The 230,686-nt window shown below is 40.5% G+C and carries 216 protein-coding genes, 2 tRNA genes, 3 rRNA genes, 4 pseudogenes and 1 riboswitch (2 of these 226 cut by a window edge); of the genes and pseudogenes, 93 read left to right on the top strand and 132 right to left on the bottom strand.

The genetic code is table 11. From position 1 onward, the window contains the following. From benE to CDG62_RS11180, 8 genes are all read right to left on the bottom strand, one after another. A protein-coding gene (gene benE / locus CDG62_RS11215) for a benzoate/H(+) symporter BenE (RefSeq protein ID WP_087527487.1) crosses the window boundary here: on the bottom strand, positions 1-244 show its 5' end (the start). Its footprint begins 983 nt before the window's first position; only the first 244 of its 1,227 coding nucleotides appear in the window; its start codon is at positions 242-244; its stop codon lies beyond the left edge, outside the window. Positions 245-297: 53 nt separating this feature from the next. Beyond that, entirely contained in the window at positions 298-1,083 is a 786-nt protein-coding gene (gene benD, locus CDG62_RS11210) for a benzoate diol dehydrogenase BenD (RefSeq protein WP_087527486.1), read from the bottom strand. A 15-nt stretch (positions 1,084-1,098) separates the two neighbouring features. Beyond that, positions 1,099-2,115, bottom strand: a complete 1,017-nt coding sequence (gene benC / locus CDG62_RS11205) for a benzoate 1,2-dioxygenase electron transfer component BenC (protein WP_087527500.1) — start codon at positions 2,113-2,115, stop codon at positions 1,099-1,101. An 88-nt stretch (positions 2,116-2,203) separates the two neighbouring features. Then, complete coding sequence (benB, locus tag CDG62_RS11200; RefSeq protein WP_087527485.1) at positions 2,204-2,713, bottom strand: benzoate 1,2-dioxygenase small subunit; 510 nt, start codon at positions 2,711-2,713, stop codon at positions 2,204-2,206. Continuing rightward, entirely contained in the window at positions 2,710-4,107 is a 1,398-nt protein-coding gene (gene benA, locus CDG62_RS11195; RefSeq protein WP_087527484.1) for a benzoate 1,2-dioxygenase large subunit, read from the bottom strand. Before benA ends, benB begins: the two co-directional genes overlap by 4 nt. 78 nt (positions 4,108-4,185) lie before the next feature. Continuing rightward, on the bottom strand, positions 4,186-5,106 hold the full coding sequence (gene catA, locus CDG62_RS11190; protein ID WP_087527483.1) for a catechol 1,2-dioxygenase: 921 nt from the start codon (positions 5,104-5,106) through the stop codon (positions 4,186-4,188). 143 nt (positions 5,107-5,249) lie between these two features. Beyond that, on the bottom strand, positions 5,250-5,540 hold the full coding sequence (gene catC, locus CDG62_RS11185; RefSeq protein ID WP_005399484.1) for a muconolactone Delta-isomerase: 291 nt from the start codon (positions 5,538-5,540) through the stop codon (positions 5,250-5,252). Positions 5,541-5,569: 29 nt separating this feature from the next. Continuing rightward, complete coding sequence (locus tag CDG62_RS11180; protein WP_087527482.1) at positions 5,570-6,679, bottom strand: muconate/chloromuconate family cycloisomerase; 1,110 nt, start codon at positions 6,677-6,679, stop codon at positions 5,570-5,572. Between the two features lie 115 nt (positions 6,680-6,794). Between CDG62_RS11180 and CDG62_RS11175 the strand changes: the two genes are divergently transcribed. The 4 genes from CDG62_RS11175 (at position 6,795) to CDG62_RS11160 (ending at position 12,039) form a co-directional block, all read left to right on the top strand. After that, on the top strand, positions 6,795-7,709 hold the full coding sequence (locus CDG62_RS11175; RefSeq protein ID WP_005399482.1) for a LysR family transcriptional regulator: 915 nt from the start codon (positions 6,795-6,797) through the stop codon (positions 7,707-7,709). A gap of 280 nt (positions 7,710-7,989) precedes the next feature. Further along, positions 7,990-9,357, top strand: a complete 1,368-nt coding sequence (locus CDG62_RS11170) for an MFS transporter (protein WP_087527481.1) — start codon at positions 7,990-7,992, stop codon at positions 9,355-9,357. Positions 9,358-9,597: 240 nt separating this feature from the next. After that, positions 9,598-10,875 (top strand): DcaP family trimeric outer membrane transporter, encoded by a 1,278-nt coding sequence (locus tag CDG62_RS11165; RefSeq protein ID WP_087527480.1) that lies wholly within the window; start codon positions 9,598-9,600, stop codon positions 10,873-10,875. Positions 10,876-11,151: 276 nt separating this feature from the next. Then, complete coding sequence (locus CDG62_RS11160; protein WP_087527479.1) at positions 11,152-12,039, top strand: DMT family transporter; 888 nt, start codon at positions 11,152-11,154, stop codon at positions 12,037-12,039. Positions 12,040-12,248: 209 nt separating this feature from the next. Here CDG62_RS11160 and CDG62_RS19345 read toward each other — a convergent pair whose 3' ends face one another. Further along, positions 12,249-12,410, bottom strand: coding sequence for a hypothetical protein (locus CDG62_RS19345; RefSeq protein WP_162904032.1), 162 nt, complete (start codon positions 12,408-12,410; stop codon positions 12,249-12,251). Positions 12,411-12,797: 387 nt separating this feature from the next. Here CDG62_RS19345 and CDG62_RS11155 point away from each other — a divergent pair, with 387 nt between their 5' ends. From CDG62_RS11155 to CDG62_RS11125, 7 genes are all read left to right on the top strand, one after another. Next, entirely contained in the window at positions 12,798-13,634 is an 837-nt protein-coding gene (locus CDG62_RS11155; RefSeq protein WP_087527478.1) for an SDR family NAD(P)-dependent oxidoreductase, read from the top strand. A 129-nt stretch (positions 13,635-13,763) separates the two neighbouring features. Further along, the gene (locus CDG62_RS11150) at positions 13,764-14,672 is read left to right on the top strand and encodes a cation diffusion facilitator family transporter (RefSeq protein WP_087527477.1); all 909 of its coding nucleotides are present in this window, start codon (positions 13,764-13,766) and stop codon (positions 14,670-14,672) included. Between the two features lie 65 nt (positions 14,673-14,737). Next, complete coding sequence (locus tag CDG62_RS11145) at positions 14,738-15,157, top strand: cation efflux protein, CzcI-like (protein ID WP_087527476.1); 420 nt, start codon at positions 14,738-14,740, stop codon at positions 15,155-15,157. A gap of 47 nt (positions 15,158-15,204) precedes the next feature. After that, on the top strand, positions 15,205-16,527 hold the full coding sequence (locus tag CDG62_RS11140; RefSeq protein ID WP_087527475.1) for a TolC family protein: 1,323 nt from the start codon (positions 15,205-15,207) through the stop codon (positions 16,525-16,527). A 1-nt stretch (position 16,528) separates the two neighbouring features. Continuing rightward, complete coding sequence (locus tag CDG62_RS11135) at positions 16,529-17,764, top strand: efflux RND transporter periplasmic adaptor subunit (protein ID WP_087527474.1); 1,236 nt, start codon at positions 16,529-16,531, stop codon at positions 17,762-17,764. After that, complete coding sequence (locus tag CDG62_RS11130; RefSeq protein ID WP_087527473.1) at positions 17,754-20,900, top strand: efflux RND transporter permease subunit; 3,147 nt, start codon at positions 17,754-17,756, stop codon at positions 20,898-20,900. The genes CDG62_RS11135 and CDG62_RS11130 overlap by 11 nt, the downstream gene beginning before the upstream one ends. A 204-nt stretch (positions 20,901-21,104) precedes the next feature. Continuing rightward, positions 21,105-21,224, top strand: coding sequence for a hypothetical protein (locus CDG62_RS11125; RefSeq protein WP_087527472.1), 120 nt, complete (start codon positions 21,105-21,107; stop codon positions 21,222-21,224). Positions 21,225-21,438: 214 nt separating this feature from the next. On the opposite strand, the gene CDG62_RS11120 is transcribed toward CDG62_RS11125, so the two are convergent. Beyond that, complete coding sequence (locus tag CDG62_RS11120; RefSeq protein WP_416232142.1) at positions 21,439-22,692, bottom strand: saccharopine dehydrogenase family protein; 1,254 nt, start codon at positions 22,690-22,692, stop codon at positions 21,439-21,441. A gap of 625 nt (positions 22,693-23,317) precedes the next feature. On the opposite strand from CDG62_RS11120, the gene CDG62_RS11115 reads away from it, so the two are divergent. Both CDG62_RS11115 and CDG62_RS11110 read left to right on the top strand, forming a co-directional pair. Further along, positions 23,318-24,559, top strand: a complete 1,242-nt coding sequence (locus CDG62_RS11115; protein ID WP_087527499.1) for an NADH:flavin oxidoreductase/NADH oxidase family protein — start codon at positions 23,318-23,320, stop codon at positions 24,557-24,559. A gap of 205 nt (positions 24,560-24,764) precedes the next feature. Further along, positions 24,765-25,184, top strand: a complete 420-nt coding sequence (locus CDG62_RS11110) for a MerR family transcriptional regulator (protein WP_087527470.1) — start codon at positions 24,765-24,767, stop codon at positions 25,182-25,184. Here CDG62_RS11110 and CDG62_RS11105 read toward each other — a convergent pair. After that, positions 25,143-25,850: a LysR substrate-binding domain-containing protein gene (locus CDG62_RS11105; RefSeq protein ID WP_162904031.1), complete on the bottom strand. Its 708-nt coding sequence runs from the start codon at positions 25,848-25,850 to the stop codon at positions 25,143-25,145. The genes CDG62_RS11110 and CDG62_RS11105 overlap by 42 nt on opposite strands. Before the next feature lie 28 nt (positions 25,851-25,878). Here CDG62_RS11105 and CDG62_RS11100 point away from each other — a divergent pair. Continuing rightward, positions 25,879-25,995: pseudogene (locus CDG62_RS11100) on the top strand (SDR family oxidoreductase); the annotation flags it as partial. Positions 25,996-26,080: 85 nt separating this feature from the next. Here CDG62_RS11100 and CDG62_RS11095 read toward each other — a convergent pair. Beyond that, positions 26,081-28,174 (bottom strand): TonB-dependent receptor, encoded by a 2,094-nt coding sequence (locus CDG62_RS11095; RefSeq protein ID WP_087527467.1) that lies wholly within the window; start codon positions 28,172-28,174, stop codon positions 26,081-26,083. Positions 28,175-28,545: 371 nt separating this feature from the next. Between CDG62_RS11095 and CDG62_RS11090 the strand changes: the two genes are divergently transcribed. The 3 genes from CDG62_RS11090 to CDG62_RS11080 all read left to right on the top strand — a co-directional run bounded on the left by CDG62_RS11090 (position 28,546) and on the right by CDG62_RS11080 (position 33,053). Beyond that, positions 28,546-30,675 carry a TonB-dependent siderophore receptor gene (locus tag CDG62_RS11090; protein WP_087527466.1) on the top strand — a complete coding sequence of 710 codons (2,130 nt, stop codon included), beginning with the start codon at positions 28,546-28,548 and terminating at the stop codon, positions 30,673-30,675. A gap of 281 nt (positions 30,676-30,956) precedes the next feature. Beyond that, a complete protein-coding gene (locus CDG62_RS11085; protein ID WP_087527465.1) occupies positions 30,957-31,664 on the top strand; it encodes an SDR family oxidoreductase in 708 nt (235 codons plus the stop codon). A 330-nt stretch (positions 31,665-31,994) separates the two neighbouring features. Continuing rightward, positions 31,995-33,053, top strand: coding sequence for an asparaginase (locus tag CDG62_RS11080; protein ID WP_087527464.1), 1,059 nt, complete (start codon positions 31,995-31,997; stop codon positions 33,051-33,053). A gap of 117 nt (positions 33,054-33,170) precedes the next feature. On the opposite strand, the gene CDG62_RS11075 is transcribed toward CDG62_RS11080, so the two are convergent. Continuing rightward, positions 33,171-33,869, bottom strand: a complete 699-nt coding sequence (locus CDG62_RS11075) for a DUF1826 domain-containing protein (protein WP_087527463.1) — start codon at positions 33,867-33,869, stop codon at positions 33,171-33,173. 240 nt (positions 33,870-34,109) lie between these two features. Here CDG62_RS11075 and CDG62_RS11070 point away from each other — a divergent pair, with 240 nt between their 5' ends. Beyond that, positions 34,110-34,979, top strand: a complete 870-nt coding sequence (locus CDG62_RS11070) for a hypothetical protein (protein ID WP_162904030.1) — start codon at positions 34,110-34,112, stop codon at positions 34,977-34,979. Between the two features lie 165 nt (positions 34,980-35,144). Here CDG62_RS11070 and CDG62_RS11065 read toward each other — a convergent pair whose 3' ends face one another. Beyond that, positions 35,145-38,621, bottom strand: a complete 3,477-nt coding sequence (locus CDG62_RS11065) for an indolepyruvate ferredoxin oxidoreductase family protein (protein WP_087527461.1) — start codon at positions 38,619-38,621, stop codon at positions 35,145-35,147. Positions 38,622-38,823: 202 nt separating this feature from the next. On the opposite strand from CDG62_RS11065, the gene CDG62_RS11060 reads away from it, so the two are divergent. Both CDG62_RS11060 and CDG62_RS11055 read left to right on the top strand, forming a co-directional pair. Next, complete coding sequence (locus CDG62_RS11060) at positions 38,824-39,762, top strand: LysR family transcriptional regulator (RefSeq protein WP_087527498.1); 939 nt, start codon at positions 38,824-38,826, stop codon at positions 39,760-39,762. 403 nt (positions 39,763-40,165) lie between these two features. Further along, positions 40,166-40,627: a GNAT family N-acetyltransferase gene (locus tag CDG62_RS11055; RefSeq protein ID WP_087527460.1), complete on the top strand. Its 462-nt coding sequence runs from the start codon at positions 40,166-40,168 to the stop codon at positions 40,625-40,627. A 316-nt stretch (positions 40,628-40,943) separates the two neighbouring features. Here CDG62_RS11055 and CDG62_RS11045 read toward each other — a convergent pair. Next, a protein-coding gene (locus CDG62_RS11045) for an IS3 family transposase (RefSeq protein WP_087527459.1) occupies positions 40,944-42,103 on the bottom strand; the annotation gives its coding sequence in 2 pieces (ribosomal slippage) (positions 40,944-41,857 and positions 41,857-42,103; 1,161 coding nt in all). Positions 42,104-42,830: 727 nt separating this feature from the next. Between CDG62_RS11045 and CDG62_RS11040 the strand changes: the two genes are divergently transcribed. Beyond that, the gene (locus CDG62_RS11040; protein WP_087527458.1) at positions 42,831-45,239 is read left to right on the top strand and encodes an arylsulfatase; all 2,409 of its coding nucleotides are present in this window, start codon (positions 42,831-42,833) and stop codon (positions 45,237-45,239) included. 213 nt (positions 45,240-45,452) lie between these two features. Here CDG62_RS11040 and CDG62_RS11035 read toward each other — a convergent pair. Both CDG62_RS11035 and CDG62_RS11030 read right to left on the bottom strand, forming a co-directional pair. Continuing rightward, a pseudogene (locus CDG62_RS11035) lies at positions 45,453-45,974 on the bottom strand (transposase). Between the two features lie 99 nt (positions 45,975-46,073). Continuing rightward, a complete protein-coding gene (locus CDG62_RS11030) occupies positions 46,074-46,895 on the bottom strand; it encodes an alpha/beta fold hydrolase (protein ID WP_087527457.1) in 822 nt (273 codons plus the stop codon). Positions 46,896-47,436: 541 nt separating this feature from the next. Between CDG62_RS11030 and CDG62_RS11025 the strand changes: the two genes are divergently transcribed. From CDG62_RS11025 to CDG62_RS11010, 4 genes are all read left to right on the top strand, one after another. Beyond that, on the top strand, positions 47,437-48,231 hold the full coding sequence (locus CDG62_RS11025; protein ID WP_228254444.1) for an SDR family oxidoreductase: 795 nt from the start codon (positions 47,437-47,439) through the stop codon (positions 48,229-48,231). A gap of 48 nt (positions 48,232-48,279) precedes the next feature. Beyond that, positions 48,280-50,085, top strand: a complete 1,806-nt coding sequence (locus tag CDG62_RS11020; RefSeq protein ID WP_087527456.1) for a flavin-containing monooxygenase — start codon at positions 48,280-48,282, stop codon at positions 50,083-50,085. 185 nt (positions 50,086-50,270) lie between these two features. Beyond that, positions 50,271-51,209, top strand: a complete 939-nt coding sequence (locus CDG62_RS11015) for an SMP-30/gluconolactonase/LRE family protein (protein WP_087527455.1) — start codon at positions 50,271-50,273, stop codon at positions 51,207-51,209. A 174-nt stretch (positions 51,210-51,383) separates the two neighbouring features. After that, a complete protein-coding gene (locus CDG62_RS11010) occupies positions 51,384-54,077 on the top strand; it encodes a LuxR C-terminal-related transcriptional regulator (protein WP_087527454.1) in 2,694 nt (897 codons plus the stop codon). 642 nt (positions 54,078-54,719) lie between these two features. Here CDG62_RS11010 and CDG62_RS11005 read toward each other — a convergent pair. Continuing rightward, a pseudogene (locus tag CDG62_RS11005) lies at positions 54,720-55,145 on the bottom strand (OmpA family protein); the annotation flags it as partial. On the opposite strand from CDG62_RS11005, the pseudogene CDG62_RS11000 reads away from it, so the two are divergent. Continuing rightward, a pseudogene (locus CDG62_RS11000) lies at positions 55,139-55,351 on the top strand (M15 family metallopeptidase); the annotation flags it as partial. The pseudogenes CDG62_RS11005 and CDG62_RS11000 overlap by 7 nt on opposite strands. On the opposite strand, the gene CDG62_RS10995 reads toward CDG62_RS11000, so the two are convergent. The 8 genes from CDG62_RS10995 to CDG62_RS10960 form a co-directional block, all read right to left on the bottom strand. Further along, complete coding sequence (locus CDG62_RS10995; protein WP_087527453.1) at positions 55,352-56,125, bottom strand: alpha/beta fold hydrolase; 774 nt, start codon at positions 56,123-56,125, stop codon at positions 55,352-55,354. It lies immediately after the preceding pseudogene. Positions 56,126-56,338: 213 nt separating this feature from the next. Next, complete coding sequence (locus CDG62_RS10990) at positions 56,339-57,208, bottom strand: MBL fold metallo-hydrolase (protein ID WP_087527452.1); 870 nt, start codon at positions 57,206-57,208, stop codon at positions 56,339-56,341. Between the two features lie 5 nt (positions 57,209-57,213). Next, the gene (locus tag CDG62_RS10985) at positions 57,214-57,627 is read right to left on the bottom strand and encodes a DUF6691 family protein (RefSeq protein WP_087527451.1); all 414 of its coding nucleotides are present in this window, start codon (positions 57,625-57,627) and stop codon (positions 57,214-57,216) included. Between the two features lies 1 nt (position 57,628). Continuing rightward, on the bottom strand, positions 57,629-58,045 hold the full coding sequence (locus tag CDG62_RS10980) for a YeeE/YedE family protein (protein ID WP_087527450.1): 417 nt from the start codon (positions 58,043-58,045) through the stop codon (positions 57,629-57,631). Positions 58,046-58,518: 473 nt separating this feature from the next. Continuing rightward, positions 58,519-59,244: a zeta toxin gene (locus CDG62_RS10975; RefSeq protein WP_087527449.1), complete on the bottom strand. Its 726-nt coding sequence runs from the start codon at positions 59,242-59,244 to the stop codon at positions 58,519-58,521. Positions 59,245-59,277: 33 nt separating this feature from the next. After that, positions 59,278-59,529 carry a hypothetical protein gene (locus CDG62_RS10970; RefSeq protein ID WP_087527448.1) on the bottom strand — a complete coding sequence of 84 codons (252 nt, stop codon included), beginning with the start codon at positions 59,527-59,529 and terminating at the stop codon, positions 59,278-59,280. Between the two features lie 151 nt (positions 59,530-59,680). Beyond that, complete coding sequence (locus CDG62_RS10965) at positions 59,681-60,070, bottom strand: hypothetical protein (RefSeq protein ID WP_087527447.1); 390 nt, start codon at positions 60,068-60,070, stop codon at positions 59,681-59,683. Between the two features lie 3 nt (positions 60,071-60,073). Beyond that, a complete protein-coding gene (locus CDG62_RS10960) occupies positions 60,074-60,442 on the bottom strand; it encodes a hypothetical protein (protein ID WP_004979554.1) in 369 nt (122 codons plus the stop codon). Between the two features lie 185 nt (positions 60,443-60,627). Here CDG62_RS10960 and CDG62_RS10955 point away from each other — a divergent pair, with 185 nt between their 5' ends. The 5 genes from CDG62_RS10955 to CDG62_RS10935 all read left to right on the top strand — a co-directional run bounded on the left by CDG62_RS10955 (position 60,628) and on the right by CDG62_RS10935 (position 64,779). Further along, entirely contained in the window at positions 60,628-61,572 is a 945-nt protein-coding gene (locus tag CDG62_RS10955) for an ABC transporter permease (RefSeq protein ID WP_087527446.1), read from the top strand. Further along, positions 61,572-62,468 carry an ABC transporter ATP-binding protein gene (locus tag CDG62_RS10950; RefSeq protein WP_087527445.1) on the top strand — a complete coding sequence of 299 codons (897 nt, stop codon included), beginning with the start codon at positions 61,572-61,574 and terminating at the stop codon, positions 62,466-62,468. Before CDG62_RS10955 ends, CDG62_RS10950 begins: the two co-directional genes overlap by 1 nt. Before the next feature lie 72 nt (positions 62,469-62,540). Further along, the gene (locus CDG62_RS10945; protein ID WP_087527444.1) at positions 62,541-63,551 is read left to right on the top strand and encodes an isopenicillin N synthase family dioxygenase; all 1,011 of its coding nucleotides are present in this window, start codon (positions 62,541-62,543) and stop codon (positions 63,549-63,551) included. Further along, positions 63,548-64,432: a hypothetical protein gene (locus CDG62_RS10940; protein ID WP_087527443.1), complete on the top strand. Its 885-nt coding sequence runs from the start codon at positions 63,548-63,550 to the stop codon at positions 64,430-64,432. The genes CDG62_RS10945 and CDG62_RS10940 overlap by 4 nt, the downstream gene beginning before the upstream one ends. 17 nt (positions 64,433-64,449) lie before the next feature. Beyond that, positions 64,450-64,779, top strand: coding sequence for a DMT family transporter (locus CDG62_RS10935; protein ID WP_087527442.1), 330 nt, complete (start codon positions 64,450-64,452; stop codon positions 64,777-64,779). A gap of 113 nt (positions 64,780-64,892) precedes the next feature. Here CDG62_RS10935 and CDG62_RS10930 read toward each other — a convergent pair whose 3' ends face one another. The 4 genes from CDG62_RS10930 to CDG62_RS10920 form a co-directional block, all read right to left on the bottom strand. Beyond that, a complete protein-coding gene (locus CDG62_RS10930) occupies positions 64,893-65,915 on the bottom strand; it encodes an ABC transporter substrate-binding protein (RefSeq protein WP_087527441.1) in 1,023 nt (340 codons plus the stop codon). A gap of 75 nt (positions 65,916-65,990) precedes the next feature. Beyond that, entirely contained in the window at positions 65,991-66,446 is a 456-nt protein-coding gene (locus CDG62_RS10925) for a CopG family ribbon-helix-helix protein (RefSeq protein WP_087527440.1), read from the bottom strand. Positions 66,447-66,450: 4 nt separating this feature from the next. After that, positions 66,451-66,573 carry a hypothetical protein gene (locus tag CDG62_RS19745; RefSeq protein WP_265936535.1) on the bottom strand — a complete coding sequence of 41 codons (123 nt, stop codon included), beginning with the start codon at positions 66,571-66,573 and terminating at the stop codon, positions 66,451-66,453. A 320-nt stretch (positions 66,574-66,893) separates the two neighbouring features. Beyond that, on the bottom strand, positions 66,894-67,385 hold the full coding sequence (locus CDG62_RS10920; RefSeq protein ID WP_087527439.1) for a hypothetical protein: 492 nt from the start codon (positions 67,383-67,385) through the stop codon (positions 66,894-66,896). A gap of 399 nt (positions 67,386-67,784) precedes the next feature. Between CDG62_RS10920 and CDG62_RS10915 the strand changes: the two genes are divergently transcribed. The 4 genes from CDG62_RS10915 (at position 67,785) to CDG62_RS10900 (ending at position 73,166) form a co-directional block, all read left to right on the top strand. Continuing rightward, positions 67,785-68,864 carry a zinc-binding metallopeptidase family protein gene (locus tag CDG62_RS10915; protein ID WP_087527438.1) on the top strand — a complete coding sequence of 360 codons (1,080 nt, stop codon included), beginning with the start codon at positions 67,785-67,787 and terminating at the stop codon, positions 68,862-68,864. 132 nt (positions 68,865-68,996) lie between these two features. Then, complete coding sequence (locus CDG62_RS10910) at positions 68,997-70,937, top strand: esterase/lipase family protein (protein WP_087527437.1); 1,941 nt, start codon at positions 68,997-68,999, stop codon at positions 70,935-70,937. Positions 70,938-71,109: 172 nt separating this feature from the next. Next, a complete protein-coding gene (locus tag CDG62_RS10905; protein WP_087527436.1) occupies positions 71,110-71,871 on the top strand; it encodes a 3-oxoacyl-ACP reductase in 762 nt (253 codons plus the stop codon). Between the two features lie 140 nt (positions 71,872-72,011). Further along, entirely contained in the window at positions 72,012-73,166 is a 1,155-nt protein-coding gene (locus CDG62_RS10900) for an MFS transporter (protein ID WP_087527435.1), read from the top strand. A gap of 55 nt (positions 73,167-73,221) precedes the next feature. Here CDG62_RS10900 and CDG62_RS10895 read toward each other — a convergent pair whose 3' ends face one another. The 10 genes from CDG62_RS10895 to CDG62_RS10855 all read right to left on the bottom strand — a co-directional run bounded on the left by CDG62_RS10895 (position 73,222) and on the right by CDG62_RS10855 (position 82,815). Next, the gene (locus CDG62_RS10895) at positions 73,222-74,712 is read right to left on the bottom strand and encodes an amidase (RefSeq protein ID WP_087527434.1); all 1,491 of its coding nucleotides are present in this window, start codon (positions 74,710-74,712) and stop codon (positions 73,222-73,224) included. A 54-nt stretch (positions 74,713-74,766) separates the two neighbouring features. Next, on the bottom strand, positions 74,767-76,197 hold the full coding sequence (locus tag CDG62_RS10890) for a sensor domain-containing diguanylate cyclase (protein WP_087527433.1): 1,431 nt from the start codon (positions 76,195-76,197) through the stop codon (positions 74,767-74,769). Positions 76,198-76,451: 254 nt separating this feature from the next. Then, on the bottom strand, positions 76,452-76,679 hold the full coding sequence (locus CDG62_RS10885) for a hypothetical protein (protein WP_087527432.1): 228 nt from the start codon (positions 76,677-76,679) through the stop codon (positions 76,452-76,454). Positions 76,680-76,860: 181 nt separating this feature from the next. After that, positions 76,861-78,105 carry a D-amino acid dehydrogenase gene (locus CDG62_RS10880; RefSeq protein WP_087527431.1) on the bottom strand — a complete coding sequence of 415 codons (1,245 nt, stop codon included), beginning with the start codon at positions 78,103-78,105 and terminating at the stop codon, positions 76,861-76,863. A 132-nt stretch (positions 78,106-78,237) separates the two neighbouring features. After that, positions 78,238-78,324, bottom strand: a riboswitch (glycine riboswitch). A 250-nt stretch (positions 78,325-78,574) separates the two neighbouring features. Then, positions 78,575-79,375 (bottom strand): hypothetical protein, encoded by an 801-nt coding sequence (locus CDG62_RS10875; RefSeq protein ID WP_228254443.1) that lies wholly within the window; start codon positions 79,373-79,375, stop codon positions 78,575-78,577. 215 nt (positions 79,376-79,590) lie between these two features. Continuing rightward, positions 79,591-79,923, bottom strand: coding sequence for a GNAT family N-acetyltransferase (locus CDG62_RS10870; protein WP_228254442.1), 333 nt, complete (start codon positions 79,921-79,923; stop codon positions 79,591-79,593). Further along, a complete protein-coding gene (locus tag CDG62_RS19630) occupies positions 79,901-80,101 on the bottom strand; it encodes a hypothetical protein (RefSeq protein WP_228254441.1) in 201 nt (66 codons plus the stop codon). The genes CDG62_RS10870 and CDG62_RS19630 overlap by 23 nt, the downstream gene beginning before the upstream one ends. A gap of 68 nt (positions 80,102-80,169) precedes the next feature. Further along, the gene (gene aroC, locus CDG62_RS10865) at positions 80,170-81,261 is read right to left on the bottom strand and encodes a chorismate synthase (protein ID WP_087527430.1); all 1,092 of its coding nucleotides are present in this window, start codon (positions 81,259-81,261) and stop codon (positions 80,170-80,172) included. Positions 81,262-81,276: 15 nt separating this feature from the next. After that, a complete protein-coding gene (gene prmB, locus CDG62_RS10860) occupies positions 81,277-82,287 on the bottom strand; it encodes a 50S ribosomal protein L3 N(5)-glutamine methyltransferase (protein ID WP_087527495.1) in 1,011 nt (336 codons plus the stop codon). Positions 82,288-82,392: 105 nt separating this feature from the next. Beyond that, positions 82,393-82,815, bottom strand: a complete 423-nt coding sequence (locus tag CDG62_RS10855; protein ID WP_004693016.1) for a lysozyme inhibitor LprI family protein — start codon at positions 82,813-82,815, stop codon at positions 82,393-82,395. A gap of 193 nt (positions 82,816-83,008) precedes the next feature. On the opposite strand from CDG62_RS10855, the gene CDG62_RS10850 reads away from it, so the two are divergent. The 5 genes from CDG62_RS10850 to CDG62_RS10830 all read left to right on the top strand — a co-directional run bounded on the left by CDG62_RS10850 (position 83,009) and on the right by CDG62_RS10830 (position 88,834). Continuing rightward, a complete protein-coding gene (locus tag CDG62_RS10850) occupies positions 83,009-83,314 on the top strand; it encodes a hypothetical protein (protein ID WP_087527429.1) in 306 nt (101 codons plus the stop codon). Between the two features lie 157 nt (positions 83,315-83,471). After that, complete coding sequence (locus CDG62_RS10845) at positions 83,472-84,845, top strand: ABC1 kinase family protein (protein WP_087527428.1); 1,374 nt, start codon at positions 83,472-83,474, stop codon at positions 84,843-84,845. 222 nt (positions 84,846-85,067) lie between these two features. Next, the gene (locus CDG62_RS10840; protein ID WP_087527427.1) at positions 85,068-86,363 is read left to right on the top strand and encodes an acyl-CoA dehydrogenase family protein; all 1,296 of its coding nucleotides are present in this window, start codon (positions 85,068-85,070) and stop codon (positions 86,361-86,363) included. 17 nt (positions 86,364-86,380) lie between these two features. Beyond that, positions 86,381-87,580 (top strand): acyl-CoA dehydrogenase family protein, encoded by a 1,200-nt coding sequence (locus CDG62_RS10835; RefSeq protein WP_087527426.1) that lies wholly within the window; start codon positions 86,381-86,383, stop codon positions 87,578-87,580. 693 nt (positions 87,581-88,273) lie between these two features. After that, a complete protein-coding gene (locus tag CDG62_RS10830; protein WP_087527425.1) occupies positions 88,274-88,834 on the top strand; it encodes a lytic transglycosylase domain-containing protein in 561 nt (186 codons plus the stop codon). 155 nt (positions 88,835-88,989) lie between these two features. Here CDG62_RS10830 and rrf read toward each other — a convergent pair. The 9 genes from rrf to ftsY all read right to left on the bottom strand — a co-directional run bounded on the left by rrf (position 88,990) and on the right by ftsY (position 98,407). Next, a 5S ribosomal RNA gene (gene rrf, locus CDG62_RS10825) occupies positions 88,990-89,104 on the bottom strand. 200 nt (positions 89,105-89,304) lie between these two features. Continuing rightward, positions 89,305-92,198 (bottom strand): 23S ribosomal RNA (locus tag CDG62_RS10820). Between the two features lie 349 nt (positions 92,199-92,547). Then, positions 92,548-92,623 (bottom strand) — tRNA-Ala (locus CDG62_RS10815). Positions 92,624-92,691: 68 nt separating this feature from the next. After that, positions 92,692-92,768: transfer RNA gene (locus CDG62_RS10810), tRNA-Ile, on the bottom strand. A 61-nt stretch (positions 92,769-92,829) separates the two neighbouring features. Further along, positions 92,830-94,367, bottom strand: a 16S ribosomal RNA gene (locus tag CDG62_RS10805). The 16S, 23S and 5S rRNA genes sit together here with 2 tRNA genes alongside, the layout of an rRNA operon. A gap of 427 nt (positions 94,368-94,794) precedes the next feature. Beyond that, positions 94,795-95,457, bottom strand: a complete 663-nt coding sequence (locus tag CDG62_RS10800) for a DUF2057 family protein (protein ID WP_087528358.1) — start codon at positions 95,455-95,457, stop codon at positions 94,795-94,797. A 197-nt stretch (positions 95,458-95,654) separates the two neighbouring features. Next, complete coding sequence (locus CDG62_RS10795) at positions 95,655-96,248, bottom strand: nitroreductase family protein (RefSeq protein WP_087528357.1); 594 nt, start codon at positions 96,246-96,248, stop codon at positions 95,655-95,657. Positions 96,249-96,420: 172 nt separating this feature from the next. Further along, positions 96,421-97,107 carry a nitroreductase family protein gene (locus CDG62_RS10790; RefSeq protein WP_087528356.1) on the bottom strand — a complete coding sequence of 229 codons (687 nt, stop codon included), beginning with the start codon at positions 97,105-97,107 and terminating at the stop codon, positions 96,421-96,423. Positions 97,108-97,300: 193 nt separating this feature from the next. Next, positions 97,301-98,407 (bottom strand): signal recognition particle-docking protein FtsY, encoded by a 1,107-nt coding sequence (ftsY, locus tag CDG62_RS10785; RefSeq protein ID WP_087528355.1) that lies wholly within the window; start codon positions 98,405-98,407, stop codon positions 97,301-97,303. A 190-nt stretch (positions 98,408-98,597) separates the two neighbouring features. Here ftsY and CDG62_RS10780 point away from each other — a divergent pair, with 190 nt between their 5' ends. Both CDG62_RS10780 and CDG62_RS10775 read left to right on the top strand, forming a co-directional pair. Beyond that, positions 98,598-99,977 (top strand): M16 family metallopeptidase, encoded by a 1,380-nt coding sequence (locus CDG62_RS10780; protein ID WP_087528359.1) that lies wholly within the window; start codon positions 98,598-98,600, stop codon positions 99,975-99,977. Next, on the top strand, positions 99,977-101,569 hold the full coding sequence (locus CDG62_RS10775; RefSeq protein WP_087528354.1) for a M16 family metallopeptidase: 1,593 nt from the start codon (positions 99,977-99,979) through the stop codon (positions 101,567-101,569). The genes CDG62_RS10780 and CDG62_RS10775 overlap by 1 nt, the downstream gene beginning before the upstream one ends. Here CDG62_RS10775 and CDG62_RS10770 read toward each other — a convergent pair. Together CDG62_RS10770 and CDG62_RS10765 are read right to left on the bottom strand one after the other, a co-directional pair. Continuing rightward, complete coding sequence (locus tag CDG62_RS10770; protein WP_087528353.1) at positions 101,493-101,816, bottom strand: hypothetical protein; 324 nt, start codon at positions 101,814-101,816, stop codon at positions 101,493-101,495. The genes CDG62_RS10775 and CDG62_RS10770 overlap by 77 nt on opposite strands. 129 nt (positions 101,817-101,945) lie before the next feature. Continuing rightward, entirely contained in the window at positions 101,946-102,305 is a 360-nt protein-coding gene (locus CDG62_RS10765) for a hypothetical protein (RefSeq protein ID WP_004697078.1), read from the bottom strand. 217 nt (positions 102,306-102,522) lie between these two features. Between CDG62_RS10765 and CDG62_RS10760 the strand changes: the two genes are divergently transcribed. From CDG62_RS10760 to CDG62_RS10750, 3 genes are all read left to right on the top strand, one after another. Next, complete coding sequence (locus CDG62_RS10760; protein WP_087528352.1) at positions 102,523-102,756, top strand: hypothetical protein; 234 nt, start codon at positions 102,523-102,525, stop codon at positions 102,754-102,756. A gap of 140 nt (positions 102,757-102,896) precedes the next feature. After that, positions 102,897-103,277, top strand: coding sequence for a DUF2750 domain-containing protein (locus CDG62_RS10755; RefSeq protein ID WP_004984635.1), 381 nt, complete (start codon positions 102,897-102,899; stop codon positions 103,275-103,277). 131 nt (positions 103,278-103,408) lie between these two features. After that, the gene (locus tag CDG62_RS10750) at positions 103,409-103,840 is read left to right on the top strand and encodes a CBS domain-containing protein (protein WP_087528351.1); all 432 of its coding nucleotides are present in this window, start codon (positions 103,409-103,411) and stop codon (positions 103,838-103,840) included. 140 nt (positions 103,841-103,980) lie between these two features. Here CDG62_RS10750 and trpB read toward each other — a convergent pair whose 3' ends face one another. The 9 genes from trpB to CDG62_RS10705 form a co-directional block, all read right to left on the bottom strand. Next, complete coding sequence (gene trpB, locus CDG62_RS10745; protein WP_087528350.1) at positions 103,981-105,189, bottom strand: tryptophan synthase subunit beta; 1,209 nt, start codon at positions 105,187-105,189, stop codon at positions 103,981-103,983. Between the two features lie 42 nt (positions 105,190-105,231). Further along, on the bottom strand, positions 105,232-106,419 hold the full coding sequence (locus CDG62_RS10740; RefSeq protein WP_087528349.1) for a vWA domain-containing protein: 1,188 nt from the start codon (positions 106,417-106,419) through the stop codon (positions 105,232-105,234). 13 nt (positions 106,420-106,432) lie between these two features. Beyond that, a complete protein-coding gene (locus CDG62_RS10735; RefSeq protein ID WP_087528348.1) occupies positions 106,433-107,284 on the bottom strand; it encodes an AAA family ATPase in 852 nt (283 codons plus the stop codon). A 22-nt stretch (positions 107,285-107,306) separates the two neighbouring features. After that, positions 107,307-107,690, bottom strand: a complete 384-nt coding sequence (locus tag CDG62_RS10730; RefSeq protein ID WP_004697064.1) for a hypothetical protein — start codon at positions 107,688-107,690, stop codon at positions 107,307-107,309. 22 nt (positions 107,691-107,712) lie between these two features. After that, positions 107,713-108,021: a YcgL domain-containing protein gene (locus CDG62_RS10725; RefSeq protein WP_004984643.1), complete on the bottom strand. Its 309-nt coding sequence runs from the start codon at positions 108,019-108,021 to the stop codon at positions 107,713-107,715. Positions 108,022-108,150: 129 nt separating this feature from the next. After that, positions 108,151-109,293: a ribonuclease D gene (locus CDG62_RS10720; protein WP_087528347.1), complete on the bottom strand. Its 1,143-nt coding sequence runs from the start codon at positions 109,291-109,293 to the stop codon at positions 108,151-108,153. Between the two features lie 205 nt (positions 109,294-109,498). Next, positions 109,499-110,095: a recombination mediator RecR gene (gene recR, locus CDG62_RS10715; protein ID WP_087528346.1), complete on the bottom strand. Its 597-nt coding sequence runs from the start codon at positions 110,093-110,095 to the stop codon at positions 109,499-109,501. Positions 110,096-110,111: 16 nt separating this feature from the next. Beyond that, positions 110,112-110,441, bottom strand: coding sequence for a YbaB/EbfC family nucleoid-associated protein (locus CDG62_RS10710; RefSeq protein WP_004697049.1), 330 nt, complete (start codon positions 110,439-110,441; stop codon positions 110,112-110,114). 28 nt (positions 110,442-110,469) lie between these two features. Next, positions 110,470-111,657, bottom strand: a complete 1,188-nt coding sequence (locus CDG62_RS10705) for an O-succinylhomoserine sulfhydrylase (protein WP_087528345.1) — start codon at positions 111,655-111,657, stop codon at positions 110,470-110,472. Positions 111,658-111,799: 142 nt separating this feature from the next. Between CDG62_RS10705 and CDG62_RS10700 the strand changes: the two genes are divergently transcribed. Both CDG62_RS10700 and CDG62_RS10695 read left to right on the top strand, forming a co-directional pair. Then, positions 111,800-112,891 (top strand): alpha/beta fold hydrolase, encoded by a 1,092-nt coding sequence (locus tag CDG62_RS10700; protein ID WP_087528344.1) that lies wholly within the window; start codon positions 111,800-111,802, stop codon positions 112,889-112,891. Positions 112,892-112,906: 15 nt separating this feature from the next. Further along, positions 112,907-113,779 (top strand): NAD(P)-dependent oxidoreductase, encoded by an 873-nt coding sequence (locus tag CDG62_RS10695; protein WP_087528343.1) that lies wholly within the window; start codon positions 112,907-112,909, stop codon positions 113,777-113,779. 73 nt (positions 113,780-113,852) lie between these two features. On the opposite strand, the gene CDG62_RS10690 is transcribed toward CDG62_RS10695, so the two are convergent. Then, positions 113,853-114,563 (bottom strand): transglutaminase-like domain-containing protein, encoded by a 711-nt coding sequence (locus CDG62_RS10690; protein WP_087528342.1) that lies wholly within the window; start codon positions 114,561-114,563, stop codon positions 113,853-113,855. A 581-nt stretch (positions 114,564-115,144) separates the two neighbouring features. After that, positions 115,145-115,864, bottom strand: a complete 720-nt coding sequence (locus tag CDG62_RS10680; protein WP_087528341.1) for an SDR family NAD(P)-dependent oxidoreductase — start codon at positions 115,862-115,864, stop codon at positions 115,145-115,147. A gap of 616 nt (positions 115,865-116,480) precedes the next feature. Between CDG62_RS10680 and CDG62_RS10675 the strand changes: the two genes are divergently transcribed. The 3 genes from CDG62_RS10675 (at position 116,481) to CDG62_RS10665 (ending at position 118,565) form a co-directional block, all read left to right on the top strand. Then, positions 116,481-116,750 (top strand): YARHG domain-containing protein, encoded by a 270-nt coding sequence (locus CDG62_RS10675; RefSeq protein WP_004697032.1) that lies wholly within the window; start codon positions 116,481-116,483, stop codon positions 116,748-116,750. 30 nt (positions 116,751-116,780) lie between these two features. Beyond that, complete coding sequence (locus tag CDG62_RS10670) at positions 116,781-117,194, top strand: HIT family protein (protein ID WP_087528340.1); 414 nt, start codon at positions 116,781-116,783, stop codon at positions 117,192-117,194. A 273-nt stretch (positions 117,195-117,467) separates the two neighbouring features. Further along, entirely contained in the window at positions 117,468-118,565 is a 1,098-nt protein-coding gene (locus CDG62_RS10665; protein WP_087528339.1) for a porin, read from the top strand. A gap of 104 nt (positions 118,566-118,669) precedes the next feature. On the opposite strand, the gene CDG62_RS10660 is transcribed toward CDG62_RS10665, so the two are convergent. Next, positions 118,670-119,290, bottom strand: a complete 621-nt coding sequence (locus CDG62_RS10660; RefSeq protein WP_087528338.1) for a YidB family protein — start codon at positions 119,288-119,290, stop codon at positions 118,670-118,672. Positions 119,291-119,398: 108 nt separating this feature from the next. Further along, positions 119,399-119,866: a DUF6231 family protein gene (locus CDG62_RS10655; protein ID WP_004697025.1), complete on the bottom strand. Its 468-nt coding sequence runs from the start codon at positions 119,864-119,866 to the stop codon at positions 119,399-119,401. Positions 119,867-119,900: 34 nt separating this feature from the next. Here CDG62_RS10655 and CDG62_RS10650 point away from each other — a divergent pair, with 34 nt between their 5' ends. Continuing rightward, complete coding sequence (locus CDG62_RS10650) at positions 119,901-120,770, top strand: DUF2797 domain-containing protein (protein WP_087528337.1); 870 nt, start codon at positions 119,901-119,903, stop codon at positions 120,768-120,770. Between the two features lie 82 nt (positions 120,771-120,852). On the opposite strand, the gene CDG62_RS10645 is transcribed toward CDG62_RS10650, so the two are convergent. The 3 genes from CDG62_RS10645 to CDG62_RS10635 form a co-directional block, all read right to left on the bottom strand. Beyond that, positions 120,853-122,718: a SurA N-terminal domain-containing protein gene (locus CDG62_RS10645; protein WP_087528336.1), complete on the bottom strand. Its 1,866-nt coding sequence runs from the start codon at positions 122,716-122,718 to the stop codon at positions 120,853-120,855. 131 nt (positions 122,719-122,849) lie between these two features. Then, entirely contained in the window at positions 122,850-123,122 is a 273-nt protein-coding gene (locus CDG62_RS10640) for an HU family DNA-binding protein (protein WP_004697018.1), read from the bottom strand. A 168-nt stretch (positions 123,123-123,290) separates the two neighbouring features. Then, positions 123,291-123,758: a phasin family protein gene (locus tag CDG62_RS10635; RefSeq protein WP_087528335.1), complete on the bottom strand. Its 468-nt coding sequence runs from the start codon at positions 123,756-123,758 to the stop codon at positions 123,291-123,293. 193 nt (positions 123,759-123,951) lie between these two features. Between CDG62_RS10635 and CDG62_RS10630 the strand changes: the two genes are divergently transcribed. The 8 genes from CDG62_RS10630 (at position 123,952) to fdx (ending at position 130,139) form a co-directional block, all read left to right on the top strand. Next, on the top strand, positions 123,952-124,599 hold the full coding sequence (locus CDG62_RS10630; protein WP_087528334.1) for a hypothetical protein: 648 nt from the start codon (positions 123,952-123,954) through the stop codon (positions 124,597-124,599). A gap of 113 nt (positions 124,600-124,712) precedes the next feature. Beyond that, positions 124,713-125,186 (top strand): Rrf2 family transcriptional regulator, encoded by a 474-nt coding sequence (locus tag CDG62_RS10625; RefSeq protein WP_004697011.1) that lies wholly within the window; start codon positions 124,713-124,715, stop codon positions 125,184-125,186. A 1-nt stretch (position 125,187) separates the two neighbouring features. Next, positions 125,188-126,405, top strand: a complete 1,218-nt coding sequence (locus CDG62_RS10620; RefSeq protein WP_087528333.1) for an IscS subfamily cysteine desulfurase — start codon at positions 125,188-125,190, stop codon at positions 126,403-126,405. Between the two features lie 102 nt (positions 126,406-126,507). Beyond that, positions 126,508-126,894: a Fe-S cluster assembly scaffold IscU gene (iscU, locus tag CDG62_RS10615; RefSeq protein ID WP_004697007.1), complete on the top strand. Its 387-nt coding sequence runs from the start codon at positions 126,508-126,510 to the stop codon at positions 126,892-126,894. A gap of 36 nt (positions 126,895-126,930) precedes the next feature. After that, a complete protein-coding gene (iscA, locus tag CDG62_RS10610) occupies positions 126,931-127,251 on the top strand; it encodes an iron-sulfur cluster assembly protein IscA (RefSeq protein WP_004697006.1) in 321 nt (106 codons plus the stop codon). Between the two features lie 119 nt (positions 127,252-127,370). After that, complete coding sequence (gene hscB, locus CDG62_RS10605; RefSeq protein WP_087528332.1) at positions 127,371-127,886, top strand: Fe-S protein assembly co-chaperone HscB; 516 nt, start codon at positions 127,371-127,373, stop codon at positions 127,884-127,886. Between the two features lie 38 nt (positions 127,887-127,924). Next, the gene (gene hscA, locus CDG62_RS10600; RefSeq protein WP_087528331.1) at positions 127,925-129,784 is read left to right on the top strand and encodes a Fe-S protein assembly chaperone HscA; all 1,860 of its coding nucleotides are present in this window, start codon (positions 127,925-127,927) and stop codon (positions 129,782-129,784) included. A 16-nt stretch (positions 129,785-129,800) separates the two neighbouring features. Further along, entirely contained in the window at positions 129,801-130,139 is a 339-nt protein-coding gene (fdx, locus tag CDG62_RS10595) for an ISC system 2Fe-2S type ferredoxin (protein ID WP_004697000.1), read from the top strand. Positions 130,140-130,206: 67 nt separating this feature from the next. Here the strand turns inward: fdx and CDG62_RS10590 are convergent, their stop codons facing one another. The 4 genes from CDG62_RS10590 to CDG62_RS10575 all read right to left on the bottom strand — a co-directional run bounded on the left by CDG62_RS10590 (position 130,207) and on the right by CDG62_RS10575 (position 136,353). Continuing rightward, positions 130,207-131,670 (bottom strand): adenylate/guanylate cyclase domain-containing protein, encoded by a 1,464-nt coding sequence (locus CDG62_RS10590; protein ID WP_087528330.1) that lies wholly within the window; start codon positions 131,668-131,670, stop codon positions 130,207-130,209. 58 nt (positions 131,671-131,728) lie between these two features. Beyond that, positions 131,729-132,163 (bottom strand): HIT domain-containing protein, encoded by a 435-nt coding sequence (locus tag CDG62_RS10585; protein WP_004696995.1) that lies wholly within the window; start codon positions 132,161-132,163, stop codon positions 131,729-131,731. A 231-nt stretch (positions 132,164-132,394) separates the two neighbouring features. Then, on the bottom strand, positions 132,395-135,853 hold the full coding sequence (gene mfd / locus CDG62_RS10580) for a transcription-repair coupling factor (RefSeq protein WP_087528329.1): 3,459 nt from the start codon (positions 135,851-135,853) through the stop codon (positions 132,395-132,397). A 140-nt stretch (positions 135,854-135,993) separates the two neighbouring features. Further along, the gene (locus CDG62_RS10575; RefSeq protein ID WP_162904029.1) at positions 135,994-136,353 is read right to left on the bottom strand and encodes a hypothetical protein; all 360 of its coding nucleotides are present in this window, start codon (positions 136,351-136,353) and stop codon (positions 135,994-135,996) included. Between the two features lie 1,197 nt (positions 136,354-137,550). On the opposite strand from CDG62_RS10575, the gene putP reads away from it, so the two are divergent. After that, on the top strand, positions 137,551-139,074 hold the full coding sequence (gene putP / locus CDG62_RS10570) for a sodium/proline symporter PutP (protein WP_087528327.1): 1,524 nt from the start codon (positions 137,551-137,553) through the stop codon (positions 139,072-139,074). A gap of 65 nt (positions 139,075-139,139) precedes the next feature. Here putP and CDG62_RS10565 read toward each other — a convergent pair whose 3' ends face one another. Further along, positions 139,140-139,634: an Lrp/AsnC ligand binding domain-containing protein gene (locus tag CDG62_RS10565; RefSeq protein ID WP_087528326.1), complete on the bottom strand. Its 495-nt coding sequence runs from the start codon at positions 139,632-139,634 to the stop codon at positions 139,140-139,142. A 117-nt stretch (positions 139,635-139,751) separates the two neighbouring features. Between CDG62_RS10565 and putA the strand changes: the two genes are divergently transcribed. The 6 genes from putA to CDG62_RS10530 all read left to right on the top strand — a co-directional run bounded on the left by putA (position 139,752) and on the right by CDG62_RS10530 (position 147,834). Next, complete coding sequence (putA, locus tag CDG62_RS10560; RefSeq protein ID WP_087528325.1) at positions 139,752-143,507, top strand: trifunctional transcriptional regulator/proline dehydrogenase/L-glutamate gamma-semialdehyde dehydrogenase; 3,756 nt, start codon at positions 139,752-139,754, stop codon at positions 143,505-143,507. 269 nt (positions 143,508-143,776) lie between these two features. Beyond that, positions 143,777-144,859, top strand: coding sequence for a tRNA (uridine(54)-C5)-methyltransferase TrmA (gene trmA / locus CDG62_RS10555; RefSeq protein ID WP_087528324.1), 1,083 nt, complete (start codon positions 143,777-143,779; stop codon positions 144,857-144,859). A gap of 242 nt (positions 144,860-145,101) precedes the next feature. Further along, positions 145,102-145,326 (top strand): hypothetical protein, encoded by a 225-nt coding sequence (locus tag CDG62_RS10545; RefSeq protein WP_004984703.1) that lies wholly within the window; start codon positions 145,102-145,104, stop codon positions 145,324-145,326. A 207-nt stretch (positions 145,327-145,533) separates the two neighbouring features. Further along, complete coding sequence (locus tag CDG62_RS10540) at positions 145,534-145,782, top strand: hypothetical protein (RefSeq protein WP_087528322.1); 249 nt, start codon at positions 145,534-145,536, stop codon at positions 145,780-145,782. A gap of 54 nt (positions 145,783-145,836) precedes the next feature. After that, complete coding sequence (locus CDG62_RS10535) at positions 145,837-147,042, top strand: IS256 family transposase (protein WP_004973108.1); 1,206 nt, start codon at positions 145,837-145,839, stop codon at positions 147,040-147,042. A gap of 252 nt (positions 147,043-147,294) precedes the next feature. Then, positions 147,295-147,834, top strand: coding sequence for a lecithin retinol acyltransferase family protein (locus CDG62_RS10530; RefSeq protein WP_087527182.1), 540 nt, complete (start codon positions 147,295-147,297; stop codon positions 147,832-147,834). Here the strand turns inward: CDG62_RS10530 and CDG62_RS10525 are convergent. From CDG62_RS10525 to CDG62_RS10515, 3 genes are all read right to left on the bottom strand, one after another. Continuing rightward, positions 147,828-148,289, bottom strand: a complete 462-nt coding sequence (locus tag CDG62_RS10525) for an SRPBCC domain-containing protein (RefSeq protein WP_087527181.1) — start codon at positions 148,287-148,289, stop codon at positions 147,828-147,830. The two genes, CDG62_RS10530 and CDG62_RS10525, sit on opposite strands and share 7 nt — an antisense overlap. Before the next feature lie 119 nt (positions 148,290-148,408). Beyond that, positions 148,409-149,320: a bestrophin family protein gene (locus CDG62_RS10520; protein ID WP_087527180.1), complete on the bottom strand. Its 912-nt coding sequence runs from the start codon at positions 149,318-149,320 to the stop codon at positions 148,409-148,411. An 88-nt stretch (positions 149,321-149,408) separates the two neighbouring features. Further along, positions 149,409-151,127 carry a glutamine--tRNA ligase/YqeY domain fusion protein gene (locus CDG62_RS10515; protein WP_087527179.1) on the bottom strand — a complete coding sequence of 573 codons (1,719 nt, stop codon included), beginning with the start codon at positions 151,125-151,127 and terminating at the stop codon, positions 149,409-149,411. Between the two features lie 234 nt (positions 151,128-151,361). On the opposite strand from CDG62_RS10515, the gene CDG62_RS10510 reads away from it, so the two are divergent. Together CDG62_RS10510 and CDG62_RS10505 are read left to right on the top strand one after the other, a co-directional pair. Next, positions 151,362-151,871: a peptidylprolyl isomerase gene (locus tag CDG62_RS10510; protein WP_004696971.1), complete on the top strand. Its 510-nt coding sequence runs from the start codon at positions 151,362-151,364 to the stop codon at positions 151,869-151,871. 88 nt (positions 151,872-151,959) lie between these two features. After that, on the top strand, positions 151,960-152,679 hold the full coding sequence (locus tag CDG62_RS10505) for a UDP-2,3-diacylglucosamine diphosphatase (protein WP_087527185.1): 720 nt from the start codon (positions 151,960-151,962) through the stop codon (positions 152,677-152,679). Between the two features lie 60 nt (positions 152,680-152,739). Here the strand turns inward: CDG62_RS10505 and CDG62_RS10500 are convergent, their stop codons facing one another. Both CDG62_RS10500 and CDG62_RS10495 read right to left on the bottom strand, forming a co-directional pair. Beyond that, positions 152,740-152,967, bottom strand: a complete 228-nt coding sequence (locus CDG62_RS10500) for a transposase (protein WP_087527178.1) — start codon at positions 152,965-152,967, stop codon at positions 152,740-152,742. Positions 152,968-153,219: 252 nt separating this feature from the next. Next, on the bottom strand, positions 153,220-153,453 hold the full coding sequence (locus CDG62_RS10495; RefSeq protein WP_087527177.1) for a hypothetical protein: 234 nt from the start codon (positions 153,451-153,453) through the stop codon (positions 153,220-153,222). 301 nt (positions 153,454-153,754) lie between these two features. On the opposite strand from CDG62_RS10495, the gene nfsB reads away from it, so the two are divergent. After that, complete coding sequence (gene nfsB / locus CDG62_RS10490; protein ID WP_087527176.1) at positions 153,755-154,408, top strand: oxygen-insensitive NAD(P)H nitroreductase; 654 nt, start codon at positions 153,755-153,757, stop codon at positions 154,406-154,408. 100 nt (positions 154,409-154,508) lie between these two features. After that, complete coding sequence (locus CDG62_RS19620) at positions 154,509-154,742, top strand: hypothetical protein (protein WP_087527175.1); 234 nt, start codon at positions 154,509-154,511, stop codon at positions 154,740-154,742. Here the strand turns inward: CDG62_RS19620 and CDG62_RS10480 are convergent. The 4 genes from CDG62_RS10480 to CDG62_RS10465 form a co-directional block, all read right to left on the bottom strand. After that, a complete protein-coding gene (locus CDG62_RS10480) occupies positions 154,702-155,559 on the bottom strand; it encodes a DMT family transporter (RefSeq protein ID WP_087527174.1) in 858 nt (285 codons plus the stop codon). The genes CDG62_RS19620 and CDG62_RS10480 overlap by 41 nt on opposite strands. A gap of 93 nt (positions 155,560-155,652) precedes the next feature. Next, entirely contained in the window at positions 155,653-156,690 is a 1,038-nt protein-coding gene (fba, locus tag CDG62_RS10475) for a class II fructose-bisphosphate aldolase (RefSeq protein WP_087527173.1), read from the bottom strand. 121 nt (positions 156,691-156,811) lie between these two features. Then, a complete protein-coding gene (locus CDG62_RS10470; RefSeq protein ID WP_087527172.1) occupies positions 156,812-157,087 on the bottom strand; it encodes a hypothetical protein in 276 nt (91 codons plus the stop codon). 149 nt (positions 157,088-157,236) lie between these two features. Then, on the bottom strand, positions 157,237-158,427 hold the full coding sequence (locus tag CDG62_RS10465; RefSeq protein WP_087527171.1) for a phosphoglycerate kinase: 1,191 nt from the start codon (positions 158,425-158,427) through the stop codon (positions 157,237-157,239). Positions 158,428-158,566: 139 nt separating this feature from the next. Here CDG62_RS10465 and CDG62_RS10460 point away from each other — a divergent pair, with 139 nt between their 5' ends. The 3 genes from CDG62_RS10460 (at position 158,567) to CDG62_RS10450 (ending at position 161,410) form a co-directional block, all read left to right on the top strand. Beyond that, positions 158,567-158,953, top strand: a complete 387-nt coding sequence (locus CDG62_RS10460; protein ID WP_086210082.1) for a DUF2237 family protein — start codon at positions 158,567-158,569, stop codon at positions 158,951-158,953. Next, positions 158,950-159,543: a Maf family protein gene (locus CDG62_RS10455; protein ID WP_087527170.1), complete on the top strand. Its 594-nt coding sequence runs from the start codon at positions 158,950-158,952 to the stop codon at positions 159,541-159,543. The genes CDG62_RS10460 and CDG62_RS10455 overlap by 4 nt, the downstream gene beginning before the upstream one ends. A gap of 700 nt (positions 159,544-160,243) precedes the next feature. Further along, positions 160,244-161,410 (top strand): cupin domain-containing protein, encoded by a 1,167-nt coding sequence (locus tag CDG62_RS10450; RefSeq protein WP_087527169.1) that lies wholly within the window; start codon positions 160,244-160,246, stop codon positions 161,408-161,410. A 26-nt stretch (positions 161,411-161,436) separates the two neighbouring features. Here the strand turns inward: CDG62_RS10450 and CDG62_RS10445 are convergent, their stop codons facing one another. Together CDG62_RS10445 and CDG62_RS10440 are read right to left on the bottom strand one after the other, a co-directional pair. Next, entirely contained in the window at positions 161,437-163,335 is a 1,899-nt protein-coding gene (locus CDG62_RS10445) for a 7TM diverse intracellular signaling domain-containing protein (protein ID WP_087527168.1), read from the bottom strand. Further along, entirely contained in the window at positions 163,332-164,018 is a 687-nt protein-coding gene (locus tag CDG62_RS10440; RefSeq protein ID WP_087527167.1) for a LuxR C-terminal-related transcriptional regulator, read from the bottom strand. Before CDG62_RS10440 ends, CDG62_RS10445 begins: the two co-directional genes overlap by 4 nt. A gap of 298 nt (positions 164,019-164,316) precedes the next feature. On the opposite strand from CDG62_RS10440, the gene CDG62_RS10435 reads away from it, so the two are divergent. Further along, positions 164,317-165,987, top strand: coding sequence for an FMN-binding glutamate synthase family protein (locus tag CDG62_RS10435; RefSeq protein ID WP_087527166.1), 1,671 nt, complete (start codon positions 164,317-164,319; stop codon positions 165,985-165,987). A 58-nt stretch (positions 165,988-166,045) separates the two neighbouring features. Here CDG62_RS10435 and CDG62_RS10430 read toward each other — a convergent pair whose 3' ends face one another. The 4 genes from CDG62_RS10430 to CDG62_RS10415 are packed head-to-tail and all read right to left on the bottom strand — an operon-like array spanning position 166,046 to position 169,754. Beyond that, entirely contained in the window at positions 166,046-167,077 is a 1,032-nt protein-coding gene (locus CDG62_RS10430) for an alpha/beta hydrolase (protein WP_087527165.1), read from the bottom strand. After that, positions 167,077-168,189: a YdcF family protein gene (locus CDG62_RS10425; RefSeq protein WP_087527164.1), complete on the bottom strand. Its 1,113-nt coding sequence runs from the start codon at positions 168,187-168,189 to the stop codon at positions 167,077-167,079. Before CDG62_RS10425 ends, CDG62_RS10430 begins: the two co-directional genes overlap by 1 nt. Positions 168,190-168,202: 13 nt before the next feature. Further along, the gene (gene murB, locus CDG62_RS10420) at positions 168,203-169,231 is read right to left on the bottom strand and encodes a UDP-N-acetylmuramate dehydrogenase (protein ID WP_087527163.1); all 1,029 of its coding nucleotides are present in this window, start codon (positions 169,229-169,231) and stop codon (positions 168,203-168,205) included. A 13-nt stretch (positions 169,232-169,244) separates the two neighbouring features. Next, positions 169,245-169,754 carry a low molecular weight protein-tyrosine-phosphatase gene (locus CDG62_RS10415; protein ID WP_087527162.1) on the bottom strand — a complete coding sequence of 170 codons (510 nt, stop codon included), beginning with the start codon at positions 169,752-169,754 and terminating at the stop codon, positions 169,245-169,247. 113 nt (positions 169,755-169,867) lie between these two features. Between CDG62_RS10415 and CDG62_RS10410 the strand changes: the two genes are divergently transcribed. Both CDG62_RS10410 and CDG62_RS10405 read left to right on the top strand, forming a co-directional pair. After that, a complete protein-coding gene (locus tag CDG62_RS10410) occupies positions 169,868-171,028 on the top strand; it encodes an iron-containing alcohol dehydrogenase (protein WP_087527161.1) in 1,161 nt (386 codons plus the stop codon). A 51-nt stretch (positions 171,029-171,079) separates the two neighbouring features. Further along, positions 171,080-171,523 carry an acyl-CoA thioesterase gene (locus tag CDG62_RS10405; RefSeq protein WP_087527160.1) on the top strand — a complete coding sequence of 148 codons (444 nt, stop codon included), beginning with the start codon at positions 171,080-171,082 and terminating at the stop codon, positions 171,521-171,523. Here the strand turns inward: CDG62_RS10405 and dnaX are convergent. From dnaX to CDG62_RS10380, 5 genes are all read right to left on the bottom strand, one after another. After that, positions 171,516-173,609 carry a DNA polymerase III subunit gamma/tau gene (gene dnaX, locus CDG62_RS10400; protein ID WP_087527159.1) on the bottom strand — a complete coding sequence of 698 codons (2,094 nt, stop codon included), beginning with the start codon at positions 173,607-173,609 and terminating at the stop codon, positions 171,516-171,518. The genes CDG62_RS10405 and dnaX overlap by 8 nt on opposite strands. 260 nt (positions 173,610-173,869) lie before the next feature. Then, positions 173,870-174,325 (bottom strand): copper resistance protein NlpE N-terminal domain-containing protein, encoded by a 456-nt coding sequence (locus CDG62_RS10395; protein ID WP_087527158.1) that lies wholly within the window; start codon positions 174,323-174,325, stop codon positions 173,870-173,872. A gap of 71 nt (positions 174,326-174,396) precedes the next feature. Continuing rightward, complete coding sequence (locus CDG62_RS10390) at positions 174,397-175,647, bottom strand: serine hydrolase domain-containing protein (RefSeq protein ID WP_087527157.1); 1,251 nt, start codon at positions 175,645-175,647, stop codon at positions 174,397-174,399. Positions 175,648-175,715: 68 nt separating this feature from the next. After that, entirely contained in the window at positions 175,716-176,570 is an 855-nt protein-coding gene (locus CDG62_RS10385) for a MaoC family dehydratase (RefSeq protein ID WP_087527156.1), read from the bottom strand. Between the two features lie 148 nt (positions 176,571-176,718). Next, on the bottom strand, positions 176,719-178,110 hold the full coding sequence (locus CDG62_RS10380; RefSeq protein WP_087527155.1) for a 3-oxoacyl-ACP reductase: 1,392 nt from the start codon (positions 178,108-178,110) through the stop codon (positions 176,719-176,721). Between the two features lie 240 nt (positions 178,111-178,350). Between CDG62_RS10380 and CDG62_RS10375 the strand changes: the two genes are divergently transcribed. Both CDG62_RS10375 and CDG62_RS10370 read left to right on the top strand, forming a co-directional pair. Then, positions 178,351-179,868 (top strand): acetyl-CoA C-acetyltransferase, encoded by a 1,518-nt coding sequence (locus CDG62_RS10375; protein WP_087527154.1) that lies wholly within the window; start codon positions 178,351-178,353, stop codon positions 179,866-179,868. Positions 179,869-179,973: 105 nt separating this feature from the next. Beyond that, on the top strand, positions 179,974-180,525 hold the full coding sequence (locus CDG62_RS10370) for a hypothetical protein (protein WP_087527153.1): 552 nt from the start codon (positions 179,974-179,976) through the stop codon (positions 180,523-180,525). Between the two features lie 46 nt (positions 180,526-180,571). On the opposite strand, the gene aceI is transcribed toward CDG62_RS10370, so the two are convergent. Further along, on the bottom strand, positions 180,572-181,006 hold the full coding sequence (gene aceI / locus CDG62_RS10365) for a chlorhexidine efflux PACE transporter AceI (RefSeq protein WP_087527152.1): 435 nt from the start codon (positions 181,004-181,006) through the stop codon (positions 180,572-180,574). Between the two features lie 99 nt (positions 181,007-181,105). On the opposite strand from aceI, the gene CDG62_RS10360 reads away from it, so the two are divergent. The 4 genes from CDG62_RS10360 (at position 181,106) to CDG62_RS10345 (ending at position 185,094) form a co-directional block, all read left to right on the top strand. After that, entirely contained in the window at positions 181,106-181,990 is an 885-nt protein-coding gene (locus tag CDG62_RS10360; protein ID WP_087527151.1) for a LysR family transcriptional regulator, read from the top strand. 95 nt (positions 181,991-182,085) lie between these two features. Beyond that, on the top strand, positions 182,086-183,072 hold the full coding sequence (tal, locus tag CDG62_RS10355) for a transaldolase (protein ID WP_087527150.1): 987 nt from the start codon (positions 182,086-182,088) through the stop codon (positions 183,070-183,072). Between the two features lie 70 nt (positions 183,073-183,142). Next, the gene (gene leuE / locus CDG62_RS10350) at positions 183,143-183,793 is read left to right on the top strand and encodes a leucine efflux protein LeuE (protein ID WP_087527149.1); all 651 of its coding nucleotides are present in this window, start codon (positions 183,143-183,145) and stop codon (positions 183,791-183,793) included. A 125-nt stretch (positions 183,794-183,918) separates the two neighbouring features. Beyond that, complete coding sequence (locus CDG62_RS10345) at positions 183,919-185,094, top strand: benzoate/H(+) symporter BenE family transporter (protein ID WP_087527148.1); 1,176 nt, start codon at positions 183,919-183,921, stop codon at positions 185,092-185,094. 63 nt (positions 185,095-185,157) lie between these two features. Here CDG62_RS10345 and CDG62_RS10340 read toward each other — a convergent pair whose 3' ends face one another. From CDG62_RS10340 to CDG62_RS10330, 3 genes are all read right to left on the bottom strand, one after another. Then, positions 185,158-185,715, bottom strand: a complete 558-nt coding sequence (locus CDG62_RS10340) for a TetR/AcrR family transcriptional regulator (protein WP_087527147.1) — start codon at positions 185,713-185,715, stop codon at positions 185,158-185,160. Between the two features lie 5 nt (positions 185,716-185,720). Further along, positions 185,721-186,065, bottom strand: coding sequence for a DMT family transporter (locus CDG62_RS10335; RefSeq protein WP_087527146.1), 345 nt, complete (start codon positions 186,063-186,065; stop codon positions 185,721-185,723). Between the two features lie 79 nt (positions 186,066-186,144). After that, positions 186,145-187,164 carry an alpha/beta hydrolase gene (locus CDG62_RS10330; RefSeq protein ID WP_087527145.1) on the bottom strand — a complete coding sequence of 340 codons (1,020 nt, stop codon included), beginning with the start codon at positions 187,162-187,164 and terminating at the stop codon, positions 186,145-186,147. A gap of 303 nt (positions 187,165-187,467) precedes the next feature. On the opposite strand from CDG62_RS10330, the gene CDG62_RS10325 reads away from it, so the two are divergent. Together CDG62_RS10325 and CDG62_RS10320 are read left to right on the top strand one after the other, a co-directional pair. Next, positions 187,468-187,911, top strand: a complete 444-nt coding sequence (locus CDG62_RS10325) for a universal stress protein (RefSeq protein WP_004696902.1) — start codon at positions 187,468-187,470, stop codon at positions 187,909-187,911. 85 nt (positions 187,912-187,996) lie between these two features. Further along, entirely contained in the window at positions 187,997-188,440 is a 444-nt protein-coding gene (locus CDG62_RS10320) for a universal stress protein (RefSeq protein WP_004696899.1), read from the top strand. A 67-nt stretch (positions 188,441-188,507) separates the two neighbouring features. On the opposite strand, the gene CDG62_RS10315 is transcribed toward CDG62_RS10320, so the two are convergent. Further along, positions 188,508-188,723 carry a hypothetical protein gene (locus CDG62_RS10315; protein ID WP_004696898.1) on the bottom strand — a complete coding sequence of 72 codons (216 nt, stop codon included), beginning with the start codon at positions 188,721-188,723 and terminating at the stop codon, positions 188,508-188,510. A gap of 250 nt (positions 188,724-188,973) precedes the next feature. After that, positions 188,974-191,583 carry an aminopeptidase N gene (pepN, locus tag CDG62_RS10310; protein WP_087527144.1) on the bottom strand — a complete coding sequence of 870 codons (2,610 nt, stop codon included), beginning with the start codon at positions 191,581-191,583 and terminating at the stop codon, positions 188,974-188,976. A gap of 423 nt (positions 191,584-192,006) precedes the next feature. Here pepN and CDG62_RS10305 point away from each other — a divergent pair, with 423 nt between their 5' ends. The 3 genes from CDG62_RS10305 to thiM all read left to right on the top strand — a co-directional run bounded on the left by CDG62_RS10305 (position 192,007) and on the right by thiM (position 194,497). After that, positions 192,007-192,264 carry a hypothetical protein gene (locus CDG62_RS10305; RefSeq protein WP_087527143.1) on the top strand — a complete coding sequence of 86 codons (258 nt, stop codon included), beginning with the start codon at positions 192,007-192,009 and terminating at the stop codon, positions 192,262-192,264. A 185-nt stretch (positions 192,265-192,449) separates the two neighbouring features. Further along, positions 192,450-193,610 carry a hypothetical protein gene (locus CDG62_RS10300; protein ID WP_087527142.1) on the top strand — a complete coding sequence of 387 codons (1,161 nt, stop codon included), beginning with the start codon at positions 192,450-192,452 and terminating at the stop codon, positions 193,608-193,610. An 11-nt stretch (positions 193,611-193,621) separates the two neighbouring features. Beyond that, a complete protein-coding gene (gene thiM, locus CDG62_RS10295; RefSeq protein ID WP_087527141.1) occupies positions 193,622-194,497 on the top strand; it encodes a hydroxyethylthiazole kinase in 876 nt (291 codons plus the stop codon). Positions 194,498-194,521: 24 nt separating this feature from the next. Here the strand turns inward: thiM and CDG62_RS10290 are convergent, their stop codons facing one another. Together CDG62_RS10290 and CDG62_RS10285 are read right to left on the bottom strand one after the other, a co-directional pair. Continuing rightward, positions 194,522-195,253 (bottom strand): hypothetical protein, encoded by a 732-nt coding sequence (locus tag CDG62_RS10290; RefSeq protein ID WP_087527140.1) that lies wholly within the window; start codon positions 195,251-195,253, stop codon positions 194,522-194,524. Between the two features lie 244 nt (positions 195,254-195,497). After that, positions 195,498-197,024, bottom strand: coding sequence for a TerC family protein (locus tag CDG62_RS10285; protein WP_087527139.1), 1,527 nt, complete (start codon positions 197,022-197,024; stop codon positions 195,498-195,500). A gap of 539 nt (positions 197,025-197,563) precedes the next feature. On the opposite strand from CDG62_RS10285, the gene CDG62_RS10280 reads away from it, so the two are divergent. Continuing rightward, positions 197,564-197,881, top strand: coding sequence for a hypothetical protein (locus CDG62_RS10280; protein ID WP_087527138.1), 318 nt, complete (start codon positions 197,564-197,566; stop codon positions 197,879-197,881). A gap of 153 nt (positions 197,882-198,034) precedes the next feature. Then, positions 198,035-198,499, top strand: a complete 465-nt coding sequence (locus CDG62_RS10275; RefSeq protein ID WP_087527137.1) for a MarR family winged helix-turn-helix transcriptional regulator — start codon at positions 198,035-198,037, stop codon at positions 198,497-198,499. A gap of 5 nt (positions 198,500-198,504) precedes the next feature. Here the strand turns inward: CDG62_RS10275 and CDG62_RS10270 are convergent, their stop codons facing one another. The 4 genes from CDG62_RS10270 to CDG62_RS10255 all read right to left on the bottom strand — a co-directional run bounded on the left by CDG62_RS10270 (position 198,505) and on the right by CDG62_RS10255 (position 204,199). Next, on the bottom strand, positions 198,505-199,167 hold the full coding sequence (locus tag CDG62_RS10270; RefSeq protein ID WP_087527136.1) for an SOS response-associated peptidase family protein: 663 nt from the start codon (positions 199,165-199,167) through the stop codon (positions 198,505-198,507). A gap of 262 nt (positions 199,168-199,429) precedes the next feature. After that, on the bottom strand, positions 199,430-201,592 hold the full coding sequence (locus CDG62_RS10265; RefSeq protein ID WP_087527135.1) for a malate synthase G: 2,163 nt from the start codon (positions 201,590-201,592) through the stop codon (positions 199,430-199,432). A gap of 362 nt (positions 201,593-201,954) precedes the next feature. Further along, a complete protein-coding gene (zapE, locus tag CDG62_RS10260) occupies positions 201,955-203,106 on the bottom strand; it encodes a cell division protein ZapE (RefSeq protein WP_087527134.1) in 1,152 nt (383 codons plus the stop codon). An 85-nt stretch (positions 203,107-203,191) separates the two neighbouring features. Continuing rightward, on the bottom strand, positions 203,192-204,199 hold the full coding sequence (locus CDG62_RS10255; RefSeq protein ID WP_087527133.1) for an AraC family transcriptional regulator: 1,008 nt from the start codon (positions 204,197-204,199) through the stop codon (positions 203,192-203,194). A 149-nt stretch (positions 204,200-204,348) separates the two neighbouring features. Between CDG62_RS10255 and CDG62_RS10250 the strand changes: the two genes are divergently transcribed. From CDG62_RS10250 to CDG62_RS10240, 3 genes are all read left to right on the top strand, one after another. Continuing rightward, entirely contained in the window at positions 204,349-205,854 is a 1,506-nt protein-coding gene (locus CDG62_RS10250) for a flavin-containing monooxygenase (protein ID WP_087527132.1), read from the top strand. A 45-nt stretch (positions 205,855-205,899) separates the two neighbouring features. Continuing rightward, on the top strand, positions 205,900-206,808 hold the full coding sequence (locus CDG62_RS10245; RefSeq protein ID WP_087527131.1) for a lysine exporter LysO family protein: 909 nt from the start codon (positions 205,900-205,902) through the stop codon (positions 206,806-206,808). Positions 206,809-206,973: 165 nt separating this feature from the next. Beyond that, complete coding sequence (locus CDG62_RS10240) at positions 206,974-207,180, top strand: hypothetical protein (protein WP_087527130.1); 207 nt, start codon at positions 206,974-206,976, stop codon at positions 207,178-207,180. Here the strand turns inward: CDG62_RS10240 and pyrF are convergent. From pyrF to CDG62_RS10100, 28 genes are all read right to left on the bottom strand, one after another. Continuing rightward, positions 207,177-207,857 (bottom strand): orotidine-5'-phosphate decarboxylase, encoded by a 681-nt coding sequence (gene pyrF / locus CDG62_RS10235; RefSeq protein WP_087527129.1) that lies wholly within the window; start codon positions 207,855-207,857, stop codon positions 207,177-207,179. The two genes, CDG62_RS10240 and pyrF, sit on opposite strands and share 4 nt — an antisense overlap. A 238-nt stretch (positions 207,858-208,095) precedes the next feature. Next, positions 208,096-208,461, bottom strand: a complete 366-nt coding sequence (locus CDG62_RS10230) for a lipopolysaccharide assembly protein LapA domain-containing protein (protein ID WP_004696867.1) — start codon at positions 208,459-208,461, stop codon at positions 208,096-208,098. 17 nt (positions 208,462-208,478) lie between these two features. Further along, positions 208,479-208,784 carry an integration host factor subunit beta gene (locus tag CDG62_RS10225; RefSeq protein WP_004696865.1) on the bottom strand — a complete coding sequence of 102 codons (306 nt, stop codon included), beginning with the start codon at positions 208,782-208,784 and terminating at the stop codon, positions 208,479-208,481. A 161-nt stretch (positions 208,785-208,945) separates the two neighbouring features. Continuing rightward, positions 208,946-210,622, bottom strand: a complete 1,677-nt coding sequence (gene rpsA / locus CDG62_RS10220; RefSeq protein ID WP_004696863.1) for a 30S ribosomal protein S1 — start codon at positions 210,620-210,622, stop codon at positions 208,946-208,948. A 113-nt stretch (positions 210,623-210,735) separates the two neighbouring features. Continuing rightward, positions 210,736-211,419, bottom strand: coding sequence for a (d)CMP kinase (gene cmk / locus CDG62_RS10215; RefSeq protein ID WP_087527128.1), 684 nt, complete (start codon positions 211,417-211,419; stop codon positions 210,736-210,738). A 17-nt stretch (positions 211,420-211,436) separates the two neighbouring features. Continuing rightward, positions 211,437-211,868 (bottom strand): SRPBCC family protein, encoded by a 432-nt coding sequence (locus CDG62_RS10210; RefSeq protein WP_087527127.1) that lies wholly within the window; start codon positions 211,866-211,868, stop codon positions 211,437-211,439. A 75-nt stretch (positions 211,869-211,943) separates the two neighbouring features. After that, positions 211,944-212,444, bottom strand: a complete 501-nt coding sequence (gene tadA / locus CDG62_RS10205; protein WP_087527126.1) for a tRNA adenosine(34) deaminase TadA — start codon at positions 212,442-212,444, stop codon at positions 211,944-211,946. 5 nt (positions 212,445-212,449) lie between these two features. Further along, complete coding sequence (locus CDG62_RS10200; RefSeq protein ID WP_087527125.1) at positions 212,450-213,571, bottom strand: enoyl-CoA hydratase/isomerase family protein; 1,122 nt, start codon at positions 213,569-213,571, stop codon at positions 212,450-212,452. Beyond that, complete coding sequence (ung, locus tag CDG62_RS10195; RefSeq protein WP_087527124.1) at positions 213,568-214,281, bottom strand: uracil-DNA glycosylase; 714 nt, start codon at positions 214,279-214,281, stop codon at positions 213,568-213,570. The genes CDG62_RS10200 and ung overlap by 4 nt, the downstream gene beginning before the upstream one ends. A gap of 41 nt (positions 214,282-214,322) precedes the next feature. Continuing rightward, positions 214,323-214,919, bottom strand: a complete 597-nt coding sequence (locus tag CDG62_RS10190; protein WP_087527123.1) for a 6-pyruvoyl trahydropterin synthase family protein — start codon at positions 214,917-214,919, stop codon at positions 214,323-214,325. Between the two features lie 122 nt (positions 214,920-215,041). Beyond that, positions 215,042-215,992, bottom strand: coding sequence for a type II secretion system minor pseudopilin GspK (gene gspK / locus CDG62_RS10185; protein ID WP_087527122.1), 951 nt, complete (start codon positions 215,990-215,992; stop codon positions 215,042-215,044). Positions 215,993-216,070: 78 nt separating this feature from the next. Next, the gene (gspJ, locus tag CDG62_RS10180; RefSeq protein WP_087527121.1) at positions 216,071-216,691 is read right to left on the bottom strand and encodes a type II secretion system minor pseudopilin GspJ; all 621 of its coding nucleotides are present in this window, start codon (positions 216,689-216,691) and stop codon (positions 216,071-216,073) included. Continuing rightward, a complete protein-coding gene (gene gspI, locus CDG62_RS10175; RefSeq protein WP_087527184.1) occupies positions 216,688-217,089 on the bottom strand; it encodes a type II secretion system minor pseudopilin GspI in 402 nt (133 codons plus the stop codon). The genes gspJ and gspI overlap by 4 nt, the downstream gene beginning before the upstream one ends. Positions 217,090-217,123: 34 nt before the next feature. Further along, entirely contained in the window at positions 217,124-217,693 is a 570-nt protein-coding gene (locus CDG62_RS10170; RefSeq protein WP_087527120.1) for a type II secretion system protein, read from the bottom strand. Between the two features lie 12 nt (positions 217,694-217,705). Beyond that, positions 217,706-218,320 carry a TetR/AcrR family transcriptional regulator gene (locus CDG62_RS10165; RefSeq protein ID WP_087527119.1) on the bottom strand — a complete coding sequence of 205 codons (615 nt, stop codon included), beginning with the start codon at positions 218,318-218,320 and terminating at the stop codon, positions 217,706-217,708. Between the two features lie 45 nt (positions 218,321-218,365). Continuing rightward, positions 218,366-219,139 carry a TatD family hydrolase gene (locus CDG62_RS10160; protein WP_087527118.1) on the bottom strand — a complete coding sequence of 258 codons (774 nt, stop codon included), beginning with the start codon at positions 219,137-219,139 and terminating at the stop codon, positions 218,366-218,368. 26 nt (positions 219,140-219,165) lie between these two features. Beyond that, the gene (locus CDG62_RS10155) at positions 219,166-219,507 is read right to left on the bottom strand and encodes a PilZ domain-containing protein (RefSeq protein ID WP_058869739.1); all 342 of its coding nucleotides are present in this window, start codon (positions 219,505-219,507) and stop codon (positions 219,166-219,168) included. A 14-nt stretch (positions 219,508-219,521) separates the two neighbouring features. Continuing rightward, a complete protein-coding gene (locus CDG62_RS10150; protein ID WP_087527117.1) occupies positions 219,522-220,505 on the bottom strand; it encodes a DNA polymerase III subunit delta' C-terminal domain-containing protein in 984 nt (327 codons plus the stop codon). A gap of 19 nt (positions 220,506-220,524) precedes the next feature. Continuing rightward, positions 220,525-221,286, bottom strand: a complete 762-nt coding sequence (gene kdsB / locus CDG62_RS10145; protein ID WP_087527116.1) for a 3-deoxy-manno-octulosonate cytidylyltransferase — start codon at positions 221,284-221,286, stop codon at positions 220,525-220,527. A gap of 8 nt (positions 221,287-221,294) precedes the next feature. After that, positions 221,295-222,299: a tetraacyldisaccharide 4'-kinase gene (lpxK, locus tag CDG62_RS10140; protein WP_087527115.1), complete on the bottom strand. Its 1,005-nt coding sequence runs from the start codon at positions 222,297-222,299 to the stop codon at positions 221,295-221,297. A 3-nt stretch (positions 222,300-222,302) separates the two neighbouring features. Further along, positions 222,303-224,030, bottom strand: coding sequence for a lipid A export permease/ATP-binding protein MsbA (gene msbA, locus CDG62_RS10135; protein WP_087527114.1), 1,728 nt, complete (start codon positions 224,028-224,030; stop codon positions 222,303-222,305). After that, positions 224,030-224,452 (bottom strand): ExbD/TolR family protein, encoded by a 423-nt coding sequence (locus tag CDG62_RS10130; protein ID WP_087013468.1) that lies wholly within the window; start codon positions 224,450-224,452, stop codon positions 224,030-224,032. Before CDG62_RS10130 ends, msbA begins: the two co-directional genes overlap by 1 nt. An 8-nt stretch (positions 224,453-224,460) precedes the next feature. Continuing rightward, the gene (locus CDG62_RS10125; protein WP_087527113.1) at positions 224,461-225,114 is read right to left on the bottom strand and encodes a MotA/TolQ/ExbB proton channel family protein; all 654 of its coding nucleotides are present in this window, start codon (positions 225,112-225,114) and stop codon (positions 224,461-224,463) included. A 36-nt stretch (positions 225,115-225,150) separates the two neighbouring features. Continuing rightward, entirely contained in the window at positions 225,151-226,038 is an 888-nt protein-coding gene (locus CDG62_RS10120; RefSeq protein WP_087527112.1) for a ParB/RepB/Spo0J family partition protein, read from the bottom strand. Further along, complete coding sequence (locus CDG62_RS10115; protein ID WP_087527111.1) at positions 226,035-226,817, bottom strand: ParA family protein; 783 nt, start codon at positions 226,815-226,817, stop codon at positions 226,035-226,037. The genes CDG62_RS10120 and CDG62_RS10115 overlap by 4 nt, the downstream gene beginning before the upstream one ends. A gap of 25 nt (positions 226,818-226,842) precedes the next feature. Beyond that, positions 226,843-227,475, bottom strand: coding sequence for a 16S rRNA (guanine(527)-N(7))-methyltransferase RsmG (rsmG, locus tag CDG62_RS10110; RefSeq protein ID WP_004984861.1), 633 nt, complete (start codon positions 227,473-227,475; stop codon positions 226,843-226,845). Between the two features lie 84 nt (positions 227,476-227,559). Further along, positions 227,560-228,249 carry an N-acetylmuramate alpha-1-phosphate uridylyltransferase MurU gene (gene murU / locus CDG62_RS10105; protein WP_087527110.1) on the bottom strand — a complete coding sequence of 230 codons (690 nt, stop codon included), beginning with the start codon at positions 228,247-228,249 and terminating at the stop codon, positions 227,560-227,562. Next, positions 228,246-229,262, bottom strand: a complete 1,017-nt coding sequence (locus tag CDG62_RS10100; protein WP_087527109.1) for an aminoglycoside phosphotransferase family protein — start codon at positions 229,260-229,262, stop codon at positions 228,246-228,248. The genes murU and CDG62_RS10100 overlap by 4 nt, the downstream gene beginning before the upstream one ends. A gap of 121 nt (positions 229,263-229,383) precedes the next feature. Here CDG62_RS10100 and CDG62_RS10095 point away from each other — a divergent pair, with 121 nt between their 5' ends. Beyond that, positions 229,384-230,686, top strand: partial view of an LPS-assembly protein LptD gene (locus CDG62_RS10095; RefSeq protein WP_087527108.1) — the 5' portion only. Its footprint extends 1,157 nt past the window's final position; the window shows 1,303 of its 2,460 coding nt (coding positions 1-1,303); the start codon lies at positions 229,384-229,386; its stop codon lies beyond the right edge, outside the window.

Here is a 230,686-nt window from a genome sequence, read left to right as displayed (position 1 = left end):
GCGCAGACCATGCGGTAATTACGGGGACTTTAAACTTAATGGAAAGGAAGATCCCTGCCACGGCTGCACCAATAGAAATACCCCAAATCCATGAAATCATCATGGTCGGGGAAACCTGAGCTTGTTGCGCAGCCTGAAAGAAGATAATGAGTGGCCCTGAATAGGAAATCAGCACGGCCAAAAATCCTGCGACAGTGGCTGAAATAGACCAATCTTCTTTCAAAGTTTTAAACAGGGTAGCCATTCATTTGCCTCCATGCAGACATGATCCTGTATATAAAGTTTTGTGACGATCAATTAGCCTTGATCGCCACCGCCTACAGGAACAACTGTACCTGTCATATATGACGAATCATCTGAAGCAAGGAATACAATTGCATTTACTTGTTCCTGAATCGTGCCATAACGGTTCATAAAACTACGATCAATGGTTTGATCGACCACTTGCTGCATCCACGCTTTTTCATTTTCAGACAGTGGATTTGCATTGCGTGGTACTTTGCGTGGCGGCGCTTCGGTTCCACCTGTAGCGACTGCATTCACTCGGATCCCATCTTTAGCATGTTCAAAAGCCAGCGATGCAGTAAGGGCGTTGACCCCACCTTTGGAAGCCGAATAAGGCACACGGTTAATGCCACGAGTCGCAATAGAAGACACATTTACAATTGTACCTTTCTGATTTTTAATCATTTCAGGTAACACTGCTCGACAACACCACAGCGTTGGAAATAATGAGCGATTCACTTCTTTGATGATTTCTTCTTCAGAAAATTCGTCAAAGGGCTTCATCCAAATCGCACCACCGACATTATTGATGAGTACATCAACGCGGCCATAGATTTCAAGTGCTTTATCTACAACACTTTGTGCGCCTGCAAAGGTTTCAAGATTGGCTTTGACTGTTATTGCATCACCTTGTTTCGCTTCAATTTCTGCTAATGTTTCATCGACATAGTCAGATAAGTCAGCTAAAACAACTTGCGCACCTTCGTCAGCCACTTGGAGGGCAACACCGCGACCAATGCCTTGAGCTGCACCAGTCACAATCACGACTTTGTTTAAAAATCTTTGACGATCAGACATGATAAGTAGCCCCAATCAGTTTGCAGAGAATTTTTCAAACAGGAAGTTTGCAGGCTTTACGCCTTCGCTATCTAACCAACCACGAACAGCATCGACCATAGGGACAGGACCACAGAGGTAGACATCAACATCACCGCCATTGAGCCATTCATTGTCAATGTGCCCAGTAACGTAACCTTTACGCTCATGTGCAGAGTCTGGACTTGCAACCACAGTACGATATTCAAACCATGGCAGTTTGGCTTGAAGAGCATTGAGCTGTTCTAAAGCCACTAAGTCGAAATCATTGGTAACACCAAACACTAAACGAACAGGGTGTTCAGCGCCTTTTTCTTCTAAAGTTTGTAACATAGACATAAAGGGTGCAATACCAGTACCGCCTGCAAGCATAACCACAGGACGAACCACATTACGCAGGTAAAAACTACCAAATGGACCAGTAAACGTCATTTTGTCGCCCACTTTGGCAGCACCACTTAAAAAGCTACTCATTTTGCCATTCGGCACATTACGAACCACGAAACCAGTTAAACGGTTGCCCGGTTTCGAGCTAAATGAATATGAACGCGTTTCCGCTGTCTCTGGAATGCCGACGTTGACATATTGACCGGCAAGGAAGTGAATGTCAGGTTGGCCTTCATCGAGCTGAATATCAAAAGTAATGGTCGATTCTGATAAATTTTCGACAGCGACTAAAGTGCCTTGATACTGGTGAATTTCGGTTTTGCAAACTTCAGATGATGCTTGAATTTGGAATACGGCATCTGAGGTCGGACGGCATTGGCAAGCCAAAATATAGCCTTGTTCCGCTTCTTCTGGTGTTAACGCATCTTCAATATACGTCTCTTCAGGCATGTCATAACGACCAGATTCGCAAAAAGCGCGGCAAGTCCCACATGCACCATCACGGCAGTCTAGCGGAATGTTAATTTTTTGGCGGTAAGCGGCATCTGATAAAGACTCACCTTGAGTCACGGTAATAAAACGCGTTACGCCATCTTCAAATTGAAGTGCAACATTGTGGTTTGACATGGCTGAATATCCTTTAAAAACTTTGAAACTTGGAACTTTCAGCCAAAACTCCATTTGGCTGAAAGCATACTCAGGATGTGTGGCTAACTTAGAGGTGATAAATATCAATTACTTGATTGATATAATCGTTTTTCAGTACCACGTATTTACTTAAAATTTGTGGTTTTTCACCTGAAAAGTCGATTTCATAACGCGACATACCAAAGTAGCTATAACTGGTTTTGTAGCGAAAACTCAGCGTATTCCAGTTAAAACGGACGGTAACTTTGTCGCCATCACGCTCAATTACTTCGATATTGTTCACATTGTGACAAGTACGCGTGTCTGGCATGGTCGCAGAGGAGCGTTCAGTTTTAATACGGAACACACGGTCTTCTAAACCTTGACGGTCTGGGTAGTAAATCAGTGAAATTTCAGACTGCGGGTCTGTAGTCAGGGTATCGTCGTCATCCCATGCAGGCATCCAAAATGATGCAGAAGGGGCATAACATGCAAGCCAATCGTCCCATTGTTCATCATCTAAAAAACGTGCTTCTTGATACAGAAACTGACTAACTTGTTCGATGCTAACGGTATTGAGTGTTGTAGGAGCATTCATACAACTTCTCCTTGTTCATTTGCAGTTTCAACAGCCAGTGCTTTTTCATTCGCAATGGCAATTTTCATCATGTCTAACCAGTGTTGGTGCTGTGCAAGATAGAGGCCTTCATCTTCAGTTTTGACACCTGAAAGTTTTGGCTTTAGACCAATTTCATTGGCAGCATCATCTGGGCCCTGAATCCAGTGTTTTGAACCGCGGCACATATCATTCCATTCCAGTTCAATGCCTGCGTAGCCTGCTTGGCATGCACGGAATTCTTCCAAATCATCTGGTGTAGCCATGCCTGAGGCATTGAAGAAGTCTTCATATTGGCGAATACGGCGTGTACGCGCTTCCGTGTCTTCACCCACAGGTGCGATACAATAAATGGTGACTTCGGTTTTATTGACTGAAATCGGGCGGAGTACACGAATTTGTGAACCGAACTGATCCATCAAATAGACGTTTGGATAAAGACATAAGTTACGTGAACGCTCAATCATCCACTTCGACATTGCTTCGCCAAATTTTTCAGAGTATTCGTCGGCTTTCGGGAAGTTTGGACGGTCTTCTGGGTTCGCCCATTGTGTCCAAAGCAGCATGTGACCATTGTCAAAACCGTATGAGCCACCGCCTTGTTTACCCCAAGCGCCTGCGCTCATGGCACGGATGTTGTCACCCGCTTGTTTTTCTTTACGCTGTTGAGTGGTCGCTGCATAGTTCCAGTGCACCGCAGAAACGTGATAACCATCTGCGCCATTTTCCGCAGTCAGTTTCCAGTTGCCTTCATAAGTGTAGGTAGACGCACCACGTAAAACTTCGAGACCTTGCTCAGACTGATCCACAATCATGTCAATGATCTTACTGGTTTCGCCTAAGTATTCTTCTAAAGAGGGTACGTCTGGATTTAAGCTACCGAACAAGAAACCTTTGTAGTTGCCGAAACGTGCGACTTTTTTCAGATCGTGTGAACCTTCGTGGTTAAAACAGTCTGAATAACCGGCGTCTGCTGGGTCTTTAACTTTTAAAAGTTTGCCAGAGTTGTTAAATGTCCAACCGTGGAAAGGGCAAGTATAGGTTGCTTTATTGCCACGTTTATTACGACAAAGCTGTGCACCACGGTGTGAACAGGCATTGATCATGGCATTGAGTTCACCATTACGGTTACGTGCAATCAGAATAGGCTGACGGCCAATATACGTCGTGTAATAGTCGTTGTTATTTGGAATTTGGCTTTCGTGTGCCAAGTAAACCCAGTTACCCTCGAAGATATACTTCATTTCTAGGTCAAAAAGGGCTTGATCAGTAAAAACTGAACGATGAAGTTTGAATTCGCCTGTTTCAAAGTTGTCGACAAGTAATTCGTCGATACGATCGAGATGGCTAGTATTAATAACTGGGATACGTGGCATGTCCGTTCTCCGACTTTCCAAAAGTGAGGAAGTCCCCGAAATGCAACTTTGCAGTGGCTATTTCGGTTCCAAGGGTAATTAAGCGCTAGCGCGACGACGCTCAACTTCAGTTGATGGTGCAGCCGCTTGGTCTTTCACCAGTTCAACATTGAATTGAATGTGTTTGAATGGACCTGTTAAACCACGGCGCGCAATTTCAGCCTCATCGGTAATATCGACAGCGGTAGCCACTAAGCCTTCACGGGTTGCAAATGCAAAGTCATCCCACAGGTATTGGTCACCCTCAATGTTGAATTGGGTGGTTAACTTGCGGTAGCCTGGCGCAGATACAAAGTAATGTACGTGCGAAGGGCGGTTACCGTGACGGCCTAACTTGTTCAATACAAATTGAGTTGTCCCTTCTGGTGGGCAACCGTAACCGACAGGCATCGTGGTGAGCGCAATGTATTTACCATCTTGATCGCTAATGATTGAACGACGTAGATTGAAGTCTGATTGGGACTTATCGAAGAAAGAGTAATTACCTAAGCTATTGGCATGCCAAACTTCAACTTTTGCACCTTCAATAATCTGACCATTCGTGTCGGTCACAGTCCCTTCAATAATCAAGGTCGGAATTTTGCCTTCTTCAGAACCATCATCCATACGTGCAAAACCAACTGATTCAGGTGCGCCAGCTACATATAAAGGACCTTCGATGGTACGTGGTGTTCCGCCTGTAATGCCTGCTTTGGCATCGGCTTCGTCTGCACGTAAGTCGAGGTAGTGCTCAAGGCCAAGCCCCGCTGCAAGTAACCCGAGTTCGTTGGCTTGGCCTGCATCCGTAAAGTATTCTAGGCCTTTCCAAACTTCAGTTTGACTCAAATCTAAGTCTTCAATTGCTTGGAATAAGTCACCCAATAGGCGAACTACAATTTGTTGAGTACGTGCGTCTACAGGGCCTGTTGCTGTATCCACATTCATTGTTTTGACTAGTGCATCAATCTGTTGACGATTCATACTATTGCTCCTTAAGTATGTTTGCTGTGTGGTGGCTGGCTTTATGAATAGGTTGAAAAGCTAGCTGGCACGCTCCTTGTTAATTTCTTTCACTAGATCATTCATCAGTTTCTAGTGATTAAACTGCATTAAATCTTTTTAAATTAGCGATCATCTTCGCGAATAGAAGAGGGATGTCGGTTTAAAGGCATCACTTCAATGTTCATATACGGGTACAAGGGTAAACCTTGCAAAATGTTGTGTAGCTCTTCATTGCTGTCTACATCAAAAATGCTGATGTTTGAGTACTGACCTGTAATGCGCCAAATATGTCGCCATTTGCCCTGAGCTTGTAGCTCTTGCGAATATGCTTTTTCGACTGCTTTAATTTCACTGGCAGTTTCAGCAGGCATATCCAGTGGAATGTTTACATCCATACGTACGTGAAAAAGCATGTATAACTCCTAAACGGTTAAGACGTCGCTTAAGCGCGGCGCAGCTGATCAATCTTGTTTTCATCTAACTCAATACCGAGTCCTTTGCCTTGGGGTAGATGTAAGGCGAAGTCAGTGTATTGAAGTGGGGTTTTTAAAATGTCTTGGGTTAACAGCAGTGGGCCGAATAGTTCGGTGCCATAAGCTAAATTTTCAAAGGTCGAAAACAAATGTGCCGAAGCAATCGTGCCGACCGCACCTTCAAGCATGGTGCCGCCGTATAGGTCGATTCCTGCTAAGTTGGCAATTTTCGCCACTTCATGACCTTCGATTAGTCCACCGGACTGCGCCACTTTGACTGCAAAAACAGAGGCTGCATTGGTTTTGGCTAAACGGTAGGCTGAGCTCGGCCCCATGAGCGATTCATCTGCCATGATGGCAAGATCAAAACGTCGTGTTAAACGCTGCATTGCATCAATGTTGTCGATTGCACAGGGTTGTTCAATCAGGTCAACACCACCATTTTGTAGCAGTTGAATGCCTTTAATCGCATCTAACTCAGACCATGCACGGTTCACATCAACACGAATGGAAATGTCTGAACCCAGTGCTTGTTTAATCGCAAGAACATGTTCAACATCTTCTTCCACACGGCGTGAACCGATTTTAAGCTTGAAAACATTGTGGCGTTTCGCCTCAATCATTTTCCGGCCTTCAGCAATATCTTTTTCAGTATCACCAGATGCCAATACCCAAAGTACAGGTAAGCTGTCACGTAAACGACCACCCAACACTTCAGATAGGGGTAAATCTAAACGTTGCGCTTGGATGTCGAGTAGAGCCGTTTGAATTGCACATTTGGCAAAACGGTTACCATTAATGTTTTTTTTCAAAGCACGCATAGTTTGTGCGATATTTGGAGCATTAAGAGACTTCAATAAAGGGGAAAAATAAGTTTCAATATTGGTCTTAATACTTTCAGGGCTTTCTTCACCGTAGCCCAGTCCACCAATCGTTGTTGCTTCACCCCAGCCGACAAAGCCATCTTCAGTGCTAATTTTCACCAATACAAGCGTTTGCGTTTGCATAGTCGCTACCGCCATTTTGTGTGGGCGAATAGTGGGGATTTCGACGAGTAAGGTTTCTATAGATTTATACATCTTAACTCTGCGCAGCCTTGCGTTGTGTACCTGATGTGATATACCTTAAAAGAATAAATATGAACTGTCGAAGATCAAATTAGCATTTTAATATATCTTAAAGGTATTAAGGGTCATGGAATTGAGACACCTCCGCTACTATGTAGCTGTTGTAGAAGAGCAGAGCTTTACCAAAGCTGCTGAAAAATTATTCATAGCACAGCCCCCGCTTAGCCGCCAGATACAGAATCTGGAAGCTGAATTAGGCGTGCAATTATTTGAACGTGGCAGCCGCCCACTCAAGACCACAGAAGCAGGACAATTCTTCTATCAACATGCGGTTAAACTTTTGTCTAATGCTGAAGAAGTCAAAGCTATGACACAGCGTGTAGGCTTGGTTGAAAAAACGGTAACGATGGGCTTTGTGGGTTCGTTGTTATATGGGTTATTGCCTAAAATTGTGTATTTATTTCGCCAACAGCAGCCGCATTTAAAAATTGAATTGATTGAAATGAGTACCAAAGACCAAATTCAAGCATTAAAAGAAGGGCGGATTGATGTTGGTTTTGGACGCTTACGTATTTCAGATCCTGCTGTGCGTCGGGTTTTACTGCGTGAAGAACCGTTAATGTTAGCAGCACATTCTAGTCATCCTTTGACGGCGCAAAAACAAGGTGTATACCTGTCGGACTTGGTCGATCAGAACTTATTTCTTTATCCGAGTCACCCCAAGCCAAACTTTTCTACTCAAGTCCAAGGACTGTTTTCAGAATATGGACTGGAACCTAAACACTTAAAAGAAGTTCGTGAAATACAGTTGGCACTGGGGTTGGTTGCCGCTGGAGAAGGAATTTGTGTGGTTCCAGAAAGTGCACGAACCATTCAACTGCCGCATTTGAACTATATTCCAATTTTAGATGATGCAGCGACTAGCCCCATATTTTTGGCTATTCGTTCCATGGATGAAAGCGAGGACATTCGTTCATTATTCGATTGTATTTATCAGGTCTATGACCTTGAAGCGATCAAATATGACCGTGCATTTATCTAAACTTGGGGATTTAAATTCCACGATACTTTTAAAGTCTACATTTTAAAATGAGCCATTATAGCCATCCTTGTGGATGGCTTTTTTTATAATCATTTTCGCTTGGTTTTGCTTATTTTCTGTCTCTTACTGTCATCATGGGTTATATAAGCTATTTATTTAAAACAATAAAAGCCTTAACCGACCTTAAAGGTATAAATATAGAGTTATTCGGTTTTGGACAAGAAAGCTACTTTTGCTGCAATGTGCACAGCAACAAACATTCGCAAGCAGGAGGCTTAAAGTGAATACAAATCCAGTTAACATCAACACGGTGGTCGATGAAGCCAAATTTACACCCTTTCATTGGAGTGTACTCATTTGGTGTCTACTGATTATTATTTTTGACGGTTATGATTTAGTCATCTATGGCGTGGCATTGCCACTTCTGATGCAAGAGTGGGGACTCAGTGCAGTACAAGCAGGTTTACTTGCGAGTACAGCATTGTTTGGCATGATGTTCGGTGCAATGAGCTTTGGTACGTTGTCTGACAAATTGGGCCGCAAAAAGACCATTATGATTTGTGTGGCTATTTTTAGTGGCTTCACCTTTCTAGGCGCATTTGCAAGCAATCCTATTGAGTTTGGTATTTTACGTTTTCTTGCGGGACTTGGCATTGGCGGAGTAATGCCAAACGTGGTCGCACTCATGACGGAATATGCTCCGAAGCGTATTCGTAGCACACTCGTGGCGGTTATGTTCAGTGGTTATGCCATTGGTGGCATGACGTCAGCCTTACTGGGTGCATGGTTAGTGACGGACTATGGTTGGAAAATCATGTTCTATATCGCCATCATTCCATTTCTGGCTTTACCGATTCTTTGGAAGTTTTTACCTGAGTCTTTAATGTTCCTGACTAAAAAAGGCGAAACTGAAAAAGTCCGTGAAATTGTGCAAAAAATTGCACCTGAGCAAGCGATTCAGCCTGAAACGACATTTAAACTTAATGAACCTGTTGCTGGTGATGATGCTCCATTAAAAGCATTGTTCCAACAAGGTCGTACCTTTAGCACCATGATGTTTTGGGTGGCATTCTTTATGTGCCTGCTCATGGTCTATGCACTTGGAAGCTGGTTACCAAAACTGATGATTCAAGCAGGTTATTCGCTTGGTGCAAGTATGATTTTCTTATTTGCTTTAAATATTGGTGGTATGGTTGGCGCGATTGGCGGTGGTGCGCTCGCAGACCGTTTCCACTTAAAACCAGTTTTAACAACCATGTTCACTGTGGGTGCTATTGCACTGATTCTACTTGGTTTCAACAGTCCACAAATGGTGCTGTACGGTTTAATTGCAATTGCAGGCGCTGCAACCATTGGTTCACAAATCCTACTGTATACCTTTGTTGCACAGTTCTATCCAGCTGCGGTGCGCTCTACAGGTATGGGTTGGGCTTCAGGCATTGGACGCATTGGTGCAATAGTTGGGCCTGTACTGACAGGTACATTGTTAACTTTTGAGTTGCCACATCAAATGAATTTTCTCGTGATTGCGATACCTGGTGTGATTGCGGCTTTGGCCGTGTTTATGGTCAACTTGAAAGTATCCGTAGATGGCGAAAAAACCAAATCAAAACAATCGTTTGATGTAGTTAAACCCACAGCAAATTAAAGAATACTGAACCCATGAGTCTAGTGCATTAGTAGTAGGCTCATTTCAAAAACTTTATGAACTGTTAAAATCAATTTGCTTTTTATAAGTTGTTTTTTAACGCGATTTTTAATGCGATAAAAAGTTTCATTTTAAAGTATTAAAAGAAATGCATTGCGTTAGAAAACAGCGATGAAAAAGAGAGCTAAATATTAAAGCGTAAAAGTCAGGACAGACTTAAATACACAGGACCCGTGTTAAATGAAACAATTTAAGAAGAACGTTTTAGTTGTCACTTTATCCATGTTAAGTAGTGCAGCATTACACGCACAAACCAATACGACGGCAGAGATTGAGCAACTTAGAAATGAAATTAATGCGTTAAAACAAATGCTTCAACAGAATACCCAGCAACAACAGCAGCAAGCTGTTCAATTGAGCGCTGTTGAACGTCAAGTGTTGACGACGCCAAAAACGGTTGAAAAAACGGGTTTGGGTTTAACCAAAGGTGGGGCAGAGTTCAACTTATACGGTAATGTTCGAATGGATGCATCGTATCAAGCTGAAGGTGGTGCTCGTGATATGCCCTATAACCAAATCAATAGCGTGCCTTTAGAAGGTAATGCTGAAAATAGCGATCGTTTAAGATCAACCCTTTCAGCAACGAGATTAGGCTTGGACTTTAAAGCGCCAGTCGCCGATCAGAACTTAAATGCCAAAATTGAGGTCGACTTTTTAGGTGGCGCAAACCTTGATAATTTACGTATTCGTCATGCGTATTTAAACTATGGTAACTGGTTAATTGGTCAAACTTGGTCAAACTTTGCAACTCCAGACTACATCCCTGAAACGATTGATGCTTTGGCATATGTGGGGGCTTCAATTAAACGTACTCCTCAAGTGCGTTATACCCATAAATTCACGCCAAATACCAACTTAGTCGCGGCAGTGGAAGACCCGAAAGATGCCAGCATAAGCCAACGTATGCCTGCATTTACAGGACGACTAAATCATAAATTCAATGATGCACTTTCAGTTAGTGGACGTGCAATGGCGCATGAGAAACGTATTCAAAATCAGGAAGAATGGGCGTATGGCGTAGGTGTTGGTGCTAAATTTGACATCACCCCAGTAACCTCTGTGAAAGCTGACTACTACCATGTCAAAGGTGATAGTAGCTTTGTATCCTTTACGAACCCTGGCGTAGTTGCAACAGGCACAAGTATTGAACAAAGTGAGTTTGACTCAATTACTGTGGGTCTAACACAAAAGTTTAATGACAAATTACGCGGCACATTGGCTTATGGTTATATGACTTTTGATAAAAATCAGGACTACCTTGATGCTGTAGCGGATGATACCAAAATCAATAAAAACTTATGGCAAGCATGGGGGAATTTATTCTATAGCCCAGTTCAGCCTGTTAGCCTTGGTGTCGAGTATGTCTACGGTGAGCGTGAAGCGTTTGCACCTGCTGCAAATGGTAGTAAGAAAGGTGAAGACAACCGTGTGAATTTGGTTGCGATTTATAACTTCTAATGTTTGAGACGATAGCCCGTTTTCGCTTTGATTTGTATAGATCGAAGTGAAATTTCACACAGAAACCGAAGGATAACCCCTTCGGTTTTTATGTTTTGCTGTCCAATTTGCTCCATACTCACTTTTAAGGAGACTTTGCCCATGTAGTGGAATAGTAGAAGTTTCATCAGAACTTAAGTTATTTGTCACATAAGAATAAGTCATGAAAATAAAGCACATGTATTGCCATCAACGGGTTACATTATGTGAGGTAAGTAACTGTATATAGAGTACTTGATGACAATAACATGGATTCTTTTTACGCTTATGGCTGCTTTTATGCAGGCTTGGCGCAACGCTTTTCAAAAGCAACTTAGTGCCACTGTAGATGTTTATGGAGTGACTCTAGCGCGGTTCATCTTTGCTTTACCTTTAGCACTGATTTACATCAGTTGTCTTTACCATGTTCAACCTGTGACAGATTCAGTCCATTTCAATCTCCGTTTTGCTATTTATGTGCTTATTGCTGCGTTAAGCCAAATTGCAGCAACAGCACTAATGGTGCAACTTTTTAAGCAAAAAAATTATGCAATTGGAGTGGGGCTTGCTAAAAGTGAGGCAGTACTTGCCGCAATTATCGCCGTGGTCTTTTTATCCGATCATTTAAGTCTTTTGGGCTGGTTTGGGGTCGCTGTAGGAGGCTTTGCGGTATTTTTAATGTCTAAGGGGCGTGACTTTTCTGATTTTTCCGTACCAACTTTATGTATAGGTATCGGTAGTGGTTTATGTTTTGCCATTACTTCGCTCTTGGTACGTGAGGCAAGTTTAGAACTAGATAATTTACCGTTTATTCACCGTGCGGCTTGGGTGCTTTTAATGGTGATTGGGACTCAGTGCTTTTTACTTTTAATGTATTTGGGTATATTTCGCCGTGTAACATTATGGGCCATGTGGCAGCGTATTGGACTTACATTTCGTGTCAGTTTATGTAGTTTTTTGGCGTCACTGGGTTGGTTTAGTGCCATGAGCATGCAGTCCGTGCCCATTGTAAAAACCTTGGGGCAGGTTGAGATTATTTTTAGTATGTTGATTTCAGCTTACTTCTTTAAAGAAAAGTTAGCACGTGCTGAACATCTCGGTATTGTATTGGTGGTGATTGCTGCATTTTTAGTGATTTGGGCTTGAAGTCTGATTTTTATACAGCATCTGTCATTCATTTGTAATGACATCAACCATTCAAAATATAATTTAACTGCCGTTTTAAGAGTATTCAGCTCAAAAAAATAGAGATTAAACCCATGTCTAGGTTTAATCTCTAAAGTGTGTTTTCTCGTGGAGTTTAATTTTGAGGTCCGAAGTTAGGTATTGATATTAGTGCAGAAAATTTCAGATTCTTACTGAAGAAGGTAATTTCGATCTGCACCGACAAAGAAAACTACACCTATACAAAAAAGCCCACAGTAAATTGCAAACCAGATAATCATATTTTTAAATGCTTTATCTGAAATTGAACTATCTGCATATTTTGCTGGTTTTTTTGAGTCTAGATCTTTCATGGTTACTGCACTCAACTGAGGTGATGAGCACATTATGTAAAGTAAAGGACTGATGAAACAGATACAAAAACAAGATTAAAAAAACATAACAGACGATGCAGAATTTCTCAGGGCTGTTATAGTCTAAAGCCTGTGGGACAGTATGCAGATCTCAGTATCTTGCTTTAGTTTTTAGAGTCCTAGTACTTGAAAATACAAAGAAAATAAAAATGATCTTATATTTAAAATACCACTCATGAATTTTATACATACTGAATCATTAGAAATGATCATTTCATTCATGACTGTAATTTTTGTACCTTAACTACAATAGACCTTGTCTACGCAAACAAAGTACTTGCCCCTTCAGCATGGCGTTTAGATTTAAAACGATATTTAGAGAGCATTATGAAAAATTTTGAAAATAAAGTGGCTGCGATCACAGGCGCAGGTTCAGGAATTGGGCAGCAGTTGGCGATTCAACTGGCTAAACAAGGCACACATTTGGCACTCAGTGATCTCAATGAGCAAGGTTTGGCAGAAACATTAAACCAGGTCAAAGATTATCCTGTTTCAGTCACGCTCACAAAACTTGATGTTTCAGACCGTAAGGCAGTAGAGGATTGGGCCAAACAATGTGAACAAGACTTTGGCCAGATCAATTTAGTTTTTAATAATGCAGGTGTTGCCTTAGCCAGTACTGTTGAAGGCTTGAGCTATGAAGATGCCGAGTGGATCTTTAAAATCAATTTTTGGGGTGTGGTGTATGGAACCAAAGCTTTTTTACCCTACTTAAAGAAAAGTGGTGCTGGGCATATTGTGAATATTTCAAGCTTATTTGGACTCACTGCACAGCCTACCCAGAGTGCCTATAATGCGACAAAATTTGCTGTTCGTGGTTTTACCGAAGCACTACGTCAAGAACTAGACCTAGAAAACTGTGGTGTCAGTGCGACTTGTGTTCACCCAGGTGGTATACGAACCAATATCGCCAATAGTGCTCGAATGAGTGACAGTATTCGTGCGCTAGGTATGAACCCAGAGCGTGCCAGCCGTTCCTTCAATAAAATGCTTAAAACTCCGCCAGATGTTGCTGCACAGGCCATTTTAAAGGCTGTAAAAAAAGACGATCGCCGTGTCTTAATTGGGACAGATGCCAAAATTATGGATCTGGTACAACGCATTACACCGACAGGTTATACACAAGCGATGAACTTTTTGACTGGGAAAAAGCGTCAAAAATAAAGACTGGCAAACTTGAAGGATGATTTTATTGTTTTAACCGAGTATGCTAAATCGAGTATTTTTTAAATCAAAAAAGCGTCGATTTCAATGCTAAAGCATTGCATCCATTAAAATGATAAGGAGTCCTACATGAGCGGTTCTCATAACCATGATCATAGCCATGTTGAAGTGACTGCAAAAAATGCTAAGAAATTAACGCTTGCACTTGCCTTGACCACGACATTTTTAATTGTTGAGGTTATTGCTGGATTTATCACACAAAGTTTAGCCTTACTGTCCGATGCGGCGCACATGTTTACTGATGCTGCTGCTTTGGCGATTGCCTTAGCCGCCATCAAAATTGGACAAAAACCTGCCGATGATAAACGCACCTTTGGCTATCAACGGTTTGAAATCTTGGCAGCTTTGTTTAATGCCATGATGTTGTTTGTGGTGGCCATTTACATTTTATATGAAGCTTATCAGCGTTTTAGTCAGCCACCCGAAATCCAAAGTATGGGCATGCTGGTCGTTGCTGTTTTGGGTTTAATCATTAACCTAATTTCAATGAAAATTTTGGTGTCGAGCAGTCAAGACAGCTTAAATGTGAAAGGGGCTTATCTTGAGGTGCTGAGTGACGCCTTGGGCTCTGTGGGTGTGATCATAGGCGCATTGGTGATTTATTTCACGGGTTGGATGTGGGTAGATACCGTTATTGCGGTGTTGATCGGCTTTTGGGTCTTACCTCGAACTTGGGTGCTACTGAAACAAAGTATCAATATTTTGCTCGAAGGTGTTCCAAGTGAAATTGATATCGAATCTCTACGTAATGACTTGCTGGCTTTAGACGGTGTAAAAGGGATTCACCAACTTAAAGTTTGGGCCATTACCTCTAAAAATGTGCATTTAACCGCGCATTTGATTGCACCTGATGTAGATCAGAGAGCTTTATACCACCAAGCTGTAGAGTTATTAGGGCATGAGCACGGCATTACCCAAGTGACTTTGCAAATCGAAGATGATGAATGCCATCCACACCAACATGAACATAGTCATTAAAAAAGGCTTGACCTTAGACTTAGTCTAGGCTTTACAATAGCATCACTTTTTTTCAGTACGACATTATGCGTTCTACCACGTGGATTAGCGTCTTAGTTGCTTTATTCATGTTCCAAAGTCTTTGGAACGTGGCGGCAGCTTTTTGCGTCCATGAAGAACAAAAAACTCAAGTCGTGACGCAACAAAATTTTCATTTTGGGCATCATCAATCCACTTTGTGTGTATCGGATGCGAAAGCACATCAACAAAGTAGTATTGATGACCATACTCAAACGGCAAATGATCAGTTTGAATTGGGTGAAGACCATCAAGATCATTTGCCTTCAATGGCACATTTGATTATTCCGAAAGAGAAAAACTATCAACTGCCGCTCGCGCTTGAGATAAAAGAACCGCCACAATTTTTTTGGCATAATGCCTATCAAGCCCCTGATTTACTGGGGCAACATCCGCCTCCTGAACTTTCCCCGCTAATGGTGGGGTAGCCTAAAATATTTCCCACCACTTCTTCTAAAAATTAGTGGGAAAAAGCATGTCGAATCAATTGAAGGCGTTTATACGCCAAGCCCTTGCTGTAGGCATAACAACAGCTGCGATGCAATGGAGTTTTGCCGAACCAGTCAAGACTTTGGATGAGGCTTTGGCAAAAGTAGAGCGTTATCAGAACCAAAGTGAAATTGGGCAACAGCGTCAAAGCATTTCAGAGCTGAACATCAAAAACAGTGGTTTATGGCAAAACCCTAGCTTAAATATCAATCAAGATGGTTTTGGTTCAAATACCGATCGTGAACTCAGTATTGCCATTAGCCAACCTTTAGATGTTTTTGGACAGCGTAAGCTCAATCAAAAACTCGCAGAAACAGCACACCAACAAGGCCAATTACAGCAACAACTGTGGACAGCACAAAGTCAATTGGTGGTGAAGTTTGCATGGTCGCAGTTGGCTTTGGCACAAGTTGAAAAATCGCTATATGCCGCACAGCTGAAAGTGAGTCAAAACAATTTAGACAGTGCCAAAAAGCGCTATCAGGCGGGCAGTATTGCTTTGGTTGACTATGAACGTGCGCAAATTGAAAGTTTAGATATGCAACGTTTATATCAACAAGCAATACTGGCAGAACAAGTGGCACAGCGTCAACTCTCAAACCTTTGGGGCGAAACCAAAGCTGATATTCAACTCAATGCGACCTCGATGCCATGGCCAGATCAAAGCGAAGTCACGGTACAGCGCTATATTGCGGAAGGTTGGTTGGAAAAGCTGTATGCCCTGAATATTCAACAGTCCAATTTAAACATTGAAAGTTTAAAAGTGCTGGCCCGTCCCAATCCGACCTTAAATGTCGGCATGAAACGGAGTCAAGCACCGAATGAAAATAGCGATACCACATTAGGTGTTGGTGTGGATATTCCGCTGAATATCTTTAACCGTCAGCAATACAGCATTCCGATGGCACAGCGTCAGCAAAGCTTGTTGAATCAGCAGCAACAGCGTGAGTTAAAACAGCAAATTTTAGATATCGCCAATGCCATGCATGAGCTCAAAGGACTAAAACAGCAGTTCGGTGCAATCAGTCAACAAACAACTTTGGCAGAACAAGTACAAGTACGTACATTACAAGGTTTCAAAGCCGGAAAGCTGTCTATTACCGACATTCAACAAGCCAACTCGCAACTACAAAGCATACGTCTTGGGCAGTTACAGTTATTGCGTCAAGCATGGCAGACCGCATTGACCGCAGAAGCGCTTAGCCTCGGCACTAGCTATGAACAGATCAGTAGTTCAGATGCTTATAGCCAAATTAGTAAAAACTCAATCGCACAAATACAAGACCTCATCCTTGGCGGAGCACAATAATATGCAACTTAAAAATCAATTTGGAAAAATATCACAGCCATTGATGATTGGGCTTTTGCTCCTCATTACACTCCTCATCGCTTTAGGGATTTGGTTTAGCTCGAAAGATAAAACCACCGATGAACATGAGCATGGGGAACATGAAGAATCTGAACATGCGGATGAGCCCGAGGGCGAAAAAGGACATGCCGAGGAAGGTGAAATTCAACTGACAGCGCAGCAACTGACAGAGCAAGGCATTCAGATCGCTTCGGCTCAACAAGGCGTGGTGTCTCAAGTCACGGTTCTGCCTGGAAAGCTTGTGGTGAATACCGATCAGCAAGCCCATATTTCGCCAAACTTTGGTGGACATGTGGAGCAGGTGAACGTGGAGCTTGGTCAAAACGTACAAAAAGGACAAACTTTAGCAGTACTGTCCGTACCTGAACTGATTGATCAACAAGCCAATTTACGGATGGCTCAAGCCAGTTTGGACTTGGCACGTCAAGATTATCAACGTGAACAGCAGTTATGGTCACAGGGTATTTCAGCTAAACAAGACTACCAACGGGCAGAAAATGCTTACCGACAGGCGCAGATTACTGTGCAATCCGTGCAAAGTCGTTTAAATGCACTGGGGGCAACAGGTGGTGTAAATGGTCGTTTTGCCATTAAAGCGCCCATCTCAGGGGTGATTAGCCAAAAAGATATCGTGGTGGGTGAAAACGTACAATTGGCCGATCAGCTTTTTGTGATTGAACAATTTAAAGAGTTGTGGCTTGAGTTTAATCTGCCTGCACAGTTATCGAGTCAATTACAAACCAATCAAAGTGTAACGTTCAAACCGAATGCCTCTGAGCAAAAATATGAAGCTGTCATCCAAAGCTTAACCTCTCAGGCCGATGCTCAAACGGGCCGCTTAGTGGTACGCGCTAAATTAAAAAGCCAAGCGGCTGAATTACGTCCAAATGTTTTGGTGAATATCTTTTTAGACAATACCAGTTCCAAAACAGCGCTTCGTGTCCATAAAAGTGCTATTCAAAACATTGAGGGTCAAACGTCCGTATTTGTAGTCGACGCTGAACAAAAAGGGCAAGTGCATTTGAAATCACAGCCTGTTGCACTTGGACAAGCGTCAAATGATGGTCAATGGATTGAAGTCGTTTCAGGCATAAAAGCAGGGCAACGCTATGTCAGCCAAGGCAGCTTTGTTCTTAAATCTGAACTCGAAAAAGGCGAGGCTGATCATGCACACTAATCATGATTTACCCAAGCCTGAAGGCTTGTTTGAACGAATTATTCAGTTCTCTATTCAAAATGCCATTTGGGTCATGCTCTTTGTCTGCACGTGGATTGCGGTTGGGGTATACAGCTATCAAAAGCTACCAATTGATGCAGTGCCTGATATTACCAATACGCAAGTACAAATTAATACCCAAGCCAATGGTTTTACCGCACTGGAGGTTGAACAGCGGATTACCTATCCAATTGAAACGGCTATGGCGGGTATTCCAGATTTACAACTGACTCGTTCGATTTCACGCTATGGTTTGTCCCAAGTCACCATCGTATTTAAGGATGGTACAGACATCTATTGGGCACGCCAGCAGATTAATCAGCGGGTACAAGAAGCCAAAGCGGATTTACCCAGTGATGTTTCTCCAACCATGTCGCCAGTTTCAACAGGTTTAGGTGAAATTTATCAATGGGTCATTAAAGCAGAACCGAATGCCAAAAAAGCCGATGGTACAGCTTATAGTGCGATGGACTTGCGGGAGATCCAAGATTGGATCGTTCGTCCGCAATTGCAACGTGTTGCAGGGGTTGCAGAGGTCAACAGTATTGGCGGGTTTAACAAAACCTACGTGGTTGCTCCTGACTTAAACCGTATGCAGCAGTTGAATATTTCCTTGAGCCAACTGCAAACCGCTTTACAGGAAAACAATGAAAACCGTGGGGCAGGCTTTATTGAGGAAAATGGTCAGCAGCTCACAGTTCGTGTGCCTGGCACACTCAACAGTCTTGCAGACATTGAAAATACAACAGTTGCCAGCCCAAATGGGAACCCGATCCGTGTTGCGGATATTGCGCAGGTTTCAATTGATCATGACCTCCGAACAGGAGGCGCAACCTATAATGGCGAAGAAACTGTACTCGGCATCGCTATGATGATGATGGGTGAAAACAGTCGAACGGTGTCTAAAGCTGTCGATGCCAAAATTCAAGAGGTGCAAAGCAGTTTACCGCAAGGCGTTAAAATCGAAACAGTTTATGACCGCACGACTTTAGTAGAAAAAGCCATTAAAACGGTGCAAAAGAACTTGGTTGAAGGCGCAATCTTGGTGATTGTGATCCTCTTTTTATTCTTGGGTAATATTCGTGCTGCGTTAATTACAGCCTGTGTGATTCCACTGTCTATGCTGTTTACTTTAACGGGTATGGCACAACAGAACATCAGTGCCAACCTGATGAGTTTAGGGGCATTGGATTTCGGGATTATTGTCGACGGTGCAGTGGTAATTGTTGAAAACTGTATTCGCCGTTTAGCCCATGCACAACAACTGCTCAAACGACCGTTAACTCAGTCGGAACGCTTTAAAGAAGTATTTTTAGCAGCGCGCCAAGCTCGCCGTCCACTTATTTTTGGTCAGCTGATTATTTTAGTGGTGTATTTACCGATTTTTGCACTGACTGGCGTAGAAGCCAAAATGTTCCACCCAATGGCTTTGACGGTTGTACTTGCACTCGTTGCAGCCATTATTTTGTCGATCAGCTTCGTACCTGCGGCTGTTGCACTTTTTGTTAAAGGTGACATTAAAGAAACTGAAAGCCGTTGGATGTTGTCGTTAAAAGAGCGATATCAGCGAGTATTGGACTGTGCCTATCAGTACAAAGCGGTGGTTTTAACCTTTGCACTGTGCTTATTGGTATTAACAGGTTTACTTGCAACGCGTATCGGTAGTGAATTTGCGCCGCAACTGAGTGAAGGTGACTTTGCTGTACAGCAACTGCGTTCCCCTAGTACAGGTTTAGAAGAATCACTTCGTATTCAGGAAAACACGGAAAAGCTACTTCTGAAAAAATTCCCTGAAATACACGCTATTTTTGCGCGTACAGGTACGGCAGAAGTGGCGACCGATGTGATGCCGCCTAATATTTCAGATGGTTATGTCATGTTGAAACCCCGTGATGCGTGGCCAAACCCGAAAGAAACATTGGATGAACTGCGTAGCCGTATGCAGGCGTATTTAGCGACATTGCCCGGTAACAACAGTGAGTTTTCTCAGCCAATTGAACTGCGTTTTAATGAGTTAATATCGGGTGTACGTAGTGATGTCGGTGTCAAAATCTTTGGTGATGACATGCAAGTATTAAATGCGGAAGCTGAAAAAATCAGTAAATTGATTCAACAAGTTTCAGGCAGTACCGCAGTCAAAGTTGAACAAACATCGGGTTTACCTTTGCTTAATGTTGAAATTGATAAAAGCTTGGCAGCGCAATATGGCCTAAGTGTTAAAACCATACAAGACTATGTGTCAGCAGGCATTGGTGGGCAAAATGTCGGTGAAATTTTACAGGGCGACCGCCGTTTTGACTTTGTGATTCGACTCAGTGAACAAGACCGTAGTGTCAGTGGGATTGCGCAACTGCCAATACAACTTCCAAATGGCGGCAGTATTTTACTCACCGATATTGCCACGGTAAAAATGATGGATGGTATTAACCAAGTCAGCCGTGAAAATGGCAAACGTCGTGTGATAGTCACTGCGAATGTGGAAGGGCGTGATTTGGGCTCTTTTGTCACAGAGGTACAAACTCAACTGAAGCAGTATCCACTACCAAGTGGCTATTGGATTGAATATGGTGGTCAGTTTGAAAATCTGGCTTCGGCACAGGCTCGAATGCAGATTGTGATTCCACTAGCATTATTGACGATCTTTATTTTGCTGATGGCTGTTTTCCATAACATTAAAGAAAGCCTACTGGTGTTCACGGGTGTTCCATTTGCTTTAACAGGTGGTGTGCTTTTCTTATGGTTAAGAGACATTCCCTTGTCGATGTCGGCGGGTATTGGTTTCATTGCCTTGTCTGGCGTTGCCGTCTTAAATGGTTTGGTCATGCTGACCTTCATTAAAGAGTTAAGAGGGCAATACCACTTACATGAAGCTGTTTGGCAGGGGGCGATTTTGCGCTTAAGACCTGTTTTAATGACTGCTTGTGTGGCGTCCTTAGGTTTTGTTCCCATGGCACTTGCCACGGGCACAGGGGCAGAGGTTCAACGTCCACTGGCGACCGTGGTAATTGGTGGAATTATTTCTTCGACGTTATTGACCTTGGTACTATTGCCAGTGTTGTATCGTTGGATGAATGCTAAAAAAGAAACGGAAATTTAATTCTTTAATCAACTGAAGCATGGGGAGGCACATATACCCCTCATGCTTTTTTATACTACTTGATATCAGCCTAATCGCATTTGGGAGTTAAAAATGGCAAATCTGTTATAGTCTGTTATATTTTTTTCATAAAGAACTGTATCTGTCCATTTATAGCCTAAACCTTAGAATAACAAATATAGATAAAGCGTTGAGGTATTGGAAATGAACTTTTTACTAAAAAAAAATAAAGCGTGGTTTGTATTCTTTATCATTACTTTATATTCATTTCTTGGATTTTTTCTCGGATTCATTATTTGGGAATATGTTCTAAAGCAAAGCTAAACATCACGATGCAAAGGCGCAACAAAAAATACTTTGTATGATGTTCAAACAGATATTTTTAAGATTCAATAAAAAAGAATGAGGCCTGTGTTGCTTCATTCTTTTTTATTTGTAGTCTGCATTTCAATCATCATCAGTACTAAATACATAACCCTGTGTATTTAAAATACATGATGCGCCTTACATCTTTTTCTATCAATGAGTCGATAAAGACTTAAATCACTTCAAAGCCAATACCTGCATGCTGTTTTAAGCGTTCAATATAGCGCTCATCAAACATCGTTGCAGGGGTCCAAAAACCGCCATTTCGTCCCGTTTTCTCGCCATTGTTATGATGATCCAAAACCAAACTTAACGCTGCTTGCCCCAACATTTTTCCTGTTGACCCATAACCTGGATCACGGTCGCCTGTGACTTTGATTCGAAGACTTTGTCCTGCATCTGACTTGCCAATAAATCGTAAATCAAAACGGCCAGAGCGTTGTTGCTCGGGTGTCGGGCCTTCGCCTGGTTTTGGGAGCATATAGCGCTCCATCAATTTACTGACAGGCTTTGTGACCGCTGCAAGCATGAATGCACCTAATCCTGCGACCAAGCTATAAGCTTTGACACGACCATTCCAACCTTGGCCTGTCAGCATGGCTTCGTTATAGCTAAAGTTTGCCCCATAGGCATTGTTTGCAAGTGCATTTGAACGGTGCACAACCCGTTCATTAACAGCAGACATAACAAAGGGGGCAATCCATGCATCAAAATCGCTGTCAAACTCAGCCGATTTTACATAGTGTTGACGTGCACTGAGCGTATGATTTTGTGGCACAAGGAGGTATGGGTTCACTAAAGCTTTGCGTAGTGCAGGATCAGCTGCGGCTTCTTGTATGACATTGATTAAACTGGCCACCGTTCCGCCAGAAGCGCCGCCTTTTAAAACTTTCACTCGCATTTTGACGTTGGTCGCTGGGGCGTGCCACAGTTGCTGTGCGTACTGTTGTAAAAAATACACGCCCATATCAGAAGGGACTGAATCAAAACCGCAACAATGTACAATCCGTGCACTAGAGTCTTCGGCTTGGCTTTGATAGTTGTCGATCATTTTTTTAATCCATTGTGTTTCGCCCGTAAGGTCACAATAGTCTGTACCTGTTTCAACACAGGCCTTGATCATCGGTTCACCGTAAAGTGCATAAGGACCTACGGTTGAAACAACCACACGGGTTTGTTCACACAGCTTGTGAATTGCGTCACTGTCATTGACATCTGCAATCATAATGTCCAAATTTTGTGCTTTTTCACCAAGCTTATTTTTTAACGCATTCAGTTTACTTGATGACCGGCCAGCGATTGCCCACTGAATTTGTTCACCTGACTCACCTTGCATTGAGAGGTAGTCGCTTAGGTAAGTTGTTAAAATTTGTCCAACAAAGCTGGTTGCACCAAATACCACCAAATCATATTTTTTGTTTTTTATTGCCGTCATGGAGAAACTCCTCATGGAATCATGCTTAAGGTCGGTAGTACACCTGTGTTTGCTATAAATACTATAAGCTTTAAGTGAACTTGAATGTCAAGTCGGGAAAGGTGTAAATATTTACAGACATAAAATTGCTATTTATTCGCAACCTTTTACATGAATCACAGCATTAGAAAAGATTTTCACATGCTGACATTTCAATATAACCTTTCTTTTTTCTGACAGTATGCTATGTCATTAACAATAGATATGCTGGATCTTAAGTACTGCTTTAAGCAGAGGCCAATGATGTCAGTAAGACACGGAGGGATTACATTCTTAGACATTCGTTACCCATCAAAATGTAATAAATAACATGGCTGTGCACATAAAAATGAGCGATTAAACGTATATTTAGATATTTTTAGGAAATGCTGACCGTGATCCTGAAACTATTGACTTTGAATTCTAGATCATTATGCAAAGCTAATCTAAAAATTTAGCACTTAGAGCAAAATCTACTTTAACTATGGATGACCTAAAGATTGCTCATTTTTATTTTGATCGCGTATAAAAAAAATCGCTTGACATTAAAGTTAACTTTAATCTTAAAGTAGTTATCAGATCAAAAGAGGTGATCATGATGAACATATTTGATGCATTAACCCTACCCAATGGGACAACGATTCCAAACCGCCTTGCTAAAGCTGCAATGGAAGAGAACATGGCAACTTTAGAGCAAGCACCATCACAAGATTTATTTAATCTTTATCATACTTGGGCAGAGGGTGGTGTCGGTTTGATCATTACAGGAAATGTCATGATTGATAGTCGGGCAATGACAGGACCTGGCGGGGTGGTGCTTGAAGATACCGAACATCTTGATTTGTTTAAAAAATGGGCAAATATTGGACGTGCTAAAGGTGCTCAATTTTGGTTGCAAATTAATCATCCTGGACGTCAGATGCAGTCGAATATGGGGCAAGACACTTGGGCTCCTTCTGCTGTAGCTTTAGATCTAGGCAAAATGTCGGATAAGTTTGCAACACCAGTTGAAATGACAAAAGTGATGATTGAAGAAGTCATTCAGCGTTTTGCACGTACAGCACAATTGGCTGAGCAGGCAGGTTTTACGGGTGTAGAAATTCATGCTGCACATGGCTATTTGGTCAGTCAATTTCTATCACCACTCAGTAACCAGCGCCAAGATCAGTGGGGTGGTTCACTGGAAAACCGTGCTCGAATTTTACTCGAAATTGTGAAAGCGGTACGTGCAGTTGTGTCTGATCAATTTGCAGTTGCGGTAAAACTTAACTCGGCCGACTTTCAGCGTGGTGGCTTTAGTGCAGACGATGCCAAGCAAGTGGTTGAAATGTTGAATGAGCTTGCTGTAGATTTGGTTGAACTTTCAGGTGGTAGTTACGAGGCCCCTGCAATGCAAGGCCAAGCCCGTGATGGAAGAACGCTTGCACGTGAAGCTTACTTTTTAGAATTTGCTACAGAAATCCGTAAAATCGCTCGAATGCCGATTATGGTCACAGGGGGAATTCGTCGTCAGCCAGTGGCTGAGCAAGTCGTACAAAGTGGTGTAGAAATGGTGGGGATTGGGACTGCGCTTGCGTTAGAGCCAAATTTACCTAATGCATGGAAAGCAGGTCAGAATCTTGCGCCTGAACTCAAACCAATAGAGTGGGAAAACAAAGCACTCGCTTCGGTTGCCAACATGTCAACTGTAAAGTTTCAGTTACGTAAATTGAGTCAAGGTAAGAAACCAAATCCTAAAGTATCACCATTTTGGGCATTGATTTTACAGCAACTTGCAATGAGCAAACGTACTAAGCAATATCGTCATCGTATGCAGCGCCGTGCAAAAGCTTCGGTATAAATCTAAGAGAGATAACGTCACATTGCATAAAATAGCAGCTTATGTTCTGAGTAGAAGAGAGTTTAAAAGTCATCATCGTGAGAAATATCAGTCCGTGAATAAACTCACTGGTATTTTTCAATACTCTCTACCGCATGCTTAAATATGATTGATTTTTGCATATCACAGGCTTTAAGTTCACTTGAATATAAAGAGGGTATTTCGTATGAATATTAGTGAGTTGTCGAAACTGAGTGGGTTGAGTACACCTACAATTCGTTATTATGAGCAAATCCAGTTACTGCCTAAACCTAAGCGTTTATCGAATGGTTACCGTCAATATTCAGAAGAAGATTTAAAACAATTGTATTTGATCAGGCAGGCACAACAAGTTGGCTTTTCCTTAGAAGAGATCAAATCGTTGATCCCTGCAAATATTGCTAACTGGAATCATGGCAAATTGATTCAGACCTTGAAGGACAAAGTACAAGAAATTGTGAAAATGCAAAAAATGTTGGCTGAAAATAAAAAGAACTTACTGATCCTGATTGATTCGATACAAAATAAGCCCCAAGACTTAAGCTGCGAAGAAAATGCACACCGACTACTCAATACATACTATGCCGAATCTGAAAGTGAAGCTTAGTTGAACACTTAAATAATGAAAAATCGAAAGCACAGATAAGGAGAGTGGTTTTTTAAGCGGTATTTTTTCCAGTAAAAAATCAATGAGCGTCCTTACACGTTTAGACTTTTGACTATTTTGTAAATAGTAGAGATAAACAGGAGGGAATGTTCTCCAGTATGGCTTGAGCACAGGAATAAAGTTTTCTTGATCAGGCTGTTGTTTTAAATTTATTAAAAAAATTCGACCTATACCGATTCCTTGCCGAATTGCATCCATATTGACTTCTATATCATTAGCAACGAAAGAGACAGGCATTTCAACACTAATTTCTTTTCCATCTTCTTGTAAAAGCAATGGAGAAAGCGTATTTGCTGTTGTAAAACGATAGCCGATTAACTGATGTTGTTTTAAATCTACAGGTTTTTGCGGAACTCCATGCTGTTCAAGATAATGTTTTGATGCGAATAATCCTTGAGTTTGTTTGGGTAAAATTTGACGTGCTACCACATGTTCTTCAATTTTATTACCAAAGCGAATACCCAGATCATAGCCCTCTTTTGAAACGTTGACCGTTCCATCGTTAATCGCAATTTCAAGTTGAATACGTGGGTATCGTTGATAGAACTCACCTAAATAGGGCTGTAAAACACTTAGATAGGCATAACGAGCTGCTGTGATTCGCACAATACCAGCAGGTTCACTCTTTAAGTCTTTGGGGCATTTTGGTCAACCTGATGATGTTGCTTCGGTCGTTGCATTTTTAGCATCAGATGAAGCCAGTTTTGTGACTGGCGCTGAGTATGCTGTAGATGGTGGTTTTACAGCTTAGTGAATCAATTTATTTGGCCCTAAATCTATAAAAATGACTGAGAAACCAGACATGATCTAGCATAGCTCATGTCTGGTTTTGGCTCTTAAAACTTCCATTGCACCGAGAGCGATGCATTTAAAGGATCGCCTGGTTGAATCCACATATCGCTATAGCTTGCGACATAGTAAGTTTCATCTAAAAGATTATGCACATTGAGCTGATAACGTAGCTGATCTGATGGGGCATAGTAAGCGTTTAAGTTGAGTAACGTATATTCAGGTAAGTTGAAGCCATTATCTGTGCTGTGTCCACTACGTTTACCCACATAGACTGCCGTTGCGCCAACTCCAACTTTGTCTGCATTGGCAAGGTCCCATTCGTAGTTACTACTCACAGAACCACTATGTCTTGGCACATTACTCAACCTCGAACCTTGAGCGAGGCTCTGGTCTTTTTCCACTTGGGCGTCTGTGTAGCTATAATTGGCACGTATAGAGAATTGATCATTGAGCTGTGTCTCTAGATCGAGTTCTAGCCCCTTACTTGAGACTTCTCCAGCGGTAATTTGATAGTTACTATCTGCTGGATCGGTGGTCAGTACATTTTCTTTATCCATTTTAAAAAGAGCTAAGCTCAGCAAACTCTGTGGGGTAATCCGATATTTCCCACCAATCTCATAGCTTTTGCCTTTTTCAGGGTAAAAAACATCGCCATTTCGGTCCATACCACTGTTGAGCGCAAAGGATTCTCCATAGTTGGCATACCATGACCAACGATCATTCAGTCGATAGTTTAAACCCAAGCGTGGACTGGTTTGTTGTAAATCTTTTTTACTGGATATGCCTGCAAGTTTATTTTGAAAGTCTTGGGTGATGTGATCAAAGCGTACACCAAACAGCACACTCCATTGATCATTCAGAAAAATTTGATCTTGTAGATTCAGTGCAAAATAGCGTTGCTGTTCTTCGGTGTTAATGAAAAGTGGAAGCTCGGGTAAGTATTGTCCATAAACAGGATCATAGATATCAATGCGATTTGGCACGCTACTGCTGTGATTTCGACGCAGTTGTAATTGACGATATTTCATTTGCCCAAGTTCAGTGCTCAAAAGTACTTCATGGCGTGCCCAGCCTTGTTGGATTTTCCCAAGCAGCTCCGTTTGAAAGAGAACGTCATCACTTTTATTGTCACGATAGCGACGCTGACGTTCTAATGTCCGTCCATCACTCTGAATACGACGAGGTTCACTGGAAAAGCCTTTGAGTTGAGTATCTTTTACGCTGAGTGCATTATTCATTTTCCAGTCATCATTAAATTGATGCGCAAGTCGAAGCTGATAAAAATGATCCTTTTGAATATGATCGCCATCATCAGGTTCGCCTGTAAATGTTTTTGGGTCCATCACAAATTGTTTTTGATAACTGCTCACACCACGATCAAAAGTTCCATCTTGTCGGGTAAATTCGCTGTCAAAGTCCAATTTGGTCGAATCTGAAATTTTCCATGTGAGCTGAGGGGAGAAAAACCAACGCTCACTGTGTACATGATCACGAAAACTTTGATTATCTTCATGTGCTACCGCAATACGATAAGCCACAGCATCACTGATTGGAGCAGTATGCTCAAAACTAGCACGGTATTTTTCTAAACTGTTAACACGTAAATTAACTTCTGAAGAGCTTTCCCACTGCGGTTTTTTGGTGTTGATATTGAGTAAACCGCCAGCTTCCCCACGGCCATAGAGTGCAGCCATAGGGCCTTTTAAAAAGTCGAGTGATTCAATATTCACCATATCTCGGGGAGCACTGAGCCCACGGTTGACACTCAGACCATTTCTTATAATTTGTGCCCCAATATTGGGGTCTGTACTAAAACCTCTAAATGAAAAATTGTCCCAAAAGCCACCACCATAATTGGTTTGACTATAGACCCCGCTCACTTGTGTTAATGCATCATCAATACGTTGCACATCTTGTTGCTGAATTAATGCTTTGGATAACACACTTCGACTAAATGGCACGTCTAAAATGTCATGTGAAAACTTAGTCATTGCGGTGCTTAGTTGAAGGTTTTCACCCTCAGTTTCGGCTTGTAATTGGATAGTCTGGAGTACTTCTGTTGAAGTTTCGGCCCAAGTGAAAGAACTCAGCAGGCTTAAATATATGCTTGAGGAAAAAAGAGAGAATTTATTCATCATAAAGGAGGGTAGTTTAGATATGTATTGTTATGTTATAACATTTTAGTGAATTTGTAGTTATAAAATCACTCTAAATTCAAAAAATGGTTTAAAAAATTGAAATAAATCAACCTAAGCTTTTAGGTTCCAATCCACAATACATTGTTTCAAGTCAGCTAAAGTCCCAATACCATATGCTGTATCAAATACGACTGAAAAGATGAAACGCATATCAAAGTTATTACTAAATCTTCACACTCAAAGCTATCGCCAGATAATTTTAAAAAAGCTGAGATATGTTGAATAATGTGCTTGTTCATTCTAAAAAAATTGTGAATACTCATGCCGCAAAATTCAGGCTGTAAATTTATCTTTTAGGGTTAGCAACGACAGTGAAAACGTATCCATTTTCTCGTTTACAAAAAGCATTATTGGCGGTTGGTTCATTTTCATGTCTAGGGATGAACTCGGTATGGGTACATGCGGCAGAAGACAGTGATGTGGCGCAACTCGCAACCATCACAGCGACTGCTCAAGCTGAACCAACGGCGTATTATCAACCCAAAGTTAATTTGTCTGGGTTTGGCCAGCAAAACCTTGCAGCCATTCCTGCATCTATTCACACCGTTACTGCTGAACTGATAGCAGATCAACATGCAAAAACACTCAGCGATGTAGTAAAAAACGATGCATCTGTTGGTGATGGCTATGCACCCATTGGTTACTATGCAAACTTCGTAATGCGGGGATTTAGCTTAAATGCGGGATCAAGTTATTTACTGAACGGTAATTCGCTTCGTGGTGAGCAAAATGTAGCGCTTGAAAATAAAGAGCAAGTCGAGATACTCAAAGGCATGAGTGCGATTCAAAGTGGGATGTCGACCCCAGGTGGAGTCGTGAACTATGTAAGTAAACGCCCCAAAGATGTCCAGTCTTTAACCCTTGAAGCAGATAGTCATGGCGGTAGTCGTGTGGCAACAGACTTTGGTGGATGGCTTGGAGACAATCAACAGTTTGGTTATCGTGTGAATGCAGCGTATGAAGACATTCATCCCTATGTTGAACATGCTGACGGTACACGTTTGTTTGGTTCCTTGGCTTTAGACTGGAAAATTTCAGATCGTTCAAAACTCGAATTTGATATTGAATCACAGCGTCAAAAACAGCGTTCGGTACCGGGCTATCAGCTATTGGGTGGTGAAACTGTACCGACAGGAGTGGAATGGGATCGTTTGCTGGGCTACCAAAGCTGGAGTAAACCGATCACCAATGAAAGTCTAAATACGAGTCTGAAATATAGCTATCAAATCAATGATAACTGGAGTAGCAATCTGTCGGCTTCACAAAGCCGTGTGGTCGTAGATGATTACTCAGCTTTTGCCTATACCTTTGACCAACAGGGTAACTATGACATTTATGATTTCCGCAGCCCAGATGACAGTTATCTCACCAATCAATTTAAAACAGGTTTGAACGGAAAATTCAGCACGGGAGCATGGCAACACAACCTGAGTTTAGAGTTGTCACATGCTTACAAACGCCATACTCAGTATGATGCAATCAATGAATGGATAGGTTCAGGAAATATTGATGATGATCCTATTACCTATATACCTACGGATAAAGCTTTAGGTAATCATTACAAATCATTAGATAGTCAACAGACAGCCCTCAACCTGTTGGATCAAATTGAATTGAATGATACTTGGTCAGTTTTGTTGGGTGGTAAGCTTTTGCATTTAAATGAAAGTGCATATGCTGCGGACGGTAACAGTATTCGTGACACTGACTTCAATCGCTTCTTGCCACAGTTCGCTTTGATGTATCAGCCTTGGCAGAATACTCATCTGTATGCTTCTTATGCCAAAGGGATCAGCGACGGCAGCCAAGCACCATGGTATGCTAATAATGCTTATGCCACCTTAGCACCAAGACGTTCAACTCAATATGAGTTAGGTCTTAAACAGCAGTGGCAAGATCTACTGTTTACTGCCGCTTTGTTTGACCTAACACAAGACCATCAATATACCAACTTAGACAATTACTATGTCACCGATGGTGAACAGCATAACCTCGGTTTGGAGTTGGGCTTGCAAGGTCGTATTGCTGAAAATCTAGATATGACATCGACTTTAGCAATGACCCGTTCACGTTTGGAAAATATACAGGTAGATGCTTATAAAGGGCATCAAACTCAAAATGTACCGACGGTTCGTTTTGCCAGTCATGTGTCTTACCAAATGCCTCAAGTCGAGGGCTTACGTTTACTTGCAGGTATGCAATACAGCAGCAGTAAATACGCCAATAAAACGGGAACAGTTAAAGTTTCAGGCTATAGTGTATTTGACGCAGGGGCTGCTTATAACTTCCGTGCTTATGGTTATGACAATATGCTGCGTCTGAATGTGGATAACCTGTTCAATAAAAAATACTGGCGCGATGCAGGCAGTTTCTTCGGGGATGATTACTTATTTCTGGGTACACCGCGTACAGCTCAATTTTCATGGACTATGAACTTCTAAATAGAAATTGCGAGGTTTGAGGTTTTCTAAATTCTCCAATGTTGGGTTGGAGGAAAACCTATTACTGGTGCGATTCATATTAGATTAGATGTAGGCTTATTTATTGGAACAATCATTCATATTGAATAAGTCAACAAAAAATTGGTTTGCATAAATAACTTTTGCAGCACTATGATTAAAACGTATTCCTAAGCTTGTAAATCAATATTCTAAAGCACTAATTGAAAGCTTGAACTCAAGCTCTTTTTACATCTTGAATTATCGTGATAGAGGAACACTTTATGTTTGATAAGAATAAACGTGCAATTGTGGTTGGTGCTTCAAGGGGAATTGGCCTAGGTTTAGTTCGTGAGTTGCTCAATCGGCACTGGAATGTTATAGCGACTATTCGAGACATAAACCAAGTCTCCACGGGCTTAACTCAACTGCTTTCTGAGTATCCAGATCGACTTGAATTAACCGAATTAGATTTAAGTCATATGCAAGCTGCTGACAGTTTACTCATTAATTATCATGAAAAATCAATTGATCTACTGTTGGTTTCTGCAGGTATTCTTGGGCCAGAACATCAACGAGTTGAACAGTGTACACCCAATGAGATTGCTAATCTGTTTTGGGTAAATAGTATTGCACCCGTGACGATTGCGAGAAAACTCCTTCCTTTAATGAAAGAAAAGAGTGTCATTGCATTTATGAGTTCTCGCATGGGAAGCGTTGCTTTAAACGATGAGGGAAGTATGGAGCTATATCGCGCAAGTAAGGCCGCTCTCAACAGTATCACACGTGGCTTTGCGATTAATGAGGCAATCCCAGTCCAAATAGGCGTGCTGAACTTACACCCAGGGTGGGTTCAAACTGAAATGGGCGGAAGCCATGCTCCCATCAGCGTAAAAGAAAGTACAACAGGTATTGTACGTGTGGTTGAGGATTTTATTGGCAAGAATGAACAAAAGTTTGTCGACTTTCAAGGTCATGAGATCGCGTGGTAATAGCCTCAGCTTAAATAATGCGACGCAGTTTCTCATTCTTTGAGGGACTGCATATTGCTTTCATTTTAAATAAAAAACAACATACTAAAAAGTGCGATAAACATTTAAGAAATAGCCGTACCATATTTTGACTCTTTTCTTGCAACTGTTCTGTATTGAGTAAATAGGAGTCATCTCAAAACTACAAGAGATACATCATGATTGAACGTATTTCAGAAATGTGATGGCCAAAAAATACAATTTCTACACCTATACAATCCTATCTTTTTCCAGTAATTTTACTATGGTATGAAAAATGCTAAGAATAAAATGACTCAAAAAGGATGACCTATGAAAAAAACGATTTCAGCTTTAACACTCAGTTTAAGTCTATTACTCCCATGTGCAGCATTTGCCAAAAATAATGTCGTTGTTGTCGCTACTGGTGGAACGATTGCAGGTGCTGGCGCAAGCTCTACCAACAGTGCAACTTATACTGCGGCAAAAGTTCCTGTGGATGCATTATTAAATGCGGTTCCCCAAATTCAAAACCTTGCCAATGTGACTGGTGTGCAAGCAATGCAAGTTGCATCAGAAAGTATTACGGATAAAGAATTATTATCCCTTGCACGTCAAGTCAATGACTTACTTAAAAAGTCTGATGTAAATGGTGTCGTGATTACACATGGAACAGACACACTAGAAGAAACAGCTTTCTTTTTGAATTTAGTGATTCATTCAGACAAGCCGATTGTATTGGTCGGGTCAATGCGTCCAAGTACTGCACTTTCTGCTGATGGCCCGTTGAACCTTTATAGTGCGGTTGCACTTGCTGCCGATGATAGTGCAAAAGCTAAAGGAACTTTTGTGCTCATGAATGACGACATTTTCGCAGCACGAGATGTTTCAAAAACAATTAATATCCATACCAATGCATTTGCGAGCCAATGGGGTGCACTTGGAACATTAGTTGAAGGAAAACCATACTGGTTTAGAAATTCGGCGAAACGTCATAATAAGAGCTCAGAATTTAACATTGAAAATATTAAAGGCGATAGCCTACCGTTGGTACAAATTGTTTATGGTTCAGGCAATATGTTGCCAGATGCATACACGGCTTATGCTAAAGCAGGGGCAAAAGCTATTATTCATGCAGGTACGGGGAATGGCTCTGTAGCTAATTATATTGTCCCAACCTTAACAGACTTGCAGAAACAAGGTGTGCAGATTATTCGTTCATCTCGCGTCCCTCAAGGTTTTGTGCTTAGAAATGCAGAACAACCAGATGACAAATATGGTTGGGTCGTCGCACATGACCTTAACCCGCAAAAAGCTAAATTACTTGCTGCACTTGCTTTAACAAAAACCAAAGATGCAAAGGAAATTCAACGCATTTTTTGGGATTACTAAGCTCCGAAACTGTGATTTCTTGTCGTAAAGTTTTCACCTCAGCACCTTAAAACTTTAGGGTGCTTTTTTACCGTCTATAAATAGATCAAATTCATCGATGCTATATCGAATAAATATTTAACAAATCAAGAGCAACCTATATTCACCATCCTTTTCGAGAGGCGCTCTATGCACACAGGGTAAAACCTGCTGTGTTGGATGATCTACTGCCAAACGCCAAAGATGGCCTGAGCCTAAATTCACAGGTTTTGCATTGGGTTTAGGCTGATAATGCAGATCAAAGAAATATTCTTCTAAGAAAGTTTCAAATTCAGCTTCTGGGCCATCATGTAGTTCTTTGAGTTTTTCTCTAATTTTTGGAATCAAAATTTTTTGTTCAACCTGATCGTTGGGCACGATATCGCTTGCAGCGCCGTGATAAGTACATAAGAAAGTATCTGTTTCTATCGGTGAACGATCAATATGAAACGAATAGACATCTGTTGAAATGAAGTCTAGTTCTTCATCTCGTTCATAACACTTTAGTAAATTAAGCGTAGGAGAAGCACCGAATTCAGTTAATCGCTGAATATCTTTTAGGATAATTTCCCTTGCTAAACTTCCTTGTTCTGAAAGATGTAGCCCTAAAAGATCTTCAACGGAAACTTCTGTAATATTTTCTTTTAACTCAAGTTTGGCCACAATTTCTTTAAAATCGCCAACCAAATCTCGATACCAGCAAAGTGCATTCATTTCTCCTTGAAAATTCGAATTTACAAGTTCAGAGAAAGAAGAAACCACGCTAATTTGAGGGGTATCAGAAAATGGATTTTTCATCTTAAAATTTAATAAATCATAAACTATGACCTAATAATAACCTAGCTTTATTAGAATATTGCATACCAACACTATTAAGTAGTTTAAAGAAATCAAATTTCAGGTGTAATGAATGATGTGAAGCAGACATTTTTATTGTTTAATGAGATAAAGACAGTTAAACCTAAGAAATTTGTATAAAAAGATTGGTGGTATCTGTACCGAAAGTTACAGGTAATGTAAAAAATTGGGGAAAATAAGTTGAGAATAAATCATAAAATTTTGATTGTAATGCTACTAAATGGAATATTTCTTCAGGCTTGCGATCTATCTACAGATAAAACTCCAAAAGTAGAGGTTGAAGAAAAGTCTTCTGATTTTACTCCTCCAATGGGACCTTATGGATTACCTTACCGCGTAGGAAATTTTGGAGGTAAACCCGTAAACTTGGGTGAAGGTGTGAGTGCAGATTATGAATTGTGCCCTGTATGGGAGTGGAGTAAAGCTGAACCTGAGTGTAAACCAAGACCAAAACGTAATTATGACTCAGTTATAAACTTTATAGCGTTCGAGATACGTTATACCGATGAGACGTTGCTTGTTACATATGTAAAAGCACCACAAGCTAAGACCTTATCTAAGGAATATAAAATACAAAAATCATTGCCAGACACACCATGGGTAAAAGTATTTGCATATGCTGGCAATAGATATGTGAAGGATGGAGATATGAAGGGCCTGCTTGATAGAACGGTAAATAATAAACCATTCACCAGTTCTTCAGGACGATTAAGTTACAGAGAAGTATATAAAAAAACAGATCAGTTAAATTATGGTTTGGAAAAATATATTCCAGATCCAAAGTGGATATCTAAATATGGATATGAGGAAACTGATGATTTATACGTATCTGTGGAAAAAAATAAGAATGAAGACATATCAATGATCAATTGCTCGAATCATCCTTTGCTACAAAAATGTACACTCAAATTTATTTTAGAACCCGAGTTGAAAGTGCATGTTGATGCAAGTTTTAGTAAAAAACATTTAAAGGATTGGAAAGAAATTCAACAAAGCGTTAAAGCAATGATTTTAAGTTTTACAGTAAAAGAAGCAGTAACTTCCCCATAATTAACAAAGGTTTTTATGACTAACCGTCAAGAAATTACATTAAATAAAAGAGTTAGGCTTTTAGGTTTAAAAAGTAAGTAGCTGAACCTGATCTATAACCTGAGTATCAATAAAACCTCATTTTGATCCTGCATCAGCTACTTACTTAATCAATTTTCCTTAAATTTAATGATCTTTACGAAGTTTTAATTCAAGCTCATCCCAACGTTGTATCGCTGCGTCCATCGCTTGCATTTTGACATGACCAAAACCTCGTACATCTGCTGGTAATTGAGCGATTTGCTCAGCTACAGATAAGTCGTAGCTTTTAGGTGCAGAGCTGATGTCTTTCACAAAAGTGATATAACGATCACGCCAAGCCAGTTCTCTTTTACGCTCTTGTTGGAAAGCAAATGGGTCAAGGAAAGTTCCTCTAAGCCATTGTAGACGAGCCAGAATCATCATCGGGAAACGTAACCAATATCCGAAAGCACGTTTGCGCACAGTTTCATGAGTACCCAAAGCTGGCGGTGCAAGGTGATAAGTTAAACGTAAACCTTGGCCAAACTGTGTTTCAATCGTTTGTTTAAAGCTTTTTCCTGTGAGTAAACGCGCAACTTCGTATTCATCTTTATAGGCCATGACTCTATAAAGTTGGGTCGCAATGGTTCCAGTTAATTCTTCAGGTAATACTTTGGCAGCTTGTTCCACCAGTGTGCGGTACTGAGTTGCATAATCTTGATTCCAATACTCGACAAGACGAGCAGAACGATCTTCAATTAATTCAGCTAGGGTTCTTGGTTTACTTGTCGCTGGTATAGTTGCAATAATCCGTTTGGCTAAGTCAGGATCACTCATTAAATGACAACCAATGCGGAATGCTTCTAGGTTTTGTTCAGCCGCAGTACCATTCAGATCAATTGCTTTTTCAATACTCTCACGCTTCAAGGGAATTTGCCCTGATTGCCAAGCCATACCAAGTAAGATTTGATTGGCGAAGATCGCATCACCGAGCACTTGTGTGGCTATACGTGTTACAGGTAAAGAGAAAAATTTATCTTGTGAAGTTCGACCACGAAGTCGATGAATTAAATCTGTAATCGGTGCGAACCAATCACGAGACTCAAGGAAATTGGAAGTAGGGGAACTATCTTCATTAACAATAACCACAGCACCTGATTTTAAACGAGATAGTGCTACCTTACTCCCTGCAACAATGGCATCAGCACCAATTAATAGATCACCTTGTCCCGCAGGAATCTTGGTTGATGAAATTTGATCATCTGCTGTTGCAAGTTGTACGTAGGAATAAACTGTACCGCCTTTTTGGGCAAGTCCAGCCATATCCATAATCCGTGCAGCTTTACCTTCCAAATGTGCAGCCATACCCAGTAAAGCACCTGAAGTCACCACACCTGTTCCACCTACACCACCGACCATAATACGCATTGGATCTTGTGCAAGTTCGGCAATGATTGGCTTTTCAGGCCAGCCAGCTTGAATGCCGTCAAATATTTCTGGGCGTTTCATATCGCGGGTATGTACGGTCACAAAACTTGGGCAGAAACCTTCGGCACAAGAGAAGTCTTTATTACAACTACTTTGATTGATTTGACGTTTAGTGCCTAGCGCTGTTTCAACAGGTTCAATCGATAGACAATTCGATTGTTTAGAACAGTCACCACAGCCTTCGCAAATTTCACTGTTAATAAAAACTCGCTGAGCAATATCAGGATAAGCATTGCGTTTACGACGACGGCGTTTTTCGCTGGCACAGGTTTGAACATAAATGAGCGCCGTAACGCCAGAAATATCACGTAATTTGCGTTGAACGCTATCTAACTCATTTCTGTGGTAAATCTCGACATGAGGTGCAATACCTTCTTCCGCATGAATTAACTCAGGTTCATCCGTAACAATCACTTGTTTGGTAATGCCTTCAGCATCAAGCTGTCGGGTTAACTGCGCAACACTGAGATGACCATCGACATGCTGTCCACCAGTCATAGCGACAGCATCGTTATAGAGAATTTTGTAGGTGATATTGAGTTTTGCAGCAATCGCTTGGCGTATTGCAAGATATCCTGAATGGAAATAGGTTCCATCGCCGATATTGGCAAAAATATGTTTTTCATTGGTGAAATGAGAGGTACCCGCCCAACTCACGCCTTCACCGCCCATATGCGAGAATGTTTCTGTCCCGTGATTCTGTAGAACTGCAATATAGTGACAACCAATCCCACCTAGGGCACGACTGCCTTCTGGTAATTTTGTGGATGCGTTATGCGGGCAACCGCTGCAAAAGAAAGGCTTACGTTCAGCAATATCCAATACACGTGCTGATTCTTGCTCTGCTTTTTGTAATAGCTCCACGCGATTTTGGATTTGCATTTTTAAGGTTTCTGGAAGATCTAATTTTAAAAATCGCGCTGCCAACATTTTGGCAATCGGTTCTGGTTGATATTCAAAGTAACCAATCAAAGGGGCTTCCTCAATCGAGGTACTCCATTCACCTTTTCCATCACAGGCTTTACCGATCACACGCGGGCGTTTACCATCTGGCAGTGCATAAAGCTCATCTTTTATTTGTGCTTCTATAATCGGGCGTTTTTCTTCTACGACAATCAGTTCTTCTAATCCCTCAGCAAATTTTCGAAGTCCTTGTGGCTCTAAGGGCCAAATTAGAGCAACTTGGTATACACGTAGTCCAAGCTGTTGGGCGATTTCACCTTCAATTCCAAGTATCCGTAAGGCTTCAATCGTATCTAAGTATCCTTTACCACTGGCAGCAATACCAATGCGGGCATCAGCACAATCCCAAGTGATCTGATTCAGTTCATTTTCACGTGCATAAGCGAGAACAGCAGGTAAGCGATATTTATACAAACGTTCTTCTTGCTGAATACCATGATCAGGCCAACGAATATTGACGCCATCTTCAGGCATTTGAATATTTTGGGGTAAAGCAGGTGTGACGCGATCTGAATCTACATGAACAGATGCAGAGGTTTCGACAATTTCACTAACCAATTTAATTGAAGTCCAGACGCCTGCAAAGCGTGACATTGCGACCGCATGAACACCTAAATCAAGAATTTGCTGGATTGAGGTCGGGTAAAAAATTGGAATGCCACAACCAATCATCACGTGTTCTGACTGATGTGGAATACTCGAAGATTTACAAGAGTGGTCATCACCAAAGAAGGCAACCACACCGCCTCGTTCGGATGTTCCTGCAAGATTGGCATGACGTAAAACATCTCCAGAACGATCTACACCAGGACCTTTACCATACCACCAAGAAGTCACACCATCATATTTGCCTTGACCTGAAAGATTGGCTTGTTGAGTACCCCAAATTGCAGTAGCAGCGAGATCTTCATTTACGCCAGGTTGAAAAACAACATGATGGTCTTTAAGTATGCCTTCAACTTGCCAAAGGAAATTATCATAATTTCCAACAGGGGAACCACGATAGCCAGAAATAAATCCAGCAGTATGATAACCGTTTAAAGTATCCCGCCGTGTTTGCGCTAGTGGTAAACGCACCATTGCCTGAATACCAGTCATGTAAGCAGTACCGAAATCACTGAGATATTTATCGTCAAGTGATACATCCTTGGTTGGAATTTTATTTGGAGTAAATTTTGTCGCTATATTCATTTATATCTCCTTGGAATTTTGTAGTCTTGCTACTTTCTTTTCTCAACATCCCGTTGAATATTTGGAGTAAATGACATACTCGGAAAAAAATTGATCAGTGCATTGAAGACAATAAAAACTGTTCAATGTATGTACATTAATGTCATTGTGGGTGATCCAGACTGGTGCAACAATGCGTAATTTAGAAAAACATATTTACGTTATGCGCAAAAATCTTGAGGGTGGATTACTCCATGCAATGCATGCTTTCCTAAAAGTCATTGATAGTGGAAGCTTTACTGCTGCGGCAGAGCAGATGGAACTGACAACAGCGCAAGTATCCCGACTCATAAGCGAGTTAGAAGGGCGTTTAGGTACAAAATTACTACAACGATCGACCAGACAGCATGCATTGACCGATATTGGTGCAACATATGCAGAGCAATGTCGTCAAGTACTCGCAATGGTGGAAGAGGCTGAAGCTCAAGCCATGGGAATGGCAAGCAAACCGCAGGGCAAATTGCGTGTTTTGAGTATGGCAAGTTTTGGGCATCATTATGTGTCGCCAATGATGGCTGAGTTCTGTCAAACCTATCCAGAGCTTACGGTTGAATATCGTACTTCGCAGAATGTACCAGACCTTTTAGCTAAAGGAATTGATGTCAGTTTATATCTCACGGAATCTTTGACTGACTCCAGATTTGTTGCTCGTCGCATTGGAACAATATTTTCATTACTTTGTGCATCACCTGCCTATTTAGAAAAATATGGTGAACCGAAATTATTGGATGATCTACAAAAGCATGCCTGTTTAAGATTGGTGAACCCATCGATTACACCACAATGGCATCTCGTAAGTGACAGTAGTTGTTCCTATCAAATTGATATTACAGGACAATTGATTGCCGACACACCAGAGCTATTACTGGACATGGTGCAACAAGATATGGGCATAGCATTACTTCCAACTTTTGCTGTGATTGAGGCTATACGTACTGGGCGATTGCGCCGTGTTTTAGCAGATTGGAGATCACCTGATATTGGTGTTTATACCTTACTGCCATCGCGTCATTTTATTGATGCAAAAACAAGAGCATGGTTAAAGTGGGTTGAACAGGACATTTCACCTAAAATTCAGAGTGATACAGACTATTTTTTATAATTCCAATTAGCAATCAAGATCATCAGTGCAAAATCAATAACTGCTTGGGCATCTATTCTTATTCCATCTGGGTATTTTTTCTGTTTAAGGATTAAATGAGTCTACATAAAGTCGTGTAACTTTGATTGTTTTATTGACCGTGGCACATAACAATCACTAAAAAGCCGTTTCGGTGCGCTGATCCTTAGAACGACCTTAACTAAGATTTTGATGTTTACCAGAAAAACTCAAGAACTACGTATAACGTGCATTATGTTAATTTTAGAATTTGTTGATAATATTTCAAAATCATCAATAATCCTTGTTAGTGTAGATCGCCCCAACCGACTCATCTCTGAGTTGATATATAGTTACTTATTTATCGGTTATACTATTATTAATATTATTAACTTTATGATTTTAAATGCAGATTAGATTTTCAAAATTTCAACATGAGCATATAAATGAGTGTGCAGATTTATATTGTAAGACCTATAACGCAGAGCCGTGGAATGAAAACTGGCAGTCTACTCAACCAATCGTTGAATTTTTATCTGCTCATTTAGCTAATAATTATTTTATCGGTTTTGTGGCACATTCCAATAATCAAATGCTTGCAGCAAGTATTGGTTTTAAAAAACCATGGAATCAAGGGGTTGAATATTATATTGATGAATACTTTATTCATCCCCAATACCAAAGACAAGGAATTGGACAGCTATTGATGCGTCATATTGAAACGCAATGTCAGGCAGAAGGCTTAAATGCAGTTATTCTGAATACAGAAAGAGGGTACCCATCAGAACTATTTTATAAGAAAAATGGTTTTGAAGAACATGAGGGGTTAATTATCCTATCTAAAGTATTTGAAACTTCATCTGCATAACTATTCCGAAATTTTTGGATAATTGACGTTCGCTGCTTTGAAATATGACTTTAGCCATGTTTCAAAATCAGGCATTTTCAATATTTTTTAAGATCAGTTCTGTGTTACAAGCAATAGAGATCAAGAATGATGAATAAGAAAGTTCTTTTTGAGAAATTTACGACTAATGATTTCAATTCCTATTTCAAACTTGTAAGTAATTACGAGGTCATGAAAATGATTACTGAAAAAGTTTTAACCCATGAAGAGGCTTTAAGGGATTTTAATAAAATTATAGAAACCAACTCTATTCATCCTATCTTAGGAACATATGATCCTAGACAGTATCGTGGACAGCATATCCCTCTAAATTCTTAAAATATTTATGTTCAAAGGCTTCAGGACTTAACCAGCCGTTTGCAGAATGTCGTCTGATTCGATTGTAGTAAACTTCAATATATTCAAACAAGACAGCATTGGCTTCTTTTCGAGTGGCAAATACACTGTCATGTATCACATGACCTTTCAATGTATGAAAGAAGCTTTCAGTCACCGCATTATCCCAACAATTCCCCCTACGTGACATGCTTTGAATACAGTTATTCGCCAATAATAGTGCTCTAAAATCACGACTACAGTACTGTGAGCCTTGGTCCGAATGCACCATGACACCTGTTGGATATCCCTGACGTGCCATTGCATAATTAAATGCATCACATACCAATTGACGATCTATCCGATGGCTGGTTTGCCAACCTATAATACGACGACTAAATAAATTTAGCATCACACATAAATACAGCCAACCTTCTTTGGTTCGGATATAGGTGATGTCTGTTGTCCAAACTTTATTTGGCAGAGTGACTGTAAACTGGCGATCTAATAAATTCGGTGCCGTCGGCAAACGATGATTTGAATCAGTCGTATGCTTATATTTACGTGCAATCTTGCTACGTAAACTGAGCTTTTTCAGCATCCTTCCAACTGTACGTTCACTCATGCAGTAACCTAAATCATGCATGTCGTGCACCAATGAAGGTGCTCCTAAGCGAGCATGGTGTTGCCAATATACAGCTTTTAAATCAGTGTACTTCTGATTGACGTAAATCTGTCTCTTTCGCCAAGCATAGTAGCCCGAAGTGCTGACACCTAGGCATTTACAGGCAGAAGAAACCGTAATTTCAGTCACAGTTAGGCCTTGGATTACCGTGTACTTTTCTTGGCATGATCTGTCAGGAAGTACACATGCGCCTTTTTTAAAATATCATTAGCTTCCCTGAGTTGTTTGACTTCTTTTTCTAAATCGAGAATACGCTGTTGTTCTGGCGAGAGCTGTCTTTTGCTGGAACCAGTGGGGTTGGTCTCACGAATCCATTTATCTAATGTTGAATAACCCACACCTAATTTCTGGGCGATAGCAGCCACAGATTCGTGCGAGTTTGAAAGTGCATAATCAATTGCTTGTTGTTTGAATTCTGGACTAAAGCGTTTAGCCATTTTTACATCTCCAAAGTTAACCTTACGTTATCTTTAGAGGGAATCATTGTCCATTATTTTGGCTAGGATCAAAAACAATCTAGCCATATATGTATGCTAATGTTCACTCAGTTTATGAAAAAGCTAAATTGGGGTTTCCGAAACTGCCGATAATAGTTATCAACCAGAAAAAAATCTTTAGAGCAGTTCTAATAATATTCCTTATTAAATTTTTGAAGCCGCTATCAAAATCGAAGATAACAATTCACTTTGCAAATTTGTGACAACACTAAATTACGTAAGTCACAGCCTGAGATAGGCTGTTTAACTTGGGTTTATCTAAAGTCTATTTCATATTTTTTAAAATACATCTGCATAAAAAAGATAAAACACAACTTTAGTAAGGTTTTCCAATCACAGCTGTTTGATAGAGTTCGATCTTTAGTAAAAGTGTCGTACTGACTTGGTATTTACTAAATTTTGATCACATCTTTACGTAGTTCGCAGGATTGAACTGTGAAAAATTGACTGTAATGCATTTAAAAATGGGACTTTAAAACTTGTTTACACAAGTCAGGCTTTCTCCAAGGAATAAATACTAGGACAAAAATGTTGAATTACTTAATTAATAACAATAGCGCTTTTTCTGAAGTCACTCCCGTTTTTAAAAGTCCAAAAACCAAAATAAGATACTGAATTTAATATTTTTTTTAAAACTTACTTAAGCAAACACTTCAAAGGAATATATATGAAGAGAAATAAGCATAAGCCATCGATACCAAAGCCACTGAGCCGTGTATTAACTTTAGTCGCAGCAATCGCATGTACGCATACTGCTTTTGCAACTACTGAAAATACAATCAATGCTAAAAAAAACATTGATAATTCACGTTTAACCCTGCCTCAACAGACACCTGAATTTAAAGGCGTTATCAAAGAAACCTTCGAAGGCTCTCAACAGGACTTTCCGCAACCTGCTAAAGCACCACAAGGTGCTCCTAACGTGGTGGTTATCTTACTCGATGACTTAGGTTTTGGTCAGGCAGGTACTTTTGGTGGTTCAGTACCTACGCCTGAAATGGATCATCTGGCTGACGATGGTATTATTTATAATCGTTTTCATACTACAGGCATTAGTTCCCCTACACGTGCAGCTTTATTGACTGGACGAAACGGTCACCAAGTTGGCATGGGAACCATTACAGAGCTTTCCACGGGTTATCCTGGCTACAATACTTTATGGCCGAAAGAAACAGCCAGTATCGCAGAAATATTAAAAGATAATGGTTATTCCACTGCTGCTTTTGGTAAATGGCATAACACTCCTGACTGGGAAACTTCCCCAATTGGGCCATTTGAACATTGGCCAACAGGACTTGGTTTTGAATATTTTTATGGTTTTTTTGGTGGCGATACAAGCCAGTGGGAACCACAGTTAGTCCGTGGAACTATTCCTGTCGAACCACCTAAAACACCTGAGCAAGGTTATAATTTAAATGTCGATTTAGTCGATGATGCGATAGGTTGGATCAATCGTCAGCGCTCAGTTTCACCAGATAAACCATTTTTTGTATATATGGCACCTGGTGCTGTACATGCACCATTACATGTTAATCAAGAATGGATTGATAAATTTAAAGGAAAATTTAATCAAGGTTGGGACAAAGTTCGTGAAGAAACGATAGCCCGTCAGAAGAAAATGGGGATTATACCGAAAAATACTGACCTAACCCCACGACCAACGAGTATTCAGGCTTGGGAATCACTTAGTCCAGATGAAAAACGATTATTTGCCAAGCATCAAGAAGTTTTTGCAGGCTTTGTTGCTCAAACTGACCATGAAATGGGACGTTTGATTCAAGCCATTCATAATCTTCCTGATGCCGAAAACACTCTGATTATTTATGTTGCTGGTGATAATGGTGCTAGCCCTGAAGGAAGCGTCACTGGAACTTCGAATGTGATGATGACTATCAATGGGCTTCCTGATAGTGTTGAAAATCAGTTAGCGCATATTGACGAACTCGGTGGTCCAAAACATGAAAACCATTATCCTGTGGGCTGGGCCTGGGCTGGCACTTCACCTTTTCAATGGATGAAACGTGTTCCATCTCATTTTGGAGGAACTCGTAATGGCATGATCGTGTCTTGGCCTGCAAAAATTAAGAGTAAGCATGAAATTCGCAGTCAGTTCCATCATGTAGTTGACATTGTGCCGACCATCTTAGAAGCTGCCAATATTCCTCAACCGACGGAGGTCGATGGCGTGAAACAAACTCCAATGGCTGGTATCAGCATGGAATACAGTTTTAATGATGCAAAAGCCGAAGGACAACGCCATACACAGTTTTTTGAAGTTGAGGGACATCGTGCCATTTATCATGATGGTTGGGTTGCAGCATCATTTCATGGCGTACCGTGGGAATTAAACGGTTCTACGGGGTTTAAAGATAACAAATGGCAATTATATAACATTGAAAAGGACTTTTCTCAGGCACATGATTTAGCGGAAAAAGAACCAAAACGTTTGGAAGAGCTGAAAAAGCTATTCGATCAAGAAGCCAGAAAAAATAATGTATATCCACTAGATGATCGTTTTGTTGAACGCGCCTTCAATCCTCAACGCCCATCTTTTATCCGGGGACGTAAACAGTTTACCTATTCAGCAGGCACTACACGTCTACCTGAAGGTAGTGCGCCACCAATGTATCAACGCTCGCACAGCATTACTGCGACGGTTGATATTCCTAAGCAGGGTGCAAATGGTGTCATCGTTGCTGAGGGTGGTGCAAGTGCTGGTTTCTCCTTGTACTTGGAAAATGGTATTCCTGTATATGAATACAACTTTTTTTCTCAATCGCACTACCGAATTGCAGGTAAAAAAGTATTGCCACCTGGTAAGCACACCATTGTCGTAAATTACCAACAAGCACCGCGCTCAGGCAGAAGCAATATAGGTGGTGATGTCACAATCAATGTCGATGGTGACCAAGTCGCTCAGGGTCGCGTAGAGAAAGTGGTGCCTTTTCGATTCTCAACAACGGAAACATTTGATATTGGGATGGATTTAGGCTCAACAGTGTCCAGTTCTTATTATGACAAAGCACCGTATGCATTTACAGGCACAATTGATAAAGTCGTAGTTGATTTGAAGTAATAGACCTTAACCTAAAAAATCCCCCAGATGAATGTCTAGGGGGGATTTTTTTAAACTGTATTGTCGTAAATAGATATAGATGTGAATAAGAAGTGCAATACTATTTTAAATAAGTGCTTGGTTTAATACTGAGCTAGGCAACCTGTACCAGTTTTATTGCATAAAGATTTTAAAGATAGAGCTTTCCTAAGTTTTTCAAATTTAAGTGATAACCTAAGTGTGGGTTCGGCCTAATTCTTTAAATTTATTTAACACGACTATACGTACATGGATTTCATTGACCTGACTGTCAAAACTCCTTGCACTGAGTTTATCGCTTAATCACTTGATGTAATTCATCCAAGTTCTGACCAAACTACAATTTATTATTCTCTAAAGTTCCTAATTTCTTATCTTTCCATGGCCTTGCATTTTTTCTTGGAGGAAGTCATGTTTCATGCTTTTTTGATAGCTGATCGCAATATCAATCTGTTTTGTCATCTGCAAAGGATGGAATAAGCTGTAGCACAAAGCCTGTGAGCATATGCAAAGAAAGTCGTAGATAGATTCGATCATCAAACAGCACTGAATTGCTGTATAAGAATAGGGTTAATTTCTTGCATGCTTAGCTTGTAGCTGAGTCTACCATTGAGTCTGAGGATCGAACCAAATTGAAATATTTCCTCGCTTGATTAGAGCTTGGTTAAACGAGGACCAATTCGTTGTACGATAAATTTTGGATGCAGGCTTCTTCATTTGGAAATTATATACTGAAGAAGCCTTTAAGAATAACTTTGTGCAACAAAGCCTTTCTTTATTGAAAATGGAGAGTATTTTGTAAAGTTAGATGAGACTTTAACTAGCTATCGATGTATCAGTAACACTACTTTGCAATTCAGACAAACTTGCAAGAAAGCCACGAATCGCCGCATTGACTTCAGTTGCATGTGTCATATTAGCAGCATGTCCAGCTCCTTTAATAATCTCTAGACGTGCATTAGGTAGAGCATCGTAAGTGGCTTGTACACGATCTAATGAAACGGCTACATCGCAGTCACCATATACAATTAACGCTGGCATATTCAGTTGATTTAGTTGGTCAATGATCTGATCTCGTGCACCCAGTGTATGGAATATCTGCAAGAGATTGCTCGGGTTAATCTTCTTCCACTTCTTGATCCAAGGAGCACCATCAAAGCCTGGCCCCCCAATAATGTGGCAAAGAGTAGCGGCAGTTTCTGCTGACAAGCCATTGCTTGCCCAGTTCTCGATTAAAGCTTGATAGCCCGGCATCAGTTCTGGGTCTTCTACACCAGCTTGTGAATCTAGAAGCACAAATGCACGTACCATATCAGGATGCTTAAGCGCTGCACGCAGTGATAGAAAACCACCTTGTGACATGCCCAAAAATACAGCCTGTTCGACCCCTAAATACTCTAACAGTGCGACAGCATCATTAGCCGAATCATAATAGCTAAAAGGTGCTGTAGCATCTCCTGTAAGTCCATGCCCACGCTCATCCCAACAGATACAGCGGTAATCACTAGAAAACTCTGAGACTTGGGCTTCGAACATGCTGTGATCCATGAGTAAGCCGTGTGAAAAAATTAGGACGGGTTTATTACCACCTGTATCGGTGTAATGCAGAGTCTGTCCATTGACGTGCACGATAGGCATGTTGTTCTCCCTTATAGGATAAATACTGAATTTTAGTTTGCAAGGGCACTAACCAGATACATCCAACCACATATATGGGGTTGGGTTTGCGATAAGTCCTTGCTACTTGGCGTCCCAGAACATCAAGTCACCAAACGTTGAACTATTTTTAACAGTTAAGTATCTAAAAGGGCACCTAACATAAGTTAGGTTAGATTATTCAGATAGGTTGCAAACTCTGTACCTTGGTCAATTTAAACTTAATTTTAGAGATATTATATTTCGCCTATTTGCGGCCTTACCTTGCTAAAAGAGTGATAAGTCATGGAAAATATATTTGAAAAAAATGGATAACAGATGACTGCTTAAATCATCTTTATTCCCTTTAATAAAATGGATCTTGTAGTGTTTTGTCCCGTCATCAAAACCTAACTTTTAATAGGCGACGTATTTGGTCGTTTATTCGATTATGTCTAAAGACCTGACCGAACCGATACAATTTCGATAATCGGTTCTTGCAAACCAAAGCTCAGGAACAATAGGAATAATGGAGAGATTTAACATGGACGAAAGAATGATCAAGTCTGAACGTGCATTCGGAAAAGTTGTATTGGTTACTGGTGGTGGTAGCGGAATTGGCAGACAAACAGCTCTACTCTTTTCAAGAGAAGGTGCAAAGGTCGTTGTGGCTGATATCAGTGTTGCTGGTGGTGAAGAAACGGTAAACATGATTCGCGGTGAAGGTGGCGAAGCTACTTTCATTAAAACAGATGTGACCAAAGCGGCTGATGTAGAAGCTATGGTGAATAAAACTGTAGAAACCTATGGTCGTCTTGATTGTGCTTATAACAATGCAGGCATTATTGAAGCGCCAGGTGTTTTTGGTAGCGCAGTTCATGACTATCCTGAAGATGCTTGGGATCGCATCCTAAACATTAATCTTAAGAGTGTTTGGCTCTGTCTTAAATATGAATGTGCACAAATGCTTAAACAGGGTAGTGGATCTATTGTAAATACCTCTTCTATGTGGGGGTTGGTTGGTACTGCTGGAGCATGTGGCTATGTTGCAAGTAAACATGCCGTTGTTGGTCTAACGCGTGCTGCGGCACTGGAATACGCAAAGTTGGGAATTCGTATCAACTCAGTAAACCCTGGTACGATCCATACACCTTTGGCAGGTACATTGGCTGCCGCAGTTCCACAAGAAGCCGTAGATGCGTTGACTTCAGCCCACCCAGTAGGTCGTTTAGGTCAGCCGGAAGAAGTTGCTGAGGCTGTGGTATGGTTGTGCTCAGATGCTGCATCCTTTGTGAATGGTCATACTCTATCTGTTGATGGCGGTTTTGTCGCGCAGTAATTGCGCGGTCATTTCTTTAAATACAAGAATTACAAGGCTGAATTAAACATGACGAATCAACCATTATACGACGCAGCAGCGTTAAAGAAGAAATATCAGGAAGAAAAGAACAAACGACTAGAACGTGGCAACCGTAGCACACTAAATCCAGTTGGTCAGTTCCACGAATTTGATCAAGATCCATTTGCGGGTCCAGCACCTGTCCGTGATGCTATCTGCGAAGATGTTGATATGCTCGTAACAGGTGGTGGTATGGGCGGTTTGCTTGCATCTGTCTTTGCTAAAAAATATGGAATTACCAATATTCGTATTATTGAAGAAGCGGGTGATTTTGGCGGTGCGTGGTACTGGAACCGTTATCCTGGTGTACGTTGTGATGTTGAATCATATATTTACCTGCCATTTCTTGAAGATGTCGGTACGGTGCCACCTGAACGTTATTCGAGTGGTCCAGAAATTTTTAAACATTGCCAAGCAATTGGTCGTCACTTTGGGTTGTATGAAAATAGTGTATTCCAGACCAAAATCAGCTCTGCTGAATGGGATGAAGCATCTGCACGCTGGATTGTGAAAACTAATCGTGGTGATGAATTCCGAGCGCGTTTTATGGCTGGTACCAGCGGTTTTCTGCACACTCCGAAATACCCAAATATTCCTGGCTTGAATACATTTAAAGGTAAGATGTTCCATCCAAGCCGTTGGGATTATGACTATACTGGTGGTACGCCAGAGGGTGATTTAGTGGGTCTAGCTGGCAAGCGCGTTGCGTTGATTGGTAATGGTGCTACAGGCATTCAGATTCTACCGCACCTTGCTAAAACTGCAGAGAAAGCTTATCTCGTACAGCGTACACCGGGGGCTGTTGATGCTCGTAACAACCAACCAACAGATGTGGAGTGGTTCAAGAATCAGGCGCCAGGTTGGCAGCTACATCGTCAAGGTAATTTCACGGATATCATCGCTGGAACACCAGTTCAAGATGAAATCAACGACTGCTGGACCCGTGCTGCCAAGAAATTGTTCGAGATTACCAGTCAAGCTGAATTGGAAAATTTCGCTGCTGTATACCAACAGCATGATTTTGAACTGATGGAGCGGTTGCGTAGTCGTATTGATGAGGTGGTACAGGATGAGAAAACGGCTGCCCAGCTTAAACCTTGGTACAACCTGTTCTGTAAGCGCCCACTTTACTCAGATGACTATTTAGAAGCTTTTAACATGCCTTCTGTGTCGTTATTAGATACTGATGGTCGTGGTGTAGACGCGATTGATGAAACGGGCATCATTGTGAATGGCCAGCATTATGAAGTTGACTGCATTATCATGGCCTCTGGCTTCCAATATGGTGCTTACGGTCCAGATACTGCAACGTATCCAATTATTGGTAAGAATGGTCGTCGTATGGCGGATGAATGGGCGCAAGGGTTCAAGTCGGTGCATGGTTTGTGGATGGAAGGTTTCCCGAACTTCCAATTCGTAGGTAACTTATTCCAAGCTGCTGCTTCGTTCAACTATATGCATATCGCGCAGGAACAAGCAGAGCATGCCGCCGATTTGTTCTCTACCGCACTACGTAATGGCGAGGATGTGGTTGAAGTAACTGAAACTGCCGTTAAAAATTGGTCTGCAAAGATGGCATCTAAAGCATCTAGTCAAGAATTTTTTGACGAATGCACCCCGGGTTATTTCAATAATGAAGGGGATACTTCACAAATCCCATTCTACCAACGTGCTTATGGTGGTGGGGTAAGAGAGTATTTTTCTCTTATTCGCGATTGGCGTGCGAGCGCTAAAGAGGATGAGTTGGTGTTTCGCAAACTCGATAATATTGGGTCTAAGCAATCCGTCGCTTAAATTCAAAAGTATGGAGGCAGGGCTGATCAGTCCTGCCTCTTTATGTTGCAGTCCTCAATCTTATTCCTCGTCAATTTACTCATTGGAAATATTGTCAGATAGACCAACAAGTTGGATCGAAGTTGTTTAATTCTGTTTGGACTACATTCAAGGAATATAAAAATAACCGTTGCAAGGAGCATCAAATGAGTCAATCTTGGTCGAATTTTCGTCTACGCAAAGAAGATTTTAGCAGTGTTGGGCAAGGTCTCACTCGTCCAGAATGTGTAATGTGCTACGAAGATGGTATTTGGGTATCAGACAGCCGAACAGGTGGTGTTGCACGTGTTGAGCTTGATGGACCTAATCCACTTGGTGCAGGTTTGCGTGTTTCAAATGGGTTTTCCCGTCGAAAAGATGGCACCTTTGTTATTGTGGGGCTTGAAGATCATGCAATTTCTGAAATATCCCCTGATGGTGTGACCCGTAAGCTAATCGACGATGTAGATGGGCAGTCACTTGGTGTGGTGAATTATCCTTATCTTGATGCTCAAGGGCGGATTTGGGTATCTGTCATGACAAATCGAGAGCGTTGGTGTGATGCATTTAATGCGGGGCCTGAAGGTTCTATTCTGTTAATTAAAAATGGTAGGGCGAAAGTTGTTGCAGATGGGTTGCATATGACAAATGAGGTTAAGGTGAGTCCTGATGGGCAATACCTTTACGCTTCAGAAAGCCTTGGGAGTCGTATCGTACGCTTTCCTATAAATGATGATAGTTCACTAGGACCTCGTGAATTGGTCGGTCCTGAGTGCCTGGGTTACGGTGCTTTTCCAGATGGTTTTACCTTCGATTCTCAAGGTAACGTTTGGGTCACACTGGTCGCACGTAATGCGATTATCGTGATTGACCGTGAAGGCAATGTACATACATTGTTTGAAGAAGTGAATGAAGAGGCTTTGAAAAATATGGTGGAAGCCATTGCTGCAGGTACTGCGACGCGAGAAATGATGGCAGCTTGTTGTGGTTCTACGCTTAAGTTGCCTTCCAGTTTGGCATTTGGTGGTGAAGATGGGCGTACCGTATATATTGGTTCAGTGGCAGGTACATCTTTAATGAGTTTCCGTAGTCCTGTTGCTGGTTGAATGGATTCTGACACAATCGGTTTGTAAGCTAGCTTGTACTGATTAGAATGATCGAATCCGTAGCTATTGATCTAAAAGATATGAACGCATGGTTCTCAGTTCAGGCGAAAGTAGGGGGTGTACAGCAATGCGTTTGAGATAGAATGAAGTATAAAGGAATATTCGAGAATAATTATGACAAAAGCAACTCTGATTACGGGGGTGCTAGAATCCAAACTCTACGCAGGCGTTGGTGCTGCTAAGGTCGTTGAGCGTCCGCAGTTATTACCACCAGAAGGATTGCTTGGTGGTGCGGTCAGGGTGGTCTGTATTAGTGCTCCCGCAGGGTATGGAAAATCGACTCTCATGAGTGGTTGGCATCGTCAGTTGCTGCAACGGAGTATTCAATGTGCATGGCTTTCAGTCGATACAGATGATGATAACCCAATACGTCTGATGCGGCATGTGATTGCTGCATTTCAGGGAGTTGATTCTGCAGTAGGGGAAGTAGCACTCGAAGAATTAGCAGCAGATTGTGCCGATGATGCGCGGGCAGCACTTGAATCATTGGCCCACGATTTGAGTCAGCGTAGTGATCGCATAGTTTTATTTATCGATGACCTACAAAGTATTAGCTCTGAGCATTCATTGAGTATTATCAATTGGCTACTCAACCATTCGCCACCAAATTATCAATATGTGATCGGTGCACGCGCAATTACTCACTTACGCCTTAGTACACTACGAGTGAATGGCCGACTGCTAGAGTTGACGACACAGGATTTGCGATTTTCCCGAGATGAGGCTGCTCGTTTTATTCAGGATCGTATTCCCTATTCACTTCAACCTGCCATGGTTGAGCAGTTAGTACAGAAGGTTGAAGGTTGGCCCGCGGCTCTCGAACTTGCGACCCTTGCATTACGTTCAGGTGATGACAGTGAACGGGTCATCGAACAATTCTCTGGGAGTGATCTGAATGTCGTCGACTATCTAAGTGAAGTGGTGCTTGATCGACTAGATGCACATTCACGTCGATTTCTACTGCATATTTCTTTGTTTGATCGGATCAGCGTATCACTCGCCATGGAAGTGACCGGTGAACGAAATGCACATGAACGGTTGAGTGACATTTATCGTGCAAACCTCTTTCTTATCCCTTTAGATCAAAATGCCAAATGGTATCGTTTCCATCCCATTGCAGCAGATTTTCTTCGTCAGCGTTTTAGACGTGATTTTGGTAACCCATCACCTGTGGTATGCAGTGGAGCACATTGGCTGTATCAGCAGGGTCAACTGGAAACTGCAATTAATGCGGTATTGGAAGTGCAAGATTGGGATATGGCAGCCAGATGGATTGCTGATTCGGTTGAAGCACTGGTATACCGCTCTGGTTATCACCACACCATTCTACGCTGGATGGAGCAACTGCCTGAGGAATGGGTCGATCGCTATCCAACAATCCGATTTCATTATGCGATTGCACTATCACTTTCTCCCTACCAACAAGAGAGCGATGCACAGTTACATTATCTCGAGCAACTTTGCGAACGGTTAAGTGAGAACACAGCACACGATAACCAGTTGATAGATCAGATTACAAGAGATGTGGCTTTACAAAAGGCAATGTCTGCGGCACTGAGAGATGATGGAAAGATGGCAGGAGAAGCGGCTGGAGTTTGGTTGGAACGCTGGCCCGATGCACCATTGACTAGAAGTGGTGCGGCAGCACTAGTCCGTGCATACAGTTTTATGATGGCAAGTGAAATTAAGCATGGACATCAATGGAATGATACTGCCAAAGGGTGGATGCATAAGGTCGATAATTGGTATGGACTTGCTTGGACGCAGTACACTGAGGCTTTACTGCATATAAATTCTGGTGATTATTTAGCAGCAAGACATGCGTCAGAGGAAGGACAGGAATTACTGCGCAGACATCTGGATGGTCATCCACGGCATATGGCTATGCTGCATTCTGTACTGGCTGCTGTTGCTTATGAGTTTGATGAATTGGAGCAAGCTCGCGGGCATCTGGAAATTTGCATGTCACGAGTGGGTGAGTCAGGGCCTTGTGACTCCTTATTGTTAAGCTTTCTTACTGCGGCCAGGGTTGAGCGATTGTTAAATGGGGAAGCTGCAGGGCTAGATATCTTACATAAAGGGCAAAGCTTAAGCGAGCGTCGGGGGTTACAACGTGCCACGCTCTCACTTGTAGCTGAAGAATGTCAATGGCACTGTCGAGCTGGACATTTTGAAGAAGCACTTCGTGTTGCTCGGCATTTTAAGGTTAATCTACAGAATACTCCTGTTGAGGAACTGACCCTATTGGCAAAATTGAGTTATATGTTACATACCCAACCAGATGAAGTATTACATGCCCTACAAACACCTCTGGCAAATAGTCTGGAACAGGGGCTGTATCATCGTTGGGTACAATACATGCTGTTAAAAGCAATGGCTCAGCAAAAAATTGGCAAACAATCAGCTGCATTAGGGTCATTGCTTGATGCTTTGAAGGTGGCATCCCAACGAAACTACTTTAGAGTAATCATAGATGGGGAGGGGAAACTCACGGATCTATTAGAACTTATTGATCTATCGATGTTAGGTGATCAAGAGTCTGTAGGTCTAATCAAACGCTTGCTCGATGCAATGGGAGGTCAAGCTACTCCTCAGCAGGATTCTCAGCCATTGACAGAGCCATTATCGAAGCGGGAACTGGATATTCTCAAACGTTTGGAGTCAGGTTTAAGCAATAAAGAGTTATCTGGGACAATTTTTATTTCTGAAGGCACGCTCAAATGGCATCTACACAATATTTACAGCAAGCTTGGAGCAAAAAACCGTACAGGTGCGTTAACTAAGGCACGTAGTCTAAGGCTGATCTGAGATGAAAATGGTTACTTCTGGTTAGCGGGTTGCAAAAAGAATTAATTGTTCTTGCGGGTTGTAACAATTGCTCACGTAGCATTTCAGCCAAGTTGCCTAACGTATTCGCATGAACGAAATTGTGTAATAAACTTGGGTTTTAAGTTAATACTTTAATTTTTTAGCAATTATGTGATTTAGCTGAGAAATAATTATATTTAATTGTTGTTTGCGCAAAATCACATTTCTAGTCTCAACAAAAATAAGCAGATTTAAAAAAGTCAGCTATGACAGATCAAAGGGCGTTTTAACCAAGGCTGATTATGTGTACATGCGTGATCTACTGGAGAACGTGCTTGAACAACTGCAAAATTCAGAATTAGACAACGATAGAGAAATAGATCAGCTCAAACAGTTTTTTATAAAACTCGATCATCACATTGATAGGTTTCGCGCGTAGATTTCGGCATAACGTATATTATGTTCATTAGCGTACTCGGCATTGTGAATATAATTTTACTTAGATTCACAATGTCGAGCTGTAGCACCAACTGAGGTTGCGTAGGCTACAGTCTTGGATATGATATTTAACATAATATACATTATACGAAATCAAGGTTATTTATAAAGTCATATCATTAATTGTAGCTTTTTATAAATAACTTAGATTACGTCAAATTCAATTCGACGGTTTTTTTTACGACCATCTGCAGTTGCGTTATCAGCAACAGGTTTGTTCGAGCCCAGTCCTTCAACACTTAAACGTTCTGCGGAAATACTTTTATTGATCAAATAGTTTTTTACAGTAACAGCTCGTTCTTTACTTAAAACAAGATTCTTTGCAGCGTCACCTGAGCTGTCTGTGTGTCCAATAATTTTAACTTTCTTCCCTCCAACCTTATTTAGTGCCACCGCCATTTCATCTAAGATCTGAGTCCCACTCGCAGCCAAAACTGCACTGCCAGATTCAAATTCTATGATTCTGTTTTTAAGCGCCGCATCTATAATTTGCTGTTCGGCCTGATTGACAGAAAGCTGCGCATTTAAACGATATGGTGGCGTTACTAGACTTTGGAATAAGTTTGTTGTTAGCTGAACGAGACCCTTGGGCGATGCGTGGCTATAAACTCTATGGCGAAGTTGCAGAATCTGTCGGTTTAACTTGGGGCGGGCGTTGGAAGTCGATCCAAGACTATGGTCATACTGAATATCGAATGCCAAATTTAAAGAAAACTGCTGAAATGGCTGAAAAGCTGACCTCTGAAGGACAACTCTCAGCTGCAAATTTTAATTAATCAGGTTGAAGAAGCGCTCAAATATTGAGTGATGATTTGCAAAACTTGTACAGTTTTCTCGGCATGTAACCAATGTCCTGCATCTGCAACTGTTTGAATTTGGGCTTGAGAAAACTGTGATTGAATAGTCGCTATATATTCTGGCTTTTCTACATAAGGTGAGTTTCCACCACGTATAAATAGTGTAGGCTTATGCCATGTTTCTATCTTCTCCCATGACAGAATTTGGGCATAGTTCTGATACAGTGCATCCACATTAAACAACCACTTTCCTTTACTAAAAGATTTCAGAAGAAACTGAATAACCATTTCTTCTTTGAGATATTCACGCATGATTTCTATAGCTTGTTGACGTGTTTCAATATTTGCTTTTTGTACGGCAAAGAGCGCTTTAAAAATCTGCTCATGATGATTTTCTTTATAAGCAATAGGCGTAATATCGAATACCACCAATTGATCTAGTCGATCTCTTGCGAGTTCTGTCACTTTCATCACCAGCTTTCCCCCCATAGAATGCCCGATTAAAGAAAAGTGTTCGATGTTGAGTTCATCTAAAGTTTCAATTAGATCGGCTGCCATGACCTCATAATTCATCACATTTGAGTGTGCAGATAGTCCATGATTACGTACATCTACCTGTAATACATGGTGGCTTGAATAAAACTCCCGTGCCAACATCCCTAAATTGCTTAAACTCCCAAATAAACCGTGAACAAAGACTAGTGTTTTTGCCACTGGTTGCTTATTTTGATGAAATTGATAATTGAGAATCATATAAAACTTACTGTATTTGATTTCTATAGATATTGAATTTTTAATGTGAATAAATCAAATGACTTTTTGCGTTTCATTAAAAATTGCTTAGGCTATTTTGAATTAGATATTTGCTTAGGCTAAATTTAAAAAAATCGTGTACATGTATTGTGACTAATATCAGCTTAAATTTTGGAAATAATTCAAAGTTTTGGGGTTTGCTATATTTCAGCTCTAAAAAAAATTTAACGGAAGCTTTAAATAGGAAATACCATTTTCTTCAGGTTGCGGAAATTTTCCTGCAAACATATTGATTTGAATGGCGGGTAAGATCAATTTTGGCATACTTAAAGTTGCATCACGGTGGTTTCGCATTTCGATAAAATCGGCTTTTTGTGTCTCGCTATCAATATGAATATTTTCATGCTTTTGCGAATAAACCGATGTTTCATATTGGTATTGATCACGACTTTCAGGTAAATAGTCATGGCATAAGAACATTCGCATTTCATCTGGTAATGTGTACAATCTCTTCACCGAGTCAAATAAAGCCGCTGCACTCCCCTTTGGGAAATCACAACGTGCTGTTCCATAGTCAGGCATAAACAAAGTATCCCCCACGAAAACAGTATCACCAATGACATAACTGAGACATGCGGGCGTATGCCCTGGTGTAGGAATATTATAAGCTTCTATGTTGCCTATCAAAAATGTCTCATGATCTGCAAAAAGATAATCAAATGACTGCATAGCGTTTAAACTTTTAATATCTAAGTGATAAATCTCACCAAAAATTTGTTGGACGATTTCAATTTTATGACTAATCGCAATTTTTCCACCTAGTTTTTGCTTTAAGTACTGTGCAGCACTTAAATGATCTGCATGGACATGTGTTTCCAATATCCAATCAACGCTTAGGCTATTTTCTTGAATATAAGTAATGATTAAATCGGCCTGCTCTGTTTTGGTCGTTGCGGATGCTGCATCATAATCCAGCACACTATCAATCACGGCGCAGCGCTGAGTTTCTGGATCACTCACCACATAACTAAAAGTGTTAGTTGCAGTGTCAAAAAAGGCTTTGACTTGAGCAGTTTGCATCATGATATTTACTCCATCACTTTACGGTGTAGCAACACGCCGATGAACATCGCAATTACAAAATAGATCGCTTGATAATACCCCAGCCCAATCAAAGTGAAACTCGGTGCAGGACAAATTCCTGCAATTCCCCAACCTATACCAAATAGCAGACTGCCGAGGATCAATTTTCGGTCGATTTTGGTATTTTTAGGAAGTTGTATGACTTCACCATAAAAGGTTTGTGGATGTGACTGACGTACAGCGTTCTGAAAAGGAATAAATGCAACTGCAATTGCACCCATCATCACAAAAGCTAGGCTGGCATCCCACTGCCCGAAAATATCTAAAAAGCCAATCACCTTCGCAGGATTCGACATTCCTGAAAGCATGAGACCAATTGAAAATAATCCACCCCAAATGAACGCCCAAACATTTTTCATTTTAGATTGCTCCAAGCATATGACGGACGACATATACGGTGATAAAACCTGCGGACATAAAACTCATCGTAGCGATGATTGAACGTTTGGATAAACGACTGATACCACAAATACCATGCCCGCTGGTACAACCCGAGCCTAAACGAGTGCCAAAACCTACCAATACGCCTGCAATAATTAACATGAAAGGTGTCGCTTCCATATGAATATCAGGTTGAACAAAAGCTGCGTATATAAACGGAATTATAAACAGGCCCAATAAAAACCATAGTGCAGGCGTATTTATGATCCCTTTTAAGTTTAAAACTTGAGAGACAAGACCACTGATTCCTGCAATTCGTCCATTGGTATATAAATATCCAACGGCGGAGATGCCGAGTAATATTCCACCGATAAAAGACCACGCAAAATCATGCATTGGTAAGTCACCTAAAACAATATATGTTTTTATAATATATTTAATTGCAAAATAATCAAGCCCCTTTGTATCTATCGATGTTATGTACGTCTATGAAAACGGATTAGGGGCCATTTCATCTAGCTTTAGAAATTTGAATGGGCACTACCTGTTCGCTCTCGACGCTTTTAGTCTTTTAGGTAACACCTTAAAGTATTTCTTTTACATAGTTATTCTTCACAATAACGTAAAAAGCTTAAATATATCCTCGAAGTATTTTGTATTCAGCCATTTTTTAGATTAGAAATACTTAACTTATATCGTTTTATTTCATGATAATTTTCATTTAAAGAAACTGAATAGAGTTAGGGGTACATCTCTACATCATGGTCATTATCCTAGGCTTATAAAACACATTCACGGCGTTTGAATATGTTTTTATACAGGCAGACACATGAAAAAAGATAAAATAATCTACTCCTTTTCTGAGCAGTTTATTGAAATTCTGATAATACCCGTTCTGCAAACCATCTTGGGAGCTTAGACACGGCGGCATTCATCTTTAAGGTTTCAGCGACTTCAATTTCAGCAAGAAAAGACGCTTGTATACCGTCAGAAGAGTTATCAAACAAGTAAGCACGATCGCAACACTCTATGGCTTGCATGAGCAGATCCATACTTCTGTAATAACGCTCGATAATTTTCTGCTCTGGAACAGGATGGCCGCCCACACTGACACGATACTTAACCCGAGCAATATTGATTTGTGGGTCTACTGTTGAGACATAATATAGATAGGTTTTATAACCCTGACGTTTCGCTTCTCGGAGAAACTCAACTTTGGAGATATGCGACATCACCGTCTCAAAAGTAAAACTGACTTTTAAGCGCAGAAACTCAAGCCGGATATAATCAATAATGCGTGCACAGAGATAAGAATCAATTTCTTCAGTTTTAAACTCGATCTTCCATTCATCCAGCGTAATAGGATCATGTGCAAGCAAAGGCACAAACTGCCCTGCTTGAGGACGTTTCTTACTTTTTAAAAAAGTGACTAACTCTGAAGTTTTTAAGGAAGGATGATAGGGCAATAAATCAAGGCGTTGGGTTTGTCTTAAGTTTTGTTCCAGTTCATCTGCATTTAAATATGCCCCAATATGTTGGGGCAAAAGGTAATCTTTAACAGTGCTTTTACCAGAACCATTCGGCCCTGCAAACATTCTTATTCTAGGTTGTCGAGGTGGCATATCAATCTATACGGTCGCGTGTTTCTTTTTACGTGTCAAAGTCGGTAAAATGCCTACATCGACATAAGCATTACTTAAGTCCTGTAAAACAGTTTCATTACCATGAATATCGCGTTCAACCAACTGTTCAGCTTTTGCATAAACCACAGACGAACGCGTAGTTGCTTTTTGAAAAGCATCATGAAAAGCATGAATGGCAAGCTTAGGAATCATATCATCCTCATATTTGCCTACTTTAATGTCGGTATAAGCTGCCATACACCAACTCCTACTCAAATGATGGTTGATTTTTATTTATCTTAACACAATCGAGGACTTTGTCTATTTATACAGCATCCTGAAACAATAAGTTAGATCTTAATATCTACACTCATTTCATGCTGTATTATTCGGTTACTTTACTGTTTACTCATTTCGTATCTTCAACATTTAAAGCTTTCGCCGTTGGGCAGAAGGCACTTTCATTCATACCAGCATCAGTCAAGCTTTTTTCTTGCTGATCAAGATAACGGTTGGCCACCATCAGCATCACTGAAGCGGTACTTAATTCAATATTGGCCTTGGAAAGCGCAGCAATTTGATGATATGCATCCATACGCTGACAAAATGCAGTTTTCATTTCTGTTGCTGTCGCTGGATTATCCTTTGCATCTAAAACGGTTTTGGTTGAATTCACCGTTGCGGTATATTCTGCCATCTTCTGATCATACTGCGCCTGAGTTAACTTCGTTGTTTCTGCATAACTCAGGGTTGATAAAAATAACGAAAGGCAAAGCAACGTCCATGTCTGTTTTTTCATGTCTTAAGACTCATCGCCTTCTTTCCATACGTCTTCATAGTCATCGCCATCAATCATAAAGCGATAACCTTCACTTAAAGCCAAATATGGAAGTACATCGGGTAAGATATCTTGTAGCTCACGTACAGTCATGGTTGTGAAAAAGTCTTGTCCTTCACCCAATTCACCACCGTAAATAAACCAAGCGACATTCTCTTCAGTTTCTGGTTTTTTACGTAAACCTACAATGGGTTCTTGATTTAAAGTCTGCACAGCAACAGCAACGACATCATCACCTTTTACTTCAACATAAGCCGAATCAAATTCTTCACACAGTAGTTTTTGTTCTGCAATCAGTTCATTCAGTGCAGATTGTTGTGACTTTTGTGCCATGTGATGCTGCCCCTTTTGAGCGTCAATCTATCGATAGCGCATTTTAAAACATATTTAAGCCAAAGGCTTTTTTTATTTAAACAATTAGCACTTATGCGAACACTCAATACCACTACAAGTTTGGCATTCATTTTGCTTAACAGTATTACGTTTTATAAAAAAAGTAATATCGGGGCTAAGCAACTATGGGTTATGTCGCGCGAGAACTCAGTCCTCAAAGCAAAGTATTGCTGGGCTTTGGATCATTTTTAATACCAATCCTCATTTGGTGTGCTGTGAGTTATTTACCATTTATTTGGCATCCTCAGGTACAAATCACAAACTCTGGCAGTGTCTCTTTTTTACAAGTCGGTAGCCGTGTAGACAAAAGTGTGTTCTATGCAGAAGCACAAAATGCAGTTGATCATGACTTGGCTGTTCCTCAAGGTAAACTGGTTAACCCAATCTACTTACCAGCCCCACATGAGGTGGTGAAAGCTTTAGTGACATCTTTTACGACGGCTCCAGCACAGGCTGATGCGCCATGGTTACATCAAAGCCTGTGGCACAGTATCAAAATTGTATTTAGTGCTTTCTTTATAGCATCACTCGTTGGTATTCCATTGGGGATTTTATGTGGTTTTTCCAACAAAATTTCCCAGCTCACTGAACCTTTTGTTGAGTTCTTTCGCTACCTACCTGCGCCTGCCTTTGGTGCACTGGCTGTTGCCATATTAGGCATTAATGATGCGCCAAAGATTGCCATCATCGTGATTGGAACGCTGTTTCAGCAAATTCTGATTATTGCTAATACCACACGTATGGTTGACCGAGGACTGATTGAAGCGGGTTATACCCTAGGGACGAATAAAGTAAAAAGTCTGTTTCATGTGGTCATTCCAGCGGCATTACCCGATATTTACCGAGATTTACGCGTTTTACTAGGCTGGGCTTGGACCTACTTGATTGTCTCTGAACTGATTGGCACCACCACAGGGATCACTTGGTTTATTACCCAGCAAGCTCGCTACCAGAACTTTGACAATGTCTATGCTGCGATTTTGATTATTGGCGTGATTGGCTTGGTCTGTGATGTGATTTTAATGAAATTCGGACAACTTCTCTTTAAATGGAAAGCGGGAGCAAAATAATGAAAACCACAGATATAAGAACGCCGGAGTTCAATGCTCGTCAGTATTTTGATCAAATTTATCAACGTCCTGTCATTTTAGAAGCTAAACAACTTAGTCAAGTTTTTCAGCATGGAAAAAAATCACGCACGATTTTAAATCAGCTCGATTTGAAAATTCATAAGCGGGAATTTATTTGTGTGATTGGGCCATCTGGTTGTGGAAAATCGACCTTTAGTCGTGTTGTTGCGGGTCTAGACCCATATAGCTCTGGTGAATTGCTAGTAGATGGACAGTCCATTTCAGGGCCTAGTCCAGAGCGAGGCATGGTATTTCAAGGCTATACCTTATTTCCTTGGAAATCGGTTAAAGAAAATGTGATGTTTGGTCCACTCATGAAGGGTGCAAGTCATGCCTCTGCCGAAGCGGCTGCACGAGAATGGATCAATATTATTGGTTTAGAGAAATATGAAAACCAATATCCACATCAACTCTCTGGCGGGATGAAGCAACGTGTTGCAATTGCCCGTGCTTTAGTCAATGAACCGAAAATTTTACTGATGGATGAACCTTTCGGTGCGCTTGACCCGCATACCCGTCAGAAAATGCAAAAACATCTAATGGATTTATGGCAAAATATTGATATAACTATCATTTTTGTAACCCATGATATGGATGAGGCTATTTTACTGGCTGATCGTATCGTCGCGCTTAAAGCCAATCCTGGAGAAATTAAAGAAATTATTGAAGTGGATTTACCCCGTCCACGAAACATTGAACTAATGTCTAGCCCTGCCTTTAAGCAACTTCGAGAGCGAGTCGATTTCTTAGTACATTCACAAGAAGAAGAAGTTGACCCAGCACTGGAGGATTTACCCAAAATTCCACGTATGACCCAAGTCAGTACGCACAAATAACTCATTGATCTAGCCTGAGGGACGGCCCTTAGGTTTTATGCACTGTTGGACGGCCAACGCGAGGATTTTACCATGCAAGATAAATATGCCCTTCCACTGGTGGATATAAGCCTTTTAAATAGCCCACATCTAGATGACCGTATGCAAGTTGCTCAAGCGCTTGATCGGGCCTGCAAAGAAGTTGGTTTTCTCTACCTCAAAGGTGATCAATTTCAACCTGCATTATTTGCACAGTTATGTGACATCGCGAAGCTCTATTTTGCCCAAGATGAAGCACTGAAAATGCAAAATTATATTGGCAAATCGGTGAATCATAGTGGCTATGTGCCTATAGGTGAAGAACAGTTTTCGAGTAACAGCTATGATTTAAAAGAATCTTATGATGTGAATTATGACTATCAAGGGTCTGCATTAAATTATCCCTTACTTGGCCCGACGCAATGGCCAACTGATCCAACATTTAAACGACATGTCTCACAGTACTATCAGCACTTAAAAGCAATTGGTCATCAACTGTTTCGCTGTTTTGCGCTGGCTTTAGAGCAAAAAGAAGACTTTTTTGATGTGCATATTCAACATGCACCTAGTCAGCTACGCCTCATTCACTATCCATATAATTCTCAAGCGATAGATGCAGAAGGCATCGGGGCACATACCGACTATGAGTGCTTTACTTTATTACTGCCAACAGCACCCGGTTTGCAAGTCCTGACGAAGCAAGGCGAATGGATTGATATTCCTCTGCTTGAAAATACATTAGTGATGAACATTGGCGACATGATGGAAATATTGTCGAATGGTAAATATTTGGCCACTAAGCATCGTGTCAAAAAAGTCCAACAAGAACGCTACTCCTTCCCTTTATTTTTTTCGTGTGACTATGACTATGTCATCCAACCGATTAGTACAAATGAGCCCCCTAAATATGCGCCACTGGCAGGCGGAGAACATTTGTTTAATCAAACGGCTCAAACCTTTCATTATTTAAAACAACGTGTAGCAAATGGTGAGTTGGTCTTAAAGAATGCTGTTCCGCTTTATTCTTTTGGTCTGACTGAATCACACATGGAGTACACACCATGAATTTATTCGAAACATTAAATCAACTAAAACCCATCATAGCGACCTCAGGCAGTGTGCCAACCTATTTAATGGGTGCATTTCGGCGTAAGAGTATTAGCTTCTACAATGGACTGACTGATGAAAATACGATTGTGTATTGGTTTCAGTCCAAGAGCTTCACCATTGACCTACGTCTCAAATCAGCGACAGATACACCTATCGTAGAGCGTCAAGCATGGGTCGGTCATACGTATTGGAATACACAAACAGCCTCACTGTCATGGGAGCTAAGTAGTAATTATCAGAACCATACCCAATGGCCTGAGCCAGCAACCCTGCATAACATTGGCAATTGTATTTTGGAGTTCTCTCCGAGTAATGCCTATGTGGAAGACTGGCGTCAACAAGCCTGTACGGGTTTATTTTTAGGACTACGCTTAGTCAACGCCGTACATGTTTCGACGCAGCAAGACATTTTACTCGATGGCGGTCTCATCATCTGCGGCAAGCATATGGCATATGCACAGTCACGTTTACCCCATATTCAACAGAATGTAGATGCATTAGGGGTTCTTTCTTATGTGGAGCAAAGTTCTTCTGACTTAAATCAAATTGAAAGCTATGAAGTATCAATTTCAACTCAGGATCAGCTCATTCAATATTCAAGTTGCACCCAAATGACTCAACAACAACTCATTCTAGATGGTTTTGAAGTCGTTGATGCCGAAACACTCATACAGCATAAATTGATCGCTGGCGAAGCATATCAGTTGAAGTTTGTCGTGGATGTGTATGAACCTGAGTACACTTTCCAAAATGTAACATCTACAACGGCGGACAGTCAGCATTGGCTGGAACAAGAACAACATCACCTCATGCATCATGCAACTGTAGTTGCGTAAGGGAGCTTTAATAAGTTATGGCTTTTCTCTATTTATTGATCGCCGTGATTGCAGAAGTCCTCGCGACTTCTGCATTAAAAGCGACCAATGGTTTCTCTGCACCTTTACCTGTAGTTTTAACTATTATAGGTTATGCAATTGCACTCTTTTTCTTAGGTCTAACGTTTAAATCCATCCCTATGGGGCTAGCTTACGCACTGTGGTCAGGTGCGGGCATTATTCTTATTTCAACAGTCGGTTGGATTTACTTTAAACAGCAGCTCGACTTTGCGGCGGTTGTTGGCTTAAGTTTTATGATTATCGGCATCGTGATTATTCATGTGTTTTCTAAAAGTACGCATTTATAAATACATGCCTTAAAATCTACTCTTTATTTAACATTAGATCTTTCTTTGCTTTTTAAACACACTCATACAAAAAAAAGCCCAAGTTAACTTGGGCTTTTAATTTCTATGAAGTCTTACTTTAACTCTTCAACTAAAGCTGGGTAAATTGCGCCATCAACATCCATTTCTGTTTTATAAATGCCATTTTCTACGTTGAATTTGTTTACGTGATAGCTTGAGCCATAAATCGAGTCAAAACCTGAACCTTTCTCAAAGACAGTTTTATTGGCTGCCAAATCGAGTAAATGCGTCCCGCCAATAAATTGTTCATACTGCTTCGGATCGACGCCAACACGGTTAGACATAATTTTCACGGCGTCGTCATGTGTTGCAGGGTCATTAATATATTTGACCGTTTTATCCCACACTTGGATCATCTTTTTCCAATCATCTTTATTGGCAGAAAGATGGCTCATATTCACGGTCAACGTGTCATAAATTAAACCTGGCTTATCTTTAGAACTATAAATAATTTTAGACCCTGCAACAGACTTCAATGCTTGATTGGCTACAGGTTGCCAGACCGCAATTGCAGCAATATCTGAACTGGCAAAAACTTGTGGAAGCTCATTGGTCATGGAGTTGACCAACTTAATATCACTGGTTTTAATTTTTGCATCTGTTAGTGCTGTACTTAGCAATAGATGGTCAACCAAGCCTTTTTCAGTTGCAATACTTTTGCCTTTTAAATCGGCAATGCTATTAATTCCATCTTTTGCGATAATTACGTCATTACCTGCAGAGTAGTCCGTCGCCATAATCATGACGCCTTGAGTGCCCCCAGAAGCTGTGACTAAATTATCCCCATTGGTCACCAGCACCGCATCTAACTGATTGGCTGCAAAAGCAGAAAGCGATGATGAATAATCAAACCATTTAAATTCAACATTCAGTCCCGCTTCTTTGAGCCAACCTTTTTCAATTGCCACCTGCCATGCAACAAAACCCGGCCAATCACTATAGCCAATCGTTATGGTTTTGGTGGCTGTGCTCTCAGATGCACTGTTTTTTGTTTCAGGAATTTTGGCGGTATTATCACAACCTGCCAATAAAATAGTCGAAACAATAGAGACTGATAAAAACGCTTTTTTAATCATGATGCAATTTTCCCGATGCTGTAAATGTTTAAACTTGCTATGTATGGAGTGAGCCATTGAGGACGGTGAACATAGTCACGATTTCAATGCTCGCTGTTCTTCGTTTTGTGGTATCGGTGGCATCACTGCATCCATCAGCTCCAAATGCCCTTTGATCACACCTTTCAAAGCAATGAATTGTTGGCTTAATGCTTTCAATTCAGCACTTAAACCCTGCAAAATCATCACTTCTAGAATTTTTTGCTCATCTAACTGAATATGCAGTGAGCTGACCACTTGTTCTAAAAACTGTTGCTGTAAGTCCAGCAATTGAACTCTAAGTGGCGTGACACTGGCATCATAGAGCAAGGTAAATGTCCCCACCATCACGGCGTTACGTTGCTCCTGATCCGCAATCAAATGTTTATTAATCATGTCGACAATGGCTTGAGAACGGCTTTCATAGTGCTGATCAACAATTTTTTGATCCAATGCATCGACAGTTAATTCAGGCACAGTGATGCTGATCCGTGCCAATTTATGTTTCGGCACACGCTTATCCTTTTTTGGGTGGATCTTGCTTGATATAAACGCCCGCTCTAGCACTTAAGATGGCGACCACGAACTGTTTAAATACAGTGAAGAATGCATTTAACTCGCCTTTGAATTGTTTAGACATTTTCTGCTCCTTTCGGTATTACCAAAAAAGGTTTTTGTAATACCTAGAACTAAGCAGAATACATGCCAATTTTTTTGATTAGATTGACAGCAACAACACATTAAAAAGTTTATTTTTTGTGCAAAGTGTATTTATGTTTTTAAAATTGATACATCAGAGTGCATTGTGGGCTATTCAGCTTGAGTTTTCATCTGTAAAAGAGCTAGGTGTTTACTTCCCGATAAGAAAAATACCTTTTGGAAGTGAAATCTTATGTCCTCGCAATTTTTAGTTTTCTCTGACTTATACGCAAAAAAAATCGCCATTTGGCGATTTTTCTTTTATTGATAAACTTTTTGGAACTCACCCAAAATTGGAGCTGAGCCCCCATCTTTATACACATATCGAGAGATAATACCCTGATCTGTATAAATATTCATTTTGATCGAATTTGTACCTTTTAAGCTACTCATTAAATTTACAGGCGCTAAAATATAGTTGGTCGAACGGTTGGTGCCTAACACATGATCATGCTCGGTTGGTCCAGTGACAGCAAAAGTTTGGCTTTTTTGCCCATTTGTAAACACGACCTTTTGAATGTCGTATTTATTGTACGTACTGCTCAAATGCATTTTTAACTTAAGCAGTTCTTTGTTGGATTCATTCCAGCTCACAGTGACCACTGGACAAAGCTCATTCTGCGCACAGATAAGTAAACCTGTGGTCCCCACATTTTGACGACTTGGGTCTGTAGAGGTTGTCGCACAACCTGAAAGCAACATAGCCCCCAAACTCATGAGTAGCAATTTTCTTGGCGATACGTTGGTTATCATTATATTTACTCCCAGAAACTTAAAAGGCTTTGAAATTCTAAAATGAAGATTTGATTTTTCCCAGTCCCTATTTTTGACGAATCTGTACCTAAATCAAGCTTTTTCGTTCATTCAGGTTATAAATTTTAAAATTTATACCTGTTTATACAAATATGAAAGAAAAGAATCCACTGAAAAGCTCGCTGCTGATCAAGCACATGTATTGCTTTCTAATATGCACTCTAGGCAAGCACTACCGCACTTATATCTGTATATCAAACAAACGACTAAAAATTTTTCAAATGATATGCAAATAAATACTCAACTTCGCAAGCCTATCAAAACAGATGACAGAACATGACGAAGGGAACCGACATCCTTTATACTGCTTCTAAAAGCTCACCAAAGACATAGCCGCCGATGAAATTCTTTAGTTGCGCATCCTGTCAAAACCAAGTCTTTTTTGCCAACTCGCAATGTGTGAGCTGCCAAACTACACTCGGTTATATTGCATCGGAAAAAGATATGGGGAGCTTTGAACAGCACAGCCCAGTTCTTTGGTTAGCGCTAAATGAAAAATACCAGACGAAGCGCTATAAGCCTTGTTATAACTATCAGCATCATCAAGTCTGTAATTGGGTTATTCCCGCAGAGAGCAACAACATCTACTGTGAGTCTTGTGTACTCACATATACCATCCCTACTCTCGATAACCCAGATCATATCGTCTATTGGTCACGACTTGAGCATGCTAAACGGCGCTTTCTGTATTTGATGCAACGCCTGAATATTATGCCAAGGCCCAAATATAGCGATGATGATCGCTATGGGCTACGTTTTAATTTTCTCATGCCTGAACCAGAGCATCCTGTGTTGACTGGACATGCTAATGGCGTCATCACACTCAATGCCAGTGAAGCCGATGTCATCTATAGGGAAACGACCCGTATAAAAATGGGTGAAAACTACCGTACTCTTTTGGGTCATTTCCGCCATGAAAGTGGGCATTATTATTTTGACCTCATTAAATCGCTACATCCTGAGTTAGTAGACGAATTCCGTCAGTATTTTGGAGATGAGCGTCAAGATTATAGCCTAGCACTACAACGCCACTACGAAGATGGTGCGCCACAAAACTGGGACAAGTTTTATGTGAGCTCTTATGCCAGCACACATCCTTGGGAAGACTGGGCGGAAACATGGGCACACTATTTACACATGATGGACACGTTGGAAACTGCATACTATGCAGGTTTAATCGTGCGTAATAATCGAAAAGATACGCATGACTTAACCTTTTATGAAAATCCAATCGGTGCTCAAGATTTTGATTTACTTCTCAAACAATGGATGACACTGACTTTTAACTTAAATGCGTTAAATCGCAGTATGGGTTTAGAAGATGCTTATCCGTTTACACTATCAGAGCCAGTACTCGATAAATTACGATTTATACATAAACATGTTTTGGGCAAAGCCTTTGCTCGCCAAATCGCTTAGATTGAATATGGGCATTTTAGGCTATATAGAAGGACGCAAAAGATCAGACCGAATCTGGATGTAACTCAGTAAAAATTATCTTAAAATGAAAGACATCTTTAGCCTAAATAGATAACGTCCGTGCTAAAAACTATGCTTTTAACGAGACATCATGCTTTCACGCGACTCATCATTTTAGGGCTAACGATTGTTTTATTGCCGGCCTGCCAGTTGGTCAAAGTCAAAGAAAATAACATCCATCAAGCTATTCGGAGCAAGTCTGAAAATATCTTAACCCACGACCAATTGAGTGCGGAAACCACCAGTTTACTCAAACTACTCAGCCTGACGCCACAGCAATGCACCGCTGAATTTGAAACATGTTTGCAACGCTTAAACACACAAACGGATATTTCTGCAGATGAACGCTATGCCGCTTTAAGTGAACTGTATTTGGCTCAAGCTTTAGAGCTCTCAAAACAACGCAACTGTACCCACGCGCAGCCACATAGTGAAAATAATCACTGTTTAGAACAGAGCCTTGAGGCCTTCGACCAGAGTTTACGCTATAGCTATGTGTATTTATTTAAAATGCGAGAAAGCCCAAGTACCCGGGTTTTTGATCAAAGACAAATGCATGTCCGCACTTTTTACAATGTTGCTTTGTCACGTTTAATTACCACGGCGTACCGTACGCAGCCTTTTCATCAAGTTCCCACTCAACTCAACGTCCAACAGCGTCAATATATTGTAAATTTAGAACACTATCCCGAACTGAAAAGTAAAACTATTGACCGAGTCCAATCCAGTTATAACTTAAATTTCTCAGGATTTTATCAAGTCAACCGTCAAGACGGTCTGGGCGCAGAGTTTGTGGTTGTGACTGAAGCAGATCCTATTCATAAAAATGATTTTATCCTTGACCCGATATCGTTTTATCAAAATCAAACCAATCCCAATATCCATCCTGCACACTATTTGTCCGTAACCGCAACGGCACAGCCATTAAACTCTGAAAGCAGCATTGAAGATGTGCTTAATGGCAAAGCCATTTTTGAGATTGAGCTATTTAATCCTTATACGCAAAAGTATGTAGACATTCATCAACAAAAATACATTCTCACAGCGAATTATTCTGTGCCTTTTGCCTACTGGCTGGCAGAAAATAAACTAGGCTCTACGGGCTACCTAACCTTGCTCGATAAAACTGAGCTATTGCGTATGCCACACGTCTACATGCTCGAACCTTACCAACCGAATAAAAAAGTGATTGTACTTATTCATGGTCTCGCCAGTAGCCCTGAAACTTGGGTCAATCTGACCAATAATATTTTGGGGGATAAAGTTTTACGAGAACACTTTCAGGTATGGCAAGTGTTCTATTCAACCAATATGCCGATTGTTGAAAGCCGCTATCAGATTCATGCACTACTTAAACAAGCCTTTGCACAAGTTCAACCTAATTCTCGCTCGGCCAGTGACGCCGTGCTGATTGGACATAGTATGGGGGGCATCATTAGTCGCTTACTGATTAGTGAACACGATATTTCTGAGCAAGTGATTCCACTGTTAAACTATGAGCAATACACCCGATTACAACAATACCCCGTAATCAAAGAACGTTTTCAATTTCACCCTGATTTACCCATTGGACGTGCAATTTTTATTGCCACACCTCACCGTGGCAGTGAACTGTCTGACCGCTGGTACATGGAGTTGGTGAAGAAAATGGTGAAGTTGCCGATTACTTTCTTTAACCAAGTGGATATACAGCTCAATGGTAGCTCAAGTACCAAAGGCATGGTGCAATCAGGCCCAGACGACTTAAGTCCAAAGTCGCGCTTTATGGCTTTGACTAGTAACATCATGCCTGTATCCACAGTTCCTTATCATTCTATTATTGGCAATCACCGTCAGACCCATGACACACATGGCATCAGCGATGGTATTGTGCCGTATTCAAGTTCACATCTAGAACAGGCAGTCTCAGAAAAAATCATTAAAGGCAATCATTCTGTGCATGAGGAAGCAGAAACATTATTAGAGTTGCGCCGTATTTTGAGGCTACATCTTGAACAAACTCAGGCTCAATAATCAACAGTACTAAAAATGTTTACTACTTGGAGATTTTTATTTGAATACTCTAACCCTGCCAAATGAGCATCGAAAGACTTGAAAAGCAGCAGTTTTAAGGCCTAGCGCATGGAAGGGTTTTGATATACTTACTTTATCTAAGAATACATGCATTTATCTGCTCGGAAATATCATGCACATTAAGAATCAAGTTGTACTGGTCACAGGTGGCGCACGTGGTTTAGGTCTTGCGATTACACATGCCTTAATCAATGAGGGCGCTCGTGTAGTTGTGAACTATTTCAATAGCCAAGTTGCAGCCCAAACCCTAGTTCAGCAGTATCCCGAGCAGGTTTTTATCTACCAAGCTGATGTTACGGACAATGCTCAAGTCAAATGTATGTTTGACGCAAGCTTTCAGCATTTTGGACAGCATATCAACGCCGTGATTAATAATGCGCTCATTCAGTTCGAGTTTAATGGTGAGGCCCGCCCAAAAGTTCATGAGCTACGCTGGGAAACCATGCAACAACAATTTGAAGGTGCAGTTAAAGCCGCATTAAATACTACCCAAGCGGCGCTTGAAGGTATGAAACAAAACCAGTTTGGGCGCATTGTAAACATCGGAACCAATCTGGTGCAGAACCCTGTGGTGCCTTATCATGACTACACCACGGCGAAGGCTGCACTATTGGCATTTACGCGTACCTCTGCACATGAACTTGGCCAATACGGTATTAATATCAATATGCTCTCTGGCGGTCTACTGCAAACCACCGATGCCAGCAAAAGTACCCCCAATGAAGTTTTTGATTACATCGCGAGTGCTACGCCACTGCGTCGTGTAGTTACACCTAAGGAGTTTGCCACAGCCATTTTAATGTTCTTATCGCCATACTCTTGTGCTGTGACAGGTCAAAACTTGATTGTAGATGGTGGTTTAGTCAAAGGCTAATTGACCTTAATACCTGAGCGTTGAATAAGCATGATTAAACCATTCATTTTTACAATTCTCAAAGCTTCATCGACTTGAAGCTTTGTTTTAGGTTCAGATCTTCTTCAGAATTTGCCCACCCAACCAAGGAATACAGTACGATGCTTTCTTTCCCCATTCGGCACCGACTGGCTGGCTTTTACTTTTTCTATTATTCCATTGTGGGCACCTTTATGCCGTTTTGGAGCCTGTATCTCGAAGATCAAGGCTTTAACTACAGTGAAATAGGTATCCTTTCCTCAATTGCGATCATTACCCGTTTTTTTGCTCCTTTTATTTGGGGGTGGATTGCAGATAAATCAGGGAAACGAATGCTCTTGGTGAGAGTCGCAACGTGGATGGAAGCCTGTATTTGGTTCATGATTTTTATCATTCCAAACTCCTTTCAGGCGATCGCTTTGCTCATGCTGATCTTTAGCTTCTTCCAAAATGCCATTCTGGCTCAGTTTGAAGGTGTTACCCTATTTTGGCTCGCGGAACAGCGCAGTGCTTTGTATGGAAAAGTTCGAAAGTGGGGCTCTGTCGGTTTTATTGTCGGGGTTTTTGGTATCGGAAGCTTATTAGAAATTTTACCCATCTCTATGCTGCCAGTTTTATTGCTGTGTATTTCTTTTTTGGCCTTTATTTGGTCATTTAGCATCAAAGAACCGACCACTGCACCCCATTCACAAGAGCAGCTCGAGCCATTGTTACCAATTTTGAAAAAACCCATTGTCGCTGCATTTTTCGGTATCGAGTTTATTCTGCTTTTTTCACATGCGCCCTTTTATAGTTTCTATAGTAACTTCTTAAAACAAGCTGGTTACTCAACAACAGAAATTGGTTTTTTGTGGGCTGTCGGTGTCACAGCAGAAATAATTATGTTTGCCATTGCTCACATTTTTTTCAAACGTTTTTCATGGCGACTCATGGTGTCTGTTTGTCTGATCCTCACGGCGCTACGCTGGTTTATGGTCGGTTCTTTTCCACAAATTTTCGCGATCCAGTTCTTCGCACAAACCATCCATGCCTTCAGCTTTGGTTTATTTCATCTTATCGCCATGCGTATCATTTTCCAAAACTTTAGTTTAGGACAACAAGGACGCGGTCAAGCCCTGTATAGCACCATGTGGGGACTGGGTGTAGCGTCTGGAAGTATTCTTGCAGGACATTATTGGCACAGCCTGTCAGGCGAACATATTTTTATTCTGGCAGGCTGTGCTGTGCTACTTGGTTTGGGTTTTGTTCGGTACTTACCCAAAGAAGTTCAAGCTTAAAAGCTTCTCTTCTGATCTTTACACATAAATTGCAGCAGTTTCATTCATTTAGTTTCTAAACTTTGATTTCATTATATTTATGAAACCATGGCTGGGCCTGTTCAAGCTGACGAGCCAACTGTAAGAGCCGATCTTCACGGGCAAAAGGCGCAATAAACTGCGAACCCAGCGGAAGATTGTCAGCATTCCAATACAAAGGTACAGACATCGCGGGTAAACCTGTGATGTTAGCTAACTGAGTAAAAGGCACCCAACGCAAATTGTCTTTCACAATTTTATCAACCAGTTTTCCTTGCGCCAACAGGTGCGCTTTACCGACTTTTAGTAAGCTTTTTAAAATTGGTTTTTGCCATGATGGAGTAGAAATTTGCCCATTTTTCGGTGCGACTGAAGCTGTAGCAGGTGTTAGGTAAAGATCATAATGATCAAAGAATTGGTTCATTTTGGTGACATACACGCCCCAATTATTCAGGTTATGAATGTATTCTAACGCAGTCGTTTTCGCACCAAAGGCAGCTAAAGCTAAAGAATCCAGCTCAAAATCTCCCGCTGTGGTTGGAACTTGTTGTTTGATCTGCTCTAACATATAAGAAAATTGACTAAACCACGTCGTGATAAAGTCTCTGGCCAAAGACATACCATCTATCTCAGGTTGTGCTTCAACCACTGTATGCCCTAAAGACTCCAACAAACGTGCAGTATGGTGTACAGCATCAATTGCATCTTTAGACACTGTGGTTCCGATAGGCGACTGAGTACTAAATGCAATTTTAAGTTTTTTTACTGGCTGCTGTAGGCAGGCCAAATAGCTTTGGCTAGGTAGCTGTATTTTAAATAATGAGCTATGCTCTGCACCCTGCGTTGCATCTAGCATGGCTGCACTGTCTCTTACACTTTTACTCAATACATGCTGTATCGCAGCCCCATGCATTGCTTCACTCATATCTGGGCCCCACGGCGTACGTCCACGACTTGGTTTTAAACCAAATAAACCGCAATACGATGCAGGAATTCGAATCGAACCGCCGCCGTCGCCCGCACCCGCAATCGGGACAATTCCTGCCGCCACCGCAGAAGCAGAACCACCCGATGAACCCCCACTGTTATGTTTTAAATTCCAAGGATTATGACAAGCTCCCCAAGCGTCTGATTCTGTAATGCCTTTGATACCAAACTCAGGCGTATTAGTACGTCCAAAGGTTAAAATGCCTGTGTTTTCCCAACGGTTTACAATTTCTGCATTATGCTCTGCAATATGACCTGTGCGTTTAAATGCTTGGCATCCATAAGATGTTGGATAACCAGCATATTCTTGAAATAAATCTTTTACTAAAAAAGGCACCCCTGCAAATGGGCCAGACAATGCATTTTGTGCTCTGTTCTTGGCGTAATCATGCATTGGAATAATAATCGCATTTAAAGCAGGATTGGTTTGCTGACTACGCTCAATTGCAATTTGTAATAATTCAGCGGGATGGATTTGTTTTTGTGCAACCAACTCAGCTAAACCCAGCCCATCATAACGAAGGTATTCAGAAAAATTCATTTTTATCCAAGTATCTATAGTTTTTATTGTTTTATACTTTTACTAAATTTTAACTTATGAGGCAAGTTGTACTTGATTGCGTCCTAAAGTTTTGGCCTCATATAACGCCCGATCGGCACGATTTAATAAGCTCTGTAAGCTATGTTGCGTTGGTAAAATTTGATGCACCACACCAAGGCTCACAGTCATACTCAAAACAGCATGTGCCACTTGAGTTTTTGAATTAGCGACAGCACGGCAAATACGTTCTGCGATGATTTGCGATTCAATCTCGGAAATATTATTTAACACCACCACAAATTCTTCCCCCCCCATACGTGCAAATAAATCCTGCTCACGTAAATTACGTTTTACCGTCGTGGCAAAGCTTTGCAGCAATACATCACCAATATAGTGGCCATATTGATCATTCATTTTCTTGAAATGATCAATATCCAATACAATAATGGTCATCGACTTAACCAGATTTTCCTTCAAAAAATTTTCAGTTTGGGTAAAGAAAAAACGGCGATTTCCCACTTTAGTTAAGGGATCGTGGTTGGCCAGATAAAGCACCTCTTTATATAGGTCATGACGATTACGGCTCACAATACATAAAAGTAAAGGTGCAATCATCAACATGCACAGCCCTATACGAACCGAAATAGAAGTAGCCAAGAAATTATCTGCTGTACGTGAAATATAATAGGTCGTTAAACTATGATATGTCACAAAACAAACCAAACTGTTAATGATACTCACATAAAATAAGTTATAACTCAAAGCCGCCCAAATCAGCCCAGCTAAAGGGAAAAGTAAGGCGCCTGGACCAAAGAAAAGATGAGTGCATGCCACAGAAATTAAAACTGAGAGTAAAGGTAAAACATCGACAAACTGGGTTTCACATTGTCTACGGTTAGTCCAAAGATACTTTAATTTCTTCGCTGCAGGAAAGGTCAACATGAGGGGCAAAAGTGAAATACAATTTAGAACTTCCCCCGTCCACCAAATATAAAAATCAGCCCAAAGGTCTTGCGTGCTCATAAAGGTATGTGGCATATACGGAACGATAGCAACGGCAAAGATCGCACTGGAAAAACACCCAAGGAAAACACAAACCAAGAAAAGATAAAGAAAATTTAAACCTTTGTTATATGCACGATAGTCAATTTGTAAATAATGGATAAAAAACAAAGACACGCCTACCGTCATAAAATTGGCGATTGTTAAAGCTAAAGTCAGCTCAAAATGATTCCCTGTGACTAAGTCTGCCGACATATAACCAATAAAAGCGCCCAACCAACCACCGACATTTCTGAGTGGCTTAAACCGTAAAAATAAGCCGATCAGTACTGCATTAGCTGGCCAAAAATAAGCAAAATATGCAATCGGTCGAGTGAATATCCCAAGCAAGCAACAGACAAAAATTACAGCAGCAACAATCAAACATGCTCGGCCATGCTGTTTAAAATCCAACGATACTTCTGTAAGCTTAACTACGTACAAAATATTCCCTCATTTTTACATGAGTTATAATTAAACATCATGTTTTCTACTGTCTCTTTACTTGCAATGGATACATTGATGAAAACATCACAAATTGACAATATTTACTAAATAAACTCTATCGATTGTTCGTTATGGTTTCAATATAATTTTTTGATTTATATCATAACTCTAAATATTTACGTTTAAATGCGGATATCACTCTCATCCATAAAAAAAGCCTCCACATCGGGAGGCTTTTATCATTTTTGAACTTATTTCGCTTCAGACGCTGCCGCTGGTGCTGATGCACCTGCTTCTTCAGACTCTAAAGGTGCAGCATCAATCATCTCTGGGCTAACTTCTATATTGGTCACTGGTGTTTCAGTTGCTGAGCTTTCCACTGACGCTTGTTCAGTCTCTTGTTTTTTGTCACTACACGCTGCAAGCGACAGCATTGTTGCAGAAGCTAAAACCACCAAAGCCATTTTCATGTTAATCATTATGCACCTTCACATTAGTCATCAATTGCGTGAAACAATACTACTTATTTTTGCTCAAGTTTAAAGTATTCGTTTGTGAGCAATCTTTTGAAATTAAGGCAGAATTATAACATCATTGAACAAAAATAATAAAAACAAGCTCGAAGCAAGCTTGTTTTTATTTATCCAAGGTTACACCCAATTAAACAGGATAAGCTGTGGCAACCTCTTGGCTAATCATGGCTGCTGTCGCCGCAGATAGCGTCCAGCCTAAATGCCCATGTCCTGTATTGAAGAACACACGTTCTAGCTTTCCACGGCGCACTACAGGCATCATATTCGGCATCATAGGGCGAAGACCCGCCCAAGGAACAGCGTGCTCTGTCGAAACTTTAAAGTTGCGATTGGTCCAGTCCACAAGAGGTTGAATCCGATCTGCACGGATATCACGATTATAACCATTAAACTCAGCAGTGCCCGCAACACGGAATCTGTCTTTACCTAAACGTGAAGTGACGATTTTGGCACTTTCATCCAGCAAGCTTACCCATGGCGCATTTTGCTGACTCTCTTCGTCATTCAACATAACGGTAATCGAATAACCCTTCACTGGATAGACATTGACACGTTCTTGGACTAACTCTGCCAGTTGGTAACTGCCTACACCAGCACAAACCACAACAGTATCGGCAGCTAAAATCTCAACCTCATTCGGTGCCAATTCAACATTTTCAGAACTCGGTTGTAATTTCAGTTCAACACCTGAACTTAAATGCTGAATATCCGTTACATCCATCCCAAAACGGTATTTTACACCTAACTTTTTGGTGACTTCAGCCAAACCTGTGGTGTACTTATGAATATCACCCGTGGCATCACCTTCACAGTAGAATCCTGCATAATAGTCACCAGTCAGGGTCGGCTCAATTTGCTTAATTTCTTCATTGCTTACACCGCAACGTTCAAGCCCACCTTTATTCAACATATCATTGACGCGAATAGCAACGTCATAATCTTGTTTATTATGATAAAAATGCAAAATGCCACGCTTCTCTAAGTTAAAGTCAATTGACTCTTTTTCAGCAACTTCAAATAAGCGTTGACGAGCCAATAGAGCTAAGCGGACTGTTTCGTGGGTATTGGCCTCATAATGTTTAATGTTACCCAGAAATTCCATCAGCCATGCATATTTATGCACGCTAAACGCAGGATTGAGCAATAAAGGGGCAGATTTTTGAGACATCCATTTCATGCCTTTCAGCACTGTCGATTTTTGGTTCCAAACTTCGGCATTGCATGCAGACAGTTGTCCACCATTTGCAAAAGAAGTTTCCATAGCTGGAAATAAATGACGATCGACAACTGTTACTTGATAGCCAATTTGACTGAGTTCGTATGCAGTTGTGACGCCTGTAATTCCAGCACCAATGACAACGACATGACACATAGACACCTCCTTTTTATTGTTTGATGTCAACCCCATCTGTCATGTGTACCTGAGAGCTTCGACCTAAAACATCCCATGACGTTTTAAACCATCCCCTTCGGTGAGTGATTGAACACTTCTCTCCAGAGTTTTTTCATTATTACAGTCCTTTTGCCTGAGAGTTTCCGGGGTCGTTGCTCCTTCGGCGAATGCAGAACATTTCTCTCCTGCAATAATGCTTATTATTCTATGAGCAATTTATATACCATGTAATGATCCGATTGGAAACTTCTCTTAAAGTATTATCTTTTGTTTATTGTTATAGAGCACAACCTCAGCTTAGGGCAAGCATTGCACTATACTGATCAAAATAACGCTGTCACTGCTTTAAAATAGGACATATCTACCGTACATCTGAGCTATTCTGAGGTCATCTAAACATCTTCGTACATGGGTACGGTCTATACTCTTCGGATGTTTCATTTTATTTTTACTCAGTATTAAAAGAATTAATTAATTGTTCTGCATTTTGATAAATTTCTTGCCAATGTGGCAGTAACTCGCTATGAAAATTGATCTTTACATAACTCGTATTAAACCCATAATTGGGCTGATGTGTATTAAATTCACAACTTGTTGCACCATCCTTAAAATAAAGACATACAATAGTGAGACTTACCCCTTTACCTTTACGCTCCTGCCAATACACCTTTTTTCCAACACCGTCATCACTTTTTACGTCTATTTCGTAGAGCCCCAAATCTGAGTTAAATGTTTTTGTTTCATCTATCCATACTTCACTCACCTCTTCCCCACTAGAAGAAAACATTCCTTTTCTTAATTTGCTTTTTAAATAACCAAAATAATTAAAGAAGTCTTTACTTCCCCACTCCTCTTTCCAAACGGAACGTTGGTTTAATGCGATTTTGATCACATCTTTATTTTCAGAATCTAGTTTAAAGCCCTCTCTAGATGCTTTCATTTCAGGCCATTTCACTTTCAAAACAATACTTTGAATTTGATCATCACAGCCTTTGGCCTCGTGTTCTTCTTTGATATTTTTCCCCCAGTAATTCACACCTTGATAATTCACTCTGCCATAATATAAATACTGCTTATCAATGAGCATGTGCCGATCACCAAATTTTCCACAAGCATATAAGCGCGCTTTGACTTTTTCAGGATCATGCATACTGTCATAGCCGTATATCAACAATGAAATAACCAAAACTGTGAGTAATGATAAAAATATAATGGTGCCCCGTCTTACGGTGCTTAGTTTTTCATTCATACCCCTTCCTTTTTATTTTAAAAATCAAATCTATAAAATACTTAACCCAATCCAAAGATAAGAAATCGACTTGAAAAGAGAAAGACTAGAGCCATTCGTTGGGTTAACACACTAAACTTAAAACTCTAGCTCTTATGCTCCTTGCGCCACATACGGCTCATACCCAATTATTCTGTGTTATTAGTAATTTTTCAGAAATTTAAAAGACCTAAACATTAAATTTGCTTACTCAGTAAGACCAAATGAAGGTTAATCAAAGGTTGTCCTAGATTGGCATCCAATGGGTAAGATTCCGTCTTATGAGTATCGTGATAACCATGACGTGCATAATATGCTAACAATTCTTTTCTTACATTTAAGACCAACATGTTTAACCTAGCAATATGTTGCTTTTGTTTCGCAAAAACTTCTGCAAAATTGAGTAATTTCTTTCCATAACCTGAATTTTGATGCATAGGTAAAATTGCAAAACTTCCAATTTCAATAGAGTCAACATCTTCGGTTAGGCCAATGCACCCCAAAATTTTACCATCCGCTTCTAAAAGCAAAGAGCTTAAAATTTTCTTTTTGTAGTTCGATTTTTAACTGCTTTGAAGATATACGATCTCCAGCAACAACATTAAATTCATGTGTCCAACCTTGGTTGGTACGATAGGCAATATTGATGACATCTACAACGTTTTCAATATCATTTAATTTTACCAAGCGAATTATATTGTCTTTCATATTCAAATAAAAAAGTCAGACCGAAGTCTGACTTTAATATGTACTTTCTTAAATAGGAAGAAAATTCTCTAGTATTCAATCGGTGCAAAAGGTACAACAACATCAGCATTTTGTGCACGATGGCGCATAAAGTGATCCATTAACACAATCGCAAGCATTGCTTCTGCAATCGGAGCCGCACGCACACCCACACAAGGGTCATGACGACCTTTGGTTAATACGTCAGTATCTTCACGATTAATATTGATCGTTTTACCTGGTGTGGTAATAGATGCTGTTGGTTTAAGCGCGATTGCAACACGAATGGTTTGACCACTCGAAATACCACCCAAAATGCCACCGGCATGGTTCGCGAGGAAGCCATCTGTGGTTAACTCATCTCGGCTCTCATGTCCGAACTGACCAGCAACGGTAAAACCATCACCAATCTCAACCCCTTTGACAGCATTAATGGACATCATGGCATGGGCAATGTCAGCATCTAGACGGTCAAAAACAGGCTCACCCCAACCTACAGGTACTTTTTCAGCCATAATTTCAAGCTTTGCACCACAACTGGTACCTTGTTCACGCAATGAAGTCACCAGTGCTTCAAAACGCGGTACGGCATCGACATCACCGCAGAAAAAAGGATTATTGGGTACTTCATTCCAATCCAATTTTTCAGCAACTTCAGTTCCAATTTGGGTCACGTGACCACGAATTAAAATACCAAACTTTTCAGCCAAATATTTTTTCGCAATCGCGCCCGCAGCCACACGCATAGCCGTTTCACGCGCACTTGAACGACCACCGCCACGGTAATCACGAAAACCGTACTTTTGTGTATAAGTATAGTCTGCATGTCCCGGACGGAAGCTTTGTGCAATGTTGCCATAATCTTTGGATTTTTGATCGGTATTGCGGATCAATAAACCAATTGGTGTACCTGTTGTTTTACCTTCAAACACACCTGAAATGATTTCAACTTCATCAGGTTCTTTGCGTTGTGTGGCAAATTTCGAGGTGCCCGGCTTACGACGGTCTAAATCTTTTTGCAAATCGTCTGCTGTAAGCTCAAGACCCGGTGGAACACCATCCACAATCGCCATTAAGCCTACACCATGAGATTCACCACAAGTCGTTACACGGAAGAGTTGCCCTATACTATTACCTGCCATGTCCAACGACTCCTTTTATGCTTGAACAGATTGAATGAATAAATCACGGAATTGACGGCACTGAGCTGCAGTCAATGCAAAGATTCCTGTACCGCCTTTTTGGAACTGCAACCAGTAAAAATCAACGGTATTAAAGTTTTGGCGCATTGCCCATTCAGAATTACCCACTTCAATCACGATGAGACCATCTTCAGTTAAGTAATCTGGTGCTTGAGCTAACATTTTACGAACCAAATCTAAGCCATCTTGACCTGCTGCCAGTGCCAATTCTGGTTCATGGTGAAATTCTTCTGGTAAGTCTGCCATGTCTTCAGCATCCACATAAGGTGGGTTCGACACGATGAGATCATATTGATTTTCAGCAGGAATTTTGGCAAACAAGTCAGACTCAAGTAAAGCCACTTGATACTGTTTGTCGTGGTGTTCTGAGTTAATTTGAGCCACTTCTAAAGCTTCTTTAGAAATATCAGTTGCATCCACTTCAGCATCTGGGTAGGCATAAGCTAAAGCAATCGCGATACAACCTGAACCCGTACACATATCTAAAATACGTTGTGGTGTTTTTGGATTTGGATTTTCTGGCAAGTTATTGACTGCCTCACCCATTTGACCATTTTCACCTAAGCAATAAGGTGCAAAACGGTTTTGAATCAATTCTGCAATCGGTGAACGTGGAATCAGTACGCGTTCATCGACATAATATGGTTTGCCATCAAAATATGCCAAATTAAGCAAATACGAAGTCGGTACTTTTTCATTAATACGACGTTCTAATAAACTTAAAACTTCTGTTTTTTCACTTGGCAGTAACTTTGAATCTAAGATTTCAGCATCCGCATTCCAATCTAAAGATAAAGTCTGTAACACCAACGCTGAGCTTTCAGCAAAATAGTCTTCTGTACCTTGACCTAAATGTGCATCGTATTGACGTAATGCTGTCACTCCAAAACGGATAAAATCACGAATTGTACTTAAGTTTTCAGCGGCTTCCTGTATATGTTCAGGGCTAATAGTCGGGCGATCCACTAAAGGCGTCTCCAAGGTCATAATAAAAACGCCTTATGATACCCTGTTTTTCTATGATTTATAATGTTTTGATGCACAGCAAACACATTTTCATACGCTTTGCTCTTATTTGCTTATACGGCCTGTACGTGCTTCGTACATATCTGCACGGGTTTGTGTCATTTGCATCAGGCACGAAATACGCTGTAATTCAGTCTTTTCATTTTTCACAATAGGTTTGTTATTACAAATCTGATCACGCTGTGCCAGCCATTGCTGATGGGACTGTTTAACCAATCCTTGCTCTTCTGCAGGAGCCTTCGCTAAATACGGCTTAAATACTTTCTTTAAGCGTTTCTTTTGTGCCTTATATTCTTTACTCATGCATGCATCAATTTCACTCAACACATTGCCAGTTTGCTTCATACATGCTTCATATTTTTTAGTTGGGCCCATTGCATAAGCTGAACCACTGAATAATCCCACAACAAGCAACGCACTGAATATTTGTTTCAATTCCTTTCCCCAAAGTAAATTTTCTTCATTCATTTTTAATCTAATCATTCACAACATCTACGTGCTGCAGCGCTTTAATATAACATCCTATTTTGTATGAACATACTAGCCCCCTATAAAATTTCCACCTTCACAGCTTTTTACATGAACTCACAGCCTTTGCATTGAAACCTGATCAAACAGCATTATTATAAAGTGAGTTCTTCTGCCAATATTGCCCAAACTTATGAGTTATAAACACAACAATTTAATGGCGATGCGTGAACGCTATTGGAATGACACCGAAAATAATCATGTCGACACTGAAAAAGCCTATTTCCAAAAGCTGTTACAGCAGCAAGGGATCTATGAATATGCAACCCTTGAAGATGCTCGATACTTCTTTTTTAGTCTACCGAGCATCATTATTGTTAAAGGTTATGCACATGGATTTATGCACCAACCAGTACAAGAAATGATCGTACAACACATACAAACATATAAAGATGAATTAATTCAGAAAAATACGCTTAAAGTAAAATTTCGCATGTAACAATCCAGATTAGACTGTATTTAGATGGTTACTTAACACTTATGGCCTTTTTTAACTCGAGATTCAGCAAGTTGAACTTTTTTAATACGTGAATACACGATATTATCCGTTACAATCTAAAATGCTGCCCTTGCTGATGAAAGGATTTTACTGAATTATGTCAGATCACAACGATAAGCTTAAACAACTGAAAACCTCCTCTATGGATCGTCGTTTATCGATTGCCAAAGCTTCGTTGCTTGCTGGAACACGTTGGGCAGCATCTAGCGCAACGTCTATGTTTTCTAGTGAAGAAGAAAAAGAAAAAAAACGCAAAAAAGCCATGAAAGAACAAGCCGATTATTTGGTATCTGAAATTGGCAAGCTTAAAGGTTCCATCGTCAAAATTGGCCAAATGATGGCACTATATGGCGAACATTTTTTACCAGAAGAAATCACACAAGCGTTAAATACTCTAAACAATCAAACAGTCGCTTTAGCATGGCCTGCGATTAAACAGCAATTACACAGCCAATTGGGTTCCAAACTGGATGATTTAACCATCGACCACGAACCTTTAGGCACTGCATCACTTGCACAAGTGCACCGCGCAACACGTAAGTCTGATGGTTTAGAGATGGTATTGAAAATTCAATATCCAGGCGTTGCTGAGGCCATTGACTCAGACATGAGTCTGTTCAAAAACATGCTTAAACTGACACGAATGGTGCCACAAACACGTGAGTTTGACCAATGGTTCGACGAAGTCCGTGAAATGATGCACCGTGAAGTGAATTATAAAATTGAGGCAGCAACTACACGCCGCTTTGCTGCTCGCTTAAAAGAAGACCCACGCTACATCGTTCCACAAATTATTGATGACTATTGCACAGATCAAGTGTTATGTATGACCTTTGAACGTGGCGTGCCGATTAACAGCCCAGTCATGCTGTCACTTCCGCAAGAACGTCGCAATAAACTTGGTGAAGCTTCACTTGAAATTGCGGTACGCGAGATTTTTGAATGGGGTGAAATGCAGACCGACCCGAACTTTGGTAATTACCTCGTTCGCTTAGGCAATGGCAATGACATCTTGGACAAAATCGTTCTGCTTGATTTTGGCGCAATCCGACAGTTTGATGAACACTTACTTGGCGTTGCACGCAAACTCATTCATGCGGGATTTAATCATAGTAGTGAAGAAATGGTTCAAGCAATGACAGGCTATGAGTTTTTCGACTCTATCCCTCAAAGCATTAAACCCGATATGGCTAAAGTCTTCTTACTTGCAACTGAAGCATTCAGCAGCCCAAGCAACAACCCAGACTTACCTGCTGGTGTTATGGATGATCACTTTGCTTATGACTGGAAAGCTAGCCAGCTTCATAGCCGTGTAATGCAACAAGCCTCTAAGTCGATGGCTTCTCGCTATTTCAGTGTACCACCGAAAGAATTTATGTTTATCAGTCGTAAATTCATAGGTGCTTATACCTTTATGACTGTGATTGAAGCGAAAACCAATGTTCGCGCAATGGTTGAAAAGTTCATCTGAAAGCTGCATGACCAAAATGACGCAATGTCATTTTGGTCAATTAGTCAATAAATTTAATTTCCAACGATTTAATAAAAACATTTAAAAACAAATTATTAAAAGAATTTAAAACACACCACCTACCGTTTATCTTTGACAATACATCATGTCAGCGATGACATAGTTATTCATGTTCCGCTATGTCAGCATAAAAATACAGAATAATACTGCTGGATGAAAATAATGACAAATATGGTAAATAAAGCGCAGGGATTTGGCTTATCACTGATCACAAAGATGGCAAGTAGTGACGTACTTGACCAATTAAAGCTTAGAAAATTTGTGGAGAAATCGCTTTATCAAGGCTCAAAAGCAAGCTTTAAAACCCTATCAAAAACGCAAAAAGCTTTTAAAGCCAATACAGGTCTGCATAAACAGCGGCTCAACAATCAAGAAAAATCATTATTTGATCTGAACTATTCAGAAGATCAGCAAATGACCATCGACACCATGTCTCAATTCGCTGCAGATGTACTTTACCCATTAGCCGCAAGTGCCGATCAAAATGAAACTTTTCCAACAGAACTTTGGCAATATATCGAAGAGCTAGGTCTAAACTTTTATGCTTTGCCTGAAGCACTCGGCGGTGTCGCTGCTGAGAAAAATATTCTGAGCAATGTATTTATTGCAGAGCATCTAGCCAAAGGTGATTTTAGTTTAGCTGCGGGTATGCTCTCGACCTTTAGTGTGATTAATGCCGTTACACAATGGGGTTCTGAGCAAGTGCAAGCTTTATATTTGAACAGTTTTGCTCAAGACAGTAGCATTCGTGCTAGCTTTGCAATTCAAGAAGCTACGCCTGCTTTTAATCCTTACCAGTTAAAAACCAAAGCCATTTCACGTGATGGCCAGTATCTTATTCAAGGCGAAAAGACACTTGTGCTATTGGCCGAAAATGCAGATATTTTCCTAGTCAGTGCCGAACTTAATGGTCAAGCTGAAGTTTTTATTCTCAGACGCGATGAAAGTATTCAGTTTAAAAAATCTCCTGCCATGGGGCTCAAAGCAACTGAAACAGCAACTTTAATGTTTAATCAAACCCCTGCTTTACGCTTAGGTGATGAAGACTTCAACTACACTGCATTTTTAGACCTGGGCAATTTAATGTGGTGTGCAATGGCGGTCGGCACATGTGAAGCAGTCAAAAAATATTGTATTGAATATGCCAATGAACGCACAGCCTTTGGTGAACCCATTTCTCACCGTCAAAGTGTTGCTTTTATGATTGCAGATATGGCCATCGAAATTGATGCCATGCGTATGCTTATCCTAAATGCAGCAAGTCTCGCTGAATCTGGGCAGACATTTCACCGTGAAGCCTATTTAGCACGTTTACTTTGCGCCGAAAAAGCCATGAAAATTGGCACGGATGGTGTACAGATTTTAGGTGGGCACGGATTCACCAAAGAACATCCTGTTGAGCGCTGGTATCGTGATTTGCGTGCAACAGCGATTGTCTACTCTGGTCTACATGCATAATAAAAAGGAAAACTAGCATGAATTTACAAAACCCTAAAAAATTTAAATTACTGATTGATCAAGCCCATCAAGTGGCCGTCAATGTACTTCGCCCTATCTCCCGAAAATACGACAAAGCTGAACACAGCTATCCTAAAGAACTGGATATGTTGGCCTCCTTAGTTGATGGTATGAATGAGGGAGGTGAAGGTATGAATGCTGGGGCTGCTGTCGGTAAGCGAGGTACCAATGAACAAGGCAATAAAAATGGAGTGAATCTCTCTACCGCTTTAAGTGTTATTGAAATGTGTTATGGAGACACCGCTTTACTTCTATCAATGCCCCGCCAAGGTTTAGGAAATTCAGCGATAGCAGCCGTTGCCAATGAAGAACAGTTAGAACGTTTCAAAAGCACATGGGCAGCCATGGCAATCACTGAACCAAACTGTGGCTCGGACTCTGCCGCTATTCGCACCACAGCAATTAAAGATGGTGAAGATTACATCTTAAATGGTGAAAAGATTTTCGTAACTTCAGGTGAGCGTGCCGATGCTATCGTCGTTTGGGCAACTTTAGATAAAAAATTAGGCCGTTCAGCGATCAAATCTTTTGTGATTCCTAAAGAAACTGCTGGCATGACAGTAGAACGTTTAGAACATAAGCTAGGAATCAAAGCCTCTGATACCGCAGTCATTCGTTTAATCGACTGCCGAGTGCCAGCCAATAACCTACTGGGAAATGCTGAAATTGACATCGCTAAAGGCTTTGCTGGCGTAATGGAAACTTTTGATAATACCCGTCCGCTCGTTGCTGCCATGGCCATAGGCTGTGCCAAGGCCTCACTAGAACGCATTAAAGAGATCTTCAGTGATTGTTTAGATCCTCAATATATAACGCCATACTTACAAACGACTCATATTGCGAGTCAAATTTATCGTATGGAAGCCGAATGGGAAGCAGCACGTTTACTGACCTTAAAAGCCGCCTGGATGGCAGATAACAAAAAACCAAACTCAAAAGAAGCTTCCATCTCCAAAGCAAAAGCTGGTCGAATTTGTAATGAAATTACCCTTAAGTGCGTCGAACTTGCGTCAACAGTAGGCTACAACGAAGATGAGCTTTTAGAAAAATGGGCGAGAGATTCTAAAATTCTAGATATTTTTGAAGGTACTCAACAAATTCAGCAACTCATCATCGCGCGCCGTGAACTCGGAAAGTCATCAAGCGAATTGAAATAAATTAAAGCATCTCTTTCGGACATGTTGAAGCCATGGTTTCTCTAAATAAGAAATCATGGCTTTACATTGAAAGTAATGTAAAATAAGAAAGCGTTGGACTTAAATTCATACTATCTAACAATGGCTGAACCTTTTTGTTGGGCTTCAAAAAATGTATCACTATGACAGAACTTAGATTTATTGAGTAAATTTAATATTAGATAAATGTTTTTAATTTTTTATGTATCTCTACTTTATTTTTAAACATTATCGATGAACATCATAAAACAAATATTCAATACTGTTTCCCATATGTGAGAAATACCCTTTTTGAAATTTAAAACTTTTTATAAGTCGTCAACCATGTCTTAGGCCTTATATCCTCATAATTTCAAACTTAATATTTGGAGCATAGCAAGTCTTACCAACTTAGATACTGCTTAGAATATTTGTTATAAGCAAAAAAGAATTTCTTTGACTTGCCCATGCAATCATCTATAAAAAAGCTAAATACGATGGTTTATATGGCAAAACTATATTCGCAAGTGGCTCTACTCACAGCATAAAATCTAGAATTTCGATTAATCACCTTTATTTAGCTTAAATAAAGTACGGATTTAACAAAACCATAAAATTGTACCTTCTGTCTCAACTTGACTGTAATTGCACAGCTCAATATGATCTTCTCAGACATTATACCCATGGATATACAGTTTGCTGAATTATCAACGATACTTGCCAACATCTCATATTAAAGCTAAATCTGTTTTAGTTTTAACAACAACTTTAATATTTACTGGTTGTACATCACTTGGTGGCGGTTCCGTAGAAAAGCGTTCAGCAAAATTAGCCAACGGCATTCAAAAGGCATACTCTGTTGAACCAACTACAGCACTACGTATTGCACCTATGATTGTACAAAGTGCTGATCGCTATAATGTCGATCCATTACTAGTTGCAGCGGTCATAAGACAAGAGTCTAGCTATAGAAATTATGCTGTTTCTCCTGCTGGTGCTATTGGACTTACCCAAGTTATCCCTCGCTACTGGCAACAAACCTGCCCTGGCGATTTATTTGAAGAAATTAATAATATTAATTGTGGTACGTATATTCTTGCCCACTATAACCAGAAAACAGAAAGTTGGCCCAAAGCTTTGGCTTATTATAATGTCGGTCCAACAGGCTATCATTCGAGCTGGAAAATGAAACGTCAAGGTAAGAAATATGCCAAACAGGTTAAAGCACATCAAAAAAACTTAAAAGATGCTCTGTAACCTCTTGTAAATAAGACATAAAAGCTAGAAAATTCTGGCTATTTAACGCTTATGCCATTATAAATGGCACATTCTTCGTTTTTCTTTATTATTCTAATCATTTCATGATAAAAAAACCCCCTCTGCATTAAGCGGAGGGGGTTTTTGAATTAATGAGCTGGCGATGACTTACTCTCACATGGATAACTCCACACTACCATCAGCGCTAAGAGGTTTCACTTCTGAGTTCGGGAAGGGATCAGGTGGTTCACTCTTGCTATTGTCGCCAGCACAACTGTTTATGGATACTCGCTAGGTCTTATGATTGCCTCGCTTTCTACCAAATCTTGCACTCGTTCAAAGCAGTGCTTTGAACATCGTTCATAACAGAACATCTGAGTTAATTTAATTTGCACATTCTACTTAGCTTTATAACTAAATCAAGTTGTTTGCAGTGATTTGAACCACAACACCAACTGTTTGGGTGTTGTATAGTCAAGCCTCACGAGCAATTAGTATTGGTCAGCTTCACATATCACTATGCTTCCACATCCAACCTATCAACGTCGTAGTCTTCAACGGCTCTTTAGAGGACATAAAGTCCTAGGGAAATCTTATCTTGAGGTAGGCTTCCCGCTTAGATGCTTTCAGCGGTTATCCCTTCCGAACATAGCTACCCGGCGATGCGACTGGCGTCACAACCGGTACACCAGAGGTTCGTCCACTCTGGTCCTCTCGTACTAGGAGCAGATCCTCTCAAATTTCCAACGCCCACGGTAGATAGGGACCGAACTGTCTCACGACGTTCTAAACCCAGCTCGCGTACCTCTTTAAATGGCGAACAGCCATACCCTTGGGACCTGCTTCAGCCCCAGGATGAGATGAGCCGACATCGAGGTGCCAAACACCGCCGTCGATATGAACTCTTGGGCGGTATCAGCCTGTTATCCCCAGAGTACCTTTTATCCGTTGAGCGATGGCCCTTCCATACAGAACCACCGGATCACTAAGACCTACTTTCGTACCTGCTCGACTTGTGGGTCTCGCAGTTAAGCGCGCTTTTGCCTTTATACTCTACGCGTGATTTCCGACCACGCTGAGCGCACCTTCGTACTCCTCCGTTACTCTTTAGGAGGAGACCGCCCCAGTCAAACTACCCACCAGACATGGTCCTCGTCCCGGATAACGGGACAGAGTTAGAACCTCAATATTACCAGGGTGGTATTTCAAGATTGGCTCCACCGAAACTAGCGTCTCGGTTTCAAAGCCTCCCACCTATCCTACACAAGTAAGATCAAAGTTCAATGTCAAGCTGCAGTAAAGGTTCACGGGGTCTTTCCGTCTAGCCGCGGGTACACCGCATCTTCACGGCGAATTCGATTTCACTGAGTCTCTGCTGGAGACAGCGCCCCCATCATTATGCCATTCGTGCAGGTCGGAACTTACCCGACAAGGAATTTCGCTACCTTAGGACCGTTATAGTTACGGCCGCCGTTTACTGGGGCTTCGATCAAGAGCTTCGCTTACGCTAACCCCATCAATTAACCTTCCAGCACCGGGCAGGCATCACACCCTATACGTCCACTTTCGTGTTTGCAGAGTGCTATGTTTTTAATAAACAGTTGCAGGGGCCTGGTTTCTGTGGCTGCCAATAGCTCAAGGAGTAAATCCTATCACCGTCGGCAGCGTACCTTCTCCCGAAGTTACGGTACCATTTTGCCTAGTTCCTTCAGCAGAGTTCTCTCAAGCGCTTTGGTCTACTCGACCTGACCACCTGTGTCGGTTTCGGGTACGATTCCTATGTAACTGAAGCTTAGAGACTTTTCCTGGAAGCATGGTATCAGCCACTTCACTGTACAAGTACAGCTTGCTATCAGTTCTCAGCATAGAGTACCCCGGATTTGCCTAAGATACATGCCTACAACCTTCCACCTGGACAACCAACGCCAGGCTGACTTAACCTTCTCCGTCCTCTCATCGCATTACATAGAAGTATTGGAATATTAACCAATTTCCCATCGACTACGCCTCTCGGCCTCGCCTTAGGGGTCGACTCACCCAGCCCCGATTAACGTTGGACTGGAACCCTTGGTCTTTCAGCGTGCGAGTTTTTCACTCGCATTGTCGTTACTCACGTCAGCATTCGCACTTCTGATACCTCCAGCATACTTCTCAATACACCTTCATCGGCTTACAGAACGCTCCCCTACCACTTGCAATAAATTGCAAATCCGCAGCTTCGGCATATAGTTTTAGCCCCGTTACATCTTCCGCGCAGGCCGACTCGACTAGTGAGCTATTACGCTTTCTTTAAAGGGTGGCTGCTTCTAAGCCAACCTCCTAGCTGTCTATGCCTTCCCACATCGTTTCCCACTTAACTATAATTTTGGGGCCTTAGCTGGCGGTCTGGATTGTTTTCCTCTTGACTACGGACGTTAGCACCCGCAGTCTGTCTCCCGGATAGTACTCATTGGTATTCGGAGTTTGCATCGGTTTGGTAAGTCGGGATGACCCCCTAGCCGAAACAGTGCTCTACCCCCAATGGTATTCGTCCGAGGCGCTACCTAAATAGCTTTCGGGGAGAACCAGCTATCACCGAGTTTGATTAGCCTTTCACCCCTATCCACAAGTCATCCCCTGGCTTTTCAACGACAGTGGGTTCGGTCCTCCAGTTAGTGTTACCCAACCTTCAACCTGCTCATGGATAGATCACCCGGTTTCGGGTCTACACCCAGCAACTAAACGCCCTATTAAGACTCGATTTCTCTACGGCTCCCCTATACGGTTAACCTTGCTACTGAATGTAAGTCGCTGACCCATTATACAAAAGGTACGCAGTCACCGAACAAGTCGGCTCCCACTGCTTGTATGCATGCGGTTTCAGGATCTATTTCACTCCCCTCACAGGGGTTCTTTTCGCCTTTCCCTCACGGTACTGGTTCACTATCGGTCAGTCAGGAGTATTTAGCCTTGGAGGATGGTCCCCCCATATTCAGACAAGGTTTCACGTGCCCCGCCCTACTCGACATCATCATATAAGCCCTTTCGTGTACAGGACTATCACCCACTATGGTTGCACTTCCCAGAGCATTCCACTAGAACTTATATGACTTAATGGGCTTTTCCCCGTTCGCTCGCCGCTACTGAGGGAATCTCAATTGATTTCTTTTCCTAAGGGTACTGAGATGTTTCACTTCCCCTCGTTCGCCTCGTATGACTATGTATTCATCATACGATACCTGCCTTATGACAGGTGGGTTTCCCCATTCAGAAATCTCCGGATCACAGGATATTTGCCGCCTCCCCGGAGCTTATCGCAGGCTATTACGTCTTTCATCGCCTCTGACTGCCAAGGCATCCACCACATGCACTTAATTACTTGACTATACAACCCCAAACAGTCGTTAATCCCTACAAGTAGGATTAAGACAGTCTATGATGATTCCTCATCACTTCCTTACAGTTTGTTGCTCTGTGTACTTAAACACTGTACAGCTTCAATTCAATTCACATACCAAAACGCTTGATTCAGTTAATTTCGCTAGTAACTCATTTCTCCAACCTTCATCAATCAGTAATAAATCACTGTTAATGTCGATCTTTAAAACGAGTATGAACAAATTATTTCAACTCAAATATATTCTGTTAATGATTTTTCCAGCCTTCGTCAGGTCAGGAAACTGTGATAAATCACAGAAGTTAATAAGCTTTAACTTACTAAATTCTATAATCTATGGTGGAGACTAGGAGAGTCGAACTCCTGACCTCCTGCGTGCAAAGCAGGCGCTCTACCAACTAAGCTAAGTCCCCAGCTTATCAATAAGTCAATGTTTCTGTTTTTCTGTATTCAGCATTTAATAATACCGGTTAGTCAGATTTGGTGGGTCTGACAAGACTTGAACTTGTGACCCCACGCTTATCAAGCGTGTGCTCTAACCAACTGAGCTACAGACCCTCAGATACATCGTCATGAAGAACAACTTGTTGTGGATTCTTACCAATCGTCAATCTTTCGTTAAGGAGGTGATCCAGCCGCAGGTTCCCCTACGGCTACCTTGTTACGACTTCACCCCAGTCATCGGCCACACCGTGGTAAGCGTCCTCCTTGCGGTTAGACTACCTACTTCTGGTGCAACAAATTCCCATGGTGTGACGGGCGGTGTGTACAAGGCCCGGGAACGTATTCACCGCGGCATTCTGATCCGCGATTACTAGCGATTCCGACTTCATGGAGTCGAGTTGCAGACTCCAATCCGGACTACGATCGGCTTTTTGAGATTAGCATCCTATCGCTAGGTAGCAACCCTTTGTACCGACCATTGTAGCACGTGTGTAGCCCTGGTCGTAAGGGCCATGATGACTTGACGTCGTCCCCGCCTTCCTCCAGTTTGTCACTGGCAGTATCCTTAAAGTTCCCGGCTTAACCCGATGGCAAATAAGGAAAAGGGTTGCGCTCGTTGCGGGACTTAACCCAACATCTCACGACACGAGCTGACGACAGCCATGCAGCACCTGTATGTAAGTTCCCGAAGGCACCAATCCATCTCTGGAAAGTTCTTACTATGTCAAGACCAGGTAAGGTTCTTCGCGTTGCATCGAATTAAACCACATGCTCCACCGCTTGTGCGGGCCCCCGTCAATTCATTTGAGTTTTAGTCTTGCGACCGTACTCCCCAGGCGGTCTACTTATCGCGTTAGCTGCGCCACTAAAGCCTCAAAGGCCCCAACGGCTAGTAGACATCGTTTACGGCATGGACTACCAGGGTATCTAATCCTGTTTGCTCCCCATGCTTTCGTACCTCAGCGTCAGTATTAGGCCAGATGGCTGCCTTCGCCATCGGTATTCCTCCAGATCTCTACGCATTTCACCGCTACACCTGGAATTCTACCATCCTCTCCCATACTCTAGCTTCCCAGTATCGAATGCAATTCCTAAGTTAAGCTCAGGGATTTCACATCCGACTTAAAAAGCCGCCTACGCACGCTTTACGCCCAGTAAATCCGATTAACGCTCGCACCCTCTGTATTACCGCGGCTGCTGGCACAGAGTTAGCCGGTGCTTATTCTGCGAGTAACGTCCACTATCCAAGAGTATTAGTCTCAGTAGCCTCCTCCTCGCTTAAAGTGCTTTACAACCAAAAGGCCTTCTTCACACACGCGGCATGGCTGGATCAGGCTTCCGCCCATTGTCCAATATTCCCCACTGCTGCCTCCCGTAGGAGTCTGGGCCGTGTCTCAGTCCCAGTGTGGCGGATCATCCTCTCAGACCCGCTACAGATCGTCGCCTTGGTAGGCCTTTACCCCACCAACTAGCTAATCTGACTTAGGCTCATCTATTAGCGCAAGGTCCGAAGATCCCCTGCTTTCCCCCGTAGGGCGTATGCGGTATTAGCATTCCTTTCGGAATGTTGTCCCCCACTAATAGGCAGATTCCTAAGCATTACTCACCCGTCCGCCGCTAGGTCAGTTACCGAAGCAACATCCCCCGCTCGACTTGCATGTGTTAAGCCTGCCGCCAGCGTTCAATCTGAGCCATGATCAAACTCTTCAGTTAAAATCATTAGTAGCTTATGGCTACAAATCTTGGCTCATCAATTTTCTGACATTAATTTCTCAAATAAACTTCGAGTAATTTCTACCATTCAATCAATGAAATATCTTCGATCGATCAATCAGTAAAAATCCACACAAGTTGTTCTTCATAATCTCTTAATGATCTTCTTACTGATTCGTCATCAGCAAGACCTTCGCCTTAAGTTATTCACTACGTTGCGTTGGTGTGCTGCGTATTCTATACAGTTTTATTTGCAGCGCAAGCGCATTTAAATAAATAATTCAAAAAAGCCATTTGATTGGTTATTTTTAGATCAAAAAATACTTTTTAGATTAAATTACAGACAATATCATCAAGTTATCCACCATGTAAATGCACTATCTAAATAAAAAAAACAGCTAACGCTGTTTTTTTTAGAATGTACTAGCTACTGTGCTTGTTCAGCAAGCCAAGCCATAAACGCTTGGCGTTCAGATTTAGATGCACTTTTCCAAGCATTAATTAATTGTTGAGCATTGCCAGAACTTGTTAAATCTTTTTGTTTCTCGATCCCAGCTTTCGAAACAACAGCTTGTGACGTATAAACCGGTGCAGGCTGTACCACTGTCGTTGCTTTTTGAGTTAGATCGGTTGGTGCATCGCTAAATAAATTTTGTAGAATACCTACATTTTGAGTTTTACCACCCTTTTGCTCAACCAGTAACTGATTCTTAGAATTGTATAGTCCAAAGATCGGCTGCTTGGCGTAAGCCTTGGCATCATCATGATTTTGAGGAGGATTGATCAGTGCCAAACGGTAAGACTGTTGGTCTTGTAAGATTGGGGTCTTAATATTCACAATCCCTGAGCGAACGATATCGTGTGAGCCAATACCTGGATGCTCTTCAAAAAACTGGGTATAGCGAACACTGATAATATTTTCACCTGCATCGATACTATATTTGTTGTCGGAACTGAATAAACGACTTTTAACCTCTTGCCCATTTAAGCCTTCAATTTTTATTTCCTCTGGAGCAGTAATAGTTACTGCTGAAAATACTGAAGTACTCAACATCAATGCTGCTGTTGCAAGGGTTATGCGTAAGGTCATTTTTACACTCTATCGATGGTTTATTAAAGTTTAGTTGCACTATGCAGTGTATAAATGACAATTTTATGACAATTTCTAAGCTTAGAACCAATTCATAGCTACAATATATATTGCTAAGCTTTTATATTTTAAAGATAAATACTCTTACAAAAAAAGAGCAGATCTACTCTGCTCTTTTTATTCTAAAAAACTAACGATTAATTGAATGTTTTAAAGCGATCCGCTTCCGCCATAAATGTTTTCTCACCCGCAGGTGCTTCAATAGAGCCAAAAACAAGTTGTGCACGAAGCTTCCAATTCGCAGGGATATCGAAGATTCCTGCAATCTCAGCATCTACGATTGGATTGTAGTGCTGCAATGACGCACCAATATTTTGCTCAGATAACGCAGTCCATACGGCAAATTGAGCAATTGCAGAAGAATGTTCAGACCACACTGGGAAATTATCTGCATAAAGTGCAAATTGTTCCTGCAATGATTTTACAACGTCTTGGTCTTCATAAAATAAAACCGTCCCATAGCCTGCAGCAAAGCTATTAATTTTTGCATTTGTGCCTTCAAAAGCAGCTTCTGGAACAATCTTACGTAAAGTTTCACGCACCACAGTCCAAAACTGTAAATGCGACTCACCAAACAAAGTTACAATACGAGAAGTCTGTGAGTTAAATGCAGAAGGACTGTGATTTACCGCTTCTTTAATTACAGATTCAATTTGTTCTGGTGTTAATGCTACGTTTTTACCAACAGCATAAATGGTGCGACGTTGTTTGATGTGGTCTAAAAATGACATGTTGTTTTCCTCAGCGATCTCACGATCTTGTTATATGTGATTCATATTCATCATAGCTAATATTTTGAATTTGAACATGCTTAGTTCAGCGACATAGTGTCTTAAAAATAGAACAATGCGCCATAACAATACAAAACTGGATCTAGAAACCACTAAAGATTATTCCGTGCCATTATGCATAGATCATGAAGCGCTCTTCATCTTTATCATATTCTTTTTCAGCAGCTTTTTCCTCTATCGAACCAAAGACCAATTGCGCACGTAACAGCCAATGTTTTGGAATCTCAAAAGCCTTGGTGATATCAACATCAATACTCGGGTTATAATGTTGTAATGACGCACCCAAACCTGCATCTGCTAAACAAGTCCATACAGCATATTGGGCCATACCTGAAACTTGCTCTGACCAAACTGGAAATTCTGCCGCATCAAAAGGAATTTTCTTTTGTAGTTGTTGAATGATCTGCTGATCTTCATAAAATAGAACCGTACCAAACCCTGCCGAGCATTGATCAACCTTCAGTTCTGCACCAGCAAAAATATGCGCAGGGACTAACTTGCGTTGCACTTCTTTTACGACATTCCAAAAGTGAAGATGCGCATCGCCCATTAAAATCACAATACAAGTACTTTGTGAATTATGTGCCGAAGGACAACTTCGCACGGCCTCTTGGATCAATTCAGCTAAATACACCTGACTTAAATGTACACGCTTCCCTAAAACATAAATACTACGGCGCTTTTTTAGTTGATCGATAAATATGGTTTGTTTTAGGTCTTCTTCGTGATTTTTTTTAAATTTTAAGTCTTTGGTTAAATCTGTTGTTAGAACTTGTCCAATTTTATGTAATAAAGCCATACCGTGTTCCCCAAAATGTACAGTGATGCCTATTGTGTTAGGCGCTAGTGTAATCGCAGGAGAATCACTTATATTCACTATGTGATTCCTAAATGTTTGTTTTTAAAGCAAACAAATTAAATTAAAAAATAAACTCCGCATTTAGCGGAGTTTATGTGACTGATCTAACACTTTAAAATTGTGCTGTTCAATCTTATTTTTCGGTTTCAAACAAAGCAGCGACAAAGGATTTTGCAGAGAAAGGACGTAAATCATCAATTTTCTCACCCACACCAATGAAGCGAATCGGAACATGCGTACGACTGGCAATATTAAACAGTACGCCGCCTTTCGCAGTACCATCGAGCTTGGTAATCGTTAGACCTGTTAAGCCAACCGCCTCATCAAACATTTCTACTTGATTAATCGCATTTTGACCTGTCCCTGCATCGACCACTAACATAACTTCGTGCGGTGCAGTCGCATCAATTTTTTGCATGACACGTTTTACTTTGGTCAACTCTTGCATGAGATGGCCTTTATTATGTAAACGACCTGCTGTATCTGCAATCAAGACATCAACACCTTTGGCACGTGCACTTTCAAACGCATCGAAAATGACAGAAGCACTGTCAGCACCATGGCCTTGTGCAACTACGGCAATATTATTGCGCTCGCCCCAAATTTGAAGTTGCTCAGTCGCTGCTGCACGGAAAGTATCTCCCGCAGCAAGCATCACTTTCTTGCCTTCACCTTGTAAACGTTTTGCCAATTTACCAATGGTTGTGGTTTTACCCACACCGTTTACACCCACCACCAAAATCACATAAGGCGTTTTGTTCGGATCAATATGTAAAGGTTTCACACGAGGCGCAAGTAAAGCCACTAACTCTTCTTGAAGTGCTTTATACAGCGAGTGCGAGTAAATTAAATCGCCACGTGCAGTACGTTCAGTTAAGTTGGTAATAATGGTTTTCGTTGCATCAACACCAATGTCAGCCACGAGAAGCTGTTCTTCAACCTCTTCAAGCAGTTCGTCATCGATTTCCTTACCGCCGATCAAAATATTGACCATACCATCAGCAAGGTTTTTACGGGTTTTGGTTAACCCTTCTTTCATGCGGCTAAAAAAACCGCCTTTTGCAGATGTATTTGCTTCTTCTACATTTGTTTCAGCAACCACAACTGGACTAACAACTGTTTGCTCTTTTGTTTCAACGATTGGCACATTGACCACAGGTAAACTTGGTAGTGTGACATCGTCATCCCCGATATCAGCATCAATCAAAAATTTGTTCTGCTCATTAGATTGCTGTTGCATGCCGAATCCTTGAAAAGCACTGCGTTAAAAAAGACGGATTCTACCATAAAAGATAGGCTTTCGCTTGGCAACAATACTTTATGTAAACACTTAACAAATCAATACTTCTGGTGCTTGATCTACTTCGCATTTTTCTTAAGAATGGTTATTTATTGAAATGCTTTCACTTCAACCTGGGCCCCAATTTTATATGCATCACTTATTAGTCGCGCATTCTTATAAAAAAAATTTAGTTGCACTGGGTTTAACCCTACTTTGTTTACCTATAACAAGCTATGCACAAATACGTAGTGAGCTTACCCGCAGCAGTTTTGAAACCACTTTAAGCAATGGCTTACAGGTGATTATCCGTGAAGATCACCGCTCCCCAATGGTCATGACCCAAATTTGGTATAAAGTTGGTAGCACTGATGAGTCTGGAAATATAACGGGTATTTCGCATGTACTGGAACATATGATGTTTAAAGGAACATCTAAAGTGCCGAACGACGAATTCAGCCGCTTGAGTCGAATCTATGGTGGCACTGTAAATGCTGCAACATTCACAAACTACACCAATTACTATCAGCTTTATCCTAAAACTTACTTCCCGATGGCTCTAGAGCTTGAAGCTGATCGTATGCGCAATCTCTTACTACGGAAACAGGACTTTGACCCTGAAATTAAAGTGGTAATGGAGGAGCGACGCTTGCGTACCGATGACAACCCCCGCTCACTCGCTTTCGAACGTTTCAAATGGATTTCGTACCCCACGAGTTACTATCGTCAACCCGTCATTGGGCACATGAAACACTTGCAAAATATCAGTCTAGATGATGTGAAACAGTGGTATCAAAAATGGTATAGCCCAAACAATGCAATCTTAGTGATTGTGGGGGATGTCAATGCAGAATCCGCCCTCAGACAAGTTCAAAAATACTTTGGTGACATCAAAAGTCATCCAACACCTGTGCGCAATGATGTGGCTGAATTTGAGCACATTGGCTACCGTCACATGGAACAGAATACCAATGTTGAGGTGCCAAATTTATATATGGCTTGGAATGTCAAATCACTTGCAACAACAACCAACCCAGAAGATGTTTACGCACTCACACTTATTCGAAGCTTATTAGATAGCGGGATCAGCTCTCGATTACAACAACGCCTTGTACGCGACAAAAAATTAGCGACCGCACTGAGTGTGAGTTATGACCCTTATAACCGTGGAGACAGTTTATTTAGTATCTCCGCACTTCCAGTCACTGGCGTGGAACTTCCTGAACTACAAAAAGCCATTGAACATGAAGTTGAGCGCCTCAAAACAGAACTTGTTCAACCACAAGAGCTTGAACGGATTAGCACACGCTTTGTTGCAAACTTAATTTATGGTCAAGATGACATTGTCGGGCAAGCAAAGATGATTGGAAACTTAGCCGTGAATGGCTTGAATTATCGACTGATGGATCAGCTTCCACAGCATTTTGAAGCGGTTACACCTGAAGATATTCAGCACGTTGCTCAAACCGCTTTTGTTCGTAATAACTTAAGTACGTTGTACCTTCAACCAGAAAAAAAGGCCGCAAAATAATGAAAAATCAAAAGCCCGCCTTTCGGCTGTTACTTATCACCATGTCTGCCTTTTGCACTACCAATGTAATTGCAGATGTAAGTACAAGCAGTATTAGCAATGATGACCCACGTACATTACAGTCTCTTACTTCTCTACAAAGCTTAAAACAAGTTCAAACTAGCGACCTTTATACAGCACCACATGTACACGAACTTAAAAACAGATACAAAGTTCGAAGTCTATTTGTTGAGTCACCCGCCTTACCTATGGTCGATATTCAACTTACCTTTAATGCAGGTTCTGCACGAGATGTAGAAGTAGAAAAAGGACTATATGGTGTTGCCAATATGGCGGCACAACTCATCGACGAAGGCACCACGCAACATGATGCAGTTGAAATCGCGAATGCCTTTGAACAAGTTGGGGCTCGTTTTAGCGTAGCAGCACACCGTGACATGTTTGTGGTTCGACTGCGTTCGCTGTCCGACCCTAAAAAACTAGATGCTGCAGTGAGTACGATGCTTGAAGTATTAAAAGACTCTACTTTTAAAAATAACAGTATTAGTTTGATGGTAAGCAATACCCAAGTAGGTCAGAAACAGTTAAAAGAAAGTCCGAGTCGATTGATGAGTATTCGCTTTTATCGCGCGCTCTACGGTTCACACCCTTACGCTGAACCCATTACAGGAACCAATGGTAGTATTAAAAAAATTACGACTCAGCACTTAAAAAAATTCAGAGATGATTTTTTGGTTAGTCAGAACATGAATATTGCACTGACAGGCCAACTCAGTGTGAAACAAGCTCAGAAACTGGCTGAACGAATAAGTGCAGCCCTTCCACAAGGTGAAGCAGCAAAGCCACTTGCTGTACCACAAGATAGATCCAACTTTGATATTCAGCATATTGTTTTTAATTCAACTCAAGCTCATGTCACCATGGGACACCTATCAACCACGCGGGATGATCCGGATCGTTTAGCGCTCGAACTAGCTAACCGTATGTTGGGTGGGGGTGGATTTAGCTCCATTTTAATGAAAGAACTACGCGTTAAACGTGGATACACCTATGGAGCAAACAGTGCTTTTACATTTAGCCAAGCGGCAGGAAATTTTAGTCTGAGTTATTCAACCCAGCAAAATCAGCTCATGGACAGCATACAAGTGGCACATAAAGCCCTAGTTGACTTTGTCCATCAACCAATTGATGCGCAGCAGTTAGAAGAAACTAAAGCCGGTATGTTACGCAGCCTACCTAACAGCTATAGCAGCAATGCAAACATCAACGCACAACTTGGCTCTATAGGGTTTTATCAGCAAGATGCGAATTATTTAGCAGACTACCCAAAACGTTTAGCAGCAATCACGCCTTTAGATGTCCAAAATGCGATACGTAAACACATTCACCCTGAAAGTCTGACCCTTGTGATTGTCAGCAACGCTTTAGATAAAGAGCAACTTCGTCATATTTTAGAATTGAATCTTGACCCGAATATTAAGCAAAGCATACCGCATCCTGATCAAATTCCTGCGATTATTGAACCTCTGGAGCCAATGCCGGAAGCTGCTTCGCCCGATTCTGCTCAAACTGATGAGCCTGCATTAATCTAAAGTAATCAATATAGGAAATCTGGTTTTCCAAAACCAGATCTTGAGCCATCTCTTGTGTTTCCGGAAAAGTCGCTTGATAAGATAAGCGACTTACATTTTCAAATTGGCTTGGAGAAATGGGTCGAGATAAAGCAATACTCGATAAAACGACAATCAGCATAATGATCGACGCCATCAAACCATTATAAATTTGTACAAGTGTAATCTGTGATTTTAATTTAAGAATTTTTTGGATCGCAATGTGCATAACCTACCTCTAGTGAAACTAGTGTAAGTAGCGAATTGCATAATCACAAGTTGAAATGCTGAAAAATGCCCCCATTAATGCTAAAGAGGACATAATTTCAGCAAGTCAGATTGTTTGTAAAGCAGAAGTCTAACCAACAATGCTACGAATAACTGCAAAATAGAGCACCAAGGCAATTACCCCCAATGCAATCATAATGGCGAAAGCCCCAACACCATTTTCTGCATCTGCAGGGTGAGCAGGATCGTCATCTGCAATACGTCTTAGCTCCCCATTATATGTTTCATAAAAATCAGCCCGTTGATTTTCATCAAGCTGACGTGTGAAATCATAAACTCGTTTACGTTGTGCCAAACAAAAATCCCCAAGATGAATTTCTTGATGGAAAACTGCTTCATCTAATAGTGTTCGGTGATATTGCGCCAACGCTACAATTTGAGAAACAGTTGGAGGCATATCAAAATCAAAACCATCTAATGTATTTGTCATGTTATTCTCCTTATAAAATACAGTTTCCTGTTTTATTATCATATTCAATCTTTTGATTGTTCATTGTTTAATCATGTAAACAAAATAAGATGAAGAACACTCGACAATATATTTGACAATTCCAGCAATTTGTAATAAATATTTAACATTAGCGTGATATTTATATCTAAAGGTAAAAATACCTTTAAGTGATCATAATTAGAATAAGGAGCTTAATATGATTCAACAAATCTCTCATCATGACTTAGAACATGCGTATGCGGATGCAGTAAACACCATTCAATCACAAATGAACTTCGTAGACGCAGTACAACAGTTAGAAAGCGTTGCACGTGCTGGCCACGGTAAAGCAGCACTGTTTTTGGCAGAACTTTATTATCAAGGTTTCCGCGTAGAACGTGACTCGCTTAAAGCACAATACTGGCAACAGCTTGCCACCATGAAAGCATAATAAAACGTCACCTAGGTGGCGTTTTTTTTGAGCCTAACATTTTGATATGACATATTTATTTACATAGTTATGCAAAGCTTACACTGAACTTTCATCTTAATTATTTAAAATAGCGTCATGTTCCTTAATGGCATAACGTTATGTACAAAATTTTGAAACTACAACCGATTTCAAATCATTTATATTTAAAAATCAATATTCTAAGAGGCATGATGTACTGCGGTATTCTTTGGGGGCTTTACAACGCTGAACAGCAAGGCTGGGCGATGACCTCAGATCACGATGACTATGTTTTCCCTTTTTGGCTCAATGGTTTACACGCACACCAATACGCTCAATTGCACTGGCCAAACTACATTCCTAAAAAAATCACGCCACAGGATTTCCAAAGCGCATTACTACCTACTCTGTCACGCTTAAAAGTCACCCCTGCGCTATGTAATGGAACAAAACGTATGAAGCTCAGTACGTCTCAAATGCGTCACTTTTTCTTCAATGACCGTATTCTGTCGCCAGCTTAAAGCTCATTAAGAACAATATGGCGTAATTAACTTGTTATTTTATTAAGAGCTCTGACTGTAAAGTATTTGCTTTTTTTCCAAATCGCGCTAATTTAAATATAAAACAATAACCACAACTGAGGATATGCTCTATGACCAATGTTGCTCAAGTCTTAAACGATAAAGTACATCAAGCAATCTACACCATCAGCCCTGAAGCCACGGTGCTTGAAGCAATTTCACTTATGGCAGATAAAGGCATCGGTGCTCTTGTGGTGACACACGAAGAACGCGTTGTAGGCATATTGTCCGAACGTGACTACATGCGCAAAGTCATGTTGATGGAACGTAGTTCGAAGCAAACCACAGTCAATGAAATTATGACAGCCAAAGTACTGACAGTCACAACAGCAGTTACGGTTGAAGAATGTTTAGACCTTATGACAGATCGCCACCTACGTCATTTACCTGTAGTTGAACATGATAACTTATTGGGACTTATTTCTATTGGGGACTTGGTGAAAGCGGCAATGGATGATCAAAAGAAACTGATTGAGCAACTACAACAGTACATTTCAGGTTAAGTTTTAATGTTTATGTGTTCAACCTTAAACGCATACTCAGCATTGGCTATTAATGATAAAGAGATAAAACCGAAATTATATAAAAAATCCCTGCTTAGAGCAGGGATTTTTTATATACGTAAATCTGAAAAGCTTAAACCTTAATTCAGACCTAATTTTGCAGCGACATAGTCTGCATCTTTGTCGCCACGGCCAGATACATTCACCACAATTTTAATATCCTTGTCCAACTTTGGGGCTTCACGAAGCGCCCATGCCACAGCATGTGAGCTTTCAAGTGCAGGGACAATCCCTTCAACTCGTGACAATCGCATGAACGCATCCAAGCACTCTTGATCAGTCGCAGTGGTGTATTCTACACGACCCAAGTCTTTCAACAGACTATGCTGCGGCCCTACGCCAGGATAGTCTAGACCTGAAGCAATCGAGTGTACTGGTAACGGCTCACCTTGATCATTTTCAAGTACATAACACGCCATACCATGAATTTGACTTGGTTTACCTAAAGTTAAGGTTGCCGAGTGCATGTCAGTATCTAAACCATGACCTGCTGGTTCGACACCAATCAGTTTCACATCTGCATCGTTTAAAAATGCGGTGAAAGCTCCCATAGCATTTGACCCCCCACCGACACATGCAACCACATAATCAGGATTCGCACCAAAGCGCTCATGAGTTTGTTCTTTAATTTCTTTACCAATAATCGACTGGAAGTCTCGTACCATCATTGGAAATGGATGTGGCCCAACAACCGACCCAATAGCATAGATATAATTAGTTGGATCTTTTAAATACTCTTCAAAAGCGCTGTCCACAGCATCTTTCAGCGTTGCAGTACCACGTGTCACTGAAATAAGTGTTGCTCCAAGTATTTTCATTTTGACAACATTGGGATGTTCTTTTTCAATATCGACCTGCCCCATATGAATTTCACATGGAATCCCCACCAAAGCACAGGCTGTTGCTAATGCAACGCCGTGTTGGCCTGCACCCGTTTCTGCAATAACTTTGGTTTTACCCATATATTTTGCAAGCAGCGCCTCACCCAAACAGTGATTAATTTTATGTGCGCCTGTGTGATTTAAGTCTTCACGCTTTAAATAGATCTGCGCCCCGCCCAACTGTTCAGATAAGCGTTTTGCATAAAACAACGGACTTGGACGACCAACATAGTGCGCAAACAGTTCAGCAAGTTCAGTTTGAAATTCTTCTGTTGCACGAATTTGCTCGTAAGCGACTTTAATGTCATCCATTGCCGCTTTTAAGTGAGGTGGGATAAACTGACCACCATAGTTGCCAAAAAAGCCCGCATCATTCGGCAAAGCAATACCATTAATTTGATGATCCATTTTTTATGATCCTTATTCTTAAAATGTGCTTTCTTTCAAGTTTTATCGTGCTAAATACTTAGTCATATCTTCAACGCCTTTAAGGGTCATTGGATACATATGGTCTTCAAAAATTTGCTTAATTAAACCAATCGTATGGGTGTAATGCCAATAACGATCTTCTTCTGGGTTCAACCATGCTGTTTTTTCAAAATGGTTGCGTAAACGCTGTAGCCAGACACTGCCTGCTTCATCATTCATATATTCAACCGAACCACCCACAGAATTGAGTTCATAAGGTGCCATAGACGCATCCCCGACCACAATTACACGATAGTCGCGTCCATAAGTATTGAATAAATCCCATGTATTCATACGGGTGCTTGAGCGACGCACATTGTCTTTCCATACATAGTCATATAAACAGTTATGGAAATAAAAATACTCTAAGGTTTTAAACTCAGTTTTCGCCGCACTAAAAAGTTTTTCGCATTGCGCAATGTGTGAATCCATCGATCCCCCCACATCAAACAACATCAAAACTTTAATACGATTACGACGTTCAGGCACGAGCTGCACATCAAGTATGCCTTGTTTCGCAGTTTCACGAATTGTACCGTCAATATCTAACTCTTCAGCTGCACCTTGTCTCGCAAACTTACGCAAACGACGCAATGCCATTTGCATCTGACGCGTTCCTAGAATTTGATCATCATCCAAATTCTGATATTTACGTTGTTCCCAAACTTTTACAGCAGAACGTTTACGTCCCGGCCCACCAATACGCACCCCTTCAGGATGATCACCATAAGCACCAAATGGAGACGTTCCTCCAGTGCCGATCATTTTGTTTCCACCCTGGTGTTTCTTATGCTGTTCGCGTAAGCGCTCTTCCAGCATTTTCATGAGTTCTTCTAATGAGCCAGCTTTTTTTAACTCTTCACGCTGCTCTGGGCTTAGATGCTTTTCTAAGAGTTCTAAATCGAACCAGTCTTTCGGTAACTTTTGAACTTTATTCAGTAAATCATCTAAATCAAAAGTTGAAATCCCATCAAAATAGTCCTTCATGCCTCGGTCAAATTTGTCAAAGAAGCGTTCATCTTTCACCATAATGGTTTTGGCGAGTTGATAAAACTCTTCTTGATCGGCAAAGACTAAACCTGAAGCAACAGCTTCATTCAGATCGATCAGTTCACGCGTCGAAACAGGAACACCGTATTTACGTAAGGTATAAAACAAGCGCACAAACATGCGTGTTTCTCCTTTAGCGACGTGACATAAAGGCTAAACGTTCAAGCAACTGTACATCTTGTTCGTTTTTAATGAGCGCACCATATAAAGGTGGAATGGCTTTAGACTTATCCTGATTACGCAGTACATCTTCTGGCATATCATCAGCCATCAGTAAGCTTAACCAATCAATCAATTCAGAGGTTGATGGCGGTTTTTTTAGACCTGGCACTTGACGTAATTTGAAGAAAACTTGTAGTGCTTCATTGACCAATGCTGTTGAAATTTGCGGAAAATGAACATCAATAATTTCACGCATGGTCGCTTCGTCTGGAAATTCAATATAATGGAAAAAACAACGACGCAAGAATGCATCTGGAAGTTCTTTTTCATTATTTGAAGTAATAATCACAATAGGACGTTGTGATGCAGTAATAGTTTCGCCCGTCTCATATACATAAAAAGACATCTTGTCCAATTCATGTAAAAGGTCGTTTGGAAACTCAATGTCCGCCTTATCAATTTCATCAATCAATAAAACACAGCGTTCTTCACTGGTGAACGCTTCCCACAATTTACCCGGTTTAATATAGTTTTTAATGTCATAAACACGGTCGTCACCCAATTGGCTATCACGCAAACGCGAAACCGCATCATACTCATATAAACCTTGCTGGGCTTTTGTGGTTGACTTGATATGCCAAGTCAACAATTTTAAGCCTAAGCTCTCAGCCACTTGCTCCGCCAGTAAAGTTTTGCCCGTACCTGGCTCACCTTTAACCAATAAAGGCTTTTGCAAACTACGTGCAGCTTTTACAGCAAGTTTCAAACCATCGGTAGCGATGTACTGATCTGTACCCGTAAATTGTTGTGTTTCAACAGACATGATTAAACCTTATTTTTATTAATTACAGTGGTGAATGATTGTTACTGACAACTGCTTTGGTTTTATTAGCCACATATTTTGACCAAAAGAAACCGATTACAAGCCCCACCCCCATGACAAAGAGAATCAGTGACAGATTTGACCAAATGAGTGCTGATTCTTTCGTTAGCACACCAAAAAGCAAGCCAAAAATAGCCGGTGCAATCGATGAGTTTGGACCTTCTGAAACCGTTGGCGTCAATAAAATGGCAAAGATCATCATCCATGTGATGCCACCCAACAGCTTAGGCAGACGTGTAGCAATCGAATACCAACACCACAAAATCAGCAAACTGCCCAAAAGGTAAACTGTGACAGCAATGCTGTCTTCAGGAATTGAATCGAGCATTGAAAGAAAACTATCCACGGTGCAACTCCTGAATTATGCTTTATGCGCCACGAAGGCCTTCTGGTGCCGCAGCATTTGGATTGATTAATCCTTCTGGCGGCATTTGTAGAAAGAAGCCTTGAGTTTGAATCGAATCCATGACATGCAATACATTTACACGGGCCAATTTACGCGCTTCACTCAGCTCTAATGACATCACAAAAGTCGCTCGACCAAATGCAACACGAACAGCTTCAGGCAAAACATTCAATGGGCTAAAATCTTCAGCGGCTTGATCAGCTTCAGTTGGACAAGCAATATAAAGATACATTTCATCTTTTTTACTTGATTTATAAATAGAACATTGCATATTTAAAACAGCACTCAAATAACTCAAGCCACAGGATACATCAAATAAAAGCAGCTGACATTAGTCATGATTAACGCATCAGTCGTGATTTTGTATAAATATTCAAACTTCAAGCCAATTGACCAATTATTAATCCCCAACTTTCATTTGCGTCGAAAGATAGCTTTCATCACGGCGTAGGAGTTGAATTAAGGGTTGGGTTAACAAATCATAGCGCCACCCTAATAAATAATCAGGCAAGTCTTTCTCATCATTATGAAAAACCACATGTTGATGTAGTGCATTCATCCACTTTTTGCGCATCAACACTTCTTTAGGAATGCTGGTTTCATCGACCACATTTTGAATTAAGTGATCAATTTTCTCCCCCACATCTTTTGAAGAGTGTCGGATGGGGCGTGCCATGCGTAGTGGCCAATCCGCTTGCTCAGGCAAGAACTTCACCAAGTCTAAAATGGTTTTGCCATGCTCACGGACGACGTTTTGACGTATGTCTTTTACACCCGATAACTGAAACGCATTTTTCGGATTTTTCTCAACCAAATCAATCATGCTTGAGTTTTTCAGAATAAAACTCCGTGGTGTATTAAGCGCTTTCACCATGTGTTCACGCCATACAGCCAACTGCTGTAACTGCATTAACTGACGCCGTGAATGTCGATAGTTACCAATATCTTGATAGAGTAAATGCAAAGGCGTTTCTGTCGCGATCTCTTGCGTCAGATGCTGACAGTCCTCAAGTGCAAAGTGTAAGAGTGACTTTGAATCTAGTTCTTGTTTAACTTTTTCTGAAAGATTCATCAAATACAGCACATCGTTTGCCGCATAGCTCAATTGCGCAGGACTTAATGGACGCGCCAACCAATTTGAGCGCGTTTCCCCTTTATCGATATCGACATCCAACATTTGTTTCAATGCATTTTGATAGCTGACTTGTAGACCATGACCTAAAAAAGACATGCCCACTTGGGTATCAAATACATTATTTAAAGTTTTATGCTGTGCATAGTGATAAATCAGATCGATATCTTCACTACAGGCATGAAAGACATTTTGCTGTGCACGAAAAAGTTTATTCCAAAATTCAGATAAATCGAGCGTCGTACCATCGAGTAAATAGACATTGTTTTCGACATTAATTTGAAATACGCCTAACTTTGGCCATAGGGTATCGACTTTAATGAATTCTGTATCGAGTCCATAGACTTTGTTACGATCCATTTTTTCTAAGACTGCTGTTAAGTCTTGTTGCTGCTGAATAAACTGAAACATATCCTACTGCGTCTAATGCTAGATGCTCTTTGGGCTATCTTACCTGAATAAGATGATTTAGCTATCAAGATTTCTAAGGGTTTTTTAATTATTTACCGTTTTTTGTGATTTTTTTATACAACTAAATTCAAATTAATATTTTTTTTCTCTTACTCAAAATTTCAATCTTTAGCACAACTAAAAAATGAAACAAGTATCGAAATACTTATTTCATTCGCATTCTATTATGTACAGCTTGACTTAAGGTATGACTATCGACATATTCAAGTTCACCACCCTGTGGTACGCCTTGTGCAATACGCGTCATTTGAATCGGTAAATGTTTCGTTGCCTCAACCAAATAGTGCGCTGTGGCCTGACCCTCTACCGTTGCATTAGTCGCCAAAATCACTTCTGTTACTTTACCATCGCCTAAGCGCTGGATCAGATAAGGAATACCGATCTCTTCAGGCCCAACACCATCAAGTGGAGATAAATGTCCACCCAATACATGGTATTTACCGCGAAAACTGCCACTTTGTTCAATCGCCATCACGTCTGCAGGTGATTCAACCACACAAAGTAGTTGATCATCACGTTCATGCGAGATACAAATATCACAAACTTCGTTTTCAGTCAGTGAGTGACACAAACTGCATTCGAGAATATAGCTGGTGGCTTCGTTCAAAGCATGTGCAAGACCCACAGCCCCTTCACGATTTTTCATAATCAGATGGAGCGCCATGCGCTGAGCCGATTTCGGCCCAACACTTGGCAAAATACGTAAAGCTTGTACCAGTTGATCAAAACGATCGCTAAACACTATACGTATTCCTTAATTAGAATAGACCAGCAAGACCCGGTGGTAAGCCTGCACCTGAATTCGCAGCTTTCATACGCTCTTCCGTGATTACTTCTGCTTGACGTGCAGCATCATTCATTGCCGCAGCAATTAAGTCCTCAATCATATCTGCATCATCTTGCAATAATTCAGGATTGATTTCGATACGTTTTACCACATTACGGCAAGTCATCGTTACTTTAACCAAACCACCACCAGCTTCAGCATGCACTTCAGTTTGCGCAAGCTCTTCTTTAGCTTTTTTAATGTTGCTTTCCATGTCTTTTTGCATGCGTTGAGCTTGCTGCATTAACATATTAATGTTCATTAAAATCTCCGAACATAAAGTTAAAAAATTAGATTAAGTCTAAACCACGTGTGATATCGCGAATAATATCATCAATATCTTCTAAACCAACAGAAACACGAATTAAACCTTCACGAATTCCTGCGGCTTGTTTCGCTTCTGGTGAAAGCTTGCCATGGGTAGTCGTTGCAGGATGAGTAATAGTCGATTTCGCATCGCCCAAGTTACCCGTAATTGAAATAAACTGAGTATTGTCAATAACTGTCCACGCCCCTTCGCGCTCGCCTTTCACTTCAAAAGAAACGATTCCACCAAAGCCTGTTTGTTGCTTCGCTGCAAGTTCATGCCCAATATGCTCAGGTAAACCTGCGTAATACACTTTTTCGACTTTCGGATGTGTATTTAAGAATTCTGCCAGCTTTTGCGCACTTGCTGAATGCTCACGCATACGTAAACGTAAAGTCTCTAAGCCTTTTAAGAATACCCATGCATTAAAAGGACTCATTGAAGGCCCTGTGGTACGCACATAACCAAATACTTCTTCGAGTAGTTTATGACTACCTACTACTGCACCACCAAGGGCACGACCTTGACCATCCAAATACTTCGTCGCCGAATAAATTACCAAGTCTGCACCGAACTCAATTGGACGCTGTAATACTGGCGTACAGAAACTATTATCAATTGCTAAAAGTGCGCCATTGGCATGTGCGATATCAGCAAGTGCTTGAACATCTGCCACTTCAGCCAAAGGATTCGACGGCGACTCAACAAAGAGCAATTTTGTTTCAGGCTTAACGGCATGTTTCCATGCGTCTAAATCTGTTAAATCGACAAAGTCGACAGTTACACCAAACTTAGCCACATATTTTTCAAACAAAGATACGGTCGAACCAAATACCGCACGTGAACAAATCACATGATCGCCCAGTTTTAAAAATGACATTGCCACGGCCATAATTGCGGCCATACCTGAACTGGTTGCCACTGCACGTTCTGCACCTTCTAAAGCTGCAAGGCGTTTTTCAAACATTGCAACCGTTGGATTGGTAAAACGCGAGTAGATATTCCCTGGCTCTTGACCTGAAAATTTTGCTGCGGCCTCTGCTGCATTTTCATAGACAAATGATGAAGTTAGAAAGATAGGTTCGCCATGTTCTCCCTCGAAACTACGCGTATGCCCAGTACGAATGGCTAAGGTATCTAATTGGTATTCAAATTCGTCTTGTAGGCTCATGGCTCTGGTTCAGTCGACAGACTGCCTTTGTAAAGAATTGCCAACATTTTGAGCGTCTAGGCTATTTAAGGTCAAGGTAAAATACGCGAATATTGATTAGACTTCGATCAAACTTTCTGCTTATTTGAGATCTAAGACCTATATGCACGCTTTAAAAACTAAAATTTCAACACATCAAAATAAATTAAAGAATCTTTCTACGCGCATTTTTAATGGAAAGTCACTCATTTTGTCACAAAGCACACCTTATGAAGTGATTGAAACATTTGATCTTACCCAAATTCGCTATTACGCACCTGAAGTGCGTAAGTATAAAGAACCCTTAGTTTTTGTGGTCCCGCTAGCCATCAATATGTCTATTTACGACCTTTATCCTTATCGCTCACTGGTGAAGTACTTCCAACAGCAAGGCTTTGCCGTATATGTGATTGATTGGGGGAAATTAAGTATTCATAACCGTTATTTCAACTTTCTAACGTTTATTGATCATTACATTCCACTCTGTATACAAAGTATTTTAAAACATAGTCAAAGTGAGCAAATTTCTCTGCATGGTTGGAGTATGGCTGGTATTTTCGTGACCTTGTATACCGCCCTGCATCAACCCAATTTTGTGAAAAATTTAATGGTTTTGGGTAGCCCAATTGACAGTTATAAATCTGGGCGAAATGGACAATTCTTTGCATATCTCAATCGAATCATTTCAAAAAGCAAAGCATTACAACAGCAGATTTATCAAGGCAAAATACCGAAACGTCTCCTTCATACCTCCGGCGGATTAAATACTTTTGGTTTTAAAATCATTGATCCTATCGGCTGGTTTCAAAGTCATAAGAATCTACTCCTGAACTTAGATGACCATGAAGCTCTGCATGAACATGCCACCATTGGCAGTTTTCTCAATCGTATGATTGATTATCCCGGTGGGATCAATCAAGACATGCTTTTTAATGTTTGGCTGCGCAATCCACTCAAAACTGGACTAATCACATTAAATGAGAAAAGCATAGCTTTAAATAATATACAGTGTTCATTGCTTGTAGCCGCGGGCACAACAGACCAACTTGTTACAGCAGAGTCGGCTCATCCATTAACCCAATTGACAAGTAGTACTGATGTCACGTTTACTCTTATCTCAGGGGGGCATTTAGGACTGATGTCAAGTAAGCGTAGTGCCGATGAATTTTGGCCACAACTGGCTCAGTGGTTAAGTGAACGTTCAAGTAAAATTTAAATACTAAGGTTTGACATGATTCAGTCAGTTGCATTTATCGGTCTAGGCGCTATGGGTTATCGCATGGCATCACACTTACCTAAACACTTTGAACACGTGTGGGTGTGGAATCGCAATTTTGATAAAGCAAAACAACATGCAGAAGCCTATGGCACGCAGGCGGTGGAACTTGCACAAGCAGTTCAGGCCGATGTAGTTTTCTCTTGCCTTCCAACTAGTCAAGATATTGAAGACTTACTTGCACAAATTGAGCTTAAAGCAGGCAGCATTTGGGTCGATTGCACCAGTGGTGTACCCTCTTCTGCAAAAAAAGTAGCTGAACAGCTTAGACAATACGGCGTCGACTTTTTAGATGCACCTGTGAGTGGTCAAACCATTGGTGCTGATAATGCAACGCTTACGGTTATGATCGGTGGTGATGCCGCAGCTTTTGAACGCGCACTACCAGCTATTCAAGCATTTGGCAAACTGATTAAACATGTAGGAGATTCAGGTGCTGGTTTTGCAGTTAAAGCCGTAAACAATATGCTTTTGGCTGTGAACCTCTGTGCTGTTGCTGAAGGTTTCACCACACTCAAGGCTCATGGCGTAAACTTAAACGAAGCACTAGATTGCATTAATGCATCGAGTGGTAAAAGTGGTGTAACTGAAACTGTTTTGCCTCAACGCATCCTCAACCGTAGCTTTCCGCTTACATTTGCACTTCCCCTATTGGCAAAAGATACGGGCATTGCAGTGGATTTAGTCCGCGAAGCAAAACTGTCCACACCTGTGATTGGACTAACGCAAAGTTTAATTCAAACAGCCAGTGACTTATCTGAAACGGACAGCGACTTTTCTTCCGCAGTTAAACTGTATGAGTCATGGAGTAAAATTACTTTAGAATAATGCTAATCGCAATAAGTCATACTTTAACGACAGTCAGACGTTAAGGTATTTCTATGAATGAACGAAAGCCTCTTTATGAGGCTTTTTGTTTATTTCTAATTTTATTGACGTTTTGATTCATTAAATGTCTGACTACATATTTAAAAACCATACGCTGTATCGAACTAAGTTCCTGTTGATGCATATTATAAAAATCATCTGGGCTATCAAATAAACCGAAATCTTGATTAATCCCCTTATCTTGAATAAAGGTATCATTCAAATTCCATTCAATAGGCGGATTTTGAAAGTTCTCAGTAAACACGCCAAAACCACAAAAAGTTTTTTCCTGATGCTTATTCATACTTTGTAATTTTTCTAGATAGGGTCGATCAAGAATAACACCCTCCAAAATATACCATTGACCATTCACATGAACTTCGACCCAACTATGTAAAATATTCTGGGGCGATAACGTGTACCAAATGCCTTTGATTGCACCTTTTTGTAAAGCTTTATCGATGGTAAACCCATGTATACGATTGGCTACACCCACCGCCCGAAGTAACGCCATCAATAGAGTTGCTTTGGTATTACACTGACCATAACCGTCGCTTAAGACTTGAGATGCCTGTATCGTATCGCCCGTGTTATAGCCAAATTGAACTTCATCACGAACGAAGTTATAAATATTTATTACCTTATCAACCTCATCAAGATCTCTCCAATTGCGTTGTTCAATCAAACTTTGAATCGATGGATGGTGATAATCTAAAATCGACGTCTGTTCTAATAGCCTTTGCATACTTTGCTCTCCAATATAGTCATTTTTATTTAAAACTATGGAGTTAGTCCAAGGTCAATATTTTTTAGTGCCCACTTTAATAATGAATCCAGACTAAATATTTTTTGAATCTTGATTAATCTTATAATACAGCGATGTATACTAAGTTAAATCATCACATATACTTTTTCTATAAAAAATAGTGAGTGAAATTTAAGATAAATAATTTATGCTCAAATTCATTACCCAGGATTTTATTAAACTAGAACATATTGATAAAGTTATGCCTTTTATATCGTGAACTTATAAAAAAAGGCTGAACCAAAATGTATATCCTATGACCTATTTATTGATTAGAAAGATGCTGGGCATTTTATATTTATTGAAGAATAGCCTGAGCGCAGAGCACTAAATACACATTGTGAAATGGAGCATTTTAAAAGACTAGTTTCGTTGATTGAGCAATACCAAAGTGCTACAGGTATTATATATTGATGGAGGAATTTTCACACCAAAGTAGCTCAACCTAGATTGAATATGGCATCGCAAAGTAAAGCCATCCAATAAATACATCCATGTAATATTACAGCGAAACATCTGTGTTAAATGTTTTCATCTTTCATTGCAGGCATGAGGATTTCTTTAACACAAGATGCATTACTGGTGGAAATGATAAATTTTATGGCCAGAATGACATCAGCTAAAGGAATTAAAGTATGCTTCGTCTCCGCCAAGACAGTTGCTGTTGGAACATCTGCTTCATATTCTGTCGCTAAATACCCTAAGTTTAAAACACTCACCCCAATCAAGTCATTACGCAAAATCTCACGCAATGATTGGGCAATTCCGCGCAGAGCATATTTCGTTGCAGAAAAGATCAACTCTTTACCATTATGATTGTCCACACCCCATGTAGAACCGATTAGTATGACTTTAGCGTTATCCGATAATTTTAAATTTTCGATCAAGGACTGAAGAGACTGAATACAGGTATTAATATTGGTATTAAGAATAGTATTTAACTCAGCAGATGAAACCTCTTCAAATTTATAATTCTCAGTAAAAGCATTATTCTCCCATATTCCAACATTATAAATTAGAACATCTATTTTCTCATCTTTGACTACTTTCTTTACTTTACTCACAGCATCTTCAGAAGCAGATAAATCCGCACAAATCCAGTTCAATTGATCATTATTTATAGGAATAGAACGAGAGACACCATAAACTTTATCCTGAGCTTGAGGCACTAAGTTTACAATTGCCTTTCCTAAACCTCTACTTGCGCCATAAATGAGAAATGTTCGACTCGAACCATTCATATTTCAATTCATCCTTTCATAAAAACTGCATAATGATTTAAACTCAAGTTAAATTTAGTCAAGTTTTATATTTAGCAGTTAAACTATATCTCACTAATTTATAAAAAAATATTTTCTGCCTACTCATTTCAAATAATCCCTTGTCACACAGCGCTAGATTTTTAAAACCACTTAAATAGTAAAATAGGGATTAAAAATGATACACAGGCTCTTAATTCAAAAATAATCTATACCTGAATCGTGGGTTAATAGTGTTATATCACAAATAAATTACATTGCCAGTCATATAAAAATGGCTGAAATAGGGCTTGAGATGAGGCTAATATTAAAAGTTAAAAAAGCTGATGCGCCGAAGCACCGTAGTCCATAAATAAACTTTAGAAGCATTTAAGCCTAAGGAAACTTGTAAAAACAGGCTAGGTTACATAAAAATCTTAAACACCCATTTTTATATAGTGTTTCAAAAGCTATTGATATATATAAATTTTACGTATGATATGCAGTAATTATGAAGTAAAATTACAATTGAGTAAGAACTCACCATTGAATAAATAGAACAAACCCCTATAAAGTAATAGCGTGACTACATACAATGTTACAAACTGAGGAAATTCTCATGAAAAAGTTGACTGTAGCGGTTTTTGCCAGTCTTGCAACATTAATCGGGGCGCAAAGTTTTGCGGCATCACCTGAGCAAGAGTGTCAAAAATTAAAAGATGATCATGATGTCATTTATGCATCTAAAGGTTTCTGTTTTAAGGATCCTGAAGCGAAAGCAAAATTTGGCAATGATAATTGCTACACCACTAAACCGAAATTCTCTGAAAAAGAGCAACAACGTCTTGACGCCATTAAAGAGCGTCAAAAAGAATTAAACTGTAAGTAAACCAGTTTAAGTAAAACATAAGGAATAGACATGGCTTACGATGAGCAAAACATTTTTGCACGGATTTTACGTGGTGAACTTCCAGCCATTAAAGTATATGAAGATGACCAAGTTCTTGCATTCATGGATATTATGCCTCAAGCAGACGGTCATACTTTAGTCATACCCAAAACACCTGCAGTGACATTACTTGACCTTCCTTCCGATGCAGCGGCCTACACCATTCAAGTGGTACAAAAAGTAGCTAAAGCCATTGAAATCGGATTGGATGCTCAAGGCATTGTCCTCATGCAGTTGTCTGGAGCTGCTGCTGGTCAGACCGTTCCCCATGTACACTTCCACCTTATTCCGAGTTCGGTACATGAGCTAGGTAAGCATGCATTACAAATGGGTGATCAAGAAAAGATCAAAGCACAAGCAGAAAAAATTCGCGCTGCTTTGTAATTCCACTCATTAAATCAAGGAGCCTCGGCTCCTTTTTTTAGGTCTAAAAATGAATAAGATCAATAATCTAAGTTCTAAAAATCCACCTTAACAATTTATCGCGGAAATACATTTGACATTAGATTGTTTAATATTTTTGTAATATTTCTTTAATATTAATGACTTATTTGTAATCAATAATGAGCGCCAAGAGACAGAAGTCTGATGAACAAAAAAGACGACTGAATAACCTTTTATAGACGAATCAACAAAAAGTCTTTCTTGGAGCTACACATGAAAAAAACACTTTGCGCATTAGCAGTTGGGGCAACTTTATTTACACCAGCTTTGGCAATGGCTGCTGACGTAAAAATTTATGGCCGTGCGCATGTTTCTTTAGACTATCTGGATGATGGCGCTGACTATAACGAAGTTGGAATTTCTTCAAACTCTTCACGCTTAGGTTTCAAAGTAGAGCAAGAACTTGAAAATGGCATGACCGTATTTGGTCAAATTGAGCAAGAAGTTAACTTCGCAAGCGGTTCTGCTGATGATAAAGGCGTAGATTTCGCAACACGTGATACATTCGTAGGTTTAAAAGGTAACTTCGGTCAAGCACGTGTTGGTCGTTTTGACAGCCCATTCAAGGCTGCGCGCGGTCCAATCAACTTCTTTGGTGACATGGTTGGTGACGTCCGTAACGTAACACGTGTTGGTGATTTGAAGTTTGATGAGCGTAATGACAACACAATTGAATATAAATCACCTAAATTTGGTGGTGGCTTCAATGTACTTGCAGCACTTTCAATGCACAAAGGTACATCTATCGCTAAAGATGGAACTACAAAAGAAGGCGTTGATGACAATAAAGCTTATGATCTAGCCTTAACCTATAAAGAAGGTAACGTTGACTTTGCAGCAGCATATGAGAAATACGAAGATAACGCTGCAACAACATCACAAAATGTTTCATCGACAGGAATTAAAGCGGAACGCGATGCATTTCGACTTGCTGGTTCATATAAATTCACGCCTGATTTTAACCTAGGTGCGATGTATCAAATTGCTCAATACGATCATGATGATCTAAGTGATTTTGATGCTCAGGTATTCGGTATTGCAGGCGAATACAAAATTACGCCAAAAACAGCTTTACGCGGTGAATACTTCTACCGTGATGTCGATGCTGATGATGCAAACTCAAGTTTAGTTGCAATTGGTGTTGAACACCGCTTGGATAAAGCAGTACGCGTTTATGCTAACCTTGCAACTATGCTAAATGATAAAAATGCTAATCTTACGCCATGGAAAGAAGGCCGTTCATACTCTGTGAGTGGTGAAAAAGACGAAAATGCTACAGCACTTTCTTTAGGTTTCCGTTACGACTTCTAAGTTGATACTCCCCTAAAAATTAAAAAACACGCTTTTGCGTGTTTTTTAATTTAGAGTTTTTAAGTAATAAAACAGCCATTCAACGATGGCTGTTTATTTCGGATTTAGCGCTTTAAGAACCCCGAAACCAAGTTCAACACCTGTTGGATATCTGCATTGGCTTCTTGAGGATTAGTTTGTCCTGCTTGCGGGGTGAGAGAATCAATAATTTGTGGTAAAACTTGTGAAATCGCACTATATACATCTTGTTTAGGCGCATTCGCTTGCTCTGCGACTTGCTCCACCGTGGCATCATCAAACAAGTTTTTCACTTGCTCTGGATTTACGCTGGCGTTTTCTCCTGGTACTGTAGAAACCCAGTCCTCAACCTGACTGCTTAAACCTTGCCCTTTGAGTTTATCTAAAGCTGCCTGCAGACCACCTTGCTGTTGAATCCATGCCAAAATCAAAGGCAAAACTGCAATCAATAAACTTTTTCCGCCGCCTGAGAATCCTGAGTTCTGAGAGTTTGGCGCCTGCTGCGACTGTCCACCAGTCAAGCCACCCAACACCGAACCTAAAATACCACCCAGACCATCCTGTTGTGTCTGCCCTGTACTACTCGCTCCGAGTTGTCCAAGCACCGAACCCAAAATACCACCCAAACCACTTTGCTGGTTTGACTGCTGCTGACCACCCAGAGCCTGCTTTGCTAAAATCTCTATAATATTATTCAGGTTCGTCATCACTTTATTCCATCTAGGTTTTTTAAACAGCATACGATGTTTAAAAAAACCCTATAGAGATAAATTGTTAATTTTTGCTATGAATAAAGCAATATGGTCGCCGTCGCATTACCAACGGAATTTATTCCAGTTTTCAGGATTCGCCCAAAATTTTGAATTGAACCAGTCAGGCACATGCTTATAGGTCAGAATATTAAATTGCCATAAAGCAAAGTCTTTACCATGCGTCGTTTTATCGATCAGTTGAGTAAAACCTAAAGCACGAAGCAGTTGCTCATCCTGCAATTGACTCACCACCACAATACGCTTTGCCATCAAATCTCTTAAACGCACCAATAGTTGTGATTTTTGTTGTGAGCTTATATTTTGCATTTCTGCCGTGTCAAAAAGTACAAAACCTAAATCATAGCGTTGGGTAAAAGGCAGACTTAAAAAGTCAGATACGCTAAAATATTGCCATTGAATAGATTGATGATGATTTGGGCTGAGATCCTGCCCAATGCACAATGCAGTTGAAATAGGCTGTTCTTGAGATAAATCGTCTAGCATAGAAGTAATGACGTTCAGTTCAGCCATAACCGCATCCTTAATATTGAGTGAGTAATTCTGTATGGAACTTCAAGGCATTTGCCATAAAATGCATGCAGGTCTTAAAGACCTTAGTGTAACTGATCAACATACACACAAGGCAAATGTTGAATATAAATTTATCTTAGATCGTTCAGAAGTTGACCTTCCTTTTAACTTAGGCCAAGAAATCGAGATTGAATGGACTGGCAAAATCTTCTGTGTTTCATGTGGTACGAAGACTTCTAAATCATTTTCACAAGGCCATTGTTTCAAGTGCTTTAAAACCAAAGCCTCTTGTGACATGTGCATTATGAAACCTGAAACCTGTCACTACCACCTAGGCACCTGCCGAGAAGACAGCTTCGCGCATGAAGTTTGCTTTCAGCCACATATTGTTTATTTGGCCAACTCAAGTGCTCTAAAAGTTGGCATTACACGGATTAGCCAAATGCCCACCCGTTGGCTCGATCAAGGTGCAACCCAAGCCCTTCCAATTATGAAAGTTGGTTCACGTCGTCTTTCAGGCCAACTCGAAATTATGTTTGGCACACAAGTGGCAGACAAAACTGATTGGCGTAAACTGCTCAAGGGCGAAGCAGAACCACTCGACTTGATTGAAGTTCGCGAACAACTCATCGAAGAATTTGCACCTAAAATCCAAACCATTCGCGAGGAATTTAGTCAAAATCTTGAATTCAATGAAACGGTTGAGCTTTTGGAAACTGAACAACCACGTGAGTTTGTTTATCCAGTTGAGCAATATCCTGAGAAAATTAAATCTCACAATCTGGATAAAACTCCCGTGATTCGTGGCAAATTACAAGGGATTAAAGGTCAGTATCTGATTTTAGATACCGGTGTGATTAATATTCGTAAATATTCAGGTTATGAACTCAAAATCCGTGCCTAAGCTTGTTTATCCTTAAATAAAATTTGTTTATCTACACACATAAAAAAACCTGCACAAATGCAGGTTTTTTTATGTCATATGATTATTTAATTTTCGCATGTGCTTTTAAGTATTGCACATAATCTTCAGCTTCTTGCTGACCACGAAGTTGTTGATATAACTTCGAAAGCTCAGCCAACTGCTCATCCGTCAACGCACTAGACGTCGTCTTATTTACGTTTGATACTGCCACTACCACCATTTCTGTTGGCAATAATGCGGTTGTTACAGACCACTGTCCTACTTTTGGTGCTGCTTGGCTAAACGCCGCACGCTCAACTGCACGTGGTAAGCCTTGTGAACGAATAAACACTTGCGGCGCAGTAAAGGTTAAACCACTTTTGGCAACAACTGATGCTGCTGGTTGAGTTTTAAAGTCTTTCAAACTTTGCGCAATTTTGGCTTTAGCAGCATCATAAGCTTTTTGTTCAACCAATTTTGCTTTCACACGGGGTGTTGCTTCTTGAAGCGTTTGTACACCTGCCGCATGATAATCACGTACTTTTGCCCAAACTACATCCCCATTTGGAAGTTGAATGCTGCTGGTCGCGTTACGATCACCATTTTTAACGTCATCATTAAACAATTTCACTTTTACGGCTGCATTGCTTAATACAGGATGCTGTGTAGATAAGGTCATTCCTTTCACAGTTTGAACTTGCGCACCCTTAACTTCTTGGGATACTACGTCTAAAGCATCTGAATCAACAACCAGTTCATTTAAACTGTTTACAGTATCTGAGAATGCATTGGCTGTCTTATTCTTTTGAACTTCCGCAGTCAAACGTGCTTTTTCATTTTCAAAAGATGGTAACTTCACAGCTGGCGCATCAATTTCAATGACATGATAACCAAATTCAGTTTTAACAGGCGCTGACACTTGACCTGATTTAAGCGATGCTACAGCTTGGTCAAAAGCATCACCAAAAGTGCCTTTGTTATAAACTGCTAAAGTACCACCATTCGCTTTAGATGAGGTATCTTCAGAATATTGAGCCGCAGCAGCTGTAAAGCTTGTACCTGATTTAATTTTTGCAACAACCTCTTCTGCACGTTTTTTCGCTTCAGCATCTGTCCGTGCATCGGTAGTAATCAGAATATGTTTAACCAAAGGCGCAACATTACCCTTTTGTGCTTCAACAAACTGCGTATAGGCTTGTTGCAACTCCGCCTCTGTTACAGGTGAAGCAACAGCAGAAACACTAGCAGGTGTTAACAACACATAGTCAACATCCACACTTGCCACTTGTTTAAACATAGTTGGGTGTTGCTTGTAATAGTTTTCAATCTCTTGTGCTGAAACCTTGACGTTCTTTTTATATTCATCAAGATTTACATTGGCAAATTGCACAGTACGTTGTTCTGTTTGTAGGTTAGCAATTTGTTGAATATCTAATTTACTCACCAATGCATAATCAACAAAAGTCGAACGCATCATTTTTAATGCATGGTCTTGACGTAAGTTTGCAACGAGCGCATCACTACTCATACCCACAGACTGCAAATAGCTTGAATAACGTGTTTCTGAAAATTTTCCGTTTTCTTGAAAGCTCGGCTGTTGAGCAATCATCTGTTCGATTTGAGTATCACTAAGTGAAATACCCAGCTTTTCAGCCTGTTGTAATAACAAAGTATTTGCGATCAATTGGTCCATCGCTTTGTCTTTAATAAAGCTTTGGTTGAGTAAAGTTTCATCCCCATTGGCATAAGCTAAGAATTGTTCTTTAAAGGAAGCGGTTAAGGTCTCTAATTCCTTTTCAGAAATATCTTGGCCATTGACTGATTTTACAGCGTCTTTTGATCCGCTACTAAAATATCCTTCAATACCTACAAGTGCTAAAGGGGTCAAAAACAAAATGAGCAAAGCTTTGCCCAACCAACCCTTAATAACTTTACGAAAAGATTCCATAAGTATTCCAATATTTTATTTGCCCGAGATTTTAACTGAAAAGCAGCAATGAATGAATGTGTTATCGACACATTTTCTAATGTTTAATAAAAAACGCGCCGAAAAGGCGCGTTTAGTATTTATTTAAAAGATTAAGCAACAGAATCTTTTAAACCTTTACCAGCTTTGAAGCTTGGTACTTTGCTTGCTTTAATTTCTAAAGTAGCACCAGTTTGTGGGTTACGGCCAGTACGTGCAGCACGTTCTTTTACGTTGAAAGTACCAAAACCAACAAGTGTAACTGTATCACCAGACTTAAGCGCTTCAGTGATTGAAGCAATTGTAGCGTCTAAGGCCTTACCAGCATCAGTCTTAGACAATCCCCCTTTCTCTGCAATTGCATCAATTAATTCTGATTTATTCATGTGGATCGCGTCCTCTTAATATCGTTTATTTAAGGTCCAAAAATTTAGTATAAATTACCGTAACGCCTTTATAGCAATGCTTTAGGTGAAAACGCAATACTCTGTATACGCTTTTTTGGAAAATAAATCACAAAAAAACGTTGAAAAAGGTACAAAAGCACAACCAGATCACTTTTTATTCACTTTTTCATTTAACTTCTTATTTTCTTCAATCAAAACATCGATTTTATCATTCAGTTGTAGAATCAGGTTTTCTAAATACTGAATGTCTTTAACTGTGACCAATCCAATCCGATTTAAGGAGTGATTTACCCCACGATCCACAATCTTCTCAACCTTGTCTTTAGTATCCGTCACCGATTCACGCGCTTTTTCAGATACTTTTTCAACCGTTTGGTCAGCAATCTCAGTGGTTTTAGATTCTAACTCTTCGCCAACTTGGACCAACGAGTCAAATAATTTATTACCCTCTTCTTCTGCACGTGAAAAAGCACCCAAACCAGCTAGCCATATTTGCTTGGTATACTTTCTAAAATCTAAACTATTTTTACGGTGAAAATGATGCTTAGTTTTTGTTTTTTTTAAGGTTTCATCTTCTTTTGAAATTTCATCCAACTCTATATCTGCTTTTTCCATTAGCACCATCTCCTGCATGATTTATGTGCAAAAACATCCAAAAAATCTTATAGATTGCACTATAATAGCAAATATTAGACTTGATCGATTTGTAAAACTGTTCTACAAAGCATCTTTATTACATTTTTATTTTTAAGTCTGAAGTTTTTGCGAGCAGGATGCTCATTTCAGGTCAGGATTTAGGTTACTACTTATGAGTGATTCTCAAAAAGAACACAATCAAACACATATGCTACTCACCATGGTGATGATTGTTCTTGAGACGATCTTTTCTCTTATTTTAAAACACGACCGCGTGGTTGCGCTTCACTCTAAAAAATTTGTTGAGCAAAATATTGCGATTAAAATAAATAGCTACCTGCCTTATTTCGACTTCTATATCACCTTCACTGCTCAAGGTGTTTTATTTGACGCTAAAGCACCCGAAAAACCGGTCGATCTAGATGTACGTACCACATTGATGGATTTAATAAAAATTTTCGTCTTTGGAAACCGCCGTAGTATTAAAACAATGCGTATTGATGGTGACATCACCTTAAAAGATGAGTTCCGAGATTTAATTTTACATTTTAGTGCACCTAAAGTTCTTGCTGACTGGAAGAACTGGTTAACCGAACCGGCTGATCCGCAAAATGTGGTTGCATCCAAAAAGCGTATTGCACCACTTTTAGAGAAAATTGAAGAACAACGTTCTAAAATCAACACTCTACAGGTTGAAGTGAAGCAATACAAAAATCGTATCCGCCGTATCGAGCAACGTCAAAAACGTATAAATATCACATTTTTTGTGTTTTCTATACTTTTGATTAGCTTATTGGTATATAATATTTGGCTTGCATAACTACATAATATTTCAAGCAAATTAAATACGCATAATCCCTATTAAAAAAACTTGACTATTTTAGTCAGGATTCTTAAAATCGGCACATCTAGTCTAATCATGTGTATCGAATCATGCGCTTAACAACTCGCGGACGCTACGCAGTGACTGCTCTACTTGATTTAGCTTTGCAGCCAACTGAACAAACGATCACGCTTGCAGAAATTGCAGCTCGTCAAACTATCTCTGTTGCTTATCTTGAGCAGTTATTTGCGAAATTAAAGCGCCACGGCTTAGTTTCTAGTATTCGTGGTGCCAACGGTGGTTACCATTTAGCTCGTCGCGCTGATGAAATTACGGTATTAGCAGTTATTGAAGCTGTAAACGAAACAGTTGATGCCACTCGCTGTGACCATAAAGGCAACTGCCAAAATGGCGCAATGTGCTTAACTCACGATTTATGGCAAGAACTCTCCCATCACATTGCCGACTATCTCGCTAAAATCACTCTTGCTGACCTTGTAGCACGTGACAACGTTCAAAAAGTTGCCATTCGCCAAAATACAGCACCCTCAGATTCAGCCCTTTTATCGGTAACAGGTATTTGACATGAAACGTCCAATTTATCTTGATTATGCAGCAACAACTCCTGTAGACCCGCAAGTCGCTGAACGCATGATGGAATGTCTGACATTTGACGGCACATTTGGCAACCCAGCATCGCGTTCTCATGCTTACGGTTGGCAGGCAGAAGAAAAAGTAGAGTACGCACGTGAACAAGTTGCGAACTTGATCAAAGCAGATCCACGCGAAATCGTTTGGACTTCTGGTGCAACTGAATCAGATAATTTAGCTCTTAAAGGCGTTGCACAATTCTATGCGTCTAAAGGCAAGCACATTATTACAAGTAAAATTGAACACAAAGCTATTTTAGATACTTGCCGTGAGCTTGAGTCTGAAGGTTTTGAAATCACTTACCTTGAGCCACTTCCAAACACGGGCTTAATTACCCCTGAAATGGTTGAAGCAGCTATTCGTCCAGACACTATTCTTGTTTCACTTATGATGGTAAACAACGAAATTGGTTCTGTGACTGATGTTGCGGCAATTGGTGAGATTACTCGTGCACACAAAATCTTCTTCCATGTCGATGCGGCGCAAGCTGCAGGTAAAGTTGAAATTGATCTTTCAACCATGAAAGTAGACCTTATGAGTTTCTCTGCTCATAAAATTTATGGCCCTAAAGGTATTGGCGCACTCTATGTACGTCGCACTCCACGTGTTCGTTTAAAAGCGCAAATGCATGGTGGCGGTCATGAACGCGGTATGCGTTCTGGTACACTTGCAACACACCAAATCGTTGGTATGGGTGAAGCATTTGAACTTGCAGGTAAAAACTTAGCTTCTGAACAAGCACGCATTCGCGTACTTCGTGACAAGCTTTGGAATGGCTTACAAGACTTAGAACAAATTTTCTTAAACGGCCACCCAACACAAAACGTTGCGAACTACTTAAACGTAAGTTTCAACTTTGTTGAAGGTGAATCGTTAATGATGTCGTTGAAAGATGCTGCTGTATCTTCGGGTTCAGCTTGTACTTCAGCAACATTAGAACCTTCTTATGTATTACGTGCACTAGGTTTGTCTGACGAACTTGCGCACAGTTCAATTCGTTTCAGTTTTGGTAAATACACTACTGAAGCAGACATTGACCATGTACTTACAGTAACACGCTCTGCGGTTGAGAAACTTCGTGAACTCTCTCCACTTTGGGACATGTACAAAGAAGGTATCGACCTTTCTACAGTTGAGTGGGCTGAACACTAATTTTTCCATTGAAGTCATTCACATACTGGATGGCTTCATTGAAAAATCAAGTTTTGACCCCATATTAATATTAACGCTGACCCCGAGGTTTGGAGACGCATCATGGCTTATAGCGAAAAAGTAATTGACCATTACGAAAACCCTCGTAATGTAGGTGTATTAGACAAAAATGCTGAAAACGTAGGTACAGGTATGGTCGGAGCACCTGCATGTGGCGACGTTATGCGTTTACAGATCCAAGTAGATGACAACGGTGTGATTGAAGAAGCACGTTTCAAAACTTATGGTTGTGGCTCTGCTATTGCATCAAGCTCTTTAGTGACTGAATGGCTAAAAGGCAAAACTTTAGATCAAGCTCAAGCGATCAAAAACATTGATATCGCAACTGAACTTGCGCTTCCTCCAGTAAAAGTACACTGTTCTGTACTGGCTGAAGATGCTATTAAAGCTGCTGTTGAAGACTACCGCAGCAAAAAATCTAAAGCTTAATTGCTTCGCATTTTAAAGAAAGATTAGGGAGTTTTCATGATCAACTTAACTGAAAATGCTGCAACTCATATCAGCAATTATTTAAAAAATCGCGGTAAGGGTGAAGGTATTCGCGTTGGCGTGAAAACTTCAGGCTGTTCTGGTTTGGCTTATGTGCTTGAATTTGTCGATTCAATTGATGCACATGACACCACCTTTGAGCAGTTTGGGGTGAAAGTATTTGTAGACCCAAAAAGCTTGGTTTATCTTGATGGTATGGAGATGGACTACGTGAAAAATGGTTTAAACGAAGGCTTTGAGTTTAACAACCCAAACAAAAAAGGCGAATGTGGCTGTGGTGAATCTTTCACCGTATAACAGTTCATCAACTTGCCTTTCAACATTAAAACAGTGTGTATCACACTGTTTTAATTGTATTTACATAGAATGTTTTTGCTTTCGCAACAACCCCCAATTTAGCGCGGAATCCCTCTCCTATGAATCATTTTGAGTTGTTTAACCTCCCAGTAGCACTCGATATTGATTTAGCAACCTTAAAATCAGAATTTTTAAAGTTGCAGCAACAATATCACCCAGATAAAGCCCTCGATAAAGATCAAGCCCTCATAAAATCAAGTGAGATCAATCAAGCATTTAAAGTTTTATCTCAGGTTGATAGCCGTGCAGGATATTTATTAGGATTAAAAAAACAAGATTATCATCTTGATCAATCCATCAATGATTTTGAATTTCTCCAGTCTGCCTTAGAAATTCGTGAACAACTTGATGAAGCGCATTCGGCAGATGAATTACAATCACTCAAATTAGACGTTCAACAATGGATTGATGGTTTAGTCCGCGAATTTAAAATTGATTTTGAAGAGGAAGATTGGGCTGAGGCACGTGATGATGTCCGCAAACTTCGCTTCTTTGTAAAAGTCATGCATGACATAGATAAAGCTGAAGATCGTTTTGAAGATGATGATAGCTTTGATTTAGATGATGAATTTTAACTTATTTTTTAATTTTTGACGCTCAAAGGATGTAACACATGGCTCTCTTGCAAATTGCAGAACCTGGACAATCAAGTGCGCCACATGAACACCGTATTGCCATTGGTATCGACTTAGGTACAACTCACTCTCTAGTTGCAACTGTACTTTCAGGCAAAGCAAAGGTTTTGCATGATGAACAAGGTCGTGTCTTACTCCCATCGATCGCGCATTATGGTGTAAATCAAACCCAATATGGCGACGAAGCAAAACCATTTTTGACTGCTGATCCTAAAAACACCATCGTTTCAGTCAAACGTTTTATGGGACGCTCTAAAGCTGACATTAAGTTTCAACACCCCTACACTTTAGTGGGTGAAGATAATCAAATGCCCGCTTTTGAAACATCTCAGGGCCGCAAAACCCCTGTCGAAGTGTCTGCTGAAATTTTAAAGCAATTGAAAGATCGTGCTGAAGCAAGCTTAAAAAATGAAGTCAATGGTGCAGTGATTACCGTTCCTGCATACTTCGATGAAGCTCAGCGTCAAGCAACACGCGATGCTGCACAACTTGCGGGTTTAAACGTATTGCGTCTTTTAAATGAGCCTACTGCTGCTGCAGTTGCATATGGTCTCGACCAAGACACCAATCTTGCACATGACCATAACTATGTAATTTATGACTTAGGTGGCGGTACGTTTGACGTTTCCATTCTACGCTTTTCACAAGGGGTGTTTGAGGTCTTAGCAACAGGTGGCCATACCGCATTAGGTGGTGATGATCTTGACCGTTTAATCGTAAAATGGGCGAAAAAAGAACTCAACATTAAGCAGTTCGATGATACTGAATATGCACATGTTTTGGGTGCTGCGCGTAAAGCCAAAGAGGCTTTAACAAACGCAAAAAGCGTACACTTGCAAGTGCTAGAGCATAGCTTAACGCTTGATCGTGCGACATTTGAAAGCATTATCAAAGTTGCTTTAGATAAGACGATTAGCGTGTGCAAACGCGTCCTCCGCGATGCGAAGCTTGAACTCAGTGACATTCAAAACGTGGTTTTGGTCGGTGGTTCAACTCGCTCTTATGCTGTACAAGACACTGTACGTGATGTGTTTGCTCAAGAGCCATTGTGTACCATCAACCCAGATGAAGTTGTTGCCATTGGTGCATCAATTACTGCTAACCAGTTGATTGGCAATACAGTCGATGGCGCATTACTGCTTGATGTAACTCCGCTTTCTCTCGGTCTAGAAACCATGGGGGGCTTAGTTGAACGTCTTATTTCACGTAATACCGCAATTCCAGTTGCACGTCGTCAAGAGTTCACCACCTACCAAGATGGCCAAACCGCGATGCTGATCCATGTGGTTCAAGGTGAACGTGATTTGGTTGAGCATTGCCGTAGCTTAGGTCACTTTGTGCTTCGTGGTATTCCACCAATGACTGCGGGTCAAGCACGCATTGAAGTAACCTTCCAAGTGGATGCCGATGGCCTACTAACGGTTTCAGCTAAAGAAACAACCTCTGGCGTACATGCGCAAATTGACATCAAACCATCATATGGTTTAGCTGATAGTGACATGGAACGCTTACTACTCGATGGTTATAAGTTTGCTGAAGAAGATAAGAATCTTCGTCACTTACAAGAAACCAAAGTTGAAGCAAAACGCGAACTCGAAGCTTTGGAACAAGCCTTGAAAGCAGATGCTCACCTACTCACGAGTGAGCAACAAGTTGCATTAAATGTGGCCAAAGCTTCATTAGAAGCGACACTTGAAACAACAGAAATCAAAGCAATTGAATCTGCTGTTGAACAGCTTAAAATACACAGTGATGCTTTTGCAGCAGCACGTATGAATCAGCATATCGATGCAGCGCTGAAAGGCACAAAACTCGACGACTGGTCAAACTCAAACTAATTTATAGGTAAAGACTATGCCACGTATTAAAGTTCTCCCACATGCGCAAATCTGCCCAGAAGGTGCTGAGTTTGAAGTTGAACAGAATGCAAACCTTTGTGAAAGCTTACTGAAAAATGGAATCAAGATTGAACATGCGTGTGATATGTCTGCTGCATGTACAACCTGTCACGTTGTGGTACGTAAAGGCTTTGACAGCTTAGAAGAAATGAATGATGTTGAAGCTGATCTATTGGATCGCGCTTGGGGCTTAGAACCTGACTCTCGTTTGTCTTGCCAAGTAAAGTTAGTGGATGAAGACTTAGAAGTTGAAATTCCTAAATACACGATTAACCACGCGTCTGAAAATCACTAATATTCAAAGCGTAAAAAAGCCACTCATCGTAGTGGCTTTTTTACGCTTTGAATCTCATATCATCAAATTAATGATATTCATTTTTCTGAACAGGCTCTATTACCTCATCTTCAAGATTGAGTTTGACGATACCTTGTGAGTTGGTCATCTTTTGTTGGGTTTGAATGCGTTGAATCATTTTCTCCAAGACTTGAATCAACTGCGGATATTCAAAATTTTGCACTTCATCTAAGTTCAGCAGTAAATGAAACCCTTTATATTCATAATCAAACCAGCGTTGATAGTCTGATTTTTGTGATGTATATTTTTCAACCACTTGCCAGGTCTTCACAGCACCTTTAATCCCCTTAAGAAAAATTGGCGCTTTGGGTGCACAAAGATAGTCGTTTTTAACCAAATTATGCGTATCGTCCGAAATTAAGATTTCATCCACTTGCGCTGCACTTTGTAAACGTGCAGCAAGATTTGCATCACGACCAACAATGGTATAAGCCATACGGTGCGATGCGCCATAGTTCCCTACGTGACAATACCCTGTAGAAATCCCCATACGAATATGCAATGGCGGATAACCCATTTTCACCCAACGCTCACGCAGGATTTTCATTTGCTGACGCATCGCCATGGCCATTTCCAAACAGTTTTGAGCATCACGCTCTACACCTTCGGAATTAGGATCACCAAAGAACACTAAAATTGCATCCCCCATGAATTTATCCACAGTGCCTTCATATTGCTTGGCAATCTCGGTCATGTGTTTTAAATAATCATTGAGTAGAAATGCTAAATCATCTGGAATTAAGCTTTCAGAAAGCTCCGTAAAACCCTGAATATCTGAAAAGAAAACTGTCAGTTTTTTACGTTTGTATTCAATTTTCGCCTCAGACTCACCTTTCATGATCGATTGCCACAACTGAACAGGTGCATAGCGACTCAGTTGATTGGCAAATTCCATGTAACGGTTCATTTGATCAAAATAATGATTTTTCCGGCAATAAATGTCTTGCATTTGGTTGCGCTGATAATAACTACCCACGCCAAAATAAGTGGTGAGGCACAAAAAGCCCAATACGATCAGTTCAGTACTGGTAGCCTCGAAGTATTCACCAAAACCAAAGACAAAGATAATTGAAATATAAAAGACAACCACCCCAATCAGGCTGGCCAAAGACACCATCAAAAAAGAAATTTTGTTGCTAATAGCTGTATAAAGCATAGCAAAAATGGTTAAAAATGTAAGTACGATACTAAGATGTACAGCAGCTAAAATGATCGCTGTAATGACAATATCAATAACAAACATCACACCACGTCGCATCGTATTATTGAAGCGATAACCTAACCACCTTGAAAATGGTGGTGTGATCAATAATACAATGAGCAACAGCAACGGCACGTAAATCTGGTATTGCGTATCAGCCATCGTATAATGATAGACGATAGTTATTAAAGACAGCATGCCATATCCCATCACACGATGGAAATATTCAAATTGTTTGGGCTCTTTAGATAACCAATCGTCTAATGGCACTGCTCATTCCCCACTATTTGCACGATCAAATCATCCCTGATTTGATTTCTCACGTGTATTAGTCCATACGCCAATCGAATGGCATATCACCTTGACCACGTAGTGCAAGCATTAAAGTTTGACGCATATGCGCAAGCACTTCATTGCTATAAGGAACAGCGGGTGTACCCCAAACTGGTTTTGGCCATGCGACGTCGTTTTGATAACGCACAACATGGTGGAAATGGAGCTGCGGAACCATGTTACCTAAAGCAGCAACATTCATTTTGTCAGCACGGAATACACGAGCCAATTGGCTTGATAACCAACTTGACTCACGTAAAAACTGTTCTTGGTCGGCTTGACTGAGCTCATATAACTCAGTGATGCCTGGCACGCGTGGAATTAAAATTAGCCACGGGAATTGCATATCATTCATTAAGCGACATGTTGAAAGTGGAAAGTCGCCTACAAAAAACGTATCTTGAGCAAGTTGTGGATGCAAACTAAACATATCTTTATAAATGATGCAAATTAGAATAATGGCTAATACTATCACATACAATCAGAGGTGAATATTGCAAGCAATGTGTTTCAACACAAATAAACTACGTTTTAATTTGAACTACATCACATTTATTACTTTAATAAATTTCATCAAAAAATCAAGTCTTTCTTTTTATAGCGTAAGTCCGCAAGAAAGACCTGATATCTGTATGAAATCACAGCAAATCAAAGCTAAATTTTAATGCAATTCTTTCAACAAACTTTCCAATAAGTCATTGATAAATTGAATCCGTTTTTCATATTCCTCTAGCATCACCATAACCTTTAATCGCTGGCCACCCTCCATCCTAAAAAAGGTCGGGTGTTTTTGCATCATCTGAATAATACTAATCGCCTGAACGGGAGTATCAGGTGAAAATTCAATCGCACCTCCATTAGCAGCAATATCCACCTTGGTAATACCCAATATTTCTGCTTTCAAACGCATCTGATGCACAGCAAAAAGCTGCTTCACAGGTTGTGGCGGTATCCCAAAACGGTCAATCAACTCCATACGAATGTTATCGAGTTTTTCCTGACTATCTGTATTACTAATGCGCTTATAGAACAATAAACGCTGATGAACATCCCCTAGATATTCATCTGGAATCAAAGCCGGCATATGTAAATTGATTTCTGCGGTCAGTGAGAGTGGCGCCTCGAAGTTTGGAGTTTTACCCTTTTGAATAGCTTTGGTCGCCTTTTCAAGCATCTCCATATATAAACTATAGCCAATAGCTTGCATGGATCCACTTTGTTGCTCGCCCAATAACTCACCCGCTCCGCGAATTTCTAAGTCTTCCGTCGCCAACATAAAGCCCGCGCCTAATGTCGACGCCCGCTGAATCGCATCTAATCGTTTTTCAGCATCACCTTTCAACCCTTTGATGGATGGCACCAACAAATAGGCATAGGCTTGGTGATGCGAGCGCCCTACACGCCCACGCAGCTGATGCAACTGTGCTAAACCCAGCTTATCTGCACGTTCAATTAAAATAGTATTGGCATTCGGAACATCAATCCCTGTTTCAATAATGGTTGAACAGACCAACACGTTATATTCTTTATGGTAGAACTGCTGCATGACTTGTTCTAACTCGCGTTCACGCATTTGACCATGTGCAACAGCCACACGTGCCTCAGGGAGCAACTCTCGAAGACTCTCCGCTGCACGTTCAATCGTTTCCACTTCATTATGCAGGAAATAGACTTGTCCACCACGCAGTAACTCACGCAAGATGGCTTCTTTAACTGAATCACCCGTATGTTCTTGCACAAAAGTTTTTACGGCTAAACGTCGTGCAGGTGGTGTGGCAATAATGGATAGATCGCGCATGCCGCTAAAGGCCATATTCAAAGTCCGTGGAATTGGAGTTGCGGTCAGAGTCAACATATCCACATCTGCACGCATCGCTTTAATCCGCTCTTTATCGCGTACACCGAAACGATGTTCTTCATCCACAATCATCAAGCCTAAGTCTTTAAATTGGACACTTTCTTGTAGAATTTTATGCGTACCAATCACAATATCGACTTTGCCCTCAACTAAGTCTTCGATCGTTTTGGTATGTGATTTACTGCTGCCAAAACGTGATAAAACTTCGATACGAATAGGCCAGTCTGCAAAACGATCTTTAAACGACTCGTAATGCTGTTGGGCCAGCAACGTCGTCGGCACCAAAACCGCCACTTGTTTGTTGTTCTGCACGGCTAAAAATGCTGCGCGCATCGCAACTTCGGTTTTACCAAAGCCTACATCACCACAAACCAAGCGATCCATAGGTTTGGTCAGTTGCATATCATACAAAGTCGCCTCGATGGCATTAGCTTGATCGAGTGTTTCCTCATAAGCAAAGCCACTGGCAAACTGCATATATTGACCTTGATCCAACTCAAAACCAAAACCTGGTTTAGCTTGACGACGGGCTTGGATATGCAATAATTCCGCTGCTACATCATGGATTTGCTCCAACGCTTTACGTTTTGCTTTACTCCAAGCATCAGTACCCAGCTTATGCAAGGGTGCTAAGTCTGGATCACCGCCACTATAACGGCTGATCAAATGCAAATTGGTGACAGGAACATAGACTTTGGCAGCATCGGCATAATCGAGCTGCAAGAACTCATAGTCTTGCTCATCAATACTTAAAGTGACTAAGCCCGCATAACGCCCCACACCGTAGTCGATATGCACCACCGGTGCATCCATACTCAACTCAGTCAAACTACGGATGAGAAACTCTTCGGAAACCTCTTGCTGACGTTTACGACGACGCTGTACAACACGATGCTCATACAACTGATTTTCAGAAATGATGCTAATACTGTCGTTTAATACTAAGCCACGTTCTAATGGTGCACTGGTAATTGCTATGGCATGTAAGGATTTTTGAAATTCCGTAAAATTCTCGACATTAGGAATCTCCCCCAATGTGGCACGCAAGGCATCTTTTAAAGTTTCACGACGCCCAGCGCTTTCAGCAACCAGTAATACTGGATGATTAGCAACATCAATATACTGTTTAACTGCATGAAAGGGCTTTTCATGCTTAGGATCGACCGCTAAACGTGGCGGAAGTGCGGTGTTTAAATTGATCACACCTGCTTTTAGATCAAAAGCATCAACTGAGGCAATAATGCGGGGAAAGGTATTGAGTTGTTCTAAAACTTGATTAGTCGAAATAAAAAGCTGGTTAGGGGCTAAAATTGGCTGGTCAACATTATGGCGACGGTCTTCATAACGGCGATCGACTTCTTTCCAAAAACTATCTAAACCATCATCAACTTGCTTGTCTGTAATTACAATAGAATGACTTGGTAAATACGAAAGTAGTGTACTTTGAGCTTCCATCTGCGCAGCACTGAAAAAAAGCGGAAAATAGAACTCAATCCCTGGGGATGCAATCCCTTCTAACACATCCTGATAAATTGGATTTTTCTTTGGATTTGCCGTAGGAAACATTTCTGCATAGCGATCACGAAACATGCTGCGAGCTTCTTTCAGCGGAAACTCTTTAGCTGGTAATACCGAAAATTGTTTTAAATTTTGTGTAGTGCGTTGTGTTTCAGGATCAAAAAACTTGAGGGTTTCAATTTCATCATCAAACAAATCGATACGAATTGGTGCAGCTTGACCTGAGGCATAGATATCCATAATGCTACCCCGAACCGCAAATTCACCATGATCATATACTGTGTCGACCAAATGATAGCCTGCTTGAATCAAACGCTTCTTCTGCTGTTCCAATTCAAACTTTTGACCAACATGAATATCAAAATGTTCTCCCAACAGCCACGAAGTCGGCGCTACACGCTGCGCCAAGGTCGAAGCAGAAATCAGTAAGACCCCTGTTTGCGGCATATTAGATAAAATTGCGAGACGCTCAGACACAATATCCTGATGCGGAGATAAACGGTCATAAGGCAGAATTTCCCAGTCTGGAAAAATGGTCGGTCGAATACCATAAAATTCAAATTCACTTTCGAGTTGTGCTAAGTGTTGATTATTTTTTGCCACAACGACAAAGAGCTTTTTATTTTGTGTACTTAGCGTTTGAATGAATAATGCAGCTGAAGAGCCGAGCAAATTTCCCAGCCAACGTTTTTCGCCTGCTTTTAGTTGTTGCACATTCAGTTGGGAGATTTCTTCTTGGAACATGGACATAGCTTTAGCGTTTAAAAACATGCGTCATATACTAGCATGATGTCCTCTCGCTGCATGTTATTTTTCACGACAATAACAACATCAATCTAGCGCTAAGTCCTTTTTACAATTCAGATTTATGGTTTTTTAAAAACTTACTTTTTGTCACGTATAAACTGGTAATAATAGTCATTGAGTAGCTTAATCATTCGCTTTAGCTCAGTTAAGTTTTCAAGATTATTGCCTAAACGTGCGACAAATCGTTCATTGGCAATTTCCAAGTCGATTTTTTCATTGATTAACATAGCACTATAAAAAAGTGCATTGAGGTCATCAAACTGACTAATTCTACGATTTGAAAAATAAGTTAAGCGCTCAGCATGTATAGCATTTAGCTCAATACCTTCAATGATGAAGCCTTTTTCATCACTATATTCAATATGATGCTGCTGTAAAAATAGTTGTTCTGGCGCATCTTTATTAAATTTAAATAATTGACTTAATTTACTCAGCATATACATCTAATCATGGTTATTCATTTGAGCTTATTGTAGGTCTAACTGCTACCTTTTGTTAGCATGGATTGCTTTAAAAGTATTAAAACAGCCGATTGACTACTTTTATACCTATATATAGCTATAAATTTCTTAGCTGACTTGTGCTAAAGGTACAATCTTCAGCATCACTTTATTTAGAAAGCAAATTTATAAAGGAGAAAATTCAACCTAACCGCTCTTAAGTCAACAACCCTTACTCCGATACCACTTGCTGAATCGTTTTGTTTTTCCGCAATACACTATTTGTCCATTTCATCACATTTCGCATAATCTTTGATTGGATTAAACAAAGTGACAATACCAAGACTAAGCATAACTGTATCAAAGCATACGTTTTCATTGGTTTAAATATATTTGCTATCAAAGACTGCAATACCACGATATTTTGCTAAACGTAGCGCCGTTAGATAGCCATCATTGCGATTTATGAACATACGAATTGAAGTGAATAACATCTTACTTACTTTTAGAAAGTAAAAAATATTTCCATATAAGATGGGATCAACACTTCGTTGCTATTTATTAAAATACTCGCTTCATCTTGATAGATCGCTAAAGGAAAAGCGTATGTCTGACATTTAGGAGTTTGGTTCCATGCTCCCACAATATTGGGAAAGATTTAGTCAAATTTACAGCTAATGTATGCCGATTCTATTTTCAATTACGCCAACGCATACAGAAAATGCAAATGAATTCCCACTTTCTAATAAAATATTTGAAAGTTTTCCAATGCATTTAAAGCATAAAAGTCTTAACAAAATTAGTTCAATGGTGAAATATTCATCTTTCCCACCTCTTTCATGACCATAAATACATTTCATAAATGAAACACTTTATATGTAAATACGTCTATTTTGCATGTAATGTAATTTTGCGTAAGCAATAAAAAAGCAAAAATTATAACTAGCCTGCTGATTTTATGAAATAAAAGCTTAGAATTTCACTCACCCTGTAAAAATGAATAACAATTGATCAATAAACAACATATTTTCAACAACTTATTGTTTAATTTTAAAAAACAATTAATAATTACATAAACCATACAAAAACACCCCACAACTGTTACAGAGTGTAATTTTATTTTTATGCTTGAATCGCCGTCTCAAACAAAGCGATTAAAAAATCTCCCAAGTTAGATTTTGCCAAGGAATGCCTATGAGTCAAATTAACCCCACCCTCGTCACATTTTTAGTTTATATCATTGCCATGGTTGGCATCGGTTTGTATGCATACAAGTCTACAAACAACTTTGATGATTACATCTTAGGTGGTCGTAGTTTAGGAAGCATGGTTACTGCGCTTTCTGCAGGTGCATCAGACATGAGTGGCTGGTTACTAATGGGCTTACCGGGCGCAATTTATTTGTCTGGTTTGTCTGAAGCGTGGATTGCTGTAGGTCTAATCATCGGTGCATGGCTAAACTGGTTATTGGTTGCAGGACGTTTGCGTGTACATACGGAAGTCCAAAACAATGCCCTCACCCTACCTGATTATTTCACGGGTCGTTTCGCAGATCGTAAACGTATCTTGCGTATGATCTCTGCGATCGTTATTTTAGTATTCTTCGCCATTTACTGTGCCTCAGGCATGGTGGCTGGCTCACGTTTATTTGAAAGCATCTTTGGCTGGGACTACACTACTGCTCTTTGGATTAGTGCAATTGCAACCATCAGTTATGTATGTATCGGTGGGTTCCTTGCTATTAGTTGGACCGATACCTTCCAAGCAGGCTTAATGATTTTTGCTTTGCTGCTTACACCAATCATGACTTACCTTGCGATTGATGGTAATGCCGCACAATTCACAATCCTGCTTGAATCTGCTCGCCCACAAGCAATGCACATTGTCTCTGAACTCAGCACTGTTGCCATTCTGTCATCATTGGCATGGGGCTTAGGCTATTTTGGTCAGCCACACATTTTAGTGCGCTTTATGGCTGCGGACTCTGTGAAAACAATTCCTGCTGCGCGTCGCATTGGTATGACATGGATGATTTTATGTCTAGGTGGTGCAGTCGGCGCAGGTTTCATCGCAATTGCTTACTTCCAACAGCACCCTGAACTGGCGGCTGTGGTTTCTCAAAACCCTGAAACTGTGTTCATGGAACTGACCAAAATTCTCTTCAACCCATGGGTGGCGGGTGTAATTCTAGCTGCAATTTTAGCTGCGGTGATGAGCACATTAAGCTGTCAGTTACTGGTTTGCTCTACAACATTGACAGAAGACATGTACAAAGCATTCATCCGCAAAACTGCTTCTCAAAAAGAATTGGTCTGGGTGGGTCGTTTCATGGTTCTTGCAGTTGCTGTTCTTGCAATTTGTTTAGCAAGCAACCCTGACAGTAAAGTTTTAGGCCTTGTTGCTTATGCATGGGCAGGTTTTGGTGCGGCATTTGGTCCACTGATTATCTTGTCTTTGTTCTGGAAGCGCATGACTTTGAATGGTGCTATTGCAGGTATTATTGTTGGTGCGGTAACCGTGATTGTGTGGAAAAATACATTAGGACACTTAGGTCTATATGAAATTATTCCAGGCTTTATCTTCTCTTGGATTAGCATTGTCGTTGTAAGCTTAATGGGTAAAGCCCCTGAAGCTGAAGTGGTACAACGCTTTGAACAAGCAGACAGCATGTACAAACAAGCAATGGCTGAAATGAAAGAAGAATCTACACAACGTTAATTGAACGTGTAGATCAACAAAAAAAGGGGCTTAAAAGCCCCTTTTTTTATATCTCATGTAATCAATTATTTCGACAAAGGTTTGTATTTAAGCTGAATACGTGAGCTTTCTTTGATCACTTCCATCACGGGATAACTGCGCGTTTCTTTGACGCCCGGCAGTTGCCACAAGACTTGACCTGAGATTTTACGGAACTCATCCATACTGGCACAGCGAATTTTCACTACAAAATCGAAACCCCCACTGGTCATATGGCACTCCACAATTTCATCATGTTGTAGCACGGCATGGCGAAAATCGTCCAAGACGTGTGGCGTGGTTTTATCCAAAAGTATCTCAACAAAAACCACAAAGCTGGCATTCAGCATGTTTGGATTTAAGCGTGCTTCATAACTCAGAATAAAGCCTTCCTTAGTTAATTTTTGCACCCGAGCCAAAGCAGCCGTCGCTGATAAGTTCACTTCTTCGGCAAGTTTAATATTCGATATTTTTCCATCTCTTTGAAGAATATCTAATATTTTGATATCTGTTCGGTCCAAGCTAAAAATTGGGCTCGTCATCTGAATTAATCTCTAAATAGCATACAAATTATAGTGAGTTATTCGGCATTCTTTCTGTAATCATAAATTAATTACTATAGATCTCTCAACACATTATTGTATGCACAGGATGTAGGCATGAATATGATGGAAAGCAATACGCACTTCAACGACGCTCAAACTCAATTTGAATATATTACCGAATTCAAAGAAAAAAGTGAGCTTGAAGTTGAAATCAATACCGCTTGGCGACGTGCCGAAACTGACTGTGTTCAAAACTTATTAGACCACAGCAAAATCTCTGACGAGATGAATCAACGCATTCATGAACTTGCGTTTGATTTGGCTCATACTTTACGTGAACGTAAAAGCGGCAGCGGTAAAGCAGGTATTGTACAGGGTCTCTTACAAGAATTTGCACTGTCTTCTCAAGAAGGCATCGCGTTGATGTGTTTAGCTGAAGCTTTGCTTCGTATTCCAGATATGGCGACACGTGACCTATTGATTAAAGACAAAATCAACCAAGGCAACTGGAAAGAACACGTTGGTCAAAGTAACCTGATGTTTGTCAATGCGGCTGCATGGGGTCTCATGTTGACTGGCAAGCTCATGGAAACTCCAAAGCAAAATAGCTTATCAGGCACTTTAACAGGCTTATTGGCACGTAGTGGTCGTGGCATCATTCGTAAAGCAGTTGATGTGGCAATGCGCATGATGGGCGAACAGTTTGTGACTGGCGAAACCATTGGTGAAGCACTACAACACGCTGAGCGTCTTGAAGAAAAAGGCTTCCGCTATTCATATGACATGCTAGGTGAAGCAGCACTGACTGATCATGATGCTGATCGTTATATGAAAGACTATACCGATGCCATTCATGCCATTGGCCAAGCGTCAAAAGACAAAGATGTTTACGACGGCCCAGGTATTTCAATTAAATTATCTGCTCTACATCCTCGCTATCAACGCGCACAAGTTGCACGTATGCATGAAGAGTTGTACGGCAAAGTCTTTACCCTTGCTAAATTAGCACGCGGCTACAACATCGGTTTAAATATCGATGCAGAAGAATCTGAGCGTTTAGAAATTTCTTTAGAAATGCTTGAACGCCTATGCTTTGAACCAGAGCTCAAAGACTGGAAAGGCATTGGTTTCGTTATCCAAGCGTATCAAAAACGTTGTTTCTATGTGGTTGACTACATCGTAGATTTGGCTAAACGTAGCGAAAAACGCCTCATGATCCGTTTAGTGAAAGGCGCGTACTGGGACAGCGAAATTAAAAAAGCACAAATCGAAGGGATGACCGACTATCCTGTATTTACCCGTAAAGTACATACAGACTTGTCGTATATCGCATGTGCGAAAAAATTATTGGCTGCACCAGAACAAATCTATCCACAGTTTGCAACGCATAATGCTCAGACTTTAGCAACCATTTATGAAATGGCCAACCCAGAGAAATACTACGTGGGTCAGTATGAGTTCCAATGCTTACATGGCATGGGTGAACCACTTTATGAACAAGTAGTCGGTGAAAAGCAAGATAAAAAGCTGGGTGTACCGTGCCGTATTTATGCGCCTGTCGGTAACCATGAAACACTCTTGGCTTATCTTGTACGTCGCTTACTTGAAAATGGTGCAAACACCTCTTTTGTAAACCGTATTGCAGACAAGTCACTCGCAATTGATGATTTGATTGAAAACCCAACTCAAACGATTTTAAGTAGTGCAAAACGTGAAAATATCGTAGGTCAAAAGCACCTTTCGATTCCCCTTCCTGCTGATCTTTATGGCCAACTACGTGCAAACTCTAAAGGTTTAGATCTTGCAAATGACTCTGCATTAGCTCAATTGAACCAAACAGCTCAACAGTTTGCTAAACACCAATGGTCTGCTGCGCCAATGGGTGAGCATATTCAGACCAATGAAGCCGTTGCTCCGCAAAGCATTATCAACCCAGCACGTCACTCAGATGTTGTGGGTTACGTACAAGAAGCGACAACTGAACAAGTTGAGCAAGCATTAAACAATGCACAGGCTATTCAAGACATTTGGGCACGTACTGCTAAAGACACCCGTGCGAGTTACCTACTTCGCGCTGCCGACTTAATGGAAGCTCGCTTAGAAGAACTAATGGTTATACTTTGCCGTGAAAGTGGTAAAACTTATGCCAATGCTATTGCAGAAGTTCGCGAAGCTGTAGATTTCTTACGCTACTATGCAACGCAAATGATTGATCTAGATGCGAATGCAGAAGTTGAGCCTTTAGGCACCATGCTGTGTATTAGCCCATGGAACTTCCCATTAGCCATCTTTACAGGTCAGGTTGCTGCTGCGTTGGTTGCGGGTAATACGGTGATTGCAAAACCAGCTGAACAAACCCCATTGATCGCAGCGCAAGCAGTTCAAATTTTATGGCAAGCAGGTGTCCCTCAAGCGGCTGTACAGCTAATGCCGGGTCGCGGTGAAACTGTGGGTGCACAACTCAGTGCAGCTGAACAAGTTCAAGGTATCATGTTCACAGGCTCAACTGAAGTTGCCAAAATTTTGCAAAAAACTGTGGCAAAACGTTTGAGCAAAACTGGTGAAAGCATTCCACTGATTGCTGAAACAGGCGGTCAAAATGCCATGATCGTTGATTCTTCGGCACTGACTGAACAAGTTGTACTTGACGTCGTCAGCTCAGCTTATGACAGTGCAGGTCAACGTTGTTCTGCCCTTCGCGTACTGTGTGTACAAGAAGACAATGCCGATGCTGTCATTCAAATGCTTAAAGGCGCAATGCAACAGCTTCAAGTAGGCAACCCATATCTACTTAAAACAGATATTGGTCCTGTGATTGATGCTGAAGCACAAGAAAACATTCAAAAGCACATCGACAAAATGCGCCAAAAAGGTCATCGTGTACACCAGTTGATGCGTAATGATACTCAAGACACTGAACTAGATGCAGGCACGTTCATTACACCAACACTGATTGAACTGCCAAATCTCAATGATTTAGAGCGCGAAGTATTTGGCCCTGTGCTGCACGTGATTCGTTTTAACCAAGGTTCACTCAAACAATTACTTGAGCACATCAACAGCAAAGGCTATGGCTTAACGATGGGTCTACATACCCGTATTGATGAGACCATCCAAACTGTAATGACCCATGCTGAAGTAGGTAACCTCTACATCAACCGTAACATCGTAGGTGCAGTTGTCGGTGTACAACCTTTTGGTGGCGAAGGTTTATCTGGTACAGGCCCTAAAGCGGGTGGTCCAATTTATCTATATCGCCTAATGCAAAACTGTTCGGCGAAAAAATTGAATAAACCATTTGCAACAGGTGCTGATTTGAACCCTCAAGTCGAGTTCAGCAACTCTGCATTGTTCCTTGAGTGGGCTGCTAAAACCTTCCCTGCAGTAAAATTGGCAAAAATTGAGAACTTCTGTTCTGGCCATCATTACGAGTTGCAAGGCCCAACAGGTGAAAGCAACCAATATATGGTGATCCCACGTCATGCAGTCTTGTCACTGGCTGAACAAGAAGCGGATCAACTACAACAGTTGAATGCGATTTTTGCAGTCGGTAGCCGTCCAGCGGTGCTTGCAGACAACAGCTTTGTGCTAAAACACATGCCAAGTATGCCTAAAGCATTGGCTCAAGCGTTCCATGTCATCAAAGACATCAAAACTGATGCTTTTGATGCAGTATTACACCACGGTACAACAACACAGCTTCTTGCGCTGCAACAGCAAATTGCCGAGCGTCAAGGTGCGATTGTCGGTATTACTCACCTTAGCCCATCACAAACCGCCATTCCTTTGGAACGTTTTATAATTGAGCGCGCGATCAGTGTTAACACTGCAGCTGCTGGTGGAAATGCAAGCCTCATGACTTTGAACTAAGTCTAATTTAAACCTGTAGTCTTCATCGGAGTTACAGGTTTATTCATATGTTTCCTCTATTGCCAAGTAAACATCTCCTGGTCGGTTTACTTGGCATTTTTTATGCGACTTGTTTTGACTTAATTTACTCGGAAATTTCCGATATCCTATAAAACATCAAACCATCTGTGGCATGAATAAACTCCACGTTTTTGCTGAATATCTTTAGGCTAATTCAGCAAACTTTGTTACCATCTCTTTTTTCAATATGTTTGCGATTTTTACTGCATATGACTTCTTCTTACCAACAACAACTTGACGCCAAAATTGAACGAATTACAGCTCAATTTGCTGAATTCACTCCACCTGTGCTTGAAGTTTTTCAATCTCCTGAAAAAAATTTTCGCATGCGTGCAGAATTCCGTATTTGGCATACCGAAGATGATATGTTTTATGCCATGTTTGAACGCGATGAAGACAATCAGAAAAAAGTCATTCGCATTGATGACTTCCCAATCGCTGATACCAGTATTAATCAGCTCATGCCTGTTTTATTGGCAGAATTAAAAAGCAATGATCTCCTCTCAAAACGCTTATTTGAAGTACATTTCTTAGCAACTTTAAAAGGTGAAATGCTGGTTTCACTGATTTATCGCTGCCCACTCGATGAACAATGGCAGGTTTTAGCCAAACAACTTTCAGAAAAATTAAATATTAAGTTGATTGGTCGTAGCCGTGGTCAAAAAGTGATACTCACCGATGAATTTGTGGTGGAAGAACTACAAGTTTTTGAGCGTAAATATCAGTACAAACAAATTGAAAGCAGCTTTACCCAGCCCAATGCGCAGGTCTGCCAAAAAATGCTCGAGTGGGCCTGTAATGCTGCACAGCAGTCAAATAAAGATTTGTTAGAACTTTACTGTGGCAATGGTAACTTTACCCTACCACTTTCCACCCGTTTCAACCGTGTCTTAGCTACTGAACTGGCTAAGTCTTCAGTGTATGCAGCACAGTGGAACATCGAACAAAATCACATCAATAATATTCAAGTCGCGCGTTTATCGGCAGAAGACTTCACACAAGCCTATAACGGCGAACGCGAATTCCGTCGCTTACAAGAAGCGAATATCGATATGAGCAGCTATGAGTTCGATACAGTATTTGTTGACCCACCGCGTGCGGGTATTGATGATGAAACCTTAAAATTGATTCAGCGTTTTGAACGGATTATCTATATTTCGTGCAATCCAGACACCTTGCATGACAATTTAAAAATACTCAACCAAACCCATAAGATTTCACAGTTTGCGCTGTTTGACCAATTCCCCTATACCCACCATGTCGAGTCTGGGGTTTTGCTGGAAAAAATTTAAACAATTTGTTGCAACTTAAACCATATAAAAAAGAAGTTTGAATGAGCTTCTTTTTGAATTTTCATGAAAAAAGATAAGCTTATATAAAATGCAAGTATTTCAACTGTCATAATAACGTTAATACCTTGCGCTATAATCGGAATTTTTCGACATCGATCGTTGCTTTTATCTCTCACGCTGACTTGCATTATTTTACAGATTGGTTATATTTCACCCTATGTTAGGTTGTAAATGAAGTCTATATGAGTTTTTGGCAAAAGCTGTTTTCAAACGAACAGCAAAACGAGCATAAAAATCAAATTGCTTGTGTTGAAAATGACTGCTCTTGTAAAACCAATGAACAGCTCATCGAAAAGCTTAAAACAGCGACCGATGAAGACGTGATTGTTGGGATTAAAAAAGTATTAGCTTCTCGTGGCTATGGCCGTAAGGAGTTAAATGAACTTCAGCATCGACCTCTACAGTAGTAGAGTCACTGAATATTCATCAAAAAGGCACTTAGATTACGCTAAGTGCCTTTTTTAATGTCTGTACGTCACTCAACCTATAAAAAACCACGGTATATGAAGCGCAGCACACTTTGCACGTTTAAATATTATACAACGACTTAAATTTTTGTTACCTTACAGGCTCAATATAAAATCAATAATGTCTGAAAATTAAAGGTTTAAGCAATGAAAAAATTACTTATGGTCAGCACAACATGTATCACACTTTTATCTTTAACAGCATGTAGTAAAATGCCAAAAGCTTGTGTGGAGTCTTGGGAAAAAATGGAGAAACTTGCCGAGCAAATGGGTTTACCTGAAGAACAACTCAAAGAACAAAAAAAGAAATTTGAAGAAGACGTGAAAGCAATGAATACTGAAGAAGCAACACGCATGTGCAATACCCAAAACTCACTTTTAGGTCTAGTGAGGTAGTGTTCAAAAAACTGTGTCATTTCCTTAAACTGTTAAAAACAGGAATGATGCACTATGGCAACTACATTTGATTTTGAAACAGCCTTAAAACAACTCCAGTCAGGACAAGCACTGACTGGAGAAAATGGCATACTCACCCCTTTAATTAAACAGCTGACCGAAGCTGCTCTTGAAGCAGAAATCGAGAATTACATTGAAGCGAATCCGAAACAAGGTAATCGCCGCAATGGCTATACTCGCAAGACAGTAAAATCTACATCAGGTTCATTTGAGCTTGAAACCCCTAGAGATCGAAATGGTGAATTTGAGCCACAGTTAGTTAAAAAGAACCAGACCAAATTATCAGAAGAAATTGACAATAAAATCATATCACTCTATGCACTTGGTATGAGCTATCGTGATATTCAAAAGCATGTTGCTGATATGTATGGATTGGAGATTTCAGATGGTGCTATCACCAATATTACAGATAAGCTCCTCCCTCAGTTACAAGCATGGAAACAACGCCCACTCGATACAATTTATCCCTTTGTTTGGTTAGATGCCATACATTACAAAGTGAAGGATAAAGGTGTTTATGTGAGCAAAGCGATCTATACCATTTTAGCTTTAAATGTTGAAGGTAAGAAGGAACTACTCGGCTTGCATTTGTCGGAAAGCGAAGGGGCGAACCATTGGCTTAGTGTACTGACAGACCTACAAAATCGTGGTGTTCAGGATATTCTGATTGCCTGTGTAGATGGACTAAAAGGTTTCCCCGAAGCCATAGCAGCGATTTACCCTCAAACAGAAATACAACTGTGTATCGTTCATCAAATCCGTAATTCTTTACGCTATGTTGCCAGTAAAGATCAGAAGGCATTTATGGCTGATTTAAAGCCAATTTACCGTGCTGATACCAAAGGGGCGGCAGAAGTAGCACTGGATGAGCTAGAAGAAAAATGGGGCGAAAAATATGGTGTGGTCATTCAGTCATGGCGTACCAAATGGCATCTACTATCCGCCTATTTCAAATACCCTAAAGCGATTAGGAAGCCGATTTACACCACCAATGCCGTTGAAGCCGTACATCGTCAATTCCGCAAACTAACCAAAACCAAAGGAGCTTTCCCCAATGAGGATAGTCTGATGAAATTACTGTATATTGGTATTCAACAGGCATCAGAAAAATGGACAATGCCTATTCAGGAATGGGGACAAACCATTACTCAATTATCCATTTACTTTGAAGGTCGATTAGATGATATAATTAAAATCTAGTCAAATTTACTGACACAGAACTTTGAACGCCCTCTCTAGTGAACCAATAAATATCGTCTTATCTCTAAAAGGGATGCTTGCATCCTTTTTTAGTGCAATCACACAAGCTAGATACTCCTTTCCAATCGGTCTCTCTTATTTCTGTCATCGTAAACTCAAATCACTGAAAACCTATTAAACAGTCGATTATTCCTAACAGAAGCTTTAAAATACAGTTAAAAGACAACTGTAATGAATTCGCACGTATTAAGCATGCAACAACAAAAAGTCCACTACCCCTTGGGGGCTCATCTTATAGTCAAACATTTTGGCTATACTCATCACGGCATATATGCTGGGCGTGGACGTGTAATCCATTATTCAGGTTTTGCACATCTTTTTAAAAAGCACCCGATTGAAATCACTTCCATTGAGAACTTTAGCCACGGACGTAGAATTATAGTCAATCACTACCAAGCCCCCAAATATAAAGGCCGTAAAGTGGTTCGCCGTATGCGCTCACGCATGCATGAAAACAACTACCATCTTATTATCAATAACTGTGAACACTTGTGTACATGGGCCATTACAGGCATTGAAAGCAGTCCACAAGTCATCAAAATGATGAACCGACTTACTACGATTGGTTATGTCAGCTCTATGATGAGTTTCATGAACAGCCTGATGTTAACGCTTACCACGACCTGTTTCGCTTTGGTGCTCTATATCAAAAAGAAATTACGTGATAAGGCTAAACAGCAGCTCGGCAACTATTTTGAGTTTAGAGAAGAACACTCTAAAAAAGATCACTGATGTGATCGCAGTTGAAAAGGCGGAAATTTATCTTCGACTAAGTTAAGCTGGATATCGTATTCAAGCCATGCCTTGGCACCATCTAACACGGTAGTAAAGCCACCCGTCGCATCCATCACATAATGAATCAACTCATTACCTTGTAACTCAATGTCATAATTTCGAATAATCACATAGGTATTCATGCTGTCAATTTTTTCAAATACAAAATCCACTTTAGTTTTAGGCGTGCCCCATTCGATAGAGATCAGCTCATTTTCAACGACTTGAAGTACATGAGTCGAATGGGTAATTTGGTATTTACTCCATGTCCAATCTACCATTGCGCCTTTTTCTAAATAACCTGAAGACTGACTAAACCAAAACTTGGTGGTTATGAGTGGATCAACAAAGGCGTTAAACACAATATTGACAGAACGCCGAATCAGCATCTGGGTTTCGATCACGGTAGTCATTGTTATAGCCCTATCACTTTTAAGCTTAGTGATAGCACATCTCAACAAACCAATCATATCGAAAATTTGTTATGGCTCAGGCAATCCGCGCATTTTATGTTATGAATTTGTTCACTGCTTTAACTTAAATTGGCTCTATACGCACTCACTGGTTCTGGCAAAGATTCATTTAAAGAACTGAGCATTTCACGCTCTATTTCCCGCACAATAGCATCTAAAGGCAAGTCATTTTCCTGAAGTCCAAAAGGCTCTTCTAACTCTGCACTCAGCGCATCTAAACCCAATAACAGATAGGCAATTAAGGCCACGATCACAGGCGACCAAAAACCAAGACTGGAACTTAAACTAAAAGGTAAAATGAGACAGAAAGAGTACACGGCACGGTGTAACAAAACTGAATAAGAAAATGGCAACGGCGTAGATAAAATACGATCACAACCAGCGTGAATATCCCCCATGGCCACCGTGTGCTTGGTCAACATACTGTAAATAATATCGCTAATCTCACCACGCTTATACAACGTCGCCAGATCTTTCTGCGTAATCTCTAATAGATATTGCGGTGGATTAATATGCGTAGCCAATACCCTCCACTGCTCCGCTGTCAGTTGTACTTTGGTTTGATAGTGGTCATAAGTATGACTTTGCTGCCGTAAGCGATCTCGAAGCAAATGGCTAAATAACATCACGCGATACATCAAAACTGTGCGATCTATATCATTTAAGACATAACTATCACGGATTATATGCCGCGCGTTCGCAATCATTGCACCCCATAGCTTACGCCCTTCCCACCAGCGGTCATAACACGCAGTATTTCGAAAGCTTAAGAAAATTGAAAGAATTACACCAAATACAGTAAAACCAATGACAGGCACTGTAGGAGCTGTCACGTAATGTTGAGTTGCTAGATAAACCAACAGAGTTGAAATTAAAACACCAACCATCAACGCAGGAAACACTTTCGGTAAAATGGTGCCACGCCAAGCAAAGAGTAATGCAAAGCTATTAGTTTTATCTCGAACGATCACAGTGTATTCCTATTAGTTTCGCTACGAAAAGGCTCAACCGAAGTTGAGCCTTATATCTATATGCACATCAAGATCAAGCAAACAGCTCTTATTTAGGCTTAAAGCTGTCTTTTAAGTCTAAAATACGGTTAAACACTGGTTTTTCTGCTGTATGGTCGTATTGATCTGCAACAAAATAACCTTCACGTTCAAATTGGAAACGGTCTTCAGGCTGTGCTTGTGCCAATGCAGGCTCAATCACCGCGTGTACAATTTTTAACGAATCAGGGTTCAAGTTCGCTAAGAAATCATCACCCACTTCAGGGTCCGACTCTGTAAACAAGCGATCATAAATACGCACTTCTGCAGGAATGCCTTTGCTTGCAGAAACCCAGTGAATCACCCCTTTAACTTTACGACCTTCTGGATTTTTACCCAAAGTCTCAGGGTCGATTGAGCATTTCAACTCAACCACATCACCGTTTTCATCTTTAATTACTTCATCGCACTTAATCACATAAGCATGACGTAGGCGAACTTCACCACCCGGAATTAAACGCTTGAAGCCTTTTGGTGGTTCTTCTTCAAAGTCTTTACGGTCAATGTAAATTTCCGATGTTAACGGAATCACACGCTCACCCATGTCTACATTTGGATGACGTGAATGGGTTAAATCCATATCGTTAGATAAGTTTGTGAGTGTAACTTTAAGTGGGTTCAACACCGCCATACCACGCGCTGCAACATTTTCTAAAGACTGACGGATGCAATATTCAAGCATTGCGACATCAACAATACCATCTGACTTCGACACACCAACACGCTTACAGAAGTCACGCAAGCCTTCTGGGGTAAAACCACGACGGCGCATACCTACAACAGTTGGCATACGTGGGTCATTCCATCCATTAACATAACCACCTTCAACCAACTTACGTAATTTACGTTTAGAGGTAATGGTGTAGTCAATATTTAAACGGCTAGACTCATACTGACGTGGTACTGCTTCCGAGTGAACTTTCTCAACCACCCAATCATAAAACGGACGGTGGTCTTGAAATTCCAAAGTACATAATGAATGAGTAATGCCTTCAATTGCATCGGATAATGGATGCGCGTAGTCGTACATTGGGTACATTTTCCATTTATCACCAGTTTGGTGATGCTCTGAATGGAGTACACGGTACAAAATAGGATCACGCATATGCACATTTGGAGATGCCATATCAATCTTGGCACGCAAAACAGCTTCACCTTCTGCAAACTCGCCATTGTTCATTTTTTCAAAGCGCGCAAGGTTTTCTTCAACCGAAGTATCGCGGTAAGGCGAGTTTTTACCTGGCTCAATAAAGTTACCACGGTTCAAACGAATTTCTTCAGGCGACTGCAAATCAACATAAGCATCACCCTGTTTAATTAGTTGAATCGCCCATGCATGAAGTTGATCAAAATAGCTTGATGCATAGCGCGGTTCGCCATTCCACTCAAAACCTAACCATTTAACATCATTGGCGATCCCATCTACATATTCTTGTTCTTCTGCATCTGGGTTGGTGTCATCAAAACGTAGGTTACAAAAACCATCAAACTCGTTGGCAATACCAAAGTTTAAACAAATCGCTTTCACGTGACCAATGTGTAAATAACCATTCGGCTCTGGCGGGAAACGCGTGACTACTTTTTGCGTACGACCTTCAGCCAAATCATCGGTAATCACTTGGCGCACAAAATCTAAGCCTGGCTGTTGTTCTTGCTGCGCTGCGACAGAGGCATTGTTACTTGGTGTCGGGTTATTTGGCAGTGTTGAAACAACATCATTCGGCTTCATAGTTTAAAAATCACTTTGATAAAAAAATTAAGGAAAAATAAGGTCCTGCTATACGAACACAATTCTAACTGATCTATCAGTCGATTTATGAATATTTTACAGCCCCTTAAACGGTATTTGATCTATTTTACAAAGAAAATAACGTTTTTACTTGCCTTGTAGTTTACAGTTTGCTTATGCTTCTCACAACCAAAAAACCCATGGCTTTGATGTCCATGATTAGGAGATTACACAATGAGTTTTCCTCAAGTCGAATTAAACACCAATAAAGGTCGTATTGTTCTTGAACTTAACAACGAAAAAGCACCGATTACTGTTGCTAACTTCTTAGAATACGTACGTGACGGTTTCTATGACGGCGTAATTTTCCACCGCGTGATCGATGGCTTCATGATCCAAGGTGGTGGTATGGATGAAAACTTCAAAGAAAAAGCAACACGTGATGCAATTGAAAATGAAGCTGATAACGGCTTAACCAATGACCTTGGTACAATTGCAATGGCGCGTACACAAGCACCTCACTCTGCATCTGCTCAGTTCTTTATTAACGTGGGTAACAACTCTTTCCTTAACCACTCTGGCAAAAATGCACAAGGTTGGGGTTATGCAGTTTTCGGTAAAGTAACTGAAGGTCTAGACGTAGTAAACGAAATTAAAGGCGTTCGTACTGGCAACCGTGGCTACCACGCTGACGTTCCACTAGAAAACGTTGTTATTGAATCTGCTAAGATTATTTCTGAATAAGAATCCCCCCTAACCACCCTTTAAAAAAGGGAGGAAGTCCCTCTTTTAAAGAGGGACTTAGGGAGATTAAATTAAAATGGAAACTTCCGTGACCTATTTGTTTATCGCAGATTTACACTTGTCACCAGATCACCCTCGACTCGTTCGGGGGTTTTTAGATTTATTAGATGCCTATAAAAACAAGAAGACCCAGCTGTACATCTTAGGCGATTGGTTCAATGCATGGATTGGTGACGACTACACAGCCCCTTGGCTAGATGAAATCATTCGCGCCTTAAAACAATTTTCAAATACAGGCAATCACATCTATTTCTTAACCGGTAACCGTGATTTTGCCCTAGGACAACAGTTCCTTGACCAATTTAATGGTCAACTGTTAGCTGAAGTTTGTACACTCAAACTTTCAGATCACACCATTCGAATTGAACACGGTGATCTACTCTGCACAGACGACGTATCCTATCAGCGTTTTCGTAAAATTATCCGCAATCCACTTCTGCTCAAGTTTTTAAAAAGTACACCTCTTAGCTTTAGACAAAAACTGGCCAATGGGTTCCGTAAAAAAAGTCGTCAAGCACAACAATTTAAAACATATGAAATCATGGATGTTAACCCAATTGCGGTTCAAGCTGCATTAAGCAATGTAGATTTACTGATTCACGGACATACCCACCGCGCAAATATTCATGATGTCGATGGCAAAAAGAGAATTGTACTCGGTGACTGGAGAGCAGATTCCGCTCAAATTTTAGAAATTAATGTAAATGATCAACTACAAAATTTGGCATTAAAAAAATGGCAGTATTAATGCCATTTTTTACTATACCAATCAATATTACACATAACGCTAACTCAAGTACTTATCGTCTTAACTCAACTCATTTAGACGGTACAATTGATTAACACCAGTATAAAAGCTCAAACCATCTAAGTTCATTGGAAGAGTTTCGCCAGATTCAAGTTGAATCATATGCCCGACTTCAACCCAGATTAAACCGTGATTTGTATTCTGTTGACGTTTAAGTGGCACCAATTTTACATTGATTTCACTACCATTTACGGCTGTAGCAACATGCCATGTATTTAAAGTTGTCAAAATTTTAACTCACTAAGTGAGCTTTTTGTGATGGAACAAAGAGATTAATAAAACGGGTTTTGAATAATAATTCTGTAGTTACAATGATGATATTCAAGTCATATACTTGAACTCAGATAGATCACAATCAGCTATATCATAGAAAAATAGGAACAATACCTATTCGTAGTCTTTATTATACTAGGTTGTCAAGATTTAAGCAAAAGTAACCAAATTTGGGGAAATGTTTACATAAACCAGAAAATGATTTGCTTAAGACATATGGGTATTTTGATTTTTTAAAGTTTTAATTTCACGTGCTAACTTATAATTCCAAATCATGGAAACTACAGCAATCAGTATAAATCGATAATTCCATTCACTATATTTTTGATATTCCGAGACGATAATCAGAACACTTAACCCAAAAACCAATACTGTAAAAACTTTCGTTAAAGACTGCTGTCGGATTTGTGCTTCTACACTTTTAGGTTCTATATCAAACATTTATACAGTCTATTCATTATTTTAATTAATAATTCAACCACTTCATAGGTTTCATTGCAACACAATTACTGCTTCAGTGTAACATAGAGGCAAAACAAGCAAATTACACCTAGCTTTTATGACATGCAAACACCTCTTCATCACCTTAAAAATTGCGTAGCACACTCATTGTTCCATAATGACAACGAACTGCGTCTGTATAGCTTATTCAACTAAAATCTAAGTCTGTTTAAGTTGAGCATGATCACAAGTCTCCACTCATCAGTTAGAATGAGGCATCAACAATAAATCGAGCGTGATTATGGATCTGCTAAACATTTCAAAAAGCCGTTATACCACCAAAGCTTATGACCCAAATAGAAAGATCCCTCATGAACAGTTTGCTCGATTATTAGAAATTCTCCGCTTAACACCATCGTCTATTAACATTCAGCCTTGGCATTTTTTCATTGCAGAAAACACAAACGCCAAAGAGCGGATTGCAAAAGCGCTAGTAGGTAAATACGCATACAATGCCCCTAAGGTACTAGATTCATCACATACAATTTTATTTTGCACCAAAGCCGATATTTCTGAGCAGCATTTGGAAAATTTATTGCATCAAGATGACTTACATGGTCGTTTTAAAGATGAAGCAGCGAAGCAAGGCCAAAAGGACAGCCGTTCAGGTTATGTGAACTATTACCGTAATGAAAAAGGTGACGTACAGCGCTGGGCGGAAAACCAAACCTTTATTGCTTTAGGTCAAATTCTACTGGCTGCAGGTATTGAAAAGATTGATGCGACACCGATTGGTGGTTTCGATGAATCTATTATTAGTGAAGAACTGGGTTTAGCAGAACAAGGGCTCATTCCTTCTGTCCTGCTTACACTGGGTTATCGTAGTGATGCTGACTTCAATGCAAAATTACCAAAGTCTCGTTTAAGTAAAGAAGATATTTTCACGCAACTGTAATGCTGTTTGTATATAAAAGGGACTTCAGTCCCTTTTATATTTTGGGCTTGAAAATTGCTTGAGCATATTCAATATCAAAACAAAAATAGTGAGGTTGCTGATGTCTGTTAAGCCCAATATACCGATGAAGTTTGAATGCGCACATTGCAATAAAATCTATTTAGGTCAGTATCAACATCTCATGCGCCCTCACTATCCCGATTGCCCTAGTTGTGAGCAACCAGGGCTGTTATTAGGAATTGCAGTAATTGAAGATCTGGTCAAGCACCCTTTTTTCTTTGTTCAGAACTATTTTAAACAGACATTGCGTAAGCTAAACAAGCCACACTTGTGATACCCAATACAAGTCCAATCGCTGTTGCGGGCCTCAGCTTTTCTTTAAAGAAAAGCAGCCCGCTGAATACGCCTAACAGCACCACCATAATATTCATACCCGCAAAGACCACTGCTGGACTGTCCTTGAATAGCAAATGAGCTTTGACATACAGTGCGATATTGGCAAAGTTCAACACGCCAAGACATAAACCTGCCACAACGTTTTTAGTTAATCCGACATTTTTCGTGGTCACGGCAACATAACCAACTGACAATAAAAACGCACAAATGAACATCAGGTTTAAGGCAACGGAAAACTGAACACCCAACCCTGTTGTATATTTGAGCAAGACATCAATCAGCGCATAACCAAACCAGACTAGCGCTAAATACCACACAGCCTGTTTTTGACCTTCTCCACCACCGGAGGTATTGGTAAATAAAATGCACATCACGGCGGTAAGCCCCAAGATTACCCCGACAATTTTGAGCTGATTAAACTGTTCTTGAAAAATAAAATAAGCCGCCAATAAAGATAAAATTACCGACAAACGCTGTGCAACTTCTGTTTTGACAATACCTGCATATTGCAAAGACTTGGCTAAAAATAAAAATACACTTGGCAACAAGACACCAAGCGCTACAATTAGCCACCATGGAGTATTGGAAATAGAAACGTGGCTTAGATCAGGCTTAAACCAGAAATAGCACAGTAAACTGGCTGAAGCATAATTCCAACTGATCATCTGGATTGGATCAAAACCTTTGTTTTTACCCCATTTTAAAAGAATGGAGACCACCACACTACAACAGGCCGCAGCAAATATCAGTTCCATAGCACACTCTTATTATGGTCGCCTTGAATATAGACACACATAGAAAAGCCCACGTCAAAGTGGGCTTTTCCAATATAAATGATTCAAAAAGAATTATTTATAACGATCAACCATTTTCTCTAAAGAAATTGGACGAATTTTGTCTGCATTGCCCGCAGTACCAAATGCTTCGTAACGATCAATACAGATTTGTTTCATTGCATCTACAGTTTTTGCAAAGAATTTACGTGGATCGAATTCGCTTGGTTGTTCAGCCATCATACGACGCATTGCACCAGTAGAAGCTAAACGCAAGTCTGTATCAATATTGATTTTACGCACACCATGCTTGATTGCTTCAACCAATTGCTCAACAGGAACACCATAGGTTTCTTTGATGTCACCGCCATACTGGTTAATGATCGCTAACCATTCTTGAGGAACAGAGCTTGAACCGTGCATAACAAGGTGGGTATTTGGAAGCGCCGCATGAATTTCTTTAATGCGGTCAATCGCCAAAATATCGCCTGTAGGTGGACGTGTAAACTTATAAGCACCATGTGAAGTACCGACTGCAATCGCAAGTGCATCGACATTGGTATCTGCAACGAACTGACGTGCTTCTTCAACCGAAGTTAAAAGTTGAGAATGATCAAGGACACCTTCAGCGCCTACACCATCTTCTTCACCCGCCATACCTGTTTCAAGGCTACCTAAACAACCGATTTCACCTTCAACTGAAACACCGCATGCATGCGCCATTTGTACTGTACGACGTGTTACATCAACATTATATTCATAAGATGTTGGTGTTTTACCGTCTGCACCCAATGAACCATCCATCATCACTGATGAGAAGCCCAATTGAATTGAACGTTGGCAAACGTCTGGATCTGTACCATGGTCTTGGTGCATTACCACTGGAATGTGTGGCCATTCTTCAATTGCAGCCAAAATAAGATGACGTAAGAATGGAGCACCTGCATATTTACGCGCACCCGCTGATGCTTGTACGATAACAGGTGAATTTGTCGCATCTGCTGCAAGCATGATTGCGCGCATTTGTTCTAAGTTGTTTACGTTGAATGCTGGTACGCCGTAAGCATGTTCGCCGGCGTGATCCAAGAGCTGGCGCAATGAAATAAGAGCCATAATGTCCTCCCAGTTGATGCGACATATTCTACATGCTCAAAGGTTTCAATTCAGCAACAAATAACACTATTTAAAAAAAATCCCCGCAATTGCAGGGACTTTTTACGAAATTCGCGTGTATTTAGTGTGCTGTAGCCGCCGAAGCCTCTACCGCAGGATCCGCCGTTGCAGCATCTGCTGGTGCATTTGCAACATCCGCAGGTATATCTTTGTTCTTATCATCTAACTCTGGCTGATCAATCGCATCAATTGCCGCTTGTTGTTCAGCCGTTACAGCTTCTTCAACTGCCGCTGTTTCAGATGCTGCAGCAGTTTGCTCTGGTGCTTCGTTTTTCTTACAAGCAGTCAGTGCCAATGGTGCTAACAAAAGTGCAGCAAGGGTCATTTTTAAATTCATAATGTTTTCCTAGAACAGATGATTTAATGCCCTGTATTTTATTTCAGCATTATTTCATTTTCATGACTGAATGATGAATAGATTTGTTAAGCTCATAAAAAAAGGTTGACCGAAGTCAACCTTTTTACAACAACATGAGCACACAATAATTATTGTGCACGCTCAATCAGCGCTGCAACTGCTGGAAGTGTTTTGCCTTCGACAAACTCAAGGAAAGCACCACCGCCAGTTGAGATATAACCAATTTTGTCTGCAACTTCGTATTTATCAATCGCAGCTAAAGTGTCACCGCCACCCGCAATCGAGAAGCCAGCCGACTCTGCAATCGCTAAAGACAATGTTTTAGTGCCTTCGCCAAATTGATCAACTTCAAATACGCCCACTGGACCATTCCACAGAATCGTTTTTGACGTTTTTAGAATGTCAGCAAATGCTTTTGCTGTTTCTGGGCCTACATCCAAAATCATGTCATTGTCATTCACATCTTCAACTTTTTTCACGACAGCTTTTGCCGCAGCCAATGAGCCTAAGAAGTCTGCAAAATCAATTTCAGAAGCATCCGACACGACAACATCCGTTGGAAGCGGTACAGAAACTTTTGCAGCAATTGCTTTTGCGGTGTCAATCAAATCATTTTCACACAATGATTTACCAACATTGAAGCCTGCTGCTGCCAAGAATGTATTAGCAATCCCGCCACCCACAATCAACTGATCGCAAATATCAGAAAGTGATGTCAACACATCCAACTTAGTCGATACTTTAGAACCCGCAACAATCGCAACCATTGGCTTTTCAGGTGTTTGTAATGCGCGACCTAAAGCATCAAGTTCAGCTGCAAGGAGTGGACCTGCTGCTGCAACTTTTGCTAAACGTGCTACACCTTCAGTTGATGCTTCTGCACGGTGCGCTGTACCAAATGCATCCATTACAAATACATCACAAAGCGCCGCATATTTTGCTGCAAGTTCTGGGTTGTTTTTCTTTTCACCTGCGTTAAAACGGCAGTTTTCAAGGAGTACCACTTGACCTGCTGTAACGTCAACTCCATCGAGATAGTCCGTCACTAATTGAACGTCTTGACCCAATGCTTCAGTCAAATATGCAGCAACAGGTGCTAATGATTGTTCTTGTTTTGGCTCACCTTCAACAGGACGACCAAGGTGAGAGTAAACCATTACGGCTGCGCCTTGTGCTAACGCTGCTTTAATTGTTGGTAAAGCGGCACGTAAACGCGCATCACTTGTAATCACACCATTTTTAACAGGAACGTTTAAATCTTCGCGAATAAGAACACGTTTACCTGTTAAATCGAGGTCAGTCATACGCTGAAAATTCATGTAGAGCTCTCTTTCTATATATAAAAATCGCGTCGATTTTAAATGATTATGCAGAAAAAGGTTAGCTTCTTTTGCAGAAAAGCAAACGAAAGGCAAAGTTTTGCTATCATAGTGAAAAGTCTCACTCGATTTATCATTTATGTCTATTCATCCTGATCCAAATCTGAACCGTTTAAACGTTTTGGGTGAACCTTTAGCGAGCTGCTGTTACTCCCCAATTACTGGTTATTTCCGTAATGGTTTTTGTCATACAGCACCCTCAGATTTGGGACAACACACCATCTGTGTTGAAATGACCTCTGAGTTTTTAAATTTTTCTCAACAAGTGGGTAATGACCTCATTACCCCTGTGCCTGAAGTTAACTTTCCAGGACTACAACCGGGAGATTTTTGGTGTATCTGTGTGACTCGTTGGGTAGAAGCTTATCAAGCAGGTTTTGCTCCTCCAGTCAAAGTTCAAGCTTGCCATCAGGCCGTACTGTCTTACGTACCGCTGAATGTGCTCATGGAATATGCAGTCGAATGAATACTTCCGAAATTATCTTGGCCTCCAGCAGTCAAACTCGTAAAGATTTGATGAATCGCTTACGCTTAGACTACCGTTGCATTGTCCCTGATATAGACGAATCGCCTCGTGGAGAAAGTCATGCGGATGATTTGGCTAAACGCTTGGCATTTGAAAAGGCGCATGTAATTGCTAGACAACATCCAGATGCGATTGTGATTGGTTCCGACCAAGTCGCATGGCGTGAAGGTGCGCCCGATATTTTTATTGGAAAACCATTGTCTGCTGAAAAGGCGATTAAACAATTACAAGCCAATTCAGACAAGATTGTCTACTTCAGTACCGCTTTGAGTGTTCAACAGCATTCTACTGGATTTGAACATAGTCTGGTTGAACACTATAAAGTTAAGTTCCGTAAACTTAGCCTGCCTGAAATTCAACGTTATATTGAACTTGAGCAACCACTCATGTGCGCTGGTAGTTTTAAATGTGAAAGCCTAGGGATCAGTTTATTTGAACAAATGATAGGACAAGATCAAACTACTCTTATGGGTATGCCGATGATTCAGTTATGCAATATTCTGCGCGAATTAAAAGTGCTTGTGCCTTAGTCCTATAGCAGTATTTTTAATTGATTTCCAATAAACTGAACAGCAGCAAATGTTGCTGTTTTTGATATTCAATTTGACAACATCATTAATAGACAATTGCTGAATGTTCTTTAGGCAAACTTACGATGAGATAAGCTTGAATGTGTCGTTTGAAATGCATTCGAATTAATAGGCTAAGATATAGCCCAGAGACCATAAAAAGAATAAGAAATGAAAATAGACCAATATTATTCAGGGCTAAGCTACTCACACTTTCCCTCTAATTCAATAGATATTTGACAAATAACAATTTTTATAGCAAATAGCCAGAGCACATTTTCTTTTAGAACAAATGAACTTCTACAAGACTTTCAGCTTGTTTGAACATATATCCATATATTACAGTGACTTAAAAATTTATAAGTCTCCTACCGTTTGGGAATAACTCTTTGCTTATTGGACTAACTTTTCTCTATTTATTATTTCAATATCTTATTTTCCATTTTCTCGTCATCTTCTTTACTTAACGTTATGTTCTTCACTATGTTTTATACTGATTATGTTGAAAAAATTGTAACGCAAACAAGGATAACAACTGTGAAAAACTCAACTTATTTAAATCAGCCAAGTACATTTAAATAAATCTAACGATACTTGCACATAGGCCTTCGATCATACGACAATAGTCACAATATGTTTTAAATTTGCTTAGGCTATTTTCATGTCTCAATCTCTTGATGTTCTTGGCGGCATTACAGCTGAACAATTCCTTACCGAATATTGGCAGAAAAAGCCATTATTGGTCCGCAATGCACTGCCTGAAATTATCAATATTTTAGAACCTAGCGATATCATGGAACTGGCTTTGGATGAAGATGTCACAGCCCGTCTCATCAAACAAAAAGACCGTGACCCAAATCAGTGGTCGGTCAAGTCTTCACCGCTGTTAAAAGCTGATTTCCAAAAGATGCCAAAACTCTGGACTTTATTGGTTCAAGCTGTAGACCACTACTCTTTTGACTTAGCAGCACTATGGAAAAAATTTCCTTTTATTCCACAGTGGCGCCGTGATGATATCATGGTGTCTTATGCGCCTAAGGGCGGCTCTGTCGGAAAACATTTTGACTTCTATGATGTATTCTTAGTTCAAGGTTATGGTCATCGTCGTTGGCAGTTGGGGCAAATGTGCGATGCTGAATCTGAGATTGTTGCAGGCCAGCCTTTAAAGTTACTACCTGAAATTGACGTACATTTTGATGAAGTATTAGCCCCAGGTGATCTACTTTATGTACCACCAGGTTTAGCTCATTATGGTGTAGCCGAAGATGACTGCCTGACCTTCTCTTTTGGCTTCCGTATGCCAAACGTCACTGACATGGTAGACCGTGTAGGCGACAAACTGTCTGATAACGCCCTACTGCGTAATCCATTGCTCGATATTGTCCGTGACCAACAGAGCCCGATCGGTCAATTAACACAAAACGAATTAGATTATTTAAAGTCAGAAATTCTAGCTCAGTTGCAAAATTCAACTTTACTTGAAGATGCAATTATGACCTTGATGTCAGAGCCAAAGTACCCTGAAAACATTCCTGAGGCTGAAGAAATTGGCACGGGAGATCTAGAAGGTATTTTAGATCAAGGCTATCAACTGATCTTAGAACCAGCTTCTCGCCTACTTTATACCCATGATGAAGATGAATTCCTATTTTGGGCCAATGGCGAAGGGTTATGTATTTCTGAGCAATTTGCACCATTGCTTAAGAACTTAGCAGACGGTGAAGCACTGTTACTTGATGAAAGCCTCTATGATGCCGATATTCTAGAAGACATTGCGATGCTAATGAATGAATCTATCTTAATGCTACTCCCACCCGACGAGGCCTAAGAAAACCAAGTGCTGAGGTAACTAATCTACTCAGCACTTTCTCCTTCACCAAACCTTAAACTGGCAATAATTTTGGTACAACCTTTTTCAGACTCAATATTGAGCTCAGCACCAATTTTTTCTAAACGCATTTTCATACTGCGCATACCAATGCCCATCCCGTGATTAAGCACGCACTCCACATTAAAGCCTACACCATCGTCCTGAATAATCATGACCAAGTGAGTTGTACTTGGATAATACATTTTTACATCAATATGCCGTGCTTGGCTGTGCTTCATAATATTGGTCAAACTTTCTTCAAGCACACGAATTAAAGTCAAACATTGTAGAGCTGTTGGTTGTATTTCCCATGCCTCAGGAATGCTCCAAGTCGCTTCAATATCTAACTCATCCATGATCTGACTAAAACGATGTCGAACTGGTGCAATCCATAACACTGGATTATCTGGCGTTTTGTTATTGGTTAAAGAACCACTATCAATAATTTGTCTTAAGTCATCTCGGAGCAATTTGAGGATGGATAAAAATTGTTGATTCGACATGGTACTAGCGCTCTGATCCACCAAAATCATGGAACGAACCAAAGATGCCCCCAAACCATCGTGCAAATCATGTGCTAAATGAATACGCTCCTGTAGACGAACATTTTCAATTTCTAATTGGTGTCGTGCATATAAACTAGAGGACAAATTACTGGTCACAAAGCTTACCCTCTGCTCAAGCTCAGTATTAAATCTTTGTATTTTTTTGATATTTCTATCTAAACGCGTCGCAAGAATAATCACGATAAAAAATGTAATCACCGGTGAGGTATACGGTGACAAGGGCTGATGGTCATTAATGTGGCCATCAAAAAGTAGTGAAATATCGTAAAGCATAACAATAAGAATCACACTTAAACAAACAGCCAATAATATATAATCAGGGCGCTTCGTTTTATAAGCACGATAAATCACAAAACAGAATGATGCGATAAAGAGCGCAATACACAATAAGAAAATCACCGCAGTTACTATATTAACCATCAAGCTCGGGATAAATAAGATGGTAACAATACACACAGCAGCGACTAAAAATAAGGTTTTTTCTAACTCAGCAAACTTTGTTCTTACGAAACGCAGCAGATAAATGCAAAAGCAAACATTGTATAAAACAAAAAAAGTCAGATTAGTTTTCATGACCCACAAAGAGTTTGGATAAGGAAACACTTCTCGATTGATGACATTCCAAATAAACAATACCCAAAACAAACAGCTAACAGAAAACCATAAAAATGTCGTTTCATTGCGTCTAAAAAACCAAATGACAAAACACACCAACCCTAAGGTAGTAGAAATAACTAAGTTAACTTGAAACAGTGCTCTCTTGTTCCAAATTCGTTTTTGTTGTTTATCATATGCTGTTGTGATATCAGAAAATTCTAGATTACCTAGCCCCGGACTTTCATAGCTATTGCCAACGACATAAACCCAAATGTCATTGTTTTTTTGTTTTAAGCTCTCGACAGGAAGTATCCAAAAACGCGGAGTATTCCAACTTTTTGATAGGGGTTCAACTAAATGCTTATCTTTCCAGAGTAAGTTTCGATTAAAAAAAACAGCACCCGCACTACTCATGCCTTCGACAGAAAATGCTAAAGGTTGCTTCATTTCATCACTATCTTTACAACGCCAATGCCAACTAAAATGGTACCAAACGCCACCATCATAGTGTGGCCAACGCTTGGTCCACACATCAGGGTTTTTGACCTCGATCCACCCCGTCTTCGGAACAACATCAATAGAACTTGTTTTCACTGCAGAAATTTTATCGATATTCACTTTACAGGTTGGACTAACAGTAAAGTTAGTTTGTGCGAAACTGGCAAAGCTAAGCACACACAAACATAGTGTGATGAAAATACTCAGCCAGCCATTTCTCATAAAATACCTAAAGAACGTGCAGTACTGACTGCTTTGGTTCTTTTTGTGACGGAAAGCTTTCGGTAAATATGCTTAATATGACTTTCGACGGTATATCGCGATACAAATAATTGCTCAGCAATTTCACGATTACTCAGCCCCTGCGCCACTAAATTAAGAATTTCAGTTTCTCGATTAGTGAGTTGGTCATAGTCCTGCCCATCTAACAGCTCTACACGTTCAGTTTGAGGGGTATTTGAGGTCGAGATTTGATTTAATATTTCACGAGCAATAAATGGATCAATCGGTGCACCACCGCGCAAAATACTCCGTATCGACATCAGGACTTCAGCATCATCACGTTCTTTTAGCACATAACCATTTGCTCCTGCCTTAATCGAGGCAAATAAGCTTTGCTGTGTACTCCATGCCGAAATCACTAAAATTAATGCGCTTTCATCTATGTCTCTGAGTTTTTCAATTAGAGTGATGCCATTTCCATCAGGCAACCCTAAATCGACTAAGGCTAAAGAAATGGGTTGTGAGGTAATAATTTGCATGGCTTCAGCTAAATTTTTAGCAAAAATCAGCATATCTTGACTATAGCCCAGTTCCGACAGGATCAGATCTAGACGCGAGCGAATCATGGCTTCATCTTCCACGATTAAAACAGGTGCAGGCAAAACAGTTTCCTTATTTTTCACTGAAGCTTCCCCTTTTTCTTATCATTCTTCAACGACACTATACCGATGCAAACTTAGCCTAACCTATCCCTAGAAGTAAGTAATTTATAATTTTTTCTTTTGAACAATAAGTGCTTATTCATATTCATTTTATATACTTTAAATTCTGAAAGATATCAATCTGTATAAAATTTATCCATAATTTTAATATTGGATTCCCACAGCAAAAAATAGCGGGCGTAACAACAATTTATTACTTGTAGATGAAACAGAGACTTGGCACATTAGTTTTAAACAATCTGGAAGGATGCCCAGCCATATGTCTAGCCCTGCTCAATCCATACGTCATAAATTACTGAATACATTTTTTTCACGGCACTCCATTTGGCTACTGTGTATTTTTATTTTTTTGAGCATTTCTTTTTTTCATTATAGCCGTACTCCTATCTATATTAATTACTTTATTTCAGACACTTTACTGAACAGTATTTGGCTGATCGCAGGTTTACTGAGTCTTGTTGGCTTGCATGATGTTTTACAAAATAAACATTCAATCTTAAAGAACTATCCAATTATGGGGCACTTTCGTTTTATTTTTGAAGATTTCCGCCCTGAAATTCGTCAGTATTTTATTGAGGCCGACCAAGACGCACTGCCTTTTTCGCGCATGCAACGCAGTTTGGTCTATCAGCGTGCAAAAAACCAAAATGCAGATAAACCGTTCGGTTCCATTATCGATGTCTATGCAGACAACTATCGTTTCATGACGCATTCATTAAGTCCATGCAAACCTGCCGACCCAAAAACCTTCCGTATATTAGTAGGCAATGCGCAATGCTCTCAGCCTTATAGTGCTTCTATTTTCAATATTTCAGCCATGAGTTTTGGCAGCTTGAGTGCCAATGCCATTCGTGCTTTAAACAAAGGCGCGCAAATGGGTGGTTTTTACCATGATACTGGCGAAGGCAGTTTAAGTCCGTACCATCTTGAGTATGGAGGCGATATTGTTTGGGAGTTAGGCAGTGGTTATTTCGGTTGCCGTACCCTCGATGGTCAATTTGACCCTGAGAAATTTGCCGTTCAAGCTAAACGACCTCAAGTGAAAATGATCGAAATCAAGCTCTCTCAAGGAGCAAAACCTGGTCATGGCGGGATTCTACCGAAAGATAAAATTTCTGAAGAGATTGCTGAAATTCGAGGCGTCAGTCGTGATCATGACTGTGTTTCGCCCTCAAGTCACTCTGCCTTCAAAACACCGATTGAAATGATGCATTTTATTCAAAAACTGCGTGAGCTATCTGAAGGTAAACCTATCGGTTTTAAACTGTGCATTGGTCAGCCTTGGCAATTTATGAGTATTGTCAAAGCCATGCTAAATACTCAAATAATTCCTGATTTTATTGTCGTAGATGGCTCCGAAGGTGGTACAGGTGCAGCGCCTATCGAGCTGATCGATAATATGGGTGTACCACTACGTGAAGGCTTACTTTTTGTACACAATACACTGGTCGGTGCGGGTTTACGTGATCAGATCAAAATTGGGGCCAGTGGGAAATTGGTTAGTGCCTTTGATATTGCCAGCACCATGGCAATTGGTGCAGATTGGGTCAATTCTGCACGAGGATTTATGTTTGCGGTAGGATGTATTCAAGCGCAAAGTTGTCATACCAACCAATGCCCTGTGGGTGTTGCAACGCAAGACAAAGAGCGACAAAAGGCACTACACGTGCCCACCAAAGCTGAACGTGTGCTACATTTTCATGACAACACATTGAAAGCACTTTCAGAAATGATTGCTTCAGCGGGCTTAAAACATCCAGCAGAAATTAAAGCACGCCATTTAGCGCAGCGTATTAATGACCGAGAAATTCGAAACTATGCGCAGCTACATTTTTGGTTAAAAGATGGTGAACTGCTATCTTGTGAAAATAAAGATGAAGAAAACTTCTATTTCCGTATGTGGAATATGTCCAAACTAGAACATTTCTAAATAAAAAGGAGGCTCTATTAGCCTCCTTTTTATTTTCGATAAGAAAAGTCACAGAATGTTAATAGTATCCACCTGATGAACCCTGCGCATGTAAAAAAGCTGGAATTAAACCTGTTAACGCCGCACGAATATCCGAACGTTCATTGATCAACTGATGCGAACCCTCTTCCAACATCAATAAGGTCTGTAAGCGAAACTTTTCACGAATAAACTCAATGTTATAACGCCAGTCTACCGTCTGATCCAGTGCACCTTGCGCTAACCAGACTGGAATGCGACAGGCTGGACGCTGTTCCATTTCCAACATCCATTTGGACATAGCCAAAATCCAATCCATACCCATCATACGAGGTTGCAAGGGATCTTTTAAACGGACAAAACGTAAGAACTCAGGGTTATGGTTATTCCGTCTGAAATGACGCGGCACTTGGCGTTTAATCCGTCGAATAATGCCTAACCCAACAGAGTTATGCCACCAAGCCGATTTCGCAGGACGAATAAGTGGCGACAACAACAGAACACGCTGTACATAAGGGTTTTCACGGCGTTCGGCAAATTCGAGCAAATGATGCATTAAAATTGCACCACCCGTACTCTGCCCGATGCCTAACCACGGTTGTGGCAACTGCTCTGCATGTTTAACATAACGTACCACAGCATGTAATACATCTTGATAATGGTCAAAGTTTTGGATATTCGCAGGCGATCCATCACTAAGTCCATGCCCTGGAAGATCATAGGTCAATACACTAAAGCCTTGTTCAAGCAACTCTTTAATGATGGGTTGATAAATTCCGCTATGCTCTAAATAACCATGCAACAGGCAGACTGAACCTTTAATTTTTTCAATTTTCGGTGCAAAAACTTGGACGTGCAACTTAAATAATGGCATTTGAACATAACCTTGCCAGTGATCACAGTCCAGTGCATCTAAACCGTATAAACGACGATAAGACACCATTTCCACCGATGCCTCATATGGCTGGTTTAGATTCAAAGGCATTAATAGCTGTGGTGTTGTCTCACGACTCGGTACAGGAAGTTCAAGCTGTTTGAGTACTGAAGGATTTAAAAAAGGAAGTTCAGGCATTATGGAATCTCCCTACAGTCACTTGAGCCGACAAGTACATCACGCACAGTTGCAAGCATTTCATAATTGGCACGGCGACTATGATCATAGTTTTGTTGACTTGGTCGCCAACGTGTTAATTGGGTCGGCATAGGTGCTTCTATCGGCTGGGTTTCTATACCATTTAAGGCAAATAAACGACGGGTACGTGGCATATGGTATTGATCTGTAATTAGAATCACTCTAGGTGCACCACCTTTTTTCTGTAGTAACAAGGAACTAAAACGCGAGTTTTCACAGGTGTTCATACTACGATCTTCCAACAGTTTTGCATCGACTCCTCGTGCCTTTAACCATTTTTGCATATACGGTGCTTCTACCCCACTCAGCACAATAGGCAGCTTAAACTGCTGTTCAACTTGTAATGTGGTTTCAAGCCGCAAACGGGTATATTCATTCACGACGATATCCTTACCATTCTTATCTAAAGTTAACCCGCCTCCTAGGACAACGATAGCATTCGGCATATTTAAAGCTGCTTTTTTCTCTTCATTTTGTGCATGGATTTGTGCGATGTCTTGATAGATTTGTTCATCTATCGGCTCTTCCTCTACAGCCTCAACCTTATGCGTTTTTAAGAACGCTAGATAATGCTCCATTAACGCTTTATTTTCTTTACTGTTGAGTTCTAATAGTTCTTTTACATTCTCTGTTGGGTCTACTTCTGAACTTGCAGTCTCAACCACCAAAGGAATTTGAGGCTTCTGTTCTTTTTCCTGTTCCTCTTTTTGCTCAGCAACAATCAACTCTTGTAAGGCTTTGTAGCGCGCCTGAATGGTGGTTAAGTTTTGTGAATTATGCTCTTTAATCTGTTCTTCCATGAGCTGTAAATAAGCTTGACGTGCTATCCACAAATCAGAACCCGGTTCTAAGCTTTCTTGCTCACTCAATGCTGCCATCTTTTGGCTCTGTGCGGCCACTTCGTTAACATCGACAGGAACAAAAGTATTAAGCGCAGCAACAATGAGCTTAGAATAAAAAGGCGTATAAATAAAAATCATTAAACAGCCGAAAAGTGCAAATAACACCGAAGCGATTTGCACTAAACGTACCATTTTATGGGTTTTACTCATACTTTTAACAATCCTAATGAGATTGGATTAAACCCGACGAATTAAATAGCACAGGTTCAGGTTCCAACAAAACCTTAAATTTATTATACACATCCTGCTGCACTGTACGGTATGTGCTCTGTACATCACTCAAATCTGCATTGGCATAATTCACTAAAACCAAAGCTTGTTTGGCAAACATCCCGACAACACCAAGCTGCTTACCTTTCCAGCCTGATTGATCTATCAACCAACCTGCGGCAATTTTAACATCACCATTCGCTTGCGGATAATGTGGCAATTTTTCAAATTGTTGGGCTAAAAGGTCATAAGCTTGCTGACTCATAATTGGGTTCTTAAAAAAACTGCCTACGTTAGGAAACTCTTTAGGATCGGGTAATTTACTTTGACGAATCTGAATCACTTGTTGTTGCAAATTAAAAGCAGTGAGCTCATCACCCATGGCTTGTTTTAAGTCACCATAGCTAATTTTCAAGTCTTCTTTTTTCAATAACTTGAAAGTCACATGTGTAATCACATAGCGATTTGGATCATCTTTAAAAATACTATGGCGATAACTAAATGCACAATCTTCAGCTTGAATATCACTAAATTGTTTCAGTTGTCTGTCATAGACCTGCACACTTTCAATGAACTCACCTGCTTCGACACCATAAGCACCGATATTTTGTACTGGGGATGCACCGACTAAACCTGGGATCAAAGCTAAATTCTGTAAACCAAATAAACGCTGTTCTGTCGTCCAAAGAACAAAGTCATGCCAAACTTGCCCTGCACCAACTCGTATGGTTTGGGTATTCGCATCTTCAGACAGATTCTCTATACCTAGAATATTCATATGCACAACCAAAGCATCAATTTGTGCAGGCAGCAACATATTACTTCCACCTGATAAAATCATGACATTCAGCGCTTGTTGCTGCGCATAATCTAGGGCTTTAACCAATTCATCTGCACTATGAATTTGAACATAATGAGAGGCTATCGCATTTAAGCTTAACGTATTAAAAGGTTTAAGCTGTTTTTGTGTTTCGATTTGCATGCGCTAACCCTAATTACTGTTCAAATTGTTGTTTAAAAATACTGACCCACGCTTGGCTGCTCGACTCACATTGGTCAAGGACACGCTCAAAACCATCAGATCCACCATAGTAAGGATCAGGTAAGGCTTGCTGTGGATATTGCGTATCATGCTCGGACATGAGAGCGACTTTAGCACGTAGTTGCCCCGCACCAAATTCACGTGATGCTGTTTGATACAGCATCTGAATCTCATCCAAATTATTGTGGTCCATCGCTAAAATTAAATCAAAATGGACAAAATCACGGGGCTGTAACTGTCGTGCACGTAAACCAGACAAATCATAACCACGTTTCAACGCATGTTCTTGACTGCGTAAGTCAGGTGCCTTATTCGGATGATAGTTACTCGTCCCTGCTGAGTCGATTTCAATATTAAGTTGATGCGCATCACAAAAATGTCTGAGAACCACTTCTGCCGTGGGAGAACGACAAATATTTCCTAAACAGACACATAACACCTTATAGGGCGTTGTGAATGACATATCCACCTCAAAACAGCTTTATTTTCAAGTGTCTTATGTTAAGTTATTTAGAGGATGAATCCTATAGAAGTACAAGACATTATTGTTGAATAAGATATAAAAAAGGATGCTGTATGAACTCATTTCAATTTCAAACTGTGCCGAATATTATTTCAGGCTTGGGCAGCATTCAGCAGCTTAGAGAACTTTTAACAACTCGTCCTTATCAACATCTGTTATTGGTTACAGATGCAGGCATGTTAAAGCATCAACTTCATCTTCCCCTCTTAGAAATTTTAGAAGATCTCTCGCTCACTTACAGTATTTACAGTGAGGTTGAAGCAGATCCAAGTGAGCAGATTGTTTTAAATGCGGTTGATTTTGCCAAACAGCAAAAAGTAGATATCATTTTAGGCTTTGGTGGTGGAAGCTCTATGGATGTTGCAAAAATTATTGCCATACTCAGCCATCCTGCACAGCAGCAACAGTTAGCTGATCTTTATGGGGTAAATAATGCCCAAACACCTCGACTGCCGTTAATTTTAGTCCCAACCACAGCAGGGACAGGTTCTGAAGTTACCCCAATTTCAATTGTTACCACAGGTGAAACGACAAAGACTGGTATCGTAGCACCTGTTCTTTTTGCCGATGTAACGATTTTGGATGCGACTTTTACTGAAAACCTGCCGCGTCATATTAGTGCAGCGACAGGCATTGATGCGATGGTACATGCCATTGAAGCTTATACCTCTAAAATCAAGAAAAACCCCTATGCAGACATGTTAGCGAAACAGGCTTTGAAACTGCTGAATCAAAACCTCAGTTTGGTGCTAGAAGATGGTCGAAATTTAGAAGCCCGACAAAATATGTTGGTCGGTTCAATGTTGGCAGGACAAGCTTTTGCCAATGCCCCAGTAGGTGCTGTACATGCACTTGCTTATCCACTGGGTGGACATTTTCACATTTCTCATGGACATAGCAATGCCTTAGTGCTGACCGAGGTTTTAAAGTTTAATCTCCCCCAAGCCAAGCAACATTATGCGGAACTGATCTGCTGGCTCGACCCAAAAAGTACAGGCTGTACTGATGGTCTTTCTGATCTCTTTGTCGATCATATGCAAAACCATTTAGACCGTAGCGGTTTAACCTTAAAACTCAAGGCGTTGAATGTTCCTGAACACAGTCTAGATCAACTTGCAACAGACGCCATGTTGCAAACACGCCTACTACAAAACAACCCAAGAGAACTAGAGTGGCAACAGGCACGCGAGATTTATCAAGCCATTTACAGCTAACCCATATAATTAACTTAGGCTATTTATAATCAGATTTTAAGGATGACGTCGATGAGACAAGCCGCAAAGACACGTGACCAATTTCATTATTTTTTACCGATTCAGACACGTTGGTCGGACAATGACCTCTATGGCCATGTCAACAACGTCACTTACTATAGCTATTTTGATACTGCCGCAAATGCCTTACTGATTGAAAAAGCAAATTTTGATATTCACCAATCCCCTATTATTGGCTTAGTGGTCGACTCAGCATGTAGTTTCTTACATGAGTTATCTTACCCTGAGATTATTGACGTGGGTGTGACTATTTCCAAAATAGGAAACTCTTCACTTACTTACGAGCTCGCCATTTTTAAATTTGGTCAAGAAACGGCTTCGGCTCAAGGACATTTTGTTCATGTTTTTGTGGATCGTGAAACACGAAAAAGCACCCCGATTCCATCTGAAATGCGGAGTACTTTGCGCCACTATTTAAGCCATGACATTACTTAAGCTGAATATTGTGTAATTCACCATCAAAAGTTTGCACTAGACTTTTCACTGTGTCTTCGTTTTGTAGTAATTCATGTGCACGTTGGAATGCCTTTTCCTTACGTTGCGCTTGCATCGTATATGGCGTAATGGTTTCAACTTCTGCATATTTCACATCAAAACGCGTCTGAGGCCATTCAGATTTGAGTGCATCTTCCAAAACATGACGTAATTGGGTGAGGAGTTGCTCATAACGCTGCGGAATCATAAACACAGACTCGGCATTAATTTGTCCAGCCATTAAACCTTGCTGAGCCAACTCTTGTACCGCAGGCGATAACCCACTGCTTCTGAACCAGTATTCCCACTTCTCCACTGTCCATTCACCGACTAACTGCTGTGCTTGTAGTTGCAAAATATCTTGTGGCATTAAATCGGTTGGTGTAGATGAGACCTGTTCAGGTTGAGCAAGCTCTACAAGGGCAGTAACAGTTTGTAGGCTTTCATTTTCTACGACTTGAGTATCCTCAACATTCGCGACTGAAAGCACTTCACTTGCTAAATCAAAAGACTCCTCATGTACAACCTCAACTATTGCTACAGCAGGTTCAACAGGTGCTTCATTTTGAGTTTCTGCTTCTAACGGTACAATTTCATCAAATAAGAAATCATCACTATTTGGTTCATCATCATTGCTTTGTGCATTAAATTCATCAGCTTCATCTAAATCGAATAAAACTTCATCACTGGAAGGATCGAAAACGATTTGATCGGATTGCTGAGATACTTCAACTGATGGTTTATTCTCTTTGGCGCTTTCTGAAAGATTCACATCATCAAGTTCAGAATTAAAGCCAGTCTCTGTATCCTCATTTATCGCAGCATCTTCAAATGTCGCGTCAATATCTAAGCTTTGAGCATCTTGTTGCAAAGCCGTTGCTGGAGCAGAAGTCGGTATTGGCGCTTGTTGTACAGATTCAACTACAGCACTATTGGCCTGAGCTACCAGTACCTCATTCGGTTGTAATGGACGGAACGCCAACATGCGTAGCACCGTCATTTCAAAGCCTTGCTCTTGTGTGACTGCTAGCTGTAATTCAGCACGTCCTTTACATGCAATTTGGTAATAAAGCTGTAGGTCTTGCGCAACAATCTGCTGAGACAATTGCATGATTTTTTTATTAATTTCAGCGCTATATTTGAGGCTTAGTTCTGGTAAATATTGTAATAATGCCAATTCATGTAAAGTCGAAATCAACTGATCCAAAACTAAAGATACATCCAGTGCTTGCTGGCGGAATTGCATCAGCAACTCACTCACCCGTTGTTTCTGGTTTTGATGTATCGCAAGGATCAAATCATAAATAATGGTACGGTCGATTAAACCTAACATCTCTTTGACATCTTGGTGCTGGATAGAGCCCTGACCATAGGCAATCGCTTGATCTGTCAAAGAAAGTGCATCACGTAATGAGCCTTGGGCAGACTCTGCAATTTGCCAAATCGCATCCTGCTCGGCGAGAATGCTTTCTTTATTTAAAATATTACCCAGATGCTCAGTAATTTCATCTACAGCCAACGGGCGTAGAGTAAATTGCAAACAACGTGAAATCACGGTAATTGGGAGCTTTTGTGGATCTGTCGTTGCAAAAAGGAATTTCACATGTTCAGGTGGTTCTTCCAATGTTTTGAGTAAAGCATTAAAAGAATGCGTAGACAGCATATGCACTTCATCGATCAAATAGACCTTAAAACGACCTTGCGTCGGTGCATAAGGAACATTGTCTAAAAGCTCTCGAGTATCTTCAACTTTAGTCCGTGATGCCGCATCAATTTCAATCAAATCAATAAAACGGCCTTCATTCACGGCAGTACAGGTTGGGCAAACTTCGCACGGCGTCGAAGTCACACCTGTTTCACAGTTCAAGCACTTCGCCAAAATACGGGCAATAGTGGTTTTTCCGACCCCACGCGTTCCTGTAAATAAATAAGCATGGTGCAAACGTCCGCGCTCTAAAGCACTGGTTAGTGCCCGAGAAACGTGGTTTTGACCCACAAGCTCATTAAAATTGCGAGGACGATATTTCCGTGCAAGTACTTGATACATGTATGCTCCTTTTTATAGGCCTAAGCATACTGTTTTTTTGCCAAAGAGTGAATGAATTACTTCACCCCGTTCTCGCTTTTCTAAGCTATAAACCTGATTTAGATCAATAATCCAAAAACCATTCGCTCCATTTTTATTCCATTCTCTATCTCAAGTTATTTATACATTTAGATTATGAATTTGAAATAAAGTGGGAGCTTTGCAAAAGTAAAAAGAGGTAAATATTAAAATGAATTCCTAAAATACAGTTATTTAGAAAATTAAGCTGGTTTCACCAAAACAAAATCACTCTGCATTTGGTATTTTTTACCAGTCACATCTTCACGTATTTCTAAAACACGATCTTCTAAATCGACATAAAGCAAGTTTCGCGTTGTCACATTCACCAACTCTACCTTGTGCTGATCTTTAGCATTAAAGCGAAGTGCTCCAGTCAAAGTTTCGACTTCGTTATGGCCACTCAAACTTTCTCGTTTTAGGGTATAAGTCATGTTTTCATGCAGCTCAAGTGCAACTGCCATACCCGGACAGTCTTCACAACGGGACAAACACCCCATACACGGCGTTGTGCCCTGATAACTCCCAACCCACGCAGGAATAATCTGCTTTTGTTCTGCCACTTGGAGTTTAGACTGATCATGTTGCGTTTGATTCGCCTCGGAACAACCTAACAATAGTCCTGTAGCAACCAACGGGATAAGAATGGGAGTCTTCATGTCACAAATCTTCAAAACCTAAACCGCGACGAACATAACATATTTTAGACGATGACTAAATCTCAGACCTGTCAAAACCAGCCTTTTTTACCTTTTAAGACTGCGTCCGCACAACGTAAACTTTCTTGGCTCAAAGCCCAAAGTCGATAATCCCCAGTTAAAGAACCTGTAGCAAAGTTATGTGTATAGGCAAAACTTAAGCCTCGCTCACTATCGCCCCAAGCTCCTGAACCATTAAAGCCCATATGACCAAAACCCTGCTCTGCGGTTTTGCCTAGGGTTAATATACGGTGATATCCCAAGCGCCAATGCATCGGTATCGGCATCACGCGATCTCGATAGCTATATTGCACTCGACTCAATTCAGAAAACACATCTGGGCGAATCAACTGCTGACCTTTCCAAACTCCTTTTTGAGATAGCATCGCATACACTTTGGCTAAACTATTGGCGGTAAAGACACCATTTGCCGCCGGAATAATCGCCTGAATCGCATCATCATGATAAAAGCTGACCTTTTTCATACCTTTGGGAATCATGCCATCTTGAAAGTCTTGTGGATCTTGCCCTGACCACTGCATCGCTTTATCAAGCAATGAAACTTTACGCACGTGCGTTGGACTTTTTTGATTTGGTTGGACAGGTACAGGACGAGCGATGGGCCTCGCGATACGTTTTAATTCATCACTGGGTGCACCAAAGTAAGCCCCATCAAGCTCAAGCGGCTCAACTAAATAGGTTTGGAAGAGTTCAGTTAAAGGTTTCCCCGTTGCTTTTTCCAAAGCACCACCGACAAGCCAACCGAAGGATAAAGGTTGATAAGCAGCATCTTCACCAATTGCAAAGCGTGGCTGCGCTTTTTCAAATATTTCTAACATATGCGTCCAGTCCAACATCTCTGTTGCATCGGCAATGTTATTACGGATATCAAATAATCCACTTTGATGACTTAGCACATGTCTTAGAGTCATCTTACCTTTGCCATTTTGGGCAAATTCGGGCCAATAATCCGCAATCGGTTGATCGTAACTTAGCACACCTTGACTGACTAAAATATGCACCAGGGTTGCAAGAACGCCTTTGCCTGTCGAGTAACACACCGACATCGTATTGGCCTGCCAAGGAGAGTCTACCGCTGCTAAACCTGTATAGATATCGACAACTTTTTTACCTTGAAAATATAAAACACAGGCCGCACCGCCATATGCTGAACGAGCATCCTGTAAGCGGCTAAAAAGGTAGGCAACACTTTGAAAACGTGGGTCAACGTAGCCTTGATAATGGTTCGGATTCGCTTGTAAATATTGTTTTAAACTTTTCATTTACATATCCATGTATTTATAAGCTGACATAAAAAAGCCCAGTGTAATCTAAACTGGGCTTTTTAAAATTATAATGCTTTGACCTGTCCCGTCACATGCGGTTTTTGATTCTTACTATTTCGAATTAAGAAAGCAGTATTTACACCTTCTGTCGTGGTCATAAAATCGACTGTTGACGGTAAATACATCGGCAGTTTGAACAAAACATCTGCTTCATAAGCATCAGGCAATGTGATCGAAGCTAATGCTCGTGCCTTACTCCACATGCCGTGCGCAATGGCTTGTTTGAAACCAAAGGCTTTTGCTGTCACTGCATGAATGTGGATCAGGTTAAAGTCGCCCGAAGTCATTGCATAACGACGACCTGTGTTTTCAGAGACTTCCCAGACTGCATTCGGCTGATAATCTGGAGTCGTTGCTTCAACTAATTTTGGTGCTGTTTTACCATCGGTCTTTTGACGTGCTAAATACGTGGTTAAGGCTTCGATGACTACTTCATTGCCAACTTTCACAGTGGTAATAAAATCAAACTGAACACCTTTATCATGCGGCTCAAGTGCACCATATTTACATGACAAAGTGAGGGTTTCATTGACACCCACTTTACGCATTTGTTTGACTTGATTGCGAATATGCACCAAACCTAGCACTGGAAATGGAAACGGCTCTTGGCCCATCATGTGCATTTGTAGGCTTTGCGATAATACAGCTAAATAAATCGCAGGAATATAGCCATTATTCTTAAAGCCACATACTTCATTATAGGCTTTTAAATGCTTTTGATCGATGTTAAAAGAATCCACCACATACTCAACCTGCGGTAAGACTTTTTCACCTTTTGGTTTTTTAAAGATCAAACCTTGAATGACTTTCGGATAAGCCATATAGGGTTTTGGAAGTTGACTAAAATGGCGAGTCTTCATACTGAACCTTTGAGAAGTTTTTATTTCAATATTTTAAAAGTGCCTTCTCCCTCAGAGAGAAGGTTGGGATGAAGGAAAAATGCCATCCCATTTATAATATAAAGAATTTATCTCCCCTCTAAAGAAGAGATAAATTCAAGTGTTTAAATTAAGCACCCAACAAGCTTTGACCACAAACGCGCACCACGTTGCCGTTTAAACCAGTCGATGCTGTCGCTGCAAATAAAGCAATCGTTTCAGCAACATCTACCGGTAAACCACCTTGGCTCATCGAGTTCATACGACGACCCGCTTCGCGGATTGCAAATGGAATCGCGGCGGTCATTTGCGTTTCAATGAAACCTGGTGCAACAGCATTGATGGTAATGCCATTCGTCAACGTTGGAGCAGTAAATTTAACCACACCAATTACACCCGCTTTTGATACAGCATAGTTGGTTTGACCGAGGTTACCTGCAATCCCTGAAATTGATGATACACAAACAATACGACCATTGGCATTTAAACCGTCGTTCGCAAGTAAATAATCATTTACACGCTCAATCGCTGACAAGTTAATATTAATGACCAAGTCCCAAAGCTCAGGCTTCATATTTGCCAAAGTTTTGTCACGGGTAATACCTGCATTATGCACAATAATGTCTAAACCACCTTGAGCAGCTGCCGCAGCTTTGATTTTCTCACCAGCATCGTTTGCTGTGATATCAATTGCCAGTGTTGAACCGCCGATCTCACCTGCAACACGGTCAAGATCTGATTGCTGCTGTGGTACGTCTAAACAAATCACATGCGCGCCATCGCGTGCCAAGACATGTGCAATCGCTTCACCAATACCACGGCTCGCACCTGTTACTACAGCCGTTTTTCCTGCCAGTGGTTTCGCCCAGTCCACATCTACAACATCAGCTTTAGAAACACGAATCACTTGACCGGAGACATAAGCAGAACGTGGAGATGCTGCAAAACGTAAAGTTGACTCAAGATTTGCTTCCGCACCTGCATCCACATAAATCAAATGTGCTGCAATCCCCTTTTTAAATTCTTTACCGACTGACTTCACGAAGCCTTCAAGCGCGCGTTGTGCAATCGCTTTTTTAACGCTACCCGCAGTTTCAGGGGTCGTGCCTACCACAATCACACGACCAGAAGCAGCCACTTGACGTGCAATCGGGTTAAAGAAGTTATATAACTCATTAAGTTGCTCTGATGACTCAATGCCAGATGCATCAAAAATAACAACTTTGAATTTAGACTCTTTGTCGCCTGCATTAAATGCACTTAAGTTTAAGCCCACTTGAGCCGCAACTTGTTGTAGTTGCGGGTTGTTACCCGCATAGCTATTGGCGTGGACATTTGCCAACACTTGCGCAATTGCACCAGATAATGAACTGTTTGCTGCTGCACCCAGTAAAACAGCACCTTTAATCACAGGCGTTGCTGACTCAAAACGGTCTAAAAAAGTTGGTGCAGGTAAACCCAAATTTTTAATGACAAATTTACCAATCGGAGATTTTGCAAATGTTTGGTATTGATCAGTCATGTTTTTATCTCTCATACAAATGAATTGTTGATGGATTCAAAGATATCCTTTTAACTTCAAAGTGATGTCTAGAGTCTTATATTTCAATAGTTCCATCGGTTTCAGTAGAATCATACTTGAGTTATAGAGGATATGTCTTGACCTGAAAGCCTGTTGCAATGTCATTCTAGTCAATTCAGCCCTTTTTATAATATGCTAATGTACACCCTAAGAATAGATTAACATGCTTGGAAAAGCCTTATGAGCAAAACAACTCAAGAAAATCCAGCAGTGGAAAATTCTGCTACGGAAACCGTGTCAAATACATCAAAAAGTACACCGCGTAGAACTAAAAGTACTGGCACGACAACCCAATCAGTAAATAACACGACTAAGCCGACTCGCACTCGTGCTGCGTCAACTCGTAGTAAAAGCCCTGCTTCTTCTACAAATGCTTCAAAACCAAAAACTCAAACTGCTGTTCAACAGGATCAAACCATGAGTCAAAACACTGTTCGCCGCGTGGCTATTATCGGTGGTAACCGTATTCCTTTCGCTCGCTCAAATGGCGCATATTTCACCGCTTCAAATACAGATATGTTCACAGCAGCGCTAAACGGTCTTGTTGAACGTTTTAACCTTCAAGGTCAGCGCCTTGGTGAAGTGGTTGCTGGTGCTGTACTTAAGCACAGCCGTGACTTTAACATGACCCGTGAATGTGTACTAAACACTGCACTTGCGCCAGAAACACCTGCTTACGATATTCAGCAAGCATGTGGTACTGGCTTACAAGCAGCATTCTTAGTTGCCAACAAAATCGCACTGGGCCAAATTGAAGTAGGTGTTGCTGGTGGTGTAGATACCACTTCTGATGCACCAATTGCATTTGGTGATGGTTTACGTAAAGCATTGCTTGAACTCAACATTGCAAAAACGGGTAAAGACCGTTTAAAAGCTTTAACCAAAATCAACCTAAAAGACTTAATGGATGCGCCTAAAAATGGTGAGCCACGTACAGGTTTGTCTATGGGCGATCACCAAGCCATTACTGCGCTTGAATGGGGTATTGCACGTGAAGCGCAAGACGAACTTGCTGCATCTTCACACCAAAAAATGGCTGCGGCTTACGAAGAAGGTTTCTTCGATGACCTGATCACACCATTCTTAGGTTTAGAACGTGACAACAACTTACGTGCTGACTCTACGGTTGAAAAACTTGCTAAGCTCAAACCAGCTTTTGGTAAAGGCGATGCCCGTACTATGACTGCAGGCAACTCAACACCACTTACGGATGGTGCATCTTGTGTACTTTTAGCATCTGAAGAATGGGCGAAAGCAAACGGTCACGAAGTCCTAGCTTACTTAACCTTCCAAGAAACAGCTGCTGTTGATTTCGTTGAGAAAAAAGAAGGCTTATTGATGGCACCTGCTTATGCAGTTCCACGTATGCTTGAGCGTGCTGGCCTTAAACTTCAAGACTTTGACTACTACGAAATTCATGAAGCATTTGCGTCGCAAGTACTTTCTACGTTGAAAGCTTGGGAAGATCCAAAATTCTGTAAAGACCGTTTAGGTTTAGATGCTCCACTCGGTTCAATTGACCGCACTAAACTCAACATCAAAGGTTCTTCACTTGCAGCAGGTCACCCATTTGCTGCAACTGGTGGTCGTATCATTGCCACTGCTGCGAAGTTGATTCACCAAAAAGGTTCAGGTCGCGTACTGGTTTCAATCTGTGCTGCAGGTGGTCAAGGTGTGACAGCAATTATTGAAAAATAATCTCGCCTTCGCTGTAAAAAAGCATCTCTTTTGAGGTGCTTTTTTACTGGTCAAAACCATCAATTTACTCTATAGATAAGAACATAAAACAACCAAATACAAACTATGCGAAATTCATCACCCTTTATTGTTTATCTTAATACCCCAATTCGCTATTATTATTTTTACCTCATTCCCTTAGTCATAGCACTTTTGATTGTCAGCTTCGACTTTCACTTTCAAGGCGTATTTCCAACCAGCATTGTATCCGACTTGTCCAGCCCGCATAAATTTCTCAATGACTTTTTTGCTATTTGTACTTTCATCTGTATTGCCCTTATTTTGATCAATTATTTTCGTGTACAACTCAACCGACAACAAGTTCAGCAGATCAGGCAAAACTACGCAAAACTGAATACACAACAACGCTCAATGTTTAATCCATTAGGCTTAGTATTTTTTATTTTTATGCTGTTCTTTTTCTGCTTAAGCTGGTTTTTGATCAGTGATGAAATCCCATACACAAATTCCAGTACAAAGAAAGGCGCAACAATGATCTATCTCAAAGGCTTTGCGCATCCATATATAAGCGCTTTCGCAAATAGTTTTCATGCTGCCATCACCGTCTTTTTTGCCTTAATGATCCCTTATATTTTAAATGTCAGAAAATTCAAATAAGAATCACATCACATTAAAAAAGCCACAACATTGCGTGGCTTAATTTTTAATTTGAATATTGCGCTTCAGCTTGAATACCCAATTTGGCCTCCACCATGTCATAACACCATTGGAAGATAAAGGTATAAACTAAAATACACATGGTTAAACTGAAGTCGAGTACGATGGCTTGCCAAATACTCATTTGCATTGCATATGCGACCATTGGAATGGTTGCAAGCATCAAACCACCTTCAAAACCAATTGCGTGAAGAACACGTACGCCGATGGTTCTTTTGAGTTTTCTTTTCGCTTCAAACTTTTCAAAGAAATGGTTAAACACCATATTCCATATGACCGAAGTGACTGCCATGGCAATACCGAGCACGCCTGTGACCTCTAAAGGCATATGGAATATGAAACTTAAAGCTACAGCAATGATCACCAATAGGATGATTTCATAGCTGAGCGCATGAATAATCCTTCTTTTGGAAATCAACATTTTTAATTACTCTTTCATGATTGGATGTTGGCTATTTTATTTTTATAATATTGATTAATCGAGTCAGGTTCTTTCAATAAAACTGAAAGATAGAAAATTATGAATATCAATCAAGAGCAACTGATCATTTTTAAAACCGTGATTGAGTCGGGTTCATTTTCAGCTGCTGCACGAAAATTGGGCAAAGTGCCATCGGCCGTGAGTATGTCAATTGCCAACTTGGAAATAGACTTAAACCTACAACTTTTCTTACGTGAAGGACGCGAGCCTATAGCAACTGCGCAAGCCATGACGTTATATGAAAAGACCCAGCAACTGCTGACCGAAATGAATCAATGGAAACAGCATGCCCATGCCCTAAGCCACGGTTTGGAGTCCTCGCTCAATATCGTCGTTGTATCTGAACTGCTACATATGCAATGGATCGACTACATCGCAATATTAGAAGCTGAATTTCCCAGTCTACAGATCAACATTTTTTCTGCACCTCAGGAAGATGCGCAAAGAATGTTACTCAACGGTACAGCGCAACTTGCACTGATGTTCGAACGTGAACAGCTAGAAAGCAGCGAACAGTTTGTTGAATTAAAAATGGAAACTTTAGTCCCTGTCGCAAACAAAGACTTTGAGCTGGCGCAATTTCCACAAGTCAGCTTTGAACAAATTCAACACAGTCGCCAGATCGTGGTTGCCAGCCGAGATAAAAGCATTAAACCTGAGCTACTTTTTTCTAAAGAATACTGGCGGACTGACAATCATCACTCTGCCTGCGCACTCATTATGCAAAATTTCGGTTGGGGTGTTTTACCCTTGGAAATGCTGAATGAAAACCCTCAGCTCAAAACCCAGTTGAAAATATTAGATCTGCTAGATTTCACTCCAAAGTTTGAATATTTTGTCGATTTGGTCTGGAGTCGTGAAAGTGAATTGGGTGCAGCTGCACGTTTTTTAATCCAAAACATCCGAAATCAACGTAAAAAATAGTGATAACTGCTGTTAAAACATCCGAATCCACTTGGGTTAGAAGCAGTTTGTGTTATAAATAATTTATGGGTAATAACTTTAAGAACTAACGATCAATGACACAAACTGCATTAAACCAATTAAAAAGATTAACCACCATTGTTGCTGACAGTAGCGATTTAGCGGCGATTAACCAATTTCGCCCGCTTGACGCAACGACTAATCCGTCGCTGATTACAGCGGCTGCTATTCAACCTGAAAATAAAGAGTTGATTGAGGATGCTTTTGCTCAAGCCAAAACTGAGGGCTATAAAGAAGACTTACTCATTGAACGCACAATCGACATTCTTACCGTCAAGTTTGGGGTTGAAATTCTCAAATTGATTGAGGGTCGTGTATCTACAGAAGTAGATGCTGCACTGTCATACGATACCGATGCTACCATTGAAAAAGCCAAAGAGCTGTTGGCACTATATAAAAACTACGGCGTAGATCAAAATCGTATATTAATTAAAATCGCTTCAACATGGGCGGGTATTCAAGCAGCGAAAGTGTTAGAAGCTGAAGGTATCCATACCAACTTAACGCTTTTGTTTGGTGTGCATCAGGCCCATGCTTGTGCGGAGGCAAATGTCACTTTAATTTCACCTTTTGTTGGACGTATTTTAGATTGGTACAAAAAAGCCGAAGGTGTGGACAGCTATGCAGTTGAAAAAGACCCGGGCGTACTTTCTGTGAAGCAAATTTACCAGTTCTATAAAGCACATGGGATCAAAACAGAAATTATGGGCGCAAGCTTCCGCAGTGTTGACCAAGTCTTAGGACTTGCAGGTTGTGACCTTCTTACTGTTGCACCTAACTTATTGGCAGCTCTTGAACAAGACACACGTGAAGTTAAAGCCCAACTGTCAGCAAGTGATATCACACCAGCAACAACTGCACTTAACACACTCAGTGAAGCTGAGTTTAGAAATCAAATTGAACATGACTTGATGGCAACGCAACTGCTACAAGGGGGTATTGATGGATTTATTAAAGCCCGTCAACAACTGAACACACTATTGCGTCAGTCTTTTGGTCTAGATGAAGAAATTTCAGCTTAACTTGATTTTTCTTCTTTTAAAAGCCGATTTTGCTATCATGCAATATCGGCTTTTTTATTGAGAATATGTTGTGTTTGGGATTATCGACATCGGTACCTATATCATCGGTACAATTTTAATTGTGATTCTACCAGGCCCAAATTCTCTTTATGTGATGTCCATTGCCTCACGTTTTGGTCCAAAGATCGGCTATTGGGGAGCATTAGGCGTTTTCACGGGTGACCTGATCCTCATTCTATGCACGGTACTAGGCGCAGCGTCTCTTTTACATGCTTTCCCTTGGCTGTTTATTTTATTAAAAATTGTAGGGGCTTTGTACTTATCCTACCTAGGTGGAAAACTCTTGATTGCTGGCGTCAAAACGTGGTATTCATCCCCACAGCACCTTGAAGCAAGCTCAAACCAGAATACTTTGCAAACGCTACACCCATTTAGATCAGCGCTGACTATTAGTCTTTTAAACCCTAAAGCTATTTTGTTCTATTTGTCTTTCTTTGTGCAGTTTGTTAACCCTAAATACGCTTATCCTGCACTCAGCTTTACTTTACTTTCAGTCATCTTGCAGATCATCAGCATGGCTTATCTTAGTATTTTGATTTTCTCAGGGATTAAATTGGCCAGTTACTTTAACCGTCAGTTTAAAGTTGCCGCTGTCGCAGTGGCAACTGTTGGTTTACTGTTTTGTGGTTTTGGTTTAAAGCTCGCACTTTCCACCCTGTAATTCTCGTGAATAATCTCGTTATTTTCGATAAAAAAACTATTGTGTACTGTTTTCTTTTTCAAGAACCAGCGTATGATCCTTGAACAATCGCTATTTTCACTCATTCAAATTATGTTTTGATCTTCATGCAAAAATTATTTCAAGATTTCTCAATTCCAGCAGTATTCGCAGGTTTTATTACCTTCCTCATTGGCATTAGTGTGTCTTCTGTCTTGGTCATTCAGTCCGCCCAAGTCTTAGGTGCAAATACTGCACAAATCAACTCATGGTTCTGGGCTTTAGGTCTGGGCATTGGTTTGAGTGGCCTGCTTTTATCTTGGAAACTTAAATATCCAGTATCGACCTCATGGTCTACTGCGGCACTGGCTTTAATTATTGCTACGGGCAGTGGTTATAGCTTGCATGAAGCGATTGGTGCATTTTTGGTCTGTGGTTTAGTTACCGCTATTTTGGGCTTTTTCGGGATCTTTGAGAAAGTTCTGACTTATATCCCGCAAAGCCTAACCAGTGCCATGCTTGCAGGTGTGCTACTGAAGTTTGGTATTTCATTGTTCGCCAGTATGCAAGACCATTGGGGGTTTATTTTATCCATGCTGGCGGCTTATATTGTTTCTAAGCGACTTAGTCCACGTTATTGTATTGTCATTACCGTGATTTCAGGCTTGTTACTCTGCCCATTGTTCTTAGACTTCCATACACCTCAAATCACATGGAGTCTAGCGCAACCTGTTTGGATGGTGCCTGAATTCAGTATGTCTGCTATTTTAGGTTTAGCACTGCCTTTGTTTGTGATCAATATGGCATCCCAATATTTACCAGGTATTGCCATGATTAAAAGCTATGGCTATAACCCACACGTCAATCAACTGATTGGCTGGACGGGTACCGCTCAAGCCTTACTCGCACCATTTGGTTGCTATAGTGTGAATACTGCAGCCATCAGTGCAGCTGTTAGTTTAGATGAACAAGTTCATCCTGACCCATCAAAACGCTATATTGCGGGCATGAGCTGCGGCTTCTTTTACATCTTAATGGGACTATTTGCAGCAACCCTCACCAGTCTGTTGTTGTCTTTCCCTGCAATCTTTATTACAGCCTTAGCAGGCATTGCTTTATTTGGCACGATTAGTCATAACATTGCAATTGCATTTGAAGCAGTCTCAGACCGTGAAGCTGCACTCATGACTTTCTTATTTAGTGCATCAGGCGTTCAGTTTTTTGGCATTGGTTCTGCCTTTTGGGGACTACTCTTTGGTTTTGCAGTTATGCTTATATTTAAGTTTAAAACCAAAAAAGTTTAAGCCTTCATATAAAAAAGCACCCATCGAGGGTGCTTTTTATTTTCAAATAGCGCTGTGTATAAATTAGTGCTGATAACTTCGCTGGATTAGCTCTTGCTTAAGTTGCATGGTCTCAGACAGATTTTCCACCTCAGTAAATGCTGTGAGCCAAATGCCATCTGCGGCATAGCGTAGAATTTTAAGCTCCAAATCATTGTCTGTATTCTGATGGCGCGCCAAACGTTTCTCAAGCCATTCAATCCAATACTCATTAAAGGTACGGTCCGTCAGCATGATCATCGAAATAGCTGACCAAGAGTGCTCTAAACCCAGCACCTGCTTTTCTAATGTAATTTCGATGTAGGCTCGCGTGAAGCATCCGTAATACTCTTGATCTTTGGCTATCAACTGATCCACCACTCGATCTAATTGTTCAAGCTGTTCGACAACCATTGCCTCAAGTAGCTTTTGCTTGTTTGGAAAATGATGAAAAACCCCACCTTTACTCACGCCAACCAAATCAGCTACGGCCTGTATAGAAACCCCAGTCACACCTTTTTCAGCAGCCAAACGGATGGCATGTTGCAAAATACTGTGGCGAACCTGTTCAGGTGCTTTTTTACGTGGAGTTGTTTGTTGCATCAAAGTTAATGCCCTGTCGAATTTGAAAATAAATTAATTACGATTACACCAGAAACAATCAACGCAATACCAATCATTGCGGCGAGATCTAAACTTTGTTTGAAAATAAAGTAGCCAATGAATGCAGTTAAAACAATCCCCACACCCGCCCAAATTGCATAAGCGATACCCAATGGAATCACTTTAATCACTTGTGACAATAAATAAAATGCCAGCGAAAATAAAACCACTACCGCCAGCGAAGGCAATAGTTTGGTAAAACCTTCCGACTTAACTAAAAAGGTCGAACCAATGACTTCAGAAATAATTGCCATCGCTAGCAAAGCATAAGCCATTAATACAGGATTCATACTAAACTCAATTATTAACATACCGATCGGCCGGTATGTTAATAAAACCCCAAAAGTTAAGCAAGTTTTTTAAACATGATTATTTGGATGAATTTATCACTAAATCTGAAGTTCTTTTTATAAAATCAATGGTTCGATCAAAGGTGATCTGACTCGCCTCTTTACTCATCATGAACTGATATTCATGCACCAAATACTCTTTAGAGTCTGGGTAAAAAGCTTCTGTAACTGCCACCTGATGCTGCTTCAGTACTTCAACAAAAGGTAAAGACTGGGTTTTGGTTAAAAAGTCTTTATTTCCACCGCTAATAAATACAGCAGGATACTGTGATGTAATATGTTCGCTATTTGAAATCGACTTTAGAAATGCAGCATCGTCCTTACGTTCGCCTGTATAAGCCTGTACCAAATTATATACACCCCATTCAATCAACTTTAACTCTTCAGGAGCAGTGTTCACAAAGCGATATAAGTCATAAATACCACAATGCAAAATTAGCCCTTTAAGCTGTTTCGGCTGAATGCTCGGCTTAAAATTGGATGCTTGAGCAAATGCGGGATTCGTCAAAAGCGCAGCATAATGGCTGGCAATATTGGCTCCGGCAGAATCTCCAGCAAGATACAATTGGTTTGCGTTAATGTGGTACTGTGTAGCATGTTTTTGTAAAAAACTAAGTGCTTGATTGAGTTGATGTAGTTGCGTTGGATAAATCGCCTCGGGGGCAAACTGATACTCAACTGAAATAACATTGAAACCTTGGTTAGCTAAAAGCTTGAAATACCCACGTGCATGTTCTTTAGAACCAGAAACCCATCCACCACCATGAACCCAAACTACTGTAGGCACTGTACCTAATTGTTCAATATTTTGGGGTTGATAAATATCAAGATTCAGCGCAGGACTAGCTTGATATGGAATATTATTGTGTATGATGACATCGGGAGGTGCAAAGCGGTCCAGCATTTTCATTTGAATATGGGTTGCTGTATTAAATGTACCCGCAATCAGTTTTGTATTCTTTTCTACACTTTGGCATGCGCTCAATAACACAATCATGAAAATAGTACTAAGCACTTTTATTATTGATTGAAAAATCATACTGTTCAGCCCCACCCTTTTTTCAAATGATTCTAATACAATCTTTATCGCATCGCATGGATTAAACAGGTCTCATTTCCGCCTTATTTAAACACTAGAAGCACCTTTTAAAGCATCTTGATTTAAATCTAAAACTTGAGTTTTTCACTCAAGATTTTGGACACGTAAATCGGCTTTTTTTTGAATTATTTTCTTTAAATTTCATGAATTTTCAATTTTTAGCCCGATCAAAATTGAACATTTAATGGCAGTGTGTTATCAATAAATCAAGAACTAAATCTTATACAAAAAGGAGTCCCTCTGATGGCTTACCAACATATTTTAGTCCCTGTTGACGGTTCACAAATTTCTTTTTCTGCGGTTAAACAAGCGGCTGAAATTGCCAAAGTTTTTGGCAGTCAACTCACATTGATTAGCCTAGTTGCTGAAGACCCTCTTAAAGATGCTGATTTTTACTATACTTCTCCAATCATGAAAGACTATTTCATACAAGCCTACAACAATGCTGAGAAAGCTCTTCAGGATGCGGTTCAAATTGCACAAGAGCAAGGTGTAACAGCACAGTCTAAAATCATTAAAGGTGAAGTCTCTGAAGATGCTGTGGTCGAAGCAGCCGCATCATTAAAAAATGACTTAATTGTGATGGGTTCACATGGTCGTAAAGGCTTTCAAAAATTCCTATTAGGTAGCTTTGCTCAAGATGTACTTAAGTCTACTGAGCTCCCAGTTCTCATTGTTAAAGCTTAATCAACTATAACGCTTCTTTATGTGAATTGCTTTCGCATGTACTGCAAAATGATTCTCATCAAGACGCACCAATAAGGAGAAGATAATGAGCTACAAACACATTTTGGTTGCCGTCGATGAATCCCCGATGTCTTATGCTGCTGTTGAACAAGCACTTGAGTTGGCCAAAGATTTAAATAGTCGTGTAACACTCATGAGCGTGATTGCAGTCGATCCATTTGTCGGAGTCGACTTTTATAAAGTAGCACCAGCCATCACTGACTATTTTCTGCATGCTGAGAAAGTCGCTCAAGACCGTTTAGCCGAAGTAAAGCTGTCATTCGACCGTGATGAAATTGAGGTAGATACCAAAGTGATCCGCGGCATCTCTCCTTCTGAAGGTATTATTCATGTGGCCGATGAAGTCGGTGCAGATTTAATTTTGATGGGCTCACATGGTCGTACAGGCTTTAAAAAGATGATGTTAGGCAGTGTGGCACAAAATGTTCTCACACAGTCTCCAATACCTGTGCTGATCGTAAAAGTTTAAACATTTGTTTAAAACAAAAAAGACTGCCGAAGCAGTCTTTTTTGTTTTGCAGAACTCGTTCATATCATTAGCTTTTGCTAATCTGCTGATGCAAATTTTGCAAATAATGCTCTGCTGCCGACTGTTGCATAAAAGTTTTTTGAAATAAACCCGAAGCCTGATGGTTATGCGGGCTATATTCAACATTGACTTGAAATGTTCCCAGTTCAGCACTCTTCGCAATACGAATAGCAATAATATGAACGGTATTTAAATAAAACCCATCTTCAATTTTAACTAACATATCTATTTACACTCTACATGTTTATCTGCTCAATAGCCTGTATACATAAGCCGAAAAAAATACAAAATATTGAGCTAATCATCTGTTATGCCATAACATTATACCCGATAAAATGCGATTAATTTCACACTATTCACATGAAAAGTCATTATTAAAATAAATACTGATATAAATTTACATCAAGCAGTCATTCTTCAGTTTTAATAAAAAAACCAGTCATATGACTGGTTTTTTTATTAAAAGAAATCGGTTAAATGCTTAACATACTGCTTAAAGTTTCACTGACATTCTTAGATTTCACTTGTGGTTTTAAAGCCTCAAGCTTTGCTTTCACTTCGCTACGCTGTGGCTCTGCCAATGTGTACCAACGTGATAAAACTTGCAATAAACGAGAGCCTACAATTGGGTTTTTCTCATCCAAATACTTTGCCAGCCCAATGAAATGATCCACACCAAAACTCCATGTATTCACTGGGTTTGCATTTAAGCCACCACTCACTGAACGGATGCGGTTTGGCACACCCAAATCATAGTCTGCATGTGAAGTAAGGTAATTAATCGTCTCTTCTGTCGCACAAGGATGTGCCGCTTGTAGCATAAACCACTGATCTAATGACAAAGCCTCATCTTTAAAACGTAGATAAAAATCACGTAATGCAGCTTCTGCTTGCGGAGCATCGTTCCACACTAAGACACGTAATGCACCTAACCGTTCAGACATATTGCCCGTGGCTTCGTATTGCTGGTACGCAAGCTCAAAAGCACTTTCATCACCTTGGCGAGCCATCATACTGAGCATGATATTTTTCAGTGCACGGACGCCCATCGCCTGTGAGAACTCTTTTTGCAAATCTGGGTCTAAAGCCAAATACATGTCTTTACAGAACGCCCCTAACTCACGTGCCAGTTTGTCAATCAGAGCATTACGCTGTTCTTGAACTTTCTCAGGTTCATAATCGGTGTCGATACGACTACCCAAATAACCTTCACTTGGTACATCAAATAAACGTGATGCCAAGAGTGGATCTTGCTCAACAAGCGCAGGCAATGTGTTTTTAATGGCTTGAATATAAATATGCGCATCATGACCATTGAGCAAAATACGCTCAAGCAGTGTTTGCGTTGCTTGCCATTGGTTAAATCCATTGGTTTCGTATTGAATCAAGAATGCCAACTCTTCATCGGTATAGTTAAACTCTAAGTTGACGGGCGCAGAAAAATTACGCAGTAATGACACGACAGGTTTCGTACTTAAACCACTAAACACAATGCTGGCTTGGTCTTGATCAAAAAGATACACACCGTCTTTGACTGCATTTTCAAATAAACTGTCTGAGTTTAAAAGCAATTGCTCACCTGTTGCAGCATCGAACAGTGCTAAAGCGACAGGGATTGGAACAGCTTTTAGGTTCGGATACTTAGGATGTGCTTTTAAACTTTGCTTAAAGTTTAAGGTATAAGTTTGTGCAGCCGCATCATAATGGCCTTCAGCTTCTAACTTTGGTGTACCTGGTTGATTATACCACGTTAAAAAGTTGGATAAATCTACGCCTGAACCCGCGGTCAAAGCAGCGACCCAATCTTCAACTGTCACAGCTTGACCATCATGGCGTTCAAAGTATTCATCGGTTCCTTTACGGAATTTTTCTTTGCCTAATAAGGTTGCCATCATGCGGTTAATTTCCGCACCTTTTTCATAGACCGTTGCAGTATAAAAGTTATTGATTTCCACAAAATGGTCTGGACGCGGTGGATGAGACAATGGTCCTGAATCTTCTGGGAACTGATGTGCTTTGAGTACCGCAACGTCGTCAATACGTTGAACCGCAGCAGACTGTAAATCTTCTGAGAAAGATTGATCACGGAAAACAGTTAAGCCTTCTTTTAAACACAATTGGAACCAATCACGGCAAGTAATTCGATTACCTGTCCAGTTATGGAAGTATTCATGGGCAATCACCGACTGTACACGCATGATCGCGGCATCTGTCGTGTATTCTTCATCAGCCAAAACACATGAGGTATTAAAAATATTGAGACCTTTGTTTTCCATCGCCCCCATGTTGAAAGCACTGGTCGCCACAATCATATAATTATCTAAATCATAGGGACGACCATAGTGTTCTTCATCCCAACGCATTGAATGCTTTAAAGCTTCCATCGCAATATGACATTTCGGAATATCTTTTTCTTCAGCATAAATTTCTAAAGCTACATCACGGCCTTCAGAGGTCACATAACGGTCTTTTAAAACAGCCAAATCACCAATCACACAAGCAAACAAATATGCTGGTTTTTTGGTTGGGTCTTTCCAAACGGTATAGTGACGACCTTCGCCTGCCTCGCCCGCTTCAATCAAGTTACCATTGGCAAGCAGCACTGGATATTTTTTGTCAGCTTCTACACGTGTGGTAAACACTGAAAGAACATCAGGACGGTCTGGATAAAAGGTAATTTTACGGAAACCTTCAGGTTCATTTTGGGTTACGAACAAATCTGATGCGGCTTGGTATAAGCCTTCAAGTTGTGTATTTGACTCAGGATGAATGATCACTGATGTCTCAAGCTTGATCTGATTTGGTGCATTGCGAATCACCAACTGCTCTGCATCAAGCGTATATTGCTCTTGGCTGAGTTGCTGACCATTCAGCACTACACTTTTCAACTCTAAATCACGACCAAGTAAAACCAAATCACCCTCAGTTTGGCGCGTCAGCTCCAGTACAGCATCAACTTGGCTATGCTCATCATAGACTTGAATATCAAGGTGAATGCTGTCTACTAAAAAAGATGGTTTTTGGTAGTCTTTTAAATAGACGGTTTGATCTGCTTCAATAATTGGATTTGCCGCAATATTCATGTCATGTCCTAATGCTATTGGTCTACAGCTTTATATTGTGTCTGTTTTGATCATACGACAAGTTTGCCGTACTGTCTGTGTATGTTGAATGATATTTATATGGGCACCTTGAACAAGCTTTTCAATTCTATTGTTCTTATCCGGCTCATATGACTGCGCCAAGTGAATAAGAAACAAGCACCCTTCTCATTGTGCTGTGCTTGTATAGCAATATTTGCACCAGTCTTTACACTTGCAGAGTGACATTAACTTTCGGTCATTCAAACGATGAGAAACTTAAATACATCGATAAGATATAAAGCCAGCTCTTTTCAAATATCTAACTTAATTTTCAAATTGGCTACATTTTGTGCACAGTTTTTGCTTGTATCTAAATATGCATAGCGCATGATAAAACTTAAGCAAAACAAATAGAGGTGTGAGATGTACTTAAAAGACCATATCGTCCGCGTCGAAAATATAAAAATGCTGCAAGCAATGCATGCTGCAAAAATTGATCATAAAGTGATTGCTATGTTTATGAGCTGTGAAGGAATGCCTTTACAAGCACATGATGTCAGCAGCATTTTAAATCACTACAACACTCTGGGAATTAAAAAGTTGCCAAGCAAAAAAGTGCAAGCCATGATTGAAGCTAAAAAATTAGGTATGGAAGACGACTCTCTGCCTTGCCCCGTTTAAATTCTACTAGTCCAAAAAATACGGTGCATGCCGTATTTTTTTTCCTTATAATCGTCACTGCATTGCTTCACCCTTCTACCATTTACAACGTTCCTCTGCTTGTTCAATTACACTGCAATTTACAACGCCTTTCTGAAATTTTAGCGTGTATAATTTGAGAAAATCCTGAGTTTCAGATTCATCTTATGTCGCTTCAAATTTTGCACAAACAACTCGATGAAAGCGCGCCCTGTCCACTTTGTCAGGCAGCCATGTTTTGGGTGGATGCAGAACAATACGACAAAGAAATTAACTTTCATGAATGTAGCCACTGCCAACATCGTGTTTTTAGCAATTCAAATCTGAATTGCCACTGCGACAGTTGTTTAGTGCAGCGAAAAAAAATATTGAAAGAAACTCGTCAGCAAGAACAGCGCAAAACTAAAAATCAAAAAGACATTTATGAGTTTGAGCTGGGCCAGCTCAGTTTTATGCAGAAATTATTTTTATTAGCCCTACTTGATGACTACGTACAAGAACATACTCAGCACCAAGAGTTTATTGATTGGGAACAGATCAAATATTTTAGCATCACCCCCAATTATCTGTTTCAAAATAGTCTCGTCAAACAACTGGTAAAAGAACAGATCCTTATTGCCAAAGATTTTGCCAGTGAAGCCCATCAATATTATATTAATGTGCGTTTAGATGGCTATTCTGAACCCAGCCTATTTAGTATTACGCAGCAGTTACGTTATTGGTTTTATGAAAATCTTAGCCTTGGTGTGCCTTTTAAGACAGCAGATGAAGTCAAAAATGCCTTGTACCAATTGCTCTATCAAGAAATCATCCAATTTATGCAATTTTACTGCCGCACTTGGGGTATTCAAATTGCGGGAAATAACAGTTTCCAAGTATTTTGTTATCGTTTACTCGATGTACTCGCGGTCGGACAAATTTATTATTTAATCCAAACCGCATTGGAGTATTTGTATGAACGTAAAGCCTTACAACCCAGAAATGAAAACTTCATCAACACCAACTTATTGAAAAAAACTTTACAACAATACCGAGAACGCAGTGTGGCTGAAAAATGGGAAACTTCAACGCTGCCTCGACCGCATAACCTACCATTCAGCAAAATGAGCGAAGTTTTATTTTTCCGCTTTTTAGGTTATGACGAAGCTATTTTCTTCCAGCCTGTCTCTCGTTCATGGCAAAAAATTGAGCCACGTTTAAGCTTCTATTCGCAAAAACGCTGTATGTACTGCGGTTCCAATGAACTCACCGTAGATTATGATGCCGATCAATATGTGACTTTATTTTGCCGCAAATGTAAGCACCAAGACCACTATTTCACCAAATAAGGGCACCCACTATGACCCAGCTTTTAGACCTGTCCTTGCTTAACTCAGAACAATCAATTCAAGACCAAACCGATGTCTTGGTGGAATATGTTGCTGAAGCTTGGACTGCGCTGCAAACGCAACAACCTTTGGTACAATGTATCACCAACAGTGTGGCTGCTAACTATACAGCCAACGTTTTATTGGCTGCCAGTGCTTCACCTGCCATGATTGATAATCCCTTTGAAGCAGAAAGTTTCACCCGCATTAGTGCAGCACTTAGTATTAACCTAGGTACGCCAACCTCTGAACAAATGCAAGCCATGCAAATCTCGGCACAAACCGCGCAGCATCAAAACATACCGTGGGTATTAGACCCTGTAGGATATGGGCCATTTTTAAAGTGGCGTTCTGAAATGGTTGATCAGCTATTGGCTTTTCAACCTACCATTATTCGTGGTAATGCATCGGAAATCAGCACACTTGCGGGGAATCAGATCCAAGCCAAAGGCGTTGACAGTACAGCAAGCAGTGCCGATGTCTACCATCAAGCAAAGACACTTTTAGCACAGGCTGAAGTCATTGCTATTTCTGGTGAGTCTGACTACATCCTTTCCAAACAACTTGATGCTGTAATCCAAGTCAATGGTGGTTCACATTTACAACCCAAAGTTACAGCTACGGGTTGTGCCCTCGGTGCATTAATTGCTGCCTATAGCGCAGTCACCAATCCTATCATTGCTGCGCTGTCTGCCCATGTCCACTTTGCCATTGCTGGGCAGCTTGCTTATACCCAAAGCCAAAGCACAGGAAGTTTTAATGTAGCATTTATGGATCAGATTCATCAAATGAAAGCTGAAACCATTTATGAATATGCGAATATACAGCTTATCCGCACTTCAGCCTAAATAATGCATGGCGAGAGTTTCTGCTTAAGCAACTTCTCGCCCTAAAAACATATTCATCGCAGCCTCCAGCAGAGTCAACACATCTAACTTACAAATACACATTAAACCCATACCGATAAAATAATCAGGTATATGTTGCATATAAAAGTTGATATGACGACTAACTCGATTTCGAAGTCGAATCAATTGTTCAGGTGTGGTCTGCGGCAGTACACAAGGATGCACAAACACATCCTCACTGCGCTGTTGCACATTCACATGACGGTTTTGTATTAAATCCAGTACCTGTAAATAATCCTCAGGCATTGGCACTTCTGCACGTGGATAAAAGCGTTTTGAAGCCGAAGCAAACAGCCGATATACTTTTGGCTGCATCAAACTCGAAACAAACCATAACTGACGCGTAGGATATTTTAAACGATAACCCAAGGTCACTCGAATTGCAGATAAAAGTGTTTTGTTTTGATTTCGGTAATCGGGTAAAAAAGCTGCACGCGAGCTCAGTATATATAAGGTTTGATGTGCTGTCTTAAGCTTCAAGATGGCAATAATATTTTGCCCAACTACTTTTTTACGATGATAAAAACGAATAATAGGTAATGCCACTACATCAGGGTTATACACCAATTGATGCAGTTCTGCTGGGATTGCATTTGGAAAAATTTGTCGATCAAAAGCTTCAAGTTCTTCAAATAGAACTTGTTTTTTCTCTACAGAAAGCTTTTTAAAATCAACGACCTTTTCTATAAGTTGCATGAAGTGCTTCCATTCTTATTTTAATCATTTGTTTTACTGCTATAGTCTAAATGCAATGCTTTGACGACCATAGGTATAGAAAAAACTGTCTTCACCAAACCGACAACGTCAAGGACCAAATACAACAGCCCAATTGCGGGCATAGAATAACTGCTTTTTATTTAAGTGCATAGCGCTTATTTTATAAACAGAAAAATGCCAGCACGGAGCTGGCATTTTTTCTCACAATCTAGTTTTGCAATGATTAAGCAGGACGATAAGTAATCTTCACGGTCTTAATTCGGTTTGAATCCAACTCAAGCACTTCAAAGTGAACACCTTGATAGTCTAGTTGAGTTCCAACGTGTACATCACCATGGGTTTTATCTAGGATTAAACCCGCAACACTAATATAGCCAGCATCATCTTCAACCAAATCGATCATCCCGAGTTCCAGTTCCAGCTGATATAAATCCAGCATACCTGTCGCCCTCCATGTCTGGTCATCTACTTTTACCAAATCAAGTTGCTCATCGGCATCGGGGAATTCACCAGCAATCGCTTCAAATACATCAAGTGGTGAAACAAGACCCTGCACATTCCCAAACTCATCGCTCACCAAAACCAATGAACCTTTAGAGGTTCTTAGCGTATTAATCGCATCAATGACCTTCATTTTTTCAAAAATGTAAATTGGACGATGACGTTTGATCAAATCTTTCAATTGTTCTTCATCATCTAAGACATCGAGCAATTCTTTAGCACGCGCAATACTGATCACTTTATCCATGCTACCACGACACACAGGAAATAAACTGTGCGGCACAGACAATACCTGCTCACGAATTTTCTCAGGTGAATCATCAAGATTGACCCATGAAATTTGACTACGCGGTGTCATGATCGATGCGATTGAACGTTCAGCCAACGTCAGCACACCACCAATCATATAACGCTCTTCATCCGCAAAAGTTTCTTGCGCTTGGATTTGATCAGGGTCTTCTGCTTGGATCTTACCACCCATAAGTTTTAAAATAGAATCCGCAGTACGATGACGCAGTGGAATTTTTGCTTCATGTTTTGCCGCATTGCGCTCACCAAACTGGTTAAAGGCTTCAATTGCAATTGCGACACCAATACCTGAATAGATATACCCTTTAGGAATGTGGAAGCCGAAACCTTCCGCAATCAAGCTAATACCAATCAACAATAAGAAGCTTAAACACAAGATAACCACAGTCGGATGACGATTTACAAAGGTCATTAAAGGCTTCGACGCCAACAGCATCACCACCATGGCAACGACCATAGCCACCATCATCACATTAATATTGTCGACCATACCAATCGCAGTAATCACCGAATCCAACGAGAATACCGCATCAAGGATTACAATCTGTGCTACAACCGCGGTGAAACTAGCATAAACCACATTGGTGGTCAGCTTAACTTCTGGCTTGCCTTCAATTTTTTCATGCAACTCGGTAACGGCTTTATAAACTAAGAATAATCCACCAAATAAAAGAATCAGATCTCGCCCAGAGAATGTCCAATCCAATACCGTAATCAGCGGTCGAGTCAGCGTAACTAACCAAGTGATGATAAACAACAAACCTAAGCGCATTAAAAGTGCAAGCGACAGACCAATAACACGCGCTTTATCACGTTGCTCAGGAGGAAGTTTTTCAGCCAAAATGGCAATAAAGACTAGGTTATCAATACCTAAAACTATTTCTAATATAATCAGCGTAAGTAAACTTACCCATATTGCTGGATCTAATAAAAATTCCATTATTTTATTACCCCAGAATTATGATTCTGTTTTAAAAGCATAGACCTGCACGGCGACGGATCCATATTTGTGACCTGTTCAACTAAAGATGAAATAATTATGCCTGAGATGTTTGGGTTGTAATAATTTTTTTATGATTTTTAACAAAATTTTAATATTTGAGCACTTATTATGCAAAAAATACATAAAAATATCGAAGTCCATATCTTAAATTTGTCACTTAATGCCAATTGTCGTATTCTATAAAGATTAGACGCTACGGTCACTTTTTAGTTTTTCTAATTAAAACACATTTAAAATAAAACACAAATTACTGTTTTTACTTGATTATTTATTTTAATAATAGTTAAAAAATATCAATTTACTACATTTATGATCACTATGAATGACACTTTTTGTTAAAAACACTAGTTCACAAATCCATTTTTTTCACTAAAATGAGACACGACCAACATTATTGTAAAATTGGTCAACAATTCAAACTGAGGATGCACGGATTGACCGTCCGATCAAAATAATCGAAGACAGGATTCATCGCTATGAACAATGAAAAAGCATTGACTTTTAGTAAGATGTCAAAAATGCTTGCTAATACTAGCTATGAAGGCGTATATCTGCATTTAGACTCCTCATTTGATCAACATCAAGTCAAAGTTGTGGTTTCGCATAATAACCAAAAGTTTGAAATGCACTTGCCTATCGTTCTACAAGACGGTGTCCCCATGGCTAAACTCTCTTTGGATTCTCACCAGAATGCTGAAGTCGAAGATGAAGTTGTACAATTTGCTCAAAGCATTGTGAGCTTCCATCAAGATAAAGACGGTTATACTCTGTCTCTTCTAAACAGCCACGCTTAAGTGTTCTTGATTACTGGCAAAGATTATTCATTAACGGATTTTCTTTATGATGAAAAATCCAGTAATTTTGTATTGATAAGTGTATGAGTGTTCACATAAAATGTGTTCAAATGATCTACAAAATAAAAATACGATTCACGGGGAATCCGTCACATGACCAAAAAGTACAGTAAGTTCCTACCAGGTTCTGAAGATTTTTCTTTAGAAAGTTTTCCATTTTACTGGGTAACGCAAGTACATGCACAGTATGTACTTAATGTCGATCACGCTTTAAAAAAGTATGGTTTAGATAACTCACGTCGTCGCATTTTATTGGCTCTACATTCAAAGCCACATGCCAGTGTTTCTGACTTATCTGACATGGTGGTCTCTAAAATGTCGACAACCACCAAAATTGTTTATCGTTTAAAAGATGAAGGATTGGTTGAAACTTATTCTTGTGAAGATGATGCACGTATCACTCGTGTCCTTCTCACCGAAAAAGGTATTGAAATGACGAATAAGATCAATGATCTTACAAGTGTTGTGCTTGAGCAATCATTTGAAGGCTTAACACCTTTGCAAATTGAAAAAATGATGGAAAGCCTCAAACACGTGTTTAAAAATTTAGCTCGCTAAACCATTTAAAAGTCGAAAAAGTTGAGTTGGGGACTCTCTTTTTCGACTTTTATTTTCGGCACATGAGAACATTCAAACTCTTCAACAGGAAATCCTTGTACAAAGGATTGAATATTGGGGGATTTCCAGCTGAGCCACTCCCCTAAGCGCTCATGCGGAATCACGATTACTGAGCGCTTCACATTCCCCGGCTCATGAAACTCTCGCATCATTAAATGGTCTATGGCATCCATTGTAAGCATGGTTGCGGAACGTATCACTTCACCTGCTATACGACAGATTTCATAAAGTGCAGCAACAAAAATAACTTGCCCATCCTGTCGTCTAACACCCCATCTCTGTGGCTTTTGTTCTATGTATTTAGACTCATAAAATTCAAAAACGGGAATCACCCCAAACTGATATTTGGAAGTGGCTTCAATAAAACTGGCCTTTTGCAGAAGTGTCTCACTTCGAGCATTATAGGTTTTGCTTGCAATACTCTTATCTTCTGCCCACTTTGGTATTAAGCCAAAATGTACCTTACGCCACTCAAAACCTAAATTTGATTTAAACAATAAGGGTAGCTCATATCCAGGGTAGACTTCTTCGACATAATCAAACGGAATTTCAGGTAGACCAAACTGTTGTACTTGATTAGGAGTTATAGGCTTAAAATTAGCGCACATGGATTTTCATCCAACTTGATGGTTAACAATAGTATGACGAGATTTATAAAGCGAATTGTATTAGGCTTTTATCCTCAGCGTCTAGTTGAGATACTTATTTAGCACTACGCTTAAAACCATTCATAACCTTGAGTAAGCCCAATCTATAGATCACTGTTATTACCCAAAATTAAATCAGTCTTATTGATTTCCTCTAAGGATACAGTATGACTTATTTCATCCAATAAAAAAGCCTCCGAAGAGGCTTTTTTAGATTTATAGGTTAGTCACCTGTATAACCTTTTAACTTCAAGCGTGCAGCATGCAGTAATGGCTCTGTATAACCTGATGGCTGCTCACCACCTTTAAACACTAGGTCATACGCTGCTTTATATGCATAACCATCGAAGCTTGGTGCCATTGGTGTGTAAAGCGGATCGTTTGCATTTTGCTCATCAACGATTTTCGCCATACGCTGCATCACTTCTTCAACTTGCGCTGCAGATACGATGCCATGACGTAACCAATTTGCAACGTGTTGAGATGAGATACGTAAAGTTGCACGGTCTTCCATTAAACCAACATTATTAATGTCTGGAACTTTCGAACAGCCTACACCCAAGTCAACCCAGCGCACAACATAACCCAAGATCCCTTGAAGGTTATTTTCAAGCTCTTTGGTTTTCTCTTCTTCAGTCCAGTTAGTGTCTGTCGCTAAAGGTGGTGTTAACAAATCGTCCAATGATAATGGTTGAGTATTCAAAAGTTCTTTTTGACGCTCAGACACGTTGCATTGGTGATAGTGAATCGCGTGAATGACAGCACCAGATGGAGATGGAACCCATGCACAGCTTGCACCTGCTTCTGGATGTTCAATCTTGGTTTTGTACATGTCTAAAAGCATATCTGGTTTTGGCCACATGCCTTTACCAATTTGTGCTTTACCACGTAAGCCCGCTTGAAGACCGATCATCACGTTACGGTTTTCATATGCTGGGAACCAAATTTGTGATTTCACTTCACCCTTACGAACGAATGGACCTGCTTCCATAAAGGTATGGATTTCATCACCAGTACGATCCATGAAACCTGTGTTAATGAAGATGGTACGGTCTTTCGCCTGAGCGATACAGTTTTTTAAGTTTACAGAAGTACGACGCTCTTCATCCATGATACCGATTTTTAAAGTTTTTGCAGGCAAGCCAAGTGCTTGCTCTGAACGCTCAAACAACTCAACCGCAAAAGCAACCTCTTCAGGGCCATGCATTTTAGGTTTTACGATGTACATTGAACCCTTACGAGAGTTCTTGTTTTCGTTTTCACCTTTAATGTCTGCAAAAGACAATAGCGGAGTGATTAATGCATCCATGATACCTTCGTAGATTTCAGCACCATCTACAAGGATCGCAGGGTTGGTCATAAGGTGACCCACATTACGAAGAAGCATCAATGAACGGCCATGAAGTTTCGTTTCACCACCGATCAAGTTTTTGTGCGTACGGTCTTTGTTCAAAGTACGCGTAACGGTTTTACCATTTTTCTCGATAGACTCTGAAAGTGTACCTTTCATCAAACCTAACCAGTTACGGTAGCCTTCAACTTTCTCTTCTGCATCTACAGCAGCGATCGAATCTTCTAAATCCTGAATAGTCGTTACAGCAGCTTCGAGAACCAAATCTTTTACGCCAGCGGCATCTGTTTTACCAATTGGGCTATTCGCATCAACTTCAATCACAACGTGTAGGCCGTTGTTTAAAAGTACGATTTCTGTTGGTGCAGCTTCATTACCATTAAAACCAACGAATTGTGCTTCGTGTGCTAAGCCTGTTGTTGAACCATCTTTCAAGGTCACAACTAACTTTTTGCCTTCAACTGCATATTTTGTCGCATCAGCATGCGAACCATTCGCTAATGGGAAAGTTTCATTTAAGAAGTTTTTAGCAAATGCAATAACTTTGTCGCCACGTACAGGGTTATAGCCTTTACCTTTTTCCGCGCCACCGTCTTCAGGGATCACGTCAAAACCGTAAAGTGCGTCGTATAAAGAGCCCCAACGTGCGTTTGCAGCATTTAAGCAATAACGTGCATTACGTACAGGTACTACCAATTGCGCACCAGCCAATAATGCGATTTCTTCATCTACATTTTCTGTGCTGATTTGGAAATCTTCTACTTCTGGTACCAAGTAGCCAATTTCAGTAAGGAAAGCTTTGTAAGCTCCAAGTTCAAATTTGTTGTTGCGGTGCCATTCATCGATCTTCGCTTGAATGTCGTCACGCTTAGCCAATAGTGCTTTGTTCTTTGGGCTAAGATCGACAACGACTTGTTCAAAGTTTTTCCAGTAAGTTTCACTGTCCAAACCTGAACCTGGAAGTGCTTCATTTTCGATGAAATCGTAAAGTTCTTTAGCAATCGCTAACTTGCCTTTTTGAATACGTGCAGTCATTGTCTTTCCTGATATTGCTACTTTTTATACAAGAGATTCTAGTATACCGATTTAAACTTGGCTGAATAGTAATATCACCGTGCGAAATAGTGATCATTTTTTATTTAATAAAGTATACAAACTACCAAATAAAATACCGCTCAAGGCACAAGCATTATCAATTTACAAAATGCTCTTTAGTAGTTTATTAAGTTTCTGAAATGCCGAAATTAGACTTAAGTGCAGTTTTGAATATTTTTTACACTTAAAACCAATATTCTCCCTCTTTCCTACACTGATTAAGCCATGATTATTCAAAAAAGTCGATAAATTAATCGATGAAAATGCACATAAAAAAAGCACCCTTTTAGGTGCTTATATTTTTAAATTTCTTCTTGTTGCTTACTTGCTTCAACTTGTATTTGACGATGGGCTTCATTCAAGTAATCATCTGACTGCATTTCCAATAAACGTGAACGCGTGCGTTCAATTTCAAAGGCTAATTTATCACCAGAGTATAAATCAATAATTGTATCTTCTGAAGTTAAAATCAGTTTTACCCCACGGTCATAAAACTCATCGACCAAATAAATAAAGCGGCGTGTCCCTTCAGAAAGATAATCAGTTAAATGCGGAACATTACTCACCAACACAGTATTATAAATATTTGCAATTTCGATAAAGTCAGCAGGACTCCGTGGTTTTAAGCACAGCTCTGAATACTCACACCATAAAACATCTTCGGTATGGCCGACCGTTTCTACAATACGATTATTAATAATAATCGGCTCATCTGAAATGGTTTGGGTCTGAGTTAGTGCGCTAAAACGCTGTGCGATCCAACGTTGGTGCTCATGTGTTAAGGGTGATTTAAAGAGTTGTGCTTGTTTTAAAACACGTAAACGGTAGTCCACGCCCGCATCTACATTTAAAATCACACACTGCTGTTTCACCATTTCAATGGTTGGAATGAAACGGTCTCGGTGAATACCATTTTTATATAAACCATCTGGTGCAATGTTTGAGGTCGCAACCAAGGTAATGCCACGTGCAAAAAGCTTTTGAAACAAATCACTAAGAATCATGGCATCTGTGACGTTCGAGACGAAGAACTCATCAAAACAAATGACCACCGCTTCTTTATAAATTTGATCCGCAACCGCATCTAAAGGGTTACGCTGACCTGAAAGCTTGTTAAGCTCACGATGTACATGTTGCATAAAGTGGTGAAAGTGCATCCGTGTTTTACGACGAAACGGAATTGAGTCATAAAACTGATCCATCAACCATGTTTTACCCCGACCTACACCACCCCACATATATACACCACGAGGAGAGGTTTGACGGCGGAAACGACGGAATGCTTTTTTAGATGCCTTAAAACGTTGAATTAATTCATGCCAAACGCGATCCAACTCATGAACGGCCTGAGCTTGTGCCTCATCAGACATAAACTGGCCAGATGCTAAGGCTTGCGCATAGCGCTCTGCAGGAGATAAAGGACTGAATGCTGTAGGTGAATTAAAATCTGACATATCATTTAATACTGTTTTTAGGCTATATCAATTATAGCGGAGTGGAAAAGTTAATATATAACACTTTGGCATAATTATGCTTAGGCTATTTCCCATATTGTCGTGGACTGTAACCAAACCACCGTTTAAACGCATGATTAAAGGCTGCAGGCTCCGAGTAACCCAATAACTCTGCAATCATTTCAATGGAATATTCCTGATATTCCATCAAATGAAGTGCACGGTCTTTCATTAATTGCTCACGAATTTGTTTATAACTGCTATTTAACTGTTGCAACTGGTGCCTTAAGGTTCGCTCTGGCAAATTCAGCGCTTGAGCTGTTTCAGCCATGGTCGGTAATAAACCACGTTGCAACTCCAAATAATCTTGTACTCGCTGAATCAAACTCGGCTGCTCTACCGTTTCCTCCAAACGCTGCAATTCCGCCTGACATTTGCCTGCATAAACGTTAAATGTCATCAAATCTGCAGAAGGTATCGGTACGCTTAAAACCCATTCATCAAACCAAAATTCAGCTTGTTGCGTACCAAAACTGACTTGTTGGCCATAAACCTGCTGATAGAGCACCAGTTTTTTCGCATCATCAGGTCGTGCAATAGGTAAAGTAATTCGAATCTCAGGCATTTCTAGCCCAATCATCTTATAAATATCTTGTAAAAACTTATAGGTACCCGCGATTTCAGAATGTGCACGCAACTGTCCCACAGGTGTTTGCAAGTCACGCGGTAGATAACACAGTGCAACTTGATCATTTTGTTTTTTCAAACCCAATAAGCCACTCAAATGCGTCAAACTTTGATAGCGAATACCCTGCTCTAATGCCGTGTGCGTCGTTGGGCTAGTCATCAATAACATCAGTAAAGGGCCATATCCTGCCAAGACATAATGCTGACCAATGAACAAGCCTTGCTCAGGCTCAACATCCTCTGCAATGATTTTCAAAATATCCCACTCAAGAGCAGGATGAATGATCGCATTCGGATCAAGCGACTCTACACGCAAACCAATGCTTTGTAACTTTTGATCGACTGCGACTCCAGCTTTACGCATTCCTTGAATTAAATACATCAAGCCAAGTACAGAACGTTTCATAATCAATTAAAAGCAAAATATTGGCCTATGTTTTACTACAACCATCCAACACTCAACAATTGCCGAATCTATCAATTTTCTTGTCAGGGCTATCATAGACCTTCTGGAAAGTTACTCTACAATGAAGAAAAACAAGAAGGAAATAGCAAATGCAGGTAGCAAACTTAACAGCTCCTCAGGTAAAAATCGCCATTATTGGCGCAGGTTTTGGTGGCTTAGCTATGGCTATTCGCCTTTTGCAAAACAATATTCGTGATTTTATCATTTTGGAAAAAGCCAGTGAAATAGGCGGAACTTGGCGTGAAAACCAATATCCCGGTGCTGCTTGTGATGTACAGTCACACCTCTATTCCTTGTCTTTCTCACCCAAGACTGATTGGTCTAAACGTTATGCTGAAGCACCTGAAATTTATCAATACATCCAAACACTCACTGCTGAACATCAATTACAGTCTTATATCCGCTTTAACACTGAAGTGAGTGCTGTACACTATTTAGAAAATCAGTGTTTATGGCAACTTACTCTCAATCAAACTGAAACACTAACCGCTCAATTTGCCATTTTTGCATCTGGTCCGTTGCATGTACCGCAAATTCCGCGTATTTCGGGTATCGAGAAGTTTAAAGGCAAAGTTTTCCATTCATCACAGTGGAATCATGACTATGATCTCAGCAATAAAAATGTTGCCTCTATTGGCACTGGGGGGAGTGCGATTCAATATATTCCTGAAATTGCAGAACAAGTGAAACAACTCTACGTACTGCAAAGGACAGCCGCATGGGTTATTCCTCGGGATGAACGTCGTTATTTACCGATTGAAAAAAAACTATTTGATCGATTTGATTGGTTTCGAAAAATTCATCGAGCACGTTTGTATTGGACAAATGAATCCCGTGTAGTTCCCATTATGAAACCACAGGTCATGAAATATGCACAAAAACTGGCAGAAGCTTATATTCGCCATCAAGTCAAAGACCCTGTAACCGCAGATAAGTTGATTCCCAACTATATTATGGGTTGTAAACGTATCTTGGTCTCCAACAAGTATTATCCGAGTTTTAACCGTAAAAATGTTGAATTGGTTACCGATGATATTTTGGAATTAACAGAGGACAGTATCATCACCAAAGATGGGAAAAAGCGTGCAATTGACTGCCTCATCTATGGCACAGGTTTTGTGACTGACCCACGTATTTATCTTAAATCCTTTAGCTGTAAAGGAATAAACCATGTTGAGCTTACAGACGCGTGGAAAGATGGGGCTGAAAGTTACTATGGAATTAGCACCAAAGGCTTCCCAAACTTATTCCAGCTTTTAGGGCCCAATACAGTCTTAGGGCATAACTCGGTTATTTTTATGATTGAGTCACAAGTGAATTACATTCTACAGCTCATCGAGATGGCAGAAAAAACCCGATCTCAAGCAATCGTTGTGAAAGCAGATACTCAAGATCAGTTTAACCAACATTTACAAAGTCAATTTACCAACACCATTTGGCAATCTGGCTGTGTGAGTTGGTATCAACAAGAGGATGGAAAAAATTTCTCTTTATGGCCCAGCTATACATGGAAGTATTGGCTAAAAACACGAAAAGCTAATCCAGCAGACTATCGTTTTTTAAATTCCAAGCAAGATAGTCAAGCAATAAATTAAGATCACGGTCATAATAAGTTAGTATTTTTTCACACTTTACTTGACATGCAATCATTTTGGTTGATTTTTCAGCTTCTTATTTGTTTAGCACTAGGATTTATTTTGGCACGTCGTTTACCCAAATGGCTTGAACGACTTGCCTTTCAAATTCTGCCCTATTTTACTTATATTCTCTTAATTGCAATTGCGATTGAGTTCTCAACGACTTTGCATAGCATTGCCGAACCTTGGCAGATACTCAATCATGCATCTCTTTTAGCAGTTATGACCAGTATCGGTGCTTTTGTCTGTTGTTACATATTATTTAAACTTTTGGGCTACCAACCGAGTCACGGCAAAGTGTCCATGAGCCTTGTGAGCAAATCCTTAATCAATATCAGTTATGCATTTATCGCACTGGCCTTAGGTTATGGTTTGGCAGAGCTATCTTCAAATTTCGGCTATACGCTTCATATCAGTACGTGGAACTTGTTACTAGTTTTCATGTTTCTGATCGGGCTTGATTTGGCCTATTCACCACTAGATCGCTCATGGTTGAACTGGCAAATCCTGCTCGTTCCACTTGGTTGTATTCTGGGTTCAATTATTGGGGCTTTTGTAACAGCCTATTTTGTACCGAGTATTCAACTAAAAGACTTGATTATGTTGTCTCAAGGTTATGGTTTTTACTCTATGACTGGCATTGTGGTCACGGAGTTAAAGAATGCACATTTAGGCAGTATTGCACTGATGAATGATTTGTTCAGAGAAATTTTTGCGATTGTGTTTATGTACATCATTGGCTGGCGTTACCCTCGCTCTGCGATTTCATCTGCAGGAGCCACAGCAATGGATGTCACCCTACCGATGGTCAAACAAGCCTGCGGGAATGACTTTATTCCACATGCTATGGTCAGCGGTTTTATCTTGTCTGTCCTGGCGCCTATTGTTGTCAGTGTTTTGGCAGCAGTATAAGTCATCTTACGATCATCATGCCTCTTCACATGAGGTGTGATGCTACACTCAATATTTATCTTTTCATCTTTTAAAATAAACAGCCCCAGTTTATATCAATCTTTTTCACCAGATCACCCACCGCCTCAACCATTGTTACACCTAGTTGATAGCTGAACAACAGCTATGGCTGATACCCAAGCAGATGAATTAGTGGAGTCTTCATCTTGTTCTTTTAAATCCAGATTCATTTCAGTGGCTTCCTTTACAATCGCACTGCGTAATTCAGTATTTTGCTTTGGTATAGTCAGTTTAAGCTCAAATGCTTCTTTTTTTAAAAAAATGTATAAAAAAGCCTTTCAAATGAAAGGCTTTTTAGAGTTTTATATTTAGAGCGTTGCGAGAATGTCTTTAAGCGTTTGACATGGGCTAGCGGACTGTGTAATTGGACGACCAATGACTAAATGAGTTGCGCCATCTAGCATGGCTTGCTTTGGCGTTACGATACGCTTTTGGTCATCCGCACTTGAGCCCTCAGGACGAATACCTGGTGTCACCAATGCAAACTCTGAACCCAAAGCCTCACGCAGCATTTTTGCTTCTTGCGCTGAACATACCACACCATCTAAACCACTATCTTTAGTCAATTTCGCTAAACGTTTGACTTGTTCAAATGGTTCAATATCCAGACCAATATCGGCTAGATCTTCACGACCCATCGAAGTTAACACCGTTACTGCTATCAGTTGAGTGCTATAGTTGCCAGCCTTTAAGCGCTCAACACAGGTTTCCATCATTTTACGGCCACCTGAAGCATGGACATTTACCATCCAAACTCCCATATCTGCAGCAGCACATACCGCTTGCGCAGTCGTATTTGGAATATCGTGAAATTTTAGATCTAAAAAGACTTCAAAGCCTTCACCATGTAAAGCTTTAACAATAGATGAGCCTTCATGGGTAAATAATTCTTTACCGACTTTTACACGGCATAATTGAGGGTCTAATTGCCCAGCAATCGTCATTGCGTCATAATGACTTTTTGCATCTAAGGCAACAATAATACTCATGGGGAGACCCTTCAAACTCACAAAATTATGGCATTATACGGATTAAGCCTAAAACGACCAAGACTATTTTTCTAAAAACCATTTAAAATTCAAACTAAGTTCTTTATTCATATAATTTTTATATAGTTATCAATATTTTAAATCACAATAAAAAACGCCTTTAGCTATATATCCAAAGGCGTTTAAATCAAACTTGCTTCAATACTTTTAAGATAGAAATCTTACTTGATATTGTGGCTTAAAGCGGTGTAGAAGGACGATCATTAGGATTGATATCTAACACCGTTTTCTCATGTCTTGTATGTGCCGCAGCTTCAGCCGCAGCCAACTGAGCGGATTGAATCTGCTCTTTACGAAGGTGATCAATGTCTTTACGTAGTCGCTTAATTTCCCAACCTTTCTGGAATACACGAAATACCTGAACACCAATTAACAAACCCAACACAATCCCTAAAGCCATTGTCAATAATAACAATAGACCTAAACGCATTGCTGGAACCTGTATAAACAACAGATCAACGGTTAGCTCAGTTCCGTTTTGTAGTACCAAAGCTAGACAGTAGCCAAACAGTACAATTAATAATGCGAATAATACGTAACGCATAAGCACCCCAATAAATTTTATTCGCCTGCAGTCTCGTTTACTGCATCACGTAATGCTTTACCTGGTTTGAAATGTGGGACAGCTTTAGCAGCCACTTCTACCGACTTACCCGTTTTAGGATTACGCCCAACACGAGGCTCACGATGATGGAGTGCGAAACTACCAAAACCACGAATTTCAATACGATTATCTGAAGACAAAGATGCAATCATTTGATCAATCATAATCTTAACAGCTTCTTCCACTAATGGCTCTGCTAAGTGCGGGTTTTTAAGAGAAATACGCTCTATTAAGTCAGACTTATTAAGTGCTTCAGTAGTCATCTGCGACCTCTTTAATTATCAAGCTACCTTGTAGATAGATTGATAATAACCTGTTTAAATACAAAACTGTAGCGTAATAAGTGAATACTACGCTACCGTTTATTGTATTTGTGTAAAAAGTATTAGTTAACTTACATTAACAATACAATTCAAACATCTACTTAGTTGCCCATTTGAGCTTTGATCAAATCACCAATAGTCTTAGGACCATTGTCTTGACCAGTAGTCGCTGTCTTCAAGTTAGCAACTGCTTCTTTCTCTTCAGCTTCGTCTTTCGCTTTGATAGACAAGTTGATAGAGCGAGATTTACGATCTACGTTGATGATTTTCGCTTCAACTTCTTGACCAACTTCAAGGAACTTAGTTGCATCTTCAACGCGGTCGCGGTTGATTTCAGATGCTTTAAGAGTCGCTTCAACTTCGTCAGCTAACTTAAGTGTTGCGCCACGAGCATCAACAGCAGTTACAGTACCTTTTACAAGTGCACCGCGTTCGTTAGCAGCTAAGAAATCGTTGAACGGATCGCTGTTCATTTGCTTGATGCCAAGGCTGATACGGTTGCCTTCAGCGTCTACAGACAAGATAACAGCTTCAACTGTGTCACCTTTCTTGTAACGACGGATAGCTTCTTCGCCTTGTTCGTTCCAAGAAATGTCAGACAAGTGAACTAGACCATCGATACCGCCTGGTAAACCGATGAAGATACCGAAGTCAGTGATTGACTTGATCGTACCTGAAACTTTTTCACCTTTGTCGTGGTTCTTAGCAAACTCTTCCCATGGGTTAGCACGAGTTTGTTTGATACCAAGAGAAATACGACGACGTTCTTCGTCAACTTCAAGAACCATAACATCAACTTCATCACCAATCTGAACAACTTTAGATGGGTGGATGTTTTTGTTCGTGTGGTCCATTTCAGAAACGTGTACTAAACCTTCAACGCCTTCAGCGATTTCTGCGAAACAGCCGTAGTCAGTTAAGTTAGTTACGCGAGCTTTAACGATTGAACCTTTAGGGTAACGATTCATGATCGCTAACCATGGATCTTCGCCTAATTGCTTAAGACCTAAAGATACGCGGTTACGTTCTTTGTCAAACTTAAGTACTTTAACAGTAACTTCTTGACCAACTTCAACAACTTCTGATGGGTGCTTGATACGTTTCCAAGCCATGTCAGTGATGTGAAGAAGACCATCAATACCGCCAAGGTCAACGAATGCACCATAGTCAGTAAGATTTTTGATAGTACCAGTAACTGTTTGACCTTCTTCAAGCTGAGCAAGAAGAGCTTCACGGTCAGCTGAAGATTCAGCTTCCATAACAGCACGACGAGATACAACAACGTTGTTACGTTTAGCATCAAGTTTGATTACTTTAAATTCTAACTCTTTACCCTCTAAGTGAGTAGTATCACGAATAGGACGAGTATCAACTAAAGAACCTGGAAGGAACGCACGAACTGGACCGATGTCAACAGTGAAACCGCCTTTAACTTTACCAGAGATAACACCAGTAACGATTTCGCCGTCTTCAAAGATTTTTTCAAGTTTAGTCCAAGTTTCAGCACGTTTCGCTTTTTCACGTGATAAAACTGTTTGACCCATGCCATTGTCAAGTGCTTCAACAACAACATCAACAGTGTCGCCAACTTGAACTTCAAGTTCGCGTTGTTCATTTAAGAATTCAGCGCGGTCAACAATACCTTCTGATTTAAGGCCAGTGTCAACTGTTACCCAATCAGAATCGATGTTTACTACAACGCCTTGGATGACAGCACCCTTTTCAACGTTGAGGTTTAATTCGCTTTCTTCAAAGAGGGCTGCAAAAGATTCGGTCATGATATACCTGATAAAGTCAGCGGTCTTGGATCAGACAAGGCCGGTTTAGTTAAGCGTCTACATAGTCCATATTGAACTGATCAAGCTATGCTTCTGCTGAATATAAAAATTCGTTAATTTGCTAATTGCTTATCTATATAAGCCGTCATGAGCTGAAACACCTCATCAATGTTCAATTCAGAACTATCAATGATGTAGGCATCAGCCGCTGGTTTGAGTGGAGCAACTTCTCGCTCCATGTCACGTTTATCACGCGCCTCAATATTAGCTAAAATATCGTTTATTTTAGCATCCAGCCCCATACCCTGCAACTGCTTTACTCTGCGTTCAGCACGAGATTGGGCTGAAGCGGTTAAATAAATCTTGGCTTGAGCCTCTGGAAAGATGGATGTTGCCATATCTCGACCATCTGCAACCAAGCCTGGCGCTTGTGCAAAAGCATGTTGACGATCGATCAATGCAGCTCTAAGCTCAGGAATTGTTGCAACTTTTGATGCAAACTCACCAACCTGCTCAGTTCGAATGGTTTGGCTAACATCTTCACCATTAAGCAAGACGTGTGTGCCTTGTGCAGAACTTAAAAATTGTATGTCTAAATGTTTAGCAATTTCGACACATTGACTTAGCTCACTTGACAAAGCATCTAACAAATCATGTTGATGCAATGACAGGCCCAACAAGCGATATAACGCTCCTGAATCAAGTAAATGGAATTGATAATGGGCTGCTATTTTTGCAGCCAGAGTGCCCTTACCCGAACCACTTGGACCATCAATTGTGATTATTTGAACTGTCATTGCTTACCCAAAGTTTGTTATACAGATTTAGCGAGTTTTGAAAATCCTAGTTTAATCGCAGATTTAAGCTGTGCAAGGATTAATTTACTTACAAAAGGTGCACGTGCCTGTAATTCAATCGTATAGGTCACTAACGTTTTATTCGAGTCAATCGGTTCAAACTCAATAATACCCAAATGATGTTTGATGAGTGGATTTTTAATAATCTTGTATTCAATACGCTCATTCACATTCATTAATGTGATTTGCTCTTGTAACGGCTTAATTGGCCCAAAACCCATACGACGGATTGAACCAAGCCCATCTGGACGTCCAGGATCTGCTGAGTCTTTCACACGCACCACTTGGACTGGCGCAAAAGCGACGTTATAGGTTGAGTGTTTAGACAGTAAATCAAACACCTGCTCTACAGGTGCATTAAATTCTTTTTTAATCTGAATATTATTCATAGTTATTCCAGCGCCTTATTTGACAATAATAATTGTCATTTTATTTTACATGAAATTATTATTTTACAAATGGATTCATCCCTTTTCTTGTAGACGGGAGAGTCGCTTTTGTTCGCGGCGCATTTTAAAAAAATGACTGAGCTGCTGCGAGCATTGCTCATGCAAACAACCTGATTCAACCAAGAACTGATGATTATAATAACCTGTTTCAAATAATTTACGTGCACTTACAAGAGAGCCCGCTTTCGGTTCTGTCGCACCAAATACCACTTTTGAAACGCGTGCATGCACCAAAGCACCAACGCACATGGTACAAGGCTCAAGCGTCACATACATGACCGCATCATCAGGCAACCGATAGTTTTGTATATTTTGACAGGCATCACGCAGTGCTTGAACCTCAGCATGTGCGGTAGGATCATTGAGCGTAATAGGCGCATTAAAGCCCGAACCAATAATTTTGTTTTGACTCACAATGACCGCCCCAACAGGGACTTCATCTTTTGACGCTGCAATAGCAGCCTGCTCTAAAGCAAGCTGCATCCATTCACTATCTGTTTTTAAAACATCAGTCATAAAGATTAGATTACATCATAATGTTTAAGGAGTTCATTCCAGCTTTCAATACTAGTTGTCGGTGGATTACCAGCAAAAATACCCTTTAAGCTGTTACTAGCCCCCTGTTTCCATGCTGGCGACAAATCTTTATCCACTAAACGCGCACGTACACCTTCAACAAAATCGGCATGGCGAATTTTCCAGTCCGAAATTTGGGTTTCAAGCTCAAATATTTCATTCCAAGAATGAACTTGCTTGCCCCACTGCCATAATAACCATGTTAGCGCAGCAGTGGTTGGTGAGCCTTTTTGCAAGTTTTCACTGGCTTGACGAAGCCAATCACTACGTGCATCACTTAAACCAACAATAGCATCATAATCATGCTCGAAGTTCACACCCCGACATACACTATGGATGACATCCAAAGAGTTCTGCAATGGGCCTGGGCCTACAGGACGATGCATACTGTTTAATGTATCATCAATGGCTCTAAAATCACCTGCTGGATAATGACTCCAATCAATATTGATGACTTTCTCCAGCACCGTATTACGCTGCGCATCACAAATGTGTGTTGCCCAACCAATACCATATGCACCCGCGGCCGTCATGATTGAACCCGTTAAGCCCGTGAACAAACCAATCGCTCCACGATCCGCCAAGAAACGCGTTGCACCCACATCTGGGTACAAACCAATATTGATTTCAGGCATCGCTAAACGTGAATGCGGTGTCACTAAACGGAATGGCGCTGCCATAAACAGACCTAAACCACCGCCCATGACATAACCTTCACCCCAGACCAAGACAGGCTTAGCATAGTTGTGTAGTAATAAATCTAAAGCATATTCTTGCTCAAAGAACTGATTCGCTGTTTCAACTTCATCGTTAATCACTAGTTGACGAAGTTTACGTACGTCACCGCCCGCACAGAACGCTTTTGGTGTAGTTGAATCCAACCAAATGGCTTTCACTGCGTCATCACTATGAAAATCTTGAAACACCTCAAATAAAGCAGAAACAATAGTTTCATCTAAAGCGTGAAGTGATTTTGGTCTATTCAGACGAACAATGCGCCAACCATTTTTTGCTTCTTCTACAATCAAATCTGGATGGTAGTTTTTAGAAACGGGAGAATATGTCATGCGTCCAGCTGCCAATCTATAGGCTCAATGCCATGTTGTTTAAGATAATTATTGGATTTTGAAAAAACTTTACAACCGAAGAATCCACCACGGTTTGCTGCTAAAGGTGACGGATGTGCCGCCTTCAACACCAAATGCTTTTCTTGATCAATCCGTTGTCCTTTCCGCTGCGCATATGCTCCCCAAAGAATAAAAACAATATGCTCACGCTGTTCATTTAAAACATCAATCACATGATCGGTAAAGTCTTCCCAACCTTGTTTTTGATGTGATGTGGGTTGACCAGCTTCAACGGTTAATACACTGTTCAACAGCAAAACGCCTTGCTGCGCCCAACGCGTTAAATCCCCATGTTTAGGAATGTCAATTCCTAAATCTTTATTTAACTCATGGAAAATATTACGTAAAGATGGAGGTAATGCAAGCCCCTTTTGCACAGAGAAACTAAGCCCATGTGCCTGATTTGGCCCATGATATGGATCTTGTCCAAGTATTACCACTTTTACATTTGCCAAAGGCGTCCTATTAAATGCATTAAAAATCAGCGCATTTGGCGGATAAATCACTTTATTCGCCTTGATTTCTGTAACAAGAAATTGCTTTAACGCATCCATTTTTGGACTCAGTAAAAAATCACTTAATCCATATTTCCAACTGGCATCCAGCTGAATTTTATCAAGCTTGGTTTGCTGTTGTTCTGTTAAAGACATACTTGCGCCTTATTCCTTGACTTTATATTCTGTGACAAATTTCACAATTTGACTTGCAATTCTACATTCGGATTATGAAATTTGATACCTTCTTTTAACCTGCTATACATTTCAGTATCATTCCATTCTGCTTGAATTTGCTCTGAAAATTCTATTTCATTAAGAGCTAAAAGTCCCATCTGCTCATTTTCAATATCTTCAATAAAACTCTGCGCATAGCCCGTATCGGTCTCATGCACAATCACTGAATACACTTCTACATCACCCTCACCGTTTTGAGTCACGGTCGACGCAAGCACCTGCTGTGCAAGATAAAAGAAAATGCGTGAAAATTGCTCAGCCGATGGCGAAACAGGCAGCGATACCCAACGCGCACTAAACGTTTTACACGCTTGGATGTATTCTGGATTATCGTTTTGCCAAAAACAAATCGCATGATCAAAAGAGTCATAAAGGTCTTTAATCACTCCTTTCAGCAAGCCAAAGTCATAAACCATTTGACCATGATCTAATTTCGATGCTTTGAGGAGTAATTCAACTTTATAACTATGGCCATGAATAGAGCGTTTACAGCGATCCGATGTACAGTTGCGTACAATATGGGCATTTTCAAACTTAAATAACTTACGAATTAACATATGCCGTAATGCAATCAAACTTTCTGAGAATTGACTTTAATTATAAAGCAAAAGTAAACCTATGCTCATTTATTTTATTGTTCAATCCAATTGGTAAATCATATCAGTCTTACATTTACCCTTTAAAACGGCGACATGCTCCGATAAGCCACATATACCGCTCGATCTTTTCGCACCAAATCACTACTAAACTGACGCTTCCGTTCATTCAACAAGACTTCAATTCTCGCTTTAAAATAGTTCGATTGAACCCCAAGAAAATCATTAACAGCAGCCCGCTGAGCCTCGTCCACCTGTTTAAACGGATCAATTTCCCACAGTTCATTTACATTGGAAAAATGCTCCAAGTTAGCCTGTCTTTGTTTTTGTAAATTTTGAATGGTAGAGACATCCAACTTAGGATCAATACTGGCCAACACCAATGCAGGTGCAGTGTTGATATTCACCTTTAACTCATTGCTCGGCAAAGCACTCACATAAGGTGCAATCAGTTGATAGTTGCGCCCCTCAAACCCCCGCACCAACTTTAATTGTTCAATATTATAAAAAGCACGATTTGATGCCAAATACCCCTGAGCTAAACTTTGATAATAAGCAGATTCAGCCCCCATCGGCCCACTGACTTCATCATCTTCATCTTGCCAATCAATCACTGCTTCTGAAAGCTGCGCAGGTAACCCAACACGTACCAACAGCTTTTCAAACCAAAGTTTTGCAGCCTCATTCGGCTTTTTATCCGACTTAACTAAAGCATTTAAATTAAATTTTCCCGACTCATCTTCTAAACGCCCAGAAACAAAACCATCCTCCACTGGAAAAGCAGGCATGGGCTTCGCCCACGTTTCTTGTAGATGATCAACCTCTGCTGCATTTTGAGCATCATCCACCAACAGCTCAGAAAAAAAAGCTTCAGCACTTTTTGCGTATAACAGAGCTTGGTTTTGTCGCATTAAATAAGCCGTACTCTCTGCGGTATTGCGCTGATGTTTCGCAATTGTAGCTGCAAGGATCGTTGCTAAAGCCACCATCACCAAAATGGTGATCAATGCAATGCCATGCTGAGAGTGCTTCAAAAGATCCCCCTATTTACAACGAATACATTTAAAGAAAAAAGGTTTTGCATACAGTCCTTGAGTTTCATATCCTGCAACTTAATTTTTTTGTTTTAAAAAGTCTGTATTTAATAGACTAAACACCCATTCATAACTCACCTCATTGACGGTGAGGTTTATTTTTAAACCACGCGGTAGTATTTTTGCTTGAGTCACATCATTTTCACTCAATGCTACCTTAGGCCATTGTGCCATTTCATTTGGATTGAGCACCATCACTTGAAATTGATCGACCGACTCCATTAAGACACTGGTTTCAGGTTGGTCATGACCTATTTGATTTAAATTTTTATATTTATAACGGTACAGTTTTTTTTCATCTGCTTTATAAATATATTCCACTCGCTCTTCAGGCGGTATGCCCTGCATTAAAGGATCAGTCACGCCAGTTTTACTAAAGGTTAACTGACCATTTTGCAACATGACTGCGGGTTGAATTTGCCCCGCAACATTGGCAGTAATTGGAACAATTTGCACAGTGTCACGTAACACTTGTTGATATGCTTCCTGTAGCTGACTTAAGCGCTGTTCATGTTGAGTGTTGCGTTCTTTAATCTTGATTAGATAATCAAAAACCTTCCACCCCAAAGCTGAAAGTACAGCAAAAATAGCGATTGCCACCAATAACTCGACCAAAGTAAAGCCTGAGCGTTTTTTCATGGTTGGCTTCCATCACGATGGTTAAAAAAAACTAAACTCGTAACACCCGAATCTACTTTTCCAGTTTCAGGATTCACCAAGCCCACTTGCACATTGACGCGTTGGACATTAGCACTGATCGTTGCTTGCGCTGATTTATCAATTTGCCAAGTTTCACCTTGTTGGCTGATTTGTTTAGAGGCCGTGCCTTGTAGCCAATCACGATTAATTTCCATCATCGAAATTTCATTCAGGGCAACAAATTGTGCCTTAGTACGTAAAATCGCATGTGCAGTAGATTGAGTATATTGCACACCCACTTTAGTTAAAGCGACCGCTGCCGTGGCAAAAATAGCCAACGCCACCATCACTTCCAGCAACGTAAATCCTGAGCACGGATTAATGAAGTAGCATTTCATTCGAGCACAAGACGGCAAAGTATTCTTTAAATCTTTAGCTCGCATTTATTTTACCCAAATGATCAATTTCAATTTCGGCACCCACGGGCTCATTGGCATAATAAAATTGAATACGAACAGGTTTTGCTTCGCCATTTCCCAACCAAATCAGTTTATGAGCGCTCTCTTGGATTAAATCACCATTTCGGGCTTGGGAAACATCATAATCTAAGGATTGCACAGCAAAAGAAACATTTTTAGCTAACACTTGCTGCGGGAACTCATTATATTTTTGCCATTTTTGTTGATTCAGCATTACATTATTTTGTTGTTCTGTTTGCATGGTGAATTGAGGTTTTTTATATTCAACAACATTATAAGAAAAATCAGTTACATCGGTTGCAGGATGAATTTCTAGTGCCAAAACACGTGCTTGGTCATTTGCCTCACGTGCAATTTTCTGTACATCCATGATAAAAAAATCACGGGCTTGCGCTGCTTTACGTTGATCGACCCCATCTATATTCAACATCACCAATGACGCCATAATGGCCATAATAACAATAACCACCATCAATTCAACCAGTGTGAATCCTTGAATCCTTGAAGGTGGTTTCAGTTTCATACATCCTATCCGCTAAGCAAGATATCCTGCTGCACCCATTTGTTTAGGCATCGCCAGAGCTTGGTCGATGTAGGCCACGCGTAAAGTATCACGCGAACCCAAATAACGTTGATAAAAACTAGAGTTCAAAATCGCCGCGGCACCATGCGTCAAAGACCAAATCGATGCTAAATAATCACGAACTGTCATTTGACTCTCTATCGACTCCAAATACCGCTCGGTCATACGGATAATTAAACGTAGACGTTGCTTTCGAATTTGATAAAGCTCAGTAAATAAATGATAAATCCCAACACCCGTGGTGGATAGCCGCTCTTCTATTTGATGAAACAACACCGTACGTTCAGGATGATGCAAATGATGTAACATAAAAAAAGCTAGATGTTCAGGGAACTGTTTATCTGTATCTTTAATCATTTCAAGCAACATTTGCTCATTACGAATAATGAGCAACATATAGAGTTCATCTTTACTTTGAAAATGTTTATAAAGCGTACCTTTTGCTAGATCTAATTCTGCAGCCAATGCATCAAGGGTCATCCCTGCTTCGCCATTTTCTAAAAGTAACTGTTCAGCCACTTGGAAAATTAACGCTTCTCTTGCTCGAAACTGAGCCTGACGATCCATTTTCACCCTAGTACTCTCTTATACGCTTTTATCGTTTCAATTTATTTACTTCATGTTGAGAAGGTTTTCAAAGTTCTGTGTTGTGATGAAAGCCATCTCTTCCAAGGACTTATCATATACATCTGCCAAGGCTTTGGCTACATAAGGAACGTACTTTGGCTCATTCGACTTTCCTCTATATGGCATCGGTGCTAAATAAGGACTATCCGTCTCAATTAATAAGCGATCTAAAGGAACTTGCTTTGCCACATCACGCAGGTCTTGCGCATTTTTAAAAGATACAATCCCTGAAAATGACACATAATAACCGCAGTCAAGAACAGCTTTGGCGGTTTCCCAGTCTTCTGTAAAACAATGCAAAATACCATGTGTAGATTTTTCAGCGCGAATAATATCAACAGTATCGTGTTTGGCAGAACGAGTATGCACAACAACTGGTTTTTTTACGGTTTGTGAAGCATGGATATGTCGTGCAAAACAGTCTTTTTGCTCAGCAATGAAATCTGTACTATGAAAATAGTCGAGGCCAGTCTCACCTATCGCCCAAACTTTTTCAGGCTGTGCCAACTCAATTAAATAGTCTGTACTCGCGCGGGCCATGGTTTCAGGATCTTCACAAGGATGTACCCCGACGCTGTAGCCCACATCGTCATGCCGTGCTGCAATTTTTGCTAGCTTAATATGATCATCAATATCAACCGAGATACTCATAAAGCGATGAACGCCCGCTGCACGTGCTTGCGCTAATGCTAAATCCAAATCCCCACCATAAGGAGTTAAATCTAGCATGGTTAAATGGCAATGCGTATCTACAAACACAGGCGTTTCCTACTTCATGTACTTAATTACATAGTGTAACTAGTTCGCCCTTCAGACTTAAGACCTGCAAGCAACTTTTCCGCTTCTGATTTGTAATAAACCCCTTTCTCCCCAGAAAGTTGAATGCCAAATCCTTGGAGTTTAATTCCATTTTGCTTTTGCGAAATCCAAATCACTTTACCTGTGAGAGGAATTTTCTGTGCTTGTTCTGGCAATGTTGCCAAAACAAAGACTTCTTCTCCCATTTTTACAGGTTGTTTGGATGGAATAAATAAACCACCACCGACTACAAAAGGCATGTAGCTTGCATATAATGTGGCTTTATCTGGAATATTGGCTTGAATGATTCCGCCCATACGTGGTTGCATAAAATTCCCCTGTTTTAAACATCCATCAACCGAATACACAATTGGTCGAGCACTAAATTAGTTTGTACGTTTTGTTCAATATATTGTTTTGACTGTTGTAGCTCAGCATAAATTGAAAATAAAGTTTCAAGTGAATACCGCTCTGCCAGCACACTAAAATCCAAATCAGTATTTTTTAACTGCTGATTTAGCTTGACACAAATCAAATCTGACAACAAGTACTCAAACATTTGACTAAAATCACTAAATGCCAGCGCTTTATTCCACTTAGTCGCAATTGCCATTGGCGTATTTTTAGCCACCACCAACTTTTGCCAATCCTTTAAGAATTCAACACGTTGAGGAATCCATTCACTCTCAGACAACCTAATTGCCTGCAATGGCATATGATTGGACAAATTCATCAACAAATGTTGCTGCGCCAAATCACTATGAGGCAAATGCTGATTCAAAAATTGCTCCGCTTGCTGCTGATTAATGCGATCCAAAGCAAAATGCTGCAAACGACTTCGAATGGTCGCAGGCAGTTTTAAATAGTGTTCTGCCAATAAAATGATAACAACACGATCGCCCGGTTCTTCAAGCGTTTTCAATAAAGCATTGGCTGAAGCTGTATTTAAAGCCTCAGCAGGTTCAATCATGATGACACGCCAACCGTCCACCGTTTGTTGCACAAAAGGCAGAAGATCACGAATTTTCTCAATTTTGATTTTGGCATTTTGTTTCTTATTGTCTTCATCAGTAGTAATGTACACATAATTGGGGTGTGTATCCGCCTTTAACCATTGACAACTTCCGCACTCCCCACAGGCCAAATGATTTGGCTGCCGCTTAGCACATAAGACCCATGCAAGGAACTGCTCAGCAAAAATCTCTTTACCACAACCTTTTTTACCATAAAACAATAAACCATGGCCAATATTGGGAAAGCGCGTGGTTAAAGTTTCCCAAACATTTTGATGCCACGGATAAATCTGCTCAGGCAGCGTTTGCTTCATGTAGATGACCTAAGTTCTATTATGCAAAATGAGCCACATCCATGGCATTTAAACGATCTAAATCTTCTTGTGTATCCACACCCGGTGGTAAGTTTGCTTCCGCAATATCGATAGCAATACGATGCCCATTCTCCAAAACACGCAACTGCTCAAGACTTTCGAGCTTTTCGAGTGTACCCATATCCCATGTCACATACTCTTGAAGCAGTTTCACGCGGTAAGCATACAAGCCCAAATGACGAAAGGCCTGATTATGCAACGTTTGTTCCAGTTGTTTTGCAGCATCGCGGTCATATGGAATGGTGGCACGACTAAAGTAAAGTGCTTGCTTGTACTTTGACATCACCACTTTAACAATACTGTCACGTTTAAATTCATCTAAATGCTGAATTGGTTCACACAAAGTCGACATTGAACAATCAGCTTGTGACTCTAAAAGTTGCGCGACTTGCTTGACCAAAGCCGCTGGCAATAAAGGCTCATCACCTTGAACATTCACAATGATATCTTCGCTGCCCCAGCCCTTAATTTTTGCCACTTCACTTAGACGGTCTGTTCCCGAAGGATGATCCGCTGAGGTCAATACCACATCCACGCCTTCAGCCATGCAGAGGTCATAAATTCGCTGATCATCTGTTGCAACACAGAGATCATCAAAACCCTCAACTTTCTTTGCCTGATCAACGACCCGTAAAATCATTTCACGGCCATGAATTTTAAGGAGTGGTTTTCCAGATAAACGTGTGCTTGCGAAACGCGCTGGAATAACAATATGCTTCATAAAAGACCTTAAGAAATTTCAATACCTACAGCGGTGAGCTGTTGATGTAAGGTGTCATAACACGCCGTCGATAACACCGCATCGACAGGAACAACCCAAATATCGCGGGCAAAACTAGGATTTTGTTTGAGCAGCGCTAAAATTTTCACTGCATCTTTTTCAGTGGTAATGATGGGATTGGCATCATCAAAGACCAAATCCTCTAACTCATATTCATAATGATCGGCAAACTCATGACACTGGAACTGCTGCACTCCCATACGCTCTAAAGTACGATAAAAGCGTTGCGGAAACCCGATCCCCACGACCGCATAAAAATCATCTTGCGGATTGAAAGCTTTTGCCTCTGTACTATTCAACAAGTAAGGCTCTGCAACCTCTAAGTGCATGTGCATTGTACGAGTTGGATGATCTGCATGCTCGATCACTACGCCTTGATCCAGTCTAGACTTTGGCTCTCGTAAATAACCTTCGGGCAATAACTTTTCATTGCCTAGTCCGCGATTATTGTCCAGAACAATCCATTCAATTTGGCGATTCAAAGCCCAATGCTGAAGCCCATCATCACTAATAATCAGATCAATGGGATAGTGAGATAAAAGTAGCTCAATACTTTCTTGGCGATTTGGACCCACTGCCATTGGCACATCTGTAGATTGCACGATAAGAGTTGGCTCATCACCTACATTTTCAGGTAATGAGTTAAGATCCACCATAGTCGGAAATGGGCCTTTAGCACCATAACCACGACTGATTACACCCACTCGAATATTCTTACTTTGTAGATAACTCACTAAGTGAATAAGTAGAGGGGTTTTACCACTCCCGCCCACGGTAATATTACCAATCACCATGACAGGTATTGGAGCCGTATAGGCTTTTTTAATATTACACTTATACAACTTACGGTTTAGAAGAAAACCGCCTCGATATAACCAAGACAGCGGACGAAACACAATTAACCACTTTGCCTGTGAGTTCCAAGCATCCTGAATAAACTGCGCACCTGACATGACTTAGTTTTCCTCAAAATTACGCTGATGGAGTTGGTAGTAAGCACCCTGCTTAGCAATAAGCTCAGCATGTGTACCTTGCTCTACTATACGCCCTTTATCCATCACTACAATACGGTCCGCATTCTCAATAGTGGATAAACGATGCGCAATTACAATCGTGGTCCGATCTCGCATTGCAGCGTCGAAGGCACGCTGAATAAAGTACTCTGATTCATTATCAAGCGCGCTAGTGGCTTCATCCAATATCAGTACAGGCGCATTTTTCAAAATCGCACGAGCAATGGCTATACGCTGGCGTTGACCACCTGATAAATTGAGACCTTGCGCCCCCAACTTGGTGTTGTAGCCTTGCGGTAAAGCCATAATAAAGTCATGTGCATAAGCTGCTTTTGCCGCTGCAATCACCTCTTCATCCGAGGCATTTTCAAGCTGACCATAGGCAATATTGTCACGAACAGTGCGGTTAAATAAAACCACTTGTTGATTGACCATTGCCACTTGGGTACGCAGACTATTGATTTCAATATCGTGAATATCGATACCATCAAAGAGAATTTGGCCCGAGGTCGTATCTTGAAAACGCACCAGTAAATTCACTAAAGATGTTTTACCAGCGCCAGAACGCCCGACTAAAGCAATCGTCTCACCTTCTTTTACGCTCAGATTAAAATCATGCAATGCGTGATGGCCATCGGTATAAACTAGGTTCACATGTTTAAAGTCAATATTACCTTTCAACACTGGCGTTAAAGCCCCAACATTTTTTTCTTCAGGTAAATCTAAAATTTCAAAAACTGAATGTGCTGCCGCCATCCCCCTTTGAATTTTTTCATTCACGTCTGTCAACGCCTTAATTGGCTTACTCAACATACCCGCTGCAGTAATATAGGCTACAAATTGACCTGCACTGGTATCTTGTAAGATCTCTGGTCGTAGTGCGATCCACATGACGATGCTCAGAGCAATCGACATAATTAATTGGACAACAGGACTGTTCAGCTGTTGCACAACCACCATTTTCAGGCCACGACGTAAATTTTCTAAAGATGTATCTCTAAAGCGTTGTTGTTCATAAGTCTGTCCGCCAAAGCCTTTCACCACCAAGTGACCATTGACCGTCTCTTGTACCACGTGATTGACATCACCCATAGTATCTTGGACTTGAATAGAAAGCTTACGCATGCGCTTTGCCGCTTTACGGATAAGTAAACCAATCAGCGGTGCAAAAATCAAAATACACAAGGTCAGACGCCAATTGCTATAAATCAAGTACCCCAACAGTGCAATGGTGATTAGACCTTGTTGAACAATAGTTTTTAATGATTCTGAAGATGCAGCGGTAAGCTGCTCCACATTAAACATAATCTTCGCAGTGATATGACCACTGTTATTATCTAGATAATACTGTGCAGGAAGGCGCAATAATTTTGCAAAAACTTCTTGGCGAATATTAAAGACCAAGTTTCTAGAAATAACAGCCGTAAAATATCCCCCCATGAACAAACCTAGCCCACGGAAAAACATCACAACAACAACTAAAATTGGGAACAAGGTTGTAAAACCTTGATCACGGTGTTGAATCGCTTCAATAATTTTTTCAAGTAATTTAGCAACAGAAACTTCTGTCGCGGCATTTATAGCAAAACCGACCACCACAAGAATTGCTACGCCCCAATAAGGTTTTAAATAGCTAAGTAGACGTAGATAAACTTTAAAATCGTGTTTCACTAATAACCTCGAGAAGGCACTTTGGTACTAATGTTGATATTTACAAATCCTAACTGACCAGCCACATCCATCACTCGGATCACATCCTGATGGGTTGCTTTTGCATCCGCAGCAATCACAAACATTAGATCACGACGGTCATTGGAAATCTGTTTAATTGCGGTATTTAATTCTGAAACATCTTTCGATGCGATAGACTGACCATTAATTGAATAATGCCCTGTGGAATCCACCACCACTTCGATTTTATGATCAAATGTTTTCGGCGGAACCCCTTGCGCATCGGGCAAGGTTAAATTCATACGACTAAATTGATTGAATGTAGTGGTCAGCAATAAAAACACCAAAATAAATAATAAGCAATCAATCATTGGTGTAAGGTTAATATGAACATCTTCAACTTGCGTGCGTTTGAATTTCATACTTCACCCTAGCTCGCTTGTTTCACAACAACATTATCGTGGCTTTCAAGCACAGTTTCTGTTTGCTTATAAAATAAAGCCGCATGAAACAACGTCGATTGCTGCTCTAATTCAGCAACGTACTCTTGAACCAAACGCTGAAAATAACGATAAGCAAATAATGCAGGAATCGCTATGAACATTCCTGCTGCAGTTGTAATCAGTGCTTTAGAAATCCCCGGAATCATCAGTGTTGGATTACTACTGTTACCAATATCAATCATTAAAAATGACTCGATAATCCCAAGTACCGTCCCCAATAACCCTAAAAGAGGCGCGACAGCGCTCAATGTTCCTAAAAAATTGATATTTTTTTCAAGATAGCCAATTTCCTGAGAAGCGGTTGCTTCCATCTGCGCACGTGCAAACTGCTCACCTTGTTCCTTACTTTGATAACCCGCTTGCAAAATACGACCCAATGTAGTTGCCTGTAAATCTTGATTTTGTTTAAGTTTAGGCAAAACCATTTGGACACTTTGCGCTGGGTTTAATAGCAAATCTTTCGGTAAAATAGTGGATTTCTTCAGGCGAATAAAACGCTCTAAGCTAATCGCAACAGTAAAGATCGAACAGAGTACAAGGGGCAGCATAAGCCACCCACCTGCTTTTACCAATTCCCACATAACACTTCCCCAAGTATTTAGAAATAGAAAATAAAATTATTCAGCTAAGCAAATATTCAAAATACCATCCAACTCATCGAGTGAGTGATAATGAATCGTGAGCTTGCCTTTCCCTTGTTTATTATGATCAATTTTGACATTTGCACTAAAACGATCAGTCAATCGCTGTGTCAATTGCTGAAGATCTGGTGCAATTTCAGTTTTGGCTTTTTCTTGTTTAGGCGCATTTAGATCACGGACATATTGTTCAGTTTGGCGAACGGATAAACTTTTCTCTATCACCAATTCTGCGACTTTCAGTTGGTCTTTCCCTTTCAAAGTCAAAATGGCACGAGCATGCCCCATGTCCAACAACCCTTGCTGCATAAAGTCTTTAACTTGCTCAGCTAAACTTAATAAACGCAGCAAATTACTTACTGTAGTACGCGCTTTACCTACCGTATCCGCAATTTCTTGATGGCTTAAACCAAACTCTTCATGAAAACGCTGTAATGCCATCGCCTGATCGACAGGGTTTAAATCTTGACGTTGAATGTTCTCAATCAACGCCAGTGCAATTGCAACTTGGTCTGTTAAATCACGAACAATGGCTGGAACTTGTGTTAAACCAGCAAGTTGAGCCGCACGCCAACGGCGCTCACCCGCTATAATTTCATAAGGATGCTTTTCATTATCAATTGGACGAATCACAATGGGCTGCATTACACCATGTTTTTCAATCGATGCCGCTAATTCTTGTAAGTCTTGCTCATTAATAAAACGACGTGGTTGATATTCACCACGTTGTAATAGATGTACATCAATTTGTTTTAGCTGACCGTGATCAAGAGCTTGTGCTTCAAGTTGTAATTTCTCTTTTTGGATGGAACCGAGTAAGGCATCTAAACCACGACCTTTTGCCAGTCCACGTTTTTTAACGGTCATGCGTTACTTCCTTTTTTCACTTTGCTTTTCTTAATCATTTCAGCTGCTAAATGTAAATAAGCAACTGCACCCTTCGAACTTTTTTCAAAATAAATCACTGGTAAACCATGCGCAGGTGCTTCAGCTAGACGCACATTACGTGGAATGACGGTGTCATAGAGTTTTTTGCCAAAGTATTGTTCTAATTCTTCAGATACATCACGTGTCAGTGCATTACGTGCATCATACATGGTGCGTAGAACACCAATAATTTTTAACTCAGGATTCAATGCTTGTTGAATACGATCAATGGTCTGTGTTAAATCTGCCAAGCCTTCCAAAGCGTAGTATTCACACTGCATTGGAATCATCACACCATCCACCGCTGCCAGTGCATTAACTGTGATCAAGCTTAAGCTGGGCGCACAGTCCACAATGATGTAGTCATATGCTTGTTCAATTTCTTGCAACGCATCACGCAGAATAAACTCACGCCCTTCTTGCTCGGCAATCGCAAGTTCAACTCCCGCCAACTCACGGTTTGCACCCAAGACCTTATAACCTACCTCCGCCTTGGTAATCGCAGTCTCTATAGGTACTTCACCCAGTAAAACATCGGTCACTGAATACAGTAAGTCATTTTTTTGAATGCCCGAACCCATGGTCGCATTGCCTTGCGAGTCCATATCAACCAATAAAACACGCTTTTTAAGTACTGCTAAAGATGCAGCCAAATTTACTGCGGTTGTGGTTTTACCTACACCACCTTTTTGGTTCGCAATCGCAATAATTTGTGCCATGACCCGCCCAATCCTTTGATTTTTTTTAGATACGTTTTAATAAAAGTAAGTGTCGTTGTTCGTCCAAACGTGGAACTTTTAACGCAATAATGTCACAACTAAATTCGTTTTTGAATGCTTCAACTTCGTCATGCGGAACCAAACCTTTCATAGATGCAATAATACTGTCTTGGTGCATATAAGGCTTCGACGCATTAATAAAATCAGTTAAAGAAGCAAATGCACGACTGGTAATCACATCAAACTGACCTAAATCATGGATGCTATCTTCATTTTCAACACGCGTTTGAACTGCAATTACATTGGTTAATTTTAAGTCTGCAATAAACTGTTTTAAAAAACGAATTTTTTTACCATTGGAATCGAGCAAAACACATTGGCGCTCAGGTTGGCATAGAGCAATAATCATGCCCGGCATACCACCGCCAGTGCCAATATCCAGCAAACGACCTTTCGGTAAATCTTTTAAAATACTTAAACTATCTAATAGGTGCTTCACCAGCATTTCTTTTGGATCGCGAATCGCTGTTAAATTGTAAGCTTTGTTCCACAGCACAAGTGCGTCTTGATACTTCAGCAATAAATTTAATGCTTCTTCACTTAAATCTAAGCCAAGCTTTTGACTACCTTGCTTTAAGTCTTGAAAAAATGGATGCATAAAGAAGACATCTCAATAAAATTAAACTGAAGTATACCGATTTCTCAGCCGTGGAACAGTAGCTAACGCTTAGTGATTACGCACTTAAACATACATACCTTGACGAATCTGTAGATCTAGATCACTTAATCGTTCAGGTGTGCCAACATCCACCCATGCGGCTTGCATTTTTTCGGCAGAAATTTTTCCAGCAAACATTGCTTCTTTTAACAATGGAGCCAGTGGACGCTTACCTCCTCCCAAACCTTCAAACATCTGTGGATGAATAACAGCAACACCACTATAAGTCAGCGCTTCACCTGACTGCTCTTGTTCAAAGGTATAAGCCCGCCCTTGATTCAAAATAAAGTCACCTTTGGGATGCTGTATCGGATTCGAAACAAAGATAAGATGCGCCAAATCGACATCCAACTGCACATCAAGTAAAGATGCAAAATCAAAAGTGGTCCAAACATCGCCATTCACTAAAATAAACGGTTCTGCCCCTAACAGAGGGAGAGCATTAATAATACCACCCGCTGTTTCAAGCCCTTCTTCTTCGCGCGTCCACAAAATTTGGACACCAAATTGTGAACCATCGCCTAATGCGCCAATTAAGACATCTGCCAACCACGCAGAATTGATCACAATTTCAGTAACACCAATTTCTTTGAGTTTTTCGATATGCCACACAATCAGTGGCTTACCACCAACTTCAAGTAAAGGTTTCGGTTTATAGAGCGTTAAAGGACGCATGCGGTTGCCAAGTCCCGCTGCTAAAATCATTGCTTTCATGCTGCAACAGCCTCATATTTGCCATATTTTGCTTCAAATTTTGGCATCACTTTATCGCAAATAAATTGCATAAAAGGTTGTAATTCTGCATATGGCTTGCTTTCTTCCAACAAATACCACATCACGCGTGGCAAGTCCTTAAGATAGCCCGACTTACCATCACGCTCAAACAGGCGCACAAAAATACCTAGAATCTTAATATGACGTTGAATTGCCATTAAATCGGCATCTTGCTTAAATTGATCGAAGTCACGTCCTTCTTTCGCTGAAGCCGGCAACAAGTCATAAAATACTTTAAACCAACGATAAACCCGCTCAGGATTCCACTGCACATACGCATCACGTGTAATTGAGATCAGATCATAAGTATCTGCACCAATCACCGCATCCTGAAAGTCAATCACGCCTTGCTCTTGCTCATCGGCCAAAAGCATGAGATTACGACTATGAAAATCACGATGTACAATCACCTGTGGTTGGGCCAGCGCTGCGTTAGCAAGAATTGCAAATGTTCTTTTAATCAGTGCAGACTCTTCATCCGTCGGTTGAATCTGCAAACTTGGTAATAACCAATCTGTCAACAACGACATTTCAGTCATTAACTTTTCATAAGAATAAGCTGGAAAATGACCTTCACCATCAATAGATTGCAATTGAATCAACTGCTTAAAACTTTGCTCATAATGTGTATCGACAGTCTTGTCATCAAGCTGCGTTGACAGTAACACATCACCAAAATCTTCAAGCAATAAGAAGCCTTGATCCAAATCTTTCGCCACAATATGTGGTACACGAACACCATTCGTATCAAAAAATTCATCAATCGTCACAAAAGGTACACAATCTTCTTTTTCTGGTGGTGCATCCATCAGCATAAATGTTTTATTATTCAACTTGATTCGTGCATAACGACGGAAACTTGCATCGCCTGCTAAAAAGTTAATTTCAAATTGATCTGAACCAAGTACAGATGAAATCCATGTTTGTATCAATTGTTCACGTTGTGTATTCATTTGCGATAAATTCTAATACAGGCTGAGTTTTTAAAGTGCTAAGTGTAGCCACTTATCAACTTTTTCTCTATGATGCGACAATAATTAATTGCGTTTTAAGCATACTTGGTAAATGAGACACATGAAGCATCAGTTTAAATTTAATCCTTTAGCGACTGCGATATTTACTCTTCTTTGTGGTAGCTCAATCACAAGCTATGCTGCAACACCAACCAGGTCTATTTCAGACGAACAACAATCGCTAAAACAAGCACTACAAGAAAGCTATCCTGGGCAAAAGTTTTTTGAACAATATTATGTCGATAAGTCATCTCCTGAAGCTCAACAGCGCCAAGGACGTTACTTAAGCTCCGCGTATTGCCAAGGTACATGGCTAACCCCTGTAAGCCCTGAAACCAAAGCCGCTGACGCCGCCAATGCGACATCCACCATTACAGCGGACTATGGTCACTACAACCCACAAGGTGACTCTGTTCTTGAAGGTAATGTCCTGATCGATCAAGAAGGTCGTCAAATCCGTGCCGATAAAATCACCATTGACCAAACACAAACTTTTGCCAATGCTGAAGGTCGTGTGCAAATGGCGCAAAATGGCTTATTAGCGCAAAGCGATCAAATTAATTACAATCTAAAAACGCAGCAAGGCGATCTGAAAAACAGTTTCTATATTTCAGAAGAACAACATGCGCATGGGCAGGCTGACCAAATCCTACGTGAGTCACAAACAACCACCACCCTAAAAAATGCAACTTATAGCACCTGTCCACCAGAGCAATCGCCAACGTGGAAAATCCAAGCAGACGAAATCAAGTTAAATCAAGAAACTGGCCGTGGTGAAACCCGTGGCACAAAACTTTATATCAAAGATGTACCCGTTCTCGCTGTTCCTTATTTCAACTTTCCAATTGATGACCGTCGCACTACGGGTATTTTGACACCAAGTTTTGGCTTCACCAATGATGGTGGTGTCGAGCTTGCAGTGCCTGTTTATCTCAACTTAGCACCTAACTACGATGCGACCGTTACGCCACGCTATATCAGCGACCGTGGCCCAATGTTTGAGGGAGAATTCCGCTATCTGACGGAAAATTTTGGTTCAGGTCAAATTTGGGGTGGATTTTTATCATCTGACCGAAAATATGACGACGAAGACCGTAAAGATTTGCACTTTTTACATAACTGGCAAATCAATCAACAGTTCTCAACCAACCTTGAATATAACTATGCATCAGACAAAGACTACTTTACTGACTTAAGCAACAACCCAAACACCAAAACGGACTTAAACCTGCGTCGTGCTTGGGAGCTCAACTATAAAAATGGAATTCCTGGTCTAAAAGCCCAACTGAAAGTTGAAGACTTCCAAACACTAGATGAAACTACCCCCTACGTTGACCGTCCGTATGCACGTTTACCACAGTTCT

This window comes from Acinetobacter sp. WCHA55 (assembly GCF_002165305.2).
GTDB lineage: Bacteria > Pseudomonadota > Gammaproteobacteria > Pseudomonadales > Moraxellaceae > Acinetobacter.
The sequence above is the reverse complement of the archived record's forward strand: the minus strand, read 5'-3'. Positions and strand labels throughout refer to the sequence as shown.

What these genes read in the sequence shown, in the direction of transcription:
- CDG62_RS10165 (WP_087527119.1), bottom strand. Translation starts at nt 218,320, where the DNA reads ATGGATCGTCAGGCTCAGTTTCGAGCAAGAGAAGCGTTAATTTTCCAA.
- CDG62_RS10170 (WP_087527120.1), bottom strand. Translation starts at nt 217,693, where the DNA reads ATGAAACTGAAACCACCTTCAAGGATTCAAGGATTCACACTGGTTGAA.
- CDG62_RS10970 (WP_087527448.1), bottom strand. Translation starts at nt 59,529, where the DNA reads ATGGCAGCTTATACCGACATTAAAGTAGGCAAATATGAGGATGATATG.
- CDG62_RS10770 (WP_087528353.1), bottom strand. Translation starts at nt 101,816, where the DNA reads ATGCACATTGCGATCCAAAAAATTCTTAAATTAAAATCACAGATTACA.
- CDG62_RS11145 (WP_087527476.1), top strand. Translation starts at nt 14,738, where the DNA reads ATGCGTTCTACCACGTGGATTAGCGTCTTAGTTGCTTTATTCATGTTC.
- CDG62_RS10775 (WP_087528354.1), top strand. Translation starts at nt 99,977, where the DNA reads ATGAAAAATCAAAAGCCCGCCTTTCGGCTGTTACTTATCACCATGTCT.
- CDG62_RS10955 (WP_087527446.1), top strand. Translation starts at nt 60,628, where the DNA reads ATGGGTTATGTCGCGCGAGAACTCAGTCCTCAAAGCAAAGTATTGCTG.
- CDG62_RS10645 (WP_087528336.1), bottom strand. Translation starts at nt 122,718, where the DNA reads ATGGAATCTTTTCGTAAAGTTATTAAGGGTTGGTTGGGCAAAGCTTTG.
- CDG62_RS10430 (WP_087527165.1), bottom strand. Translation starts at nt 167,077, where the DNA reads ATGCCTGAACTTCCTTTTTTAAATCCTTCAGTACTCAAACAGCTTGAA.
- CDG62_RS10895 (WP_087527434.1), bottom strand. Translation starts at nt 74,712, where the DNA reads ATGAATTTTTCTGAATACCTTCGTTATGATGGGCTGGGTTTAGCTGAG.
- CDG62_RS10905 (WP_087527436.1), top strand. Translation starts at nt 71,110, where the DNA reads ATGCACATTAAGAATCAAGTTGTACTGGTCACAGGTGGCGCACGTGGT.
- CDG62_RS10900 (WP_087527435.1), top strand. Translation starts at nt 72,012, where the DNA reads ATGCTTTCTTTCCCCATTCGGCACCGACTGGCTGGCTTTTACTTTTTC.
- CDG62_RS10150 (WP_087527117.1), bottom strand. Translation starts at nt 220,505, where the DNA reads ATGAAGCAAACGCTGCCTGAGCAGATTTATCCGTGGCATCAAAATGTT.
- CDG62_RS10965 (WP_087527447.1), bottom strand. Translation starts at nt 60,070, where the DNA reads ATGAAAAAACAGACATGGACGTTGCTTTGCCTTTCGTTATTTTTATCA.
- CDG62_RS11110 (WP_087527470.1), top strand. Translation starts at nt 24,765, where the DNA reads ATGAATATTAGTGAGTTGTCGAAACTGAGTGGGTTGAGTACACCTACA.
- CDG62_RS10465 (WP_087527171.1), bottom strand. Translation starts at nt 158,427, where the DNA reads ATGAATTTTCAGCGTATGACTGACCTCGATTTAACAGGTAAACGTGTT.
- lpxK (WP_087527115.1), bottom strand. Translation starts at nt 222,299, where the DNA reads ATGTCAGGTGCGCAGTTTATTCAGGATGCTTGGAACTCACAGGCAAAG.
- CDG62_RS10515 (WP_087527179.1), bottom strand. Translation starts at nt 151,127, where the DNA reads ATGAAGCCGAATGATGTTGTTTCAACACTGCCAAATAACCCGACACCA.
- CDG62_RS10255 (WP_087527133.1), bottom strand. Translation starts at nt 204,199, where the DNA reads ATGAAACGTTCTGTACTTGGCTTGATGTATTTAATTCAAGGAATGCGT.
- catC (WP_005399484.1), bottom strand. Translation starts at nt 5,540, where the DNA reads ATGCTTTTTCACGTACGTATGGATGTAAACATTCCACTGGATATGCCT.
- CDG62_RS10315 (WP_004696898.1), bottom strand. Translation starts at nt 188,723, where the DNA reads ATGTTAGTTAAAATTGAAGATGGGTTTTATTTAAATACCGTTCATATT.
- CDG62_RS10415 (WP_087527162.1), bottom strand. Translation starts at nt 169,754, where the DNA reads ATGTCATTCACAACGCCCTATAAGGTGTTATGTGTCTGTTTAGGAAAT.
- CDG62_RS10575 (WP_162904029.1), bottom strand. Translation starts at nt 136,353, where the DNA reads ATGCTGAGTAAATTAAGTCAATTATTTAAATTTAATAAAGATGCGCCA.
- aceI (WP_087527152.1), bottom strand. Translation starts at nt 181,006, where the DNA reads ATGTTGATTTCCAAAAGAAGGATTATTCATGCGCTCAGCTATGAAATC.
- CDG62_RS19745 (WP_265936535.1), bottom strand. Translation starts at nt 66,573, where the DNA reads ATGTCTAAACAATTCAAAGGCGAGTTAAATGCATTCTTCACTGTATTT.
- CDG62_RS10655 (WP_004697025.1), bottom strand. Translation starts at nt 119,866, where the DNA reads ATGGCTGAACTGAACGTCATTACTTCTATGCTAGACGATTTATCTCAA.
- CDG62_RS11165 (WP_087527480.1), top strand. Translation starts at nt 9,598, where the DNA reads ATGAAACAATTTAAGAAGAACGTTTTAGTTGTCACTTTATCCATGTTA.
- CDG62_RS10230 (WP_004696867.1), bottom strand. Translation starts at nt 208,461, where the DNA reads ATGCGTTACGTATTATTCGCATTATTAATTGTACTGTTTGGCTACTGT.
- CDG62_RS10200 (WP_087527125.1), bottom strand. Translation starts at nt 213,571, where the DNA reads ATGACATATTCTCCCGTTTCTAAAAACTACCATCCAGATTTGATTGTA.
- CDG62_RS10780 (WP_087528359.1), top strand. Translation starts at nt 98,598, where the DNA reads ATGCATCACTTATTAGTCGCGCATTCTTATAAAAAAAATTTAGTTGCA.
- CDG62_RS10280 (WP_087527138.1), top strand. Translation starts at nt 197,564, where the DNA reads ATGAACAATGAAAAAGCATTGACTTTTAGTAAGATGTCAAAAATGCTT.
- CDG62_RS10700 (WP_087528344.1), top strand. Translation starts at nt 111,800, where the DNA reads ATGCACGCTTTAAAAACTAAAATTTCAACACATCAAAATAAATTAAAG.
- CDG62_RS10635 (WP_087528335.1), bottom strand. Translation starts at nt 123,758, where the DNA reads ATGGAAAAAGCAGATATAGAGTTGGATGAAATTTCAAAAGAAGATGAA.
- CDG62_RS10975 (WP_087527449.1), bottom strand. Translation starts at nt 59,244, where the DNA reads ATGTTTGCAGGGCCGAATGGTTCTGGTAAAAGCACTGTTAAAGATTAC.
- fdx (WP_004697000.1), top strand. Translation starts at nt 129,801, where the DNA reads ATGCCACGTATTAAAGTTCTCCCACATGCGCAAATCTGCCCAGAAGGT.
- gspI (WP_087527184.1), bottom strand. Translation starts at nt 217,089, where the DNA reads ATGAAATGCTACTTCATTAATCCGTGCTCAGGATTTACGTTGCTGGAA.
- benA (WP_087527484.1), bottom strand. Translation starts at nt 4,107, where the DNA reads ATGCCACGTATCCCAGTTATTAATACTAGCCATCTCGATCGTATCGAC.
- CDG62_RS11095 (WP_087527467.1), bottom strand. Translation starts at nt 28,174, where the DNA reads ATGATGAATAAATTCTCTCTTTTTTCCTCAAGCATATATTTAAGCCTG.
- trmA (WP_087528324.1), top strand. Translation starts at nt 143,777, where the DNA reads ATGACTTCTTCTTACCAACAACAACTTGACGCCAAAATTGAACGAATT.
- CDG62_RS10710 (WP_004697049.1), bottom strand. Translation starts at nt 110,441, where the DNA reads ATGAACATTAATATGTTAATGCAGCAAGCTCAACGCATGCAAAAAGAC.
- CDG62_RS10725 (WP_004984643.1), bottom strand. Translation starts at nt 108,021, where the DNA reads ATGCAATGTTCTATTTATAAATCAAGTAAAAAAGATGAAATGTATCTT.
- murU (WP_087527110.1), bottom strand. Translation starts at nt 228,249, where the DNA reads ATGAAAGCAATGATTTTAGCAGCGGGACTTGGCAACCGCATGCGTCCT.
- CDG62_RS10495 (WP_087527177.1), bottom strand. Translation starts at nt 153,453, where the DNA reads ATGTTTGATATAGAACCTAAAAGTGTAGAAGCACAAATCCGACAGCAG.
- CDG62_RS10100 (WP_087527109.1), bottom strand. Translation starts at nt 229,262, where the DNA reads ATGAATACACAACGTGAACAATTGATACAAACATGGATTTCATCTGTA.
- CDG62_RS10960 (WP_004979554.1), bottom strand. Translation starts at nt 60,442, where the DNA reads ATGGCACAAAAGTCACAACAATCTGCACTGAATGAACTGATTGCAGAA.
- CDG62_RS10300 (WP_087527142.1), top strand. Translation starts at nt 192,450, where the DNA reads ATGTCGCTTCAAATTTTGCACAAACAACTCGATGAAAGCGCGCCCTGT.
- CDG62_RS10425 (WP_087527164.1), bottom strand. Translation starts at nt 168,189, where the DNA reads ATGAGTAAAACCCATAAAATGGTACGTTTAGTGCAAATCGCTTCGGTG.
- CDG62_RS10390 (WP_087527157.1), bottom strand. Translation starts at nt 175,647, where the DNA reads ATGAAAAGTTTAAAACAATATTTACAAGCGAATCCGAACCATTATCAA.
- CDG62_RS10650 (WP_087528337.1), top strand. Translation starts at nt 119,901, where the DNA reads ATGGAACTTCAAGGCATTTGCCATAAAATGCATGCAGGTCTTAAAGAC.
- CDG62_RS10795 (WP_087528357.1), bottom strand. Translation starts at nt 96,248, where the DNA reads ATGTCATTTTTAGACCACATCAAACAACGTCGCACCATTTATGCTGTT.
- CDG62_RS10380 (WP_087527155.1), bottom strand. Translation starts at nt 178,110, where the DNA reads ATGACTGATCAATACCAAACATTTGCAAAATCTCCGATTGGTAAATTT.
- CDG62_RS10270 (WP_087527136.1), bottom strand. Translation starts at nt 199,167, where the DNA reads ATGTGCGCTAATTTTAAGCCTATAACTCCTAATCAAGTACAACAGTTT.
- CDG62_RS11025 (WP_228254444.1), top strand. Translation starts at nt 47,437, where the DNA reads ATGGACGAAAGAATGATCAAGTCTGAACGTGCATTCGGAAAAGTTGTA.
- CDG62_RS11115 (WP_087527499.1), top strand. Translation starts at nt 23,318, where the DNA reads ATGAACATATTTGATGCATTAACCCTACCCAATGGGACAACGATTCCA.
- CDG62_RS11065 (WP_087527461.1), bottom strand. Translation starts at nt 38,621, where the DNA reads ATGAATATAGCGACAAAATTTACTCCAAATAAAATTCCAACCAAGGAT.
- CDG62_RS10320 (WP_004696899.1), top strand. Translation starts at nt 187,997, where the DNA reads ATGAGCTACAAACACATTTTGGTTGCCGTCGATGAATCCCCGATGTCT.
- nfsB (WP_087527176.1), top strand. Translation starts at nt 153,755, where the DNA reads ATGGATCTGCTAAACATTTCAAAAAGCCGTTATACCACCAAAGCTTAT.
- CDG62_RS10585 (WP_004696995.1), bottom strand. Translation starts at nt 132,163, where the DNA reads ATGTTTAGTTTGCATCCACAACTTGCTCAAGATACGTTTTTTGTAGGC.
- tadA (WP_087527126.1), bottom strand. Translation starts at nt 212,444, where the DNA reads ATGACTGATGTTTTAAAAACAGATAGTGAATGGATGCAGCTTGCTTTA.
- CDG62_RS10435 (WP_087527166.1), top strand. Translation starts at nt 164,317, where the DNA reads ATGTCTAGCCCTGCTCAATCCATACGTCATAAATTACTGAATACATTT.
- putP (WP_087528327.1), top strand. Translation starts at nt 137,551, where the DNA reads ATGAGTCAAATTAACCCCACCCTCGTCACATTTTTAGTTTATATCATT.
- CDG62_RS10630 (WP_087528334.1), top strand. Translation starts at nt 123,952, where the DNA reads ATGAGTGATTCTCAAAAAGAACACAATCAAACACATATGCTACTCACC.
- CDG62_RS10565 (WP_087528326.1), bottom strand. Translation starts at nt 139,634, where the DNA reads ATGACGAGCCCAATTTTTAGCTTGGACCGAACAGATATCAAAATATTA.
- CDG62_RS10695 (WP_087528343.1), top strand. Translation starts at nt 112,907, where the DNA reads ATGATTCAGTCAGTTGCATTTATCGGTCTAGGCGCTATGGGTTATCGC.
- CDG62_RS10345 (WP_087527148.1), top strand. Translation starts at nt 183,919, where the DNA reads ATGCAAAAATTATTTCAAGATTTCTCAATTCCAGCAGTATTCGCAGGT.
- CDG62_RS10540 (WP_087528322.1), top strand. Translation starts at nt 145,534, where the DNA reads ATGAAAAAATTACTTATGGTCAGCACAACATGTATCACACTTTTATCT.
- CDG62_RS10845 (WP_087527428.1), top strand. Translation starts at nt 83,472, where the DNA reads ATGTCAGATCACAACGATAAGCTTAAACAACTGAAAACCTCCTCTATG.
- CDG62_RS11160 (WP_087527479.1), top strand. Translation starts at nt 11,152, where the DNA reads ATGACAATAACATGGATTCTTTTTACGCTTATGGCTGCTTTTATGCAG.
- CDG62_RS10665 (WP_087528339.1), top strand. Translation starts at nt 117,468, where the DNA reads ATGAAAAAAACACTTTGCGCATTAGCAGTTGGGGCAACTTTATTTACA.
- dnaX (WP_087527159.1), bottom strand. Translation starts at nt 173,609, where the DNA reads ATGTATCAAGTACTTGCACGGAAATATCGTCCTCGCAATTTTAATGAG.
- CDG62_RS10445 (WP_087527168.1), bottom strand. Translation starts at nt 163,335, where the DNA reads ATGAGAAATGGCTGGCTGAGTATTTTCATCACACTATGTTTGTGTGTG.
- CDG62_RS10945 (WP_087527444.1), top strand. Translation starts at nt 62,541, where the DNA reads ATGCAAGATAAATATGCCCTTCCACTGGTGGATATAAGCCTTTTAAAT.
- CDG62_RS10275 (WP_087527137.1), top strand. Translation starts at nt 198,035, where the DNA reads ATGACCAAAAAGTACAGTAAGTTCCTACCAGGTTCTGAAGATTTTTCT.
- pyrF (WP_087527129.1), bottom strand. Translation starts at nt 207,857, where the DNA reads ATGAGTATTATTGTTGCCTTAGATGCAAAAAGTCATTATGACGCAATG.
- CDG62_RS11130 (WP_087527473.1), top strand. Translation starts at nt 17,754, where the DNA reads ATGCACACTAATCATGATTTACCCAAGCCTGAAGGCTTGTTTGAACGA.
- CDG62_RS11030 (WP_087527457.1), bottom strand. Translation starts at nt 46,895, where the DNA reads ATGCCTATCGTGCACGTCAATGGACAGACTCTGCATTACACCGATACA.
- CDG62_RS10155 (WP_058869739.1), bottom strand. Translation starts at nt 219,507, where the DNA reads ATGCAACCACGTATGGGCGGAATCATTCAAGCCAATATTCCAGATAAA.
- kdsB (WP_087527116.1), bottom strand. Translation starts at nt 221,286, where the DNA reads ATGAAGCATATTGTTATTCCAGCGCGTTTCGCAAGCACACGTTTATCT.
- hscB (WP_087528332.1), top strand. Translation starts at nt 127,371, where the DNA reads ATGAATCATTTTGAGTTGTTTAACCTCCCAGTAGCACTCGATATTGAT.
- CDG62_RS10620 (WP_087528333.1), top strand. Translation starts at nt 125,188, where the DNA reads ATGAAACGTCCAATTTATCTTGATTATGCAGCAACAACTCCTGTAGAC.
- CDG62_RS19345 (WP_162904032.1), bottom strand. Translation starts at nt 12,410, where the DNA reads ATGAAAGATCTAGACTCAAAAAAACCAGCAAAATATGCAGATAGTTCA.
- trpB (WP_087528350.1), bottom strand. Translation starts at nt 105,189, where the DNA reads ATGGATCATCAAATTAATGGTATTGCTTTGCCGAATGATGCGGGCTTT.
- CDG62_RS11040 (WP_087527458.1), top strand. Translation starts at nt 42,831, where the DNA reads ATGAAGAGAAATAAGCATAAGCCATCGATACCAAAGCCACTGAGCCGT.
- CDG62_RS10545 (WP_004984703.1), top strand. Translation starts at nt 145,102, where the DNA reads ATGAGTTTTTGGCAAAAGCTGTTTTCAAACGAACAGCAAAACGAGCAT.
- benD (WP_087527486.1), bottom strand. Translation starts at nt 1,083, where the DNA reads ATGTCTGATCGTCAAAGATTTTTAAACAAAGTCGTGATTGTGACTGGT.
- CDG62_RS10460 (WP_086210082.1), top strand. Translation starts at nt 158,567, where the DNA reads ATGTCTATTCATCCTGATCCAAATCTGAACCGTTTAAACGTTTTGGGT.
- CDG62_RS11125 (WP_087527472.1), top strand. Translation starts at nt 21,105, where the DNA reads ATGAACTTTTTACTAAAAAAAAATAAAGCGTGGTTTGTATTCTTTATC.
- hscA (WP_087528331.1), top strand. Translation starts at nt 127,925, where the DNA reads ATGGCTCTCTTGCAAATTGCAGAACCTGGACAATCAAGTGCGCCACAT.
- CDG62_RS10720 (WP_087528347.1), bottom strand. Translation starts at nt 109,293, where the DNA reads ATGTTTCAGTTTATTCAGCAGCAACAAGACTTAACAGCAGTCTTAGAA.
- ftsY (WP_087528355.1), bottom strand. Translation starts at nt 98,407, where the DNA reads ATGCAACAGCAATCTAATGAGCAGAACAAATTTTTGATTGATGCTGAT.
- CDG62_RS19620 (WP_087527175.1), top strand. Translation starts at nt 154,509, where the DNA reads ATGTCTGTTAAGCCCAATATACCGATGAAGTTTGAATGCGCACATTGC.
- CDG62_RS10405 (WP_087527160.1), top strand. Translation starts at nt 171,080, where the DNA reads ATGAGACAAGCCGCAAAGACACGTGACCAATTTCATTATTTTTTACCG.
- CDG62_RS10980 (WP_087527450.1), bottom strand. Translation starts at nt 58,045, where the DNA reads ATGCATGATTTTGCGTGGTCTTTTATCGGTGGAATATTACTCGGCATC.
- CDG62_RS10285 (WP_087527139.1), bottom strand. Translation starts at nt 197,024, where the DNA reads ATGGAATTTTTATTAGATCCAGCAATATGGGTAAGTTTACTTACGCTG.
- CDG62_RS10675 (WP_004697032.1), top strand. Translation starts at nt 116,481, where the DNA reads ATGAAAAAGTTGACTGTAGCGGTTTTTGCCAGTCTTGCAACATTAATC.
- CDG62_RS11175 (WP_005399482.1), top strand. Translation starts at nt 6,795, where the DNA reads ATGGAATTGAGACACCTCCGCTACTATGTAGCTGTTGTAGAAGAGCAG.
- rsmG (WP_004984861.1), bottom strand. Translation starts at nt 227,475, where the DNA reads ATGCATCCATTTTTTCAAGACTTAAAGCAAGGTAGTCAAAAGCTTGGC.
- CDG62_RS10535 (WP_004973108.1), top strand. Translation starts at nt 145,837, where the DNA reads ATGGCAACTACATTTGATTTTGAAACAGCCTTAAAACAACTCCAGTCA.
- CDG62_RS10835 (WP_087527426.1), top strand. Translation starts at nt 86,381, where the DNA reads ATGAATTTACAAAACCCTAAAAAATTTAAATTACTGATTGATCAAGCC.
- CDG62_RS10375 (WP_087527154.1), top strand. Translation starts at nt 178,351, where the DNA reads ATGAGCAAAACAACTCAAGAAAATCCAGCAGTGGAAAATTCTGCTACG.
- CDG62_RS10330 (WP_087527145.1), bottom strand. Translation starts at nt 187,164, where the DNA reads ATGATTTTTCAATCAATAATAAAAGTGCTTAGTACTATTTTCATGATT.
- CDG62_RS10990 (WP_087527452.1), bottom strand. Translation starts at nt 57,208, where the DNA reads ATGATGCAAACTGCTCAAGTCAAAGCCTTTTTTGACACTGCAACTAAC.
- CDG62_RS11140 (WP_087527475.1), top strand. Translation starts at nt 15,205, where the DNA reads ATGTCGAATCAATTGAAGGCGTTTATACGCCAAGCCCTTGCTGTAGGC.
- CDG62_RS10935 (WP_087527442.1), top strand. Translation starts at nt 64,450, where the DNA reads ATGGCTTTTCTCTATTTATTGATCGCCGTGATTGCAGAAGTCCTCGCG.
- CDG62_RS10225 (WP_004696865.1), bottom strand. Translation starts at nt 208,784, where the DNA reads ATGACTACTGAAGCACTTAATAAGTCTGACTTAATAGAGCGTATTTCT.
- CDG62_RS10915 (WP_087527438.1), top strand. Translation starts at nt 67,785, where the DNA reads ATGAAATTCTTTAGTTGCGCATCCTGTCAAAACCAAGTCTTTTTTGCC.
- CDG62_RS10455 (WP_087527170.1), top strand. Translation starts at nt 158,950, where the DNA reads ATGAATACTTCCGAAATTATCTTGGCCTCCAGCAGTCAAACTCGTAAA.
- CDG62_RS10885 (WP_087527432.1), bottom strand. Translation starts at nt 76,679, where the DNA reads ATGATTAACATGAAAATGGCTTTGGTGGTTTTAGCTTCTGCAACAATG.
- benC (WP_087527500.1), bottom strand. Translation starts at nt 2,115, where the DNA reads ATGTCAAACCACAATGTTGCACTTCAATTTGAAGATGGCGTAACGCGT.
- CDG62_RS10115 (WP_087527111.1), bottom strand. Translation starts at nt 226,817, where the DNA reads ATGGCACAAATTATTGCGATTGCGAACCAAAAAGGTGGTGTAGGTAAA.
- CDG62_RS10325 (WP_004696902.1), top strand. Translation starts at nt 187,468, where the DNA reads ATGGCTTACCAACATATTTTAGTCCCTGTTGACGGTTCACAAATTTCT.
- CDG62_RS10240 (WP_087527130.1), top strand. Translation starts at nt 206,974, where the DNA reads ATGGCTGATACCCAAGCAGATGAATTAGTGGAGTCTTCATCTTGTTCT.
- gspJ (WP_087527121.1), bottom strand. Translation starts at nt 216,691, where the DNA reads ATGAAAAAACGCTCAGGCTTTACTTTGGTCGAGTTATTGGTGGCAATC.
- CDG62_RS10395 (WP_087527158.1), bottom strand. Translation starts at nt 174,325, where the DNA reads ATGAAGACTCCCATTCTTATCCCGTTGGTTGCTACAGGACTATTGTTA.
- CDG62_RS10760 (WP_087528352.1), top strand. Translation starts at nt 102,523, where the DNA reads ATGATTCAACAAATCTCTCATCATGACTTAGAACATGCGTATGCGGAT.
- CDG62_RS10850 (WP_087527429.1), top strand. Translation starts at nt 83,009, where the DNA reads ATGAGTTATAAACACAACAATTTAATGGCGATGCGTGAACGCTATTGG.
- iscU (WP_004697007.1), top strand. Translation starts at nt 126,508, where the DNA reads ATGGCTTATAGCGAAAAAGTAATTGACCATTACGAAAACCCTCGTAAT.
- CDG62_RS10525 (WP_087527181.1), bottom strand. Translation starts at nt 148,289, where the DNA reads ATGACTACCGTGATCGAAACCCAGATGCTGATTCGGCGTTCTGTCAAT.
- CDG62_RS11075 (WP_087527463.1), bottom strand. Translation starts at nt 33,869, where the DNA reads ATGAAAAATCCATTTTCTGATACCCCTCAAATTAGCGTGGTTTCTTCT.
- CDG62_RS10190 (WP_087527123.1), bottom strand. Translation starts at nt 214,919, where the DNA reads ATGTTAATTCGTAAGTTATTTAAGTTTGAAAATGCCCATATTGTACGC.
- CDG62_RS10985 (WP_087527451.1), bottom strand. Translation starts at nt 57,627, where the DNA reads ATGAAAAATGTTTGGGCGTTCATTTGGGGTGGATTATTTTCAATTGGT.
- CDG62_RS10735 (WP_087528348.1), bottom strand. Translation starts at nt 107,284, where the DNA reads ATGTCTGTTGAAACACAACAATTTACGGGTACAGATCAGTACATCGCT.
- CDG62_RS10410 (WP_087527161.1), top strand. Translation starts at nt 169,868, where the DNA reads ATGAACTCATTTCAATTTCAAACTGTGCCGAATATTATTTCAGGCTTG.
- CDG62_RS10510 (WP_004696971.1), top strand. Translation starts at nt 151,362, where the DNA reads ATGAGTTTTCCTCAAGTCGAATTAAACACCAATAAAGGTCGTATTGTT.
- CDG62_RS10995 (WP_087527453.1), bottom strand. Translation starts at nt 56,125, where the DNA reads ATGATTCTCAATTATCAATTTCATCAAAATAAGCAACCAGTGGCAAAA.
- CDG62_RS10910 (WP_087527437.1), top strand. Translation starts at nt 68,997, where the DNA reads ATGCTTTTAACGAGACATCATGCTTTCACGCGACTCATCATTTTAGGG.
- CDG62_RS10625 (WP_004697011.1), top strand. Translation starts at nt 124,713, where the DNA reads ATGCGCTTAACAACTCGCGGACGCTACGCAGTGACTGCTCTACTTGAT.
- CDG62_RS10470 (WP_087527172.1), bottom strand. Translation starts at nt 157,087, where the DNA reads ATGAATTTAAAAATGACCCTTGCTGCACTTTTGTTAGCACCATTGGCA.
- tal (WP_087527150.1), top strand. Translation starts at nt 182,086, where the DNA reads ATGACACAAACTGCATTAAACCAATTAAAAAGATTAACCACCATTGTT.
- CDG62_RS11020 (WP_087527456.1), top strand. Translation starts at nt 48,280, where the DNA reads ATGACGAATCAACCATTATACGACGCAGCAGCGTTAAAGAAGAAATAT.
- CDG62_RS11135 (WP_087527474.1), top strand. Translation starts at nt 16,529, where the DNA reads ATGCAACTTAAAAATCAATTTGGAAAAATATCACAGCCATTGATGATT.
- CDG62_RS10705 (WP_087528345.1), bottom strand. Translation starts at nt 111,657, where the DNA reads ATGAGCCTACAAGACGAATTTGAATACCAATTAGATACCTTAGCCATT.
- CDG62_RS11015 (WP_087527455.1), top strand. Translation starts at nt 50,271, where the DNA reads ATGAGTCAATCTTGGTCGAATTTTCGTCTACGCAAAGAAGATTTTAGC.
- CDG62_RS11010 (WP_087527454.1), top strand. Translation starts at nt 51,384, where the DNA reads ATGACAAAAGCAACTCTGATTACGGGGGTGCTAGAATCCAAACTCTAC.
- CDG62_RS10265 (WP_087527135.1), bottom strand. Translation starts at nt 201,592, where the DNA reads ATGACTGCACGTATTCAAAAAGGCAAGTTAGCGATTGCTAAAGAACTT.
- CDG62_RS10120 (WP_087527112.1), bottom strand. Translation starts at nt 226,038, where the DNA reads ATGACCGTTAAAAAACGTGGACTGGCAAAAGGTCGTGGTTTAGATGCC.
- CDG62_RS10370 (WP_087527153.1), top strand. Translation starts at nt 179,974, where the DNA reads ATGCGAAATTCATCACCCTTTATTGTTTATCTTAATACCCCAATTCGC.
- CDG62_RS10765 (WP_004697078.1), bottom strand. Translation starts at nt 102,305, where the DNA reads ATGACAAATACATTAGATGGTTTTGATTTTGATATGCCTCCAACTGTT.
- CDG62_RS11085 (WP_087527465.1), top strand. Translation starts at nt 30,957, where the DNA reads ATGTTTGATAAGAATAAACGTGCAATTGTGGTTGGTGCTTCAAGGGGA.
- CDG62_RS10530 (WP_087527182.1), top strand. Translation starts at nt 147,295, where the DNA reads ATGCAACAACAAAAAGTCCACTACCCCTTGGGGGCTCATCTTATAGTC.
- CDG62_RS10750 (WP_087528351.1), top strand. Translation starts at nt 103,409, where the DNA reads ATGACCAATGTTGCTCAAGTCTTAAACGATAAAGTACATCAAGCAATC.
- CDG62_RS11150 (WP_087527477.1), top strand. Translation starts at nt 13,764, where the DNA reads ATGAGCGGTTCTCATAACCATGATCATAGCCATGTTGAAGTGACTGCA.
- CDG62_RS10290 (WP_087527140.1), bottom strand. Translation starts at nt 195,253, where the DNA reads ATGCAACTTATAGAAAAGGTCGTTGATTTTAAAAAGCTTTCTGTAGAG.
- rpsA (WP_004696863.1), bottom strand. Translation starts at nt 210,622, where the DNA reads ATGACCGAATCTTTTGCAGCCCTCTTTGAAGAAAGCGAATTAAACCTC.
- CDG62_RS10385 (WP_087527156.1), bottom strand. Translation starts at nt 176,570, where the DNA reads ATGAAGACTCGCCATTTTAGTCAACTTCCAAAACCCTATATGGCTTAT.
- CDG62_RS11180 (WP_087527482.1), bottom strand. Translation starts at nt 6,679, where the DNA reads ATGTATAAATCTATAGAAACCTTACTCGTCGAAATCCCCACTATTCGC.
- CDG62_RS10640 (WP_004697018.1), bottom strand. Translation starts at nt 123,122, where the DNA reads ATGAATAAATCAGAATTAATTGATGCAATTGCAGAGAAAGGGGGATTG.
- murB (WP_087527163.1), bottom strand. Translation starts at nt 169,231, where the DNA reads ATGCAAATCGAAACACAAAAACAGCTTAAACCTTTTAATACGTTAAGC.
- iscA (WP_004697006.1), top strand. Translation starts at nt 126,931, where the DNA reads ATGATCAACTTAACTGAAAATGCTGCAACTCATATCAGCAATTATTTA.
- CDG62_RS11080 (WP_087527464.1), top strand. Translation starts at nt 31,995, where the DNA reads ATGAAAAAAACGATTTCAGCTTTAACACTCAGTTTAAGTCTATTACTC.
- ung (WP_087527124.1), bottom strand. Translation starts at nt 214,281, where the DNA reads ATGTCTTTAACAGAACAACAGCAAACCAAGCTTGATAAAATTCAGCTG.
- pepN (WP_087527144.1), bottom strand. Translation starts at nt 191,583, where the DNA reads ATGAATATTGCGGCAAATCCAATTATTGAAGCAGATCAAACCGTCTAT.
- CDG62_RS10930 (WP_087527441.1), bottom strand. Translation starts at nt 65,915, where the DNA reads ATGATTAAAAAAGCGTTTTTATCAGTCTCTATTGTTTCGACTATTTTA.
- CDG62_RS10940 (WP_087527443.1), top strand. Translation starts at nt 63,548, where the DNA reads ATGAATTTATTCGAAACATTAAATCAACTAAAACCCATCATAGCGACC.
- CDG62_RS10450 (WP_087527169.1), top strand. Translation starts at nt 160,244, where the DNA reads ATGTCTCAATCTCTTGATGTTCTTGGCGGCATTACAGCTGAACAATTC.
- cmk (WP_087527128.1), bottom strand. Translation starts at nt 211,419, where the DNA reads ATGACAGTTCAAATAATCACAATTGATGGTCCAAGTGGTTCGGGTAAG.
- CDG62_RS10245 (WP_087527131.1), top strand. Translation starts at nt 205,900, where the DNA reads ATGCAATCATTTTGGTTGATTTTTCAGCTTCTTATTTGTTTAGCACTA.
- CDG62_RS10660 (WP_087528338.1), bottom strand. Translation starts at nt 119,290, where the DNA reads ATGACGAACCTGAATAATATTATAGAGATTTTAGCAAAGCAGGCTCTG.
- CDG62_RS11060 (WP_087527498.1), top strand. Translation starts at nt 38,824, where the DNA reads ATGCGCAAAAATCTTGAGGGTGGATTACTCCATGCAATGCATGCTTTC.
- CDG62_RS10920 (WP_087527439.1), bottom strand. Translation starts at nt 67,385, where the DNA reads ATGATAACCAACGTATCGCCAAGAAAATTGCTACTCATGAGTTTGGGG.
- CDG62_RS10680 (WP_087528341.1), bottom strand. Translation starts at nt 115,864, where the DNA reads ATGAATGGTTCGAGTCGAACATTTCTCATTTATGGCGCAAGTAGAGGT.
- CDG62_RS10360 (WP_087527151.1), top strand. Translation starts at nt 181,106, where the DNA reads ATGAATATCAATCAAGAGCAACTGATCATTTTTAAAACCGTGATTGAG.
- CDG62_RS10755 (WP_004984635.1), top strand. Translation starts at nt 102,897, where the DNA reads ATGTACAAAATTTTGAAACTACAACCGATTTCAAATCATTTATATTTA.
- mfd (WP_087528329.1), bottom strand. Translation starts at nt 135,853, where the DNA reads ATGTTCCAAGAAGAAATCTCCCAACTGAATGTGCAACAACTAAAAGCA.
- CDG62_RS10950 (WP_087527445.1), top strand. Translation starts at nt 61,572, where the DNA reads ATGAAAACCACAGATATAAGAACGCCGGAGTTCAATGCTCGTCAGTAT.
- thiM (WP_087527141.1), top strand. Translation starts at nt 193,622, where the DNA reads ATGACCCAGCTTTTAGACCTGTCCTTGCTTAACTCAGAACAATCAATT.
- CDG62_RS10335 (WP_087527146.1), bottom strand. Translation starts at nt 186,065, where the DNA reads ATGAATCCTGTATTAATGGCTTATGCTTTGCTAGCGATGGCAATTATT.
- putA (WP_087528325.1), top strand. Translation starts at nt 139,752, where the DNA reads ATGAATATGATGGAAAGCAATACGCACTTCAACGACGCTCAAACTCAA.
- CDG62_RS10880 (WP_087527431.1), bottom strand. Translation starts at nt 78,105, where the DNA reads ATGTGTCATGTCGTTGTCATTGGTGCTGGAATTACAGGCGTCACAACT.
- catA (WP_087527483.1), bottom strand. Translation starts at nt 5,106, where the DNA reads ATGAATCGTCAACAGATTGATGCACTAGTCAAAACAATGAATGTGGAT.
- CDG62_RS10740 (WP_087528349.1), bottom strand. Translation starts at nt 106,419, where the DNA reads ATGTTTGTGCGCTTGTTTTATACCTTACGTAAATACGGTGTTCCTGTT.
- CDG62_RS10210 (WP_087527127.1), bottom strand. Translation starts at nt 211,868, where the DNA reads ATGAATAATATTCAGATTAAAAAAGAATTTAATGCACCTGTAGAGCAG.
- CDG62_RS10130 (WP_087013468.1), bottom strand. Translation starts at nt 224,452, where the DNA reads ATGAAATTCAAACGCACGCAAGTTGAAGATGTTCATATTAACCTTACA.
- benB (WP_087527485.1), bottom strand. Translation starts at nt 2,713, where the DNA reads ATGAATGCTCCTACAACACTCAATACCGTTAGCATCGAACAAGTTAGT.
- CDG62_RS11155 (WP_087527478.1), top strand. Translation starts at nt 12,798, where the DNA reads ATGAAAAATTTTGAAAATAAAGTGGCTGCGATCACAGGCGCAGGTTCA.
- CDG62_RS10670 (WP_087528340.1), top strand. Translation starts at nt 116,781, where the DNA reads ATGGCTTACGATGAGCAAAACATTTTTGCACGGATTTTACGTGGTGAA.
- CDG62_RS10790 (WP_087528356.1), bottom strand. Translation starts at nt 97,107, where the DNA reads ATGGCTTTATTACATAAAATTGGACAAGTTCTAACAACAGATTTAACC.
- CDG62_RS10480 (WP_087527174.1), bottom strand. Translation starts at nt 155,559, where the DNA reads ATGGAACTGATATTTGCTGCGGCCTGTTGTAGTGTGGTGGTCTCCATT.
- fba (WP_087527173.1), bottom strand. Translation starts at nt 156,690, where the DNA reads ATGGCTCTTATTTCATTGCGCCAGCTCTTGGATCACGCCGGCGAACAT.
- CDG62_RS10800 (WP_087528358.1), bottom strand. Translation starts at nt 95,457, where the DNA reads ATGACCTTACGCATAACCCTTGCAACAGCAGCATTGATGTTGAGTACT.
- CDG62_RS10250 (WP_087527132.1), top strand. Translation starts at nt 204,349, where the DNA reads ATGCAGGTAGCAAACTTAACAGCTCCTCAGGTAAAAATCGCCATTATT.
- CDG62_RS10875 (WP_228254443.1), bottom strand. Translation starts at nt 79,375, where the DNA reads ATGAATGAAAAACTAAGCACCGTAAGACGGGGCACCATTATATTTTTA.
- CDG62_RS11055 (WP_087527460.1), top strand. Translation starts at nt 40,166, where the DNA reads ATGCAGATTAGATTTTCAAAATTTCAACATGAGCATATAAATGAGTGT.
- zapE (WP_087527134.1), bottom strand. Translation starts at nt 203,106, where the DNA reads ATGTCAGATTTTAATTCACCTACAGCATTCAGTCCTTTATCTCCTGCA.
- CDG62_RS10340 (WP_087527147.1), bottom strand. Translation starts at nt 185,715, where the DNA reads ATGCAACAAACAACTCCACGTAAAAAAGCACCTGAACAGGTTCGCCAC.
- aroC (WP_087527430.1), bottom strand. Translation starts at nt 81,261, where the DNA reads ATGGCAGGTAATAGTATAGGGCAACTCTTCCGTGTAACGACTTGTGGT.
- CDG62_RS10305 (WP_087527143.1), top strand. Translation starts at nt 192,007, where the DNA reads ATGTACTTAAAAGACCATATCGTCCGCGTCGAAAATATAAAAATGCTG.
- CDG62_RS10855 (WP_004693016.1), bottom strand. Translation starts at nt 82,815, where the DNA reads ATGAATGAAGAAAATTTACTTTGGGGAAAGGAATTGAAACAAATATTC.
- CDG62_RS10690 (WP_087528342.1), bottom strand. Translation starts at nt 114,563, where the DNA reads ATGCAAAGGCTATTAGAACAGACGTCGATTTTAGATTATCACCATCCA.
- CDG62_RS10125 (WP_087527113.1), bottom strand. Translation starts at nt 225,114, where the DNA reads ATGTGGGAATTGGTAAAAGCAGGTGGGTGGCTTATGCTGCCCCTTGTA.
- CDG62_RS10840 (WP_087527427.1), top strand. Translation starts at nt 85,068, where the DNA reads ATGACAAATATGGTAAATAAAGCGCAGGGATTTGGCTTATCACTGATC.
- CDG62_RS19630 (WP_228254441.1), bottom strand. Translation starts at nt 80,101, where the DNA reads ATGAAAGACAATATAATTCGCTTGGTAAAATTAAATGATATTGAAAAC.